The sequence below is a fragment of the Rhodococcus sp. ACS1 genome, assembly GCF_002300155.1.
Taxonomy (GTDB): domain Bacteria; phylum Actinomycetota; class Actinomycetes; order Mycobacteriales; family Mycobacteriaceae; genus Rhodococcus_F; species Rhodococcus_F koreensis.
Genome location: NZ_NSDZ01000005.1, coordinates 56,578 through 286,194 on the forward strand (window position 1 = coordinate 56,578; position 229,617 = coordinate 286,194).

The 229,617-nt window shown below is 68.4% G+C and carries 211 protein-coding genes, 5 tRNA genes, 1 other RNA gene and 5 pseudogenes (1 of these 222 only partly in view); 109 read left to right on the top strand and 113 right to left on the bottom strand.

Translation table 11 applies throughout. The annotated features are described in order from the left end of the window. Positions 1-133 carry the final stretch of an aromatic ring-hydroxylating dioxygenase subunit alpha gene (locus CJ179_RS20990; RefSeq protein WP_072949159.1) on the top strand. Its footprint begins 899 nt before the window's first position, so the window shows 133 of its 1,032 coding nt (coding positions 900-1,032); its start codon lies off the left edge, out of view; the stop codon is at positions 131-133. A gap of 90 nt (positions 134-223) precedes the next feature. Further along, positions 224-841 (top strand): TetR/AcrR family transcriptional regulator, encoded by a 618-nt coding sequence (locus tag CJ179_RS20995; protein WP_095863569.1) that lies wholly within the window; start codon positions 224-226, stop codon positions 839-841. A 9-nt stretch (positions 842-850) separates the two neighbouring features. Here the strand turns inward: CJ179_RS20995 and CJ179_RS21000 are convergent, their stop codons facing one another. After that, positions 851-1,411 carry a MarR family winged helix-turn-helix transcriptional regulator gene (locus CJ179_RS21000; RefSeq protein ID WP_174705575.1) on the bottom strand — a complete coding sequence of 187 codons (561 nt, stop codon included), beginning with the start codon at positions 1,409-1,411 and terminating at the stop codon, positions 851-853. Positions 1,412-1,519: 108 nt separating this feature from the next. Next, positions 1,520-1,885 carry a RidA family protein gene (locus tag CJ179_RS21005; RefSeq protein WP_072949157.1) on the bottom strand — a complete coding sequence of 122 codons (366 nt, stop codon included), beginning with the start codon at positions 1,883-1,885 and terminating at the stop codon, positions 1,520-1,522. A gap of 128 nt (positions 1,886-2,013) precedes the next feature. Between CJ179_RS21005 and CJ179_RS21010 the strand changes: the two genes are divergently transcribed. Further along, entirely contained in the window at positions 2,014-2,940 is a 927-nt protein-coding gene (locus tag CJ179_RS21010) for an NADP-dependent oxidoreductase (RefSeq protein ID WP_095862792.1), read from the top strand. Between the two features lie 50 nt (positions 2,941-2,990). Here CJ179_RS21010 and CJ179_RS21015 read toward each other — a convergent pair whose 3' ends face one another. Genes CJ179_RS21015 through CJ179_RS21035 form a run of 5 tightly spaced genes read right to left on the bottom strand, consistent with a single transcriptional unit; the run spans position 2,991 to position 6,363 of the window. After that, a complete protein-coding gene (locus tag CJ179_RS21015; RefSeq protein WP_072938754.1) occupies positions 2,991-3,929 on the bottom strand; it encodes a CopD family protein in 939 nt (312 codons plus the stop codon). A 5-nt stretch (positions 3,930-3,934) separates the two neighbouring features. Then, positions 3,935-4,468: a copper resistance CopC family protein gene (locus CJ179_RS21020; RefSeq protein WP_072938752.1), complete on the bottom strand. Its 534-nt coding sequence runs from the start codon at positions 4,466-4,468 to the stop codon at positions 3,935-3,937. Then, on the bottom strand, positions 4,465-5,133 hold the full coding sequence (locus tag CJ179_RS21025; RefSeq protein ID WP_072938751.1) for a YcnI family protein: 669 nt from the start codon (positions 5,131-5,133) through the stop codon (positions 4,465-4,467). The genes CJ179_RS21020 and CJ179_RS21025 overlap by 4 nt, the downstream gene beginning before the upstream one ends. 41 nt (positions 5,134-5,174) lie before the next feature. Next, a complete protein-coding gene (locus CJ179_RS21030) occupies positions 5,175-5,693 on the bottom strand; it encodes a hypothetical protein (protein WP_072938749.1) in 519 nt (172 codons plus the stop codon). A gap of 16 nt (positions 5,694-5,709) precedes the next feature. After that, on the bottom strand, positions 5,710-6,363 hold the full coding sequence (locus CJ179_RS21035) for a DUF6474 family protein (RefSeq protein ID WP_095862793.1): 654 nt from the start codon (positions 6,361-6,363) through the stop codon (positions 5,710-5,712). 162 nt (positions 6,364-6,525) lie between these two features. On the opposite strand from CJ179_RS21035, the gene CJ179_RS21040 reads away from it, so the two are divergent. Continuing rightward, on the top strand, positions 6,526-8,082 hold the full coding sequence (locus tag CJ179_RS21040; protein WP_095862794.1) for a TM0106 family RecB-like putative nuclease: 1,557 nt from the start codon (positions 6,526-6,528) through the stop codon (positions 8,080-8,082). Between the two features lie 37 nt (positions 8,083-8,119). Further along, positions 8,120-8,794 carry a YoaK family protein gene (locus CJ179_RS21045; RefSeq protein WP_072938743.1) on the top strand — a complete coding sequence of 225 codons (675 nt, stop codon included), beginning with the start codon at positions 8,120-8,122 and terminating at the stop codon, positions 8,792-8,794. 51 nt (positions 8,795-8,845) lie between these two features. Here CJ179_RS21045 and CJ179_RS21050 read toward each other — a convergent pair whose 3' ends face one another. The 4 genes from CJ179_RS21050 to CJ179_RS21065 form a co-directional block, all read right to left on the bottom strand. Next, positions 8,846-9,643 carry a hypothetical protein gene (locus CJ179_RS21050; protein WP_095862795.1) on the bottom strand — a complete coding sequence of 266 codons (798 nt, stop codon included), beginning with the start codon at positions 9,641-9,643 and terminating at the stop codon, positions 8,846-8,848. Next, positions 9,633-11,918 (bottom strand): hypothetical protein, encoded by a 2,286-nt coding sequence (locus tag CJ179_RS21055; protein WP_095862796.1) that lies wholly within the window; start codon positions 11,916-11,918, stop codon positions 9,633-9,635. The genes CJ179_RS21050 and CJ179_RS21055 overlap by 11 nt, the downstream gene beginning before the upstream one ends. Beyond that, entirely contained in the window at positions 11,915-12,250 is a 336-nt protein-coding gene (locus CJ179_RS21060) for a hypothetical protein (protein ID WP_072938737.1), read from the bottom strand. Before CJ179_RS21060 ends, CJ179_RS21055 begins: the two co-directional genes overlap by 4 nt. Positions 12,251-12,324: 74 nt before the next feature. Continuing rightward, positions 12,325-12,954 (bottom strand): class I SAM-dependent methyltransferase, encoded by a 630-nt coding sequence (locus CJ179_RS21065; protein ID WP_095862797.1) that lies wholly within the window; start codon positions 12,952-12,954, stop codon positions 12,325-12,327. Between the two features lie 77 nt (positions 12,955-13,031). Between CJ179_RS21065 and CJ179_RS21070 the strand changes: the two genes are divergently transcribed. Continuing rightward, positions 13,032-13,922, top strand: a complete 891-nt coding sequence (locus CJ179_RS21070) for an IS982 family transposase (protein WP_095862798.1) — start codon at positions 13,032-13,034, stop codon at positions 13,920-13,922. Positions 13,923-14,016: 94 nt separating this feature from the next. Here CJ179_RS21070 and CJ179_RS21075 read toward each other — a convergent pair whose 3' ends face one another. Beyond that, the gene (locus CJ179_RS21075; protein WP_072938731.1) at positions 14,017-14,784 is read right to left on the bottom strand and encodes an SDR family NAD(P)-dependent oxidoreductase; all 768 of its coding nucleotides are present in this window, start codon (positions 14,782-14,784) and stop codon (positions 14,017-14,019) included. 156 nt (positions 14,785-14,940) lie between these two features. Here CJ179_RS21075 and CJ179_RS21080 point away from each other — a divergent pair, with 156 nt between their 5' ends. Further along, entirely contained in the window at positions 14,941-15,288 is a 348-nt protein-coding gene (locus tag CJ179_RS21080) for a hypothetical protein (RefSeq protein WP_072938728.1), read from the top strand. A gap of 27 nt (positions 15,289-15,315) precedes the next feature. Here the strand turns inward: CJ179_RS21080 and CJ179_RS21085 are convergent, their stop codons facing one another. From CJ179_RS21085 to CJ179_RS21110, 6 genes are all read right to left on the bottom strand, one after another. Next, positions 15,316-16,131, bottom strand: a complete 816-nt coding sequence (locus tag CJ179_RS21085) for an IS5 family transposase (RefSeq protein ID WP_179377652.1) — start codon at positions 16,129-16,131, stop codon at positions 15,316-15,318. A gap of 163 nt (positions 16,132-16,294) precedes the next feature. Next, positions 16,295-16,642, bottom strand: a complete 348-nt coding sequence (locus tag CJ179_RS21090) for a UBP-type zinc finger domain-containing protein (RefSeq protein WP_072938725.1) — start codon at positions 16,640-16,642, stop codon at positions 16,295-16,297. Next, entirely contained in the window at positions 16,635-18,083 is a 1,449-nt protein-coding gene (locus CJ179_RS21095; RefSeq protein ID WP_072938722.1) for an ATP-binding protein, read from the bottom strand. Before CJ179_RS21095 ends, CJ179_RS21090 begins: the two co-directional genes overlap by 8 nt. Before the next feature lie 13 nt (positions 18,084-18,096). Further along, on the bottom strand, positions 18,097-19,773 hold the full coding sequence (locus CJ179_RS21100; RefSeq protein ID WP_072938720.1) for an FAD-dependent oxidoreductase: 1,677 nt from the start codon (positions 19,771-19,773) through the stop codon (positions 18,097-18,099). A gap of 82 nt (positions 19,774-19,855) precedes the next feature. Further along, complete coding sequence (locus CJ179_RS21105; protein ID WP_095862800.1) at positions 19,856-20,560, bottom strand: TMEM165/GDT1 family protein; 705 nt, start codon at positions 20,558-20,560, stop codon at positions 19,856-19,858. A gap of 281 nt (positions 20,561-20,841) precedes the next feature. After that, the gene (locus CJ179_RS21110; RefSeq protein WP_072938714.1) at positions 20,842-21,369 is read right to left on the bottom strand and encodes a peptidase; all 528 of its coding nucleotides are present in this window, start codon (positions 21,367-21,369) and stop codon (positions 20,842-20,844) included. 201 nt (positions 21,370-21,570) lie between these two features. Between CJ179_RS21110 and CJ179_RS21115 the strand changes: the two genes are divergently transcribed. Continuing rightward, positions 21,571-22,920, top strand: a complete 1,350-nt coding sequence (locus tag CJ179_RS21115) for a hypothetical protein (protein WP_095862801.1) — start codon at positions 21,571-21,573, stop codon at positions 22,918-22,920. A gap of 3 nt (positions 22,921-22,923) precedes the next feature. Here CJ179_RS21115 and CJ179_RS21120 read toward each other — a convergent pair whose 3' ends face one another. Then, on the bottom strand, positions 22,924-24,363 hold the full coding sequence (locus CJ179_RS21120; protein ID WP_095862802.1) for an amidase: 1,440 nt from the start codon (positions 24,361-24,363) through the stop codon (positions 22,924-22,926). Positions 24,364-24,480: 117 nt separating this feature from the next. Next, complete coding sequence (locus CJ179_RS21125; protein WP_012691075.1) at positions 24,481-25,104, bottom strand: superoxide dismutase; 624 nt, start codon at positions 25,102-25,104, stop codon at positions 24,481-24,483. A 258-nt stretch (positions 25,105-25,362) separates the two neighbouring features. Between CJ179_RS21125 and CJ179_RS21135 the strand changes: the two genes are divergently transcribed. Then, complete coding sequence (locus CJ179_RS21135) at positions 25,363-26,556, top strand: acyltransferase (RefSeq protein WP_095862803.1); 1,194 nt, start codon at positions 25,363-25,365, stop codon at positions 26,554-26,556. Next, positions 26,516-27,226 carry a peptide-methionine (S)-S-oxide reductase MsrA gene (gene msrA, locus CJ179_RS21140; protein WP_095862804.1) on the top strand — a complete coding sequence of 237 codons (711 nt, stop codon included), beginning with the start codon at positions 26,516-26,518 and terminating at the stop codon, positions 27,224-27,226. Before CJ179_RS21135 ends, msrA begins: the two co-directional genes overlap by 41 nt. 11 nt (positions 27,227-27,237) lie before the next feature. On the opposite strand, the gene CJ179_RS21145 is transcribed toward msrA, so the two are convergent. After that, positions 27,238-27,705: a DUF1772 domain-containing protein gene (locus tag CJ179_RS21145; RefSeq protein ID WP_095862805.1), complete on the bottom strand. Its 468-nt coding sequence runs from the start codon at positions 27,703-27,705 to the stop codon at positions 27,238-27,240. Between the two features lie 2 nt (positions 27,706-27,707). Next, on the bottom strand, positions 27,708-28,538 hold the full coding sequence (locus tag CJ179_RS21150) for a sugar nucleotide-binding protein (protein WP_095863570.1): 831 nt from the start codon (positions 28,536-28,538) through the stop codon (positions 27,708-27,710). An 80-nt stretch (positions 28,539-28,618) separates the two neighbouring features. On the opposite strand from CJ179_RS21150, the gene CJ179_RS21155 reads away from it, so the two are divergent. Both CJ179_RS21155 and CJ179_RS21160 read left to right on the top strand, forming a co-directional pair. Further along, the gene (locus CJ179_RS21155; protein WP_095862806.1) at positions 28,619-29,560 is read left to right on the top strand and encodes an AraC family transcriptional regulator; all 942 of its coding nucleotides are present in this window, start codon (positions 28,619-28,621) and stop codon (positions 29,558-29,560) included. A 108-nt stretch (positions 29,561-29,668) separates the two neighbouring features. Next, positions 29,669-30,262, top strand: coding sequence for a hypothetical protein (locus tag CJ179_RS21160; RefSeq protein ID WP_072938689.1), 594 nt, complete (start codon positions 29,669-29,671; stop codon positions 30,260-30,262). 7 nt (positions 30,263-30,269) lie between these two features. Here the strand turns inward: CJ179_RS21160 and CJ179_RS21165 are convergent, their stop codons facing one another. Then, complete coding sequence (locus CJ179_RS21165) at positions 30,270-30,581, bottom strand: DUF3303 domain-containing protein (RefSeq protein WP_072938686.1); 312 nt, start codon at positions 30,579-30,581, stop codon at positions 30,270-30,272. Between the two features lie 153 nt (positions 30,582-30,734). Next, entirely contained in the window at positions 30,735-31,664 is a 930-nt protein-coding gene (locus CJ179_RS21170) for an LLM class F420-dependent oxidoreductase (RefSeq protein ID WP_095862807.1), read from the bottom strand. Between the two features lie 41 nt (positions 31,665-31,705). Here CJ179_RS21170 and CJ179_RS21175 point away from each other — a divergent pair, with 41 nt between their 5' ends. Further along, complete coding sequence (locus tag CJ179_RS21175; protein ID WP_072938680.1) at positions 31,706-32,572, top strand: S49 family peptidase; 867 nt, start codon at positions 31,706-31,708, stop codon at positions 32,570-32,572. On the opposite strand, the gene CJ179_RS21180 is transcribed toward CJ179_RS21175, so the two are convergent. After that, on the bottom strand, positions 32,573-34,354 hold the full coding sequence (locus CJ179_RS21180) for a hypothetical protein (protein WP_095862808.1): 1,782 nt from the start codon (positions 34,352-34,354) through the stop codon (positions 32,573-32,575). Between the two features lie 456 nt (positions 34,355-34,810). On the opposite strand from CJ179_RS21180, the gene CJ179_RS21190 reads away from it, so the two are divergent. Genes CJ179_RS21190 through CJ179_RS21200 form a run of 3 tightly spaced genes read left to right on the top strand, consistent with a single transcriptional unit; the run spans position 34,811 to position 37,515 of the window. Next, positions 34,811-35,806, top strand: coding sequence for a DUF4328 domain-containing protein (locus CJ179_RS21190; RefSeq protein ID WP_095862809.1), 996 nt, complete (start codon positions 34,811-34,813; stop codon positions 35,804-35,806). Continuing rightward, on the top strand, positions 35,803-36,567 hold the full coding sequence (locus CJ179_RS21195; protein ID WP_072938670.1) for a glycerophosphodiester phosphodiesterase: 765 nt from the start codon (positions 35,803-35,805) through the stop codon (positions 36,565-36,567). Before CJ179_RS21190 ends, CJ179_RS21195 begins: the two co-directional genes overlap by 4 nt. A 33-nt stretch (positions 36,568-36,600) precedes the next feature. Beyond that, entirely contained in the window at positions 36,601-37,515 is a 915-nt protein-coding gene (locus CJ179_RS21200) for a DUF5926 family protein (RefSeq protein ID WP_095862810.1), read from the top strand. A gap of 66 nt (positions 37,516-37,581) precedes the next feature. Here the strand turns inward: CJ179_RS21200 and CJ179_RS21205 are convergent, their stop codons facing one another. Continuing rightward, positions 37,582-38,127: a ferritin gene (locus CJ179_RS21205; RefSeq protein ID WP_095863571.1), complete on the bottom strand. Its 546-nt coding sequence runs from the start codon at positions 38,125-38,127 to the stop codon at positions 37,582-37,584. Between the two features lie 224 nt (positions 38,128-38,351). On the opposite strand from CJ179_RS21205, the gene CJ179_RS21210 reads away from it, so the two are divergent. Beyond that, positions 38,352-39,542 carry a lipase family protein gene (locus CJ179_RS21210; RefSeq protein WP_095862811.1) on the top strand — a complete coding sequence of 397 codons (1,191 nt, stop codon included), beginning with the start codon at positions 38,352-38,354 and terminating at the stop codon, positions 39,540-39,542. Positions 39,543-39,551: 9 nt separating this feature from the next. Here the strand turns inward: CJ179_RS21210 and CJ179_RS21215 are convergent, their stop codons facing one another. The 4 genes from CJ179_RS21215 to CJ179_RS21230 all read right to left on the bottom strand — a co-directional run bounded on the left by CJ179_RS21215 (position 39,552) and on the right by CJ179_RS21230 (position 43,199). After that, positions 39,552-40,046: a ferritin gene (locus CJ179_RS21215; RefSeq protein WP_257015816.1), complete on the bottom strand. Its 495-nt coding sequence runs from the start codon at positions 40,044-40,046 to the stop codon at positions 39,552-39,554. A gap of 80 nt (positions 40,047-40,126) precedes the next feature. Further along, the gene (locus CJ179_RS21220; protein WP_257015684.1) at positions 40,127-41,332 is read right to left on the bottom strand and encodes an LCP family protein; all 1,206 of its coding nucleotides are present in this window, start codon (positions 41,330-41,332) and stop codon (positions 40,127-40,129) included. 246 nt (positions 41,333-41,578) lie between these two features. Next, positions 41,579-42,397, bottom strand: a complete 819-nt coding sequence (locus CJ179_RS21225; protein ID WP_072938656.1) for a CPBP family intramembrane glutamic endopeptidase — start codon at positions 42,395-42,397, stop codon at positions 41,579-41,581. Between the two features lie 37 nt (positions 42,398-42,434). Beyond that, on the bottom strand, positions 42,435-43,199 hold the full coding sequence (locus CJ179_RS21230; protein WP_007298301.1) for a DUF2470 domain-containing protein: 765 nt from the start codon (positions 43,197-43,199) through the stop codon (positions 42,435-42,437). Between the two features lie 114 nt (positions 43,200-43,313). On the opposite strand from CJ179_RS21230, the gene CJ179_RS21235 reads away from it, so the two are divergent. The 4 genes from CJ179_RS21235 to CJ179_RS21250 are packed head-to-tail and all read left to right on the top strand — an operon-like array spanning position 43,314 to position 47,106. Next, positions 43,314-44,006, top strand: coding sequence for a hypothetical protein (locus CJ179_RS21235; protein WP_095862812.1), 693 nt, complete (start codon positions 43,314-43,316; stop codon positions 44,004-44,006). Positions 44,007-44,061: 55 nt separating this feature from the next. After that, positions 44,062-44,979, top strand: a complete 918-nt coding sequence (gene pheA / locus CJ179_RS21240; protein WP_072938652.1) for a prephenate dehydratase — start codon at positions 44,062-44,064, stop codon at positions 44,977-44,979. After that, positions 44,976-45,647, top strand: a complete 672-nt coding sequence (locus tag CJ179_RS21245) for a histidine phosphatase family protein (RefSeq protein WP_072938650.1) — start codon at positions 44,976-44,978, stop codon at positions 45,645-45,647. Before pheA ends, CJ179_RS21245 begins: the two co-directional genes overlap by 4 nt. A gap of 55 nt (positions 45,648-45,702) precedes the next feature. Then, positions 45,703-47,106 carry a lipase maturation factor family protein gene (locus CJ179_RS21250; RefSeq protein ID WP_095862813.1) on the top strand — a complete coding sequence of 468 codons (1,404 nt, stop codon included), beginning with the start codon at positions 45,703-45,705 and terminating at the stop codon, positions 47,104-47,106. Position 47,107: 1 nt separating this feature from the next. On the opposite strand, the gene CJ179_RS21255 is transcribed toward CJ179_RS21250, so the two are convergent. The 5 genes from CJ179_RS21255 to CJ179_RS21275 form a co-directional block, all read right to left on the bottom strand. Continuing rightward, positions 47,108-47,902 (bottom strand): ESX secretion-associated protein EspG, encoded by a 795-nt coding sequence (locus tag CJ179_RS21255; RefSeq protein WP_095862814.1) that lies wholly within the window; start codon positions 47,900-47,902, stop codon positions 47,108-47,110. Further along, the gene (locus CJ179_RS21260) at positions 47,899-49,095 is read right to left on the bottom strand and encodes a PPE family protein (protein WP_095862815.1); all 1,197 of its coding nucleotides are present in this window, start codon (positions 49,093-49,095) and stop codon (positions 47,899-47,901) included. Before CJ179_RS21260 ends, CJ179_RS21255 begins: the two co-directional genes overlap by 4 nt. Positions 49,096-49,129: 34 nt before the next feature. Beyond that, the gene (locus CJ179_RS21265; RefSeq protein ID WP_072938642.1) at positions 49,130-49,435 is read right to left on the bottom strand and encodes a PE family protein; all 306 of its coding nucleotides are present in this window, start codon (positions 49,433-49,435) and stop codon (positions 49,130-49,132) included. A 150-nt stretch (positions 49,436-49,585) separates the two neighbouring features. Further along, the gene (locus CJ179_RS21270) at positions 49,586-49,936 is read right to left on the bottom strand and encodes a metallopeptidase family protein (RefSeq protein ID WP_072938640.1); all 351 of its coding nucleotides are present in this window, start codon (positions 49,934-49,936) and stop codon (positions 49,586-49,588) included. Position 49,937: 1 nt separating this feature from the next. Further along, positions 49,938-51,044: a septum formation family protein gene (locus tag CJ179_RS21275; protein WP_095862816.1), complete on the bottom strand. Its 1,107-nt coding sequence runs from the start codon at positions 51,042-51,044 to the stop codon at positions 49,938-49,940. A gap of 81 nt (positions 51,045-51,125) precedes the next feature. Here CJ179_RS21275 and CJ179_RS21280 point away from each other — a divergent pair, with 81 nt between their 5' ends. From CJ179_RS21280 to bfr, 4 genes are all read left to right on the top strand, one after another. Next, positions 51,126-51,545: an ankyrin repeat domain-containing protein gene (locus CJ179_RS21280; protein WP_095862817.1), complete on the top strand. Its 420-nt coding sequence runs from the start codon at positions 51,126-51,128 to the stop codon at positions 51,543-51,545. A 33-nt stretch (positions 51,546-51,578) separates the two neighbouring features. Continuing rightward, positions 51,579-52,835: a serine--tRNA ligase gene (serS, locus tag CJ179_RS21285; RefSeq protein ID WP_095862818.1), complete on the top strand. Its 1,257-nt coding sequence runs from the start codon at positions 51,579-51,581 to the stop codon at positions 52,833-52,835. A 94-nt stretch (positions 52,836-52,929) separates the two neighbouring features. Beyond that, positions 52,930-53,112, top strand: coding sequence for a bacterioferritin-associated ferredoxin (locus tag CJ179_RS21290; RefSeq protein WP_012691106.1), 183 nt, complete (start codon positions 52,930-52,932; stop codon positions 53,110-53,112). 90 nt (positions 53,113-53,202) lie between these two features. After that, positions 53,203-53,688 carry a bacterioferritin gene (bfr, locus tag CJ179_RS21295; RefSeq protein ID WP_072938629.1) on the top strand — a complete coding sequence of 162 codons (486 nt, stop codon included), beginning with the start codon at positions 53,203-53,205 and terminating at the stop codon, positions 53,686-53,688. 52 nt (positions 53,689-53,740) lie between these two features. Here the strand turns inward: bfr and CJ179_RS21300 are convergent, their stop codons facing one another. Then, a complete protein-coding gene (locus CJ179_RS21300; protein ID WP_095862819.1) occupies positions 53,741-55,288 on the bottom strand; it encodes a Rieske 2Fe-2S domain-containing protein in 1,548 nt (515 codons plus the stop codon). A gap of 99 nt (positions 55,289-55,387) precedes the next feature. Further along, positions 55,388-56,215, bottom strand: a complete 828-nt coding sequence (locus CJ179_RS21305) for a hypothetical protein (RefSeq protein WP_095862820.1) — start codon at positions 56,213-56,215, stop codon at positions 55,388-55,390. An 89-nt stretch (positions 56,216-56,304) separates the two neighbouring features. On the opposite strand from CJ179_RS21305, the gene CJ179_RS21310 reads away from it, so the two are divergent. Genes CJ179_RS21310 through CJ179_RS21320 form a run of 3 tightly spaced genes read left to right on the top strand, consistent with a single transcriptional unit; the run spans position 56,305 to position 58,669 of the window. Further along, positions 56,305-57,060: a 1-acyl-sn-glycerol-3-phosphate acyltransferase gene (locus CJ179_RS21310; RefSeq protein WP_072938622.1), complete on the top strand. Its 756-nt coding sequence runs from the start codon at positions 56,305-56,307 to the stop codon at positions 57,058-57,060. Positions 57,061-57,071: 11 nt separating this feature from the next. Then, entirely contained in the window at positions 57,072-57,803 is a 732-nt protein-coding gene (locus tag CJ179_RS21315) for a 1-acyl-sn-glycerol-3-phosphate acyltransferase (protein ID WP_095862821.1), read from the top strand. 44 nt (positions 57,804-57,847) lie between these two features. Then, the gene (locus CJ179_RS21320) at positions 57,848-58,669 is read left to right on the top strand and encodes an HAD family hydrolase (RefSeq protein WP_095862822.1); all 822 of its coding nucleotides are present in this window, start codon (positions 57,848-57,850) and stop codon (positions 58,667-58,669) included. A gap of 31 nt (positions 58,670-58,700) precedes the next feature. On the opposite strand, the gene CJ179_RS21325 is transcribed toward CJ179_RS21320, so the two are convergent. Beyond that, a complete protein-coding gene (locus CJ179_RS21325; RefSeq protein WP_095862823.1) occupies positions 58,701-60,842 on the bottom strand; it encodes an N-acetylmuramoyl-L-alanine amidase in 2,142 nt (713 codons plus the stop codon). 236 nt (positions 60,843-61,078) lie between these two features. Between CJ179_RS21325 and CJ179_RS21330 the strand changes: the two genes are divergently transcribed. Further along, the gene (locus CJ179_RS21330; protein ID WP_095862824.1) at positions 61,079-62,659 is read left to right on the top strand and encodes a SpoIID/LytB domain-containing protein; all 1,581 of its coding nucleotides are present in this window, start codon (positions 61,079-61,081) and stop codon (positions 62,657-62,659) included. On the opposite strand, the gene CJ179_RS21335 is transcribed toward CJ179_RS21330, so the two are convergent. Continuing rightward, entirely contained in the window at positions 62,656-63,780 is a 1,125-nt protein-coding gene (locus tag CJ179_RS21335) for a glycosyltransferase (protein ID WP_095862825.1), read from the bottom strand. The two genes, CJ179_RS21330 and CJ179_RS21335, sit on opposite strands and share 4 nt — an antisense overlap. Positions 63,781-63,927: 147 nt before the next feature. On the opposite strand from CJ179_RS21335, the gene glf reads away from it, so the two are divergent. The 14 genes from glf to CJ179_RS21405 all read left to right on the top strand — a co-directional run bounded on the left by glf (position 63,928) and on the right by CJ179_RS21405 (position 86,641). Continuing rightward, positions 63,928-65,145: a UDP-galactopyranose mutase gene (gene glf, locus CJ179_RS21340; RefSeq protein ID WP_072938759.1), complete on the top strand. Its 1,218-nt coding sequence runs from the start codon at positions 63,928-63,930 to the stop codon at positions 65,143-65,145. Next, complete coding sequence (locus CJ179_RS21345) at positions 65,142-67,058, top strand: glycosyltransferase (RefSeq protein WP_095862826.1); 1,917 nt, start codon at positions 65,142-65,144, stop codon at positions 67,056-67,058. The genes glf and CJ179_RS21345 overlap by 4 nt, the downstream gene beginning before the upstream one ends. Then, positions 67,039-67,557, top strand: a complete 519-nt coding sequence (locus tag CJ179_RS21350) for a phosphatase PAP2 family protein (protein ID WP_012691118.1) — start codon at positions 67,039-67,041, stop codon at positions 67,555-67,557. Before CJ179_RS21345 ends, CJ179_RS21350 begins: the two co-directional genes overlap by 20 nt. After that, positions 67,554-68,459 (top strand): decaprenyl-phosphate phosphoribosyltransferase, encoded by a 906-nt coding sequence (locus CJ179_RS21355; protein WP_095862827.1) that lies wholly within the window; start codon positions 67,554-67,556, stop codon positions 68,457-68,459. Before CJ179_RS21350 ends, CJ179_RS21355 begins: the two co-directional genes overlap by 4 nt. A 1-nt stretch (position 68,460) precedes the next feature. After that, a complete protein-coding gene (gene zomB, locus CJ179_RS21360; RefSeq protein ID WP_095862828.1) occupies positions 68,461-70,380 on the top strand; it encodes a flagellar motor control protein ZomB in 1,920 nt (639 codons plus the stop codon). 337 nt (positions 70,381-70,717) lie between these two features. After that, the gene (locus tag CJ179_RS21365; RefSeq protein WP_072938600.1) at positions 70,718-71,728 is read left to right on the top strand and encodes an alpha/beta hydrolase family protein; all 1,011 of its coding nucleotides are present in this window, start codon (positions 70,718-70,720) and stop codon (positions 71,726-71,728) included. Positions 71,729-72,019: 291 nt separating this feature from the next. Further along, positions 72,020-73,015 carry an alpha/beta hydrolase family protein gene (locus tag CJ179_RS21370; RefSeq protein WP_083395667.1) on the top strand — a complete coding sequence of 332 codons (996 nt, stop codon included), beginning with the start codon at positions 72,020-72,022 and terminating at the stop codon, positions 73,013-73,015. A 131-nt stretch (positions 73,016-73,146) separates the two neighbouring features. Beyond that, the gene (locus CJ179_RS21375; RefSeq protein ID WP_095863573.1) at positions 73,147-75,033 is read left to right on the top strand and encodes an alpha/beta hydrolase-fold protein; all 1,887 of its coding nucleotides are present in this window, start codon (positions 73,147-73,149) and stop codon (positions 75,031-75,033) included. Between the two features lie 126 nt (positions 75,034-75,159). Beyond that, on the top strand, positions 75,160-75,738 hold the full coding sequence (locus CJ179_RS21380; protein ID WP_095862829.1) for a DUF732 domain-containing protein: 579 nt from the start codon (positions 75,160-75,162) through the stop codon (positions 75,736-75,738). A gap of 6 nt (positions 75,739-75,744) precedes the next feature. Continuing rightward, positions 75,745-76,725, top strand: a complete 981-nt coding sequence (locus CJ179_RS21385) for a cutinase family protein (RefSeq protein WP_074933804.1) — start codon at positions 75,745-75,747, stop codon at positions 76,723-76,725. 192 nt (positions 76,726-76,917) lie between these two features. Next, the gene (locus CJ179_RS21390) at positions 76,918-77,907 is read left to right on the top strand and encodes an LLM class F420-dependent oxidoreductase (RefSeq protein WP_009477140.1); all 990 of its coding nucleotides are present in this window, start codon (positions 76,918-76,920) and stop codon (positions 77,905-77,907) included. A 187-nt stretch (positions 77,908-78,094) separates the two neighbouring features. Further along, complete coding sequence (gene fadD32 / locus CJ179_RS21395; RefSeq protein ID WP_072938582.1) at positions 78,095-79,990, top strand: long-chain-fatty-acid--AMP ligase FadD32; 1,896 nt, start codon at positions 78,095-78,097, stop codon at positions 79,988-79,990. Between the two features lie 31 nt (positions 79,991-80,021). Further along, positions 80,022-85,100, top strand: a complete 5,079-nt coding sequence (pks13, locus tag CJ179_RS21400) for a polyketide synthase Pks13 (protein ID WP_095862830.1) — start codon at positions 80,022-80,024, stop codon at positions 85,098-85,100. Next, positions 85,097-86,641 (top strand): acyl-CoA carboxylase subunit beta, encoded by a 1,545-nt coding sequence (locus CJ179_RS21405; RefSeq protein WP_072938577.1) that lies wholly within the window; start codon positions 85,097-85,099, stop codon positions 86,639-86,641. The genes pks13 and CJ179_RS21405 overlap by 4 nt, the downstream gene beginning before the upstream one ends. Positions 86,642-86,667: 26 nt before the next feature. Here CJ179_RS21405 and CJ179_RS21410 read toward each other — a convergent pair whose 3' ends face one another. From CJ179_RS21410 to CJ179_RS21425, 4 genes are all read right to left on the bottom strand, one after another. Then, positions 86,668-87,642 carry a hypothetical protein gene (locus CJ179_RS21410; protein ID WP_095862831.1) on the bottom strand — a complete coding sequence of 325 codons (975 nt, stop codon included), beginning with the start codon at positions 87,640-87,642 and terminating at the stop codon, positions 86,668-86,670. A 108-nt stretch (positions 87,643-87,750) separates the two neighbouring features. Further along, complete coding sequence (locus CJ179_RS21415; protein WP_095862832.1) at positions 87,751-91,074, bottom strand: arabinosyltransferase domain-containing protein; 3,324 nt, start codon at positions 91,072-91,074, stop codon at positions 87,751-87,753. Between the two features lie 66 nt (positions 91,075-91,140). Next, a complete protein-coding gene (locus CJ179_RS21420; protein WP_095862833.1) occupies positions 91,141-94,374 on the bottom strand; it encodes an arabinosyltransferase domain-containing protein in 3,234 nt (1,077 codons plus the stop codon). A 55-nt stretch (positions 94,375-94,429) separates the two neighbouring features. After that, positions 94,430-96,226 (bottom strand): glycosyl transferase, encoded by a 1,797-nt coding sequence (locus CJ179_RS21425; RefSeq protein ID WP_095862834.1) that lies wholly within the window; start codon positions 96,224-96,226, stop codon positions 94,430-94,432. A gap of 214 nt (positions 96,227-96,440) precedes the next feature. On the opposite strand from CJ179_RS21425, the gene CJ179_RS21430 reads away from it, so the two are divergent. Further along, on the top strand, positions 96,441-97,142 hold the full coding sequence (locus tag CJ179_RS21430; protein ID WP_072938563.1) for an MspA family porin: 702 nt from the start codon (positions 96,441-96,443) through the stop codon (positions 97,140-97,142). Here CJ179_RS21430 and CJ179_RS21435 read toward each other — a convergent pair. The 4 genes from CJ179_RS21435 to CJ179_RS21450 form a co-directional block, all read right to left on the bottom strand. Continuing rightward, positions 97,139-97,414 carry a hypothetical protein gene (locus tag CJ179_RS21435; RefSeq protein ID WP_072938560.1) on the bottom strand — a complete coding sequence of 92 codons (276 nt, stop codon included), beginning with the start codon at positions 97,412-97,414 and terminating at the stop codon, positions 97,139-97,141. The two genes, CJ179_RS21430 and CJ179_RS21435, sit on opposite strands and share 4 nt — an antisense overlap. A gap of 112 nt (positions 97,415-97,526) precedes the next feature. Further along, entirely contained in the window at positions 97,527-99,419 is a 1,893-nt protein-coding gene (locus CJ179_RS21440) for a galactan 5-O-arabinofuranosyltransferase (protein WP_218834835.1), read from the bottom strand. An 11-nt stretch (positions 99,420-99,430) separates the two neighbouring features. Continuing rightward, positions 99,431-100,192, bottom strand: coding sequence for a decaprenylphospho-beta-D-erythro-pentofuranosid-2-ulose 2-reductase (locus CJ179_RS21445; protein WP_072938555.1), 762 nt, complete (start codon positions 100,190-100,192; stop codon positions 99,431-99,433). Next, positions 100,192-101,625, bottom strand: coding sequence for an FAD-binding oxidoreductase (locus CJ179_RS21450; protein ID WP_072938591.1), 1,434 nt, complete (start codon positions 101,623-101,625; stop codon positions 100,192-100,194). Before CJ179_RS21450 ends, CJ179_RS21445 begins: the two co-directional genes overlap by 1 nt. Before the next feature lie 80 nt (positions 101,626-101,705). Between CJ179_RS21450 and CJ179_RS21455 the strand changes: the two genes are divergently transcribed. The 3 genes from CJ179_RS21455 (at position 101,706) to CJ179_RS21465 (ending at position 104,433) form a co-directional block, all read left to right on the top strand. Then, entirely contained in the window at positions 101,706-102,182 is a 477-nt protein-coding gene (locus CJ179_RS21455) for a GtrA family protein (RefSeq protein WP_072938553.1), read from the top strand. A gap of 124 nt (positions 102,183-102,306) precedes the next feature. Beyond that, positions 102,307-103,248, top strand: a complete 942-nt coding sequence (locus tag CJ179_RS21460) for a PIN domain-containing protein (RefSeq protein ID WP_072938550.1) — start codon at positions 102,307-102,309, stop codon at positions 103,246-103,248. A gap of 147 nt (positions 103,249-103,395) precedes the next feature. Further along, on the top strand, positions 103,396-104,433 hold the full coding sequence (locus tag CJ179_RS21465; RefSeq protein ID WP_072938547.1) for an alpha/beta hydrolase: 1,038 nt from the start codon (positions 103,396-103,398) through the stop codon (positions 104,431-104,433). Here CJ179_RS21465 and CJ179_RS21470 read toward each other — a convergent pair whose 3' ends face one another. The 3 genes from CJ179_RS21470 to CJ179_RS21480 are packed head-to-tail and all read right to left on the bottom strand — an operon-like array spanning position 104,434 to position 107,025. Next, positions 104,434-105,510: a S1C family serine protease gene (locus CJ179_RS21470; RefSeq protein ID WP_095862836.1), complete on the bottom strand. Its 1,077-nt coding sequence runs from the start codon at positions 105,508-105,510 to the stop codon at positions 104,434-104,436. Positions 105,511-105,537: 27 nt separating this feature from the next. After that, positions 105,538-105,945: a TIGR03618 family F420-dependent PPOX class oxidoreductase gene (locus CJ179_RS21475; protein WP_095862837.1), complete on the bottom strand. Its 408-nt coding sequence runs from the start codon at positions 105,943-105,945 to the stop codon at positions 105,538-105,540. 60 nt (positions 105,946-106,005) lie between these two features. Further along, entirely contained in the window at positions 106,006-107,025 is a 1,020-nt protein-coding gene (locus tag CJ179_RS21480) for a LacI family DNA-binding transcriptional regulator (protein WP_095862838.1), read from the bottom strand. 292 nt (positions 107,026-107,317) lie between these two features. On the opposite strand from CJ179_RS21480, the gene CJ179_RS21485 reads away from it, so the two are divergent. From CJ179_RS21485 to CJ179_RS21525, 9 genes are all read left to right on the top strand, one after another. Then, positions 107,318-108,829, top strand: a complete 1,512-nt coding sequence (locus tag CJ179_RS21485) for a sugar ABC transporter ATP-binding protein (protein WP_095862839.1) — start codon at positions 107,318-107,320, stop codon at positions 108,827-108,829. After that, positions 108,826-109,881: an ABC transporter permease gene (locus CJ179_RS21490; protein WP_095862840.1), complete on the top strand. Its 1,056-nt coding sequence runs from the start codon at positions 108,826-108,828 to the stop codon at positions 109,879-109,881. Before CJ179_RS21485 ends, CJ179_RS21490 begins: the two co-directional genes overlap by 4 nt. Continuing rightward, the gene (locus tag CJ179_RS21495; RefSeq protein ID WP_095862841.1) at positions 109,871-110,917 is read left to right on the top strand and encodes an ABC transporter permease; all 1,047 of its coding nucleotides are present in this window, start codon (positions 109,871-109,873) and stop codon (positions 110,915-110,917) included. Before CJ179_RS21490 ends, CJ179_RS21495 begins: the two co-directional genes overlap by 11 nt. Positions 110,918-110,986: 69 nt before the next feature. Then, positions 110,987-112,063, top strand: coding sequence for a rhamnose ABC transporter substrate-binding protein (rhaS, locus tag CJ179_RS21500; RefSeq protein WP_037228161.1), 1,077 nt, complete (start codon positions 110,987-110,989; stop codon positions 112,061-112,063). Between the two features lie 8 nt (positions 112,064-112,071). Next, a complete protein-coding gene (locus tag CJ179_RS21505) occupies positions 112,072-112,434 on the top strand; it encodes an L-rhamnose mutarotase (RefSeq protein WP_095862842.1) in 363 nt (120 codons plus the stop codon). A 6-nt stretch (positions 112,435-112,440) separates the two neighbouring features. Continuing rightward, a complete protein-coding gene (gene rhaI / locus CJ179_RS21510; protein ID WP_095862843.1) occupies positions 112,441-113,622 on the top strand; it encodes an L-rhamnose isomerase in 1,182 nt (393 codons plus the stop codon). Next, positions 113,622-115,067, top strand: a complete 1,446-nt coding sequence (locus CJ179_RS21515; RefSeq protein ID WP_095862844.1) for an L-fucose/L-arabinose isomerase family protein — start codon at positions 113,622-113,624, stop codon at positions 115,065-115,067. Before rhaI ends, CJ179_RS21515 begins: the two co-directional genes overlap by 1 nt. 29 nt (positions 115,068-115,096) lie before the next feature. Then, positions 115,097-117,136, top strand: a complete 2,040-nt coding sequence (locus CJ179_RS21520; protein ID WP_095862845.1) for a bifunctional aldolase/short-chain dehydrogenase — start codon at positions 115,097-115,099, stop codon at positions 117,134-117,136. Next, positions 117,136-118,593 carry a rhamnulokinase family protein gene (locus tag CJ179_RS21525; protein WP_095862846.1) on the top strand — a complete coding sequence of 486 codons (1,458 nt, stop codon included), beginning with the start codon at positions 117,136-117,138 and terminating at the stop codon, positions 118,591-118,593. The genes CJ179_RS21520 and CJ179_RS21525 overlap by 1 nt, the downstream gene beginning before the upstream one ends. Here CJ179_RS21525 and CJ179_RS21530 read toward each other — a convergent pair. The 3 genes from CJ179_RS21530 to rfbA all read right to left on the bottom strand — a co-directional run bounded on the left by CJ179_RS21530 (position 118,590) and on the right by rfbA (position 120,935). Further along, positions 118,590-119,399, bottom strand: coding sequence for an enoyl-CoA hydratase (locus CJ179_RS21530; RefSeq protein WP_095862847.1), 810 nt, complete (start codon positions 119,397-119,399; stop codon positions 118,590-118,592). The two genes, CJ179_RS21525 and CJ179_RS21530, sit on opposite strands and share 4 nt — an antisense overlap. A 77-nt stretch (positions 119,400-119,476) precedes the next feature. Continuing rightward, entirely contained in the window at positions 119,477-120,058 is a 582-nt protein-coding gene (locus CJ179_RS21535) for a dTDP-4-dehydrorhamnose 3,5-epimerase family protein (protein ID WP_072938515.1), read from the bottom strand. 1 nt (position 120,059) lies between these two features. Then, positions 120,060-120,935 carry a glucose-1-phosphate thymidylyltransferase RfbA gene (rfbA, locus tag CJ179_RS21540; RefSeq protein WP_095862848.1) on the bottom strand — a complete coding sequence of 292 codons (876 nt, stop codon included), beginning with the start codon at positions 120,933-120,935 and terminating at the stop codon, positions 120,060-120,062. A 63-nt stretch (positions 120,936-120,998) separates the two neighbouring features. Here rfbA and rfbB point away from each other — a divergent pair, with 63 nt between their 5' ends. Further along, entirely contained in the window at positions 120,999-122,003 is a 1,005-nt protein-coding gene (gene rfbB, locus CJ179_RS21545; RefSeq protein ID WP_095862849.1) for a dTDP-glucose 4,6-dehydratase, read from the top strand. Here rfbB and CJ179_RS21550 read toward each other — a convergent pair. From CJ179_RS21550 to CJ179_RS21560, 3 genes are all read right to left on the bottom strand, one after another. Next, positions 121,993-122,784 carry a class I SAM-dependent methyltransferase gene (locus CJ179_RS21550; RefSeq protein ID WP_095862850.1) on the bottom strand — a complete coding sequence of 264 codons (792 nt, stop codon included), beginning with the start codon at positions 122,782-122,784 and terminating at the stop codon, positions 121,993-121,995. The genes rfbB and CJ179_RS21550 overlap by 11 nt on opposite strands. A gap of 10 nt (positions 122,785-122,794) precedes the next feature. Further along, a complete protein-coding gene (locus tag CJ179_RS21555; RefSeq protein WP_095862851.1) occupies positions 122,795-123,787 on the bottom strand; it encodes a lysylphosphatidylglycerol synthase transmembrane domain-containing protein in 993 nt (330 codons plus the stop codon). 69 nt (positions 123,788-123,856) lie between these two features. Further along, positions 123,857-124,576: a DapH/DapD/GlmU-related protein gene (locus CJ179_RS21560; protein WP_095862852.1), complete on the bottom strand. Its 720-nt coding sequence runs from the start codon at positions 124,574-124,576 to the stop codon at positions 123,857-123,859. A gap of 105 nt (positions 124,577-124,681) precedes the next feature. Between CJ179_RS21560 and CJ179_RS21565 the strand changes: the two genes are divergently transcribed. Continuing rightward, positions 124,682-125,782 (top strand): DegT/DnrJ/EryC1/StrS aminotransferase family protein, encoded by a 1,101-nt coding sequence (locus CJ179_RS21565; RefSeq protein WP_095862853.1) that lies wholly within the window; start codon positions 124,682-124,684, stop codon positions 125,780-125,782. Continuing rightward, on the top strand, positions 125,782-126,741 hold the full coding sequence (locus tag CJ179_RS21570; protein WP_095862854.1) for a Gfo/Idh/MocA family protein: 960 nt from the start codon (positions 125,782-125,784) through the stop codon (positions 126,739-126,741). The genes CJ179_RS21565 and CJ179_RS21570 overlap by 1 nt, the downstream gene beginning before the upstream one ends. Here CJ179_RS21570 and CJ179_RS21575 read toward each other — a convergent pair. After that, the gene (locus CJ179_RS21575; protein WP_095862855.1) at positions 126,731-127,687 is read right to left on the bottom strand and encodes an NAD(P)/FAD-dependent oxidoreductase; all 957 of its coding nucleotides are present in this window, start codon (positions 127,685-127,687) and stop codon (positions 126,731-126,733) included. The two genes, CJ179_RS21570 and CJ179_RS21575, sit on opposite strands and share 11 nt — an antisense overlap. Before the next feature lie 86 nt (positions 127,688-127,773). On the opposite strand from CJ179_RS21575, the gene CJ179_RS21580 reads away from it, so the two are divergent. Continuing rightward, entirely contained in the window at positions 127,774-128,397 is a 624-nt protein-coding gene (locus CJ179_RS21580; protein ID WP_072938491.1) for a helix-turn-helix domain-containing protein, read from the top strand. A 61-nt stretch (positions 128,398-128,458) separates the two neighbouring features. Beyond that, positions 128,459-129,313 carry an SGNH/GDSL hydrolase family protein gene (locus CJ179_RS21585; protein WP_095862856.1) on the top strand — a complete coding sequence of 285 codons (855 nt, stop codon included), beginning with the start codon at positions 128,459-128,461 and terminating at the stop codon, positions 129,311-129,313. On the opposite strand, the gene CJ179_RS21590 is transcribed toward CJ179_RS21585, so the two are convergent. After that, entirely contained in the window at positions 129,285-131,513 is a 2,229-nt protein-coding gene (locus CJ179_RS21590) for a hypothetical protein (protein ID WP_179377654.1), read from the bottom strand. The two genes, CJ179_RS21585 and CJ179_RS21590, sit on opposite strands and share 29 nt — an antisense overlap. A gap of 49 nt (positions 131,514-131,562) precedes the next feature. On the opposite strand from CJ179_RS21590, the gene CJ179_RS21595 reads away from it, so the two are divergent. From CJ179_RS21595 to CJ179_RS21605, 3 genes are all read left to right on the top strand, one after another. Next, positions 131,563-132,366, top strand: coding sequence for a glycosyltransferase (locus CJ179_RS21595; protein WP_095862857.1), 804 nt, complete (start codon positions 131,563-131,565; stop codon positions 132,364-132,366). 81 nt (positions 132,367-132,447) lie between these two features. Continuing rightward, positions 132,448-134,337 (top strand): glycosyltransferase, encoded by a 1,890-nt coding sequence (locus tag CJ179_RS21600; protein ID WP_095862858.1) that lies wholly within the window; start codon positions 132,448-132,450, stop codon positions 134,335-134,337. After that, positions 134,334-135,857 carry a glycosyltransferase family 39 protein gene (locus CJ179_RS21605; RefSeq protein WP_095862859.1) on the top strand — a complete coding sequence of 508 codons (1,524 nt, stop codon included), beginning with the start codon at positions 134,334-134,336 and terminating at the stop codon, positions 135,855-135,857. The genes CJ179_RS21600 and CJ179_RS21605 overlap by 4 nt, the downstream gene beginning before the upstream one ends. Here the strand turns inward: CJ179_RS21605 and CJ179_RS21610 are convergent. The 6 genes from CJ179_RS21610 to CJ179_RS21635 form a co-directional block, all read right to left on the bottom strand. Continuing rightward, positions 135,829-136,704 carry a class I SAM-dependent methyltransferase gene (locus CJ179_RS21610; RefSeq protein WP_072938437.1) on the bottom strand — a complete coding sequence of 292 codons (876 nt, stop codon included), beginning with the start codon at positions 136,702-136,704 and terminating at the stop codon, positions 135,829-135,831. The genes CJ179_RS21605 and CJ179_RS21610 overlap by 29 nt on opposite strands. Before the next feature lie 65 nt (positions 136,705-136,769). Continuing rightward, positions 136,770-137,852, bottom strand: a complete 1,083-nt coding sequence (gene rsgA, locus CJ179_RS21615) for a ribosome small subunit-dependent GTPase A (protein WP_095862860.1) — start codon at positions 137,850-137,852, stop codon at positions 136,770-136,772. A gap of 173 nt (positions 137,853-138,025) precedes the next feature. Next, the gene (locus CJ179_RS21620; RefSeq protein ID WP_095862861.1) at positions 138,026-138,937 is read right to left on the bottom strand and encodes a glycosyltransferase; all 912 of its coding nucleotides are present in this window, start codon (positions 138,935-138,937) and stop codon (positions 138,026-138,028) included. Further along, the gene (locus tag CJ179_RS21625; protein ID WP_072938429.1) at positions 138,934-139,830 is read right to left on the bottom strand and encodes an ABC transporter ATP-binding protein; all 897 of its coding nucleotides are present in this window, start codon (positions 139,828-139,830) and stop codon (positions 138,934-138,936) included. Before CJ179_RS21625 ends, CJ179_RS21620 begins: the two co-directional genes overlap by 4 nt. Before the next feature lie 9 nt (positions 139,831-139,839). Beyond that, positions 139,840-140,712: an ABC transporter permease gene (locus tag CJ179_RS21630; RefSeq protein ID WP_005248784.1), complete on the bottom strand. Its 873-nt coding sequence runs from the start codon at positions 140,710-140,712 to the stop codon at positions 139,840-139,842. Between the two features lie 48 nt (positions 140,713-140,760). Beyond that, entirely contained in the window at positions 140,761-141,357 is a 597-nt protein-coding gene (locus tag CJ179_RS21635; RefSeq protein ID WP_095862862.1) for a bacterial proteasome activator family protein, read from the bottom strand. Between the two features lie 132 nt (positions 141,358-141,489). On the opposite strand from CJ179_RS21635, the gene CJ179_RS21640 reads away from it, so the two are divergent. Beyond that, a complete protein-coding gene (locus tag CJ179_RS21640; protein ID WP_012691164.1) occupies positions 141,490-142,692 on the top strand; it encodes a cysteine desulfurase-like protein in 1,203 nt (400 codons plus the stop codon). Between the two features lie 72 nt (positions 142,693-142,764). Here CJ179_RS21640 and CJ179_RS21645 read toward each other — a convergent pair whose 3' ends face one another. Beyond that, entirely contained in the window at positions 142,765-143,760 is a 996-nt protein-coding gene (locus tag CJ179_RS21645) for an NAD(P)H-quinone oxidoreductase (protein ID WP_072938423.1), read from the bottom strand. A 122-nt stretch (positions 143,761-143,882) separates the two neighbouring features. On the opposite strand from CJ179_RS21645, the gene CJ179_RS21650 reads away from it, so the two are divergent. Together CJ179_RS21650 and CJ179_RS21655 are read left to right on the top strand one after the other, a co-directional pair. Next, complete coding sequence (locus tag CJ179_RS21650; protein WP_072938420.1) at positions 143,883-144,365, top strand: MarR family winged helix-turn-helix transcriptional regulator; 483 nt, start codon at positions 143,883-143,885, stop codon at positions 144,363-144,365. A gap of 42 nt (positions 144,366-144,407) precedes the next feature. Further along, positions 144,408-144,495 (top strand) — tRNA-Ser (locus CJ179_RS21655). 52 nt (positions 144,496-144,547) lie between these two features. Here CJ179_RS21655 and CJ179_RS21660 read toward each other — a convergent pair. Genes CJ179_RS21660 through CJ179_RS54050 form a run of 4 tightly spaced genes read right to left on the bottom strand, consistent with a single transcriptional unit; the run spans position 144,548 to position 146,980 of the window. Further along, positions 144,548-144,910 carry a TfoX/Sxy family protein gene (locus CJ179_RS21660; protein ID WP_095862863.1) on the bottom strand — a complete coding sequence of 121 codons (363 nt, stop codon included), beginning with the start codon at positions 144,908-144,910 and terminating at the stop codon, positions 144,548-144,550. 2 nt (positions 144,911-144,912) lie between these two features. Further along, positions 144,913-145,704: a VOC family protein gene (locus tag CJ179_RS21665; RefSeq protein WP_095862864.1), complete on the bottom strand. Its 792-nt coding sequence runs from the start codon at positions 145,702-145,704 to the stop codon at positions 144,913-144,915. Positions 145,705-145,730: 26 nt separating this feature from the next. After that, positions 145,731-146,714 (bottom strand): TIGR03086 family metal-binding protein, encoded by a 984-nt coding sequence (locus CJ179_RS21670; RefSeq protein ID WP_095862865.1) that lies wholly within the window; start codon positions 146,712-146,714, stop codon positions 145,731-145,733. Continuing rightward, positions 146,714-146,980, bottom strand: a complete 267-nt coding sequence (locus tag CJ179_RS54050; protein WP_241031441.1) for a helix-turn-helix transcriptional regulator — start codon at positions 146,978-146,980, stop codon at positions 146,714-146,716. The genes CJ179_RS21670 and CJ179_RS54050 overlap by 1 nt, the downstream gene beginning before the upstream one ends. A 142-nt stretch (positions 146,981-147,122) precedes the next feature. Between CJ179_RS54050 and CJ179_RS21680 the strand changes: the two genes are divergently transcribed. Both CJ179_RS21680 and CJ179_RS21685 read left to right on the top strand, forming a co-directional pair. Next, positions 147,123-147,755: a maleylpyruvate isomerase family mycothiol-dependent enzyme gene (locus tag CJ179_RS21680; protein ID WP_072938407.1), complete on the top strand. Its 633-nt coding sequence runs from the start codon at positions 147,123-147,125 to the stop codon at positions 147,753-147,755. A 154-nt stretch (positions 147,756-147,909) separates the two neighbouring features. After that, entirely contained in the window at positions 147,910-148,911 is a 1,002-nt protein-coding gene (locus tag CJ179_RS21685) for an alpha/beta hydrolase family protein (protein WP_095862866.1), read from the top strand. A 9-nt stretch (positions 148,912-148,920) separates the two neighbouring features. Here CJ179_RS21685 and CJ179_RS21690 read toward each other — a convergent pair whose 3' ends face one another. Both CJ179_RS21690 and hisC read right to left on the bottom strand, forming a co-directional pair. After that, the gene (locus CJ179_RS21690) at positions 148,921-150,618 is read right to left on the bottom strand and encodes a bifunctional UDP-sugar hydrolase/5'-nucleotidase (RefSeq protein WP_095862867.1); all 1,698 of its coding nucleotides are present in this window, start codon (positions 150,616-150,618) and stop codon (positions 148,921-148,923) included. Between the two features lie 89 nt (positions 150,619-150,707). Continuing rightward, complete coding sequence (gene hisC / locus CJ179_RS21695; RefSeq protein WP_179377627.1) at positions 150,708-151,784, bottom strand: histidinol-phosphate transaminase; 1,077 nt, start codon at positions 151,782-151,784, stop codon at positions 150,708-150,710. A 61-nt stretch (positions 151,785-151,845) separates the two neighbouring features. Here hisC and CJ179_RS21700 point away from each other — a divergent pair, with 61 nt between their 5' ends. The 3 genes from CJ179_RS21700 (at position 151,846) to CJ179_RS21710 (ending at position 152,880) form a co-directional block, all read left to right on the top strand. After that, positions 151,846-152,571 (top strand): dienelactone hydrolase family protein, encoded by a 726-nt coding sequence (locus CJ179_RS21700; RefSeq protein ID WP_095862869.1) that lies wholly within the window; start codon positions 151,846-151,848, stop codon positions 152,569-152,571. A gap of 99 nt (positions 152,572-152,670) precedes the next feature. Next, positions 152,671-152,762 (top strand) — tRNA-Ser (locus tag CJ179_RS21705). A gap of 45 nt (positions 152,763-152,807) precedes the next feature. Continuing rightward, positions 152,808-152,880: transfer RNA gene (locus CJ179_RS21710), tRNA-Arg, on the top strand. A gap of 54 nt (positions 152,881-152,934) precedes the next feature. Here CJ179_RS21710 and CJ179_RS21715 read toward each other — a convergent pair. Beyond that, positions 152,935-153,360 (bottom strand): ArsI/CadI family heavy metal resistance metalloenzyme, encoded by a 426-nt coding sequence (locus CJ179_RS21715; protein WP_072938390.1) that lies wholly within the window; start codon positions 153,358-153,360, stop codon positions 152,935-152,937. 93 nt (positions 153,361-153,453) lie between these two features. Here CJ179_RS21715 and CJ179_RS21720 point away from each other — a divergent pair, with 93 nt between their 5' ends. Then, on the top strand, positions 153,454-153,813 hold the full coding sequence (locus tag CJ179_RS21720; RefSeq protein WP_072938387.1) for an Rv2640c family ArsR-like transcriptional regulator: 360 nt from the start codon (positions 153,454-153,456) through the stop codon (positions 153,811-153,813). A gap of 3 nt (positions 153,814-153,816) precedes the next feature. Here the strand turns inward: CJ179_RS21720 and CJ179_RS21725 are convergent, their stop codons facing one another. After that, complete coding sequence (locus CJ179_RS21725) at positions 153,817-154,290, bottom strand: hypothetical protein (protein WP_179377628.1); 474 nt, start codon at positions 154,288-154,290, stop codon at positions 153,817-153,819. Positions 154,291-154,376: 86 nt separating this feature from the next. Continuing rightward, a complete protein-coding gene (locus CJ179_RS21730) occupies positions 154,377-154,742 on the bottom strand; it encodes a nuclear transport factor 2 family protein (protein ID WP_095862871.1) in 366 nt (121 codons plus the stop codon). 101 nt (positions 154,743-154,843) lie between these two features. Between CJ179_RS21730 and CJ179_RS21735 the strand changes: the two genes are divergently transcribed. Then, positions 154,844-155,755 (top strand): LysR family transcriptional regulator, encoded by a 912-nt coding sequence (locus CJ179_RS21735; protein ID WP_095862872.1) that lies wholly within the window; start codon positions 154,844-154,846, stop codon positions 155,753-155,755. 4 nt (positions 155,756-155,759) lie between these two features. On the opposite strand, the gene CJ179_RS21740 is transcribed toward CJ179_RS21735, so the two are convergent. The 3 genes and pseudogenes from CJ179_RS21740 to CJ179_RS21750 form a co-directional block, all read right to left on the bottom strand. After that, a complete protein-coding gene (locus tag CJ179_RS21740; protein ID WP_095862873.1) occupies positions 155,760-156,527 on the bottom strand; it encodes an SDR family oxidoreductase in 768 nt (255 codons plus the stop codon). Further along, positions 156,524-157,264 carry a fumarylacetoacetate hydrolase family protein gene (locus CJ179_RS21745; RefSeq protein ID WP_095862874.1) on the bottom strand — a complete coding sequence of 247 codons (741 nt, stop codon included), beginning with the start codon at positions 157,262-157,264 and terminating at the stop codon, positions 156,524-156,526. Before CJ179_RS21745 ends, CJ179_RS21740 begins: the two co-directional genes overlap by 4 nt. Beyond that, positions 157,261-157,968: pseudogene (locus CJ179_RS21750) on the bottom strand (MFS transporter); the annotation flags it as partial. The gene CJ179_RS21745 and the pseudogene CJ179_RS21750, both read right to left, overlap by 4 nt. 73 nt (positions 157,969-158,041) lie before the next feature. Here CJ179_RS21750 and CJ179_RS21755 point away from each other — a divergent pair. Then, a pseudogene (locus CJ179_RS21755) lies at positions 158,042-159,179 on the top strand (RNA-guided endonuclease InsQ/TnpB family protein). A gap of 78 nt (positions 159,180-159,257) precedes the next feature. Here CJ179_RS21755 and CJ179_RS52765 read toward each other — a convergent pair. Next, a pseudogene (locus CJ179_RS52765) lies at positions 159,258-159,414 on the bottom strand (MFS transporter); the annotation flags it as partial. A 17-nt stretch (positions 159,415-159,431) separates the two neighbouring features. On the opposite strand from CJ179_RS52765, the pseudogene CJ179_RS21760 reads away from it, so the two are divergent. Beyond that, positions 159,432-160,245 (top strand): annotated as a pseudogene (locus CJ179_RS21760) (NAD(P)-dependent oxidoreductase). A 50-nt stretch (positions 160,246-160,295) separates the two neighbouring features. On the opposite strand, the gene CJ179_RS21765 reads toward CJ179_RS21760, so the two are convergent. Then, positions 160,296-160,631 (bottom strand): SHOCT domain-containing protein, encoded by a 336-nt coding sequence (locus tag CJ179_RS21765; RefSeq protein ID WP_095862875.1) that lies wholly within the window; start codon positions 160,629-160,631, stop codon positions 160,296-160,298. Positions 160,632-160,659: 28 nt separating this feature from the next. Further along, positions 160,660-161,088 (bottom strand): DUF6325 family protein, encoded by a 429-nt coding sequence (locus CJ179_RS21770; protein ID WP_072938371.1) that lies wholly within the window; start codon positions 161,086-161,088, stop codon positions 160,660-160,662. A 183-nt stretch (positions 161,089-161,271) separates the two neighbouring features. Between CJ179_RS21770 and CJ179_RS21775 the strand changes: the two genes are divergently transcribed. The 4 genes from CJ179_RS21775 to CJ179_RS21790 all read left to right on the top strand — a co-directional run bounded on the left by CJ179_RS21775 (position 161,272) and on the right by CJ179_RS21790 (position 166,391). Further along, positions 161,272-162,516 (top strand): cation:proton antiporter, encoded by a 1,245-nt coding sequence (locus tag CJ179_RS21775; RefSeq protein WP_095862876.1) that lies wholly within the window; start codon positions 161,272-161,274, stop codon positions 162,514-162,516. Further along, the gene (locus CJ179_RS21780; protein ID WP_072938366.1) at positions 162,513-164,081 is read left to right on the top strand and encodes an MFS transporter; all 1,569 of its coding nucleotides are present in this window, start codon (positions 162,513-162,515) and stop codon (positions 164,079-164,081) included. Before CJ179_RS21775 ends, CJ179_RS21780 begins: the two co-directional genes overlap by 4 nt. Positions 164,082-164,184: 103 nt before the next feature. Beyond that, entirely contained in the window at positions 164,185-165,501 is a 1,317-nt protein-coding gene (locus CJ179_RS21785; protein ID WP_095862877.1) for a serine hydrolase, read from the top strand. 77 nt (positions 165,502-165,578) lie between these two features. Next, complete coding sequence (locus CJ179_RS21790; protein ID WP_095862878.1) at positions 165,579-166,391, top strand: NAD(P)H-binding protein; 813 nt, start codon at positions 165,579-165,581, stop codon at positions 166,389-166,391. Here CJ179_RS21790 and CJ179_RS21795 read toward each other — a convergent pair. The 5 genes from CJ179_RS21795 to CJ179_RS21815 form a co-directional block, all read right to left on the bottom strand. After that, a complete protein-coding gene (locus tag CJ179_RS21795) occupies positions 166,375-166,806 on the bottom strand; it encodes a nitroreductase family deazaflavin-dependent oxidoreductase (RefSeq protein ID WP_095862879.1) in 432 nt (143 codons plus the stop codon). The genes CJ179_RS21790 and CJ179_RS21795 overlap by 17 nt on opposite strands. 52 nt (positions 166,807-166,858) lie before the next feature. Continuing rightward, positions 166,859-167,515: a bifunctional 2-polyprenyl-6-hydroxyphenol methylase/3-demethylubiquinol 3-O-methyltransferase UbiG gene (locus CJ179_RS21800; RefSeq protein ID WP_095862880.1), complete on the bottom strand. Its 657-nt coding sequence runs from the start codon at positions 167,513-167,515 to the stop codon at positions 166,859-166,861. Between the two features lie 61 nt (positions 167,516-167,576). After that, complete coding sequence (locus CJ179_RS21805) at positions 167,577-167,846, bottom strand: hypothetical protein (protein WP_095863575.1); 270 nt, start codon at positions 167,844-167,846, stop codon at positions 167,577-167,579. A 104-nt stretch (positions 167,847-167,950) separates the two neighbouring features. Next, positions 167,951-168,352 (bottom strand): very short patch repair endonuclease, encoded by a 402-nt coding sequence (locus CJ179_RS21810; RefSeq protein ID WP_072938353.1) that lies wholly within the window; start codon positions 168,350-168,352, stop codon positions 167,951-167,953. A gap of 15 nt (positions 168,353-168,367) precedes the next feature. Next, positions 168,368-169,513, bottom strand: coding sequence for a DNA cytosine methyltransferase (locus CJ179_RS21815; RefSeq protein ID WP_072938350.1), 1,146 nt, complete (start codon positions 169,511-169,513; stop codon positions 168,368-168,370). Between the two features lie 175 nt (positions 169,514-169,688). On the opposite strand from CJ179_RS21815, the gene CJ179_RS21820 reads away from it, so the two are divergent. The 3 genes from CJ179_RS21820 to CJ179_RS21830 are packed head-to-tail and all read left to right on the top strand — an operon-like array spanning position 169,689 to position 172,992. After that, positions 169,689-171,269 (top strand): sodium:proton antiporter, encoded by a 1,581-nt coding sequence (locus tag CJ179_RS21820; RefSeq protein WP_095862881.1) that lies wholly within the window; start codon positions 169,689-169,691, stop codon positions 171,267-171,269. 41 nt (positions 171,270-171,310) lie between these two features. Continuing rightward, the gene (locus CJ179_RS21825; RefSeq protein WP_072938344.1) at positions 171,311-172,408 is read left to right on the top strand and encodes a hypothetical protein; all 1,098 of its coding nucleotides are present in this window, start codon (positions 171,311-171,313) and stop codon (positions 172,406-172,408) included. Further along, entirely contained in the window at positions 172,405-172,992 is a 588-nt protein-coding gene (locus CJ179_RS21830) for a putative glycolipid-binding domain-containing protein (RefSeq protein WP_072938341.1), read from the top strand. Before CJ179_RS21825 ends, CJ179_RS21830 begins: the two co-directional genes overlap by 4 nt. 49 nt (positions 172,993-173,041) lie before the next feature. On the opposite strand, the gene CJ179_RS21835 is transcribed toward CJ179_RS21830, so the two are convergent. After that, positions 173,042-174,010, bottom strand: coding sequence for a prephenate dehydrogenase (locus tag CJ179_RS21835; protein WP_072938338.1), 969 nt, complete (start codon positions 174,008-174,010; stop codon positions 173,042-173,044). 49 nt (positions 174,011-174,059) lie between these two features. On the opposite strand from CJ179_RS21835, the gene CJ179_RS21840 reads away from it, so the two are divergent. The 5 genes from CJ179_RS21840 to CJ179_RS21860 all read left to right on the top strand — a co-directional run bounded on the left by CJ179_RS21840 (position 174,060) and on the right by CJ179_RS21860 (position 176,355). After that, positions 174,060-174,599, top strand: a complete 540-nt coding sequence (locus CJ179_RS21840) for a tRNA adenosine deaminase-associated protein (protein ID WP_095862882.1) — start codon at positions 174,060-174,062, stop codon at positions 174,597-174,599. 11 nt (positions 174,600-174,610) lie between these two features. Then, positions 174,611-175,069, top strand: a complete 459-nt coding sequence (locus tag CJ179_RS21845) for a nucleoside deaminase (protein WP_095862883.1) — start codon at positions 174,611-174,613, stop codon at positions 175,067-175,069. A 138-nt stretch (positions 175,070-175,207) separates the two neighbouring features. Next, the gene (locus CJ179_RS21850) at positions 175,208-175,399 is read left to right on the top strand and encodes a CsbD family protein (protein ID WP_009477222.1); all 192 of its coding nucleotides are present in this window, start codon (positions 175,208-175,210) and stop codon (positions 175,397-175,399) included. Between the two features lie 56 nt (positions 175,400-175,455). Beyond that, positions 175,456-175,546: transfer RNA gene (locus CJ179_RS21855), tRNA-Ser, on the top strand. A 125-nt stretch (positions 175,547-175,671) separates the two neighbouring features. Continuing rightward, positions 175,672-176,355 carry a YceI family protein gene (locus CJ179_RS21860; RefSeq protein WP_072938333.1) on the top strand — a complete coding sequence of 228 codons (684 nt, stop codon included), beginning with the start codon at positions 175,672-175,674 and terminating at the stop codon, positions 176,353-176,355. Here CJ179_RS21860 and CJ179_RS21865 read toward each other — a convergent pair. After that, complete coding sequence (locus CJ179_RS21865) at positions 176,287-177,255, bottom strand: sterol desaturase family protein (protein ID WP_072938479.1); 969 nt, start codon at positions 177,253-177,255, stop codon at positions 176,287-176,289. The two genes, CJ179_RS21860 and CJ179_RS21865, sit on opposite strands and share 69 nt — an antisense overlap. Before the next feature lie 108 nt (positions 177,256-177,363). On the opposite strand from CJ179_RS21865, the gene CJ179_RS21870 reads away from it, so the two are divergent. Further along, positions 177,364-177,861 carry an Rrf2 family transcriptional regulator gene (locus tag CJ179_RS21870; protein WP_072938330.1) on the top strand — a complete coding sequence of 166 codons (498 nt, stop codon included), beginning with the start codon at positions 177,364-177,366 and terminating at the stop codon, positions 177,859-177,861. Here CJ179_RS21870 and CJ179_RS21875 read toward each other — a convergent pair. From CJ179_RS21875 to CJ179_RS21895, 5 genes are all read right to left on the bottom strand, one after another. Further along, a complete protein-coding gene (locus CJ179_RS21875; RefSeq protein ID WP_095862884.1) occupies positions 177,827-178,579 on the bottom strand; it encodes an IclR family transcriptional regulator in 753 nt (250 codons plus the stop codon). The two genes, CJ179_RS21870 and CJ179_RS21875, sit on opposite strands and share 35 nt — an antisense overlap. Before the next feature lie 15 nt (positions 178,580-178,594). Continuing rightward, positions 178,595-179,554 carry a PDR/VanB family oxidoreductase gene (locus CJ179_RS21880; protein ID WP_095862885.1) on the bottom strand — a complete coding sequence of 320 codons (960 nt, stop codon included), beginning with the start codon at positions 179,552-179,554 and terminating at the stop codon, positions 178,595-178,597. 19 nt (positions 179,555-179,573) lie between these two features. Then, the gene (locus CJ179_RS21885) at positions 179,574-179,789 is read right to left on the bottom strand and encodes a hypothetical protein (protein WP_095862886.1); all 216 of its coding nucleotides are present in this window, start codon (positions 179,787-179,789) and stop codon (positions 179,574-179,576) included. Between the two features lie 18 nt (positions 179,790-179,807). Continuing rightward, on the bottom strand, positions 179,808-180,878 hold the full coding sequence (locus CJ179_RS21890; protein ID WP_072938477.1) for an aromatic ring-hydroxylating dioxygenase subunit alpha: 1,071 nt from the start codon (positions 180,876-180,878) through the stop codon (positions 179,808-179,810). A 136-nt stretch (positions 180,879-181,014) separates the two neighbouring features. Further along, complete coding sequence (locus CJ179_RS21895) at positions 181,015-181,830, bottom strand: class I SAM-dependent methyltransferase (RefSeq protein WP_095862887.1); 816 nt, start codon at positions 181,828-181,830, stop codon at positions 181,015-181,017. A 121-nt stretch (positions 181,831-181,951) separates the two neighbouring features. Between CJ179_RS21895 and CJ179_RS21900 the strand changes: the two genes are divergently transcribed. The 4 genes from CJ179_RS21900 (at position 181,952) to CJ179_RS21915 (ending at position 188,777) form a co-directional block, all read left to right on the top strand. Next, positions 181,952-182,554 carry a TetR/AcrR family transcriptional regulator gene (locus CJ179_RS21900; RefSeq protein ID WP_072938316.1) on the top strand — a complete coding sequence of 201 codons (603 nt, stop codon included), beginning with the start codon at positions 181,952-181,954 and terminating at the stop codon, positions 182,552-182,554. 50 nt (positions 182,555-182,604) lie between these two features. Then, the gene (locus CJ179_RS21905) at positions 182,605-184,953 is read left to right on the top strand and encodes an MMPL family transporter (RefSeq protein ID WP_095862888.1); all 2,349 of its coding nucleotides are present in this window, start codon (positions 182,605-182,607) and stop codon (positions 184,951-184,953) included. 144 nt (positions 184,954-185,097) lie between these two features. Continuing rightward, a complete protein-coding gene (locus CJ179_RS21910; RefSeq protein WP_095862889.1) occupies positions 185,098-186,831 on the top strand; it encodes an ABC transporter ATP-binding protein in 1,734 nt (577 codons plus the stop codon). After that, positions 186,828-188,777 carry an ABC transporter ATP-binding protein gene (locus CJ179_RS21915; protein ID WP_072938308.1) on the top strand — a complete coding sequence of 650 codons (1,950 nt, stop codon included), beginning with the start codon at positions 186,828-186,830 and terminating at the stop codon, positions 188,775-188,777. Before CJ179_RS21910 ends, CJ179_RS21915 begins: the two co-directional genes overlap by 4 nt. Before the next feature lie 42 nt (positions 188,778-188,819). On the opposite strand, the gene CJ179_RS21920 is transcribed toward CJ179_RS21915, so the two are convergent. Together CJ179_RS21920 and CJ179_RS21925 are read right to left on the bottom strand one after the other, a co-directional pair. Next, positions 188,820-190,061, bottom strand: coding sequence for a hypothetical protein (locus CJ179_RS21920; protein ID WP_095862890.1), 1,242 nt, complete (start codon positions 190,059-190,061; stop codon positions 188,820-188,822). A gap of 5 nt (positions 190,062-190,066) precedes the next feature. After that, positions 190,067-191,950: a sulfatase-like hydrolase/transferase gene (locus CJ179_RS21925; protein ID WP_072938304.1), complete on the bottom strand. Its 1,884-nt coding sequence runs from the start codon at positions 191,948-191,950 to the stop codon at positions 190,067-190,069. Positions 191,951-192,056: 106 nt separating this feature from the next. Here CJ179_RS21925 and tgt point away from each other — a divergent pair, with 106 nt between their 5' ends. Then, complete coding sequence (gene tgt, locus CJ179_RS21930; protein WP_095862891.1) at positions 192,057-193,301, top strand: tRNA guanosine(34) transglycosylase Tgt; 1,245 nt, start codon at positions 192,057-192,059, stop codon at positions 193,299-193,301. Positions 193,302-193,344: 43 nt separating this feature from the next. Here tgt and CJ179_RS21935 read toward each other — a convergent pair whose 3' ends face one another. Next, entirely contained in the window at positions 193,345-194,070 is a 726-nt protein-coding gene (locus CJ179_RS21935) for a queuosine precursor transporter (RefSeq protein WP_095862892.1), read from the bottom strand. 162 nt (positions 194,071-194,232) lie between these two features. On the opposite strand from CJ179_RS21935, the gene CJ179_RS21940 reads away from it, so the two are divergent. Then, a complete protein-coding gene (locus CJ179_RS21940) occupies positions 194,233-195,438 on the top strand; it encodes an IS4 family transposase (protein WP_095861877.1) in 1,206 nt (401 codons plus the stop codon). 209 nt (positions 195,439-195,647) lie between these two features. On the opposite strand, the gene CJ179_RS21945 is transcribed toward CJ179_RS21940, so the two are convergent. Continuing rightward, positions 195,648-196,283 carry an RDD family protein gene (locus CJ179_RS21945; protein ID WP_072938295.1) on the bottom strand — a complete coding sequence of 212 codons (636 nt, stop codon included), beginning with the start codon at positions 196,281-196,283 and terminating at the stop codon, positions 195,648-195,650. Between the two features lie 144 nt (positions 196,284-196,427). After that, positions 196,428-197,432 carry a hypothetical protein gene (locus CJ179_RS54055; protein WP_257015700.1) on the bottom strand — a complete coding sequence of 335 codons (1,005 nt, stop codon included), beginning with the start codon at positions 197,430-197,432 and terminating at the stop codon, positions 196,428-196,430. A gap of 207 nt (positions 197,433-197,639) precedes the next feature. Here CJ179_RS54055 and CJ179_RS21955 point away from each other — a divergent pair, with 207 nt between their 5' ends. Next, complete coding sequence (locus tag CJ179_RS21955) at positions 197,640-198,203, top strand: DUF4190 domain-containing protein (RefSeq protein ID WP_072938289.1); 564 nt, start codon at positions 197,640-197,642, stop codon at positions 198,201-198,203. On the opposite strand, the gene gluQRS is transcribed toward CJ179_RS21955, so the two are convergent. The 3 genes from gluQRS to CJ179_RS21970 all read right to left on the bottom strand — a co-directional run bounded on the left by gluQRS (position 198,172) and on the right by CJ179_RS21970 (position 200,410). Next, positions 198,172-199,128: a tRNA glutamyl-Q(34) synthetase GluQRS gene (gluQRS, locus tag CJ179_RS21960; RefSeq protein ID WP_095862894.1), complete on the bottom strand. Its 957-nt coding sequence runs from the start codon at positions 199,126-199,128 to the stop codon at positions 198,172-198,174. The two genes, CJ179_RS21955 and gluQRS, sit on opposite strands and share 32 nt — an antisense overlap. 12 nt (positions 199,129-199,140) lie before the next feature. Next, positions 199,141-199,752 (bottom strand): TetR/AcrR family transcriptional regulator, encoded by a 612-nt coding sequence (locus CJ179_RS21965; protein ID WP_095862895.1) that lies wholly within the window; start codon positions 199,750-199,752, stop codon positions 199,141-199,143. 79 nt (positions 199,753-199,831) lie between these two features. Beyond that, complete coding sequence (locus CJ179_RS21970) at positions 199,832-200,410, bottom strand: dihydrofolate reductase family protein (protein ID WP_095862896.1); 579 nt, start codon at positions 200,408-200,410, stop codon at positions 199,832-199,834. An 82-nt stretch (positions 200,411-200,492) separates the two neighbouring features. Here CJ179_RS21970 and CJ179_RS21975 point away from each other — a divergent pair, with 82 nt between their 5' ends. Continuing rightward, entirely contained in the window at positions 200,493-201,074 is a 582-nt protein-coding gene (locus CJ179_RS21975) for a TetR/AcrR family transcriptional regulator (protein ID WP_072938280.1), read from the top strand. Between the two features lie 112 nt (positions 201,075-201,186). Here CJ179_RS21975 and CJ179_RS21985 read toward each other — a convergent pair whose 3' ends face one another. The 3 genes and pseudogenes from CJ179_RS21985 to CJ179_RS21995 form a co-directional block, all read right to left on the bottom strand. Continuing rightward, entirely contained in the window at positions 201,187-202,725 is a 1,539-nt protein-coding gene (locus tag CJ179_RS21985) for a metallophosphoesterase (protein WP_095862897.1), read from the bottom strand. Positions 202,726-202,773: 48 nt separating this feature from the next. Further along, positions 202,774-203,334 (bottom strand): TIGR03086 family metal-binding protein, encoded by a 561-nt coding sequence (locus tag CJ179_RS21990; protein WP_095862898.1) that lies wholly within the window; start codon positions 203,332-203,334, stop codon positions 202,774-202,776. Continuing rightward, positions 203,331-204,139 (bottom strand): annotated as a pseudogene (locus CJ179_RS21995) (helix-turn-helix domain-containing protein). Before CJ179_RS21995 ends, CJ179_RS21990 begins: the two are co-directional and overlap by 4 nt. A gap of 156 nt (positions 204,140-204,295) precedes the next feature. On the opposite strand from CJ179_RS21995, the gene CJ179_RS22000 reads away from it, so the two are divergent. Beyond that, positions 204,296-204,811 (top strand): hypothetical protein, encoded by a 516-nt coding sequence (locus CJ179_RS22000; protein WP_072938473.1) that lies wholly within the window; start codon positions 204,296-204,298, stop codon positions 204,809-204,811. On the opposite strand, the gene CJ179_RS22005 is transcribed toward CJ179_RS22000, so the two are convergent. From CJ179_RS22005 to CJ179_RS22020, 4 genes are all read right to left on the bottom strand, one after another. Further along, positions 204,786-205,469 (bottom strand): YoaK family protein, encoded by a 684-nt coding sequence (locus CJ179_RS22005; RefSeq protein ID WP_095862899.1) that lies wholly within the window; start codon positions 205,467-205,469, stop codon positions 204,786-204,788. The genes CJ179_RS22000 and CJ179_RS22005 overlap by 26 nt on opposite strands. 84 nt (positions 205,470-205,553) lie before the next feature. After that, positions 205,554-206,513 carry an alpha/beta hydrolase family protein gene (locus CJ179_RS22010; RefSeq protein ID WP_095862900.1) on the bottom strand — a complete coding sequence of 320 codons (960 nt, stop codon included), beginning with the start codon at positions 206,511-206,513 and terminating at the stop codon, positions 205,554-205,556. 211 nt (positions 206,514-206,724) lie between these two features. Next, a tRNA-Ser gene (locus tag CJ179_RS22015) sits at positions 206,725-206,812 on the bottom strand. 59 nt (positions 206,813-206,871) lie between these two features. Continuing rightward, entirely contained in the window at positions 206,872-207,366 is a 495-nt protein-coding gene (locus tag CJ179_RS22020) for a DUF3558 family protein (protein ID WP_095862901.1), read from the bottom strand. Positions 207,367-207,491: 125 nt separating this feature from the next. On the opposite strand from CJ179_RS22020, the gene ffs reads away from it, so the two are divergent. Both ffs and CJ179_RS22030 read left to right on the top strand, forming a co-directional pair. Next, positions 207,492-207,586: signal recognition particle sRNA small type (gene ffs / locus CJ179_RS22025), an RNA gene on the top strand. A 43-nt stretch (positions 207,587-207,629) separates the two neighbouring features. Beyond that, entirely contained in the window at positions 207,630-208,928 is a 1,299-nt protein-coding gene (locus CJ179_RS22030; RefSeq protein ID WP_072938263.1) for an aminotransferase class I/II-fold pyridoxal phosphate-dependent enzyme, read from the top strand. Positions 208,929-208,979: 51 nt separating this feature from the next. On the opposite strand, the gene CJ179_RS22035 is transcribed toward CJ179_RS22030, so the two are convergent. Together CJ179_RS22035 and fepB are read right to left on the bottom strand one after the other, a co-directional pair. Next, positions 208,980-209,807, bottom strand: coding sequence for a DUF1206 domain-containing protein (locus CJ179_RS22035; protein ID WP_072938260.1), 828 nt, complete (start codon positions 209,805-209,807; stop codon positions 208,980-208,982). A gap of 86 nt (positions 209,808-209,893) precedes the next feature. Further along, positions 209,894-210,904: a Fe2+-enterobactin ABC transporter substrate-binding protein gene (fepB, locus tag CJ179_RS22040; RefSeq protein WP_095862902.1), complete on the bottom strand. Its 1,011-nt coding sequence runs from the start codon at positions 210,902-210,904 to the stop codon at positions 209,894-209,896. A gap of 69 nt (positions 210,905-210,973) precedes the next feature. On the opposite strand from fepB, the gene fes reads away from it, so the two are divergent. Then, positions 210,974-212,215, top strand: a complete 1,242-nt coding sequence (fes, locus tag CJ179_RS22045) for an enterochelin esterase (RefSeq protein WP_257015701.1) — start codon at positions 210,974-210,976, stop codon at positions 212,213-212,215. A gap of 77 nt (positions 212,216-212,292) precedes the next feature. Then, entirely contained in the window at positions 212,293-212,886 is a 594-nt protein-coding gene (locus CJ179_RS22050; RefSeq protein ID WP_072938255.1) for an HhH-GPD-type base excision DNA repair protein, read from the top strand. Positions 212,887-212,922: 36 nt separating this feature from the next. Here CJ179_RS22050 and CJ179_RS22055 read toward each other — a convergent pair whose 3' ends face one another. After that, a complete protein-coding gene (locus CJ179_RS22055; protein WP_072938252.1) occupies positions 212,923-214,269 on the bottom strand; it encodes an ammonium transporter in 1,347 nt (448 codons plus the stop codon). A 210-nt stretch (positions 214,270-214,479) separates the two neighbouring features. Between CJ179_RS22055 and CJ179_RS22060 the strand changes: the two genes are divergently transcribed. The 4 genes from CJ179_RS22060 (at position 214,480) to CJ179_RS22075 (ending at position 220,151) form a co-directional block, all read left to right on the top strand. Then, complete coding sequence (locus CJ179_RS22060) at positions 214,480-216,717, top strand: DNA polymerase III subunit gamma and tau (protein WP_095862903.1); 2,238 nt, start codon at positions 214,480-214,482, stop codon at positions 216,715-216,717. 76 nt (positions 216,718-216,793) lie between these two features. Then, the gene (locus CJ179_RS22065; RefSeq protein ID WP_179377629.1) at positions 216,794-217,492 is read left to right on the top strand and encodes a hypothetical protein; all 699 of its coding nucleotides are present in this window, start codon (positions 216,794-216,796) and stop codon (positions 217,490-217,492) included. Between the two features lie 20 nt (positions 217,493-217,512). Beyond that, on the top strand, positions 217,513-219,480 hold the full coding sequence (locus CJ179_RS22070) for a sensor histidine kinase (protein ID WP_072938245.1): 1,968 nt from the start codon (positions 217,513-217,515) through the stop codon (positions 219,478-219,480). Next, positions 219,477-220,151: a response regulator transcription factor gene (locus CJ179_RS22075; RefSeq protein WP_095862905.1), complete on the top strand. Its 675-nt coding sequence runs from the start codon at positions 219,477-219,479 to the stop codon at positions 220,149-220,151. Before CJ179_RS22070 ends, CJ179_RS22075 begins: the two co-directional genes overlap by 4 nt. Positions 220,152-220,161: 10 nt before the next feature. Here the strand turns inward: CJ179_RS22075 and CJ179_RS22080 are convergent, their stop codons facing one another. Continuing rightward, the gene (locus CJ179_RS22080) at positions 220,162-221,811 is read right to left on the bottom strand and encodes an amidase (RefSeq protein ID WP_095862906.1); all 1,650 of its coding nucleotides are present in this window, start codon (positions 221,809-221,811) and stop codon (positions 220,162-220,164) included. A 235-nt stretch (positions 221,812-222,046) separates the two neighbouring features. On the opposite strand from CJ179_RS22080, the gene CJ179_RS22085 reads away from it, so the two are divergent. The 3 genes from CJ179_RS22085 (at position 222,047) to CJ179_RS22095 (ending at position 226,633) form a co-directional block, all read left to right on the top strand. After that, the gene (locus CJ179_RS22085) at positions 222,047-223,261 is read left to right on the top strand and encodes an acetyl-CoA C-acetyltransferase (protein WP_095862907.1); all 1,215 of its coding nucleotides are present in this window, start codon (positions 222,047-222,049) and stop codon (positions 223,259-223,261) included. Positions 223,262-223,290: 29 nt separating this feature from the next. Next, a complete protein-coding gene (locus tag CJ179_RS22090) occupies positions 223,291-225,432 on the top strand; it encodes a 3-hydroxyacyl-CoA dehydrogenase NAD-binding domain-containing protein (RefSeq protein WP_095862908.1) in 2,142 nt (713 codons plus the stop codon). Between the two features lie 154 nt (positions 225,433-225,586). Beyond that, positions 225,587-226,633: a type IV toxin-antitoxin system AbiEi family antitoxin domain-containing protein gene (locus CJ179_RS22095; protein ID WP_095862909.1), complete on the top strand. Its 1,047-nt coding sequence runs from the start codon at positions 225,587-225,589 to the stop codon at positions 226,631-226,633. Between the two features lie 23 nt (positions 226,634-226,656). On the opposite strand, the gene CJ179_RS22100 is transcribed toward CJ179_RS22095, so the two are convergent. Then, a complete protein-coding gene (locus CJ179_RS22100) occupies positions 226,657-227,958 on the bottom strand; it encodes a class I SAM-dependent methyltransferase (RefSeq protein WP_072938230.1) in 1,302 nt (433 codons plus the stop codon). Then, entirely contained in the window at positions 227,955-229,406 is a 1,452-nt protein-coding gene (locus CJ179_RS22105; RefSeq protein ID WP_095862910.1) for an FAD-binding oxidoreductase, read from the bottom strand. Before CJ179_RS22105 ends, CJ179_RS22100 begins: the two co-directional genes overlap by 4 nt. Positions 229,407-229,617: the final 211 nt, after the last annotated feature.

Genomic DNA, 229,617 nt, shown 5'->3' on the forward strand with positions numbered 1-229,617 from the left:
CATGCTCGAGGCGATGGCATTCGACGCGGACCAGGCGGAGAACCTGTACCAGCACGACCTCGGCGTCATCCGGCTCCGCAGGCTCTACCGGGCGCAGGCCGAGGCCCAGGCGAAGGCGCTTCAGGAGGCGTAGGGTCGCGCGGGTTGACTCGAGTGAAATGTCAACTAAGAATGTGTGACGGCCGACACGTGGGCGCCGGCCGGGTGCGAGGAGGCGCGAGCGGTGCTTACGAACGGTGACGATCGGGGTCGGCTCGCGCTGGTCGAAGCGGCGGGGCGGTGCTTCGCCGAACTGGGGTACGAGCGCACCACCGAGGCGGTCATCGCCGCTGCTGCCGGAGTGTCCGAGGCCGAATTCCGCGCCCGGTTCGCGTCCCGCGACGACGCCTTCCGTGCCGTCGCAGCCGAAGTGTTCGACACGTTCGTCGAGGCTCAGCGCATCCCGGTCCCGCCGGACGCGGACCCCCGCAGCGTCCTGCGCGCCGCCACCGCGGCGTTCATCGAGACCGTCTACAGCAGCGGCCGCCTGTTCGCGATGGTCGAGGACCGCGCGGCCGTCGACCCCGTGATCGGCGAACAACTCGAGGCGGCACACAACCGGATTCTCGGCCGGTACATCCGGTTCATCGAACGGCTCAACGAGGCCGGGATCGCGACGCCGTGCGCCGAACCCGCCCAACTCGCCCGCAAACTGGCCGAGGCGCAGTGGACGGGTGCGGCGCGCCTGGTCGGTGCGTCGCCGGACGAGCAGCGACGCTTCATCGTGGAGATGACGGCGGCCTCCGAACGATTCATCGGATTCGGTGAGGTCGCCGATCTGACCGCCCGCACGGCCAGCTGAGTTTTCCGCTCAGGCGGTGGGGGCCTGGTTCTCGACGATCGAGTGCTCGAGCTTGCGGAGCAATTCGGCCAGCGCCGCCTGATCGTCCTTCGACATCCCGCTGAGGATCTGGGACTCGTTGGCGAAGTGGGCCTCCGCGACCTTCTCGATCACCCGCAGGCCCTCGTCGGTGAGTTGCGCGTGCACGATGCGGCGGTCCTCGGCGTCGCGCTCCCGCTGCACGAGTCCCGCCTTCTCGAGACGGTCGACGCGCAGTGTCACACCCCCGGTAGTGACGAGGGCGGACTCCGCCAACTGTCCGGACGTCATCCGGTACGGCGGACCCGAACGTCGGAGGGCGGCCATGACGTCGAACGACGCCATGTTGATGCCATGCTCCTCGAACACCGCCGCGAGGGACGACTGGTACCGCAGATACGAACGGTGCAGGCGGCCCAGCACTTTCAGCGGACTCACATCCAGGTCCGGCCACTGGTGGGCCCACTGGTCGACGATGTCGTCGACGGCATCGCGATCTGGAACGGGGCGTTGCGTCACCGGGCGCACCTCCTGGATTCTCGAGGGTCTCATCTGTTTAGTACCAAGATATCGAAACGAGCATAGGTGACGGCGACGCTCCGCGGGTCCCCGTCGATTGCTCGAAACGGGGACCCGCGGCGCGGCCGGACGTCAGTGCCGTCAGTGGCCCGCGACCGCCGCGACGGCGTCGATCTCGGCGATGGCGCCGTAGGGGAGGCTGCTCACCTCGAGGAACGTGCGTGCGGGACGCGGCTCGTCGAAGATGCGCTCGAACTGGCGGTTCGCCTCCTCGCGCAGCGACAGGTCGGTGACGTAGTAGGTGAGCTTGACGACGTCCTGCAGCTGCCCGCCGACGGTCGCGAGGCGATCGACCATGCGGTCGACGGCGGCGTCGAGCGCCTCGGTGCGGCCCGGGACGGCGGTGCCCTCGGCGTCGACGGACAGTGCGCCGGAGACGAACGCCAGTCCGCCCGCGACCACGGCCGGGCTGTAGGGGTGGTGGGCGGTGACTTCGGTGAGGGACATGGAGGCTCGCTTTCTCGGGGGGCTGCTCCGGCCACTATATCTTAGCGCTAAACTAATTGACAGGGTCTGGGAAGCGAAGTCCGACCGAACTCCTGGCGCGACGGACCGCCGAGGACGAGATTGAGGGCATGACGAATTCGAACCAGACCATGAAGGCAGTCTCCTACTCGTCCTACGGCGGTCCCGAGGTGCTCGAGATCCACGACGTGCCGGTACCCGAGCCCACCGGAAACCAGGTGCGCCTCCTCATCAGGGCCGCTGGCGTCAACCCGATCGACTGGAAGCTGCGGTCGGGATCGATGGCCGAGGTGATGTCGGTGCAGTTTCCGAAGATCCCGGGCAGCGAGGTCGCCGGCGTCGTCGACGCGGTCGGTCCGGACGCGACCGGTGTGCTGGTGGGCGACGACGTGTTCGGCTGGTCCGACACCGGCGGCTACGCCGAATACGCGCTCGCCTCGATAGTCGTGCCGAAGCCGAGTGGGCTGAGCTGGACGGACGCCGCCACCATTCCCGTCGCCGGCGAGGCCGCCACTCGGGGACTCCGGCTCCTGAAGCTGAAGTCCGGTGAGACGCTGCTGGTGAACGGTGCGTCGGGTGCGGTGGGAACCATTGCGGCGCAACTGGCGCTGGACGCGGGAGTCACCGTGATCGGCACCGCGAGCGAGAAACACCACGACACGCTGCGGGAGCTGGGCGTGACCCCCACGACGTACGGCGAGGGACTGGCGGACCGGGTGCGTGAACTCGCCCCGAACGGCGTCGACGCCGTCCTCGACCTCGGCTTCGGCGGACTCGAGGTGGCGATGGAACTGCGCGGGGGCACCGACCGGATCGTGACGCTGTCGGACGGTGCCGCGTTCGGGCTGGGAATCACCTTCTCGTCCGGCAACGCCGGCGACCGCAGCGCGGAGACACTGCGCAGGCTGGGCGCCCTCGTCGTGGACGGGAAGCTGGCCCTCCCGCCGGCCCGGACGTTCCCGCTGGCCGAAGCGGCCGACGCGCAGCGCGCCGGCGAGAAGGGCGGCAGCCGCGGGAAGCTCCTCCTCGTGCGCTGACGCGCCCGTGAGTACTTATTAACCGCCCGTGGTTAACAAGTACTCACGGGTCAGGCGGTGGTGGCCAAGGCGGCGGCGAGACCGAACGGAACGGCCATCACCACCACCTCGACGATCGCGCGCCGCAGGGACCCTTCCGCGGTGATCCGGTGCGCGGCGGCCTGGACGACCCACGTTCGCCGCCACCACCAGCCGAGCCCGAGAAGCGCCGCCAACGCCACCGCCTTGGCGAGCACGATGCGGCCGTAACCGGTGTCGAACAGGGGCGTCACCCCACCCAGCCGGACCGCGGCGTCGATCACACCGGTCGCGGTCAGCAGCCACACGCACCGCCACGCGACGACGGAATAGCGCGGCAGCCACGACGACCAGTCCCCACGCGACCGGAGCATCAGGGCGAGCGCGGCGAGGAGTCCGAACCACACGGCGGCGGACAGCGCGTGGACGACGTCGAGGACCGAGCCGAGGACCTGCTGCGACATGTGGCCGGTGATCGGCCGGGCCACCAGGGCCAGTGCCGCGAGCACCAGCACCGGGACGGGAAGCCGGGCGTCGCTGCGACGGAACGCGACCGCCGACCACACGGTGGCCGCGGCCGTGCACACGAGAACGGCGAGGTCGACGCGTCCCGCACTGATCTCGGTCACGTAGGCACCGAACCGCCCGACCGACAGCTCGGACAACCCCAGGGCGTCGGCCTCCGCCGCCGTCATCGACAGCAGCACGGCCTCGGCGAGCATCCACGCGCCGGCGACCGCGGTCGACAACCGCCACAGCCGTTGGTCCCGCAAGAGGGGACGGCTGTCCGCCCGACTGCACCAGCCCAGCGCGGCGAGTCCGAGGACGACCGAACCGAGCACCAGGCACAGCGCCCGGACAGCGCTCGACGGCGACGGGTCTTCCGGTTGCGCCAGCGCCCAACCGCACGCGACCCCGACGAGCGACGTGGGTACGGCGAACAGCAGCCAGGACTGTCGCGCCGCACCCACCGTGCTCAGTTCTCGCCGCGAGGCTTGCGAAGCGCGAACCACAGCCCGCCGCCGAACACGAGCACACCGGCAACAATGAACGGCCACAGCGGAACTCCGCCACTGCCGGATTCACCCGAGCTGTCGGCCGCGGCGCCGGGTGTGCCCGACCCCTCCTGGGTGAGGGTGAACGTGCGGGTCCCGCTCACCGGATGCCCGTCGGCGGAGGTGACGCGAAACGCGACGGTGTACACGCCTGCCGGTCCCAGCTCGCCGAGTTCGGCACTGACCGTGGGCCCTTCGACGACCGGGTCGCCCTTGGTCCACAGGTTCCCGTCGGGTCCCACCACGGTCAGCGACGCGAACGATTCCTGCAGCGCCTCGTTGAACGTGACGCTCACCCGTTCCGGGCCGGACGCGATTTCCGCGCCGTTCTCGGGGGTGGAGCTGATCACGACGGAATGGGCGAGAGCGGTGCCGGCGCCGAGCATGCTCGCGAGCATTGTCAGCAGTCCGACCGCGATCACCTTCACCGACGTGAAAGTGGTGTGTCGTCTCATTTTCGACGGCTCCGGACCATCGCGCCGAGACCGAGCGCCGCACCGAGTGCGCCCAGGACCAGGGCGATGCCGCCGAGCCAGCGGGCGGTGTCGTCGGTGCCGGACGCCGTCGTCTCGGTCTCCTCGGACGTCGTGGCGCCGCCGGCGTCGTGGCTGTGGTCTTCACCGCTCGCCGCGGCGAGCGTCAGGGTGGGGGCCGGCTTGTCGGGCTCCGCGCCGTCGGGGCCTTCCGCCTGATCCCAGTTGACGACCTCCCCGTCGCTGTACGTCTGGGTGGCCGGGAACGACACGTCTTCCTGCTCCGGCAGCGGTCCGGCGGACAGCTCGAACTGCTGGAACTGCCCGGGCGCGACACCGACACCGGGGTCGGCGGACCACGTCACAGACTTCGCGACCTGGGACGTCGGGTCCTTCTCGACGACGGACGTCCACCCCGGCATCGGTGTGGTGCGGGCCGACTTCAGGTCGGGGAGTGTGACGGTCAGCTTGGTGGTAGACGCCGTCTCGGACTCGGTGGGAACGCGGAACGTCAGGACGGAGTAGCCGCCCTGCTCGGCGCCGGGGGCGACGACGGTCACGTGGGCGGCGGCCACACCGGCCGCGAGCAGCATGGCGCCACCGGCCGCACCGGCCGTGAAAAGGGCACGGGAAACGAGGGAATTCATCAAAGGTCCTTTGAAAGGTCTGAAGGGAGAAAAGGTGAGAATCAGACCAGGACCGGTGGGCCGCGACGCGAAATGCTCGCGCGCAGGAGGGCGTCCACGGGATTCGCGGGACGCGCGGGGAGGTGCGCCGTTTTTGCTGCCGAGACGGGCTGCGGTTCACCGCGCAGAACCACCCGCCAGACGTGGACGAGGGGACCGTACAGCCGCTCGGCGTTGGCGATCAGCAGCGCGCAGACGACGGTGGCGGCCGCGTGCGCGGCGACCATCGGCACGGCGGGGACCGCCGAGTGCAGGTGCGAGGTGAGCGTGAGCGCGAAGTGCGCGGCAACCTGGCCGGCGCCGAGGGCCGCCACGAGTGCGAGCGGTCCGTGGAAGCGGGCGGGCAGTTGTGCGGTGACCGCGCCGACACCGCTGCACGTGACGAGCAGCAGGGTCAGGGCCGCGGATTCGGGAAGGCCGCCCCCGCCGATGCCGTGCGCCGCGACCGCGAGACCGGCGACGAGCGCACCGACCGCCGACCCACGAAGGGTGGCGGTCGCGGCGGGGCGGGCGGGGGACATCGAGTGGTCGGGTCGTTCAGCGCACGCCGAGGCGGGCGAGGAGATCGGCTTCGACTCCGTCGAGTTCGGACGAGATGGCGTGATGGGCGGCCTTGCGGCGGGCCTGCGGCATCTGCTCGGCCGCGCGGACGGCGGTGTTGAGATCACTGAGGCGGTCGCGGATGGCGGCGGCGAACTTCTGCGTCTCCGCGTCGTCCGGCTTCTGCGCGAGGATCTCCGTGGTGGTGCTTTCGGCACCGGCGATGCGGGCGCTGAGCTTGGCGCCGTGCCCGGTGAAGTTGGCGAGCTGGTCGACGTCGATGCCCATCCGGTCGGCACGCCGGGCGTCGATCTGCCCGCGCACGACGGTGGCGGCGCGGTAGGCGATCGGCAGCAGCACCGGCGTCAGCAGTCGAGCGACGCCGAGGTACTTGCGGACGGCGGCGACCGTGAAACCCTTCTGGGCGGCGGCCTTCTCCTCGGCCTTCAACGCAGCGATCTGAGCCTTCTCGACCTTCTTCAGCGACCTCAGTTCGGCGGCCTCGAGCTTGCGCCCGGCCTTCGCGGCCTGCTTGTCGCGTTTCCGTTCGTTCTTCGCGCTCAGCTTCGCCTCCACTCCAGCCTTGTGCCGGAGTGCCTTGGCTTCCGCCTTGCGGGTGGCTCGGGACTTACGTTTCTTCAACAACCCCATCGAAAAGACCCCTTTTCCTGGTGTTTCAGCGGAGCCCACGCTACCAACTGCATCCGGTGCTTCGGGATCAGCCTAGGGGAGCACATAATCTTCGTCATCGTGTGTTCCCATATCGGTCAGCAATCAGAACCCGACGCCTCTCCCGGAAAGGTGTCGGGGACGGTGATCGATGCCAGCGCCCTGACGCGGTGCCGCCACCGGGTGCACCTCGACGCGGCGTTCCCCGAACAACTCGCGGCCGCGCCGGAGGACCCGGGCGTCCGCCAGCGCCAGGATGCCGCCGCCGCCAAACGTGACGAGGTCCGCCGGACCCTCACCGAGCACGCACCGGAACGGTGGGTGCAGATCGACACCGAGCAGAGCCTGCGCCGGCGCTCCGAGGACACCCTCGCCGCATGCGAGGCGGGCGTGGACCGCATCTGGGGGGCCGTGCTCCCGCTCGACCGCGACGCCGGCCGGAGGGCGCGCTGCGAGATCCTGCTCCGCGACGAGGACCACGGTGGGTACATCCCGGTGATCGTCGTCAACCACAAGGTCACCGATCCCGGCCGCGGCGCGGTGACGTCGGGAATGTTCGAGTGGCAACCGCAGGAGGACGTGGCGCGGAAGCCCCGCAGCCAGGTCCGTGACCAGATGCGCGTCGCGCAGGTGTACCGGATGCTCGAGCGGCACGGGCTGGCGAGTCCCGCCCTGGTGGCCGGCGCCATCGGTTACGGCTCCGACGTCATCTACGTGCACGACCTCACCACCATCCTCGACGACTACGACGAACGCTTCGCCGACCGGCTCGCCGTCGCCCGCGGGGAATCGGCGACAGTGCCGTCGAGGATCGGCGAATGCCGGTCCTGCCCGTGGTGGCCCGGGTGCGAGGAACAGCTGACACAGACGCACGACGTGAGCCTGGTGGCCACGGGGTCGCGCGCCGACATGCTGCGCGACGCGGGCTGCCACACCATCGACGACCTCGCCGCATGGGACCGCGAACCCCTCGAGGACTGGCCGCACGGCGCGTTCGAGGACGCCGTCGTCACCGCCAAGGCCTGGCTCGCGGGGGCGCCGCTGGTGCGACGCTTCCCCGAGATCCGGGTGACGCGCGCCGACGTCGAGGTCGACGTCGACATGGAGAGCTACCAGGAGCACGGCGCCTACCTGTGGGGGACACTGCTCAACGTGGACGGGGTGTCCGCGTACCGGCCGTTCGTCAGCTGGGACCCGGTGCCGACGCAGGACGAGGCCCGGTCGTTCGCGGAATTCTGGACGTGGCTGATGGCCGAGCGGGAAGCGGCGGCCCTGAGCGGCAGAACCTTCGCCGCCTACTGCTATTCGCGGTCCGCCGAGGACAAGTGGTTGCTGGACTCCGCCCGCCGGTTCGCTGGGACGCCCGGCATCCCCACCGAAGCCGAGATCCGCGAATTCATCGACAGCCCACAATGGGTCGACATCTACCAGGCGATCAGCGACCAGTTCATCTGCCCCGGCGGCAAGGGCCTCAAGAAGATCGCCCCCGTCGCCGGATTCCGGTGGCGCGACGCCGACGCCGGCGGCGAAGCATCCATGAGCTGGTACCGCGAAGCCGTCGGCTACGACGGCGAACCCGACCTCACCCAGCGCGAACGACTGCTGCAATACAACGAGGACGACGTCATCGCCACGAAAGTACTGCGCGAATGGATGTCGGATCGGGCCGAGAACGAGATCCCGCTCGCATCCGACCTCTAGGCTGCAATGCAGGGCCCGATTCGGTAGGGGTGGTCAGGTGGAGGTGCCGAAGACATCCACGACGCTGCGGTTCGCGCTGCTCCTCACCGCCGCGGGCGGCTTCCTCGACGCCTACACCTACATCAGCCGCGGCGGCGTCTTCGCGAACGCCCAGACCGGCAACGTCATCCTCATGGCCATCGACCTGTCCGAGCGGCACTTCCACGCCGCACGCGCACACCTGTGGCCGATCCTCGCGTTCATCGTCGGAGTCGCATTCGCGCACCTGCTCAAGGGCGAACTCGCCCACAGCGTCTTCGACCACCCGATCCGGATCGCGATGGTCGCGCAGATCGTCGTCCTCGTCGCGGTCGCGTTCGTCCCCCCGGACGTCCCCAACGCGCTCGTCACCGTGCCCATCGCGTTCGTCGCGGCCATGCAGTTCGGCCTGTTCCGCACCATCGGATCGCTGTCCTACATCGCCGTCGCCACCACCGGCAACCTCATGCGCTTCACCGAGGCGGCGTACGCCGGATTCATCGAGAAGATCCCCGAATCGCGGCGGCACACCCGGGTGTACGCAGCCATCGTGAGCAGCTTCGCGGGCGGCGCCGTCCTCGGCGCCTTCGCCACCCGCTACTTCGGCGGATCCGCCGCCTGGATCCCCGCGGCCCTCCTCATCGTCGCCCTCATCCTGTTCTACGTCGACGACGTGCGGCGCCGCCGCCTGTGAGCGGTTGACGAGTCCAGGGACTCCTTACGCACGCACGGGCGGCGAAGCCGCCTACTCCGAATTCGCGGGCCCGATCCACTCCGGATACTGGACGGCGACCGGCATCGTCGGCGGCTCGAAACCGGGAGGCGGAACGAGGTTGCCGGACGCATTCGCGGCGAATGCCGGGAACTGCTGCTGCCACCAGTCCGTGCACCCCTGAGGAATGACATCACCGTCCAGCCGGCGCAGGTAGTGGAGCTTGGTGATCTTCCAGCCCTCGAACACATTCCACGTCGGCACCCGATTCGCACGAGCGTCCTGCTGGGCAGGGTCGGTGTCGGGAATTCCCGGCTGCCCCGGGTCGTCGGCGGTCCGTTCCAGCTCGACACGGAACGCCGCATTGAGCCCTTCCACACTGAAATTCGGGCCCGGGTCTGCATGCAGGTTGTAGCTGCACACGGTTGCCCCGATACCTGGACCTGTCTCTTCATATTCAGTGATGTGGAGGAAATTGGTCAGGGGAACTTGCACGTCCTCACCTGGCTCGAGCCAGGTGAAGAACTCTTCCTTGTCGGGGTTACCCGGTCGAGTGGGGCCACCGACTGCCGCGGGATATCCCGGAAAGGACTGGGCCTGACCGACGAACCGCGTGTAGTCGGCTGCCTCGTAGGCTCCTCGCACCAACTCAGGTCCGCGCTGCACCAGATTGACGCCAGGATCGGCGGACCACACGTTCGTGTAGAGGATGGCGGGTGACTGTTCGACGGAGGCGATCTCATTTCCAACGCTGGGTGCGCAGCCCGCGACGAGGGCTGTCGTAGCCGCGATCGCCACGAACCACTGGGAACTCCTGCGATCAACCGTCATTGCGAACCACATCGTCGTACCCGTTGCGCATACGCTCGCCATTGCCGTCTGCTGGATTGCCGAGACGACTGAACATCGTCTGATAGCCGTCTTTCAGGAGTGAACGGGTGGCAGGATCGGATTGGACATCCTCCCAACTCCGAAGCTCTCCGGAACCGTCGAATGCCCAGGGGTAATCCCCTCGGAAGCTCGCGGGAAGCTCCGGCGTCGCTTGGAGAATGTTGTAGTAGTCGCGGTAGAAGTCCGGAGCTTCCAGGGCGACGGAGGGTGCCGGCCCCGGCGCCTTGCCGATGACGGCGTCTTTCAGGGGGTCGCCGCCCGCGTCGATCATGGTGTTGATGAATTCCCCGCCGGGAAGGCGGTCCAGGCCTACGGAGCCGATGCTGGTGAGAGCGCCGTATGCCGCCGCTTTGCGGTCGTAGATTGCCTGCGCCTGCTCGGCCTTGTCGCTGTAGCTGTCCTCGGTCGAGAGGAGTAGTCCCCTGTCCATGAGGCCGTGGATTCGGCCTGCGGTGGAGAGGTCGCCACCGGCCAGGGGTGCCGCGGGGTCGTGTGCGTACCGGCCCTCCGCGGCAAGGATTTCCTGCATCGAGGACTGGGTGAAGTGTGTTCCGGCCTCGGGGTCGGTGTTCATCACGGCGAATACGTTCGACGAGCCGCCGAAGTGGTTGTTGTCGGCGGGGTCTGCCCAGGTGCCGATGTCGAAGCCGGGGTTTTCTGGTCGGCCGGCGCCCGCGAGGTCGCTGATGTACGGACTCATGCTGTGGGACATGGTCCGAAGGAGGTCCGGGTTGACCTCTCCGACGGATTGCCCGTCGGTGCCGGGTATTCCCCGGAACGTGTCCCAGTCGGTGCTCATGTTCTCGGCGACGGCTGACATGATCTGCCCGCGGCGTGTCGCGGCTTCGACGTCGGCCGGGTTGTGGGGGTCCTCGACAGTGGCCTCTGCGTCGTCGAACCGGAACATCGAGGCTGCTGCTTGCCCGTTGTCGGACCAGTTGTGAGTGAGGACGTCGCGCACCAGATTCTGGCCGGTGTCGGGCTGCGTGACCGCGTGCTGGACGGCGATCTTGTCGTCGCCGACGGCGGTGAATATGCTTTCGGTGATCGCCGTGTTCTCGGTTCCCCGGCCGTCGACCGTGAAGTACTCGAATTTGTGGTTCGGGTTCTGTTCGTGCGCGACCTGGGCGTCGAGGTACTGGCGACCGACCTCCAGAAGGTGCTGATCGAGGCTGCTGCCGCTCTTGTACTGCGCATCGCCTGCCTGGACGATGTCGGCGATCGCCTGGTTGTCGGCGACTCCGTTCAGTTCGACGCTGGATGCACCGGTGGGCCCGACCATCTTGAAACCGCGGGTCACGAGATCGTCCCGGGTCAGCGATTCGACCATCTTGTCGGGTAGCAGGTTCAGGCCGCCGGTTGTCGGCACCTGCGAGTCGCCCTTGACGGTGGCCGTGATCTTGTCGTTCGACACGATTTGAAGCGAGTTCGCCAGGGCACACGCAGAGTCCGGAGGTAGCTTGTCCATGATCTGCTGGATCTCCTGTGGACTCTTTCCGTCCAGTGACCGGCTGACCTGATTCAGGTACTCCATCTGCGACGCAGGGATCGTCGCGGCGTTGCCGGAGTTCACGGCGTCGAGCTGCTCGGGAGTCAGTTCCCCGGCCTCGGTCAGTCTCTGGACCTGCTCGGGATTCAATCCGGCGGGGTCGGAGACGAGTTGCGTACCGTCGGACACACCCTGATCGGAGCCCAGCGCCGCGGCTGAGGTGAACGTTGCCCGCAGCCCGTCGCGAGCGGAAGCGAGTGCGTCCCTGACGGTTGCGTCGGCAGTTTCCGTCGCGGACGCGGCGTCGGCGATGTCGCGTTGCCACCCGGTCATGTCGTTCACGCGATCGTTGTCGGGATCGGGGGTCCCGGGATCGGTGACCGTCAGGTCGTCGGCTACGCGGAAACCCGCAGACTCGGCGGCCACGATCGCCATCCGCGCCCGCTGCAGGGGTGCGTCGACGTCGTGGAAACCCTGCTTCGCACGGTTGGCGAGTGCTTCCAGTTGATCGACCACGACAAGCGCCGTCTTCTTGTCGGCATTCGCCCGGTTCTGGGCGGCCTCGGCGGTTTTGCCCTCCCAGTAGGTGTCGTTGACCTTGGTCACGCCGTCGACGTATCGGGTGAAGAGATCTTCGACCTTGGTGCCGATGGCGATCCATGCGTCACCGATCTCGGTCAGAGTCGCGGGATTCCAGGAGTCGATCTGGGTGCGAGTGAGGCTCATGCTTCGCCGCTCCACTCGCCGGTGGCGTTCGTGTAGGCGGCGACGAACCGGTCGGCTGACGATTCGTCCTGGTTCCGGTACTCCTGCGCGACATGGATCATCACGTCGCCGGTCTCGCCGAGTCGTTCCTTGATCGCCGGCACGAGCGCTGCATCCACGAGATCCGCGGAGATGCCGGATGCCTCGATGACGGAGCTCATCACACCTCCAAGCGTGGACGCGAACGGTCCTGCCGCCGGACCGGTTCGCAGACCACCGGCCTCGTCGGCCAGTGCGCGCAAAGTTCCCCCCAGCTTGTCGAGCTGCTCCAGATCAGCTTTCAACGTCCCCACGAAGCCCCCCTCGTCTGTTCACGGATCGACAGCAGCCTAGCGCCCCGTGAGTGGTTGACGAGTCCCTGGACTCCTCAGGCGCGCACGGGTGGCGAAGCCGCAACCCCGAGTGAGTAGGCGCCGACGATTTTCGGTGCGGCTGTCTCGTAGAAGCGGTCGAGGTCCTGGATGTCGAAACCGACGTTCGTCAGCAGGGCGGGGATGTCGCGGGTGAGGTGGCAACCGCCGGCGACGGTTTTCTGGATCGGTTCGAGCCGGCGCTGCCACCGCTGGACGTTGGCGTCGGGCGCGAGGCCGTGTTCGACGAAATACAGTGTGCCGCCGGGTTTCAGGACGCGCAGGACCTCTCGGAGCGCGGCGTCGACGTCGGGGATGGTGCACATCGTCCAGGTGGACAGTGCGGTGTCGAAACTGTTGTCGGGGAAGGGGAGTGACTGACCGTCGAGGCCGGACCTTTCGACCGGTGTCGTTGATTCCGCGAGCCGCTTGCCGGCCAGCTTCCAGCCGAGGTCGGCGGGCTCGACGGCGCTCACCGACTCGACGGCGGCCGGATAGAACGGGACGTTGAGGCCCGACCCGAATCCGATCTCCACCACGCGCCCGCGCAGCCCGGCGCAGACGCGTCGCCGCGTCGGTTCGGTGAACTTCATCCCGCAACTGATGTCGACGAGTCGCGGAACGATCCGGTCCGAGTAGAACCCCATTTCAGCCCTCCTAGATGGTTGATTCCTTGAAGCGTGTCGCGGAGGAGGAGTAGGCGGAGGGTTTCCAAGATCAAAGCGTGACCAAAGAACTGGAAACCCTCCTGACCGAACTGTATGTGCTCATCGACGATCATGTCGTCGAACCTCGCTCCGGTCGGGGTCGGCGGCCCGTGCTCAGCGATGCCGAACTGCTCACCCTGGCCGTGGCACAGATGCTGCTCGGGTTCGATTGTGAACGCCGGTGGATCCGGCACGCCCACCACAGCGTCGAGTTGCGTGCCCTGTTTCCCTACATTCCCGGACAGTCGGACTACAACAAACGTGTCAGGGCGGCACGAGGGTTGCTGTGCAAGGCAATTCAGACGCTGGCGCGGATCTCACCATCCTGGTTCGACGATTTGTGGATCACCGACGCCACCCCTGTGCCCTGCGGGATGTCTCGGGAAACGGTGAAGCGGTCGGACCTGGCCGGACACGCCGGGTACGGCTATTGCGCTTCCCATTCGCGCTTCTACTGGGGGCTGAAGCTGTATCTGGTCTGTGCGGGCGACGGGATGCCGATCATGTGGTGCCTGGCGAATCCGAAGCTCGGTGAGCGTGAGGTGGTGACCGCGCTGCTCGAACGCGATCATCACCTGATTCGGTCGGGGCAGATCTTGCTCGCCGACAAAGGCTTTTCCGGCGCACAGTTCGCCGCCACCACCGCCGCGATGGGTCTGCAGCTGCTACGCCCGGACCGTAAGGACGAAACGTACAAGAACGGCAATCTCGGCGGGGTGCGGCAGTGGATCGAATCGGTCAACCACACGTTGAAAGGGCAGCTTGGCCTGGAGGAACACGGTGGCCGTACCACGCACGGGGTGTTCGCCCGCGTCGCCCAGCGTGTGCTGGCGATGGCCGCCGGGATCTGGCACAACTGGAACATCGGCACCACTGCCAAGCGATCATTGATCGCCTACGACCACTGATCCGTTCAAGGAATCAATCATCTAGGGCGCTTCGCGCCCGTGCGCGGTTGAAGAGTCCAGAGACTCGTTAACCACGCACGGGCGGCGGAGCCGCCTACCGCGGCGCCATGCGCAGGGCGCCGTCCATACGAATGGTCTCACCGTTGAGGTAGTCGTGTTCGACGATCATCTGGACGAGTTGTGCGTACTCGGCGGGCTGTCCGAGGCGGGACGGGAACGGGACGCCGGCTTCGAGGCCCTTGCGGTATTCGTCGGTGACGCCGGCGAGCATGGGGGTGTCGATGATGCCGGGGGCGATGGTGTTGACGCGGATGCCGAACTGGGCGAGGTCGCGGGCGGCGGGGACGGTCATGCCGTGCACCCCGCCCTTGGATGCGGAGTAGGCGATCTGGCCGATCTGCCCCTCGAATGCGGCGACGGATGCGGTGTTGACGATGACGCCGCGCTGCCCGGACTCGTCGACGGTGTCGGTCTTGGAGATGGCGTCGGCGGCGAGGCGCAGGACGTTGAACGTGCCGAGCAGGTTGACGGTGATGACGGTGCGGAACAGTTCGAGGTCGTGCGGGCCCTTCTTCGACAGGATGCGGCCGGCCCAGCCGACGCCGGCGCAGTTGACGACGATGCGCAGCGGCAGACCCGACTCGACGATCGTGTCGATCGCGGCCTGGACCTCGTCGCCGCTGGTGACGTCGGTGGCGAGGAGGGTGACACCGTCGGGGACGGTGTCGCCGGCGCGTTCGATGGACTGCTGCAGGTCCAGTCCGAACACGGTGGCGCCGGCGTCGGCGAGACGCTTGGCGGTGGCGGCACCGAGGCCCGAGGCTGCTCCGGTGACCAGTGCGGCGGTTCCCTGAATTTCCACAGTTCGCATCCTTCGTTTCCGGCGACCTTCGTTGGCCGACCCTGGTGACCTGCACCATAACGGTCGCTCGGTGTGAAGGCAGCGCTGAGGGAAGCATTGCCGGCGGGGGAGCGGGTAGTTTCTCTCGCGGGTGGAGCGACGACCGTAGGGGGACGGATGACCGAGGATCGGCTCGAAGTGGATCGGGACGCGTTGGTGCGGTGTATCGCCGCGTGCGAGGTGTTGGCGGCGGACATGCGGGACCTGCGGGAGCGGGCGCACCGCGAACTCGCGCCGGAGAACTTCGGCCTCGGCGAAACCCATCTGCGGTCGGCGGCGGAACTGGCCGCGCGGTTCCGGGCGACGGCGATCGGCGGCCCGGGCGTCGCGGAAGAGAATTCGGCGGTCGGGACGTTCGCCGCGCACGAGCGTTACGCCCTGGACCTGAAGGCGAAGTTCGAAGCGGCGCTGGCCCGGTACGACGAGCAGGACGCGGCGACGGCACAGCGTTTCGCGCAACTCTGAGAGAGCGTCTGAGAACTCCCGTTCGTGTCACGCTGTGCGGGCGAGTCGGCGTGACATGGTCGCGATCATGGCGATGTAGACGACGGCTTCGTGGTGGTCGGGTCTGGTCTCGTAGTCGCGGACGCAGCGGCGGTATTTGCAGATCCAGGCGAAGGTCCGCTCGACCACCCACCGCCGGGGCAGAACCTTGAATCCTTTGACATCGTCGGTGCGTTTGACAACCTGAACCGTGAGGGACAGAACATGTTTCGCCCAATCGACTAGCCTGCCCGCATAGCCGCTGTCGGCCCAGACCAAAGAAATCGTCGAGCAGTGGGCGCGCATCGCAGCCAGCAGCCGGACCGCGCCGTCCCGGTCCTGGATCCCGGCCATCGTCACCACGACCGCCAGCAGCAACCCGCTCGAGTCCACAGCGATGTGCCGTTTACGCCCATTCGTCTTCTTCCCCGCGTCGTATCCACGACTCGACCGAGCAACGGTGTCGGCGCCCTGCACCGACTGGGAGTCGATGATCGCCGCCGACGGCAGCGGTTTCCGGCCGCCGTGGACCCGCACCCGATCGCGCAGCGCGTCGTGGATCCGCTGCCAGACCCCCGCCCGGACCCACCGGGCGAAGATCGCGTACACCGTCATCGCCGGCGGGAACTCCGACGGCAACTGCCGCCAGGCGATCCCACCCCGCACGACATAGAAGATCGCATCGAGTACAAGACGGCGGCAATGCTTTTCCGGTCGGCCACCGCTGCCGGTGGTGTTGCCGGGTGGAGGCAGCAGTGGTTCGAGAATCGCCCATTGAGCGTCGGTCACCGAGGATGACGAGTACACCGCGCACCGATGCCGGATCCCAGAATCCGGGGTAGGGCATGACGGACACAGTGCGATGAGCGATGATGGCAAGTGAACTCCTGGTCGGGTCGTGGCGTAAGCACCTACTGACCTACCAGGAGTTCACCCATTCCTCACCAGTCACACGCCGATTACCTCGAGTTTTCAGATGCGCTCTGAGTCAGTGAACGTGCGCCTGCCAGTCCGACGGAACCCGGGGGCCGGGACCGGGGACGGTCTGATCGATCGGATGATGTTGCGGCGGGGCAAGTTCGGGACCTTCGAACGCCGTCTCGGTGGCGTAGTTCCAGAACCAGTCCTCGCCCGGTTCGAAGCTCCGCACGACGGGGTGCCCGGTGTCGGCGGCGTGTTTGGTGGCGTGCTGTTCCGGGGAGGAGTCGCAGCACCCGATGTGACCGCACTGCGCGCAGCGGCGCAGGTGTACCCACCACCCGCCGGCGCTGTCGCATTCGACGCAGCCTTCCCCGCTCGGCGGCACATTCGGGTCGATTCCGTCCAGCTCACCCATCGGTGACTCCTTCTGCTGCTGCGACTTCGGGTTCGATCGGAATGCGGACCTGGAACCGGGTGTCGCCCGGTTCGGATTCCACGCGCAGGTCGCCGCGGTGCTTCTTCACGACGATGCGCCAGGAGATGTCGAGGCCGAGCCCGGTTCCCTCGCCTACGGGTTTCGTGGTGAAGAACGGTTCGAAGATGCGTGACCGGATCTCTTCGGGCACACCCGGTCCGGTGTCGCCGATCTCGATGAGCGCCATGTCGCCGTCGCGCCGGGTGCGGACGGTGAGGGTGCCGTGGCCGTTCATGGCGGCGACCGCGTTGTCGATGAGGTTCGTCCACACCTGATTGAGTTCGGCGGCGTAGGCGGGGATCTGCGGCAGCGTGGGATCGTATTCCTTGACCACCGCGATCGAGTCGCCGATCTTGCGGCCGAGCATCACCAGCGAGCTGTCGAGGAGTTCCCGCAGGTCGATGCGCTGGTAGGGGGCACGGTCCATCTGCGAGTACTGTTTCGCGGCGTTGACGAGCGTGGAGACCCGGGCGGTGGAGTCGGCGATTTCGTTCATCAGCAGTTCGGTCTCGATGGTGTAGTTGAGCCAGCGGATCGCGCTCTCGACCATCGCTGCGTCGTCGACACTGGCGACGATCCGTTCCAGCCACGGCACGTCGAGCCCGGCCTGCACGAACGTGGGCGCCAGGTCCCAGCCGCCGGAGACGCCGTGGTCGTCGAACCAGTCGCCGAGTTCGTCCTCGCGGTCGGACGCCTCGAGGGGAGAGAGCGTCGGCGCCTTCGCCACCAGTTCGGCGGTCTCCTCCTGCAACCGGATCAACGTGGCCAGCGCCTGCCGGTCGTACACCCCCGACGCGATGACACCGAGTTTCTGCCGCATGTGCGACACCCGGTCGCGTAGCGACGCCGTCGCCCGGACCGCGGCGGCCGCCGGGTTGTTCAGCTCGTGCGTGAGCCCCGCCGACAGCGACCCCAGCGCCAGGAGGCGCTCCCGCTGATCGACGACCTGCTTCGCGTTCTGGTTGCCGAAGAACAGTCCCTCCAGCAGGTGCACGGCCATCGGGAACCATTCGCGCATCAGCTGCCCGAACCGGTCGGCGTCGAGGACGAAGAACTTCGACGGCGCGGTGACGCGCATCGACGCGGTGTACGTCTGGGGCGCGCGGTCGCCGAGGTACGACTGCCAGGCCCCGGAGTACACGCCGCGCTGCGACGTCCGGTTGAACTCGATCTCCTCGCCGCCCGACAGCTTGCTCAGCACGAGTTCGCCTTCGATCAGCACGTAGAAGCACGTCGCGATCTCACCCTCCGCGAACACCGGGCCGGGTTCGATCAGCTCGACGTGCCCCTTCTCGCAGAGCTGCTCGAGCTGGTGGTCGGTGAGCTTCTCGAAGAGGAACAGCGTCCTCAGCTCGGGGGGATCGCACGGAAGTCGGCTCATGGTCTGCCCCTGGTCATGGTTGGCCGATGTAGCGGTGGACGAGCATCACGGCCATGGCGCCTTCGCCGACCGCCGACGCCACCCGCTTCGCCGACTCCGAGCGCACGTCCCCGGCGGCGAAGATCCCCGGAACACTGGTCTCGAGGTGGTGCGGGAGACGGTCGAGGGGCCAGCCGCGCGGCGGCTTGCCGTCGACGACGAGGTCGGGGCCCGACACGACGAACCCGTTCTCGTCCCGCGCGACGACGCCGTCGAGCCAGTCGGTTCGCGGGGCGGCGCCGATGAACAGGAACAGGAATCCGGCGTCGACGGTCTGCTCGTCGCCGGTCGCGTTGTTGCGCAGCCGGATCTTCTCGAGGTGCGCGTCGCCCTCGACGCCGATCACCTCGGTGCACGGACGCACGCGGATGCGCGGGTTCCGTTCGATCTGCTGGACGAGGTAGTACGACATCGAATCCTCGAGCGACTGTGCCCGCACGACGATGGTGACCGTCCGGGCGCCCCGTGACAGGTAGACGGCGGCCTGTCCGGCGGAGTTGGCCCCGCCGACGATGTACACGTCCTGGTCGGTGCAGCGGGCCGCCTCGGTGACGGCGGAACCGTAGTAGACGCCGCGGCCGGTGAGGTCGTCGACGCCGGGCGCGGGATGACGCCGGTACGAGACGCCGGTCGCCAGGATGATCGTGTGCGCGTCGACGGTGTCGCCGTCCGCGAACCGGACCGTCCGCGCCGAGCCGTTGACCTCGAGCGCCACGACGTCGCGGGTGGTGATCAGTTCGGCCCCGAACCGGGTGGCCTGCCGGCGGGCCCGTTCGGCGAGTTGCGCGCCGGACACGCCGTCGGGGAACCCGAGGTAGTTCTCGATGCGCGAACTCTGCCCCGCCTGCCCACCGGTGGCCGTCCGCTCGATCAGCGCGGTGCGCAGCCCCTCCGAGGCGCCGTACACGGCGGCGCCGAGACCGGCCGGGCCTCCGCCGACGACGACGAGGTCGTAGAAGTTCTCCGACGGGTCGGTCCGCAGTCCGAGATGCCGGCCCAGTTCGGTGTCCGACGGTTCCACCAGGCATTCGCCGTCGGCGCAGATCACGACCGGCAGGCGACGGCCGTCCTCGCCGGCGGCGCTGAGCAACCGCCCGCCCTCCGGCTCGTCCGACATGTACCAGCGGTACGACAGCTGGTTGCGGGCCAGGAACTCGCGCACCTCCGAAGACCGCGGCGCCCAGCGATGCCCCACGACCTTCGTCTCCTCGGCGGGGTGGTGATCGGACGACGCCCACGCCTCGAGCAGGGCGTCGACCACCGGGTACAGCTTCTCTTCGGGCGGATCCCACGGTTTGAGCAGGTAGTGGTCGAGGTCGATGACGTTGATCGCCTCGATGGCCGCGTCCGTGTCGGCGTACGCGGTGAGCAGCACCCGGCGCGCGACCGGGTACAGGTCCATGGCCTTCTCGAGGAACTCGATCCCGCTCATCGCCGGCATGCGGTAGTCCGCGAGGATGGCCGCGACGGGATCGCCGCGCAGCTTCATCTGCTTCATCGCGTCGAGTGCGGATTCGCCGGATTCGGCGCGGATGATCCGGTATTTCTCACCGTATCGGCGCCGCAGATCGCGGGCGACGGCGCGCGACACCCCGGGGTCGTCGTCCACGGTGAGAATCGCAGGCTTGCCGCTCGCTACGGGATGGTTCACACACGCCCTCTCGTCCGTGAGAACTGCGAGGTACTCCAAGGACTCCGAGTATTGCCCCGGGGCGCGTCTTTGTCGACCGGGTTCAGTCCTGGTGCTGCATCTGTTCGGGCTCTGCCGCGGCAGCGCGGCGGCGCCGCGACCACACGGTGCGTCCGGCGGCACCGGCCAGCGCCAGAACGACGACGGCGGCCCCGGCGATCGGACCGGCGATGTTGCCGGGGAACAGGCCCTCGAGCAGCAGCCAGACGCCGAACGCGAAGAACAGCACGGCCGCGCCGATGCGGATGACGCTCTCGGGCAGATGCTTGCCCAGGACGGCGCCGACGACGATGGCCAGGGCGTCGGCCGCCACCATGCCGACGGTCGAGCCGATCCACACGCCGATCGTGTCGTGGTCGGTGGCGAGGGTGATGGTGGCGAGCATGGTCTTGTCGCCGAGTTCGGCGAGGAAGAATGCGGAGGTGACGGCCAGGAACGCGGAGCGGGTGGCGCGGCCCGCCTTGAGCTGCTCGTCTTCGCTGAGGTTGTCGCCGCGTAGCGTCCACGCGCCGAAGATCAGGAAGGCGATACCGCCGACGATGCTGATCGCCGCGGTCGGCAGCGCGACGCCGAGGTAGTGGCCGACGGCCACAGACACCAGGTGGACCACGGTGGTCGCGACGGTGATGCCGGCGATGACGACCCACCAGCGGTAGCGCAGGGCGAACGTCATCGCCATCAGCTGGGACTTGTCTCCCAGTTCGGCGACGAAGATCACGCCGAAACTCAGCAGCGCGGCGGTCAGCACGGCACATCCTCCTCCAGTAGTGGGTCGGAGGATGAAATGGATTCCTCCGGCCTGACAGACGCGGCGATGCGTCTGTCGGCCGAAGGTCTCGCCCACCGGTGTGGAAACCGGTCCGCCAGGCCGGGCCCGGAATCTCGCAGTGCGAGATTGCCGCGCCAGTATGTCGACACAGGCGATTGGGGGCTACTCCCCTTCGTTGCGACCCACGTTAGCGAGGGTCGAACGAAAAGGCAAAAGCGACAAGAAGTTTGGGGTACCGAGGGCTCAAACTTCGGGTACCCTCACGAGGCCAGCAGCATGGCCAAAACAGCGGTGTCGGGATCGCTGATCGGGTCGATGCCGACCCGGCTGACCATGGACGTCACCGTCCCGTCCGCCTCCGCCTCCACCCACGCCGCGCGGTGTTCGAGCCCGAGGTGGGGGAGACCCGGGAGCAGAACACAGCCCGAGGCCGCGCCCGCGCACTCCGGGAGCGACGGGGTGGTCTCCGACGGCGGGTGCAGCATCATCAGCGCCGGCGGCAGATGATCCGCGAACCGGCCCGGAGCGAGCGCGAACTCCCCGAGGACCGTGCCCTCGGCCACCACGAGACCAACCGTCTCGGGCTCGGGTTCCTCGGGCAGGTCCTCGTGCGCTCCGAAGACCGTGGTGGTGCGGAGCAACCCCGGAACGCACGCCACCCGCACGGCGAGCGCCAGGAGCTGAGCCCACTCCTTGGTGGTGTCGGGCCAGCGCCCGGAAATGACGAATCCCCGCAAGGTACCCGCGGCCTGGAAGGGCGAGATGCCGATGTAGCCGTCCCTGTTCATCTCTGCCTCCTCGGTGTGTGATGACACGCTTCGAACATGATTCGTTCTGCACACCTCGTTGGGTACTTGAAGAATGCGCCCGACAGTGCCTGGCACACAAGAGCATGGGAGTGCTAACTGCCTCAGGTGAACACAGACGTCTCAGAGAATCCTCAGAATCGTCACAATCTGCCGCTACGAAAGCCACCTACCCTCACCGGAATGACCTCTGAGCGCACACGGAATTCCGCGAATCACGCCCGAACCGAGTCGACGCGAAAGGTCCTCACACCGCGGCGGGTCGCCGCGGCCGCCATGGCAGGTCTGGTCCTGGCATCCGCAGGCGGGCTCGGATACGTGTTCCTCGGCGACGGCTCGGCCGACAGCCGGACCGTGGCGATCGTCAACACCGACGCCGGCGCGACCGTGGACGGAAAACCGGTGCGGGCGAGCGACACCCTGATCGAGAAGCTCGAGGCGAACGAGGCGTTCGACTGGCAGGTGGTCGACGCGGGCGCCGCGGCGGGCGGCGACTGGTTCGCCACGGTGACCGTGCCCGAGGACTTCAGCGAGGCCGTCTCCTCGGTGTGGGGTGCGAAGCCGCGGCAGGCGACCCTCGGCCTCGACGTCGCGGGTTCCGACTCCGCGGCGTCCGAGGAACTGTCCGGGGTGGTGTCCTCCCAGATCGGCGCGGACGGCATCACGGATCTGCTGGCGGACATGTCCTCGTCGCGGACGCGGTTCCAGCAGGCGGGAATGACGGCCGGGTTCCTCGCGGCCGGGACCGCCGCGGCGGACGATGCTGCGCAACAGCTCACCGAGGGCGCCGACACCCTGCTCCCGTATCTCGAGACGGCCCGAGCCGGTTCGGTGCAACTTCTGGATGTGGCCGATCAGGTGGCGGGCGTGGTCGGTGAGACGTCGGGAACGGCCAACGGCCTCGCGGACCGGTTGAGCGCGCTGGGGCTGACCCTGGGCCAAGCGAACGCCAGCGCGACCCAGATGCGCACCAGGATCGACGACGCGATCCGCGTCCTCGACGGCACACCCGTTGCATCGGACGTGGTCCCGTCGCTCCGGCAGGTCGGTGCCGACCTCGACCTGCTCTCCGCTCAGCTGGGTTCGGTGCCCGGTCTGCTCGGCGGACAGGTCGGCCCCGACACCGACCTCGGCGAACTCGTGCGGGTGGCGATGGGTCAACTCACCGACGCCAGCGATCAGCTGAGCAGCGGGGCCAGGCAACTGAACGACGGCATCGTCCCGATCGCCGATCAGGCGCCTGCGATGCTCGAAGGCGCCACCTCGCAGATCGTCGACGGGTTCGCGAAGCTGAAGACGCTGTCCGGACAGCTGTCCACCGACCTCAACAACGGGGTCGCGGCGATGCCGGTGCGCACGGCGGCCCAGCAGAATCAGCTGGCGACGGTGCTCGCCGAACCGGTCGCGGTGACACGCACGCTGTCCGCACCGGCGCCGATCCTCACCGCCGAGCACCTCGCCGTCGGCTTCGGGATCACCACCGTGCTGCTCGCCGGCGCCGTCGTGTGGATGGGCCTGCGGCGCAGGGCCTGACCGTCAGCCGGCGTCCTGGATCCGACGCCACGGCGCGGCCTGCTCGAGTTCGAACGCCAACTCGAGCAGGGTCCGCTCGTCGCCGTGGTCGGCCGAGAAGTGCGACGCCAGCGGCAGACCGCGGGACGTCTCGTGCATCGGCAGCGAGATGGCGGGCCCGCCCGACGCGTTGTTCAGCGGCGTGAACGCCGTGTAGGCGATCAGCTTGTCGAACAGTTCCTCGAAACTCTGTGCCGGCGAAAGATATCCGAGCTCCGGAGTGGTGTGGGCCAGGGTCGGGGACAGGATCACGTCGTACTTCTGGAAGATCTGCGCGTACTCGCGGTACGTGCGCCGCAACCGGTACAGCACCCGCGGCGTCTTCGCGATGTTCTTGCGGTACATCGCGGCGAGTCCGCGCGTCAGGTTGTCCGTGGCGTCGCGGTCGAAGTCCGGTCCGAGCATCCGTTTGCCGTTGCTGGAGATGACGAACGACAGGAACCCCCAGTAGATGCAGAAGTCCTCGACGAACGAGGTGCCCACCGGCATCGGGCACTCCTCGACGTGGTGGCCGAGATCCGCGAGCAGATCGGCGGTCGCGTGGACCGATTTGCGGGTCTCGTCGTCCGTGCGGGACGCGGTGACCGAATCGACCACCACCCCGACCTTCAGGCGGGTGCTGCTCGGCCCCTCGACCAACCGGATGGGCGGCAGCGTGGGATTGCGGTAGTAGCGTTCGGCGGCCGCCATCCACCGTGCGGTGTCCCGCACCGAGCGGGTGACGGCGCCCTGCGCGATGATCCGGATCGGCAGCGTCTTGTCCATGGCGTCGGGGACCGTCCGCCCGCGGGACGGTTTCAGGCCGACGAGACCACAGGCGGCGGCGGGGATGCGGATGGATCCGCCGCCGTCGTTGGCGTGCGCGATGGGCACCACACCCGAGGCGACGAGCGCCGCCGAACCACCCGACGACGCACCCGGCGAAAACGCGGGATTCCACGGATTGTGCACGGCCTCGGCGTCCATGAACTCGGTGGACGCGCTGAACCCGAACTCCGGCAGCCTGCTCTTGCCCAGCGAGAGCACACCCGTGGACAGGTACTGCGTGACGAAGTCGCTGTCCACCCGGGCGGGTTTCGCGGCGAACGCGACGCTGCCGTGCTGGGTGGGCACTCCGGCGACGTCCACGTTGTCCTTGACGACGGTCGGCACTCCCGCGAACACGCCCTCGTGCGGGCGGTCCGCCTCCGCCAGCGCTCGATCGAAGTCGGCGAACGCCAGGGCGTTCAGCGCCGGCCCGACCGACTCGGCGCGCGCGATCGCCGCCTCCGTCACCTCGCGGACCGACACCTCCCCGGCGGCGATCCAGGCCGCGAGGCCGGTGGCGTCGAGGTCGCCGAGCGCGTCGTCGCGGAAGGCGTGGACGACGGTGTCGTCCCTGGCGGGGATGCTGGACTCGGTCACTCGAGAAGCCTATTGGACGCTCGGCCTGCTCGGACGGGATTTCGCACCCGAAACGGCCACGGGCGCCCGGAACACCGAGACGGTGTTCCGGGCGCCCGTGGCCGCGAAAAGCGAGAACTAGACGATCAGGCCCGCGGTCTGGGTGCGTGCCTTCTCGAAGCGAGCGGCGACGTCGGCCCAGTTCACGATGTTCCAGAATGCCTTGACGTAGTCGCCCTTGACGTTCTGGTAGTCGAGGTAGAAGGCGTGCTCCCACATGTCGAGGAGCAGCAGCGGCGTGAGGCCGATCGGGATGTTGCCCTGCTGGTCGTACAGCTGCACGATGAGCAGGCGCTGGCCGATGGAATCCCAGGCCAGGATGGACCAGCCGGAGCCCTGAATGGCGTTGGCGTTGGCCGAGAAGTGGTTGCGGAAAGCGTCGAAGCCGCCGAACTGGTCGTCGATCGCGGCCGCGAGCTCACCGGTCGGCTTGTCGCCGCCGTCCGGGGAGAGGTTGTTCCAGAAGACGGTGTGGTTCGTGTGGCCGCCCAGGTGGAAGGCGAGGTTCTTCTCGTGCAGGTTGACCACGGCGGGCAGGGTGTCCGACTCGCGGAGCTCGGCCAGCTTGTCGAGCGCCGTGTTGGCACCGGTCACGTACGCGGCGTGATGCTTGTCGTGGTGCAGTTCCATGATCTTGCCGGAGATGTGCGGCTCGAGAGCTGCATAGTCGTACGGGAGTTCCGGCAGCGTGTAAACAGACACGAGGGTCCCTTCATCAACGGGCTGTGAGCCCTGGTGTGTTCCGGGTGTCGACGGCACGTGGGCACGCGCCTGACACCCGCCTTTGGCGAATCGTTCTCGGGTATATACCCAATCTCATTGGTACACCCTGCGCAACAGTTGGGGTCACGGAGCGATTCCCGGAACGGAAAGTTCGGGCACCCGAAGAAAGGCTGGCACGGCGACACTGAATGTCGTGAGAATTCGTCCGAGCGGTGAACGGAACCTTAAGCTGACGCGATGCCTTCGCTGACACCTGTTGCAGATTCGCATGCGGCCGCGCCGCGTGTGGAGCTCACGGGCGCGAATCTGCTCCGCTTTTTCGCTGTTCTGGCCGTGATCTACTCACACATCTCGTTCTATCTGATCGACGACCTCGGAACCGGATGGTGGTTCATCGACGTCGTCTATCAGATCTTCATCGAGCGGGGCGGACTCAACCAGCATCTGTCGTTTCTCGGGGTCGCCATCTTCATGATGCTGACCGGTTTGTTGATCACCCGTTCGGCCATTCGCCATGAACCCGGGCAGTTCCTGTTCAATCGGCTCGGCCGCATCCTGCCCGCATTCTGGGTGGCCGTCCTCGCCGCGATCGTGCTGGTCCGCCTCGGCATCAACGGCATGTTCAGCGGCCAGGACGGGGTGTCGAACGTCGACGCCGCGCTGAGTTTCGTGCTCGGCGGTTTCTTCCTCAAACCGGAGGTCGCGGTGCTGGGGGTCACGTGGACCCTCGCCGTGCAGATCGTGTTCTACTTCGCCTGCGTCGCCGCGCGTCCCGTGCTGCGGACCCTGCCCATCGCGATGCCGATGGCCGGCGCCTCGATCTGCGCCCTGATCCTGCTCTACAACCTGTACGTGCCGCAGCCGTACACGGTCCCGATGCTGTCGAAGATCGCCGCGACGCTGCCCGCCGTGTTCCTCGGGCAGATCATCTACCTCGGCTGGGCGCGGCTCGCGGACTGCCGGTGGATCGTCGTCGCCGGGCTGGCGCAGGTCGAGGTGATCCGCCTCGCCACCGACTTCCGCGTGTACTGGGCGGGCGATCACTACCTCTGGACGTTCGCCGTCGTCACCGCGTGCGTCGTGCTGGTGGGCCGGTACGACGGACCCGCGGCGCACTGGGCCGTGGTGCGGTGGACCGCGACCCGCAGTTACGCGATCTACCTCGTCCACACCCTGATCCTCTATCGGGTGTACGAGCACACGGTCGGCTCGTTCGGCGAGACCGGGGCCGTCATCGCGTTTCTGGTGGTGACGGCGCTGGTGTCGGAGGCGCTCTACCGGTGGGTGGAGGTGCCCGCGACGGGCTGGGTCACCGCCCGCGCCGAACGGATGCGCATGCAGTCGGCGCTCGCCCGGGAGACCACTCCGGCACCGCGCGTAGCATCGAACCATGTCTTGGTACGACGAGCTTCTGGGTCGAGCAGCCGCTAAGTCCGTGATGGTCACCGCCGAGGACGCCCTCCCCGGACGTACTCAGCCGATCCCGGTTCCGGCGACGCACTTCGTCAACGGTCACCCCCTGAAACCCCCGTTCCCCGAGGGCATGCAGACCGCGGTGCTGGGCATGGGATGTTTCTGGGGCGCCGAGAAGGAGTTCTGGCAACTCGACGGCGTCTACACCACCGCGGTGGGGTACGCAGGCGGTTACACGCCGAACCCCACCTACGAGGAGACCTGCTCGGGACGCACCGGGCACACCGAGGCGGTGCTCGTGGTCTTCGATCCGAAGGTGATCTCCTACGCCGAGATCCTCAAGGAGTTCTGGGAGAACCACGATCCCACGCAGGGTATGCGGCAGGGCAACGATCAGGGAACGCAGTACCGTTCGGCCATCTACACCATCGACGAACAGCAGGTGGAGATTGCCGAGGCCACCGGTGAGGCCTTCGAGAAGCGGCTCGCCGAAGCCGGGTACGGCGCGATCACCACAGAGATCGCCCCGCTCACGCAGTTCTACTACGCCGAGGACTACCACCAGCAGTACCTCGCGAAGAACCCCGGCGGATACTGCCCCGTGCACGCCACCGGCGTCAGCTGCCCCGTCGGCCTGTTGAAGCAGGACGAGGTCCCGGCGCAGACCGACATCCTGCCGCCCTCGTAGGTCCCGGACTCTCAACCACGGGTCGCGGACCACGTGAGCACTGCGGACGCCGCGATGGCGCTGACGGTGCGCACGTGGTTCCACCCGGTCCAGCCCGACACGTAGTCGCGCCAGAAGTCCGCCGAGCCCGTCGCGTAGGGATCGATCGCGTCCAGCGCGTTGTTGTGCGGCACGTGGTAGACGATGGTCAGGACGATCCCCACGAGATACAGCGCGCACGCGATCACCGCGTAGACGGCCGAACCCTCGTGCCGCACCACACTGACGATCGCAAGCGCGATCGACGTCAGCGCGGTGCCGAACAGCGCCGTCATGAACCAGAAGTTCGGCGCCTCGCGGTTGATCGCCTGCATCGCCGAGATGCCCTGGGCCGGATCCAGGCGACCGAGCCCGGTCATGATGAACGTGGAGAACGCGAACATCACGCCGCCCACCACGCCGGCGCCGACCGCCGTGACGATCGTCAGATAGCGCTCCATGATCAAACCCTCCAGACCCCGGCCGCTGCTGCGGCGCGGACGTAGTCGGTGAAGTCGCGGGGCGCGCGCCCCAGTGCGCGTTCCACCCCGTCGGTGAGTGAGGCGTTGCGTCCGTCCAGCACCTCGTCGAACAGGTAGGTGAGCAGGCCGATCGTGTCGGACGGTACCCCCTGGCCTGCCAGCGCCGTCGAGTACTCCTCCGAAGTAACTGGCGTGAACCGGATTTCGCGGCCGGTTGCCTCCGCGATCTCGGCGACGGCGTCGCCGAACGACAGCAATCGGGGCCCGGTCAGTTCGTAGAGTTCGCCGGCGTGACCGTCCTCGGTCAATGCGGCGACGGCGATCTCGGCGAGATCGTCCGCGTCGACGAACGGTTCGAGCACGTGCCCGTCGACGGGCAGCGCGAGGTCGCCGGTGAGCAGCGAGTCGAGCATGAACCTTTCGCCGAAATTCTGTCCGAACCAACTCGAGCGCAGGATCGTCCACTCGGCGCCCGCTTTGCGGATCGCGAGTTCGCCACGCTCCGCCTCGGTTTCACCGCGACCGGACAGCAGGACGAGGCGACGCGCCCCGTTCGCGACGGCCAGACCCGCGAACTCCTCGACGGCCTCAGCGGCACCCGGCACCGCGAGATCCGGGTAGTACGCGATGTACACCGAGGTGATGCCGTCGAGCGCCGGAAGCCAGGTGTCCCGGTTCTCCCAGTCGAACGGGGGAGTGCCGGCCCTGGAGGCGCCGCGGGCGGGCACGCCTGCGGCGGTGAGCCGGGCGAGGACGCGGCTGCCGACCTTGCCGGTGGCGGTGAGGACGAGGGTGTGCGGAGTTGTTGTCATGTCTTCAGTCAAGACGGCGGCGTTGAGACTTTCCATGGTTGAAAAGCGCTATTCCATACGCGAGCGTCTACGCTGAACGTGTGGATCCCCTCGCCGGTCTCATCAGTGGTCCCCGCGCGGACGGAGCGTTCGTGCTCCGATCGATCATGGAACCGCCGTGGTCGCTGCAGATCGACGACCACGCGCCGCTCAGCCTCGTCGCGATGGGCCGCGGCGAAGCCTGGATTCTCCCGCACACCGGCGAACCGGTGCAGCTCACCGAAGGCGACGTCGCGATCATCCGCGGCCCCGAGCGGTACGTCGTCGCCGACCACCCGGACACCCCGCCGCACGTGATCATCAACCCCGACCAGAGTTGCACGACGCTCCGCGGCGAACCGCTCGCCGAGGCGATGGACCTCGGCGTGCGCACCTGGGGCAACAGCGCGAACGGCCGCACGGTCATGCTGACCGGCACGTATCAAACCCCCGGCGAGATCAGCCGGCGACTGCTGTCCGCGCTCCCCGAACTCGTCGTGCAGCGCCGCGCCGACTGGGACTCCCGGCTCGTCACGCTCATGCACGACGAAGTGGTGCGCGACGAGCCCGGGCAGGAAGCGGTCCTCGACCGCCTCCTCGACCTGCTGCTGATCGCCGTGCTGCGCGCCTGGTTCGCGAGGCCGGCGGCCGAAGCGCCGTCCTGGGTGCGGGCGCAGGGCGACCCGGTGGTCGGCAAGGCGATGCGCATCCTGCAGAACAACCCCTCACACCAGTGGACGGTGGAGTCGCTCGCCGCGGAAACCGGACTGTCGCGGGCGGCCCTCGCCCGCCGGTTCACGGAACTCGTCGGCGAACCGCCTATGACCTTCCTCGCAGGCTGGCGGCTGTCCCTGGCCGCGGATCTGCTTCGCGAACCCGACGCCACGGTCGCGTCGGTGGCGCAACGGGTGGGATACGGGAGTGCATTCGCGTTGAGTGCGGCGTTCAAACGCGTGCGCGGAGTGAGCCCCAAGGAGCATCGTGAGATGGCGGAGAGCAGATGAGTGTATTACGGCACAGTGCCCAATAACACACCGGATCGACTTGATCTTGTTTGCCTTGCGTACGACCCTGGATGGTAGGGAATTGTCGGCGAGAGGACCGGATCCGGAATGTGGAACAACTCTCAACCACGAGGGCTGCGCAAGCGGTCGGCTCGTCAGCGGCACAACCCGCTTCTCCGGCGCTCGGACCGGATCGAGAACATGCTCACCCTCGCGGTCGTGGTGCTCGCCTTCGCGATGCTGCCCCTCGCCATCCTCGTGGGCGCCCGGACCATCGACAGTCAGCTGACGCTGGCGGAGAAGCAGGTCGCGGACTACCGCACCGTCACCGCCACCACGCTCGCCGACTCCACCGGTGTGTCCGTCACCTCCGACGTCGCACCGTCGGGCGTCGACACCGCCCCCGCCAAGTGGGCCTGGGGTGACGAAACCCGGCACGCCGACATCACGGTCGACCCCGCAACTCCTTCGGGAACGAAGCAGGACATCTGGGTCAACGCCGACGGCAACCTCACCACCGAACCGATGTCGTCGTCCGCCGCCCGCGTGGCCGGCGTGATCGCCGGACTGTTCACCTGGTTCGCGGTGATGATGATCGCGCTGTCCGGCTTCCTCATCTGCCGCGCCTCCCTGAACCGCTCCCGCGACGCGCAGTGGGACCGCGACCTCCGCCAGTTCCTGGATTCGACCACCCGGCACTGAGCCGGGATCAGCTGATCGCACCCCGGAATTCGACCGCGTGCTGCGCGGCCTGCGTGGTGACGGCGATGTCGGCAACCGGGTAGACGTGGAACTCGAAGAAGGGCCCGAACTTCGTCGGACCGTCCAGGATGTCGTTCGGATCGTCCGCCTCGACGAACGCGAATCCGCCGGTGCCGTCCAGGCGGCCGAGGAACTGATGGAAGTTCGCCCCTTCGGCCGGCGTCCATCTTGCGAACACTTCGAGGCTCCGCCGTGCGGCCTCCTCGTTCTCGGCGGCGGAACCGCCCTCACGCACCGTCCACGTAATCACGTACTTCATCGCACCTGTTCATCTCCTCGTGGAGTCGACGCACGGCCGTTCCGGACGTACCTCGAGCATTCCACCGCCGGAGAGGGAACGGAACGTTGCTGAGCCCGCCGAACGAACCTGCCGGTCTCGAACGGACGGTGTGACGGGCGGTTCCGCCTCCGCCTAGCTCAGCTGCGGGACGACCTCGCCGGCGACCAGTTCCAGGTGGTCGAGGTCGCCGAGGTCGAGGGTCTGCAGGTAGATCCGTTGCGACCCGGCCTCCGCGTAACGGCCGATCTTGTCGACGAGTTCGGCAGGCGACCCGGCGAGGCCGTTCTCCCGCAGTTCGCTCACCTCACGTCCGATGTTGAGGGCGCGCTTCGCGATCTCCTCCTCCGTCCGCCCGCAGCACAGGACGAGCGCGTTGGAGTACACCAACTCCTCGGGGTCCCGGTCGATCGTCTTGCACGCGAGCCGGACCCGTTCGAACACCTCCCGCGTCTCGTCGATCGACTGGAACGGGACGTTGAACTCGCTCGCGTACTTCGCGGCCAGCGCGGGGGTCTTCTTCTTACCGGTGCCGCCGATCAGGACGGGCGGACCCTGCGGCTGCCGCGGCTTCGGGAGTGCCGGCGAATTCTTGACCGCCAGATGCGTCCCGTCGTAGGAGAACGTCTCCCCGAGCGGAGTGCGCCACAGTCCGGTGATCACGGCGAGGGACTCCTCGAGCCGCTCGAACCGCTCCTTCAGCAGCGGGAACGGGATGCCGTACGCCTGGTGCTCCTCCTCGTACCAGCCGGCGCCGATGCCGAGGTCGACGCGACCGCCGCTCATCTGATCCACCTGCGCCACCGAGATCGCCAGCGGCCCCGGGTACCGGAACGTCGCGGACGTGACGAGGGTGCCGAGGCGGATCGTGGACGTCTCCCGGGCGATGCCCGCCAACGTGATCCACGCATCCGTCGGCCCGGGCAGGCCCTCGGTGTTCATCGCGAGGTAGTGATCCGAGCGGAAGAACGCGCCGTACCCGAAACGTTCGGCGGCCTGCGCCACCGCCAGAAGATCGTCGTAGGTGGCACCCTGCTGGGGTTCGGTAAAGATTCGCAACTCCATGCGAACCACTCTGCCCGATCCGTGATCGGTACGCTGATTTCATGGCGAAGATCCCACTGAACCTGCCGAAACCGCTGGCCGACAAGCTGCCCGACGCGTTCGGGGGCTCCGCCGCCGGGGTGGTCCCTGTGGTGCGGCTGCAGGGGATGATCGCGTCCGGCGGAGCGGGTTTCGGGCGCGTGCTGAGCGCCGAGTCCGTCGAGGAACCGTTGCGGCGAGCGTTCACCACGCACGGTGCGAAGGCGGTGGCGCTGCTGATCAACAGTCCCGGCGGATCTCCGACGCAGAGCGAATACATCGCCGCCCGCATCCGCCAGCTCGCCACCGAACACGAACTGCCCGTGCTCGCGTTCTGCGAGGACGTCGTCGCGTCCGGCGGCTACTGGCTGGCCTGCGCGGCCGACGAGATCTACGCGACCGCCACCTCGGTGGTCGGCTCCGTCGGCGTCATCTCCGCGGGCTTCGGGTTCTCCGAACTGATCGACCGCCTGGGCATCGAACGACGGCTGCATTCGGCAGGCGAGGCGAAAGCCCGCCTCGACCCGTTCTTCGCGGAGAAGTCCGAGGACGTGCAGTGGCTCGAACAGATCCAGGAAGGCATCCACGACGAGTTCCGCGACTGGGTGGTCGGTCGCCGCGGGGACAAGCTGAAGGCGGCCGAGGCGGAACTCTTCGACGGCGACGTCTGGCTGGGGCGCCGAGCCGTCGAACTCGGCATCGTCGACGGGATCGGCACACTGCGCGAGGTGGTGGAGAAGCGGTTCCCCGACGCCACTATCGAGATGACCGGGCCGCGCCGCTCCCTCTTCGCGAAACTCGGGCTGCCCGCCGCGAGCTGGGACGACGTGGCCGCCGCGATCGTCGGTGCGGCGAACACCCGCGTCGCCTGGTCGCGGTACGGGCGGTAGCTACTTCGGCACGACCACCCCGACCGGGCCCACCCCGATGCACACGGACAGGTCCGGGGTCAGGGTGCTCACGCGCAGGCTCTGACCGCCGCCGGTGAGCCGCACGAACACCGAGTTCGGGCCGCGGTGCACCGGCACCCGCACCGGGCTGCCGTCTTCCATCGCGACGGCGATCTCACCGTCTGCCGTGGCCAGGTAGTTGAGCTGCGCTGTCCACTCCCAGCCGGTCAGCGGCCCGTCGAGGGGAATCGGCTCGAAACTGCGCCGGTCCACCAGGTGCCCGCAGTCCGGGACGGGTCCGGGCTCGATCGCGCGTACCCACGTCACCTGGGCGTCGACCACCGAACCGGCGTCGTCGATCATCCGGAGGTCCGGGGTGCTGTCGGAGAACGCGGGGCGGTCGCGGAGCGGGGCGAAGACACGGCTCACCAGGTTGTTCGGGTACGCCACCGGCAACAGCACCCAGATGGACGTGGGCTGCTGGAGGATCGGCGCGTCGTCCCGGTCGGCGAGCGACGCCCGCGCGGTCGCGAGGTAGTCGGTGGTCGGGTTCTCCTCCCAGCTGCGGGTGAACGTGTACGTCGACCACAGGCTGCTCGCGACGAACGCGACCACGGCACCGGCCGCCACCAGCGGCCGCAACCGGACCGGCTCGGCTCGGCGACGGGGTGCACGGGCGATCACGGCGACGGCGATCGCGAGGATCACCGCGGTGTCGGTGAAGTAGCGCAGGGTCTGCGCGAGTTCGTACGTGGTGTCCGCGCCCCACCGCGTGACGACCATCGCCGTCACCGACAGCAGGAAGTACGCGGCCGTGAGGACCCACACCCAGCCGATCCGGCGCTTCAGCCGGACCGTCGCGACGACCGCCGCGACGAGAACGACCCAGCCGATCACCTCCAGCGACGTCGACGGGGACGCCCACGGGGGACTCGGAATCCACCGCTCCCACGTCCACGGCCCACCCACGAACGTGGGCAGCAGGCCGAGCGACGTGCCGTGGTGGAGCAACTCCAACGCGCGCGACGCCCCCGCCCACTCCCACTGCGACGCGACGGTGGAGAAGTAGAAGCCGGCCCACACCGCGAGCACCGCCGCCGACGGGATCCACAGGGCCGCGCCCCGCCGCAGCGTCGACCGCACCGGCCGCTCCCGCTCGCCGACGTGCGCGAGCAGCGCGACGGTCGCGAACGCGGCGAACGGGACGACCACGGACTTCTCGAAGAACAGCAGCGACGCGATCAGCACGAGCGTGCCCGATACGGCGTACCGCCGCCGTCCGGTGCGGCACAGGTCGAGGGCGTCGCCTGCCACCCACGCCAGCGCGATCTGCAGAGGCAGCGCGTTGAGCGCCGCCGCCCACCACGCGAACGCCGGCACGGTCAGCGGAGAGAACAGATACAGCGCCAGCGGAACCAGCAGCACGGGCCGCGGGCCGAGGACCTTGCGAAGCAACCGGAACACCGCGTACGACGCCACCGCCTGCAGCACGACCATCGTCAGCATCGGCAGGATCCACTGATACGGCGCGATCCGCGTCGCGATACCCGCCACCACGAAGGCCCCCGGCATGAGGTGACCGTCGTGGTCGTAGAGCAGGAGGTCGCCCGAGAGCAGGGGGAGGCTGCCGCCGCGTCCGGCGAGGATCAGGTCGTCCCAGTAGAAGTCGCTGTTCGCGGCAACCCACGTCCGCACGAGAAGTTGCACCGCGATCAGGGCGGCGGCCACCCGGAGGACACGGGCGGGCCCGAGGTCCCACCGCGATCCGGCGTCTTCCGTCATCGGTTTCCGAGATTACAGATTGGGTGGAACCAAACCGCGCCGGGCTGCGTCAGATCAAGTGTCGGGACATTTTCGCCCGGCACAGGTGGGGGAGACGACGGCCGGTCCGGAGTTCTCGGGTCGCTTCGCGGGCGATCCGAACTGGAGGGGTAATTCCGGGCCGAGCCGTCGGTCACCGAGTCCGAATGTTCACCGAGCTGCGATGTCAAATTCATCCACCGCTGTGGACCGTTCACCCGAAGCTGTCAACAATCCCGGATTCACATGCGCTCTGACCTGTGTATAAGCACCACTCACACTGTCCATAACTGTGTATGAACCTGTGGAAACTGTGGATAACTCGGCATTTCCGGTGGTGCAGCTCACACATTCTCCCCAAAAAGGACGATTCGGTCGTGGGCTGCCCGTATTCGCGGGCCGTGACAGAATCGGCAATGTGAAGTGGGTGCGGAGGGCATGAGCGTCGTCGTTCAGGTGTGCGCGCGATGCGCGGCCCGGTGGCCGGTCCTCGGCGCCCCGGCGCAGTGGTGCCCGCGCTGCCACGGTGTGCTGCTCGCGCCCGTCCGGACCGATCACAACCAGCCGCCCGCGAGCCGGGGATTCCGCTGGATCGCGCGGTCCCCACTGCAGCGCAGCGGTCTCGCGGCCGCGCCGCCGACGCCGAGCCCCACCCCGCACTACACCGAGATCCCCCGCTGGGGACTCCACGATCACGTCGAAGCCCCCTCCACCCGCCGGGACTGGCCGGAACTGCTCGCAAACAAGGCCGCGCGCTTCCTCACCGTCACCATCGGCCTGTACGCATTCGGAGTGCTCGCCGAACTGGGCCGGTACGCCGTCCTCCTCCGCAACCGGACCCGGCTGATCGACCCCACCGTGCTCGCCGTGTCCGACATCGCCGTGTTCCTCGGCCAGGCCGGCGGGATGCTCTTCGCGCTGCTGTCGGGAATCGCCGGAGTGTGCTGGCTGCTGCGCATGCGTCGCCGCACGTTCGCCCGGGCGAAGAAGTCCGACCCCCGCACGCCGACCGACGTCGTCGTCGGGTGCGCGGTGCCGGGGTTGAACCTGGTGATGCCGGGAGTCTTCCTGCTCGAGGTGATCCGCCGCGACCCCCGCGCCGTCCTGCTGGTCCGTGCCTGGTGGAGTCTGTGGGTGTTCGGTGCCGTGCTCGTTCTCTTCAACTGGTTCTGGCGGTCCAGGCCGGGCCTGCAGGCCATGGCGGACGGCGTTCTGCTGGCCGCATTCACGGCGCTGGTCGCCTCGGCGACCGCGCTCCTCGCGCTGATGGTGCTCCGGCGGCTCGAGGGCCGGACGCTGAAGGGCACGAAGGAACCCGTCACCCGCTGGGTGATCGCCACCGATCCGCTGCCGCGGAACGATGCGGACAAGCCCGCCGCGAAGTCGGCCGAGAAGACGTCCGGGGACGCCGACCGGGAAGCCGTCGCATCGTGAGCCCCGACCGGCGCGGGCCCCTCGTGGTGGCCCACCGAGGCGCATCCGCCGCCATGCCGGAACACACGCTCGCCGCCTACGAACTGGCCCTGGAAGAAGGCGCGGACGGACTCGAATGCGACGTGCGGCTCACCCGGGACGGCCACCTCGTCTGCGTCCACGACCGCACCGTCGACCGGACGTCCACCGGCACCGGCGTCGTCAGCGAGATGACGCTCGAGGAACTGGCGGAGTTCAACTACGGGACCGAGGAGGAGCCCGCCGAACTTCTCGAGCTGAGCGCGCTGATCGCGCTCACCCTGGACTGGACGGCGCGCCCGGTGAAACTCTTCATCGAAACCAAGCACCCCGTGCGCTTCGGCGGCCTGGTCGAGAGCAAGGTCCTCGCCGAACTGCAACGTTTCGGCATCGCCGCACCCCCGTCCGCCGACCACTCCCGCGCCGTCGTGATGTCGTTCTCCGCCGGAGCGGTGTGGCGGATCCGCCGGTCGGCGCCGATGCTCCCGACCGTGCTGCTCGGCGAATCCGCCCGGTACCTCGGCGGGGGAGCCGCGACCACCGTCGGCGCCACCGCGGTCGGTCCGTCGGTGAAAACGCTGCACGAACACCCGGACATCGTCGACAAGGCCGCCGCCGCGGGACGGGCCACGTACTGCTGGACCGTCGACAACCGCAGCGACGTCGAACTGTGCCGCGAACTCGGGGTCAGCTGGGTGGCCACCAACCACCCCGGGCGCACCAAGAAATGGCTGGCCTCCTGACCGGACCGGCGTCGGCGTGTAGGTTTTGGCGTCGTGGCAAAGAAGAGCAAGAGAAACAGTGGTCCGAAGCCGGGTAGCGCCCGCGCCGAGAAGCTCGCCCAGCGGCAGGCGGAACGGGAGAGCGCCGCGGCGGCCGTGACCCGGCCGTTCGAAGGCCTCGCCGCCGAATGCGATCTGGTGGCGCTGCGCGAGTTCGTCCCGTCGGCGACCGCCCCGCTTCCGGTCAAGGATTCGTCCCGTCCGGTGACGCTCGCGACCGTGCTGCCCGGTGCCGTCGCGGCGCTGGTCCGCGACGAGGGGGACAGCGCCACCGGGTTCGTCGGTGTGCAGGTCCAGGCGCACTCCGCCGACCTCGGCGCCGACCTGGCCGCGTCCGTCGCCTGGGTCCGTGATGCCGCCGCGGGCGAATCGCTGGCCTCCGCCAACCCGGGATCCGAGACCCCGGCACTGGCCGACGTGATCGACGCGGACGCACCGCTCGACATCACCGTGCACCAGGATTTCAACTGGTGGATTCCCGAAGGCGTGGAGCCGGCACCCGAGGTCGCGACGACCGTGCAGCACGCGAATGCGGCGATCATGCCGTCCGCGCGCGTCGAGGCCGAGGGTGTCGTCGCGGCGTGGTGGGTCGACGCGGGCGAGAAGGCGCACATCCGCTGGGTGCGCCCGGAGAACGAGGACGATCTGATGCTGGCCCTGGCACGCGTGCACGCGACCGGCGGCCTGCACCTGGGTGAGGGTTCGCGCTACGCCGGGTCGTTCCGGACGCACGGACTGCTGGTCCCGGTGTTCGACGTGGACCGCGAAAAGCACGCGAACGAGTGGGCCGCCGCCACCGTCGAACTCGGTCAGCGACTCGCCGAGGCGCTCGCCGTCGACGCGCCGCTGACCACCGAGGAACGACGCGCCCGCGACGGACTGCGCGGCCGCCAGGTGACGTTGCGATAGGCCCTCCGGGCCCGTGCGCCTTTCTGGTAGCCACCACAACCAGAAAGGCGCACGGGCGCGAAGCGCCTAGATGGAACCGCCGGCCGCGTGCGGTGCGCCGGACGTGTCTGCGGGGCCGCTCATCTCGCGTGCGACGAACTCCTCGAGGTCGAACAGGTTGCTGCCCGCGCGGTCTGCGATGGTCAGCAGCGTCGTCATGCTCGCGACCTCCTCGACCTGCTCCTTGAGGAACCACTGCATGAACTGCTCGCCGAGGTAGTCACCCTCCTCGCGGGCGGTGCTCGCCAGCTGCACGATCTGCTCGGTGACCGTCTTCTCCTGAGTCAGAGCGAGTGCGATCGGCTCGCGTGCGTTCTCGAACTGGCCCTTCGCCGCGTCGACACCCGACAGTTCCACCGTAATGTCGCGGTCGAGGAAGTACTGGACGATCATCATGGCGTGGTTGCGCTCTTCGACGGCCTGCTTGTAGAAGTGCTTGGCCAGCTGCGGCAGGTCCGAGTTGTCGAAATAGACGGCAGTCGCGATGTACTGGTGTGACGCGTTGAATTCGTTGCGAATCTGGTCGTGAAGCAGAGCGTGGAATTTCGTCTTGTGCGCGTCAGTGGAAGTCATGAAATGGATAATATCGCTGGTCAGGGCACGTGTCATCCAAGTTCGACCTAATTTTGGCAAGCGTTCCCAAACTAAAGTCAACCTAATTTCGGAACCATTCTGATGTCATTTTCCTAACGTGAACTGGCGACGAACGGTTGGGCGGGAACGGGGCAATCCGCGTCGCCGGGCCCCGGCCTCTGTATAAGATTCACACCGTTCCGACGGTGCGGAGGCGCAGGCACATGTTGAGACGACCCGGTGCGTGGATAGCGTTCATTCTCGGTGCCCTTTTCCTGGGCGCGACGATTCCGGCTCCCGTGCAGGCCGACCCGTTGTATCCCTGGCCGGACCCCGACCCCTTCTATTCGGCCCCCGCCGACCTCGGGGTCCTGAATCCCGGCGACGTCGTGCGGACGCGGCGGATCGACACCTGGATGTACGCGAACTCCGACGGGTGGCAGATCGCGTTCCGGTCGACGAACTCTGCGGGACATCCGATCCTGGCCGTCACCACCGTGCTGCTTCCCCGCGGTGTCGCGAACCCTCCGCTCGTGTCGTATCAGGCGATCGTGAATTCGCTCGGAACCAAATGTGCCCCGTCGCACTCGCTGTTCAATCTGGAACTGCAGGAGTCGCCGGGCCTGTATCTGGGGCTGCAGCGCGGCTGGGCGGTGTCGGTGCCCGATCATCTCGGCCCGACCGGCGCGTACGGTGCCGCGAAGCTCGGGGGAATGATCACCCTCGACAGCGTCCGGGCGGTCCAGCGGGTGGCCGAACTGGGGTTGACGCACAGCCCGGTGGCGCTGGCCGGATATTCCGGCGGCGGTATGGCCAGTGCCTGGGCCGCGGCGCTGGCGCCGACTTATGCGCCCGAACTGAAACTCGACGCGGTGGTGGCGGGTGGGATTCCCGCGGACCTCGAGCAGATGGCCCTGGGTCTGGGGTTCAATCCGCATCCGGGGTTCGGGCTCGCGTTCGCCGCCGCGATCGGTTTGGAACGTGAATACCCGGAGCAGCTGCCGATCTCGTCGCAGCTGAACGCGACCGGGCTGTGGCTGCGCGAGTGGATGTCGAACGAATGCCGCCGGTTCCTGCTGTTCCACGGCGCCTTCCGCAGCGCCGGACAGCTGGCCGCGTCCACCAGCCTCATGGCGAGTTCGGGTGCGCACCAGGTGTTGCGCGAGAACAGTCTGCGGTACTACGAGGGTGTCCCGACCGCGCCCCTCTACCTGTGGCACGGCACCCTCGACGGGCTGACGCCGTTCGATTCGATCGCGGAGACCGCGCACCGCTACTGCGCGGCCGGCGCCAGACTGACGTTCGTCCCGTACGAGATTTCCGAGCACATGACGACGGCAGTGGTGGGATTTCCGGACGCGTACGAATACGTGGCCGCGCGATTCCGCGGCGAACCGGCGCCCACCCGCTGCTGACCCGTCAGGTCAGACGCCGCCGCCCGCGCGCTTCGGCGCACCCGGCCGGACCGGCGAGTTGCCGCTCATCTCGCGGGCGATGAAATCCTCGATGTCGAACAGGTTGTCGCCGGCGCGCTCGACGATCGTCAGGAGCGTGTGCATGCTTGCGACCTCCTCGACCTGTTCCTCGAGGAACCACTGGATGAACCGCTCGCCGAGGTAGTCGCCGGTGTCGCGGGCCGTGCGGGCGAGTTTGGTGATCTGCTCGGTGACGGCACGTTCCCGTTCCACCGCCAGTGCGACGGGGGCGCGCACCGAATCGAAATCGGTGACCACGTCGTCGATGCCGGGGACGGTCACCTGGAGGTTGTTGTCGATCAGGTACTGGACCATCATCAGCGCATGGCCGCGCTCCTCGGCGGCCTGCGAATAGAACCGGTGAGCCAGTTGCGGGAGATCGTGCGAGTCGAAATAGACGGCCACCGCGATGTACTGCTGGGATGCGGTGAACTCGTTGCGGATCTGCTACTGCAGGAGGGCATGGAACTCGCTGGGTGCCTTCGGCTCCGGGTGCGTCATGGGTGTCAGTTTACGGCCGCGCGTCACGGTCCGGTGGTGACCAGTTCGGCTGGGACCTGACGGTCGTTGGCCAGCGCGTCGAAGAACTGCGATGCCCGGTCGTGATCCCAGAGCAGCACGTTCCCGGAGCCGTCGACGTCCTCGAAACCGCCCACGGGGACGGTGGTGGTGACCATGTCGCCGCGAACCGCCCAGGCGAGTGCGGCCAGGTTCCAGATGTGGTCGCTCTCGTCGACGCGCAACGATGCGGCGGTGTCGGTGACGAGCGGCCAGACGCGGAACGGGTTGAGCCACGTCGCCGGACTGGTGGCCTTCGACATCAACGCCGCCATGAACATCCGCTGATGGTTCATCCGGTCGATGTCGGCGAGCGCGGTCGCGCGGCTGCGGACGAAACCGAGCGCCTGCGCCCCCGACAGTTCCTGGCAGCCGGGTGCGAGGTTGATCCCCGCGAGCGGGTCGTCGATGGCGGTGTCCAGGCACATGTCGACGCCGCCGATCGCGTCGACGATGCCGGCGAATCCGCCGAATCCGATCTCCGCGTAGTGGTCGATGTGCAGACCGGACGCCTCCTCGACCGTCTGGGTCAGCAGTTGCGGACCACCGAACGCGAACGACGCGTTGATCTTGTCCTCGCCGTAGCCGGGGATCGACACGTACGAGTCGCGCGGGATGCTCACCATCGTCGCCGGGCCGCCGCCGCTGGGGACGTGCACCACGATGATGGTGTCGGTGCGGTCCGGACCGCTGTTGCCGCCGGTCGACAGTTGCTGTTCCTGCTCGGGGGTCAGCCCGGTGCGGCTGTCCGAACCGACCAGCAGCCAGTTCGTGCCGGGGGTGTCGCCGATCCGGCCGGGGTAGTCGGCCAGCGCGTCGATCCGGTTCAGCGAACTGTCGAGGTAATAGGTCATGCCCGCGAGCGCCAGGACCAGCACCAGGAACAGGATGCCGATGCGACGCCCCCAGTGCCGTGGCCGCCTGCGCCTGCGCTGTTGCGGCGGCTCCGGGGCCCGCGACGGTGCGGGCGGCGGAGGTGGTGGCGTGCGCGGGGGACGCCGGTCGGGCACCTGCGGTGGCGGTGGTGCGTCGCGGTACGGCTGCGGCGTCTGGGTGGGTGCGTAGCCGCGCGGACCCTGCGGCGGGGCCGAGCGGGACAGTTGCGGTTCCGGGGCCTGCGACCAGGCCTGCTGGGGCGGCGGCGGGGCGCCCCGGCCGTCGCGGCGGATCACCTGGGTGCCCTCCTGCGGCGGCGGACCCTGACGCGGCGCGGGGTGTCGCGGGCGAGGCGCAGGAGGCCCCTGTTGCGGCGGCACCCGCCGGGTCTGCGGAGGAACCCGCTGGTCGGGAGGCGGGATTCGGCGGTTCGGGGGTGGCGGCACCTGCTGCCCGCCCGGCGTCCGCCGAGGCGGACGGGGCGGCAACGGAGGATAGGGGGCGTCGCCGGTCACCCGCACGACTTTACTGGTCCGGCCGGATTACGGAATCCAGCCGACGTGCCCGCGCAGCGCGGCGTAGCCGACGAAAGCGACCGAATCGATGGTGGCGTGAGCGATCACGAGAGGCCACAACCGTCCGGTCTTCTGCCAGTACCGGCCGAACACCAGACCCATCGCGACGTTGCCCAGCCCGCCGCCGAAGCCCTGGTAGAGGTGGTACGTCCCCCGCAGCAGCGCCGACGCGAGCAGCGAAGAATTCTCGCTCCACCCGAGTTGCCGCAGCCGGGTGATCAGATACGCGACGACGAGCACTTCCTCCGCGCCGGAATTCGCGATCGCCCACAGGATCAGCGCGGGCAGACGCCACCAGTGGTCCCCGATCGTGCTGGGGACGACGGTGAGGTTGGCGCCGATCGCGCGGGCCAGCAGGTAGAAGCCGAGCCCGGGCAGACCGATCAGTGCGGCGAGCCCGACACCGTGCGTCGCGTCGGGGCGCCAGCGGAATCGGCCGAGCCCGACGTCGCGTGGGCCGGCACCGCTCCGCCACAGGAGATACAGCCCCAGGGCGCCCCACGCGAGGAGTTTCACGACGCCGAGCAGTTGCCGGGCGACGTCGATGATCTGGTTCTCGGCGCGGGCGACGTTGAGCGCGACGGCCTGGTCGGCCAGGTTGCCGGGTGTGAGCAGCGATTCGGTCAGCGACAGCAGTCCCGACAGCCCGCTCGTCCCGAACGTGACGAGCAGGACGATCGTGATCTCGATCCACAGGGCCCGGCGCTCGGTGCCGGCGGCCACCGGGGCGGCCGGTTCGGGTGAGGCCGGCTGTAGCCAGGAGGTGAGCGTTGCGCGCGAGATCACGCCGCACACGCTAGCGTGCGGCGAACCGGAGGGCCGGTCAGCCGCGCGCGCGGAGTCCGTTCACGAACGGGCATCCCACCAGCAGCCGGATCGCCCTGCTCAGGGCGACGGCGTCGTCGACCGGCGCGGAGAACGGCATCCAGATGTCGCGATCGCCGTGGTCGTTCTCGACGCGCAGTCGCAGTCCGTACCGGTCGATGCCCAGGGGGCGGACGCGTCCGCGCCGCATGTGGGGCGGAAGTTTGCGCGACAGCATGTCGATGAGGTCGCGGTGGTCTTCGTCGAGGTGCTGGAGCCAGGCGGTCTCCATCTCCCAGAACGGGTCGGGCCGGGCGGCGAGCAGATCGTCCAGGGCGACGGGTTCGGCGCCACTCGAATCGGCGACCACCGCCGATTCGAGACGCAGTTGCAGCAGCGTCGCATCGTGTCCGACGTCGAGAAGTCCGGGGTGCGGGTATTCGGAGGCCACTTCGTCGGCGAGGGTGCGGGTGTGTGCCTCGCACAGCGCGTGCAGGTTGCCGCGCAGCCAGACGAGCGACCGCACGGGCTCGCGCAGCGCGAGCGGTGAGTTGTCGGTCAGTTCGAGCACGGCCGGGATTCCGCCGCCGCCGGCGAGCCAGGACAGCGTGGCGGCCGCCGACTCGGTGGGCACCGCGACGACGACGTCGCCGCTGGACCGCAGGTGGTGGACCGACGTGACGGTCGGTGCGCTGCCTTCGACGGCGAGTACCGCGTCCTGGGTCCGTGCGCACGAGCTGCGCACACGCTCGGCGGTGGACGGACCGGTGGTCGTGACGGGCATGGAGCCTCCTTCAGGGTTCCGCGATACTGAGGTAACCCTAACCTAATGTGACGGAACCGGCGAGGGCAAGACCCGAAAAGATTCCGGGCCACGAGGCGGGCATACGGTGGGACGGTGGCCATACCTCTCTCCCTCGGTGTTCCGCGCTCCCGCGGACCGCAGTCGTTGCTCGCGGATCTGCTCAGCGGGACCCGGGACACGAGCCCGGCCGCCGGTGGCGCATTCGGACCGCGGGTGGTCGCGGCGTCCGCGCTGCTCGACGCCGTCGGCACCGACGCGGGCCGTGTGATCGTGGGGCTCGACGTCGACCCGGCCGTTCTCCGCACCAGCGAGCAGGCCTCCTACGAGGCGGTCCGGTTCCACCTCGACTGCCCGGCGGGCCAGCTCGGCGACGCGGTCGCGCTGCGGCTGCCGTCCCCGCTCGCGGTGTTCGTCGTCGCGGACGGCAGCGACGACGCCGGCCTGGCCGAGACGGCGCAGCACCTCGCGGACGCAGGCCGCATCCCGGGACTCGCGAGCGGGCACTCCATCGGCGAGGTCGCCGACTTCCTCGCCGTCCTCGCGCACGCCGACGTCGGATACGTGGCGCGGGCCCGTGACACCGCCGAGGTGCTCGCGCTGCTGTCGGGGACGGTCGCGTCCCTCCGCGGCGACGACGTGCGGGCGGCGCTCGCGACCCCGGATCCCACGAGACTCGCCTCGCTGATCCCCGAGGCCGCGGAGGCCGTCCGCGAGGTCCTGCTCGGGGTCGAGGTCGACGACCCGGTGCTCGTCGCCGGTGAGCTGGCGGACGCGGGTCTGCGGTAAAACATTCACCGTCAATGCGCCGGACCGTCAACGCTCGGTGCGTAATCTCGTAGTCGTGCCAAAGATCGCGTATTTCGGACCGTCGGGAACCTTCACGGAGATGGCGCTCGCCCAGCTCGAGGCCGAGGGTGCCTTCGACGGGCCCGTGGAGCGGGTGGCCGCGACGAGTCCGCCCGCCACCCTGGCCATGGTGCGTGACGGCGTCGTCGACGGCGCCGTCGTTCCCATCGAGAGCTCCGTCGAGGGCGCCGTGGTGCCCACCCTCGACTCGCTCGCGCTGGGTGACCGCCTGCAGATCGTGGCCGAGACCGAACTCGACGTGGCGTTCACGATCCTCGGCGGGGCGGGCGTCGAGCGGCTCGACCAGGTGCGCACCGTGCGGGCGTACCCGGTGGCGGCCGGTCAGGTGCGAATCTGGCTGGAGGAGAACTGCCCCGGCGCCCAACTCCAGACGGCGTCCTCCAACGCCGGCGCCGCCGAGGACGTGGCGAACGGCCTCGCCGACGCCGCCGTGTCCACCGCCCTCGCCGGCGAACGGCTCGGGCTCCGCAGCCTCGCCGACGGGGTCGCCGACGAGAAGAGCGCCCGCACCCGATTCGTTCTGGTCACCGCGCCCACCCGGGTGCCCGCCCGCACCGGCGGCGACCGCACCTCCGCCGTCCTCGAACCCCACAACACCCCCGGCTCCCTCGTCGGTGTGCTCTCCGAGTTCGCGACGCGCGGAATCGATCTCATCCGCATCGAATCACGCCCGGTGCGCACCACCCCCGGCCTGTACCGCTTCTTCGTCGACTGCATCGGGCACATCGAGGACCCGCTCGTCGCCGAGGCGTTCCGTGCGCTGCACCGGAAGTCGCACGTGCGGTTCCTCGGGTCCTGGCCCGCCGCCAACCCGAGCGGCCCGCCCCCGCCGTCCGACGGAGACGCGGCGGACTGGATCGAACGAATCCGTCAGGGAGAGAGGGAATCGTGAGCGGCAGGCTGATCCTGGTCCGGCACGGGCAGACCGAGGCGAACGTCGAGCGCAGGCTCGACACGAGGCTGCCCGGCGCCCGGCTGACACCCGAAGGACTCTCCCAGGCGGAGCGGCTCGGAAACGACCTCGCCGCACGCGCGACGACGGCCGCACTCGTGTCCTCGCAGGCACTGCGCGCCCGGCAGACGGCGCGGTTCGTGGAACTGGCGTCGGGCATCGCCGTCCAGGTGCGGGAAGGACTGCACGAGGCGCAGGCCGGTGAACTCGAGGACCGCAGCGACGAGGAGTCGCACAAGCTGTTCATGAAGACGTTCCACCTGTGGCACACCGGCGAACTGGACGCCCGAGTTCCCGGCGGGGAATCCGCCAACGACATCCTCGACCGGTACGTCCCGGTCGTGGACTCCCTGCGTGAGCAGTACCTCGACGATCCGGCGGCCTCGGGCGACGTCGTGCTGGTCAGCCACGGCGCCGCCATCCGGCTCGTGGCAGCACAACTGGCCGGGGTGCCGGGGCTGTTCGCCGCCAATAATCACCTGGCCAACACCCAGACGGTGGAGTTGACCCCGCTCGCGGGCGGCAGCTGGGAGTGCGTGCGCTGGGGAACCGTGGAGCCGCCGTTCGAGCACCGGGTGATCCCCGGCGCCGACGATCCGATGGGGTGACGTCGTTGCGCGCACCCTGCGGTTGCGCGACGATGGAGGAAACCGTCCTCGAGGAGTGACGGCGTTGGATTGGTTCGTTGGCGAAAACTATTCGCTCGGTCGGCTGCTCGTCACCGAGGGGCTCGCCGCGATCTACCTCGTCGCCTTCCTGGCCGCGAGAAACCAGTTCAGGCCGCTCGTCGGCAGCACCGGGATGCTGCCCATCCCGAAGTTTCTCCGTGCCGTCCCGTTCACGCGTTCGCCGAGTATCTTCCACCTGCACTACTCCGACCGGTTCTTCGAGGGGATCTGCTGGACCGGCGCCGGACTGTCCCTCGCCGCGCTGCTCGGTCTGACGCAGGTCGTCCCGCTCGCCGTGTGCATGCTCGTGTGGTTCGCCCTGTGGGTGCTGTACCTCTCGATCGTCAACGTCTCCCAGCTCTGGTACAGCTTCGGCTGGGAGTCGCTGCTGCTCGAGGCAGGTTTCCTGGCGATCTTCCTGGGCAACGCGTCGGTCGGGCCGCCGATCCTGGTGCTGCTGATGCTGAGATGGTTGCTGTTCCGGCTCGAATTCGGGGCCGGGCTGATCAAGATGCGCGGCGACCGATGCTGGAAGAACCTCACCTGCCTGTACTACCACCACGAAACCCAGCCCATGCCCGGACCGTTCAGCTGGTACTTCCACCGGCTACCGAAGCCGCTGCACCGGGTCGAGGTGCTCGGCAACCACTTCGCTCAGCTGGTGGTGCCGTTCGGGCTGTTCGCGCCGCAACCGGTCGCGGCCGTCGCCGCGACGATCATGATCGTCACCCAGCTGTGGCTGGTGGCGAGCGGCAACTTCTCGTGGCTGAACTGGACGACCATCGTGCTCGGTCTGTCCGTCATCCCCGACAACGTGTACGAGACGGTGCTGCCCGTCGACGTCCCGGCGGGCAGCGACTCGGCGCCCGTCCCGTTCGCTGCGCTGGTGATCGCGGTGACCGCGCTCGTCGTCGTGTTGAGCTACTGGCCCATTCGCAATCTGATCTCCCACGGCCAGCGCATGAATGCGTCGTTCAACAAATGGCACTTCGTCAACACGTACGGCGCGTTCGGCAGCATCACCCGGGTGCGGTACGAGGTGATCGTGGAGGGCACGTCCGACGCTCATCGCGGCCTGCATTCCGAGTGGAAGGAGTACGGCTTCAAGGGGAAACCGGGTGACGTCAACCGGCGGCCGCGCCAATTCGCGCCGTATCACCTGCGGCTCGACTGGTTGCTCTGGTTCACGGCGATCTCGCCCGGCTACGCCGAACCGTGGTTCCGGGGGTTCGTCGAGCGGCTGCTGCGCAACGACCCGGACACCCTGAAGTTGTTGCAGTACAACCCGTTCCCGGATCAGCCGCCGAAACATGTGCGTGCGCGCATGTACCGGTACGAATTCACCACCTGGAAGGAGCGCCGCGAGACCGGTGCGTGGTGGAAGCGGCAACCCGTGTAGGTCAGCGGAGCCGGTCGGCCAGCGATTCCAGCGCCTGCCGCAGGCGTTGCGGGGTGCCGGGGCTGAGCGACGACCACGCCACGCCGTGCGCGGACACACTGGACGTGCCGACGATGCGCCCGGCCTCCGTGTCGAATACCGTGACGGGCCCGCCGACCGGATCGTATTGCCCGTCGCCGTAGACGATTCCGACGATCTCGGCGTAGGTGGTGCAGCCGGCCATCGCGTTGCCCAGAACCGTCGCGTCGACCGCGGGCACGCCGAGCACGGCGAGCGCGGCCGCGAGCGACTTGCCGTCCCCGCCCTGATCGAACGCCGCGCCGAGTTGGACCGTGGGTGCGTTGACGACGCCGGCGTTCAACGGTTCCACCGCCCCCAGCGCACCGATCACGGGCGCGAAGATGTCGGCGCCCGCATCCTGGACGACGTACGTGTCGCCGGCCCGCAGGGCCAGCACCGACAGTGCCTCGCCCCGGGAGACGCACAGTCGCGAGATGCTGCCGTCGACGTACCAGCGCAGGGCGATCTCCCACAGCGGCCGGGCCAGAACCCGCAGGCGGTCGGCGAGTTCGGGGTGGACCCCACCGCCCGGGAGCAGATCCCGGGCGGCGAGGGCGCCGGCGGCGCCGCGGAACGCGGCGTCCCTGGCGTCGTACGTGTCGTACCGCGGGGTGGCGTCGAGCACCACCGGCAGCACGTCGAGCGCGAGCGTGTCGACGAGATAATCCATTTCGTCGAGGCTCAGGGTCACCGCCGGCAGGGTCGGTACGCCCGGCTGGGTGCCCAGGTCGATCACCGTCCCGACTCCCGGTGGTCGGGGTTCGCGCCGATGACCGAGGGAATGACCGTGCGCCCGTCCGAGAAGTGCTCGAAGTTCTTCAGGTAGTCGGGGGTCTCCCGCTCGTCGTCGTCCTGTGAACCGGCCGCGCCCGCCCCGCGACCGACCGACATCGGTCCGCTACCGGTGCCGCCGCGCGTCGCCGCGGCCGGGTTCACGTCGGCGCGAACGTCTCCGATCACCCCGCCGGGTGTGGCTGCCGGTGCGCCGGGCCGTGCCCCCTGGCCGCCGTCGGTCCTGCCCCAGCCCTCGGGCAGCGTCGCCCCGCCTGCCGCGCCGGCGCCGATGCCACCGACGGAGGTGCGGGCGGCCGCGGCACTGGTCGCCGCGGAACCGCCGCCGTACGAGCCACCGGACAGCACCGGCGCACCGCCCATCATCGGGGCGGCGCCGCCACCGGTGACCGCGGACAACGCCGCGCCGCCGATGTTGCTCGCCGCCGACGTGGCGGTGGAGACGGTGGTGCCCGCGATGCTGCCGACCTGTGACGCGGCCGTGGTGACGGCCGGGTTCTGGCCTGCGGCCATCAGAGCGGCCGCCGCGGCACGTGTCGGATCGAATTCACCGTCGGCCGGGATTTCGTCGAACGTCCCGACCTCCTTCGAATCGGCCTTGGTGACGATCCGCGGGGGCTGCCGGTACGCGCGCTTCAGTGCCAGGATGTTCGACGCGGCCTCGTAACCTTCCATCACGAGCCCCGCGCGGATGTCCATCGCACGGTCCGCGGCCTCCGCGGCCGCGGCGGTGCCGTTGAGCGCACCACCCGTCGTGTACGCGGTGGCCTTCGCGGTCTTCACGGCGACGATCTCGGGAATACTCGGCATGATGAGCGCGGCGGTGGTGTACGCGCCCGCTTCGAGCCCCGCCTTCGCGGCCGTGTCCGCGGCGAGTTCCGCGCATTCGGCCGTCCACACCGTGAACGGCGTGATCTTCGCGAGTGCCGCGACCGCGGACACACCCTGCCAGCCGGCCGCGAGTTCGGCCATCACACGCACCAGTGTGAGGTTGGCGTCGACGAAGCTGGTGGACAGCGCCGTCCACGCCGCGCTCGCCACGCTCAGCGGCACCGGTCCCGCGCCCGCGACGAGGGTGGTCGAGTTGACGGTCGCCCCTCGGGGCAACCAGATGACACCTGTCAGTCCCATGGTCATGTCTGATCTCCTGGTGGTTTCGAGGCGCCGGCCGTCACATGCCCGCAGCGAGGGTCGCGCCGAGCGCGACGTCCTCGGCGACATACAACGCGGCCTGGGTGCGGAGCGTGTTCGCGGTCTCGCGCATCTCGAGAATGCCCTGCGCGACAGCGGGGGTGAACGTGCCCGCGACGGTGTTGAAGTAACCGGCGGCGTGCAGGGAGACCTCTTCGCTCCCGGAGGGGAGCACACGGATGGCCGCGGAGTTGAGAGCGACCGCTGCCTCGAGACGCGCGGCGAGCGCGTCGAGTTCCACGGCGGCGGCGACGAGAGCTTCAGGTGCGACGTGCAGATCCGGCATGTGCGTCGAACTCCTTCTTGACCTAGGCAGGCGGAAGGCAGTTGCCCCCCGGCAAACGAACTGCATGTGCAGCTGTCCCTACACACTTGGACGCTGCACCGCGCTCTTCGGTTCCCCCCGATCCCGAGAAATTCTTCTCGGGAAAACCGTTCATCCCCAGCCGAGCTCGTGCAAGCGATCTTCTTCTATCCCGAAGTAGTGCGCAACCTCGTGTATCACGGTGACGGCGACCTCGTGGACGACTTCCTCCTCCGAACTGCAGATTTCGAGGAGGGCGTCGCGATAGACGGTGATGGTATCGGGCAGCGATCCGCCGTAATGACTGTCCCGCTGCGTCAGGGCGATCCCGTGATACAGGCCCAGAAGATACGGGTCCTCGTCGTTGCGGTCGTCGACCAGCACGACGACGTTGTCGATCGCTGCCGCGAGCTGGGGTGGGATCAGATCGAGTGCGTCGCCCACCAATTCCTCGAATCGGTCGGGCGTCATGCTCACCGCCACATCAGTTCCCGGGGGGTGGGGCCGCGCCGGGGAGCGGCGTCGGCATCGACCTGCCCTCCGGGACCGGCGGCGGAGGCACGGGCGCGGCGCCGTTGATGAGGATCTCGCCCTTCGCCGAACCGGTGATGGTCGAGAAGCCGCCTGCGTCGGTCTCCTTACCCACCGAGCAGTTCACCCGTCTGCTGCCCGCGAGCCAGCTGTCGAGTTCCAGGTTGTCCCAGAACAGTGTGAGCGTCTTGTTCCGCAGCGCGTCTGCGGAACCGAGGTATTCGTTGGCGGCCTGCGTGCACACGCCTTCGAGATACTTGTCCTGATCCTCGACGGACGGCATCGACGACGGGAACTGGGTGGCCAGGTCGACGACGGAGATCACTTCGAAGGCATGGGGTTGCGCGCAGTCGACGGGATCGGTCGGCACGTTCTGGTTGATGCCGATGCAGGTGCCGGGGTCCCAGATGTTGGATTGGTCCTGCTCGGCCACCTTCCCGGTGAACGGCAGCAACGTTCCTGCCGTGCTGGAGAATTGGAGGCCGCACCGCAGGGTGCGTTCGCCCGCGGCCCAACCGGACTCGCTGGGGAACATCAGGCCCACACTGAACTTGCCGTACGGATCGAACTTTGCGCCGAGATAGGAGTCGACGGCGGGCACGCAGTGCTCGTCCCGCAGTGCGGCGAACCGCAACGCACCCGGGTAACGCGAACCGGGACCGAACTCGGCGCCGGGATACACGCTGAGATCCAGCGGCGCCGCCACCTCGAACCGGTGCTCGTCCGCACAGTCGACCTTCGCGACGTCCTTCCGGTCTTCCTGGGGGTCGTTCGACGGCGTCCAGTCGAGGCAGTCGCCCGCCGCCGCCGAAGAGAACGCGTCGCCCTCCGCCGAACCCGTCGCCTGCGGTCCGGCACCCGTCGAGTGCGTGGGGAGATTCTCGCTGCGGTTGAAACCACCGGCGATCGCGACCGTGGCGATCGCGGCCACCACGGCACCTACCGCGACGGCCGCGAGCGCGCGACGCGTCGTGGTCGCGGACATGCTGCGGGGAGCCTTCTCCGGTTGCCCGGCATTCTGCGGCTGGGGGTCGGCGCCGTTCGACTGATCTGAGGACATCGATTTCCATAATGCCCGTTCCGATCGAGGAAGCAGAACAACTCCCGCAATCGGCTCGAACCCGGCGTACCTTCGACAACCATGAGCGACGACTCTCAGCGCTCCGCCGAGCCGGTGGATCCCGAACTGCAGGAGCTCGCCGGGCGCGTGTTCGATACGGCACGATCCGGCGACGACGTGTCCCTCGCCACGTACCTCGACGCTGGCGTCCCGGTGAACCTCGCCAATCAGAACGGCGACACGCTGGTGATGCTGGCCGCCTACCACGGTCACGCCGAGGCCGTTCAGGTTCTGATCGACCGCGGGGCCGACGTCGACCGGCTCAACGACAAGGGGCAGTCTCCGCTGGCAGGGGCGCTGTTCAAGGGCGAGGACGCCGTGGTGCGAGCCCTCGTCGCCGGTGGTGCCGACGCCACGGCGGGCCACCCGACCGCCGTCGACGCCGCCCGGATGTTCGGCCGCGAGGACCTCCTGACCCTGCTGGAACCGAAACCGGAGTGAGCCGCTCCGCGGCGCCCGGTAGGGTTTGAAGCCGTGATTGACCTGAAGTTCCTCCGCGAGAACCCCGACGCCGTCCGCGAGTCGCAGCGCACCCGTGGCGAAGATCCCGCCCTGGTCGACGCGTTGCTCGAGGCCGACGCGTCCCGTCGCGCCGCCGTTCTCGCCGGCGACAACCTGCGTGCCGAGCAGAAGGCGTTCGGCAAGAAGGTCGGTCAAGCGTCCCCGGAGGAGCGTCCGGCGCTGCTCGAGGGATCCAAGGAACTCGCGGCCAAGGTGAAGCAGGCCGAGGCCGAGCAGCACCAGGCGCAGGCCGCGCTCGACGCCGCGCACCGGGCGATCTCCAACGTCGTCCAGGACGGCGCCCCCGCGGGCGGGGAGGACGACTTCGTCACACTCGAGACGGTCGGGGAGATTCCGGCGTTCGACTTCGAACCCAAGGACCACCTCGAGCTGGGTGAGTCGCTGGGGCTGATCGACATGGAGCGCGGCGCGAAGGTCTCGGGCGCCCGCTTCTACTTCCTCACCGGCTTCGGCGCCATGCTGCAGCTGGGAATGCTGCAGCTGGCCGCACAGAAGGCGATGGCCAACGGCTTCCAGATGATGATCCCGCCGGTGCTGGTGCGGCCGGAGATCATGGCGGGTACCGGGTTCCTCGGCGCCCACGCGGACGAGATCTACCACCTCGCCGACGACGACCTCTACCTCGTCGGCACGTCCGAGGTCCCGCTGGCCGGGTACCACTCGGGGGAGATCCTCGACCTCGCCGACGGCCCCAAGCGGTACGCCGGCTGGTCGACGTGCTTCCGCCGCGAGGCAGGCAGCTACGGCAAGGACACCCGCGGCATCATCCGGGTGCACCAGTTCGACAAGGTGGAGATGTTCACCTACTGCAAGCCCGAGGACGCCGACGCCGAGCACCAGCGCCTGCTCGCGTGGGAGCGCGACATGCTCGCCGCCATCGACGTGCCGTACCGCGTGATCGACGTGGCCGGCGGCGACCTGGGGTCGTCGGCAGCCCGCAAGTTCGACTGCGAGGCCTGGGTGCCGACGCAGCAGGCGTACCGCGAGCTCACGTCGACGTCCAACTGCACGACGTTCCAGGCGCGTCGCCTCGGCGTGCGGTACCGCGACGAGAACGGGAAGCCGCAGACGGCCGCAACCCTCAACGGCACCCTCGCCACCACCCGGTGGATCGTCGCCATCCTGGAGAACCACCAGCAGTCCGACGGCACCGTGCGGGTGCCCGAGGCGCTCGTGCCGTTCGTAGGGACGGATGTTTTGAAACCGTGATGCGCCGCCCCGAGATTTTGGGAAGGCTACCCTTGCGCGATCGCGAGAATGATGTAACCCTTACCTAATCCAGTTGGTTGGTGAGGAGCTCCATATGTTCGTGTGCATCTGCAAGGCCGTGACGGAAGACGAAGTGCATGAGCACTGTGCCGCCGGGGCCGACAGCGCGGATGCGATCGGTGAGCGGTGCGGTGCCGGCTGGGGATGTGGAACGTGCGTAGATCGGTTGAAGGAGATTCTGGGCGAGCGGACGGTCGTCGGTAGCACGGCCGCGTGACAAAACTGCAGCACAACTGAATCCCGCGATTCGCCACACCGTGGTATCGCCAGTGGTACGTTCGCCACAACCGGGGCGAACGGAGAAGTCATGCGTGGCGACGACGAGATCATTGCTCTTCTCAACGAACAGTTGACCAGTGAGCTGACCGCGATCAACCAGTACTTCCTGCACTCGAAGATGCAAGCCAATTGGGGATTCACCAAACTTGCGGACAAGACCCGGGCGGAGTCCATCGAGGAGATGACTCACGCCGAGATCCTCACCGACCGGATCCTGTTCCTCGAAGCGCTTCCGAACTATCAGAAGCTGCTGCCGCTGCGCATCGGGCAGGACCTGCGCGAGCAGTTCCACTCCGACCTCTCCATCGAAGTCGAGGTCGTCGAGCGCCTGCGTCCGGGCATCCAGATGTGCCGCGAGAAGGGCGATGCCACGTCGGCGAAACTGCTCGAGGGGATCCTCAAGGAAGAAGAGGATCACATCGACTACCTCGAGACGCAGATCGAGTTGATGGACAAGATGGGCGACCAGCTCTACATGGCCCAGCTCGTCGATCAGCCGCCGACCGTCGGCTGAACGTACCCTTCGACGCCTCAGATGCGCCGAGGGGTACATTCACCCGCCGGGGTCAGAGCTTCGTGGACCGCAGTTCGTGCCCCTTGGACGTCTTGCAGCGCCCCGACTCGAGGTCCCACTGCCAGCCGTGCAGGTTGCAGGTGAGGTTGGTGCCGTCGACGACGCCGAACTTCGACAGGTCGGCCTTCAGGTGCGGGCAGCGCCGCTGGATCTCGTAACCGCCGAGTTCGATCGACGCGGAGTCGTCGTGGGCCTCGGCGAACCAGCCGTCGGCGTACGCGATGCGCTCGTCGGTGAGGCACTTGAAGAACGTGTAGAGGAATTCGTTGTACCCGCCGACGCGCCACGCCTCGAAGCGGGTGGACAGGAAGATGGTGTTCACCCAGTCGGGCTCGTCGTCGCGCAGCACCGTGCGCACCAGTTCGGGGGCGATGCGGAAGCCGTACCGGTACTTGCCGTCCTTCTCGCCGCGCGGGCGGACGGTGCGCGCCGGGAAGTCGAGGACGACGGTCTCGTCGCCCATCACCAGGCCGACGGGGTAGCCGATGCCGTCGCAGATCAGGTCGGACTGCTTCATGATCGGCTCGAACTTCGCCTTCAGCGCCTCGAGCAGCGGCTCACCCTCGGCGGGGGCCCACGTGGCCTTCTCGGCGGCGAGGACCGGTGCCAAGCGCTGCGCCATGCCCTCGATGTATGCGGCCTTATCGGAGAAGATCTTGTCGACCTCGGCGTCCGGGATCGGGTGCGTGAGCGTCAGCTCGGCACCCTTCACGTCCGCGGTGGACCCCGGGATCATCAGGATCCCGCCGTCGTTGCCGTGGATCCGCATCTGCTCGAGGAACGTGATCTGGTCGGGGAAGATGTTGCCCTCGTCACCCCGGTCGTCGTTCAGGTAGCGCAGCGCGTCGTCGAGGAACACGGGCGGTCCGGCGGACGGCACCACCCACGTGGCCGCGACCTGCTCGATGTAGCTGCGACAGCGGTCCATGCCGCGCTGACGCTTCTGCTTGCCGAAGTTGGCCTTCGTCTTGGTCGGAATGTCGTAGACCATCGGGTACCAGATGGCGCCCGAGTACTGCAGCAGATGGATGTCGATCTTGCCGAACTCGTCGTGCAGGACGTCCATGTCGACGGGCCGGGCGTCGTTCATGTTGAAACAGGTGGTCTCGCCGTCGGACACCACGAGACCCGAGTCGCCGATCGGACCGTCGGCGGGCGCGCGCAGCGCGATGATCATGATGTCCAAGTCACCTTTGGGCCCGGTGACCTTGTGCTTGACGGAGTCCTCGGTCTCGAAGAATTTGTGGAAGCCCAGCGCCTCGAGCTCACGCCTGAGGTCCGGCACCGGATAGTCGGGGAGCAGCACGGTCGCGTCCTTGTCGACGTGCTTGGCCAGGTTCTCCGGGTCGAAGTGGTCCTTGTGCAGGTGCGACACGTACAGGTAGTCGCAGTTGCCGAGGGTGTCCCAGTCGAGCTGCGTGTTGTCCGGAAACGGGAACCAGGACCCGAAGTACGCGGGGTTGACCCACGGGTCGCACAGGATCGAGCCTGCCTCGGTCTGGATGTGGAATCCGGCGTGTCCGACGCTGGTGACCTGCACTGGTATGCCTCCTGGGAGCTGAGCGACTGTTCCAGGGTAGGCGTTCCCCCCAGGTGAGTGACAATGCGCGCTCCAGCACACCGTGCCACTCACGTGCGGTCAGGTCACTTCACCCAGGCAATATCCGTCGGGTCCGATGGACAGCGTGACCTGCTTGGTGACGGTCACACCGGACACGTCGGTGACCGGAACGGACACGTCCAGGTAGTCACCGCGGACGGGTGTGGCGGTCATCGCGTCGGCGGCGAACGCGGTGGTCCCGGCCAGGACGTCGGGGTCGAGCCGGAGCGGCGGACGGCCGCCTGCGCCCGTGCCCGCCGGGTCCCACGGGCTCAGGCCCGGGCAGATCAGCGGGTAGGCGGTCTCGGTGTCCGCCCGGTTCACCGGCGCGCCGGACTCCCGCGACAGGAACCGGGTGACGGCGTACTCGGCGTCGGCGGGGGTGTAGAAGTCGACGGTCCCGGCGGGGTGGACGTGCGGACATGCGTAGCCGGACGCGATCTCGCTGCGTTTGACGGACACCGTGGTGCCGCCGCCCGTCCACGACACCGCGAACTGCCCGTCGAGGCCGGGTTGCGCGAGCGCCCCGAGGATCGCGGACGCGTCGGCGTACTGGTCGGCGGCCTGCGCGGGCGGCAGCGTCCAGCATTTCGCGGGGACGGCGGCGGGCCGGGTGAACAGGTCGGTGGCCCAGGCTCTGACCGCGTCCACCGCCGCGGGGTTGCCGGGCACCTCACCGACGACCACCTGCGGCACGGGGGCAGGCGGTGTGGTGGTCGTGGGCTCGGCCGCGGAGGTGGGCGCGGACACGGCGTCGGCCGGGGGCTCCTCCGTCGGGATGCCGGACTGCGAATCGCACGCCGCCCCCGCCCCGAGGATCACCGCGACGACCGGCGCGATGAGCGCCCTCCTGCCCGTGCCACCCATGTCCAGCGCGCCCTTTCTGTCGACTCCCCACCGAATGTCCGTCCCCGACGGCGGGCCAGATCGCGGATACCCGGCTACGCTAGCCGATTGTGGAACCCGTCTACCGAACCGTCATCGGCATCGCCCGCACCGTATTCGCCCTCGAGGGGCTGAAGTTCACGGTGAAGGGTGATCAGCACATTCCGGCGACGGGTGGGGCGGTGATCGCGATCAATCACACCGGCTACATGGACTTCACCTACGCCGGACTTCCGGCCCGCAGGGTGAAGCGGTACGTCCGCTTCATGGCGAAGAAGGAAGTGTTCGACAACAAGATTTCGGGCCCGATCATGCGCGCGCTCAAGCACATTCCGGTCGACCGGGCCGCCGGCTCGGATTCGTACAAGGCGGCCGTCGACTTCCTGCGTCGCGGCGAACTGGTGGGCGTCTATCCGGAGGCCACCATCAGCCGGAGCTTCGAGATCAAGGAATTCAAGTCGGGTGCCGCGCGGATGGCGATCGAGGCGAATGTGCCGATCGTCCCGGTGGTCATCTGGGGCGCACAGCGGGTGTGGACCAAGGGGTTCCCGAAGCGGCTGGGCCGCACGAACACTCCCATCTCGATTGCCGTCGGTGAGCCGATCCAGCCGTTCGAGCCGGCGTCCGAGCTGACCGAGAAGCTGCACACCACCATGACCGCGATGCTCGCGGACCTTCAGCAGGGGTACGACCACCCGGCAGGGGAGTACTGGGTGCCCGCGCGACTCGGTGGCAGTGCGCCGACGCTCGACGAGGCGAACAAGATGGACGCCGCCGACGCCGAGGCGAAGGCGCAGGCCCGCCGGTCCCGGGAGACCGGTAGCTAGAGACGGTGGCGGTGGAGCCGGTCTACGCGGCTGTCGAGTCGACGGCCAGGGCGTTGTCCCTGTTCCAGGGGCTGAGGATGACGCGAGTCGGCCTCGACAACATCCCCGCCGAGGGCGGTGCGGTGCTCGCGGTCAATCACACCGGGTACCTGGACTTCGTCCAGCTGGCACTCGCGGTCGGTGCGGTGGACCGCAAACTGCGGATCATGGCCAAGGCCGAACTCGCGAACAACAAGGTGATGGCGTTCCTGATGCGCGGATGCGGGGTGATCCCGGTCGACCGGACCGCGGGAGCGGGCGCCTACCTCACCGCGGTGGAGCGGCTGCGCGAGGGCGAACTGGTGGGGGTGTACCCGGAGGCGACCATCAGCCGGAGCTTCGAGATCAAGGAACTGAAGTCGGGTGCGGCGCGCATGGCGATCGATGCCGGGGTGCCGATCGTGCCCGTCATCGTGTGGGGTGCTCAGCGGATCGCCACCAAAGGCCGGCCGAGACAACTTGGACGGCACCGCTTCCCGGTGACCGTTGAGGTGGGACGGCCGATCGAGCCGCGCGAACCGGCGGACGCCCTCACCGAGACCCTGCACGCGGAGATGGGCGCGATCCTGCGCCGGGTGCAGGACGGATTCGACCATCCGGCGGGCGCGTACTGGGTGCCCCGACGTCTCGGTGGCAGTGCGCCGACCATCGAGGAAGCCACCGAGCTGGACCGCCGCGAGGCGGAGGAACGCCGGTCCCGCTAACGGCCGCCCGGTGGCGTCGCGGGCCCGGCAGGCAGAATGGCTGGGTGAGCCCAGACCGACCGAGCCTTGTAGCGTCCGATGTCGACGGCACCCTGATCGGGGAGGACGAGCGCATCAGCGCCCGGACCCGCGACGCCGTCGCGGCGGTCGTCGCGTCGGGAACTCCCTTCGTGCTGGCCACCGGCAGGCCCCCGCGGTGGATCCATCCCGTGGTCGAGGGCCTCGGTTACGCGCCGCTCGCCGTCTGCGCGAACGGTGCCGTCATCTACGACAGCGACAGCGACCGCGTACTCAGCGCCGCGACCCTCGACGTCGACACCCTCACCTGGCTGTCGGAGATCGCGCTCCGCGTGCTGCCCGGCGCCGGGCTCGCCGCTGAGCGTGTCGGGGTCAGCGCGCACGACGCCGCGACCCCGCAGTTCGTGAGCTCGCCCGGCTACCAGCACGCCTGGCTCAACCCCGACAACACCGAGATGTCCGAGAACGAGGTCGTCGCGGCCCCCGCGGTGAAGCTGCTGATCCGGGTGCCGGAAATGTCCAGTCAGGCGATGGTCGACGCGCTGGCGCCGCACATCGGTCGCCGGGCCGACGTCACGTTCTCCACCGACAACGGGCTGATCGAACTGTCGGCGGCGGGCATCACGAAGGCGTCCGGGCTCGCGCTGGTCGCGGAGCGGCTCGGCGTAACGGCGTCGCAGATCGTGGCGTTCGGCGACATGCCCAACGACATCCCGATGCTGAACCTCGCGGGCCGCGGTGTCGCCGTCGAGAACGCGCATCCCGACGCCAAGGCCGCCGCCGACGAGGTGACGGCCACCAACTGGGACGACGGGGTCGCGAAAGTACTCGAGCGCTGGTGGTCCTGAGACCACCAGCGCCCGAGAGGGGGTAACCCGGTCAGCCGGCCGGAACCGGTGCCGGCTCGACGGGAGCGGGCGCGGGAGCCGGTTCGGGTGCAGGTGCAGGTGCCGGAGCGGGCTCGGCGGGGGCAGGCGGAATCTGTGCCGGGTCCGCGGGCGGTGCGACGGGAGCCGCGGCATCGACCCGGGCGCCGTTCTTGTAGGCCTCCGCGTAGGTGTCGTTGTACGTCTTCAACACCTTGGTCACGATGCCGGTGAGCTCGTTGAAGATCAGCGAGCCGTTCTCGAAGTCGGTGCGCAGACCGCCCGGGATCGAGTACTCGTCACTGGTCGGCAGGCCCAATTCACCGTTGTCGGCCCCGAGGCTCTGCCACGTCTTGAAGATCTGGCCGAGGACCGCCCACACGCCGCCGTTGGGCGAGGTGAAGATGGCGCCGTTGGCGAACTCTGCGCCCGAGTTCCCGGCCTTGGCCTGCAATAGTCCCGTGATGGCCTGGCCGAGCCTGCCGGTGTCGCCGCCTTCCGCGACCCACTTCTGGGCGACGGGCGACGGATCGGTGAGCCGCAGCAGTTCGTTGACCAGGGCGGGGATCCCGGCGCCGAGGCTGCCGCTGGCATCCGTGCCCGGACCGCCGGACGGCGCCGGAGCCTCACCCGCGTGTGCGTCCGAGGCCAGCGAGGCGTTGCCGCCAAGGTTGGCGGCCGCGATCTGCCGGATCTCGTCCATGTGCGAGTACGCCGCGTCGCCCGGGCAGGACGTGTTGCCGACATCGCGGTGCGCGAAGATCACCGGCAGGTCGACGGCCTCACCCTCCGCGTACGGGGTGAACTCGGTGCCCTCGGAGTACATCGTCGTCTCGCCGAGCGGGTCGAGTCCGGCCTTGCCGAGCTTCCAGCCGAGGAACTTGCCGACGGCGTCGAGCGTGGCCTGCGGCGGATCCTCGGACGAGAAGTCGCCCATCATCGCGACGCCGGTGGTGTTCTCGTTGAACCCGCCCGCGTGTGCGCCCTGGACGGGACGGTCGAGACCGCCTGCGCGACCCTCGAAGATCTGGCCGTATTTGTCGACCAGCGCGTTGTAGCCGATGTCGCACCAGCCGAGCGTCTGCGCGTGGTACGCGTAGATCGCCCGGACGATCTCGGCCGATTCGGCCTTCGAGTAGTCGTTGGCGCCCGCGGTGTGGTGCACGGTTGCACCGCCGATGAAGTCGTCGTAGTCGGGGTCCTGGCAGCGGATGGACTCGTCCGCGCCCCACTGCTGTCGGCTGATGACCTTGGGGCCGCCGCTGTCGAGCGGGCTCGCGATGTCGCTGAGCGTGGCGTCGCCGGGGCCGCTGCCCGGTTCGATGAGCACGGCGGTGACGTCGTCGGCGCCCGCTCGTGCCGGCTGCTGTCGCAGCGGCGTGTTGACGGCGGCGGGGGTGTACCCGAGCGGCGCGGCCCCGCCGGCGGCGGGCGCCGGTGCGGGAGCGGGTGCCTCGGGTGCGGGAACCGCGTCCGGTGCGGGTGCGGGTGCGCCCGCCTGGGCGGGTGCGGAGGTGGGTGTGAGGATCTGGATCGCCTTCGTCAGCCCGACGTAGACGGGTTCGGTGGCGACCGTGCCGTCCGACGCGGTCTTGTCGGTGCGACGGGTGTCGATCATGTCGGGGGAGACCCACTGTCCCCACGTTCCGTCGGCCTGCAGCGCACGGACCTTCGACTCCGCGGACGCGAGGGTCTCGGACGTGAGCGCCACCATGCTGAACGGGGTGTCGCGGGACAGTTCCTTGACGATCGCGCCGGGCTGCTGATCGGCCGGGGGCAGGATCGCGGGGTCGGAGACGTCGCCCGGGGCGGGGATTTTCAGCGGGATCTGCAGGCTCGGGATCTGGATTCCGCCGGGGAGTTGCACGTTGCTGGGGATGTGGAGGTACGGCGGGATCTTCAGGTTCCGGAGGTCGCCGATGTTGACGTCCGGCAGGTTCAGCCCGGTCAGTTCCTTCAGCGGGATCACGATGTCGGGGATCTGCGACAGCACTACCTGCGCGATCTCGGTGGACACGGCGGAGTTGGAGGTTTCGTTCGTGGATCGGACGTCCGAGGGTGCGCTACTGATGCCGTAGACCGCAACGGGACTTGCGACAGCCAGCGCGGCGACAGCCCCGAGGACGATCGAGGGCTTCGGTCGACGGTGCGGCAAGGGGGACTCTCCTCAGTTGTAGTTTCCTGCGAGCGACCTCGCGTGTCTGCAACTCGTGATGCTTGTGTGACGGAAGAGACTGTTGTTGCTAACTCCAATCACTCTTGCCACACTAGTCACACAGGTCCATAACGCTCAACCTTACATTGAGACTTTATCCCGAATTTCTCGGACCCGCTGAGACGAGGTGCACGCCCCGTCTCAGCGCTCGTTGTTCAGCGATGAGGAGTGCAGTGATGGCGAAGACCGAATTCGGGGTTCGTGCAGGTAGACCTGCCTGGACTCGCAGGAGGCGGTACATCGCGGGCCCTCCCGCCCCGCGCGGGTTCAGGGCCAGACTTCTGCGCGCGTCGGCGCTCGGCATCGCACCCGTCCTCGTCGTCGGCGCCGTCACCGGCGTGGTCGTGCAGGTGCGCTCCTCCGGCCAGGACGTCCGGGAAACCGTCGCCTCCGACACGCCGTTCACGCTGTCCGGGCACGGCAACGGCCACGGGCGCGGGATGGGCCAGTGGGGCGCCTACGGGTACGCGAAGGATCAGGGGTGGGCGGCCGAGCGCATCCTCGGCCACTACTACGGCGGCACGACACTCGGCACCCTCGCCGACGCGCAGATCAGCGTCCGGCTGCAGGCGCGTGACGACCAGCCGCTCGACGTCTACTCCGACGCCGGCGCCGTCGTCGCCGGCAAGCCCGTCGGACCGGGCGAGGCCGTCCACCTGACGCCGACCGCGGACGGCGGCGCCAACGTCGTCGTCACCCGCGGATGTGCCGGCGACGTCCTGTGGCAGGACGCCACCGACCACCCGTGGGTCGACCCGGTCGACCTCGCCCCGGACCGTCCCGCGAACGAACACCTCAAGCTGTGCGCCGGTGACACCCCCTACCGCGGCGCCCTCGGGGTCGCGCTCGACGGCGCCGCCGTGCGCACCGTCAACGTCGTCGACATGGACGACTACCTGCTGGGTGTGGTGCCCGCCGAGGCGAAGGCGGGCTGGGCCGACACCGGTGGGGCCGAGGCGCTTCGGGCGCAGGCCGTCGCGGCCCGCTCCTACGCCGCCGCCGAGAACCGGGAAGAGTATGCGAAGACCTGCGACACCCAGAGCTGCCAGGTCTACGGCGGTTCCTCGAAGGAGGACCCGCGGACCACGGACGCCGTCCGTTCCACCAAGGGCATGATCCTGACGAAGGACAACAAGCCCGTCGCTGCCGAATTCTCCTCGTCCACAGGCGGATACACCGCCGGCGGCGAGTTCCCGGCCGTCGAGGACCAGGGCGACACCGTGTCGCCGAACCACGACTGGGTGGTGACCCTCACCGCGGGCGACATCGCGTCCGCGTTCAACGTCGGCGAGCTCGAATCGTTCGAGGTGGTCACCCGCAACAACTTCGGGGTCGACGGCGGACGCGTCACCGGTGTGAAGGTCGTCGGAACGTCGGGGACCGCCGAGGCGACCGGCGCCGAGGCGAGGGCGAAGCTGAAGCTCAAGTCCGACTGGTTCACCCTCGGTGACGGACTCGCTGTCCCGGCTCCGCCTGCCGCCCCCGGCGAACCCGACCCGTCCATCCTCGCCTCCGCCGGCGAGGACGAGGACACCGTCGGCACCACCGAGGGTTCGCCGATCGCCGAGAAGTACAAGGAACTCGGCGGGGTCAACAGCACACTCGGCGCGCCGATCGGTCCCGAGATGATGCTGCCGTCGGAGGCGGGGAAGTTCCGGATGTTCACCAACGGCACCATCATCTGGACGAAGAAACTGGGGGCGCAGGTGATCGACGCCAGCGTGCTCCGCGAGTGGCTGCCGACCGGCGGCAGCTAAACGGAAGACAGCGGAGCGGCCCCCTCGAGCACGGCGAGCATCCCGTCGACCGACTCGGCCCAGCCGAAGTCCTCGGCCCGCCGCCGGGCCGACGCCCGGCGGGTGCGGGAGGGGATCTCGAGGATGCCGCTCACCGCGTCGGCGAACGCCGGACCCCGGTCCCGGGCCAGGGCGCCGCAGCCGGGTGTGATGATCTCGGCGAGAGCCGAAGACTGTGACGCGACCACCGGCGTGCCCGCCGCCAGCGACTCGAGCGCCGACAGGCAGAACGTCTCGTGCGGTCCGGGCGCCAGCGACACGTCCGCCGACGCGAACAGCGACGCCAGGCGGCCCTTGTCGCTGATGAACCCGGTGAAGTGCACGGGAAGCCCCCGGGCCCGGTACTGAAGCGCCTCCCGCCGGGGGCCGTCGCCTGCGATGACCAGCCGGGCGTCGTGCCCCTGCCGCCGCAACAGCCGGACGGCGTCGATGCTCCGTTCCACCTGCTTCTCCACCGACAACCGGCCGCAGTGCAGAAGGAAACGCTGCGCCGGATCGGCGAAGGAGTCGCGCATCTCCTGGTCGTGTTTGCCGGGGTGGAACATCGCGAGGTCGACACCGAGCGGGACCCGGTGCAGGTTGGGGGCCCCGATCCGGGTGAACTCCTCGCTCGCGAAGTCCGTCGTGCAGACCACGGCGTCGTAGTTGCGTGCCATCCGGCGGTTCGCGACGTCGGCCCAGCCGCGGGCCACCCGCCGGGGAGCGAACTGGCCGAGCAGCCGGTCGAGGCGCTCGTGTGACACGACGACACTGCGCACCCCGCGGGCGCGGGCCCAGCCCCCGAAACCGCGCAGCGTCAGCCGGTCGGACACCTCCAGGACGTCCGGTCCGAGCCCGGTGACGACGTCGGCCACCCGGCGCGGATCGACGACGCGATAACCCCCTGTCCAGGGGATGGTCGGAGCGGACCGGGTGATCCGCAGGACCCCACTCGGCAGCAGCTCCTCACAGTCCCGCTGACCTGGGACGACGAGGATCACCTCGTGTCCGCGTTCGACGTACCCCTGACCCCAGTTGTGGAGGGCGGTGCGGAGCCCGCCCGACCGCGGTCCGTAGAAGTTCGCCAGCTGGACGATGCGCACCCGCTCATGAAGCGCGATCGCCGCGTCGACGCGAACAACGAGGTCTGCAGAACCGGTGAATACAGGGAGAACTCCTCGTGCGTGCCGAAGGGGTCCCTGCACCCCTTGGCCGCGCACAGGTCGCGGAGTCGCTTACCCTGGTTCATCGTGACCGCTGCAACCCCAGAGACAACCGCCCCTGGCCGGTACGACCTCATCGTCGTCGGCTCCGGATTTTTCGGACTGACCGTCGCCGAGCGTGCAGCAACACAGCTGGGTAAGCGTGTGCTGGTGCTCGACCGTCGTCATCACCTGGGCGGAAACGCCTATTCGGAGGCCGAACCCGAGACCGGCATCGAGATCCACAAGTACGGAGCGCACCTGTTCCACACCTCGAACAAGAGGGTGTGGGACTACGTCACCCAGTTCACCGAATTCACGAACTACCAGCACCGCGTGTTCGCGCTGCACAAGGGCCAGGCGTACCAGTTCCCGATGGGCCTGGGTCTGGTGTCGCAGTTCTTCGGGCGCTACTTCACCCCGGACGAGGCGCGGAAGCTGATCGCCGACCAATCCTCCGAGATCGACTCCAAGGAGGCGTCGAACCTGGAGGAGAAGGCGATCTCCCTGATCGGGCGGCCGCTGTACGAGGCGTTCGTGCGCGACTACACCGCCAAGCAGTGGCAGACGGATCCGAAGAATCTGCCGGCGGGCAACATCACCCGCCTGCCGGTGCGGTACACGTTCGACAACCGCTACTTCAACGACACGTACGAGGGCCTGCCCGTCGACGGCTACACCGCGTGGCTCGAGAACATGGCGAAGGACCCGAAGATCGAGGTCCGGCTCGAGACCGACTGGTTCGACGTCCGCGACGACCTGCGCGCGGAGAGCCCCGACGCCCCCGTCGTCTACACGGGCCCCCTCGACCGCTACTTCGACTACTCCGAGGGCGAGCTGGGCTGGCGCACCCTCGACTTCGAGACCGAGGTGCTGGAGACGGGTGACTTCCAGGGAACACCGGTCATGAACTACAACGACGCCGACGTGCCCTTCACCCGGATCCACGAGTTCCGCCACTTCCACCCGGAGCGGGACTACCCGAAGGACAAGACGGTCATCATGCGGGAGTTCTCCCGGTTCGCGGAGAGCAAGGACGAGCCGTACTACCCGATCAACACGCCGGACGACCGCGCCATGCTCGCCGCCTACCGCGACCGTGCCAAGGAGGAGATGTCCGCGAACAAGGTCCTGTTCGGCGGCCGTCTCGGCACCTACCAGTACCTGGACATGCACATGGCGATCGCCAGCGCGCTGTCGATGTTCGACAACTCCCTGCGTCCGCACTTCGAATCCGGTGCGGACCTCGTGGGGGAGGCCGAATGAGCGCCCGGCATCTGCTCGAATCGGAGAAGGTCACCGAGGACGCGCCGCTTCTCGGCAAGTCACTGCTGCAGCGGGTGATCCTGCCGCGCGCCGGTGAACCGCTCGACGTCCGCACCCTCTACCTGGAGGAAGCGAAGACCAACAGTCGCCGCGCGCATTCGCTGTCGCGGACGTCGCTGTCGGTCGGCGCCGAGTCCGAGGCGTCGTTCTGCACCTACTTCAACGCGTTCCCGGCCAGCTACTGGCGCCGGTGGAGCACGCTGAACTCCGTGGTGCTGCGGCTCGAGCTGTCGGGGCACTGCCGCATCGACGTGTACCGGTCGAAGGCCGATTCCTCGCGCATCCACGTCGAGGGCCGCGAGTTCCAGGACGGCGACGCCGCCCTCGAGTTCGAGATCGAGCTGGTGCCGTTCGAGGACGGCGGCTGGATCTGGTTCGACATCACCAGCGACACCGAGGTCGTGCTGGAGAGCGCAGGCTGGTACGCGCCGGTCGGCGCTCCCGGTGAGGCCACCGTCGCCGTCGGCATCCCCACGTTCAACCGGCCCACCGACTGCGTCAAGGCGCTGACGGCGCTGGCGTCCGACGAGCTCGTCATGGATGTCGTCAAGGCCGTCATCATCCCGGACCAGGGCACCCGCAAGGTCAAGGACGAGCCCGGCTTCGCGGAGGCCGCGGAGGCGCTCGGCGACCGGCTGGCGATGCACGACCAGGCGAACCTCGGCGGGTCCGGCGGCTACAGCCGGATCATGTACGAGGCGCTGAAGACCACCGACTGCCAGCACATCCTGTTCATGGACGACGACATCGAGATCGAGCCCGACTCGATCCTCCGCGCGCTCGCCATGTCCCGGTTCGCGAAGTCGCCGATGCTCGTCGGCGGGCAGATGCTGAACCTCCAGGAGCGCAGCCACCTGCACTCGATGGGCGAGGTCGTCGACCGCAGCATCTTCATGTGGACGGCCGCCCCGAACGTCGAGTACGACCACGACTTCTCCCGCTACCCGCTGAGCGACCGCGAGAACTCCCGCCTGCTGCACCGCCGCATCGACGTCGACTACAACGGCTGGTGGATGTGCATGATCCCCCGGCAGGCCGCCGAGGAACTCGGTCAGCCGCTGCCGCTGTTCATCAAATGGGACGACGCCGAATACGGTCTGCGGGCCCGCGCCGCCGGCTACCCGACCGTCACCATGCCCGGTGCCGCGATCTGGCACATGGCGTGGAGCGACAAGGACGACGCCATCGACTGGCAGGCGTACTTCCACCTGCGGAACCGGCTCGTCGTCGCGTCCCTGCACATGCCCGGGAACGGCCGCGGACTCGTGATCAACACGGTCAAGGCCACGATCAAGCACCTGCTGTGCCTCGAATACTCGACGGTCGCGATCCAGAACCAGGCCATCGCCGACTTCCTGCAGGGTCCCGAGCACATCTTCGAACTGCTCCCCACCGCGCTCGGCAACGTCCACGCGATGCGCAAGGAGTACCCGGACGCCGTCGTGCTGCCGTCGTCGACGAGCCTGCCGATGCCCTCCGGTGAGGAAGTCGGCGCGGTCGGCCTGCCGACGAACCCGCTCGCGAAGATCGTCCGACTCGGTAAGGGCCTGGTCCACAACGTCAAGCCCGCGCACGAGCAGCACCACGAGCGTCCCCAGCTCAACGTGCCCACCATCGACGCGCGCTGGTTCCTGCTGTCCCAGGTGGACGGTGTCACCGTCACCACCGCGGACGGGCGCGGAGTCGTCTACCGCAAGCGCAACCCCAAGCTGGCGCTCGCGCTGCTGAAGGAAGCGATCCGGCTGCGCCGCGAACTGGCCCAGCGATTCCCCGAACTCAAGCGCGAGTACCAGGACGCCGTTCCTGCCCTGACCAGCAAGGAGAGGTGGGAACGTGTCTTCGGCATCCAGTGAGATCCAGATCCTGCAGACAGTCCAGTCGACGATCGCGAGCCGTCCCGGCGTCGTCTCGACCGCGCGGGGCATGTCCCACTTCGGTGAGCACGCCCTCGGGTGGGTGGCCGTCGCCGGCATCGGCGCGGCGCTCGACAAGCCCCGCCGCCGGCAGTGGGCGGGCGTCGCCGTGGGCGCCGTCGGCGCCCATGCGGCCTCGATCGTGATCAAACGCATCGTCCGCCGCCCGCGGCCGAACGACCCGTCGATCCAGGTCAACGTGTCGACGCCCAGCAAATTGAGCTTCCCGTCCTCGCATGCGACATCCACCACAGCGGCTGCGGTGCTGCTCGGCCGACTCACCGGGCTACCCTTGCCTGCGTTGTTGGTACCGCCGATGCTGCTTTCCCGGCTCGTCCTGGGAGTGCACTACCCGACCGATGTGCTCGCCGGATCTGCCCTGGGGGCCGCCTCCGCGGTCGCGGTGCTGAAGGCCGAGCAGAAGTTTGGAGAAAAATGAGCGAGGAACCGGCCGTCGTCACCGGACCCCCGACATCCCTGGCGGCTGGCATCGTCAAGGCCGTCCGCCCGCGTCAGTGGGTCAAGAACGTCCTGGTCCTCGCAGCTCCCGTCGCCGCGGGCACGGCGACGGAATCCGCCGTCCTGCTTCCCGTCGCACTCGCCTTCGTGGTGTTCTGCATGGCAGCGTCCGGCATCTACCTCGTCAACGACGCGATGGACGTCGAAGCGGACCGCGCGCACCCCACCAAGCGATTCCGGCCCATCGCGGCCGGTGTGCTGCCCATCAACCTGGCGTTCGCGATGGCGGTCGTGCTGCTCGGCGGCTCGATCGCCCTGTCGTTCCTCGCCAACTGGCAGCTGGCGGTCGTGATGGCCGTCTACATCGGCATCCAGCTGGCGTACTGCTTCGGCCTCAAACACCAGGCCGTCCTCGACATCTGCATCGTCTCGTCCGGGTTCCTGCTGCGCGCCATCGCCGGTGGTGTGGCCGCCGAGATCGCACTGTCGCAGTGGTTCCTGCTCGTCATGGCATTCGGTTCGCTGTTCATGGCGGCCGGTAAGCGGTACGCCGAACTGCAGCTCGCCGAGCGCACCGGCGCGAAGATCCGCAAGTCCCTCGAGAACTACACCACGACGTATCTGCGGTTCGTCTGGACGCTGAGCGCCACCGCGGTCGTGCTCTGCTACGGGCTGTGGGCGTTCCAGCAGGACGACCTGAAGGGCACCAACTGGTACGCCATCTCCATGGTGCCGTTCACGATCGCGATCCTGCGTTACGCCGTCGACGTCGACGGCGGCGAGGCCGGGGAGCCCGAGGAGATCGCGCTGGGCGACCGCGTACTCCAACTTCTCGCGATTGCCTGGATCGGAGTGGTGGGTGTCGCTGTCTACCTCGTCTGACTTGGTAGGCGACGCCGAGGAATCGGGCGCCGCCGCGGAGCGGACCACCGAACGCCACCGGAAGGCCATCCTCTCGAGGGTGGTCTTCCTCGGGGGTGTGGCCGTCTCGGCTCTCCTGATGTTCTGGGGCGCCTGGGAACGGCGATGGATTGCCGACGACGGTCTGATCGTGCTGCGCACGGTCCGGAACCTGCTCGCGGGCAACGGTCCGGTGTTCAACTCGGGCGAGCGGGTCGAGGCCAACACCAGCACCGCGTGGACGTACATCGTCTACGCGTTCAGCTGGCTGTCCCAGGCCCGGCTCGAATACGTCGTTCTGACGATCGCGCTCATCCTGTCCACGGCGGCGATCGTGCTCGCCATGTTCGGCACCGCACGCCTGTACCGCGGTGGATCCTTCGCCGGCGGCGGCACGCTGTTCCTGATGCCCGCCGGTGTGCTCGTGTACATCGCGGTGCCCCCGGCCCGCGACTTCGCGACGTCGGGCCTCGAAAGCTGCCTCGTCATCTTCTGGATCGCGCTGCTCTGGCTGCTGCTGGTCCGGTGGAGCCAGGCGGCCTCCCCGTCCACCACTTCGGTGCTGACGCTCGCGTTCGTCGCCGGCATGGGCCCGCTCGTGCGGCCCGAACTGGCGATCCTGGGTGTGCTGTCGCTGGCCATGATCTTCCTGGCGCCCGGCCTCACGTGGGTGGTGCGGGTGGCGATGGTGTTCGTCGCCGGCATCGTCCCGGTGGGCTACCAGATCTGGCGCATGGGCTACTACGCCCTCCCGTACCCCAATACCGCGGTGTCGAAGGACGCCGGCGGCGCGAAGTGGTCGCAGGGTTTCGCGTACCTCTGGAACCTGCTCGGCCCGTACCTGCTGTGGCTGCCGCTGGTCTTCCTGTTCGCCGGCGCCGTGATCGCCTGGCGCGGCCGGGACAAGGACATCGAGCATGGTGTTCGTCACACCGAAGGGAATTGGCTGACGCGCCTGCGCGGAGGGCTGCGCACGCAGAATGCCGTGGTCGTCTTCATTCTCGCGAGCGGGCTGATCCTCGGTCTGTACTCGTTGCGCGTCGGCGGCGACTTCATGCACGGCCGCGTTCTTCTCCCCGTTCTGTTCTGTTTCATCGTTCCTGTCGCCGTAATTCCGGTGCGAATTCCGGACCGCGCATCATGGGGGCGTAACAGGGAATCGTCGATTTTCCTGGCAATGGCTTTCCTGTGGGTCGGCACCGTCGTGTGGGCGTTTTTCGCGTCGAACACGACGGGAATGCCGGAAGGTGTCGTTATCGGACGTTCCGGAATTGTCGACGAACGCGCCTTCTACGTTCTCAACACCGGTCATGCGCACCCGATTCGCGCGGACGACTACCTGGACTATCCGCGCATGCGCGCCATGGTCCAGACCATTTCGGACACCCCCGACGGCGGCCTGCTCATCCCGTCCGCCGACTACACGTACTGGTTCGTCGTTCCACCGCCCCTTCCGATCCCGGAGGACGGCGCAGGACACACCGTGTACTTCCTGAACCTCGGCATGACGAGCATGAACGTCGGCCTCGACGTGCGGGTGCTGGACCAGATGGGTCTCGCCTACCCGCTTGCGGCGCACACCGAGCGGTTGGACGACGGCCGTATCGGGCACGACAAAGCTCTGTACCCCGACTGGGTCGTGGTGGACACGGGAATGATCGACAAGCACCCGTGGATGCCCGGATTCCTCGACGAGGATTGGGTGACCGAGGCGCGGGTCGCGCTCACGTGCCCCGAGACTCAGGACCTGCTGACGTCGTACCGGTCGGAACTGACGTGGCCGCGATTCAAACAGAATTTCAAGGATGCGCTGCATTTCGCGAGTTATCGAATCGAGCGAGTGCCCGCATATGAAATTCAGCGGTGCAATCTCGAGCCGCCGTTCCCGGAACCGGCCAAATAGGGCGTACCGGGCGGGGCCTGTGTCACCGCGGCGTCCCGGGCAGATCTCGATGTCGGAACATCAGATCTCGTTTGTGTAACGCTGGAACTGTCGGCGACGATGTACGTCGATGATGAGTCATCGTGACGGTGGTCTGGAAGTTCCCCGAAAAGCGCTCCGCGAGCGTTTGTCAGGGAAGTTCGTGTGACATACAGTCCACCAAGCGCAGTGTGACTCGGAAGAGGTCCGCTGCCGACCCGGCCACGTGCCCGGGGCGGCAGGTCGCCTGTTCCCCGACGGAATCCGCCGGAGCCGCCCAGTTGGCGGAGTCCGCAGACGAAGAGAGTGAGCAGTATTCATGCGTTTTGCCAGACCGAGGTTGTCTCAGCGCCTCAAGCAGCGTGCGATGGCCATCGGCGCCGTCGCACTGGTACTGCCTGTAGGCGCAGGAATCGCTGGTGGAGCCGTTGCTGCAGCAGCACCGACGCACGCGGGGCCCGCCAAGACCGCACCGGCCGGTGGCTACGAGGAACTGTGGGTTCCCTCTTCCATGGGGCCGATCAAGGTCCAGGTCCAGTGGGCGGCCCGTGGCGGTAGCTCCGCGCTGTACCTGCTCGACGGACTGCGCGCCCGCAACGACCGCAACGCATGGAGTTTCGAGACCAACGCGTTCGACCAGTACCGCAACGACAACGTGACCCTGGTCATGCCCGTCGGCGGCGAGTCCAGCTTCTACTCGGACTGGTACTCGGCGAGCAACTTCAACGGTCAGCCCGTCACCTACAAGTGGGAGACGTTCCTGACCCAGGAACTGCCCGACTTCCTGGCCAATTACGGTGTCTCGCGCACCAACAACGCCGTCCTCGGCCTGTCGATGGGTGGCAGCGCCGCCCTGACGCTCGCCGCGTACCACCGCGACCAGTTCAAGTTCGCCGGTTCGCTGTCCGGCTACCTGAACATCTCGGCTCCCGGCATGCGTGAGGCGATCCGCGTCGCGATGCTCGACGCCGGCCGCTTCAACGTCGACGCCATGTGGGGCCCGCCGTGGAACCCGGCGTGGCTGCGCAACGACCCGTTCGTCTTCGCGCCGCGCCTGAACGGCCTGTCGATGTTCATCTCGGCCGCCAGCGGCCTGCCCGGTGAATTCGATCACCCGCGCGCGCCGATCGACTACTACAACACCGCGAACGGCATGGGCCTCGAGGCCCTCGCCCTGGCCAACACCCGCGCCTTCCAGGTGCGTCTGGCCAGCCTCGGTGTGCCGGCCACCTTCGACTTCCCGGCCAACGGCACGCACTCGTGGCCGTACTGGGGTGCCGAGCTGTGGAAGGCCCGCGGCCAGATCCTGGACACGCTGGGCGCCTGGTGATCTAGACGCCACCACATTCGTGGCGAATGCCGCCCCGCCTCCCCGGCGGGGCGGCGCTCGTGCGTTCTGAAGTGCACGGTCCCGGATCGGAGGGTGAGAGGAAAACCTCGGAATCCGTTCCCCCCGGGAGTGCACAACGGGTCCTTTTGTCAGTAAGGTGATCCCGTCGAGACGCCACCCGCGCAGCGAGCGCTGCGCGGGTGGCGTCTGTACGTGAGATTTTCACGAGAGTTATCGAGAGGTTGCCGCGGCCGCGGCGCGAGACGCATCAAGCGGAGGGAAGACGAGTTCATGCGAGTTGGGGGTTCGACGAGAACAAGCGGATGGGCCAGGCGTACCGCCGCCGCAATTGCTCTGGCGGTCGCACTGCCACTGGGCGTGACCATGGTGGGCGGCGGCGCAACGGCCTCCGCAGCCTTCGACCCCGCAGCGCAGGACTTCTGGGTCGACTCCTCCATGGGTCCGATCAAGAGCCGCATCTGGCGGGCCGCTGACGGCAACACCAACCGGGTCGTCTACCTGCTCGACGGCCTGCGCGCGCAGGACGACCTGAGCGGCTGGGAAGTCAACACCGATGCGGGCCCGTTCCTCGCCTCGCAGAACATCAACGTCGTCCAGCCGGTCGGCGGACAGTCCAGCTTCTACTCCGACTGGTTGTCGAACTCGAACTTCAACGGCCAGAAGACCCCGTACAAGTGGGAGACGTTCCTCACCGAGGAACTGCGCGACGCACTGGCGAACCGCCTCGGCTTCCAGTCCACCCGCAACGGCGTCATCGGCCTGTCGATGGGTGGCAGCGCCGCCCTGACGCTTGCCGCCTACCACCCGGAGCAGTTCAACTACGCGGGCTCGCTGTCGGGCTACCTGAACATCTCGGCTCCCGGCATGCGTGAGGCGATCCGCGTCGCGATGCTCGACGCCGGCCGCTACAACGTCGACGCCATGTGGGGCCCGCCGTGGAACCCGGCGTGGCTGCGCAACGACCCGTTCGTGTTCGCGAACAAGCTTCGCGATAACAACACCCGCCTGTGGGTGTCGGCCGCCAACGGCATCCCCGCCCCCGGCGGAGCCGCACCGACCGGCGTCATCGACGTGTTCAACGCGAGCACCGGTGCGAGCCTCGAGGCGCTGTCGCTGGCGAACACGCGTGCCTTCCAGGTCAAGATGGCGACCCTCGGCGCGAAGAACGTCACCTACAGCTTCCCGCCGCGCGGCATCCACACGTGGCGCTACTGGCAGCAGCAGATCCACGATCTGGCCGGGGATCTCGGCAACACGATCGGGTAGTTCGGAAGTAACAATTGCACCAGCTGTAACAGCGCGGCACTCCCACTCGTCTGTTGTTTGCGTGTAGAAAGAACCGGAACGCGAGGCCGTGCTCCGTGTTGGCCTCGACGCGCAGAGAGAGAGTGAACGTCATGCGAGTAGGCCTGTTCAGGGCAGAACGTCAGCGTTCGTCGACCGGAAACGTTCGAAGGCGCGCGCTCGCCTCGCTTGCCGCTGTGCTCGTGGTGCCGGTGGCGGTCGGGTTCACCCAGACCGCCACCGTCTCGGCTGCGCCAGTCGCCGCGCAGGCCCCGGTGGCCACCCAGGCCCCGGGCGGCGCGACGATCCATCACGTCGACTGGCTCACCGACCGTCGCGTGGCGATCTGGATCAACTCCCCGTCGATGGGTGTGCCGATCCAGGTGCAGATGCTGCTGGCGCGGGACTGGAACTCGAAGCCGACGGAGAAGTTCCCGTCCGTCTACATGCTCGACGGCCTCCGCGCGCAGGACAACGAAAACGGCTGGACGCTCGAGACCGACGCCGAATCGTTCTTCGCCGACAAGAACATCAACGTCGTCCTCCCGGTCGGCGGCCAGTCCAGCTTCTACTCCGACTGGGTGGCCCAGGACAACGGTCAGAACTACCAGTGGGAGACGTTCCTCACGAAGGAACTGCCCCCGATCCTCGAAAGCGATTGGCGCACCACCAAGACACGCGGCGTCGTCGGACTGTCGATGGGCGGCACGTCCGCGATGTTCCTCGCGGCCCGCAACCAGGGATTCTTCAAGTTCGCCGCGTCGCTGTCGGGCATGCTCACCACCACGGCGCTCGGCATGCCGCAGGCCGTCGCCTACGCGATGAGCGATGCGGGCGGATTCGACGCGGACGCGATGTGGGGGCCCCCGACCAGCTCTGCGTGGGAGGAACACGACCCCTACCTGCTGGCCGACAAGCTCAAGGGCGTCAGCCTGTACATCTCCAGCGGCAGCGGCACCACGGGTCCGTACGACCAGCCGTCCGGAATCCCGGGCGTCAGCACCAATTACGCGGGCATGGGGCTCGAGATCCTCAGCCGGCTCACGTCCCAGACGTTCGCGACCAAGCTCAACAAGCTGGGCATCCCCGCCCAGGTCAACTACCGGCCGTCCGGCACGCACTCGTGGCCGTACTGGCAATTCGAACTCCACCAGCTGTGGCCGCAGCTCGCCAGCGCCGTCGACGTCGAACCCGAGAAGCCGGTGTGCACCACCGGTGGGTCCATCGCCGGTGTCGCAGGCGCGAACCCGTGGATCGGCGACTGCCTGACCCCCGAGTACAGCCTCGCGGGCGGAACGGTCCAGGACTTCCGCAACGGCCGGATCTTCGTCAAGTCCGACACCGGCGCGCAGCCGGTGGCCGGCGCCATCGGTGGCGTCTACCAGGCGACCGGCGGTCCGGGCGGGTCGCTCGGCTACCCGACGACGCCCGAACTGGCCACCCCCGACGGACGTGGTCGCTTCAACCACTTCGAGCGCGGGTCCGTCTACTGGTCGCCGCAGACCGGGGCGCACGCCGTCCGCGGCGCGATCCGGGACGAGTGGGCACGGCAGGGCTGGGAGGCCGGACCGCTCGGATACCCGGTGGCCGAGGAAGTTCCCACGCCCGGCAAGGACGGCGCAGTGCAGGGCTTCGAGATCGGCGCCATGTACTTCAGTCCCGCGAACGGCACCCACCGCGTGCAGGGAATGATCATGGGCAAGTACGCCGAACTCGGTTACGAGGGCGGCTGGCTCGGATTCCCGAAGACCAGCGAGATCCCCGTCAAGGACGGCGGCCGGTTCAACCAGTTCGAGGGCGGCAACATCTACTGGAGTCCGCTGTCGGGCGCCTGGGCCGTCGAGAACGGACCGATCTTCGACGCCTGGAAGAGCGCAGGCTACGAGGGCGGCCGGCTCGGGTTCCCGATCAGCGACAAGTTCGCCATTCCCGGTGGCGTCCAGCAGAACTTCCAGACCGGTTACGTCACAGTGATCGACAACAAGGCCGAGATTCACTGATGGCCGCACCGTACTAGAAATCTCACGCGCAACGGGCGGAGCCGGGTCCGGCGGACCAGGTTTCCGCCCGATCTGCGTCTGTACCCTGTCGAGAGACAACGACTTGGAAAGCAAGGACGGAAATAGATGCCGCAGCACTCACGTATCAGCACCACCTTCCGACGGTCGATCGCGGTAGGCGCGCTCGCCGTCGCAGCGAGCGGATTGTTGGTCGGGTGCGGTAGCGACGACTCCACGGCGACGTCCAACCCGTCGACCAGCGCGACCACGACGTCCGCGGCCGCGTCCAGTTCCGCCGAGAGTTCGGTGTCCGCCGCACCCAGCGCGAGCGCTTCCGCGTCGGCCTCCGCACCGGTGACGAGCCCCGGCGAGGCGGCCACCGCGCCGCCGGCGCAGCCCGAGGAAGTTCCGGGCGACTTCCCCGGCCCCAGCGAGGTCCCGGTCAGTGCCGACGGCCAGAAGTTCCTCGACGCGCTGAAGGCCAAGGGCATCGAGCCCGCCGCCGACGGCACCATGGCCGTGAGCACCGCCGACTTCATCTGCCAGGCCAAGGCCGAGGGCAAGAGCGACGCCGAAGCGATGGTGTTCGTCACAGCGATGGTCGGCACCGAGGCGTCCGCTGCGGGGAAGGAACTGACCCAGGAGCAGGCGACGGCCAACGCCACGACCTACATGGACGTCGCACACGCGACCTACTGCAAGTAGACGCCGATGTCGGTGACCGGGCGCGGAACGCGGAAGAAGAAGAGCAGCCTCCTGCGCAAACTGCTGGTGCTGATCGTGGTCCTGCTGGTGATTCTCGTCGCAGTGATCGCACTCTGGTATCTGCTCGCCGGGCGGCTGCCCAAACCGATCCCGACGCCGCCCGGTCCCGAGCGTCCCAATGCCCAGCCGGCGAGCTGTCCCGACGTCCAGGTGGTCGTCGTCCCGGGCACATGGGAGTCCAGCGCCACCGACGACCCGTACAACCCGACGGCCAACCCGGCGTCGCTGATGCTCAACGTGTCGCGTCCGCTGCAGGAGCAGTTCGAGTCCTCGCGCGCCGACGTGTACACGGTTCCGTACGTCGCGCAGTTCTCCAACCCGGTCGCGTTCCCGCCGGACGGGCAGCAGTCGTACAACAACAGCCGCGGCGCCGGCACCGCCGCCACCAACGACATCCTGGTCCGCCGGCACGCCGAGTGCCCGCTGACCAGCTTCCTGCTCACCGGCTTCTCCCAGGGTGCGGTCATCGCCGGCGACGTCGCTTCGAGCATCGGCGCAGGTGACGGCCCTGTTCCGGCGGATCTGGTGCTGGGTGTCGGGCTCATCGCCGATGGCCGTCGCGACCCGGCCGCAGCGACGAACGTCGGGCAGCCGGTCACCGGTGTGGGAGCCGAACTGTCCCTGGCCGGTCTGCAGATCCCGGGCATCACGATGACCGGTCAGCGGCCCGGCGGTTTCGGTGACCTCACCGACCGGGCGGTCGAGATCTGCGCCCCCACGGACGGGATCTGCGACGCGCCGGCGCAGGCGCTGAAGCCGAGCAACTGGATCGGCAGCGGGCTGCGTCTTCTCGAGTACAACAACAACCCGGTCCACGCGATGTACAACTCGTACGTCGTCGACGACTCCGGCACGACGGCCACGCAGTGGATCGCCGGATGGGCAGCCGAGAAGATAGAGGCCGCCCCGACCCCGGCCCACAGTTGATTTTGTGGCGGATGGGTTCACCGTGGTCGGTGTGCCGTGAATCGTCCCGAGCAGATGGCCGCGGCGCGTACTCGCCGGTAGTGTGCGTTTCCCGGCACCGGTAGAGTGCTGCACTGTTGCTGCACCACCCGTGCCCGACCCACCGATGTTCACGTCCTGAACGGGGGCGTTACACCACAGGAGAAGCTATTCATGAGTTCCGACGCCAGCTCGTTGCGTAAGTTCCGATTCGCGGCAGGCGGAGAGGGCAACGCGGACGAGGGCGGCGCGCGTCGGTTCGTCAAGCTTGCGCAGAAGGCCGAGGAACTCGGGTTCGACAGCTTCATGATCCCGGACCACCTGGGTAACCAGGTGGGGCCGATCGCCGCGCTCGGCGCGCTCGCGATCGCGACGGACAAGATCCGGCTCGGCACTGCCGTCCTCGCCAACGGCTTCCGGCATCCGGCGATCCTCGCCAAGGACGCCGCCACCATCGACGTGCTGTCGGGTGGCCGCCTCGAACTCGGCATCGGCGCAGGCTGGATGAAGGAAGAGTTCGACAAGGGCGGCATCGACTACGAGCGCCCGGGCGTCAGGATCGCCAAGCTCGAGGAGACCCTGCAGATTCTCGACGTGCTGCTGCGCGGCCAGGAGTGCAACTTCGACGGCAAGTACTACCAGATCAAGGGCCTGACGGGCAGCCCGCGACCGCGGCAGGGTCCGCGTCCCCCGATCGCCGTCGGCGGCGGCGGCCCCAAGATGCTGGCGCTCGCCGCCAAGTACGCCGACATCATCTCCGTAGCGACGCCGACCAGCAAGGAAGGCAAGCTCCTCCTGTCGGGTGTCACGCTCGAGAAGACGATGGAGCGCGTCGACCGGATCCGGGAGGCCGCCGGTGACCGGTTCGACGACATCGAACTGAACTGGACGATCACCACCATCGTCATCACCGACGACCGTGAGCAGACCGCCGAGATGGCGCTCGCCGCACTCGACCAGGGCTTCCCGCCCAACATCGAGGTCGACACCAAGCTGTCCGTCGAAGACATCCTGAGCTCGCCGTATCTCGCGATCGGCAGCTTCGAGGAGATCGCCGATCAGATCCGTATGGTGCGAGAAAAGACGACAATGTCCTACGTCGGTGTGTTCCCCACACAGATGGATGCGTTCGCGCCGATCATCTCGCAACTGAAGGGCGAGTAGACGCAGCGTACCGAGGGCGGCGATGCCAATCTGTAACATATCGATGGTTTGGAATCGATGAACTTATTCGGGTGAGTGGCGTGTTACGTCGTTTCCCACGAGTTTTACAAGATCCGATTCGGCGAAGGAAGTCTGGGGCGCAGTCATGCCGGTGGCATGCCTGTGTGATCGCTTCGGAGGAGATGGAATGAACGCGAAGTTCGATGATTTTATCGACGAGACGGGCCACATCAGGCTCGACTCGGGAAGCACGCTGGTCGACTACGTCCAGCGGCACACCCGGGAGAACTCGGACGAGCTGGCATACCGCTACATCGACTATTCGCGGGACAGAGACGGCGAAGCGCAGGAGCTGACCTGGGAACAGTTCGGCCACCGGCTGCGTGCCGTCGCGGCGCGCCTCCAGCAGGTCACCAAGCCCGGCGACCGTGTCGCGGTCCTGGCGCCGCAGGGTCTCGACTACGTCATCTCCTTCTTCGCCGCCATCCACGCCGGAACGATTTCGGTGCCGCTGTTCGACCCCGACGAACCCGGCCACACCGACCGTCTGCACGCCGTCCTCGGTGACTGCAAGCCTGCCGCCATCCTCACGGCCACCTCCTCCGCCGCGGGTGTTCGACAGTTCTTCCGGTCCCTCCCCGCCGCCGAACGCCCCCGGATCATCGCCGTCGACGCCATCCCCGACAGCGTCGGCGAGTCCTGGGTGCGCCCCGAGATCGATCTCGACGACATCGCGTACCTGCAGTACACGTCCGGCTCGACCCGGGTGCCCGCCGGTGTGGAGATCACGCACCGCGCCGTCGGCACGAACGCGCTGCAGATGGTCGACTCCATCGAGCTGAACGAGAACTCACGCGGCGTCACCTGGCTGCCGCTGTTCCACGACATGGGGCTGCTGACCGTCATCCTGCCCGCCCTCGGCGGCAAGTACATCACCATCATGAGTCCGCGCGCGTTCGTGCAGCGGCCGTACCGGTGGATCAAGGAACTGGCCGCGGTGTCGGACGGCGCAGGTACGTTCGCGGCCGCACCCAACTTCGCGTTCGAGCACGCTGCCGCCCGCGGCCTGCCGAAGAACGGCGAGAGCCTCGACCTGAGCAACGTGATCGGCCTCATCAACGGCAGCGAACCGGTCACCACGTCGTCGATGCGCAAGTTCAACGAGGCGTTCGCGCCGTACGGCCTGCCGAAGACGGCGATCAAGCCCTCGTACGGCATGGCCGAGGCCACGCTGTTCGTGTCCTCCACCCGGCACTCGGACGAGGCCCGCGTCATCTACGTCGATCGCGACGAACTCAACGCCGGTCGCGTCGTGAAGGTGGACCAGGACGCCGAGAACGCCATCCCGCAGGTGTCCTGCGGTTACGTCGCGCGCAGCCAGTGGGCCGCCATCGTCGACCCGGAGTCGCGCATCGAGCAGCCCGACGACCGGGTCGGTGAGATCTGGCTGCACGGCGAGAACATCGGCATCGGCTACTGGGGACGCACCGACGAGACCGCGGAGACGTTCCACAACAAGCTCACCAACCGGCTCGCCGAGGGCAGCCACGCGGAGGGTACGTCCGCGGACGCCAACTGGATGCGCACCGGCGACTACGGCGTGTACATCGACGGTGAGCTGTTCATCACAGGCCGCGTCAAGGACCTCGTGATCGTCGACGGGCGCAACCATTACCCGCAGGACCTCGAGTTCTCGGCGCAGGAGGCCAGCACCGCGCTGCGCCCCGGCTTCGTGGCCGCGTTCGCGGTCCCTGCCAACCAGCTGCCGGCCGTCGTGTTCGAGAACACGCACTCGGGTCTGAATTACGACGCGGACGACTCCTCCGAGCAGCTCGTGATCGTGGCCGAACGCGCACCGGGTGCCGGCAAGGCCGACCCGCAGCCCGTCGCCGACACGGTGCGGGCCGCGCTGTCGACCAGGCACGGGGTCACGGCGCGCGACATCCTGCTGGTGCCCGCGGGCTCGATTCCTCGCACGTCGAGCGGCAAGATCGCCCGCCGGGCGTGCAAGGCGAGCTACATCGAAGGCACCCTGCGCGGCGGATACACGCAGACGGCCTTCCCCGATAGCGTTTCCGAATAGTCCACTTCCTGACGGGTAGCTTGGTGAGTTGATGGCTGAAAAAGATGATGACCGGGTCGGGGCGAGCGAAGCGACGGGGAATGTCACCGGCAGCACAGGTGACATGACGGTCGCGCAGCTGCGCGACTGGCTGCGCAACTGGATTGCCGATGCAACCGGGCAACCGGTCGGTCAGATCACCGACGACCGCCCGATGGAAGAGTTCGGTCTGTCGTCGCGTGACGCCGTCGCACTCAGCGGCGAGATCGAAGAACTGGTCGGAGTCACGCTCACCGCGACGGTCGCCTACCAGCACCCCACCATTGCGTCGCTGGCCACCCGGATCATCGAGGGCGAACCCGAGCAGCCCGACGACTCCGCCGACGCCGCCTACTACGCGTCGGCGCCGACGTCGGACGCGCACGACATCGCGATCGTGGGCCTGGCCGCACGCTTCCCGGGTGCGGGCACGACTCCCGCCGAGATGTGGCAGATGCTCGCGGAGGGCCGCGACGGCATCTCCGACCTGCCCGAGGGCCGCTGGGAGGAGTTCACCTCCGACCCGCAGATCAAGGCCGCCGTGGAGAAGGCCAACACGCAGGGCGGCTACCTCGACGACGTGAAGACGTTCGACGCGGAGTTCTTCGCGATGTCCCCGCTGGAGGTCGCGAACGTCGACCCGCAGCAGCGCCTCGCGATGGAACTGACGTGGGAGGCCCTCGAGCACGCCCGCATCCCGGCCAGCGACCTCAAGGGCGAGCAGGTCGGTGTGTTCATCGGCAGCTCGGCGAACGACTACCAGTTGCTCGCCGTCAGCGACCCCGTCCACGCGCACCCGTACGCGCTGACCGGTACGTCGACGTCCATCGTCGCCAACCGGGTGTCGTACTTCTACGACTTCCGCGGACCGTCCATCGCTCTCGACACGGCCTGCTCGTCCTCGCTCGTCGCGGTGCACCAGGCGGTGCGCTCGCTGCGGACCGGTGAGTCGGACCTCGCGCTCGCCGGCGGCGTCAACATGCTCGTCGCGCCGCCCGCCACGCTGGGCTTCGACCAGCTGGGTGTGATGGCCCCCAACGGCCGCATCAAGGCGTTCTCCTCCGACGCCGACGGCATGATCCGCGCGGAGGGCGGCGGTCTCGTCGTCCTGAAGCGCCTCGAGGACGCCGAGCGCGACGGCGACGAGATCTTCGCCGTCATCGCCGGTAGCGCCGTCAACCAGGACGGCCGTTCCAACGGTCTCGCGGCCCCGAACCCGGACGCGCAGGCCGACGTCCTGCGGCACGCCTACCGGGACGCGGGCATCAACCCGGCAGGCGTCGACTACATCGAGGCGCACGGCACCGGCACCATCCTCGGCGATCCCATCGAGGCGGACGCGCTCGGACGCGTCGTCGGTCGTGGACGCGCCGACGACAAGCCCGCCCTGCTCGGCTCGGCCAAGACCAACTTCGGTCACCTCGAGGCCGCCGCGGGCGCCGCGGGTCTGATCAAGGTCGTGCTGTCGATGCGGGAGGACACACTTCCCCCGACGCTGAACTTCGCCGGACCCAACCCGTACATCGCGTTCGACAAGGCGCACCTGCAGGTCATTCCCGAGGGTGCGGCGTGGCCGCGCTACACGGGCGCGGCCGTCGCCGGTGTATCCGGATTCGGTTTCGGTGGCACCAACGCCCACGTCGTGGTGCGCGAGTACACCGGGCCTGCCGTCGACGACACCGCCGAGCCCGCCGACACGGTCGTGCCCGCCGAGGTAGCGGTGGCCGAGACCGAGCCGACGGTCGTCCTCGCGGTGTCCGGTGCGCTGCCGTCGCGTCGTCGCCGGGCCGCCGCCGATCTGGCCGACTGGCTGGAAACGGAAGAGGGCAGCACCACCCCGCTCGCCGACGTCGCCCGCGCTCTCGCGCGCCGCAACCACGGTCGCTCGCGGGCCGTCGTCCTGGCGAAGACCCGCTCGGAGGCCGTCACCGGTCTGCGCGCCGTCGCCGCAGGCAAGCCCGGGCAGGGTGTGTTCACCGCGGACTCGCCGTCGTCGAAGGGCGCCGTCTGGGTTCTGTCGGGCTTCGGTTCGCAGCACCGCAAGATGGCCAAGCAGCTGTACCTGGAGAACCCGGTGTTCGCCGCGGCCATCGACGAGGTCGACGCGCTGATCGAGGACGAGGCCGGCTACTCCATGAAGGAGAAGTTCCTCGACGACGCGATCGACTACGACGTCGAGACGTCGCAGGTCGGCATCTTCACCATCCAGATCGGTCTGGCTGCCCTGCTGCGTCACCACGGCGCCGAGGCCGAGGCCGTCGTCGGACACTCGATGGGCGAGGCCGCTGCCGCATACATCTCGGGTGGCCTGCCGCTCGAGGATGCGGTCCGGGTGATCTGCGCCCGGTCCCGCCTCATGGGCGAGGCCGAGGCCACGCTCGAGGGCGACGACATCCGTCTGATGGCGCTCGTCGAGTACAGCGCATCCGAGATCGAGACCGTTTTCACCGATTTCCCGCACCTCGAGGTCTGCGTGTACGCGGCCCCGACGCACACCGTCATCGGCGGCCCGGAGCCTGAGGTCAACGCCATCGTCGCGCGGGCCGAGGGCGAGGAGAAGATGGCCCGCGTCCTCAAGACGAAGGGTGCCAGCCACACCTCTCAGGTCGACCCGCTGCTGGGCGAGCTGGCCGCGGAACTGGCGGGCATCGAACCGACCAAGCTGAAGCTGGGCGTGTACTCGTCCGTCGACAAGGACACCTACTACCGCGCAGGCCACGAGCCGATCCACCGCGAGGAGTACTGGACCAAGGGTCTGCGCCACAGCGTGTACTTCACCAACGCCGTCCGCCTCGCCGTCGGCAGCGGGCACACCACGTTCGTGGAGCTGGCGCCCAACCCGGTGGCCCTGATGTCCGTGGCCGCCACCGCGTTCGACGCCGGCCTGCACGACATGCAGCTCATCCAGACGCTCAAGCGCAAGGAGGACGAGCCGCTCGGTGTCCTCGCCGCGCTCGCACAGCTGTACGTCCACGGGCACGCCGTCGACCTGTCCTCGCTGCTGCCCGAGGGCGACTTCGCGGCCGTTCCGCGCACCGCGTGGATCCGCAAGCCGTACTGGGTGGAGACGCGGATCGACTCGAGCGGCAACACCCGTGTTCCGGGTGCGCACGTGTCGCTGCCCGACGGCCGCCACGTGTGGGAGGTCCAGGCCGGCGCGGTCACCGACCTGCCCGCCCTGGTCACCGCCGCCGCGTCGCAGGTGCTGTCGGACGTGACGCTCGCCGCGTCCGTCCTGCACGCCCACGCGCCCGCGGAGGGAACGCTCACCACCACACTCAACCCGCATCCGGGTGGCGCATCGCTGCAGGTGCACGCGAAGAGCGGTGCGAGTTTCACGCTGCTGTTCGACGCCGCCGTCACGTCCGGTGAGGCATTGCCTGAACCGGTTGTCGGGGCGAGCGAAGCGACGGGGAATGTTGGTGCGGCGCCGGTGCAGACGACGGTGCCGGTGGAGGAGCTGCCCGAGGTCGTCGAGGACATCGGCGAGAAGTGGGACCCGAACGGTTCGCAGACGCTCGAAGACCGTCTCGCGCTGATCGTCGCCGAGTCCATGGGTTACGCCCCGGAGGACCTGCCCGCCGAGATCCCGCTGATCGAGCTGGGCCTCGATTCGCTGATGGCCGTCCGCATCAAGAACCGCGTCGAGTACGAGTTCGACATCCCGCAGCTGCAGCTGCAGGCGGTCCGCGACGCGAACCTGATGGAGGTCGGCAAGTACCTGCGCTACGCGGTCGAGAACCGCGAAGAGGTGCAGGCCCTCGCCGACAAGCAGAAGGCCGAGAAGGAAGCGGAGGAGGCCGCGGAGGCCGACCGTGATGCGGAGGCCGCGGAGGCCGACCGTGAGTCGGAGGCCGACGGTGATTCCGCGGCTCCGCTCGACGCCGAGGACACGTCCGTGGAGGCGGAGGCCGAGGCGATCATCGCGGCCACCCCTGTCCCGGAGGCTGCGCCCGAGGAAACCGCCGTGGACAGCAAGGAAGCGTTCGCCGAGGCGACCGGCACCGACGTTCCGCCGCGCGACGCCGCCGAACGTCTGACGTTCGCCACGTGGGCCGTCGTCACCGGCGAGTCCGCCATGGGCATCTTCAACACGCTGCCGATCCTGAACGACGAGACGGCGGAGAAGCTGGCCGCCAGGTTGTCGGAACGCGCGAACGGTGAGATCACGTTCGACGACGTCCTCGATTCCACCACCATCGAGGAACTCGCCAACGTGGTGCGCGGCTTCCTCGAGGATTCCGGCAAGATCGACGGGCTGGTCCGCGCGCTGCGGCCCCGCCCGGAGGGATCCGACGTCGTCCCGGTGTTCGTGTTCCACCCGGCAGGCGGGTCGACCGTCGCGTACGAGCCGCTGCTGAAGCGTCTGCCCGAGGGCACGCCGATGTACGGGTTCGAGCGCACCGAGGGGCCGATCGATGTCCGGGCGGCGGAGTACCTGCCGTTGATCCGCGAGATCCAGGGCGACGGACCGTACGTGCTGTACGGCTGGTCGCTGGGCGGTGTGCTGGCCTACGCGGTGGCGAAGCTGCTGCGCGAGTCGGGCGCGGACGTCCGGATCGTCGGCCTGATCGACACGGTCATGGCCGGGGAAAAGGTCGAGGACACTCCCGACGAGATCCGTAAGCGCTGGCAGCGGTACGCGGCGTTCGCGAAGAAGACGTACAACGTCGACTACCCGCTGCCGTACGACAAGCTCGCGGCGGCGGAGAGCGACGAAGAGCAGATCAAGATCCTGACGGAACTGCTCAAGCTGAGTGGCACCAAGATTCCGGGCGGAATCATCGAGCACCAGCGCACGTCGTGGCTCGACAACCGGGCCATCCAGACCGCCGAGCTCGAGCAGTACGACGGCGACGTCGTCCTGTACATGGCCGACCGCTACCACGACGACGTGATGAACCTGGAGCCCGCGTTCAAGACCCGGAAGCCGGACGGCGGCTGGGGCGACGCGGTGAAGAACCTGGAGATCATCCACGTGGGCGGCGATCACATCCAGATCGTCGACGAGCCGTACATCGCGAAGGTCGGTGCCGACCTCACCAAGAAGCTGGCGGCGATCCAGGCCGCCGGAACCGGAGCGCATCAGTGACCACCACGACCGCAGAGAAGCTTGCCGAACTGCGCGAAAAGCTGGAAACGGCAAAGGAACCCGCGGGCGAGCAGGCTATTGCCAAGCGCGCGAAGAAGGGCATTCCGAGCGCACGCGAACGCATCGACATGCTCCTGGACCCGGGGAGTTTCATCGAGGTCGGCGGTCTGATGCGCCAGCCCGGTGACCCGAATGCGCTGTACAGCGACGGCGTCGTCACCGGCCACGGGACCGTCGAGGGACGTCCGGTCGCGGTGTTCTCGCACGATCAGACCGTGTTCGGTGGTTCGGTCGGCGAGATGTTCGGGCGCAAGGTCGCCGCGATCATGGAGTTCGCCGCGAAGATCGGCTGCCCGTGTGTCGGCATCAACGACTCCGGCGGAGCCCGAGTGCAGGACGCGGTGACGTCGCTGGCCTGGTACGCGGAGCTGGGCCGTCGGCAGGAGCCGCTGTCGGGCATGTGCCCGCAGATCTCGATGATTCTCGGCAAGTGCGCGGGCGGTGCGGTGTACGCGCCGATCAACACGGACGTCCTGGTGGCCACCGAGGAGTCGTACATGTTCGTCACCGGGCCCGAGGTGGTCCGGAAGATCACCGGCGAGGACGTCAGCCTCGACGAACTCGGTGGTGCCCGGAATCAGGCCCAGTACGGCAACCTGCACCATGTGGCGCCCGACGAGAAGGCCGCGTTCGAGTGGGTGCGCAAGTACCTGAGCTTCCTGCCGTCGAGTTGCATGGAGAAGCCGCCGGTCGTCAATCCGGGTCTCGAACCGGAGATCACGGACTCCGACCGCGATCTGGACACGTTCATCCCGGACGCCGACAACGCCGGCTACGACATGCACGACATCCTGCTGCGGATCTTCGACGACGGCGAGTTCCACGAGATCGGCGGGCAGGTGGCGCTGAACATCATCACCGGCTTCGCCCGCGTCGACGGCCGCACGGTCGGGGTGATCGCGAACCAGCCGCTGGTCGCGGCGGGTGCGCTGGACGCGCAGGCCTCGGACAAGGCCGCGCATTTCATCCGCATCTGTGACGCCTTCGACATCCCGCTGGTGTTCGCGGTCGACACCCCGGGATTCCTTCCCGGGCTCGAGCAGGAGCGGATCGGTGTCATCAAGCGCGGTGGCCGGTTCATCTTCGCGTTCGTGACGGCGACCGTGCCGAAGGTGACCGTCGTGATCCGCAAGGCCTACGGCGGCGCCTACGCCGTCATGGGCTCGAAGCAGTTGGGCGCCGACATCAACTTCGCGTGGCCGACCGCCCGCATCGCGGTGATGGGCGCCGAGGGCGCTGTCGACCTGATCGGTCGCAGGCAGATCGAGGCCGCGGGCGAGAACGCGCCCGCCGTCCGCCGGCAGTTGATCAACTTCTACAACGAGAACATCGCGACGCCGTACATCGCCGCGGAGCGCGGATACATCGACGCCGTCATCGAGCCCGCCACCACCCGGCTCGAGATCCGCAAGGCGCTGACGATGCTGCGCGACAAGACGGTGCAGCGCAACCCGCGCAAGCACGACCTGATGCCGCTGTAGTTCGTTCCCGCACCTGCGGTCGGCGGTCATGCCGACCGCAGGTGCGTTTCGGTGTGCACGAATACCGGCGGCCGGGGGCGCGACGCGGCCAGCGTGTACGCGGCGCGCAGGTCGGCGAGAACGGTCGACGGGTCGCCTCGGATCTGCTCCGGCAGGTGTGTCACGACGACGATTCCCTCACGTTGCATCCGCGCCCGCCGCTGTCTCGTCGCCTCGTGCAGTTCGGGTGAGAAGTGGTATTTCGGCGAGTCGATCTCCCAGGCGACGGCGACGTCGTCCAGCCAGCCGTCGGGTCGGGCGACCCACAGCCCGGCCGCGGACAGCACGTCCACGTCGTGCCGCATCGGCGGAAGCCCGCTCGTCGCATACACATTCTGCGCGTGGACCCGGGCGGCGGAATGCGCGTCTTCGGTCAGTTCGCGCAGGACTGCCCGCGGCAGGTGGCTTCCGCGGTCGCTGCCGTGTGCGATTTCGCGGACCAGTTCGTCTATCGTCACGTCGCCACGCCGGATTCCCTCGGTCAGGAGCGCGTGACAGGCCTCAGCCGTGAGCGTGCGACGTCCGGCGTCCAGAAGGCTGCGCCGCGGCGGAGCGAGGCGCAGGAGCCCCCGGTGGACGGGTGCGGGCAGGTGCCGCGTCCGCTCGACCTTCACGTACGACCAGTCCCGGCGATGCCGGGTGGACGGGATGAGCAGCAGCACGTCGTTCCGGGGCGGTGACGCCGGGTAGCCGAGCGCGGCCAGCGCGGCGTGACCCGACAGGAGCGCGTCCGGGCCGCCGTATTCGAGCGCCGCCAGGTTGCGCTGCAGCGTTGTCGGTGGCCCGTCGTGCAGGAGGACGACGCCGGGGAGGATCCGCTGCCAGGGACCACCGTCGCGGCAGCGCGCGGCGATGGTGTCCTTGGCGACGCCCAGCCGTTCCAGGGCAGCCGCTCGGACCACTCCGTCGCGGCCGGCAGCGGCTGTCCCGGGGAGGTCTTCGGCCCAGCTTTCGGTTCGCATGGGTCCGAGCCTGCCCCGGGCGCAGCGATCCGCGGCCGAAAAGCCCAGGTCGGAAATTGGCCTGTGGATGGACGGAAAGTTGTGGACAACTCCGCCTCTCCGAGACCGCTACGGGGTGGGGTACACCCGCAGAGTGCCCGGCTTCCACAGTCCGGACCGGGTGGCGGTCTCGGTGTCGACGGTGGCCGCGGTGGCGTCCGGGTAGTACCGGTCGAAGCGCTCGAGGGAGCCCCAGTCGCGTCCCCAGTCGTCCCGCATGTAGGTGGGGATGGCGGTGGCGCTGGCGAGCAGTTCGGTGAAGCCGAGGGGGCCACCGTTCTCCGCGGACTGCCAGGTGTCGGTGGAGCTGACGGCCAGCGGACGGTCGGGGAGGATGCGGTAGTTCGGCATCTCCGCGACACCGTACTGGTGGTCGAACGGGCGCTGGCACGGGAACTGCAGTCCGACGGCCCAGTCCAGCAGCACGGGCTGCGTGCTGCCGATCGTCGAGTTGAGGGTCTCGAGCTTCGGAACCCGCGGCGGGGTGAACGCCAGCCACTGATCGCCGGTGAGGTTGGGATCGTTGGCGACGATCCGCACGGAGTCGGCGTCGGGGGACAGTTCACTGATCGGCACGCGCAGGTTGCGCCACGACGGTGCGGGCCCGATGTCCTTGGGCAGGTAGGTGCCCTGGGCCTGGACGGTGCCGTCGGGCTGACGCTTGCCGTATTCGAGCAGCAGCGACTGACCGTAGGTGAGGGCGCCGGTCGCGTCGACCGACCAGATGCGGCCCGCGGCGGACATGACGATCAGCGGGGTGTCGTCGCTGCGTTCGGGGAGGGCGTACCAGCTGGACGACAGCGTCGCCGGCTCCTGCACGCCTTCCTGGTAGCTGCCCATGACGGGTGTCGTGGCCGGGTTGAGTCCGAACGGCAGCTTGGCGGTGCTGCCGTTGACGCCGACATTTCCGGTGCCGCCGCTGGTTCCGGCGCTCGATCCGGTCTCGAAGCTGGGCCCGACGCTCTGGTTGTCGGTGTTGCCCATGCCCTGCTTGACCTCGACGTAGTCGGCGGTCAGGTCGGACGGCACCCCGTTGGGCGAGAATCCGACGGGGTTCGCTCCGCCGAGCGGGTCGGCGGGGTTCGCGAGCGGCTGCGCGGGATCGTTGATGGGAGTGAGGTTTCCGCCGTTGGTGTCGCCTTCGACGAGGACGTCCTCGGCGAGCCCGCACGTCTGCCCGGTGAGGGAGTCGAAGTTGGAGCGGGCCAGCGAGTACGCCGGGTACTGGGAGACGGCGCCCTTGAGGAGGGAGAGGACTTCGAACAGCACCATGATGCCGGCGACGACGGTGAGCGGGGCGGCCGCGAATTTCCTGATCCGCCTCCCCTTCTCGGTGTTGGCGCGGACGGGTGGCGCGGCGAATCCCTCACGCAGGTACTGCCAGGCGGCCAGGGCGACGGCCAGCCCGAACAGGACGAGGAAGAACGTGTTGGACTGGCGGCCGCCGATGGAGACGGTCTTGTCGAACCACGGCACGCCGTAGCTCGAGACGTACCAGTAGCCGTTGATGCCCGCGAACGTCAACGCCAGCATGAGCAGCAGTCCGGCCAGGAAGATCGTCCGGTTGCGGCGCGACCGTAGCGCGGACGCCGACACGGCGACGGCGGTCAGCGCGGCCAGCGAACCGGCGATGCCCGCGTACGCCCCGAAGTGGTGGGTCCACTTGGTGGGGTTGAACATCATGAAGAAGATCGTGCCGAACACGACACCGAGCAGACGCCACGACGGTCCGGTGGCGGCACCGGGAATCCGCCTGCGGCGCAACAGGATGAACAGGGTCGTCAGCAGGCACAGGATCATCGTCAGGAACGCGAAGCGGCGGGCCACGGAACCGTCGACGGTCGGGACGAAGAGGTAGTAGTAGCGCAGGAAGTCCTTGTACCACTCGAGGTTCGGGCCGATCAGGGTGCGGACCCGGGTGGCCTCCATCACCGCGGCGACGGTCTGGTCGGCGAACACGACCACGAGGACGATCGTGCCCGCGGCCGCGATCGGCGCCAGCAGCGGCAGCGTCCCCACCTGGCGGTGGCGCTTGACGACGATCCGGACGAGCGGGCGGGCGCCGGCGAGCAGGGCGGCCACACACATCAGGCCCGTCGGGGCGGCCGCGAGCGTGAACGCGCCGATCAGGACGGCGACGGCCGCGGGGAGAAGACGTCCGGTCGCGATGGAACGCTCGATGGAGCACCACGTGAGCAGGGCGCCGAGCGCCACGATGGGCTCGGGCCGCAGACCGTTGTTGTAGGGCAGCCAGAACGCGAGGAACACGAGTCCGCCGGTCCACAGCGCAACCTTGTTGCGCCGGACCGACCGGCCGAGGCGCGGAGCGACCTCCCGGCTGATCACCATCCAGCACAGGATCCCGGCGATCAGGGCGGGCAGTCGCATGAACGGGCTGGCCGTCGAGATCTTGGCCATCGCGGCGAGGACGTCGTAATACCAGCCGAACGGCGCCTCGGGGACGCCGAACCAGCGGAAGTAGTTGGCCATGTAGCCGGCGTGGTCGGAGACCCGGGCCATGGTGAGCAGATAGCCGTCGTCGGAGGTGTTCGCGCCGATGAAGTGCCACAGCACCAGCGTGCCCACGACGATCGTGTCGAGTCCGGTGAACTTCCACCAGTGCGACGGCAGGAAGTTGCGGTGCCCGCGCCCGTCCGTGCCGTCGAGGCGGCCGAGGGCGACCAGGGCGATCGCCGTGGCGAGGAGAGCCACGATCATGGCGACGAGCTTGATCAGCGTGGGGCTCGACGAGAACCGGGAGTCCACGTTCATCGTGAACGACAGACCGGCCGGCGCCGCCCCGTCGCGGAGGTCGCTGAACACGCCCACCACCTGCGGGCGGAGGTCGCCGGTGAGGGAACCGGCGATCGGGTCGCCGGCCGGGGTGGTCAGGCCCACGAACTCGGCGGACGTCGCGTCGATGTTCGATGTGATGCGGATCTCGCTACAGGCGCCCGACTGCACCTGTGCGCGGGGCGCCGTGGCGATGGTGACGTTGCGGTCCAGCACGTCCACGGACTTGTCCGACACCCGCACGAACATCGCGTTGAGCGCCGCACCCTCGCCCTGTGCGGGGGCCGTGGCCAGCAGGATTCCGCCCTGCGGGGGAAGCCCGGCCACCGCCGAACACGGGATCGACGCCGACAGGTCGATCGGGACCTGCGACACCAGCGGTGCCTCGAGGTCGCCGACGACGCCGTTCTCCGGCCAGTTCACCGCTGCGGTGGTCTGCTGCACCGGCATGAACGGGGTGGCCACCGCCAGCACGAACCCGATGAGGCCGGTGACGATGGCGATCAGACGAGCGGTCCGGTACTCACTCCGCCGGTCCTGGCGAGCAGGCGGCGAAGTGGCTTCGGGATCGGAGACGGAAGTTGTCAGAGCGTCGGGCACGGTTGTCGATGGTATGTCAGGAACCTGAGGAGGCATATTGCCGCCTACCAGAGGGTAGGGGCGCTTCTAGTAGTAACGCACCGGTCCGGCCGACCAGGTACCCGACCTGGTCACCTGTTCGGATTCGACCTCGGCGGGCGTCGCCGACTCGTCCAGCGGCGTGTACCGCTCGAGCGAACCCCAGTCGCGGTCCCAGTCGTTCGACAGGTAGGTGGCCAGGGTGCTCGCCGACAGCAACTGGTCGGTCCAGCCCAGCGGGCCGCCGCCGAACTTGTCCTGCCAGGCGTTCGTGGACTCGGCGCCGATGCGGTCGGGAAGAACGCGCCACTGCGGGACCTCGGCGACCCCGTACCGGTGGTCGAACGGGCGCTGGCAGGGGAATGCGAGCCCGACGGCCCAGTCGAGGAGCACGGGGTCGCTGGACCCGACGACGGTCTGCAGGGTCTGCATCTTCGGCACCCGGGGCGGCGTGACCGCCAGCCACTGTCCGGGGTCGGTGTCCGGGTCGTCCGCGACGAGCCGGACCGTGTTCGCCTCGGCGGGCAGCTGGTCGAGTGGCACCCGCAGGTTGCGCCAGGACGGGGACGGTCCGATGTCGATCGGGTCGACGGTGCCGAGCGCGGTGACGGACCCGTCGGGACCGGCCACCCCGTACTCGACCTTCAGGCTCTGGCCGGGGGTGACGACGCCGTCCGCGTCGACCGACCGGATGCGTCCGGCCGCCGAGATCGTGACGATCGGTGCGTCGTCGCTGCGGTCGGGCAGCCCGTACCAGCCGGTGGTGAGGGAGGCGGGTTTCTGCTCCCCGCCCGGCTGGTAGCTGCCGAGGACCGGGGTTCGGGCGGGGTCGAGACCGAACGGCAGCGTCACGGTGCTGCCGTTGACTCCGGCGGTGGCCTCGGTGCCGCCACCGGTGCCGGAACTGGTGCCCGTGGTCGTCTCGTCGGTTTCGGTGTCGACGGTGTTGGCGCCGCCGGTGGCGATCTTCTCGGAGTCGGCGGTGAGGTCGTCGGCGATGCCGTTGGGGGTGAAGCCCTCCGCGGACGTCGCACCGAACGCGCCTGCACCGTTCGGGTCGGTGACGGGGGTGAGCGGTTGCAGCAGGGCGGCGGTCGGGTCGGTTTCGACGAGGACCTCGTCGGCGAGCGCACACGTGCCGCCGGTGACCGATTCGATGTTGGCCTTCGCGATGGAGTACCCCGGGTACTGCGCGACGGCCCCCTTCAGCAGCGACAGCACCTCGAACAGGACGACGGCACCGGCCGCGACGGTCAGCGGCGACGGCGCGAGCATCCGGGCGCGCTTCCCGTTGGGCTTCTTGCCCGTCTCGTACGGTTCGCGGACGTGGTACCAGGCGGCCAGGAGCAGCGTGAGGACCGTGAGTCCCAGGAACAGCGTGGAGAAACCCTTGCCCGCGATCATCGGCGGCTTGTCCCACCACGGAACGCCGTAGCTGGAGACGTACCACCAGCCGTTGGAACTGGTGAACGCGACCGCGAGGATGAACAGGACACCCGCGGCGAACAGCGTGCGGTTCCGTTTCGAGCGGATACTCGCCGCCCCCACCCCGACCGCGGCGAGCACCGCGACCGAACCCGCGAGCCCCGCGTACACCCCGAAGTGGTGGGTCCACTTGGTGGGCGTGAACATCATCAGCAGCAGCGACGCGAACACGATGCCGAGGATGCGGCGCGACGGCCCGATCGCGGTCCCGGGCACCTTCCCCTTGCGCAGGATCAGCATCACGCAGACCACGACGCACAGCAGCATCACGAACACACCGAACCGGCGGGCCAGCGAGCCGTCCGGGGAGATCCCCATCAGCGAATCCCAGCGCAGCCGCTCGTCGAACCAGGCCACGTTGGGTCCGAGGGCGGTGCGGACACGCGTCGATTCGAGCACCGTCGCGAGTGTCTGATCCGCGAAGACGGCCACCATCACGACCGTTCCCGCGGCGAGGATCGGCAGGATCTGGGACGCAAATCCCACCCGGTGGCCGCGCGCGATGATGATCTGCAGGATCGGCCGCGCACCCGCGATCAGGGCCGCGATGCAGATCAGCCCGGACGGTCCGGCGGCGAGGGAGAACGCGGCGATCAGCACGGCGACGGCACCGGGAAGCAGTCGTCCGGTGGCGATGGCCCGTTCGATGGAACACCACGTGAGGAGGGCGCCGAGCGCGATGACCGGTTCGGGGCGCAACCCGTTGTCGTACGGCAACCAGAACGCCAGGAAGACCAGGCCACCGGTCCAGAGGGCAGTCCTGTTGCGGCGCACGGCGACACCGAGGCGAGGAATGACCTCCCGGCTGATCACCATCCAGCAGAGCAGCGCCGCGAGCAGCGTCGGCAGTCGCATCCACATGCTCGCCGTGCTCACCTTCGCCAGCGTCGCGAGCAGTTCGTACGACCAGCCGAACGGCGCCTCGGGGACGCCGAACCAGCGGAAGTAGTTGGCCATGTAACCGGAATGCTCCGACACCCGCGCCATGCCCAGGAGATAGCCGTCGTCGGACGTGTTCGCGCCCACCACGTGCCACAGCAGCAGCGTCCCGATCACGACGGCGTCGACACCGGTGAACTTCCACCAGTGCGCAGGCAGGAAGCGGCGGGCGCGCCTGCCGTCGATGCCGTCCACGCGGTGCAACGCGTACAGCGACGTCAGCGTCGCGAGGACGCACACGATCATCGCCAGCAGTTTGAGCAGCGTCGGGCTCGACGAGAACCGGGAGTCGAGGTCGACGTGCACATTCAGGTCGGCGGGCGCCGCCCCCTGCAGGTCGGTGAACAGGCCGACCATCTGCGGTCGCTGGTCGCCCTCGACGGAACCGGCGAGCGGTTCGGCGGTGCCCGTGACCTCGGCCGACGTCCGCTGGTAGTCGGACGTGACGGTGAGACCGGTGCAGCCCTGCAGGTCCGCCGCACCCGCCGAGATCAGGGACCTGCCGCGAAGGGTGACGTCGACCGTGCCGCCGGCGCCCGCCTTCACGACGAGGCCGTTCTTCTCGAAGTCTGGCGCCCGGTTCGGGAGGGTCGAGACGACGGTGCCGCCGTCGGGCCCGAGTTGCGTGAACACCGAGCAGGGAACGTTCACCTGCAGGGCCAGCGGCGTGTACGAGACCAGGGGCGCCTCGACGCTACCGAGCGTGCCGTTCTGCGGCCAGTCGATCGTCGCGGCGTCCTGCTTGACCGGCAGGAACGGGGTGGCCAGCGCGAGAACGAAACCGATCAGGCCGGTGACGATCGCGATGAGCCGGGAAGTGCGGATGCTCCGGACGTCGGGCAGCGGCGGTTGTGGCACAGCACGATGTTAGTCACCCGTGAGTACTTATTAACGTCCGGCGGTTAATAAGTACTCACGGGTGGTGCAGCCACCGCACGTCCCACAGCCACACGCCGTCGACGGGTTTCGCCGGCGCCCCGACGAGTTGCCGGACCGTCTCGCGCAGGACGCGATCGTTCTGGGTGTGCGGCAGGACCAGGACGTCGGCGTTCCAGAACTTCAGGTCGGTCAGCGCCTGGGCCCTCGTCGCGTCGTCGATGACCGGTACCTGGCCGGACGACTGCGCGGACGCGAGCAGTAGTGCGGTGGGGCGGTCGTCGGGCCCGTACTTGCCACGCTGCTCGCTGCCGGCCGGGCCGACGAAATATCCACCGGCAATGGGGAATGCGAGATCCTGCTCGGTCTGCCAGCGCAGCATCCGGGCGTTTTCCGGGGAGGGGAGCGGCACCGTGACGACGGAACCGTCGGTGACGTAGTCCCGCCACGTACCGTCGGCGAAGAAGTTCGGCGCGGCGTCCCGCTGCACGACTGCCAGGGGTGTCGGCGTCAGCGGAAGCAGCGCCACCACGAGCCACCCGACCCACAGCAGCGTGGTGGTCCGCTGGCCCTCGCGGGCGGACGCCAGGGCGCGGTCGGTGCCGAGCGTGAGCAGCAGCGCGGCGGCGGGCAGGCAGCCCATCGCGAAGCGCGACTCGAGGACGGACTCGAGGAGCGGAAGGTGTGAGATCAGCTTCCACGGCAACGGAATTCCGGTGTCCCAGCCGCCGATCGTCAGCGACGTCCCGAGCGACAGGACGCCCATCACGGCGACCGTCGCGGCCGCGGCGCGTGCGAGCGGCATCCGCCACAGCCACAGGGCGGACAGGCCGAGGAGAATCAGCAGGGGCCAGCCGAAGTACGCGTTCTCCTCGGTGGCGTTCATGCTGAACTCGGCGGACCCGGGCTCGCCTGCCAGGGAGGATGTCGGAAAGCTGGTGAACGATTCGGTGTCGTTGCCCACCGGGCCGTGTTCGATCGCGCGGTAGCTGTCGGGCCCGAAGAACTGCCACCACAGGGGAACGGCGGCGACGGCCAGCGCGACGCCGCCCGCGACCGCAAAACCCTTGATGCTGTGCCTGACTGCCGCGAACGCGGTCCGCGGGCGCGACGCCGCGTAGGCGATCCCGAAGACCGTGAACGCCAGCGCGTAGATCAGCAGGGGTTCCTCGCCGAGGAAGATCTGGTAGGCGATCAGCAGTCCCAGCACGATGCCGTCGCGCACGGGTCGCGCGCCGCTGCCCAGCCTGATCACGGCGAGCGCGATGAAGGGCAGCAGGAACAGGGCGACGAAGTTGGGATGCCCGTTGGTGTGCGAGATCAGGGCGGGTGCGAAACCGCACAGGCCGCCGCCGACGGCCGCCGCGAGTCGCGAGGACACGACGTGCCGTGAGAAGACCCAATACCAGGCAATTGCCGTGCCCGACAGGCCAAGTGTGAGTGCCAGAGTGAATGTGACGTTCGGTCCGAACAACAGTGTGACGGGCGCCAGCGGAATGCTGATGCCGAACATCGCCGTGTTGCCCATGAGATTGACGCCCAGCGGATAGTTCTGCAGGTCGCTGGACAGCGGGTTCTCCAGACGGACCAGCGAGCGTGCGGCGACTGCGAAGAACCACTCCCACATGGTCTGGTCCTGGCCGCTGCGCACCAGATAGCCGGTTCCGAGGTGTTTCCACTGGCGGGCCAACACGAATGCGGCCAGGCCGACGTAGAAGACGACCGCTGCGACATCGGCCGGGTGCGGCCGGAAACGGGAGCGGACAGGGCGAGCGGTGGTGCTGGTGCTCCCGGCGGGCCGAGTCGTCTCGACCGGGGTGAGTATCTCAGTCACGCAGCAGCGCCTCCGGTTCTCGGGTCGATGTCAATCGATCGAGGGTACCGGAGGTCGCTGAGAGCTTCCTGGGTTGCGATCGGGTAATTGTTGCGTGTATCACATCAAGTTGATTTGTGAACTTCTGATCAATACAGGGATATTCTTCTGCCCCACTGGTTACGCTCAGCATGCTTTTCCGTATCGGTTGCAGTGCATTCTGAATGGGGTCGGCATGACGGACATCAGCACATCTCGATTTGGGTACAAACGCTTCACACGGACGGTTGCAGTCGCAGGCATCGCCGCGCTCGCCATGGTCATGGGCAACGGCACGGCGTCGGCCGGCGTGGACAATTCCAGCTCCGTGATCGATGCACGAGGGAATCGCATCGAAGTCGTCCAGGGCGACACGCAGTATCAGGTCGTACCGCCGCTGGACGGCGTACCTACCAGCGTGGAGTTCTTCCACAACGGTTACGCGGGGGTCGCCATCACCGGGCCGAACGCGGAAGAGTTCAAGGGAACTCAGCTCACCGTCGGTTATCAGATCGGTTACCCGGTCTCGTTGGCAGGCGCGACCATCGTCCTCAACTCGCCCGGACTCGGGTTCGCAATCGGGTCGAGTAATGGAATCAACCTGGGACTCGTCCCCGACTTCACGCTGGACCTGAACGCAGGGACCAACGCGGAACTCGCCGGTGACATCATTCCGTCGCAGGAACTCGATATCGACCTGGAACCGGGTGGAATCACCACCGTCCCGCTCCTCGAGGGGCAGGAGTTCGACGGATCGGCGGCTGTGGTCAGGATGCAGGGAGTTCATGGCTCCATCTCCGGTGCTATCGGGCCGGTCACCATCCGTCCGTACGCGATGGCCGTGACGGAGAACGGTGACACCGTGATGACTTACGGCGTGCCGCAGAAGCTCAACTAGGCAGCCCGCCCGACAGGGTGCCTGACAGGGGTCGCCGGACTGATGTCCGGCGACCTTTGTCGACTCAGATGGACGACGACGTCGCCGGCGACGAACACGGCGGCGCCGAGCACTGCGACCACGAAAAGCGCCCAGTGCCCGACGTAGACACCGATGATCGCTCCGATCGTCGTTGCGAGTCCGGCATGCACGATCACCTCACCGGGAGCGGTGCCGAGAAGATAGTCTTCGGCACCGCTGCCGGCACGTCGAGGCTCCACTGCATCCGGCATGACCGCTCCTCGCGACGACCCGACAATTCCCCTCAGGGCGCGGAAAATACCCGCTTCCCTGATTGGCTGCGGTGTTCCCGCGAGCAGGGCCGAGTAAACGCGAACAGACCGATCAGTTTCTTGTGACGACGACGAACGGTCCGGTCTCCGACACCGTGAATCGCGGGTCGTCGAACAGTTCCTTCGGGAACGTGACGGTGTAGCGGCGCACGTTGGGGTCGTTGGGATACACGTCCTCGGCGAGCCGCAGCGTGTATCCGTCGGGGCCCTGCCGGAACACGAACGCGTCGGGCGCCCGCCACGGCGCCGCGTCGAGTGCGGCCACCAGCTGGTCGGGTGTCTCGAGCTCGCTCCACTCCGCGATGGTCCGGGCGCGTCCGGCGAAGTCCGCCAAGGGATTCGAGTAATGCGACGTCAGCGCCTGGAACCCGAGGTAGGGGTAGAAGCTGAGGAAGCTGGTGTCGGCGGTGAGGACCACCGTGTCGTCGCGGTCGCGGGGGACCTGCGCCCGGATGAGTTCGTCGACCGCCGCGTAGTGGGCGGCGGCACCGGGTGGGCGCTGGTCGGCGCGTTCGCCGTTGCCGTCGGTGTCGGTGTAGGCGACGGCAATGTCGGAGTCGAGGAACTTCGGGATGTTCTGGACGAACGACAGCGCACCCAGCACGCCGATCACCAGGACCGCACCCTTGACCCGCGGGTTGTCGCTGGTCGCGAGCACGAGCCACCCCGCGAATTCGACGAATCCGAAGACGCCTGCCGCGCCGAGCAGGACGATCAGCACGGGCTCGAGCCGGAACGAGAGCAGGGTGCTGCCGAGCACCGTGAACGCCATCGACAACAGCGACCACAGGTAGATGGCCACCACTCCGACGCCGAGGGCCTGCGCGCGCCGTGACGTCGACGCGCGGGCGACGAGCCAGATGGTGCCGAGCAGGCACAACGCCCCGGTGAGGGAGAAGTGGATCATCGGCAACGGCAGCTGTGCGCCCGCCTCGGGCAGGTAGTGCAGCGCGGTTCCCGACGCGGCGGGCGAACCACCCACGACCTTCAGTAGATACGGCAGCCACACGGTCAGGGCGAGGAGCCCGGACACGGCGGCGATCACGATCAGCCGGACCAGCGGGTCGACCGCCGCCCGCCACGACTTCCGGGCGCGCACGCGCAGCGCCGCCGCCAGCAGTGCGAGCAGGGTGATCGCGAAGGCGGCGAGACCGAGATACAGCGTGTAGAACGTGGCGGCGAGACCGAGGAACAGGCCGGTGCCGATCACGGCACCCCAACCGCCGCGCCCGTCGGCACGATTCAGGCCGCCCCAGGCGAGGACAAGCGCGGGACCGATCAGCAGCGTGATGACGGCGCCGTACGGTTCCGGCGAACCGTAGGCCAGGACGAGGGCCGTCGTCGCGAGGGACACCACGATGGCCAGGTCGTGGCGGATCAGGTTGCTCCACAACACCAGTGCGACGACGGCGGCGACGGCGAGGGATCCGATGGCGTACGGCTTGAACGCTTCCCAGCCGTCCATGCCGAGGAGGTTGGCGACGCGCCCACCCGCCCAGAACCAGCCGGCCGGGTAGTACGGCGGCAGGTCGGCGTACGTCATGTCGCGCAGTGCGGCCGAGTCCGTCAGCCGCGTGAGGTATTCGGTGCGGAACTCCTGGTCGACGGAGACACCGTGCAGATACAGCTTGGTCGCGGCCAGCGGCAGACCGAGTGTGACGGTGACGAAGCCGGACAGGCTCGCCCACGACAGCAGCCGGGCGAACCGCGCGGCCCGGTGCAACCGGACCAGCAGCACCGACACCGCGATACCCGCGATGGCCACGACCTGGCCGACCGTCGTGACGGCCTGGGTCACGTTGGACGAGTTGAACGCCGGCCACTGCACCCGCCCGAACGCGAACAGTCCGACCGCTGCCACCACCGCGGCCACGACGGCCCCCAGTAGCATTTCGGCAGCTGTCGACAGGGACCGTCGGGCCGGTGCTACGTCTGCTTCCGTCACGAGGGCGAAGCTTAGATGGGCAGCTTCTTGAAGATCGGTCGCGGGATGTGCCGCAGGATCATCATCACGTACCGGAATGCGCCGGGCGCCCAGACGAGATCCTTGCCCTTCTCCGCCGACGTGACGGCGAGCTTGGCCACGTCTTCCTTGTTCACCGTCAGCGGGGCTTCCTTCACGTCCGCGGACATGCGGGTACGGACCTGGCCGGGACGGATGACGAGGACGCGCGGACCGAACTCACGCAGGGCCTCACCGAGTCCGAGGTAGAAGCCGTCGAGTCCGGCCTTGGTGGAGCCGTACACGAAGTTGGAGCGGCGCACGCGCTCGCCCGCGGCGGACGACATGGCGATGATCTGGCCGAAGCCCTGTGCCTTCATCTTCTCGCCGACCAGGACGCCGACGGACACGGCCGCGGTGTAGTTGACCTCGGCGATCTGGACGGCCTTGCGCTGGTTCTGCCACAGTTCCTCGGCGTCGCCGAGCAGGCCGAACGCGACGATGGTGACGTCGACGTCGCCTTTCGCCCAGGCGTCGTCGATGACCTTCGGGTGGCTCTCGGTGTCGACGGCGTCGAAGTCGATGACATCGACGGCGTTGGCGCCTGCTGCCTTCAGCTGGGCTACCGCGCCGTCGCGCCCGGGGTCGCCGGGCAGCGCGGCGAGGATCACCCGCATCGGCGCCTTCTTCAGGTACTCCTCGCAGATCGCGAGACCGATCTCGGAGGTGCCACCGAGCAGCAGGAGGGTCTGGGGGTTCCCGACAGCGTTGATCACTACAGTTCCAACCTTCTGGACATATCGGAGGCGAAGACATTGGTGGGGTCGTACTTGCGGCGGGTGGCGATCCACTCGTCGATCCGCGGGTACATGGCGTGGAACGTCTCGGCGGTGGTCCGCGAATCCTTGGCCGTGTAGAGACGGCCGCCGAACTTCAGGACCCGCTTGTCGAGTTCGGTGACGAACTCGTTCAGGCCGGGCTTGATGCGGAAGTCGACGCAGATGTTCCAGCCCGGGATCGGGAAGCTCAGCGGCGCCTGGTTGCCCTCGCCGAACAGCTTGAACACGTTGAGGAACGAGTAGTGCCCCGACGTCTGGATGTCGCGGATGATCGCCTTGAACTCCTCGACCGCGGTGGTCGGCACCACGAACTGGTACTGCAGGAATCCGTTCGACCCGTAGGCGCGGTTCCACTCACCGAACATGTCGAGCGGGTGGTAGAACTGCGTCAGGTTCTGAACCTTGTCGCGGTAGGTGCCGGACTTCCGGAACCACAACTCGCCGATCATCGAGAAGTTGAACTTGTTGGCCAGGCCGTTCGGGAACACGTCCGGGAACGTCAGCAGCTGCGGCGCGTCGAACGCCAGCGGATTCTTCTGCAACTTCGCCGGCAACTGGTCGAGCTTCGCCAGCGAGCCCCGGGAGACCGCGGCCCGGCCCAGCTTCGGGGGCGCGGCGATGGCGTCGAACCAGGCGCTCGAGTACTCGTAGTTGGCCTCGCTGCCGTCGCTGTGCAGCGCGATGGTCTCGTCGAGCGTCTGGGTGACGTCGCCGTCGGCGATGAAATACGCCGTCTCGGTCGGCGTCATCTTGATGGTCGCCTTGAGGATGATGCCCGTCAGGCCCATGCCGCCGATCGTCGCCCAGAACAGGGCGCCCTTGGGGTCGTTGCGGCCGCCCTTCGGCGTCAGCGTCCGCACCTTGCCGTCGGCGGTGAGCAGGTCCAGCGACACCACATGGTTGCCGAAGCTGCCGGCGCTGTGATGGTTCTTGCCGTGGATGTCGGAGCCGATGGCACCGCCGATGGTGACCTGCCGGGTGCCCGGCAGCACCGGAACCCACAGGCCGAACGGCAGCGCCGCCTTCATCAGCTGATCCAGGTTGACGCCGGCGTCGACCTCCACGAGGTGGGTGTCGCGGTCGATGCGATGGATCCGGTTCAGCGCATTCATGTCGATGACCAGGCCACCGGCGTTCTGCGCCGGGTCGCCGTAGGAGCGGCCGAGGCCACGGGCGATCACCCCACGCTGCAGGTGAGCCGGCTTCGACTCGTTCTGCTCCGCGACCTGGGCGACCGCTTGCGCGATCACCTCCACGTCGGGAGTGGACAGCACCTGCGCGGTGGTGGGCGCGGTGCGTCCCCAGCCGGTGAGGGTGCGGGTCTGTGTGGGGAGCGCCTGGGTGGGCGTCTCTTCTGCTGTCGTGGACATCGGCATAGAGGCTACCGCCTGTGAGTACTTGTTAACCGCGGGCGGTTAAGAAGTACTCACGGGGCGCTAGCCTCGTCGTCGTGTCAGAAACCCAGCCGAGTCACGAGCACGAACCTCACGTTCCGCTCCCCGTCGAGATCCCCGTCACCGAGAACATCGCCGACGACGCACTGGACCTGAAGACGCAGATCGTCCGTTTCGTCCTGACCGGTGGACTGTCGGCGGTCGTCGACTTCGGCCTCTACTTCCTGCTGTTCGAGGTGGTCGGGCTGCCCGTCAACGTGGCGAAGTCGATCAGCTTCATCGCGGGCACCACCACCGCGTACCTGATCAATCGCCGGTGGACGTTCAAGGCCGAACCGAGCCGCGCCCGCTTCGTCGCCGTCGTGATCCTGTACGCCGTCACGTTTGCGGTGCAGGTGGGCCTCAACTGGGTGATGTACCACGCATTCCCCGACGAATGGTGGCGTCTGCCGCTCGCGTTCGTCATCGCGCAGGGCACGGCGACGGTCATCAACTTCGTCGTGCAGCGCGCGGTGATCTTCAAGATCCATTGAGACGGCCGCCCGGCAACCGGGCGGCAATGCCCCGGCGGGTGCTGCGATACCGACTGGTCGGGTGTTTCGGTAACGACTCAGCAACTTCCCTGGCGCTGCCGACGCGTTCGGTGAGAATCGATCAATGCTGATTGTTCTCGATACCTCGGCCGTCACGCGAGACGCGCGCTTCGAGACGTTCGTCCGCGACGCCCTCGACCGGGGCAGCCGAGTGCTCGTCCCCCGACTCGTCCTCGTCGAGGTCGCCCACCGGTACCAGCGGGAGTCGGTCGCGATGATCGAGGCCCTCACCGTCCAGGCACGGATGTACGACCGGCTCGGGCTCCGCGACGACCTGTCGGTGTTCGTGGACGCCGCGCGGGCCAAGGCCGACGGCTACGTCGACTCGCTCGCCCGGCAGTTGGAGGCGATGGGCTGCGATGTGATCGAGCCGGCGTACACCTCGCACCTCGAAGTCGCCGCCCGTGAACTGCAGCGCCGCCGCCCGTATGTGGACCGGAAGCGGCGCGGCTACACGGCCACGGTGAACTGGCTGACGGTCCTGGACATCGCGGACCGCCGCCCGTCCGAGGACGTGGTGTGGGTCAGCGCGAACTCCCGGGCGTTCGGGAGCGGCGAGCCCGGGGCGTGGCACGACGAGATCTGGGCCGAGTTGCAGGACCGCGGTCTCGACCACCGGCTGCGGTGGGTGACCGGGCTCGACGACGTGGATCTGCGGGACACCGGCCTGCCCCGCCGTGAACGGGTCTCCGTGCCGATCGCCGCCCCGCCTGCCGCGGTCCCCGCCCCGCCTGCCGCCGTCGCGGCACCGCCCACCGTGGCCGCGGCACCACGGCCCGTGGTCGCGGCCCCGCCGCCCCGGACGCCCCTCGTCGTGTCCGACCCCGTGGAACCCCGGGTCGCGCCGCCGCCCGCGCACGTGGCGCGCCCCCGGGTGGCGCCGCAGCGGATCCTGCCCTCCGGCAACGCGGACACCGGCGGACGCCGTGGCATCGGCCGGATGCGGGGCGGCCGCAAGCGCAAGGTCACCGTGGTGGAGGAGCTGGACGACCTCGATTTCGGCTGATCCGACCCGCCGGTAACGATTCGGGCACCGGGCATAACGACTTGGGGCCGAAGCCACCATCAGCGACACACGAGCGTGGCGGGTACTCCAAGGTTGAACTTACGTATCCGTCAACGGCGACGGGTATCGGCGACCAGGGGAGAAGGCATGAAATCTGTGCCGAACGACCGCAAGCCGTCTGTGCAGCAGCGGAATGGGACACCGACCGTCCAATACCGTTCGGGTGCGCGGCTGGCGGGGCCGAGTATCGAATCCCAGGTTCTCTACCAGGCATGCAGATGGTTCCTCCGGCCCGTGGTGCGGATGGCGCCGATCAACGAGTCGGCGATCCGCAGGGCCGCGCTGCTGGACCTCGCGGCGGGGATGCGCCCCGCTTCCGGTATCCGCCGCCAGAAGGTGCGGCTGCCCGGGTTCGACGCGGAGATCGTGCGGGCCCCGGGAGTCTCACCGGAGCTGAGCGACGGTGTCGTCCTCTATCTCCACGGCGGCGGGTTCCTGTGCTGCGGGCTGAACACGCACCGGCCGGTAGTCGCGACGATCGCGAAGCTCACCGGACTGCCGGTGATGCACGTCGGCTACCGGCAACTGCCCGACACGAACATCAGCGGTTCCGTCGACGACTGTCTGACGGCGTACAAGTGGTTGCTGGAGAACGGAGCCCAGGCGGGCGGGACGGTGTTCGCCGGTGATTCGGCGGGTGGGTTCCTCGTGTTCGCGACGGCGTTGAAGGCCCGCGAGGAGGGTGTCGATCTCCCCGCCGGGCTGGTCGGGCTGTCGCCGCTGCTGGACCTGGACTGCGCCGACAAGCTGGTGCACGCCAACGCCGCCCGCGACGTGTTCGCGCCCGTGGAGGCGCTCGTCACCATCGGCAAGCTGGGCGGCGAGGTGGACGGTGTGCTCGACCCCGCGCTGTCGCCCGTGAACGGTGCGCTCGAGGGTCTGCCGCCGTCGTTGCTCTTCGCCGCGGAGGGCGAGGTGCTGCGGTCGGATTCGGAGCTGATGGCGCATCGGCTGAGCGGTGCGGGTGTGCCGACGACGCTGCAGATCTGGGACGGTCAGGTGCATGCGTTTCCGGCGTTGTGGCCCGGTCTGCCGGAAAGTCGTGTGGTGCTTCGGCGTATCGCGCGGTTCGTCGCGACGCGGGTGCGGCCGGACGACGGTGTCGCCCGGGACAAGACCGCCTGACTACCGCGGCGGGCCCTTCTCCAGCACGATCGTCGTCGACCGCGGCCTCCCGGTCTCGTCGAGCCAGCGGATTTCGACCGCGTCGCCGGGGTGCCGCGCGATCATGAGCCCGCTGAGGTCGTCCGAGGACCGGATCGGGATTCCGTCGAATTCGGTGACGACGTCCCCGATCTCGATGCCCGCGTCGTCGGCGGGGGTGCCGATGCTGACCCAGAGGACCTCGGCGCCACGAGGATCGTCGGTGACGCTGATCCCGAGGAGGGGGGTGTCGCCGATGTGCACGGTGGCGGACGCCGTCCCGGCGCGAACCTGATCGACGATCGTCATCGCGGTGTCGATGGGCACCGCATACGACCTCGGCTGGGCGGGAGCGGGTTTGGTGGGATCGGAGTCGGCGTTGCCCGCGGTGTTCACGCCGATGACGGCGGCGGTGGCGTCGACGAGCGGGCCACCGGAGTCGCCGGGCCGGACCGCCGCATCGATCTGGATCAACCCGTTCAGCCGGTTCCGGGAACCGTCGGTGGAACTGCGAGCGGTGATCGCCTGCCCGAGATCGGTCACGAAACCCCGTGCCGCCACCGGGACTCCGCCCCCTTCGGCGTTGCCCACCGCGGTGACCGGATCACCGATGCCGACGGCGGGGTCCTTCGCGAGGGGCGCGGCGGAAAGGTCGCCCGCGCCCTGGAGCCGGAGGACCGCGATGTCGCGCGAACTGTCGTAACCGAGCACGTCCGCGACGTACTCCGCACCGTTGCCGAGGCTCACCGCGCTGATGTCGAGTGCACCGTCGATCACGTGATGATTGGTGAGGACGACGCCGTCGGGGGTGAGCACTATCCCCGTTCCCGCGGTTTCGACGAGCCCCGAGTCGGCGACGAGGGTGACGATCGCCGGGATCACCCTGGCCTCGACCTCTTCCGGGGTCAGGACGACGGGCGGCGGTGGCGGAGGCGGCGCGGGCTGGGCCACCGTTGCCGCGGGCGGCCCCGATTCGCGGACCGTCGGTGCGCTCAGCAGCAGGCTGCCGATCACCGCCGTGGCCACGGCGAGGACCGTTGCGGCGCGGGGCGTCGTCATGCCCGGGTGTCGTCGGCGCGGATTCGGTCAGGACTGTTTCAGCGACCCCCAGCCGTGCCAGGTGTCGATCTCGATCCAGGCGCTGACCCGTTTCCGGTCGCGGACGGGGTACGGGTTGCCGGTGTAATGCGTCGCGAGGCGGTCGATGTCGGCGAGGTCTTCGTCGTCGACGAACTCCGTCACCCGGCCCTGGACGCTGACGTGGGTGATCCAGTCGCCGGGATCCATCGCGGTGAGGCTGACCCGGGGATCGCCCCGCAGGTAGTCGAGGCGCTTCCGCTCGGCGTCCATGTTGACCAGCACCCTGCCGCCCTCGAACAGATACCAGGTGGCCACGGACACGGGCTGCCCGTCGGGTCGGACGCAGGCGACGGTGGCGTAATTGGGCCGGGCGAACATCTCGGCGGCCTTCGGTGTCAGAGGTGGCTTCGACATGTCCGAAAGATACCCCTGAGGCCTCCGGCCCGGTGCGTGGTTGACGAGTCCAGACGCTCGTCAACCACGCACGGGGCAGGCGGCCGTGGACTCGCGGACGACGAGGGTCGGGGTGAACGAGAGCTGCTGGTGCCGGTGGGTGTCGGGGTTGTTCACCTGATCGAGCAGGAGTTCGGCCGCCGCTCGTCCCAGTTCGTTCCGTGGCTGGGCGACGGAGGTCAGCGGCACGGCCGCGCCGGCGGCGTAGTCGATGTCGTCGTACCCGACGATCGCGAGGTCTTCGGGCACGCGCTTGCCGTGCTGGATGAACTCCTGGAGCACACCGAGTGCGAGCAGGTCGTTGGCGCAGAACGCCGCCGTGGGCCGCTCCTGCGCCGGCATCGCGAGAATCTCGCGGGCCGCGTGGGTGCCGGCCTCGATGCTGAGGGATCGGGTGGCGACGGTGCGCATGCGGGTGCTCGCCGATTCCGCGACGGCGCTGAGCGCCCCGTCCCGGCGGTCGCGGACCTGCCTGATGGTGTCGGGCCCGCCGACGAACACGAGGTTCCGGTGCCCCTGCTCCATCAGGTGGCGGGCGGCGATCCTGCCGCCGTGGACGTCGTCGACGGCGACGGAGGATCGGCCGGGTGTGCGGGACCCGCGGTCGAGCAGGACCACCGGGGTGCCCTGACGGTCGAGGTTGGCGAGCATCGGCGTGCTCTCGCCGGTGGGGCAGAGCAGGATTCCGTGGACGCGTTGTTCCATGAGCTGGCCGAGCTGCCGGTTCTCGCGTTCTTCCGATTCGCCGGTGCTGATCATGACCATCAGCAGTTCGTTCGCCTCGGCGACTTCCTCGGCTCCCGACGCGACGTCGACGAAGAAGGGGTTCCGCGCGTCGAGGACGACGACGGCGAGCATCCGTGACTGGCCGGCGCGGAGTTGGCGGGCGGCGTCGTTGCGGACGAAGCCGAGCTGGGTGATGGCCTCGTGTACTCGCTGGCGGGTCGCCTCCGACACCAGTTCGGGGTGGTTGAGCACGTTGCTGATCGTTCCCATCGAGACGCCCGCGAGTGCGGCGACCTCGCGCATGGACGCTGCCATCCGATTCCCCCTTCAGCCGGCTCGTTCGACAGCGCACATTGTCGCGTCGGCCGGTGCCCGAGAACAATCCAGTGCTCTTGAATCGCTTCATTCACAGTATCGCCGTCCGCGGGGCCGGAATCAAGACCGGCTGTCAGGCGAGACGATGCGGAATATCCGGTAAGCGACCTGGCGTGCTTTTATAACGATAAGGTCACGGTGGTGACCGGCTCTACCGAACCTCTTGACTTGTGGCGCCTGTCACTTCTAGCTTCATAAACAAGAAATGAACCGTTTCAATCGGAGGTGCTGAATGAGCGTCCCCCCTGCGGTGCCGTTGCTGGAAGTACGGGACGTCACCAAGTCCTTCGGCAACGTCGCTGCTGTTCAGGGTGTGTCGTTTCCGCTCTACGGCGGCGAGGCGCACGCCCTCGTCGGAGAGAACGGTGCAGGCAAGTCGACCATCGTGAAGATGCTCGCCGGCGTGCACGGCCCCGACACCGGATCGATGCTCGTCGGCGGTGAGGAAGTGTCGCTCGGGTCGCCCTCGGATGCCAAGGCCAGGGGTATCGCGGTCATCTACCAGGAGCCGACCCTGTTCCCCGACCTCACGATCGCGGAGAACATCTTCATCGGCACCCAGCCGCGGGCCCGCTTCGGCATGATCGACCGCGGCGCGATGAACACAGCCGCCCGCGCGCTGTTCGACCGTCTCGGGGTCCCGATGGACCCGGACCGGCCGGCCAGCGGACTGTCGATCGCCGATCAGCAGTTGGTCGAGATCGCGAAGGCGCTGTCCACCGACGCCAACGTCATCGTCATGGACGAGCCGACCGCTGCCCTGTCCGGCAACGAGGTGGAGCGGCTGTTCAAGGTCTCCCGGTCCCTCTGCGCGTCCGGCGCGGCGATCATGTTCATCTCGCACCGCTTCGAGGAGATCTTCGCGCTGTGCCAGCGGGTCACCGTGATGCGCGACGGACGGCACATCGCCACGTCGGAACTGGCGGGCCTGACGGTCGACGACCTCGTCCGCAGCATGGTCGGCCGCGACCTCGGCGCCCTGTTCCCGAAGATCGACGTGGAACCGGGGGCGGTCGTCCTCGAGGTCGAGAACCTGTCGCGAGCCGGGGTGTTCTCCGACATCAGTTTCCAGGTGCGCGCCGGCGAGATCGTGGCACTGTCCGGGCTGGTCGGTGCCGGCCGCTCCGAGGTCATGCAGTCGGCGTTCGGTGTGGACCCCCGTGACAGCGGCGACGTCCGGGTGCGAGGCACGAGCCTGCGCAAGGGCGATCCGAAGGCCGCGATGCGCGCGGGAATGGCGCTCGTCCCGGAGGACCGTCGCCAGCAGGGCCTGATCCTGGACATGTCGATCGAGCGCAACGCCACGTTGACGCGGTCGTCCGCTCTCGCCCGGTTCGGGTTCCTCTTCGGGGGACGTGAGCGCCGGTCGGCCTACGAGTGGACGAAGAAACTGCAGACCAAGTACGCGCGCATCACCGACCCCGTCGGGGTGCTGTCGGGCGGCAATCAGCAGAAGGTCGTGCTCGCGAAGTGGATGGCCACCGCGCCGAGCGTCCTGATCGTGGACGAACCCACCCGCGGGATCGACGTCGGCACCAAAGCCGAAGTGCACCGGATTATCTCGATGCTCGCCAGTGAAGGCGTCGCCGTCGTGATGATCTCCTCCGAATTGCCGGAGGTGCTCGGGATGGCCGATCGCGTCCTTGTGATGAGGGAAGGACGAATCGTGTCGGAACTGAGCAGGGCCGAGGCCGACGAGGAGAAGATCATGTTCGCTGCAACGGGTTCGGAGGCCGCCGCATGAGCGCACCCACCCGCGTCGCGCCTGCGGGCGCCGCGAAGCCACCGGTGAAGTCGGACGGGGGTCCGTCGCTGATCGAGAAGGTGCTGCAGGTCCGTTCGCTCGGTATCCTCGCCGCGCTGATCGTGCTGGTCGTGGTCACCACGATGCAGAACGGCAATTTCCTTTCCTCCCAGAGCATTCGCGACATTCTGCTGGCCGCGTCGATCGTCGGTGTGCTGGTGGTCGGGCAGACCGTCGTCATGATCACCAAGAACATCGACCTGTCGGTCGGCTCGGTGCTCGGGCTGTCGGCGTTCGCCGCGGGCAGTGTGATGTCGGGTGCCGACGGTGCACCGATCGTGGTGGGGATCCTCGCGGGGATCGCCGTCGGCGCGGTCTGCGGACTCGCCAACGCGCTGCTGGTGCGGTTCGGCGGCGTTCCCGCCCTGGTCGTCACGCTCGGCACGATGTACATCTTCCGCGGCATCGCCTATCTGTGGGCCGGCGGTGAGCAGATCACCGCCGACGAGATGCCGTCGAGCTTCCTGACGCTTGGCACCGCAACGCTTCTCGGTGTGCCGGTGCTCGTGATCGTCGCGGTGGTGGCCGTTGTTCTCGCCGGTGTGTATCTGCGTCGCTATCGCAGTGGACGCGACCTCTACGCCATCGGGTCGAACGGCCACGCCGCCGAACTCGCGGGCATCGCCGTCGGCAAGCGCGTCCTGCTCGCCTTCGTGTTCTCCGGGGCCATGGCCGGAGTCGCCGGGGTCATGTTCGCGGCGCGGTTCGGCACCGTCGCCGCCGCCGCCGGATCCGGATACGAACTCAACGTGATCGCGGCCGCCGTCGTGGGCGGTGTCGCCGTGGTCGGCGGCGTCGGCACCGTCTGGGGCGCGGCGCTCGGCGCGCTGCTCCTGACCACCATCAACAGTTCGCTGCCCGTTCTCCAGATCAACCAGTTCTGGCAGCAGGCCATCGTCGGTGCGCTGATTCTCATCGCCATCGCGGCCGATCGACTGCTCGCGGTGCGTGCCGCACAGCAACTTCGGAAGAGGAGCGCCCATGTCGACTGACACCATCGAGCCGGCGACGACCGCACAGCCGGACACCGCGGGGACGTCGACGGTCGGCCGAATCCGCGAGGTGCTCGCCGGCTGGGACTCGGTGATCATCGCCATCACGATCGTCGTGCTGGTGGTCGCCTCGGTCACCAACCCCGACTTCGGGAGCAGCCGGAACTTCGCGTTCCTCGTCCTCGATCTGGCGCCGATCTTCCTGATCGCACTGCCGATGACGTTCATCATCATCACCGGCGAGATCGACCTGTCGGTGGCGAGCGTCCTGGGGCTGAGCGGCGCCGCGATGGGCTGGATGTGGAACAACGGCTTCGCCATCGAGGCGATCATCCCGATGTGCATCCTGCTCGGCTGCCTCCTCGGTGCCCTCAACGGTTTCCTCGTCGCCAGGCTGGGGTTGCCGTCTCTCGCCGTCACGATCGGTACCCTGGCCCTGTTCCGGGGGCTCGCGTTCGTCCTCCTCGGTGACCAGGCGGTGTCCAACTTCCCCCGCGCATACACGTCGTGGGTCACGGGAACGGTCGGCGGCACGGCCATCCCCAATCTCGCCCTCCCGCTGGTCGTCGCGGCCGTCGTGTTCGCGGTGATCCTCCAGGCCACCCCGCTCGGCCGCGACATCTACGCCACCGGCGCCAGCGACACGGCCGCACGCTTCGCCGGCATCGACGGGGCGCGGCTGAAGTTCTGGCTCTACGTGGTGTGCGGGGCGGTCGCCGCCCTCGCCGGGGTGCTGTGGAGCCTGCGGTACTCGAGCGCCCGGGCCGACAACGGATCCGGTCTCGAACTGGCCGTGGTCGCGGCGGTGCTCCTCGGCGGAGTGTCGATCTTCGGCGGCAAGGGCCGGCTGGCGGGCGTGCTCGCCGCGGTGGTGCTGCTCGCCACGCTGCAGAATGCGCTGCGCCTCGAGGACATCTCGAACGAGGCACTCACCATCGTCACCGGTGTTCTCCTGATCGTCGCGGTTCTGCTTCCGAACCTGCTGAAGACCGTGCGGACGTCCGCGCAGCGTCGAAAGCTGAAAAACGCGCCCTGAATTCCCTGCTTCACCGCTCTTTCTCATTTCAGCGTTCGCGGTGACGCGAACACGAGGAAAGGATCCACCATGACCCGATTCCGCCGGACCTTCGTTCCCCTGGCGGGGATCGTCGCAGTCTCGATCGGATTGACGGCCTGCGGCGGCACCACCCAGGATTCGGCATCGAACTCGGGGGGTGGCGACCGCGCCACCGGGACCGCGAACCCCGACGCGCCGATCCAGGACGGTCTGCAGGTCGCGTTCCTCCCCAAGCAGCTCAACAACCCGTACTCCGACATCGAGGTCGGCGGTGGCAAGACCGCCGTGGAGGAGTTCGGCGGCGAGTACAAGCTCGTCGGCCCCAACGATGCGAGCGCGTCCTCGCAGGTGTCGTACATCAACACGCTGATCCAGCAGGGCCAGAACGTCATCAACATCGCCGCCAACGATCCGAATGCCGTGTGCCCCTCGCTGAACCAGGCCCGCGACGCAGGCATCAAGGTCGTGACGTTCGATTCCGACGCGGCCGAGGACTGCCGCGACCTGTTCATCAACCAGGCCACCACCCAGGGCGTCGGCGAGACGCTCGCGAAGATGACGAGCGAGCAGATCGGCGGCACCGGCAAGATCGCGGTGCTGTCCGCGACACCCAACGCCACCAACCAGAACGCGTGGATCGAGGTGCTGAAGGCGGAGCTCGCGAGCAAGCCGGAATACCGGAACATCGAACTGGTGGCCACGGTGTACGGCAACGACGACGACCAGAAGTCGTTCCAGGAAACGCAGGGCCTGCTGCAGACCTACCCCGACCTGAAGGCGATCGTGTCGCCCACGACGGTCGGCATCGCCGCCGCGGCACGCTACATCTCGTCGTCGAGCTACAAGGGCAACATCGTGCTCACCGGCCTCGGTACCCCGAACCAGATGCGGGAGTACGTGAAGAACGGCACCGTCAAGGAATTCGCCCTCTGGGACCCGACGAACATCGGCTACCTCTCCGCCTACGCCGGTGCCGCGCTGGCCTCCGGTCAGATCACCGGGGCCGAGGGGCAGAAGTTCACGGCTGGCAAGCTCGGCGAGTACACGATCGGCGCCGGCGGCGAGGTCGTGCTCGGCCCGCCCACCGTGTTCGACGCGAACACCATCGACCAGTACAACTTCTGAACCGTCCGATGAACAAGTACTGCTTCACCCTGCAACTCCGGCCGGACCGGATCGACGAGTACGTCCGCCGCCACACCCAGGTCTGGCCGGAGATGCTGGAGGCCCTGAAAGCCTCCGGCTGGCACAACTATTCGCTGCACATCCGGCCGGACGGGCTGATCGTCGGCTACGTCGAGTCAGAGAATCTCGAAGAATCGCAGGCGGCCATGGCCCGCACCGACGTCAACCGGCGGTGGCAACACGACATGGCGCCGTTCTTCGAACTCGACGGGGTGGCCCCCGACGAGGGATTCACGCTCCTCACCGAGATCTTCGACCTGGACGCCCAACTCCACACCCCTCTCGACCACACGATCTCCACCGAAGGATGATTCACCATGACGGCAACTGACATTCGGCGCACCGCCGGCGACATCGCCGCCCTTGCCGACTTCGGAATCGAAGTTCCCAGTTGGGCATACGGGAACTCCGGCACCCGATTCAAGGTGTTCGCCACGGCAGGTGTCCCGCGCGACCCGTACGAGAAGATCGAGGACGCCGCCCAGGTGCACCGGGTGACCGGTGCGGCGCCGCGGGTGTCGCTGCACATCCCGTGGGACCGCGTCGACGACTTCGGCAAACTCGCCGCGTACGCCGCAGATCAGGGGGTGTCGCTGGGGGCGATCAACTCCAACGTGTTCCAGGACGACGACTACAAGCTGGGGTCGCTGACCAACGCCGACCCGAAGATCCGCGCGAAGGCCGTCGCCCACCACGTCGAATGCGTCGACGTCATGCGCGCCACGGGATCGAAGGATCTGAAGTTGTGGCTGCCCGACGGCACCAACTACGCAGGCCAGGATTCGATCCGCGCCCGGCAGGATCGGCTCGCCGATTCGCTGCAGAAGATCTACGCCGAACTCGACGACGATCACCGCCTGCTGATCGAGTACAAGTTCTTCGAGCCGTACTTCTACACCACCGACATCCCGGACTGGGGCACCTCGCTGCTGCACTGCCTCGCGCTGGGCGAGAAGGCGCAGGTCGTCCTGGACACCGGCCACCATGCGCCGGGCACGAACATCGAGTTCATCGTGGCCCAGCTGATCCGGCAGGGACGGCTCGGCGCCTTCGACTTCAACTCCCGCTTCTACGCCGACGACGACCTGATCGTCGGATCCGCGGACCCGTTCCAGCTGTTCCGGATCATGCACGAGATCGTCCGGGCCGGCGCGCACCTCCCGGACTCGCGCGTGAACTTCATGCTCGACCAGTGCCACAACATCGAGCCGAAGATCCCCGGCCAGATCCGGTCGATCATGAACGTCCAGGAAGCCACGGCCAAGGCACTGCTCGTCGACGGGGACGCCCTCGAGGCGGCCCAGCAGTCGGGTGACGTGCTCGGCGCGCACGCGGTGCTGATGGACGGTTACAACACCGACGTCCGGCCGCTGCTCGCCGAACTGCGCGAATCGCAGGGCAGGGACGCCGACCCGATCGGCGCGTTCGCGCGCTCCGGCTACCTGGAGCGGATCGAGCGCGAGCGGGTGGGCGGAAACCAGGCGAGTTGGGGCGCGTGATGACCGCGGCGACGACGAATACCGTGCCCGCTCACCTCGACCGGGTGCGTCCCCGGAAGACCCGGCTGGGGCTGGTGTCGGGTGGGCTCGGCGCCTACTGGCCGCAGTTCCCCGGCCTCCGGGGCGTCCTGCAGGAATCAGCCCGTTACGTGACGGGCCGATTCGAGGAACGGGACTGCCAGGTCGTCGATGCCGGATTCGTCTCCGACCCGCAGGAGTCCGCCGTCGCGGCCGAGACGCTGAGGCAGGCCGACTGCGACCTGGTGGTGATCTTCCTGACCACCTACCTGACATCGTCGATGGTGCTGCCGATCGCGCAGCGCACCAACGTGCCGGTGCTGCTGATCGACCTGCAGCCGACCGAGGCGATGGATCACGCGAACACCGACACGGGGACGTGGCTGGCCTACTGCGGGCAGTGTCCGCTGCCGGAGGTCGCGAACGTGTTCCGGCGCAGCGGCATCGACTTCCGGTCGGTGTCCGGGTATCTGCACGACGAGAACGCCTGGCGGCGCATCGACGCCTGGGTGAGTGCCGCCTCGGCACGGGCCGCCCTGCGGCACGGCCGGCTCGGACTCATGGGTCACCTGTACCCGGGGATGCTCGACATCTCGACGGACATGACGCTGCTGTCGTCCCAGTTCGGCGCCCACGTGGAGGTCCTCGAATTCGACGACCTCCGGGTGCGGGTCGACGCGGTCTCCGAACGTGAGACCGCGGACCGCATCGCACTCGCGAAAGAGGTGTTCGCGCTCGATAGTTCGGTGAACGCGGACGATCTCGCGTGGGGAGCCCGGGTCTCCGTCGGACTCGACCGCCTCGTCGCGGACTTCGCGCTCGACGCCATGGCGTACTACCACCGCGGGCTGGGTGGTGAACTGCACGAACAGCTGGGCGCCGGAATGATTCTCGGAGCGTCCCTGCTGACCGCCCGCGGCATTCCGCTGGCCGGGGAGTACGACATTCGCACCGCGGTCGCGATGCTGGTCTCGGACCGGATCGGCGCCGGTGGATCGTTCACGGAACTGCAGGCACTGAACTTCCGCGACGGCGTCGTCGAAATGGGTCACGACGGACCGGCCCATCTGCAGATCTCGTCAACCGAACCGCTGCTCCGCGGTCTCGGTGTCTATCACGGCAAGCGGGGGTACGGCGTCAGCGTCGAGTTCGACGTGACCCACGGGCCCGTCACGACCTTCGCGGTCGGGCAGAACCGCGACGGTTCGTACTCGTTCATCGCGTCCGAGGGCGAAGTGGTGCCCGGACCGCTGCTGGCGATCGGCAACACCACGTCGCGGGTCGACTTCGGCCGGGACCCGGGGGAGTGGACGGACGAGTGGAGTGCCACCGGGACCGGCCATCACTGGGCGTTGTGCGTCGGGCATCGGGCCGGCGCGATCAAGGCCGCAGCAGAGTTGCTCGGCGTCGAATTCATCCGGGTCTGAAGTCAAGAATCTCGAGGGAGAAACAAGAAGTGAACGCCACGAGCACCATTGCCGAACTGATCGCACGGTCCAACAGACTGGGCGCCGACGCCCGGAACACCAACTACGCGGGCGGCAATACGTCTGCCAAGGGCACCGACGTCGATCCCGTTACCGGCGCCGAGGTGGAACTCGTCTGGGTGAAGGGATCCGGGGGAGACCTCGGCACGCTGACGTCCTCCGGTCTCGCCGCGCTGCGCCTCGACCGGGTCCGCGCCCTCACCGACGTCTACCCCGGACTGGGCGCCGAGGACGACATGGTCACCGCATTCGACTACTGCCTGCACGGCAAGGGCGGCGCCGCCCCGTCGATCGACACCGCCATGCACGGTCTGGTGAACGCGCCGCACGTCGACCACCTGCACCCCGATTCCGGTATCGCGTTCGCGACCGCCGCGGACGGTGAGGAGTTGACCCGCAAGTGCTTCGGCGACCGGGTGGTGTGGGTTCCGTGGCGCCGCCCCGGTTTCCAGCTTGGTCTCGACATCTCGGCCATCGCGGAGGCGAACCCGCAGGCGATCGGTTGCATCCTGGGCGGGCACGGCATCACCGCGTGGGGGTCGACGAGCGAGGAGTGCGAGCAGCGTTCGCTCGAGATCATCCGCACCGCCGAGCAGTTCATCGCCGACAACGGCCGCGAGGAGCCGTTCGGTCCCGCGATCGCGGGCTACGAAGCACTGCCCGCCGAGGAGCGCCGCCGCCGCGCCGCCGCGCTGTTCCCGCTGCTGCGGGGACTGGCCTCCACCGATCGCCCGCAGGTGGGGCACTTCACCGACAGCGAGGAGGTGCTGAACTTCCTGGCGGCGCACGAGCATCCGCGTCTCGCCGCGCTGGGTACGTCGTGCCCGGATCACTTCCTCCGCACCAAGGTCCGGCCGATGGTCCTCGACCTGCCGCCGACCGCGTCGCTCGAGGAGGTCACCGCGCGACTGCGTGAACTGCACACCGCCTACCGCGAGGACTACGCCCGGTACTACGCCGAGTACGCGGAGCCGGACAGCCCGGCGATGCGCGGCGCCGACCCGGCCATCGTCCTGGTCCCCGGCGTCGGGATGTTCTCGTTCGGCGCGAACAAGCAGACCGCGCGGGTGGCGGGCGAGTTCTACGTCAACGCGATCAACGTGATGCGCGGCGCCGAGGCCATCTCCACGTACCAGCCGATCGACGAGCGGGAGAAGTTCCGCATCGAGTACTGGGCCCTCGAGGAGGCGAAGCTGGCCCGCATGCCGAAGCCGGCGCCGCTCGCCACCCGCATCGCGCTGGTCACCGGTTCCGCGTCGGGAATCGGCAAGGCGATCGCGCAGCGCCTCGCCGCGGAGGGCGCGTGCGTCGTCATCGCCGACCTCGACCAGGCGAAGGCGGCCGAGGCCGCCGCCGAGATCGGCGGCAGTGACGTCGCCGTCGGCGTCGCAGCGGACGTGACCAGCGCCGACCAGGTCGCCGCGGCGTTCGAGGCCGCTGTCGTGGCGTTCGGCGGAGTAGACCTCGTCGTCAACAATGCCGGACTGTCGATCTCCAAGCCGCTGCTCGAGACCACCGAGAAGGATTGGGACCTGCAGCACGACGTGATGGCGAAGGGCTCCTTCCTGGTGTCGCGGGAGGCGGCGCGGGTGATGACCGCCCAGGCGATGGGCGGCGACATCGTCTACATCTCCTCGAAGAACTCGGTGTTCGCCGGGCCCAACAACATCGCGTACTCCGCGACGAAGGCCGACCAGGCGCACCAGGTGCGGCTGCTCGCGGCGGAGCTGGGCGAGTACGGCATCCGCGTCAACGGCATCAACCCGGACGGTGTGGTGCGGGGTTCGGGCATCTTCGCCGGCGGCTGGGGCGCCAAGCGGGCCGCCGTGTACGGCGTCGAGGAGGAGAAGCTGGGCGAGTACTACGCGCAGCGCACCCTGCTCAAGCGGGAGGTGCTGCCCGAGCACGTCGCCAACGCGGTGTTCGCGCTCACCGGCGGCGACCTCACGCACACGACCGGACTGCACATCCCGGTGGATGCCGGTGTCGCTGCGGCGTTCCTGCGCTGATGGACGTGTTCGCCGCGATCGACCTGGGCGCGTCCAGCGGGCGGGTGATGCTGGGCCGCGTCGCCGACGGTGTGATCACCCTCGACGAGGTCGCGCGCTTCCCCAACCGTCCGATGCGGCTGGGTGGATCGCTGCACTGGGATCTGGCCGGCCTCTACCGGGGTGTGCTGGACGGACTGCGGGCCGCGGCAACGGCGGCCGTGGCCCGCGGTGACGTCCTCGTGTCGATCGGAATCGACACATGGGCGGTGGATTACGGGCTGCTCGGCGGCGACGGCTCCCTCCTCGGGATGCCGTACCACTACCGCGACCAGCGGACGGGGGGCGTCGCGGCCGGGGTGCGATCGTCGATACCGGATCGGGAGTTGTTCGAGCGCAACGGCATCGCGCAGCTGCCGTTCAACACCGTGTACCAGCTGCTGGCCGAGCGGGAGAGCGGCGCGCAGAGACTCGACGTCGCGGAGCAGTTGCTGATGATCCCCGACCTTCTGGCGTACTGGCTCAGCGGGGTCCGCGCCGGCGAGGTGACCAACGCGTCCACCACCGGTCTGCTCGATCCGGTGAGCCGCGACTGGGACCGTGCGCTGGTCGCCCGGCTCGGTCTCGACGACCGTGTGCTGCCACCGTTGGTGGAACCCGGTTCGGCGATCGGGGCCGTCGCGCCCGACATCGCCGAAGAGATCGGGGCCACGGACCGTCCTCCGACGGTGGTGGCCGTCGGCAGCCACGACACGGCGTCGGCCGTCGTCGCGGTACCCGCGGCGAGCACACGATTCGCGTACATCGCGTCGGGCACCTGGTCGCTGGTGGGAACGGAACTGCCCGGCCCCGTGCGCACCGAGGACGTGCGGGCGGCGGGGTTCACCAACGAGGCCGGCGTCGACGGCACCACCCGGCTGCTGCGGAACGTGATGGGCATGTGGCTGGTGCAGGAGTCGATGCGGCAGTGGCAGGCCGACGGACTCGACGTATCGCTGCAGGACCTGCTGCAGGACGCCGCAGCGCTGACCGACCTCGGCTCCGTGATCGACCCGGACCTGCCGGTGTTCCTGCCGCCGGGCGACATGCCCGCCCGCATCGCCGCCGAATGCGCGCGGACGGGTCAGCGCGTGCCGGACGGTCCGGCCGAGGTGATCCGCTGTGTGATGGACAGTCTCGCGGACGCGTACCGGCGGTCGGTGCAGTCGATCGTCGAACTGACCGGCACCCCGATCGACGTGGTGCACATCGTCGGCGGCGGATCCCAGAACGCGCTGCTGTGCCGGCTGACGGCGGACGCCACCGGGCTGCCCGTCGTCGCCGGACCCGTCGAGGGTTCCGCCCTCGGCAACGTCCTGGTGCAGGCGCGGGCGGCCGGTGTGCTGTCCGGGGGACTCGCCGAACTGCGTGCGGTCGTGTCGAATTCGTTCACCCTGCGCGAGTTCGCGCCGTCGGCGGCCTCGCTGTCCACGCCCTAACGCCGGTCCCGGAACTGCGGTTCGCGCTTGTCCTTCCGCGCGGCGGTCGCCTCTTCGAAGTTGTCGGTCAGCAGCCGCACCAGCAGCTGTCCGAGGCCCTCCTGGTGGAGGTGGGCTTCGAGTGAGGCGGCGTCGAGTCCCGACCACAGCGTGCGCTTCGTCAACTCCAGGCCAGGGCGGGAGAAGCGCGACATGCGTTCGGCGAGGTCGAAGCATTCGTCCAGCAGGTCCTCACCGGGCACGCACCGCGACACGAGTCCGATCCGCTCCGCTTCCGCGGCGTGCACGTCCCGCCCGGACAGCATGATCTCGAAGGCCCGGGACGAACCGATCGCGCGGGGCAGCAGGTAGCTCAGGCCCAGTTCGCTGGCCGTCAGCCCGTTGTTGATGCCGGCTGCCCGGAAGTAGGCGTCCTCCGCCGCGATCCGGATGTCGGAGGCGAGCGCCAGGCACAGCCCGCCGCCGATGGCGGCGCCGTTGACGGCGCTGATCACCGGCTGATGCATCCGGCGGAGCGAGAGCACCACGTTGTCGAGCATCTCCATGGCCCGCAGCGCCACGGTCGGCGGGGTGAGGCCGTCGACGTGGGGGAGCGGGCCCGCGGATCTCTGGTCGGCGCCCGAGCAGAAGCCGCGGCCGGCGCCGGTGACGACCACCGCGCGGACCGAGTTGTCGTTGCTGATCTCCTCCAGCGCGTCGCGGAACGGGATCATCACGTCGAACGCCATCGCGTTCATGCGTTCCGGGCGGTTGAGCGTGACCAGGGCGATACCCGGCCGCGGGTGGTCGACGACGACGAAGGTCACGCTCTCGATACTAGAACACGTTCTCGTGAGTCACCGGCCATGTGAGTGTTTTCGTGTACCCGGGCACACGAAAACACTCACATGGGGGGCAGTAGCCCGGCGTCCAGCGCCTGCTTCAGCGACGGCGCCGCCGAATCCTTCTCGGACAGCTGGAACGTCAGCGGGTTGCCGTCCCGGCCCGTCGTGGGCCAGTCGATGCCCAGATCGGGGTCGAGCGGGTGCAGGTCGTGGTCGAGGGCCGGGGTGTACTCGATCGAGCACAGGTACATCACGGTCGACGCGTCCTCGAGGGACAGGATCGCGTGGCCGACGCCGGCCGGAAGGTAGACGGCGCGGCGGTCGACGTCGTCGATGAGCACCGAATCCCACTGCCCGAACATCGGCGACCCCACCCGGAGATCGACGATGACGTCGAGGAACGCGCCCTTGACGCAGGTGACGTATTTCGCCTGCCCGGGCGGATTGTCGGTGTAGTGGATACCGCGCAGGACACCGGCGGCGGACACCGAGCAGTTGGCCTGAGCGAGTTCGAGAGGATGCCCGACGGCGGCCTCGAACTCCGAGCCCTTGAACCATTCGAGGAACACGCCGCGGTCGTCGCCGAACTGCCGTGGGGTGATCTCCCAGGCGCCGGGGACCTTCAGTTCCCGATACTCCACGTCACCAGTCCTTGCCGCGTTCGAGAAGTTCGAGGAGGTAGTCGCCGTACCCCGATTTGCCGAGAGCCTCAGCACGCGAACACAGTTCGGCGTCGGTGATGAACCCGCGGCGCCACGCGACCTCTTCCGGGACGCCGATCTTCAGCCCCTGCCGGTGCTCGAGCGTGCGGACGAAGTTCGACGCCTCGAGCAGCGAATCGACGGTGCCGGTGTCGAGCCACGCGGTTCCGCGGGGAAGCACCTCGACCTGCAACCGTCCCGCCTGCAGGTAGGCCTGGTTGACGTCGGTGATCTCGTATTCGCCGCGGTCCGACGGCTTCAGATTGCGCGCGATGGAGACGACGTCGTTGTCGTAGAAGTACAGCCCGGGGATCGAGAAGTTGGACTTCGGGGTGGCGGGCTTCTCTTCGATCGACATCGCCCGGCCGGTGTCGTCGAATTCGACCACACCGTACGCGCTGGGATCGGACACCCAGTAGGCGAACACGGCGCCGCCGTCGATGTTCTCGAAGCGGTTCAGCCGTGAACCGAGGCCGGGGCCGTAGAAGATGTTGTCGCCGAGTACGAGGGACACGGATTCGCCGCCGATGTGGTCGGCGCCGAGGACGAACGCCTGCGCCAAGCCGTTCGGCTCCTCCTGCACCTTGTACGTGAGGTTCACCCCGAACTGGGAGCCGTCGCCGAGGAGCCGGCGGAACTGCTCGGCGTCGTGCGGGGTGGTGATGACGAGGATGTCGCGGATGTTCGCCAGCATCAGGGTGGAGAGCGGGTAGTAGATCATCGGCTTGTCGTAGACCGGGACCAGTTGCTTGCTGACGCCGAGGGTGATCGGGTGCAACCGGGACCCGGTGCCGCCTGCCAGGATGATTCCGCGCATGTGCGCAGTGTTCCAGTGTTCGCGCCGGATAGAAACTCGGGCTCGCCACTAGGGTGGGTGCACATGAGGCTTCTCGTGACAGGCGGCGCCGGGTTCATCGGTGCGAATTTCGTGCACCAGACGGTCGCCGAGCGGCCGGACGTGCAGGTGACGGTGCTCGACGCGCTGACGTACGCCGGCAACCGGCGCTCGCTCGACGCCGTGGCCGACCGCATCGAGTTCGTGCACGGCGATGTGGCGGATTTCGCGCTGGTGGATCGCCTGGTCACGGAGTCGGACGCGGTGGTCCACTTCGCCGCGGAATCGCACAACGACAATTCGCTGGCCGATCCGACGCCGTTCGTGCAGACCAATGTGATGGGCACGTTTTCGCTGCTGCAGGCCGTCCGCGCCCACGACGTCCGCTATCACCACATCTCCACCGACGAGGTGTACGGCGACCTCGAACTGGACGACCCCGAGCGCTTCACCGAGTCGACCCCCTACAACCCGTCGAGCCCGTACTCGGCGACGAAGGCGTCGAGTGACCTGCTGGTGCGGGCGTGGGCGCGGTCGTTCGGGGTGCGGGCCACCCTGTCGAACTGTTCCAACAACTACGGCCCGTACCAGCACGTCGAGAAGTTCATTCCGCGTCAGATCACCAACCTGATCGACGGGGTGCGCCCCCGCCTGTACGGCAGCGGGAAGAACGTGCGCGACTGGATCCACGTCGACGACCACAACGCGGCCGTCTGGACCATCCTGGAGAAGGGCAGTCTCGGCCAGACATACCTGATCGGCGCGGACGGCGAGGTCGACAACCGGACCGTCGTCGGGACGCTGCTCGAGCTGTTCGGCCGCGACGCCGACGACCTCGACTTCGTCACCGACCGCCCGGGCCACGACCTGCGCTACGCGATCGACTCGACGCGCCTGCGCACCGAACTGGGCTGGACGCCGCAGTACGAGGATTTCCGCAGCGGGCTCGAGGCCACCGTGCGGTGGTACCGCGACAACGAGTCGTGGTGGCGGGCGCAGAAGGAATCCGCGGAGAAGGCGTACGCGGCCACGGAATCCGTCATCGGCTGACGGTTCCGCGGAAGGCCCACACCCGCGCCGTCAGTGCGATGCGGCCTGTCTTGTCGCGCCGCAGTCGGGCAGCGAGCAGGTCGCGCAGCGCGTCTCGGCGCCCGGCGGGGAGGGACGCACAGTAGCCGGGCGCGGGGCCCTGACCGCCCAGGAACGGCCGCCAGAAATCGTCGAAGTCGGCGAACACGGTGGGAACGTCGAGCGGGTGCACGGCAACCTCCGTGAACCCGGCGGTGGACAGCGCGTCGCGGAGCGGCTGCGGCCGGCAGAGCGGGAAGCGGGCGCCCTCGTCGAGGGTCGCGGCCGTGGCGTCGAGCTCGCGCGCGGCGTCCCAGAAGACGCGGATCATCTGCATGCCCTCCGCGTAGTCCCACACGTAACCGGCGACCGTTCCGCCCACCCGGGTGACGCGGCGCATCTCGGCGAGCCCCTCGACCGGACGGGGAACGAAGTTGAGGACCAGCCCGGACACCACGCGGTCGAACTCGCCGTCGGCGGCGGGGATCGCTTCGGCGGTGCCCGGCCGCACCTCGAAGCGGGGATCGTCCGCGCCGGCCCGGGCCGCCGCGGCGAACGGCGCCGAAGGTTCCACCCCGACCACCCGGGCCGGGTCGGCTGTGCGGAGAACCGTGTGGGAGAGGGCGCCGGTCCCGCAACCCACGTCGCACCAGGCGCCGCCCGGGCCTGCGGCCAGCCACCGCAGGAACTGCGGCGCGACCAGCCTGCTCCAGCGGCCGATGTAGTTCTCGTACGCGGGATCGACCTCCCAGGCGTCCGTCATCGCGGTCTCCTCACGACGGCTGCGGCACCCGGGAATCCTCGTGCACGAGGGCGTTGCGCAGTGCACGCGAACCGGCGACCGCGGCGACAAAGCCGGCGAGCACCTCGCACAGCGTGAACACCAGTCGGGACGCGAGGGCCAGCCCGAGCGCCACCCCGCTGTCCATGAACGGGGACAGCGCCGCGACGACGACGGCCTCGCGTACCCCGATGCCGGACGGCGCGACGACCACCAGCACACCGGCGCACATGCCGAGGGCGATCGCGCCGATGCACTGCACCAGGGTGCCCACCGCGAATCCCGACGTGCTCGACGCGAGGAACCAGAGATGCACGCCGTACAGCACCCAGCTGACGGCGCACCAGCCGAGGGCACGCCCGATCTTGTGCATCGTCAACTGCCGGTGCAGCGGGGCGCGCCGCAGGATCCGCAGGGCCAGGTTCACCAGCCGCGTGAGGATCGGGGGATAGCAGCAGACGAGGGCGATGGGGACGAGGATGATCACCGCGACCGCCGCGACGGTGCTGATGTGGAACAGGGCGGGCAGCGCCAGCAGCCCGACGACCAGCGCGGACGTGATGCTCAGCCCCACGGTGACGAGGACGGCGACGAATCCGTTGGCACGCGACACCCCGGCCCGGCGGACGAGTTCGGTCTGGAGGACGAACGCCCACACACTGCCCGGTAGGTACTTGCCGAGTTGGCCGACGAGGTAGCAGCGGGCGGCGTCGAACGCGGGAATCGGGTGTTCGAGCGCGCCGAGCGCGTGCTGCCACGCGCGCACCGCCGCGCCCATGCCGAGGAACACGAAGACCGCGGAGACGGCGAGCGCCCACCAGTCCAGCTGGGTGATCGTGTCCCGGACCTCGGCCCACTGCGATTTCACGGCGAACACGACGGCGACGACGATCGCGAGGGTGACGAGGATCCGCAGCGCGTTCATCAGGACGGCGCGGCCACCGCGGTCCGGGACGATCTCGGGATCGGTGTCCACGAGAACCACCCCCTCACCGGCAGTGCGCTGCAGCAGTGCAGCGTTCGGTTCCGACGATAGCAATCGGCGGGCGCCGGATCAGGAAACGAGTGGTTTCACCGCCAACTCCCGCCACCAGGCGAACGCGTCGGCGAGCGATGGCGGGAGTTCCGCGTCCGCCTCGAGCCGCCCCGAGGCGAACAGATTCTCCACCGCCTCGATGTCCCGGTCGGCGATCCCGGACCGGCTCATCCCCACCCGGTTGGTGCCGCGCAGGGCGGCGGGATTGCCGAACACCGTGGCGAACGGCGGAATGTCCTTGGCGACGACCGATCCCATTCCGACCATTGCGCGCGCCCCGATCACCCGCCGCTGATGCACCACCGCGCTCATGCCGAGATTGACGCCGTCGCCGAGGGTCACGTGACCGCCGAGGGTGCTCGACGGCGAGAGGACGCAGTCCTCGCCGATCCGGACGTCGTGCTCGACGGACGTGTGGTTCATGACGAATCCGCCCCGCCCGATGGTCGTCGGCCGCTCGGCGCCCTGCTGGACGGCGCTCATCTCCCGGATCACGGTGCCCGCGCCGATCACCACACCCCGGTGCGGGCTGACCTCCGTCCACGTGCGGGGATGCGTCTTCCCGATCCACTCCGGCGGGGCCCCGAGCGTCGCGTGGGCGCCGATCCAGCAGTCGTCGCCGATGTCGAGGGGGCCGGTGAGGACGGCATACGGTCCGATGCTGACCCGGTCTCCGACGGTGACGCCGTCGCCTATCACGACGGTCGGGTGGATCTCGCAGTTTTCACCGATGGTCATGAAAGTTTCGGATTCCTTCCAGGAGCCGTGCAGACCGTGGGAACCTTCAAGTGGTTGCAATCTGTGAAGACGGTGTGAACTGCACGTCAATCTATCGGAGGAACCGTGATCGCCATCTCGAGTATTTCCTTCGGAGAGGATGTCGAGCGCGAGGTCCTCGACACCCTGCGATCCGGGATGGTCGCGCAGGGACCGAAGGTCGCGAGGTTCGAGGAGGGGTTCGCCGAACTCGTCGGCACCCGGCACGCGGTGGCCGTCAACAGCGGCACCACCGCGCTGATCGCGGCCCTGCGGGTGCTGGACCTGCAGCCCGGGGACGAGGTACTCACCACCCCGTTCACGTTCGTGGCCACGCTCAACGCGATTCTCGACGCCGGCGCGACGGCACGGTTCGCCGACATCGGGGAGGCCGACTTCGCGATCGACCCCGACGTGGCGGAGCACTGCGTGAACGACCGCACCCGGGTGCTGATGCCGGTGCATCTGTACGGGCAGACCGCGGACATGGGTGCGCTGATGCCGCTGGCCGAGTCCGGGGGACTGGCCGTGGTCGAGGACGCCGCGCAGGCGCACGGCGCCACGTTCGACGGCAGGGGCGCGGGCAGTTTCGGGCTCGGCTGCTTCTCGTTCTACGCCACCAAGAATCTCACCACCGCCGAAGGCGGAATGGTCACGACAGACGACGACGCGGTGGCCGACCGGTTGCGGGTGCTGCGGAATCAGGGCATGCGTCGGCGCTACGAGTACGAGATGGCGGGCCAGAACTTCCGGATGACGGATCTGCAGGCCAGTCTCGGGTTGCCGCAACTGGGTTCGTATCTGCAGCAGGTGGAATCGCGCCGGCGCAACGCGGAGGCGCTGCAGACGGGGTTGAAGGACGTCGAAGGTCTCGTGCTGCCTTCGGAACTCGCGGGCCGCGGGCACGTGTGGCACCAGTTCACCGTGATCCTCGCGCCGGATGCGCCGATCGACCGCGACACCCTCGCGCAGCGTCTGGGCGATCGGGGAGTGGGCAGCGGCGTCTACTACCCGAGGACCGTCTACGACTACGACTGCTACCGCGACCATCCCCGGGTGATCGCCTCGCCGACACCGGTCGCGACGTCGGTGGCCCGCCGGTGCCTCAGCATCCCCGTTCACGCCGCGCTCTCCACCGACGACGTCGACCGGATCGTCGCGGCGGTGCGCGAGGCGATGGAGGCGTGATGACGTCTACGCGACCGCGGATCGCGCTCGTCGGATCCGGGAAGATGGGGTCGCTGCATGCCCGCGTTCTCGCGCAGTCGCCGCTGTGCGACCTGGCGCTGCTGGTGGAGCCGCGGGAAGACCACGGACGGGACGTCGCCGCCCGGTTCGGTGCCGAGTGGGCCGCGGATTTCGACGACCTGGACGGCATCGACGCCGTCGTCGTCGCGGCGGCGACCCCCGCACACTACGAGGTGGCGGGCCGCATCCTGGACCTCGGGAAGCCGCTGCTCGTCGAAAAGCCGCTTGCCGCAACGTACGAGGAGAGCACCGATCTGGTGAAACGCGCCGCCGCGACGGGCGTCCCGCTGATGTGCGGTCTGCTCGAGCGATTCAACCCGGCGGTCCGGACGGCCCGCGAATTCGCCGGTGACGTGTGGCAGGTCAACGGAATCCGGCACTCGCCGTTCGTGTCCCGCATCCCCACCGGCGTCGCGACGGACCTGCTGATCCACGACGTGGACCTCGCGATCGGATTCGTCGGATCGCCGCCGGTCGGGGTGAAGGCCGAATTCGGTTACTTCCACGACAGTTCGCGGCGCAACGAGGCCGAGGACTGCGCGGAGGCGGTGCTGCGTTTCGAATCCGGTGCGGTGGCGACCATCTCGGCGAGCCGGGTGAGTCAGCGGAAGGTCCGGCAGCTGTCGCTGCTGGAGCCGGACCGTCTGATCGAGATCGACCTGCTGCGCCGCGACATCACCATCTACCGGCACATCGACGACGACCTGCCCGCCGACGGGTACAAGCAGCAGACCGTGATCGAGATCCCCACCATCCGCTACAGCGACGAACCCCTCGCCGCCCAGCTCGCGCATTACGTCGGGCTGGTCGGCGGAGAGGGGGACGCCGACGCGGAGCGCGAGTCGATCCTGCCCGCGCACCGCGTGGTCCACGAGGCGACCGTGTCGGCTACCGGCTGAGCGCTCCGGCGACCGCCAGGCGGGTGTCTTCCGCGATGAGGTCGGCGTTGAGGGTGGCGGCGGCGGTCAGTCCGGCTCCGGCGGCGACGATGACCTGCGCCTTCGGGTCCGCGACGTTGCCGGCCACCCACACCCCGCGAACCGCGGTGGCGCCGGTCGCGTCGGCGGCGACGGCGGTGCCGATCACGTGTCCGGCCATCTCCATCTCGGTGGTGCCCAGGCCGAGGGTCGTGAGGAAGTCGGCGCGGGCCCGGAACAGCGGCGGGACCACGACGGCGGCCAGGGGGAAGACCCGGCCCGTGCGCAGCCGGACACCGGTCAGCCGGTCGCCGCGCACCTCGAGTCCGGCCACCGCGCCGTCGATCACGGCGACGCCGCGGGCGGCGAGTTGCTCGTACTCCTCGCCGGTGGGCTCGTTCGCGTCGTTCAGGAACAACGTCACCTGATCGGTCCACTGGCTCCACATCAGCGCCTGGTGCACCGCCAGCGGACTGCCGGCCAGGACGCCCACCGGCTGGTCCCGGACCTCCCAGCCGTGGCAGTACGGACAGTGCAGGACGTCGCGTCCCCACCGTTCGGCCACCCCGGGGATGTCGGGGAGGACGTCGACGAGGCCGGTGGTCACGAGCAGCCGCCGCGCCCCGACGGTCCGGCCGTCGGCGAGCGTCACCCGGAACTCCCCGTCCCCGACCTTCTCGGCGGACGTGACGGTGCCGGTCACGATCTCCCCGCCGTATCCGGCGACCTCCTTGCGTCCGATGGCCAGGAGTTCACCGGGAGGGGTGCCCTCTCGGCCCAGATAGTTGTGAATGTGCCCGGCCGGTGCGTTGCGGGGTTCGCCCGCGTCGATCACGAGCACGGATCGGCGGGCCCGCGACAGGGTCAGTGCCCCGCTGAGTCCGGCCGCGCCGCCGCCGACGACCACCACGTCGTAACTGTCATCCATCGCGTTCTCCTTCGTTCGTCGACCTCGTGACGTCCACTGTCCGGGCAGATCGCGATCCTGGCAAGAATGTTTGCCAGTGTGGCAACATGGGTGGTGTGAACGACGACCTACCCGATCTGGACGGTGTCCTCGACGCCGTGGGACCGCGGCTCAAAGCACTGCGGCAGCAGCGCGGCGCGACCCTCGCCCAGCTCTCCGAGTCCACCGGGATCTCGGTGAGCACGCTGTCGCGGCTGGAGGCCGGCCAGCGCAAACCCACCCTCGAACTGATGCTGCTGCTGGCCCGCGCCCACCAATTGCCCCTGGACGAACTGGTCGACGCACCCGCCACCGGCGACCCCCGCGTCCACCTGCGGCCCCTCGACCGCAACGGCACGACGATCATCCCGCTCACCCGCAGGCCCGGCGGGATCCAGGCGTTCAAGCACGTGATCCCGCCGGGCGACCCGACCGCGGTACCGAACCTGCAGGTCCACGAGGGTTACGAATGGCTGTACGTCCTGTCCGGCCGGCTGCGACTGCTGCTCGGCGAACACGACGTGATCCTGACGCCGGGGGAGGTCGCGGAGTTCGACACCCATGTGCCGCACTGGTTCGGCAATCCCGGACCGCAGCCGGTGGAGATCCTCAGCCTGTTCGGTCCCCAAGGCGAGCGGGCGCACGTCCGGACCGTCCCGCGGGGAACGGCGTCCGGCACCGACCGTCGGTAGAATTCGTGCGGACCGGTGACGAGCGCTACCTCCGAGGCGCAGGACGTGATGGGGAGGCCCCGTGCGACGCTGGATTCTCGGTGTTCCCTTAGCGGTTCTGATTCCGCTCCTCGCCGGCTGCTCCACGTCGACGGCACCGCCGGTGGCGCAACCGCAGCCGCAGCCGGAGTCGCCCGCGGTCGCGACCCTGGTGGGCCTGGGCGATTCGATCCCGGCCGGTGACGGATGCCCCGGATGCACGCCGTTCGTGGAACTGTTCGGCGATCAGCTGTCCGGCGACACGGCCCTGCCCGTCCAAGTGGCGAACCTCGGTGTCGGGGGCTGGACCAGCACCGACCTGCTCGATTCCCTCGAACCCGGTGCATACGACGCCGACGCCGTGGGTGCCGCCGATCTCGTCACCGTCACGATCGGCGCCAACGACTTCTACACCGAACTCGACGACTACCTGGACGGCGACTGCGGCGGCGACGACGGGCTCGGCTGCTTCGCGCCGGTGCTGCCGCAACTGCAGACCACGTTGACGTCCGTGCTCGACCGCATCACCGAACTGCGGGCCGGTCAGCCGACCGCGGTGCTGGTCACCGGGTACTGGGACGTCTTCCCGGACGGCGACGTGGCCCGCGAGTTGTACGGCCCGCAGTTCCTGCGGGACAGCGCCGCGCTGACGTTGCGCGCCAACGACGTCATCTCGGAGGTCGCGGGCTCGGAGGGCGCCACGTACGTCGACCTGTTCAGCACGTTCAAGGGAACGTGGGGCGACGGCGATCCCACCGGACTGCTGGCCGACGACGGCGACCACCCGAACCAGATCGGCCACCAGTTGATCGCCGACGCGTTGTCGTCCGCGGCGGTCGCGGGGTCCGGCTCCACCGAGGTGTCGGCGCTCACGTCGTCCGGGTGGTCGCCGCGCTGAGCTTCCGGCGGCGGACCACCGGGTCGACGACGGACAGGATCAGCACCACGACCGTCGCGGCGCCGAACGCCGCGACGGACAGGTTCTGCCGCGGCGGCCGGAACGTCACCACCAGTTCGTGGTCACCCGGCGGCACCGACACCTCGAGCAGACCGTGCCAGCCCGCGGTCGCGTCCACCGGCTCGCCGTCCACGGTGGCCGAGTAGCCGGGCCACGCGAGGCGGGCGAACGAGACGGTGCCGCCGCTGCCCGTCACCCGCACGGTCTCCGTCGCCGCTTCGGTGTCGGACGAGAGCACCCGGACGCCGTCGGACGCGAACGACACCCGCCCGGGCAGGGGCAGCGGCCGGTCGCGCTGCAGTACCGTCCGGGAGTCGCCGCGTTCGGTGACGTGCCAGCCGGGTGGGGGCGGTGCCGTCTCCACCTCGGGCACGAGGCGGTGCTCCACCACCAGCGTCGACACCCGCAGGTAGTCGATCAGCGGAATCGGAATGTCCGCGTTCACCGGCTGCCAGAGTGCCCCGTACACCCCGGGACAGACGGCGCCGCGGTAGTCCATGCACAGGGCCTCCTGGAATTCGGTGAACCCGATGCCGGTGTACGCGTTGATGCTGCCCTCCGCGGACGACGCCATGATCTCGTTGCCGAACAGGATCCGGCCTGCGGTGACGTCCTCGGGGGAGGTGTCGCCGAGGTCGGCGAGTTGCAGGACGGTGCCCTGGTAGCGGTCGGTCTGCGCGGACAGCAGCGACGTGCTGGACGGGTCGACGCGGCTGCCGCGGTCGACGTCGTGGGTGAGGGACCAGACCTGCGCGGCGGTCACCGCCACCGTTCCCAGGACGAGAGCGGCGACGAGACCGCTCGGGCCCAGGGTGCGCCAGGCGACGTACGCGATCGCGCACAGCGCCGCGACGAGCAGCGTGAACAGCGCATGCCTGCCGGTCAGGGCCGGGGAGGACGCGAACGCCAGATAGAAGCCCAATGCGATCAGCACCGCCGACGCCGTCGCCCGCCGGCGCACCCGGTCACGGGCAAGGCCCAGCGACAGCGCGAGCGACAGCGCGAGCGACAGACCGATCACCACGCACAGGTAGAGGTATTCGACCAGCCGGATCGGCCAGCGGAACATTCCGACGTTCGACGGTCCGAACGTGAAGAGGAAGTAGACGACCGTGATGATCGCGAGGCTGACGAGCGGTCGCCCGTGCGCGCGGCGGAACCCCGGGGACGCGAACAGCGCGCGGATCCGGCCCCACGGCAGCCACGGCAGCAGCGGCAGCACGAACCACGCGAGGTACAGCGACGGGATCACCTCGACGGGACCCCCGAACGTCATGATCACGGGGAGATACGACGGGCTGCTCATTCCCGCGGGCCCGCCGATCTGCGGCTGCAGGAACGTGTCGTTGAAGATGCCGGTGCTGCCTGCGCGGGTGGTGACGTCGACGCTGAGGAACAGCGGCAGGTACGTCACCAGCGCGGCGGTGCCCGCGCACGCGCCGGTGATCACGAGCACGAGTAACCGGAAGAACTCCCGCTGGACCAGGAGGCCGATCCCGAGGCCGAGGAGAATCACCACGGCGCCGAGCGCGGCGTACGGGTTGCCCATGCTCACCGTCAGCGCGCCGATCAGGAACGTGATCAGCGGGTTCGTGCGGCCGCGCGAGAGACGGAGCGCCGACCACCAGAACAGCGTCACCCAGGCGACGGCCATCATCCCGGACGGCCAGCCCGCCGCCTCGTAGAACAGGGTGAAACCGCTGAACGGAATCGTCAGCCCGGCGAGGACCGCGGCACCGCGGCGGGCGCCGTATTCGCGGCACAGCAGATACGTGCCGAGGGCGAACAGCGCGAGGAACTCGGCCATGATCACGAACGACGCGACCGACAGGTTCTCGAACTTCGCGGCCAGCATGTAGTTGGCGAGGTTGACGGGGTTGTAGAGACCGTAGGCGGCCTCGCCCGCGTAGTTGCCACCGATCCAGGCGTCGGGATTGACGGCGAGCCACCGCCCGGCGAGCAGTTCCCCGCCGATCCGGTGCCAGGACGGCACGAACGATTCCAGCATGTCGCCGCCGTAGTAGAAGCGGTCGTACACGATCCGGGGAACCGTCGCGACGGCCGCGGCAGCCACCGCGACCGCGAGTGCCACCGCCCACTCCGGGACGCCGCGTATCGATCGGGTGAACGTCGAGGACACGGACGCGGAGGGTGCCACGGACTCCGAGCCTACGAGTTAGGCTGCGCCCGTGCGCCTTTTCGGTTGTTCCCACGACCAGAAAGGCGCACGTGCGCCGAAGGCGCTCTCCGTGGTCGTGCCCGCCTACAATTCCGCCGCCGTCATCGAGCAGACGGTCCGCCGGGTGGCCGAACGGCTGGCAGGCCACGACGTCGAGATCATCGTCGTCGAGAACGGCTCCACCGACGGCACCGTGGACATCTGCACCCGCCTCGCCGCGGACTGGGTGCCCGGGTCCGTGTCGCTCACCGTCCTGCGGAGCGAGAAGGGCATGGGCAACGCATTGCGGACGGGCGCGGAGGCGAGTCGCGGCGTGCACGTGCTGCTCACCGCCGACGACCTGCCGTTCGGGTTCGACGACCTCGACGGCGCCGAGAAGTTCGCCGAGGGCCACGACGGCCGCCTGCCCGAAGTCGTGATCGGGTCCAAGGCCCACCCCGACTCGCAGGTTCGGCGCGGCGCCCTCCGGGGAACCCTGACGTGGGGTTTCGCGGCGCTGCGCCGGATGGTCCTCGGGATGCGCACCGGCGACCCCCAGGGCACGGTCCTGATGGACGGTGACCTGATCCGCCGCCTCGTTCCCGACCTCGTCGAGCCCGGGTTCCTGTTCACCACCGAACTCGTCTACCTCGCGGAGCGCGCAGGCCTCGTCCCGGTCGAGGTGCCGGTGCGTCTGAGCGCCGACCACGACGGCCACGAAACCCGCATATCCAGGGCCGATGTGCTCGCGATGGGGGTGGGACTGTTCCGGCTGCGGGCCCGTCACCGGGACGGAGGTCGCCTCGCATGGTCGGGGAGCGCGCCGCGAGGTTGATACCCTGCGAACCGAGAAGAGGATCGTGCCGTCGCGTTGGTGCGGTCCAGCCCACCTCTCGCGGGGAACAGTAGGAGCACTATGAACGAGTCTGCGTCGGTAGCACCTGTGGACGGGAGCACGGCCGCGGTCCGGAGTGCTCTCACCGAGCATCGCGCACCCGACCGCCTGGTGGTGGCGCGAGGTCTGTTCACGGGACCGACCACCCGGGTGAAGGACGACCTGTACGCCAGGATCGTCAAGGGACGTGCCCACCGCGAGCGGCACGTCGTGCACCTCGAGAAGGGTGCGACGGTCGACACCGACACCTACTTCGGCCGGTTCGCGGCCAGCTATTACCAGCGCTGGACGACGGTCACCGACGTGACCGTCGGTTTCCGCCACGAGGCCGACGGCCGCGCCGTGGTGGCGCTGCGCGGCTCCGATTCGGGCGGCAACTCCCGCATCCTGTCGACGACGGAGATCGACGGCACGGGCACGGCGACGCTGTCCGCGAAGCTCGACGCCTACCTCGACGGCGGCTCCCTGTGGGTGGAGTTCACCGCCGTCGACGGCGCCCTCGCCGTGAGTGAACTGGAGTGGACCGTCGCCGCGCCGTCGGTGATCCGTCCCGCCGCGATCGCGATCTGCACGTTCAACCGCGCCGACGACTGCGCCGAGACCGTCGCCGCCATCGCGAACGACCCGACGATGGCGTCCGGCATCGACGCCGTGTACGTCGTCGACCAGGGCAGCGACCACGTTTCGGACCGGGAGAAGTTCACCGAGGTCGCCGAGATCCTGGGCGACAAACTCGTGTACCTGCGACAGCCGAACCTGGGCGGGGCCGGCGGCTTCACCCGCGGCATGTACGAGGTGTCGGGCATCAACGAGCACGCCAACCTGATCCTGATGGACGACGACATCCTGTGCGAGCCGGAGTCGATCCTGCGGATGAACGCGTTCGCCAACGTCACCACCGAGCCGACGCTCGTCGGCGCGCAGATGCTGTACCTGATGAACCCGGAGCACCTGCACGTCAGCGCGGAGGAAGCGGACCTGTCGAAGCTGAAGGCGGGCCGCTGGGCGGCCGGGTCGCGGCACGACATCAACCTCCTGAAGAAGAAGCAGCACAAGCGCGTCGACGCCGGCTACAACGCGTGGTGGTCGTGCCTGATCCCGGCCGAGGTGGTCGCGCAGATCGGGCTCCCGCTGCCGATGTTCTTCCAGTGGGACGACATCGAGTACGGCATTCGCGCCCGCGCGGCCGGATTCGTCACGGTCACGCTGCCCAACGCCGGTGTGTGGCACGCGGACTTCCACTGGAAGGACCGCGACGACTGGGCCAAGTACTTCAGCATCCGCAACTCGCTGATCGCCGCCGCGCTGCACAGTGACTTCGACGCGAAGTCGCTGAGCAAGATGATGACGCGGGAGATCACCCAGTACCTCGTGTCGATGCAGTACGGGTTGGCGTACACCATGATCCGCGGTATCGAGGACTTCCTCGAGGGGCCGAAGGTGCTCGAGGACGGCGGTCAGGCCGTGCTGGCGGCGATCCGGGAGGAGCGCAAGCGGTTCCCCGAAACCGTCAAGCATCCCGCGACGAACATCCCCGATGTCCGCAACTCCGACCTCGTCACCCGGTATGCGGGTTTCGAGCCGGACAAGAGCAAGATCGACCTCGTCCTCGCCAAGCGTGCGGCGTACCAGTGGCTCGGCCGCACCCAGCACGGTGTCGCGAGTATTCCTGTGGCCGAGGCGCACTGGTGGCACGTGTCGCTGTTCGACACCGCCGTCATCACCGACGCGTCCCAGTCCGGGGTGCGGGTGCGCCGCCGCGACAAGGAGACCGCGCGCGAACTCACGGCCCGGACCGCGAAGCTGATGAAGCGGTTCCGCGAGGATGCGGCGTCGACGCAGCGTCAGTACCGGGATGCGTTGCCGCAGCTCACCAGCCGGGAGAACTGGGCTCGCCTGTACGGTCAGTGACGTTGCCCGGACCGTCGCCGGCCCGCGATGTGCGTGGGCTGTCCCGGGATTCGCTGCTCGTCTTCGCTGTCGGTGTGCTGCTCGGTGCGGCGTGGAGTTGGCGTCCGTCGTTCTGGTACGACGAGGTCGCGACGCTGTATTCGAGTCAGCGGTCCCGGCCGGACCTGTCGAATCTGCTCGGCCACATCGATGCCGTGCACGGTCTGTATTACGTCGCGATGCGCTATTGGTTCGCGGTGTTCGGGGCCTCGGAGTTCTCGGCGCGGTTCCCGAGCGCCCTGGCCGTGGGCGCCGCGGGCGCGGGTGTGGTGGTGCTCGGTGCGCTGATCTCGACCCGGCGGGTGGCGGTGCTGTCCGGGCTCCTGTTCGTGGTCCTGCCCAGCGTCACGTGGGCGGCCGCGGAGGCCCGCGGATACGCGGCCACGGCGGCGGCCGCGGTCTGGCTGACCGTGATTCTCCTTGCGGCACTGAGACTCCGGCGGTGGTGGCTGTGGGCGTTGTACGCCGCGGGCCTGGCGGTGTCGATCGTGCTGTTCGTCTACCTCCTCACGCTGGTGCCCGCGAACCTGCTGACGCTCCTGCTGCTGCGTGCGGCCCGGCGGTCCTGGCTCGGATGGGGGTCGGCGACGGCGGTGGGGATGGTGGTCGCGGCGCCGTTCGTGGCGCTGGTGCGCCGGGAAGCCGTCCAGGTGGCGTGGATCCCGCCGCTCGACCGCAACCTGCCGCGGGCCGTGGCCGAGTACCAGTGGTTCGTCGGCGCACCGTGGTTCGCCGTGCTGTTCGCCGTGCTCGTGGTGGCCGGGGCGGTGGCCCTGGTGCGCGGTCACCGGCTGCCGCCGGCGCTGTCCGTCGCGCTGCCGTGGGTCGCGGTGCCGATGGCGCTGCTGCTCGCCTACTCGCTGCTGCGCAGCCCGGTGTACCTTCCGCGGTACTTCACGTTCACGACGCCGGCGGTGGCCCTGATCGGCGGGCTGTGCCTGGCCGCGCTGACCCGGAAATGGTGGCAGTCCGCCGCGGTGCTGGCCGTGCTCGCGGTCGCCGCGTCGCCGGGCTACGTCGCCCAGCGCGAACAGTGGGCGAAACCCAGCGGTATGGACTTCAGCACCGTCAACGTCTTCGCCGGGCAGCACCTCCGGCCCGGTGACTGCGTGCTGTTCGACAAACCGGCGTGGAACCCCACGTCGCTGCGGCTCGTCAAGGACGTGCGGCCGGAGGCGTTCGACGGGACCCGCGACATCGGGCTCGGGACCACCGCCGCGAGCCGGGGGTCGCTGTGGGACGACGAACTCGCCGTCCCGGACCTCGCCGGCGCGCTCGACTCCTGCTCCGTGGTCTGGTTCTTCACCGACTACGAACGCGACAGCGAGCGCATCATCCGGCACACGTCCAACGAGGTGTGGACGCTGCCGCCGTACCACTTCGAGGACACCGAGGCGTTCGCCGCGCTCGCCCGGTCCGGGCTGCGGATCGACGACCGCGCGACGTTCAACGTCACCCAGGCGGTGAAACTGGTGCGGTGATCCGCACGACCACCTGCTCGTGGTTGGCGGTGTAGCTGAGGTACTCGAATCCGACGTCGGTGCGGTCGACGAACTCCGTCCACGCCCGGTACTCGTGCTCCTGCCAGCCGGGGAAGTTGAAGAACTCGTCGAACACGATCACCGTGCCCGCGACGAGCCGTTGTTCGAGCCGGTCGAGCACCGACTTCGTCGACGAGTACAGGTCGGCGTCGAGGTGCACGAACGACACCGGTCCGGGATGCTTCTCGAGGAAGCCCGACAGCGTGTCCTCGAACAGTCCGGGCACCAACTCCGCGCCGCGCACCTTGGGTAGTTTCTCCTGCGCGAACTCCCCGGCCGGGAACCCGGTGCGCCACGTCTGCGGCAGACCGGAGAACACGTCGAACCCGAACACCTCGTGCTCGGCGTCCTTCAACTGTTCGACGATGATCCGGAGCGTCGTGCCCGACGCCACCCCGAACTCGAGCGCCAGCCCCTCGACCTCCACCCGCGACAGCCCGTACCGCAACGTGTCCTGCGGGTTCCAGAACACGGGCGCCTTCGGCATGTGCTCGAGCACGAACCCCGCGGCCTCCTTCGTGGCCCGCACGTCCAGCGCCTGGGTGATGTCGCGGCGGGCCTGCTGCTCGAGTTCGCCGAGCCGCTGCTGGACGTCGGAGATCTCCATGCGGGCGTCGGACAGCTCGGACAGCACCCGGGCCAGTTCCTGGTTGGTCGCGCTCAGCTCGGCCAGGGTCTGGTCGTGCTGGTTCTCGACGAGTTCGCGGGACCGCCGGTCGGACTCGGCGACCACCTCGGACATGGCACGTTGAAACTTGAGACGGGCCTTTCTCCGAAGGTCGAACATAGCCCCATGTTGCCACCCGCATCCCGGCTCAGGGAGTCAACCGGGATGCGGGTCGTTTACCCGGATCAGTGACCGCGACTGCGGTACATCTGGCGTTGCCAACGGGCGATGGTCTTCCACTCGCGCTCCCGCTCGGCCCGCAGCCGTGCGTCGGTACGGGACGCGATCCACCCGTTCTCGCGAATCAGCTTGCGGTAGCTGGCGAGTCTGCGTTCGGGTAGCTCGCCGCCCGCCACCGCGCCCTGGACCGCGCACCCGGGTTCGGCCTCGTGCGAGCAGTCCGCGAACCGGCACTGCGCCGCGAGTTCCTCGATCTCGGGGAACGTCTTGTCGATGCCGTCGGCCGCGTCCCACATGCCGACACCCCGCAGTCCCGGCGTGTCGATCAGGGCGCCGCCGGACGGCAGCGGCAGCAGTTCCCGGTGTGCCGTCGTGTGCCGTCCCTTGTTGTCGCCCTCGCGGACGCGTCCGGTGGCGAGCACGTCCTCGCCGAGCAACGCGTTCGCGAGCGTCGACTTGCCCGCGCCCGACGGTCCGATGAGGGCGACGGTCCCGTCGATCACTGCGGTGAGGATGTCGATGCCGTCGCCGGTATCGGCGCTCACCGCGACCACGGTCGCACCCGGAGCGACCGCCGCCACTTCGGCGGTCGCGAGGGAAATGTCTTGCACGGTATCGGATTTGGTGAGGGCGACCACCGGCTGCGCGCCGCTCTCCCACGACAGTGCGAGCAGTCGTTCGATGCGCCCGAGATCGAGGGCGGTGTCCAGTGCGGCGGCGATCACCACCGTGTCGACGTTGGCCGCGAGGAGTTGCCCCTCGGACCGGCCGGACGCGGACGACCGGACGATCGCGCTGCGCCGGGGGAACAGGTCGGCGACGGCGATCTCGTCGCCGTGCCGGTGGAGCGTCACCCAGTCGCCGGTGCAGAGCGGGTGCTCGCCGACGAGGGCGCGGACGATGCCCGCGGGCGCGGCCACGTCGCAGCGACCGCGGTCCACGCGGATCACCCGACCGGGCTCGCGGCCGTCGGCCGGGTAACTGTCGAAGGTGTCGGAAAGTGTGTCGTTCCAGCCGTAGGGCAGGAGGTGTCCGGAATCGAACATGATGGGTGTGATCCTCGGGTCGATGAGTGCCGACCGGACCACTGCGCGGGTTCGGTCAGGCGAGGGGGAAGGGGGAGCGGACGCACGCGGCGTCGACCGACGAGACAGTCATCGGACACTCACTCCTTCGCAGCACCTGAGGGTCGAAACACTGGGGGTCTATCGACCGGAACCCCACGATGCTCCCACCCGGCGGAACCCGGGCGCAACCGAATTTACGGCCGCTCGAACCGCTCCTGACGGCCCAGCTTGCGCAGCCGCATCCACTCCCGCAGACCCTGCGGATCACGCCGCGTGACGAGGAAGTACCACCCGAACCGCACCCACTCCTGCGGCAGCAGCTTCCGCATACCCGGCTGGGACAGCAGATAGCCGCGGTTGCGGTAGGTGAAGAACCGTTTCGTCTCGTTGTCCGGGTACTGCGTGTGCATCCGGCCGCCGAGGATTGGCTTGAACTCCTCCGCGCCGTTCGGGTGCACGTACGCCGTCTGCAGGCAGGTGCCGAACGGCAGCCCCGACCGCACCAGCCGCCGATGCACCTCCACCTCGTCGCCGCGGACGAACAGCCGCAGGTCGGGGACACCGACCGTGTCGATCGCCGACGCCCGGAACAGGGCGCCGTTGAACAGCGACGCGATGCCGGGGAGCAGGTCGGCCGAGTCGTCGCCGTCGGTGAACAGTTCGGACCGCAGCCGACGCCACTCGACGCCGCGGCGCAGCGGGAACGCGAGACGGTCGGGGTCGTCGATGTCACAGACCACCGGCGACACCTCGGCCAGCCCGTGCCGCTCGGCGCAGTCGAGCAGCGTCTCCAGGACCTTCGGCCCCTCGGGCCTGCCGTCGTCGTCGGCGAGCCACACCCAGTCGGCGCCGAGCGAGAGGGCGTACAGAATCCCCAGCGCGAAGCCGCCCGCCCCGCCCAGATTGTGCTGCGACCCGAGGTAGCTGGTGGGGATCCCGGACGTCTCGACGAGTTCGCGCACGTCGTCCTCGGCGGCGTTGTCCACGACCACCAGATGGTCCAGCGGACGCGACTGCGAGCCGAGGACCTTCAGCGACTCCGCCAGCAGTTCACGGCGTTTGTGGGTGACGACGACGCCGACGATCCGCTCGGCAGCAGCGCTCACGCGGACTCCGCCTCGGCTTCCGCGACCGTGCGAACGGGACGCTCGTTCGATCTGTCGCTACGGACGTCCCGTTCGGCCGAGGCGCTCAGCCCGGACTTCTCCCGGTCCATCTCGTAGATGACATGGCGGACGTGGTCGGCGGCGTCGTCGCCCTCGTACGCGCGGACGACGTCCTCGATGCCGCCCTCCTGCCGGACCTGACCGTGGTCGATCCACATGGCCCGGTCGCAGAGCTGGGCGAGGAACTCGTTGGAGTGGCTGGCGAACACCAGGATGCCGGACCGCTCCACCAGCGCCTGCAGCCGTACGCGCGCCTTCTTCATGAACTCCGCGTCGACGGCGCCGATGCCTTCGTCGAGCAGCAGGATCTCCGGGTCGATGCTGGTGACCACGCCCATCGCGACGCGCACGCGCATACCGGTGGAGTACGTGCGCAGCGGCATCGACAGGTACTCGCCCAGTTCGGTGAACTCGGCGATCTCGTCCATCTTCGCGAGCATCTGCTTACGGGTCTGCCCGAGGAACAGCCCGCGGATGATGATGTTCTCGTAGCCGGAGATCTCGGGGTCCATGCCGACACCGAGGTCGAAGACCGGCGCCACGCGGCCGCGAATGCTCGCGCTGCCGCGGGTGGGCTCGTAGATGCCGGACAGCAGGCGCAGCAGCGTCGACTTGCCGGCACCGTTGTGGCCGACCAGACCGATGCGGTCGCCTTCCTTCAGCGACAGGTTGATGTCGCGCAGGGCCTCGACCACCACGACGTCCGAGTTGTTGCGACCGATGGATCCGCCGGCCTTGCCGAGGAACGCCTTCTTCAGCGACCGGGACTTGGCGTCGAAGATCGGAAAGTCGACGCAGGCGTTCCGCGTCTCGATGCTCACGTGTTCTGTCATGGCAAACCCCTATACCCAGTAGGGCACGCGGGCCCGGTACTTGCGAAGCGCGAGGATGGCGGCGGTCCACCCGACGACGGTGATGGCGAGCACGATGTACCAGTGGTACGCCTGCTGGTCCTGGCCGATCATCGGCGCGCGCACGATGTCGAGGTAGTGGAACAGCGGGTTCAGCTCGGCGAGCTTGACGCGCTCGGCGGCCTGACCGCCCTGCGCCTCGAGGCTCTGCGTGGTCCACATGATCGGTGTCAGCACGAACAGCAGCAGCGTCATGCTGCCGAGGATCGGCGCGATGTCCCGGTAGCGGGTGGAGAAGATGCCGAACATGATCGACACCCACGCCGCGTTGACGACGATCAGTGCGATCGCGGGAATCGCGGCCAGCGACATCCAGGTCAGGTGCCGCCACACCCCGAACGCGAACAGCATGATCACGTAGATGACGAGGTTGTGGGCGAACAGCAGCAGTTGCCGCCACACCAGCCGGTACACGTGGACGCTCAGCGCCGACGGCAGCTGTTTGATCAGCCCCTCGTTGGCGATGAACACCTCGGACCCCTCGAGGATGCTCGCGCTGATCAGGTTCCAGACGATCAGACCCACCGTGACGTACGGCAGGAACTCGTCCAGCGGGATGTCCAGCAGGGCCGAGTAGAGGATGCCCATCGCCGCGGCCTGCACGCCGGTGGCGATCGTGATCCAGAACGGGCCGATCACCGACCGGCGGTAGCGCTGCTTGATGTCCTGCCAGCCGAGGCTCAGCCACAGCTCGCGCTGAGCGAAGCCGTCCCTGAGGTCCTTGAACGCGCGACGGAAGGTCTGCGAATCGGACGCCGGGAGCGGGCCGCCTGCGGCCTCGGTTTCGATAGCGGATGCTGACACGGGCACCGAGCCTACCGGGAGTCGAGTTCCATGCTGTTTTGCCCGTTGCTACAGGTACTGGCCGGTACCGCTCGACTGCGCTCCCGGATCGTTGTTGTGCGGCCCGTGCGGGTTGCCCATGCTGATGCCCGGAGGCAGGGCTCCCTGACGCATCTGCTCGAGCTGGGAGCGGGCCGCCATCTGCTGGGCGAACAGGGCCGTCTGGATGCCGTGGAACAGTCCTTCGAGCCACCCCACCAGCTGCGCCTGCGCGATGCGGAGTTCGGCGTCGGTGGGGACGGTGTCGTCGGTGAAGGGCAGCGTGAGGCGTTCGAGTTCCTCGCGCAGCTCGGGGGCCAGGCCCTGCTCGAGCTCGCGGATAGACGACTTGTGGATCTCCTTCAGCCGGTTGCGGCTGGCGTCGTCGAGCGGTGCCGCACGCACCTCCTCGAGGAGCTGCTTGATCATCGTTCCGATGCGCATGACCTTGGCCGGCTGCTCCACCATGTCGGCCACCGACTCGGCGCCGTTCCCGTTCTCGGCGGCTGCGGCGGCTGCGGCGGCGTCGGAGCCCTCGGGCTTGCTCGCGGCCTCCGCGACGGGAATCGCCATGGGCTGACCGTCGGGACCGATCACGACTACGTGTTCATTCTCCGAGTTCGTCATGCCTCCATCTTGGCTGTTCCTGCGCGGCAGTGCGAAAGTGCGTCCGATTTGGCCCTTTCCCTCTTTGTTGCATTCGACAACAATCGATGGCTGGCTTCGACCGTATTGACTTGGGGTCTTAGAGTGTCGGGCATGGCTTACGACGTTGCCCGCGTTCGGGGACTCATCCCCTCACTCGGCGACGGTTGGATCCATCTCGATCCGCAGGCCGGCATGCAGATTCCGGACGCGGTGTCGCGCACTGTCTCCACGGCCTTCCGGGCTTCTGCCTCCTCGTCGACCGGACGACATGTGTCCAGCCGGCGCAGTGCGGCGGTTCTCGATGCGGCCCGAGCAGCCGTCGCCGACCTGGTCGGAGGCGATCCCGCCGGGGTCGTCCTCGGACCCGACCGATCCGTTCTCCTGGCCTGGCTGGCGGAGTCGCTGAGCACGCGACTCGGTCTCGGAACCGGGCTCGTGCTCTCCCGCCTCGACGAGGAAGCGAACGTGGCCCCCTGGCTGCGCGTCGCCAGCCGCTACGGCGCCCAGGTGCGGTGGGCGGAGGTCGAGATCGAGACCTGCGAACTCCCCAGCTGGCAGTTCCAGGACCTCATCACCACCACGACGCGCCTGGTCGCACTCACCGCCGCCTCCCCGATCGTCGGCTCGGCGCCCGACGTCCGCGTCGCCTCGGACCGCGTCCACGAAGTCGGCGGACTGATGGTCGTCGACGCGATCGGCGCCGCCCCCTACGCGCATGTCGACATCAACGAACTCGGTGCGGACGTCGTCGCCGTCGGCGCCACCTCCTGGGGCGGACCGCAGGTCGGGGCACTTGTGTTCCGCGACCCGTCGCTCCTCGACCGCATCCCGGCCGTGTCGCTCAACCCGTATGCGCGGGGTGTCGAACGTCTCGAGGTCGGGGTGCACCAGTTCGCGCTCCTCGCCGGCCTCACCACGTCGATCGACTTCCTCGCGAACCTCGACGAGTCGGCCACCGGTTCCCGGCGCGAGAAGCTCGAGGCGTCCATCAGCTCGCTGCAGAACTACCAGGACACCCTGTTCGACCACCTCATGTCCTCGCTGAAGCGGCTACCGCAGGTCATGGTCATCGGGCGGTCGCCGAGCCGGGTTCCGACGCTCAGCTTCACCGTCGCCGGAGTCTCGGCCGACAAGGTGGCGTCGCACCTCGCCGACAAGCGTATCGCCACCGTCAGCGGTGTCCACGGCGGCTCCCGGCTGCTCGACGCCCTCGGCGTCAACGACGAGGGCGGCGCCGTCACCATCGGTCTCGCGCCGTACACCACCCGCTACGAGATCGACCAGCTCGTGAACGAGCTCGCCACCCTCGGCTGAACACAGCCGGCCGGCCCGGTGTGACATTCGTTGCACCGGAGGGGAACGACGAATGTCACACCGGACGAAGCGTCAGTTCCGCGGGATCGTCAGGATCACCTTGCCGACGGTGTCGGCGGAGTCGAGCAGTTCGTGTCCGCGCGGCGCCTCGGTGATCGGCAGTTCCGCCGAGACGATGGGATGCACCGCGCCCTCCGCGATCAGCGGCCACAACCGCTTGCGGACGTCGGCGACGATGTCGGCCTTGCCCTCGCGACCCGACTCGGGCCGCCCCCGCAGTCCCGCCGCCGTGACGTGGGCGCGTTTGGCCAGCACCTTGCCCAGGTCCAGTTCGCCCTTCCGGCCGCCCTGCATGCCGATGACGACGAGCCGGCCGTCGGCGGCGAGCACGTCGACGTTGCGGCCCAGGTACGCGCCGCCCATGTTGTCGAGGATCACATCGGCGCCGTGTCCGTCCGTCGCCTTGCGGATCTCGTCGACGAAATCGGCTTCCCGGTAGTTGACGAGGATGTCGGCGCCGAGTTCGCGGCAGCGCGCCAGTTTCTCCTCGGAGCCGGCGGTGACGGCCACCCGGGCCCCCAGCGCGACGCCGACCTGGATGGCGTGGGTGCCGATGCCGCCGCCACCGCCATGGACCAGCAGCACGTCGCCGCGGGACAGTCCGGCGCCCATCACGACGTTCGCCCACACCGTGCACGCGACCTCCGGCAGCGACGCCGCGACGAGCAGATCGACGCCCTCGGGCAGCGGGAGAAGCTGTGACGCGGGGACGGCCACCTTCTCCGCGTACCCGCCGCCGGCCAGCAGCGCACACACCTGGTCGCCGACGGACCACCCGGACACTCCCTCGCCGAGTTCGGCGATGGTGCCGGAGCATTCGAGCCCGAGGATGTCGCTGGCCCCGGGCGGCGGGGGATAGAACCCCTGACGCTGCAGCAGGTCGGCGCGGTTGACGGCCGTCGCGGCGACGTCGAGGAGAACGTGACCGGGGGGAAGTTCCGGGTCCGGCTGCTCGGCCCACGTCATGACTTCGGGGCCGCCCGGCTGATCGATCGTGATCGCATACATGGGAACGACGCTAGCGAAACGCGGCGCCGTCCGGTGCCCGCGACCGGTCCGAGCGACCGCTCGGCCTCTTCGGACACCGCACGCTACTGGAAAGTAATGTCGCACTACTAGAATGTGAACCTGTGACAGCAGAAACCTCCGACGCCGAAGCCGCGACCAACTGGTTGACGCCGGCCGAGATGCGCGCATGGCGCGGCTACATGGACGGCAACCAGCGGCTGATGGACGTCCTCAACCGGGATCTGCAGGAGAAGCACGACCTCTCCCTCGCGGACTACCGGATTCTGGTGTTGTTGTCCGAGTCGCCGGACGGCTCGCTGCGCATGAGCGATCTCGCGGACGGCGTCCTCTCCTCCCGCAGCCGCCTCACCCACCAGATCCGGCGGATGGAATCGCAGGGCATGGTCACCCGCGACACCTGCCTCGAGGACGGCCGTGGGGTGCTCGCCGTCATCACCGACGAAGGTCGCGCCCGGCTCGCCGACGCGGCCCCCACCCATGTGGCCGGGGTGCGCAGCAACCTCGTCGATCTGCTCACCAAGTCTCAGCTCAAGGTTCTCGCCGAGGTGTTCGAACGCGTCGACAAGGCCATCGGCGACCGCTGACCGGTTGCCCGATGCCGCCTCCATACCGATAAGATCGCCCACGGAAGCGTGGCAGAGCGGCCGAATGCACTCGCCTTGAAAGCGAGCGTCGTGAAAGCGACCGGGGGTTCAAATCCCTCCGCTTCCGCCAACGACCGGCAGCCCCGACCTGGTTTCGCTCCAGGTCCGGGCTGCAGTCGTTTCTACTTCTTCCGCGGCTTCGGCTGCTTCGGCGGAAGTTCGGCGATCTCGGCGAGCGCGCGTTCGATCCACGGGGTGGCGAGGTCCGGGGTGTCCCGCCACCGGTCGGGCAGGGCCAGGTACTCGCGCATCGGCTTCTCACCCGGGCCGAAACCGCCGACGCCGTCGGCGGAGGCTAGTTCGGCCTTCGCCTGCTCGGTGAGGAGCCGCACCCCGACGCTCGGCCCGAGCAGCCCGGCGAACATGTTGCCGTTCACGAACGCGCCCAGATTGCCGAACATCGGCTTCACCTCGACGCCGGGGGTGTCGGGGATCAGCGAGCGGAAGAACTGCTTGTCCTCCTCGGAGGGTGTGGGCATCTTCACCGTTACTGATCCTGACGTTCCTCGGGCGTCATGATGCTGAAAGTCGCGCCCTGCGGGTCGGTGACACCGGCCATGCGGCCGACGGTAGGGATGTCCATCGCTTCTTCGACGATCGTGCCGCCGAGTTCGACGACCTTGGCTGCGCTCGCGTCGACGTTCTCGACGGCGAAGTACACCCGCCAGTGGTTCGGCGTGCCCGGCGTCATCGGCTGACCGCAGCCACCGACCTGATCCTCGCCCACCTCCAGCAGGTGGTACGTGTACTCCGGCCCCATGGACATCGTCGACGAGGTGATCCCGAAGACGCTGTTGTAGAACGCGAGCGCCTTGTCGACGTCGCCGGTGTTCAGTTCGTTCCACAGGCACGCGCCCGGGTCGCCGACGAGCGAGGCGCCGATGTGCCTCTTCGCCTGCCACAATCCGACGGCCGCCCCGGTGGGGTCGGTGACGAAGGACATGCGGCCGGCGTCCGAGATGTCGAATGCAGGCATCAGCACCTGGCCGCCGGCGCCGGGGACCTTCGCGACCGTCGCGTCGACGTCGTCGACGGCGATGTACGTGTTCCAGTTCGCCGGCGCCCCGGCCTTCGCTGCCTCGGGCGGCAGCGGCGCGATGGCGGCGACGTTCTCGCCGCGCACCGTGGCCATCGAGTAGACGGGGCCCTCGGGCATCGGCCGGTCGTCGTACTTCCAGCCGAGCAGTTCCGCATAGAACTTCTTGGCCGCGTCCTGATCGCTGGTTTGCAGGTCTACCCAGCTCGGTGTTCCCTGGGCGTATTCCGACTTGATGGGCATGACTGGACCTTTCCGTGTGCGGGGTGTCAGGCCGCCGGGACGGGGTGGCGGCCGGTGTAGGCGATGAGCCGGGTCACCGCGTCGCTGGTGTGCGGGGCGGGGACGGGGTCGTCGAACCCGACGGCCTTCCTGCCTTCGGGCGAGATGATCTTGTGTGCCAACGCCAGCACGTATTCGGCGAGTGGCTCGGAAACGGCCACGTCGCCATCGGTCGCTGCCGCGAAATCCCAGGCATGGACCAGGAATTCGATCGACAGGATCCCCGCCGCGACGGTTGCGGGAGCGTTGTTCGGTCCGAGTGTCACGGTGCCGTCGAGGCCGCGATTGCGCCATGCCTCCAGCGCGGGCTGGGCGAGGTCGGCGATTCTGGCCTCGACGGGTTTGCCGGGGTTGTCGTCGAATGTCGCGCCCGCCGCGCCGCCGAGGGCGGTGATCGAACCGGCCAGGTGATCGGTGAGTTGCGAGACGGTGAACTCGGTGCACGGCGTCTGCTTGGACATGTCGTCCGCCGTGACGCCGCGCAGGACGTGTTGCACGACAGCCAATGTCGCCTCGGCGCTGGACAGTTCGTCGAGCGGGTCCGGTGCGGCCGCCCAGTCGTCGGGCCCGGCGTCGCTCGTCTGCGCGGCGGCGACGAGCCGGTCGAGGTAATGGTTCCAGCCCTCCGCGTGGCGGGCGGCCTGTTCGGCATCGAGCCCGTCGTGCACGAGGCGCACCTCGGTGCCGCCGGCGGTCGGGGTGAGAGTGACCGTCACGGTGGACGATCCCGGTGGGAGTTCCTCGTCGCCCTCCCAGCCCCAACCGAACACCACCCGCTTGCCGGGCACGACCTCCCGGAAGGTGCCCGCCGCCGAGTGCCCGGGAACGACGGTCCACCGGTACTCGCCGCCGGCCTGCAGGTCGACGCGGGCCGCGACGGTCTGCCACCGCCGCAAGCGGTCCGGTCTGGTGACGAGATCGAACGTGGCGTCGGGGTCCAGCGGGACGACGACGGTTTTGTCGAATGGCATCAGCTGTCTCCTTTGGGTCCTGCTTCGTCGGTGGCGTCCGCGACGAGGCGGTCGAGTTCGTCGATCCAGAAGGAGTCGAACAACATGCGGAGCTGTGCGAGTCCCTGAGGATCGAGCCGGTAGTACCTGAAGCGTCCGTCCTTGCGCGCGGTGACCAGTCCGGCCTCGGTGAGCACCCGGAGATGTTGCGAGATCGCAGACCGGCTCGCGGGGAAGTGTGCGGCGAGGTTGTTGACGGTCTGTTCACCTGCGGTCAGCAGTTGCATGAGGCGTCTCCGGGTGGGCTCAGCTGCGACTTCCAACTGATCGAGCACGATCAATACGTTAGTCGTGACTAACACGTTGTGCAATGGGTCTCGCCGCCGACGTCCTGAGGTGGGAGAATTCTTGGCGACGAGGGAGTGAAAAATGACAACGTCAAGCCCCTGGCCCACGATTCACGAAGAACGCCGCGCCCTGGTGGACGACCTCGAACCGCTGACCGACACTCAGTGGTCGACGCCGTCGCTCTGCGAGCGGTGGACAGTGCGGGACGTGTTCGCGCACATGACGGCGACGGAGAAGATGACGCCGCCGAAGTTCGTCGGAAAGCTCGTCGGGTCGGGATTTCGGATCAACACCATGTTCGAGAAGGACATCGCGCACGAAGAGGAAGGAACACCGGCGGAGGCGCTCGACGAGTTCCGGGCGCACATGGCCGACTCCACCCACCCACCAGGCCCGATCGACGCCATGCTGGGCGAGATGATCGTCCACGGCGAGGACATCCGCCGGCCGCTCGGCATCGCGCACGAGTACCCGATGGACGCCGTCGTCCGCGTCGCCGACTTCTACAAGAATTCGAACCTGCTGATCGGGTCGAAGTCGCGGGTCGCCGGGCTGACGCTGCGGGCCACCGACACCGACTGGACCACCGGATCGGGACCTGAGGTCTCCGGCCCGATGCTGGCGCTGGTGCTGGCGATGACGGGTCGGCGCGCCGCGCTCGACGAACTCAGCGGAGACGGTCTGGACCAGTTGAAGTCGGCCTTGCCCAAGTAGCGGCGCGCAATCCGCAGCCGTGTGAACCGTGGTGACTACAACGTGATCACGGTGGAGCACGCAGCTGTCGCAAACCCTCTAAGCTCTTGTTGACCGGACGCATTTTGTACTGTGCAATCGGGGTCCACACAGTCCGGGGAAGAGGGTTTACTTTATGCGTCGCGAAGCAATGGCTGCTGTCGGTCTGGCAGTGTCACTGACCCTTCTGGGGCCGGCGTTCACTGCTGTGGCCGATCCGGCGCCCGCTCCGGTCGCGCCTCAGGGCAACGGCGTCGCGAGCGTCGACAAGATCGTCCCGCTCACCGATACCCGCAGCGCCGTCTTCATCAATTCCCCCGCCATGGGCCGCATCGTGCAGGTCCAGGTCCTGCACCCGGCCGGTGGCGGCTCGCGGCCGTCGCTGTATCTGCTCGACGGCGTCAGCGCCGGCGCCGAGTCGGACTTCCGGGAAAGCACGTGGACGCAGAAGACGGACGTCGTCCAGTTCTTCGCCGACAAGAAGGTCAACGTGGTGCTCCCGGTGGGTGGCACCGCCAGCTATTACACCGACTGGCTGCAGCCCGACCCCACACTGGGAATCAACAAGTGGGAGACGTTCCTGGCCAACGAACTCCCGCCCATCATCGACAAGAACTTCAGCGGCAACGGCGTCAACGCCGTCGCGGGTGTGTCGATGGGCGCGATGGGCGCCGCCAACCTCGTCACCAGGCACCCGCAGCTCTACCGCGGACTGGCGGCCTACAGCGGATGCCTCGACAACTCGAACCCCAGCTCGCGTGACTCGGTCCGCGGCACGGTGGCGTTCAAGGGCGGGAACCCGGCCAACATGTGGGGTCCCGACACCGATCCCGCCTGGACCGCTCACGATCCGTCGGTGAACGCCGAAGCGCTGCGCGGCAAGCAGATCTACATCTCCACCGGCAACGGTCTTCCCGGACCGTACGAGATCACCGGAGACATCGCGTCGACCATCGCGGTGGGCGGTCCCCTCGAGGCGGCGGCGAATCTCTGCACGCAGACGTTCCAGCAGCGCCTGACCCAGCTCGCGATCCCGGCGACGTTCACCTACCGCAACTTCGGCACGCATTCGTGGCCGTACTGGCAGGACGAACTGCGCACGTCGTGGCCGGTACTGAAGAGCGCGCTCGGCGTCTGACCGGCGTTCCTAACCGACCACGGTGATCCGGTCGGTGTTCGGCGGCGTGACCGGTGAATTCGTTCCCAGATACGTCGTGAAGGCGTCGAGGTCGCAGCCCGCGTGCACCGCGTCCGTGCGGGTGCGGAAGGCGTCGAAGCCGTCGCCGCCGTCGGCGAGGAACTTGTTGACCGCCACCCGGTAGGAGACGGCGGGGTCGACTGCCTCGCCGTTCACCCGGAGGTCCGAGATGCGTTCGCCGACGATCGCCGAGCGATTCAGGGTGTACGTCAGCGAACGAGACGGCGCCAGGATTCGTTCCGTGACCGTGCCGTCGCCGCGGGGCTGGAACTGCTGCTCCAGGGCGGCCTTCAGCACCGCGCCGGTGACGGTCAGGACCTCGAGGGTGTTGCCGAACGGTTGAGCGGCGTACGTCTGCCCGTAGGTGACGGCGCCGTCGGCGCCCCGCAGCAGGTCTTCGCGGAGCCCGCCGGGGTTGGTGAGCGCCACCTGGGCGCCGTGCCCGGACCCGGCGGACAGCTGGGCGTCGGCGACGGCGTTCCCGAGGGTCGATTCACCGCTGCGGGTCTCGTCGCGGGTGAGGTCGCCGGACAGCGACGCCACCCGCGCCGCACCGACCCCGGAGGCCTGGGCGGCAGCGCTGTCGGCGAGCGCCTGGATGTCGGGGTCGGGCGGGATGTCGTGGGTGACCACCTGATTGAACGCGGACGCGCGGTCGCGCAGGACGTCGCGGGTGGTGCGGTCGATCGACACGTCGACCACGGAGATGATGCGGCCGTGGGACGCGCCCTGCATCATCACGCGCGGGTTCCCCATCGGGTCGGGAAACGAGCAGTTGTACTGCTGGTGGCTGTCGGCCGTGAAGATGACGTCGACCTTCGAGGAGGCCCGCATTGCGAGATCGCGCGCCGGTCCCGACGTCACCTCGCACGAATTGGGGCCGTTGTCGGCGACGGGTTCGGCTCCCCTGTGCATCAGCAGCACGATGGCCCGCACGCCGAAGAAGTCGAGGAGATCTGCGGTCCGGTCGACGGCCGTGAGCTCGTCCGTGAAGCGCAGTCCGCCCACGCCCTCCGGTGTCACCATCGTGGCGGTGTCGGCGGGCATGGTCGCGATGACCCCGACCGGGATGCCTTCCACGTAGTCGACGGTGAACGGCAGCGTCGCGGGCGCTCCGTCGTCGAACTCCATGTTCGCGGCGAGGAGGGGGAAGTCCGCGCCCGCGAACGTGTTTCCGAACCGGCAGCCGTCGACGGGATGGCAGCCGCCGGTCTGCATCCGCCGGAACTCCGCGTATCCCTCGTCGAGCTCGTGATTGCCGATCGCGGACGCGTCGACGCCCATTCTGTCGAGCAGCTGCACGGTCGGTTCGTCGTGAAACATCGCGGATTCGAGCGCCGACGACCCCCAGTTGTCGCCCACCGAATACAGCAGCGACCGGGTGGCCTGCCCGCGCAGCTGGGCGACGTAGGCGGCCAGGTAGGCGGCGCCGCCGGCCGGGACCAGCGAACCGTCGGCGTGCTTGACCTGGCTGCGGACGCCGGGCGGCGGTTCGAGGCTGCCGTGGAGGTCGTTGAAGGCGAGGAGCCGGACGGAGACCGCCGAATCCTGGGCCTGCGCCGTCGGCCCCGACGTCACCGAGATCGCAAGCGTCGACGCCAGTCCGGCCGCCAGCACGGCGGTGCGGATCGCGGCGCGACGACGCATGTGCGGTCTCCCTTCGGCAAAACCTCACTGAGTCTGCCAACAAGGAGTGACGGGCGTTGTACCCGTGGGTAACGGTTACGTCTCGAGCGTTACGCCCGGACCGCGACGTTCGCGATCGAGCGCGCCTCGGTGCTCGTCGTGAACGCGAGGAACGCATCGTTCTCGGCGGGATCGCCGATCGTGATCCGCACCCCGTCGTCGCCGTACGGGCGCAGCAGAACACCGGCCTCGGCGCTGGCCGCACCGAACGCTCCGGAACGGGTGCCCAGCGGGAGGTAGACGAAGTTGGCGGCGGATTCGGGTACCTCGTACCCGGCGGCGAGGAGGGCGTCGCGAACCCGGTTCCGCTCGGCGACGACGCCGTCCGTGCGTGCCAGCAGTTCTCCGGACGCGGCCAGCGACGCGATGGCGGCGGCCTGCGCGACGGCATTGACCGCGAACGCGATGTGCACCTTGCTCAGCGCGGTGACGACCGCCGGATCGGCGACCGCGTACCCCACGCGGATGCCGGCCAGGCCGTACGCCTTGGAGAACGTGCGCAGCACCACCACGTTGGGGCGTCCGCGGAACAGGGCGACGCCGTCGGCGTCGGACCGGTTGTACTCGAAGTAGGCCTCGTCGAGGGCCACGAGGATGTCGGAGGGAACGGCGTCGAGGAACCGCTCGAGTTCGGCCTTCGTCAGCGCGTTGCCGGTGGGGTTGTTCGGGTTGCAGACGAAGATCAGCCGGGTGCGGTCGGTGATCGCGGCCAGCATCGCGTCGAGGTCGTGCCCGTGGTCGGCGGTGAGCGGAACCTTGACGGGCGTCGCCCCGCCGACCTGGGTGACCACGGGATAGGCCTCGAAGGAGCGCCACGCGAAGATGACCTCGTCGCCGTCGTTGCACGTGGCCTGCACCAATTCCTGGCACAGGCTCACCGAACCGCACCCCGCGGCGATGTTCTCCGTGGCCACCCCGAGGTAGTCGGCGAGGGCGGCGATCAGGGCGACGTGACCGTTGTCCGGGTACCGGTTCGCGTTGGCGGCGGCGTCCGCGATGGCGTCCCGCACGCTCGGCAGCGGGCCCAACGTGGTCTCGTTGCTCGCCAGCTTGATCGCGCCCGGAAAGCTCTTGCCGGGGATGTAGGCCGGGATCGTCTCGAGGTCTGCCCTGGTTCGCGGAGTCACCAGGCGATTATGCGCCTCCCGATCCACTGCGCCGACGCCCCCTTCGTGCCAAGGTAGGGACATGTCGGGATTCTTCAGGGACAGTGCGGCCCTGCGGACGTCCGGAGACGCGCCCGTAGACCCGCAGAGGCGTGTTCCGCTCACCGCGGTGGAACCGGACGGTCCGGCGCGGGGCGGGATCGTGATCCTGCACGAGTCGCGCACGTTCAGCGACGCTCTCCTCGATCTCATGCGTTCGCTCGCGATGGAGGGGTGGGTGACGGTAGCGCCGCATCTCTTCCACCGGGAACCGGCGACCAGCGACGTCGAGGTGTTCGGCGACGCCCTGTTCGCCGACTTCGACGCCACCTTCGACTGGCTGATCGCGCGGGGGATCTACGCCGACTGCGTGGGGGTGCTCGGTTTCGACGACGCCGGGACCGCCGCCCTGCTCGTCGCCACGACGCGTCCCGTCGGCGCCGCCGTGAGTGTCGCCGCCCGTGGGATCGTCGAACCGCTGTCGGAGGACGCGCCCGCGCTGGTGCACGCGGCGCCCGGGCTGAAGGCGCCGTGGCTCGGTCTCTACGGGGAGGACGATCCGTCCACGCCACCGGATCAGGTCGAGATGCTGCGCGACGCCACCGCCAAGTCCGACGTCGCGGGACTCGTCGTGAGTTACGCCGGGCTTGCGCACCGGGCCGACGAACCGCCACAGGTGCCCGACGGCAAGGACGACGACCCGGGAGCCCAGGCCATCGTCGACGCGCAGCGTCGGATCTTCGACTGGTTCGACGTCAACCTGCGTTAGAGCGGCCATTCCTGCGCGCTGACCAGCCGTTTTGCCTTTGTGGTGGAAAGGTGTGTAATCTTTCGCACCGGCGGTCCGAAGGGATCGGAACCACCCCAGGGAGGCGTGCCAGAGCGGCCGAATGGGACTCACTGCTAATGAGTTGTCCCTTTTACGAGGGACCGGAGGTTCAAATCCTCTCGCCTCCGCCACACCGGGCCTAGTCGGCCGGTGAGAGTTAGACAACTGAAGAACATGCGCCCGTAGCTCAACGGATAGAGCACTTGACTACGGATCAAGAGGTTAGGGGTTCGAATCCCTTCGGGCGCACAAAGAAGCCCCGTCGACTGCAGTGATGCAGGTGGCGGGGTTTCTCTTTGTCGGCTAGCAGCAGGTGGCCCCCTCGGCATCGGGGTCGAGGTGCCGAGGGCTCGACCCGAACGTGTCGGAGTCGGCGAGCACGGTGTAGACCTCCCACTTCTCGCCGGCGGGGCCGGTGACCCACACCTTGTCCTGGGTGGCGAAGCAACAGGTGGTGCCGAGCTCCTCGTCGGTGAAGAGGCCTTCCCCGGTCAGCCGTGCGATTTCCTCGTGCACTTCGGCGCTCGATTCGACCTCGACGCCGAGGTGGTTGATGGTGCCGCCCTCGCCTGGGTTCTCCAGCAGCACCAGCTTGAGGGGTGGCTGCGCGATGGCGAAGTTCGCGTATCCCGGCTTCAGTTTCGCCGGTGGTGTATCGAACAGTTTCGAGTAGAACGTGACTGCTTCCTCCAGATTGTCGACATTGAGGGCGAGTTGGGCGCGGGACATGACAACCTCCACCTGTGTGACATATGTCGAATTTCTTGCACTCTCAGGATCCCACCTTTTTGACATATGTCAAGAACCTGGGAGGATGGATTCATGCCCAAGACGTTGCCGGTCGTAGATGTCTCCGCGCCGATCTGCTGCGCGCCCGTCTCGGCCGCCCCGATGACCGACGAGGCCGCCCTGCACCTCGCGCTGCGCCTCAAGGCACTGGCCGATCCGGTCCGCATCAAGCTGATGTCGATCCTGCTGACCGCGAGCGAGGGTGAGGTGTGCACGTGCGATCTCGCGACCGGCGTGGGGCTGTCCGAATCGACCGTCAGCCACCACCTCGGCCAGCTGAAGAAGGCGGGAATGGTCCAGCCCGTCCGTCGCGGCATGAACGTCTTCTACAGCGCTCGACCGGATGCTCTCGACGCACTGCGGGTCGTCCTCGACCCCAACTGCTGCACCTGACGGTCACGACGTTCGCGTGCTCGATTCGATGCCGATGGTGGTGGTCGTCGAACCGAGGCCGATCCTCGGCCAGCCGGCGGTGACCGAGATGAATCCCGACGCCGGGATCGCGTCGAGCCAGTAGTGCGGCTCGGTCCGGTACTCGGGCGGCCCGCTCCCGCACGGTTTCGACGCCGCCGCCGGATGGTAGGGGTCGGCTTCACCCTCGACGTCGTCGACGCGCGCCCGCACCGACAGGTAGGACCACCGCGTCGAGGGATCGCCGGGGTCGGACAGTGAGCGGGTCTCGTACTGCGCCAGCTCCGCGGGCCTGCCCGTGGCGGTCAGGGCCATCCGGAGGTGGAGTCCGTCCGCGAACGCCACGACCTCGAACAGCTCGAGCGTGAGGTCGTCTTCGGCCGTGAGGAGCAGGGGGCCGTGCACCCGGTGTCCTCCGGTGGTGGGTGGTGCTACTGCCGGCCAACGCGGTCTGCGCATGACCTCTATGATCCCACCGATCCGAATGCAGATGCAATGGTGGACAACGAAGTTCATGCCGTGTAGAGGCCGGCGCAGACCCGGTCTCAGCTGGTGGGCGGGACGAACTCCGGCTGGTCGAGGAGCCTGAGCCAGGTTCCGTCCGGCTGCCTGCGGACGACCTGAGCCCGCGCGCCGGATCCGTCCTTCGGTGGGGTGGACGTGAGCGCGATGTCATCACTGATCAGGGTGGGGAGCGGCGTCTCCGGTTCGAAGTGCGGCCCGTTCGCGAGCACCGACTCCCACAGCTTCCGGATGGCGGCCCGGCCGACCGTCCGGCTGCCGGGCGGGTACGCCATGACGGCGTTCTCCTCGTACAGGGCGGCGACTCCGGCCGCGTCTCCGGCGTTGCTGCGCTCGACGAACAGCCGGGTGAGGTCTTCGGGGTTCTGGGCCTTCTCGTAGTCGGTCACCGGGAATCCTTTCGTGGGTGAACTGCTGTCCCTTTCCAGGGTGGTGCCCCCGCAACCGGAAGTCCAACAGATAGTTCTGCTGAATACTAGAATCATTGGTTATGGAACTGAGGCAGCTCGAGTACTTCGTCGCGGTCGCCGAGGAAGCGAACTTCACCCGCGCCGCGGAACGCGTCCACATCAGCCAGTCGGGGATCAGCGCGCAGATCCGGCAGCTCGAGCATGATCTCGGCGCCACGCTGATCGACCGGTCCAGCAGGACGGCGACGCTCACGGCGGCGGGGGAGGCGGCGCTGCTGCACGCCCGCGCGGCACTCGCCTCGGCCGACGCGATGCGGCAGGCCGTCGACGACGTGAACCAGCTGATCCGGGGCAGGCTCGTCGTCGGGATGGTCACCGCGTGCACGATCAAGCCGCTGTTCGACGCGTTGTCCGCGTTCCACGTCGCGCATCCCGGGATCGAGATCACGCTGACGGAGGACAGCTCCGACCGCCTCGTCGAACGCGTCCGCGCCGGTGCGATCGATCTCGCTCTCGTTGCCACCTCGACCGCCCCGCCGGAGGGGTTGGACGCCTTCCCGATCATCAGCGAAGGGCTGGTCGCCGCCGTGTCGCCGGATCACCCGCTGGCGGGGCAGTCGCGAGTCACGCTGGCCGAACTCGGCGACCATGCGATCGTATGTATGCCGACCGGAACGGGCATCCGGACGGTGTTCGACGAGGCGTGTGCGGCCGCCGGCCTCCGCCCCGACATCGCCCTGCAGGCGAGCGCACCCGACGCCGTCGCCGATCTCGCGATCCGCGGGCTGGGGGTCGCGATCCTCAGTGAGTCGATGGCCACGGACTACCGGGGCCGGCTGACGGCGGTCGCCCTCGACGGCGTCGACATCCCGGCCGTGCTCGCGCTGGTCTGGAAGAGCCTCGGAGGTCCCGCGCTCCGCGAACTCGTCCGGCACACCCGCCGCTCCTTCGGGGACGTGCAGACCGCACCCGCCGCCGCCGTCGGCCGGTGACTCCTCACACCACCGACGTCATCCCGCCGTCGACGAAGATCACCTGACCGTTGACGTACCGGGAGGCGTCCGACGCCAGCCACACCGCCGGACCCACGAGGTCGTCCGGGGTGCCCCACCGGCCTGCCGGCGCCCGGCCGCGGAGCCAGGTGTCGAACTCGGTGTCGTCGACGAGGGCCTGCGTCATCTCGGTGTGGATGTAGCCGGGCGCGAGGCCGTTGATCTGCAGCCCGGAGCGTGCCCACTCCGCCGTCATCGCGCGGGTCAGATTCCGCAGCCCGCCCTTCGCGGCGGTGTACGGCGCGATGGTGGGCCGGGCCAGGTCGCTCTGCACCGAGCAGACGTTGACGATCTTCCCGCTCCCACGGCCGATCTGGAACCGGGCGACCGCACGCCCGACGAGGAAGGCGCTGGTGAGGTCGGTCGTGAGCACCCTGTTCCAGTCCTCGAGCGTGACATCGAGGAGGGGCTGGCGGTGTTGCAGCGCAGCGTTGTTCACCAGGATCTCGATCGGCCCGACCTCCGATTCGATCCGGTCGACGGCGTCGGTTACCCGCTCGGGATCCGTGACGTCGAACGCGTACGCGTGGACACGGGTGTCGCCGAATTCCTCGCCGAGGCGCTCACGTGCCTGCGCGAGGCGCTCGGCCGACACCCCGTTGAGGACGATCGTGGCGCCCGCCCCGGCCAGGCCCCGCGCGAGGGCGTAGCCGATTCCCCGGCTCGAACCGGTGACCAGGGCGGTGCGCCCGGACAGATCTAAGAGGTTCACATCGCACGCACCGGATTGCTCAGTGTGCCGATTCCGTCGAGCGTGATCTCGGCGCGGTCGCCCGGTTCGACCGGGCCCGACGTGAACGGGCAACCCGTGAGCACGACGTCTCCCGGTCCCAGCGTCAGATACCGGGTGAGATGGACCAGTTGCTCGGACACGTTCCACGCCAGCTGCTCCGTGGACGCCTCCGCCACGGTGACCCCGTTGACGCGCACGGTGATCGGCACGTCGCCGGGGTCGAGGTCCGTTTCGATCCACGGACCCAGCGGGGTGAAGCCGTCGCCGTGTTTCGCCTGGGTGAGCTTGTCGTCCAGTGCGATCTGCTCCACGGCGGTGACGTCGTTGCCGATCGCGTAGCCGAGGATCGCGGACGGGACGTCCTCGGGGCGCAGGTTGCGGCACGTGCGCCGGATGACGACGGCCAGTTCGCCCTCCACGACCACCTTCCCCAGCCGTTCGTCGACGACGATCGGATGTTCGGGGCCGATCACCGTGCGCGCCGATTTCATGAACGCCTGCAACGGGAGGTCGCGATCTCCGGGTGCGCCGTTGTGCGCCATCCCGAGCAGGACCCGCGGTTCGGAAGGCGCGAGCAGGCGCGCCCCGTCGACGTCGTGTGCGGGTCCGGTGAACGTCAAGATGTCCGCGAACGGGTCGGCCACCTCGTGCCAGCGACCGTCCCGCAGGCACACCGGGCGCGGTCCCGAATCGGTCGCGATGCGGGCCAGCCTCATGCGTCGACCCGATCCTTGGACGGGGCAACGGCATCCGGTCCGTGCACCGGATCGGCCATCGCATCCCACGCGAGCCCGAGGTCGCGGCCACGGGTTTCGGGTGTCACGAACGTCGTGGCGAACGTGATGACGCTGAGGACCAGCACGTAGATCGCGAGCGGCACCCACGAGTTGTTCATCAGCGACAGCAGCAGCGCACCGACGAAGGGTGCGATGCCGCCGGCGAGGATCGCGCTCGTCTCCCGGGCGACCGCGACGCCGATGTAGCGGTGACGGTTTCCGAACAGCTCGGGCAGGGCGGCGCACTGCGCGCCGAGCATCACGTTGACGCCGATCCCATAGCTGACGGCGAGGGTCGCGACCACGAGGTAGGGGTTGCCGAGCGAGAGCAGCCACCACGACGGGACGGCGAGGACGAGTTGCAGCGCCGCACCGAATCGGTACACCCGCATCCGGCCGAAGCGGTCCGACAGCGCGCCCGAGAACGGGATGACGAGCATGCCGATGGCGGCGCCGCAGGCGATGGCGAGCGGTCCGATCGACTTGCTGACCCCCACCACCGTCGTCACGTAGCTGATGCCGAGGGTCTGGAAGATGTACGAGCCGCCGTTCTCGGCCATCCGCAGGCCGATGCCGCGGAGCACGCTGGGCATCGAACTGCCGATCAGTTCCCGGAACGGGCTCTCGCTGATCCGTGAGTCTTTCGGCGCAAACCCGGTCCTTCAGGGCCGGGATAGCCGATCTGGTTTGTCGGACCGTGTGGCTAGTGTCTGGGTCATGGCGGGGAGGGTGGTGAAGCGGGCGTTCAAGTACCGTTTCTATCCGACTGCGGTGCAGGCGGAACAGCTTGCCCGGACGTTCGGGTGCACCCGGTATGTCTACAACCGGGCGTTGGCCGAGCGGACGCGGGCATGGTCGCAGGAGCAGCGTCGGGTGACCTACAGCGACACGTCGAAGATGCTCACCGGATGGAAGCGGGACACCGAGACGGAGTGGTTGGCGGAGCCGTCGAAGGGGCCGCTGCAGGAATCGCTGCGGCAGTTGCAGGGCGCGTTCGAGAGGTTCTGGCGCAAGCAGACCCGATACCCGCAATTCAAGAAGAAGGGCCAGTCGAAGGAGTCGGCGACCTACTACTCGAACTGCTTCACCTACCGCGGCGGGCAGGTCCGGTTGGCCAAGCAGTCCGAACCTCTGGATATTCGGTGGTCGAGGCCGCTGCCCGAGGGGGCGACGCCGTCGCAGGTGACGGTGTCGCGTAACGCTCGCGGGCAGTACCACATCTCGATCCTCGTCGAGGACACGATCACCGAGCTCCCGTCGACGGATCGGGTGGTCGGGCTCGATGCCGGGATCACCAGCCTGTACACGCTGTCGACGGGGGAGAAGATCGCCAACCCGCGCCACGAGCGCAGGGATCGTGCGCGGCTGGCGAAGGCATGTGCTGGCCAGGAAGGAGAAGGGGTCCCGGAACCGGGCGAAGGCCCGACTGAAGGTCGCGAAGGTTCATGGTCGGATCGCTGATCGGCGGCGCGATTATCTGCATAAACTTTCCACTCGGCTGGTGCGCGAAAATCAAGTGATCGCCGTCGAGGATCTGAGTGTGCGGAACATGGTCAAGAATCGGTCGTTGTCTCGGGCGATCTCGGATGCGAGTTGGTCCGAGTTCCGGTCGATGCTCGAATACAAGGCCGACTGGTACGGGCGGCGGGTGGTGGCGATCGACCGGTTTCATCCGTCGTCGAAGACCTGCTCGGTGTGCGGGGAGGTCGCGTCGACGATGCCGCTGAACGTGCGGGAGTGGGCGTGCCGGTGCGGCGTCGTCCATGATCGGGATGTGAATGCGGCGAGGAATATTTTGGCCGTCGGACTGGCGGTGGCAGCCTGCGGAGACGGTGTGAGACCACCTCGCACATAACGTGTGGGGTGGCGACTGTCGGTGAAACAGGAACCTCGGGACGCGAGTCCCGAGGGGAATCTCGATCGTTCACGGCCGAGAGGACGTCAACTGGTCCTGCTTCTCCATAAACGTGGGGCTCTCCTGCATGCCTGCATGCGGAGCGGATGAACACGGTGACGGCGATGAGGAAGATGGAGGCCAGGAACAGCACCCGCCACACCCAGGCGAGGAGCAGTTCACGATCGATCTGCCCCCGTCAGCGAGGAACTCATCGGTCTCGTCACCCGGGCGGAACCGCGCATCGACTTCGTCCGCGAGCAGGATCTGCTGCCGCCGTCCCGATTCCCGGGCGATCACTCCGGCGATCCGTCGTTCACCCGGACCGCGGAGCAGCAGAAAGCCTTCGACGACCTGGTCGATTCGGCGCAGGCCCTGTACGGCGTGCCCGACGAAACCCCCGCGGCACTGACGAGAACGGCGCGCGTCAACCCCGGCCTCCGCTGGGTGCACACGATGCCGGCCGGCGGCGGGGCCCAGGTGAAGGCGGCCGGGCATCGTCATCGTCGGACTGGGCAGCATCGGCCGGGCGACGGCACCGAAGCTGAAGGCCCTCGGCGCGACGGTCGTGGGAACGAGCAGGCGCGACACCGCGGTCGAGGGGGTCGACGAGATCGTGCACCCCGACCGGCTGGCCGACGTGGTCGGCGACGCGGACGGCATCGTCGTGACGCTCCCCGGAACCAGCGCCACCGAAGGCCTGGTCAGCGCAAAGGTATTCGGTGCCGTCAAGCCCGGAGTGACGATGGTGAGCGTGGGCCGGGGCAGCGTCGTCGACGAGGTCGCCATGACCGCGGCCATCGAGGACGGGCGGGTCGGCTTCGCCGCGCTGGACGTGTTCGCGTCCGAGCCGCTGGCATCCGACAGCCCGCTGTGGACTCATCCGAACGTGCTGGTCAGCCCGCACACCGCGGCGTTGAATCCCGCGGAGGACCGCCTCATCGCGGAACTGTTCGCGCGCAACGCCACCCGGTTCCTCGACGGCGAGGAACTGATCAACCGCGTGGACACCGTCGAGTTCTACTGACGATCCGGAGCCACGACGGCGCGTCCGGCGGGCGGATCGTCGTGGCCCCGTCAGGACCCGAGTAGTTTCGCCTTCGCCGCCGCGAACTCCTCGTCCGTGAGCACGCCGGCCTCCTTCAGGCGGGCGAGTTCCTGGAGGCGGGACACCAGGTCGTCGCCGCCCGCGGGTGCCGGCGGCGGAGGTGCCTGCTGTTGTGCTGCTTGCTGTTCCGCATACTGCTGCTGCGCCGCCTCGTCGATCCGAGCCTGCTGCTCCGCGTCCTTGTTGGCGGCGCGCCGGTTCATCGCGTTCGACGTCGCCCGTGCGGTGCCGGTGATGACCGCTGTCCGGGCCACCGTGCCGAGCAGCCCGGGACGTCCCATGCGGCGTGGACCCCTGAAAACCATGTCGTTGCTCCGTTTCCGTTCGTGACCGTCAGACCGCGGCGGCGATGGCCGCCTCGACCACCTCGCGCGGGATGTGCAGGTGGAGAGCCACCTCGCCGCCGGCGTGGCGGGACGCGGCCGCGAGCTTGCGCGCCCACGTCTGCTCGTACACGATCGCCACCGCCGACGTGCCCGGCTCCAGTGATTCGCGCACCACCTCGAGGTCCTCGTCGCTGATCAGCGCCTTGGCTTCGAGGGACAGGGCGGCGAGTCCGATGCTGTCGAGGTCCTCGTCCACCTCCACCTGGCGCAGCGTGCCGTCGGTTCCCTTGGAGACGAACACGAGATCGAGGATGGTGACCACGCCCTGGGCGACCACCTCGCGGAACGTGTCGATCACCGCGGGATCGGCCCGCTCGCCCGGAAAGGTGAGAAACAGGAACGCGACCGGACCGACATCTTCAGCTGAAATCGACATCTTCTCTCCCTGCGCTGGGGTGCCCTGGTGTCGATGATCGCCACCGGCCGGTGGATGCGCATCATCCGCGACGGGTGATTCCGCGCGCCGCCGTTCATCCCTGACGGATGATGCCCCGGGGTCCGGGTTCTGTGAGGCTCGAGCCCAGTGTTGTTGCCGGGTGGTTCGAGAGACGGGTGATGCATGCCTTCCGTGGGAGCCTCGCTTTTCTGGATCGTGGCCTGCGCCGTGATCGCCCCGCTGCTCGCCGGGCTGTTCCCCCGCAAGCTGGTGCCCGAGGTCGTGCTGCTGCTCGTCGCCGGGATCGTCGTCGGCCCGCACGTCTTCGACCTCGCGGTCGCGGGCAGCGAGATCGACCTGCTGCGCGAACTGGGGCTGGGACTGCTGTTCCTGCTGGCCGGCTACGAGATCGACACGGCCGAGATCACCGGTCGTGGCGGCAGGCGGGCACTGTTGACGTGGCTGATCTCGCTGGCGCTGGCGTTCACGGTGGTGTCGCTGCTGAGCCTGTCCCACGTGGTCGACGCGGGAACGGCGGTGGCCATCGCCATGACGTCGACCGCGCTCGGCACGCTCCTGCCGATCCTCCGGGACGCGGGCGGACTCGACACCCGGCTGGGTCGGACGATCCTCGATCACGGCGCGTTCGGCGAACTCGGACCCGTCGTCGCGATGGCGGTCCTGCTCGGGTCCCGGGGGTCGGTGGCGTCCATCGTGGTCCTCGGACTTTTCACGGCCGCGGCGGTGCTGGTCGCATTCATTCCCGCCCGCGTGCGGCGCGAGGGCTCCCGGATCACGGCGATCATCCGGTCGGGGTCGGAGACGACGTCGCAGACCACGGTCCGGCTGACGATGCTGCTCCTCGTCGCTCTCACCGTGCTCGCGGCGGAGTTCGGCCTCGACACCATCCTCGGAGCATTCGCGGCGGGATTCATCCTGCGGCGTGCCACCCCCGAAGGCGACGAGACACTCGAAACCAAACTCGACGGCCTCGCGTTCGGTTTCCTCATCCCGATCTTCTTCGTGACGTCGGGCATGGCCATCGACGTCGCCGCGGTGGCGTCCGAACCCGGCGTCCTGATCGCGTTCGTCCTGCTGATTCTGCTGGTGCGGTCGGGACCGGTCTACGTCGCCGGAAGATTCGACCGCGGCGCCGACGGTACGGACCCGCCCTTCACCGTCCGCGAACGCACCCAGCTGGCGCTGTACGCGGGAACCGGTCTGCCGCTGATCGTCGCCGTCACCGGAGTGGCCGTCGACTCGGGCGACATGACGTCCGCCAATGCCTCCGTGCTCGTCGCGGCGGGTGCGATCACCGTCCTCCTCTTCCCGCTCGCGGCATCGTTGCTCGCGTCGACGCCGGAACCGGTGGCCGACTCGACCGGCCCGGGCGCACGAGGAGACCAGAACCCCGGGAGCAGACCGTGACTCGAACCGAATCGACGCAGGCCCCGGCCCGGGCGACGCTGACCCTCGCGACCCTCATCCTCGTCGCCGCCGTCGCCAACCTGAACCTGTCCGTCGCGAACGTCGCGCTCCCCGACATCGGCCGCGCGTTCGACGCGAGTCAGACGCAGCTGAACCTCATCGCCGTGGCCTACTCCCTCGGGCTGGCCGCGTCGGTCCTCTACCTCGGGGCGCTCGGCGACCGCTACGGGCGCAAGCAGATGCTGGTGCTCGGCATGGCGCTGTCGCTGCCGGCGTCGGCGATCGCGGGTTTCGCCGGAAACTTCGAAATACTGTTTCTCGCACGAGTTCTCGGCGGCGTCTCCGCCGGGCTCGCGTTCCCCACCACCCTCGCGATCATCACCGCGCTGTGGTCGGGACCGCCGCGCACCAAGGCGATCGCACTGTGGTCGGCTCTCGGTGGCGCGATCTCCTCGCTCGGACCGATCGTGTCGGGGGCGCTCCTCGAGCAGTTCCATTGGGGCTCGGTGTTCCTCGTGACCCTTCCGCTCGCCGGTCTCGCCCTCGTCAGCGCCATCCTGTGGGTGCCCGCCCACGTCAACGAAACGACCGATCCCGTCGACAATCTCGGCGGCATCATCTCCGTCGTCTTCATCGCCGCCCTCATCCTCGCGATCAATTTCGCGCCCGTGGACGGCTCCGGGGCACTCGCCGTCGGTCTCGGCCTGATCGCTCTCGCCGCGGGTGCCGCGTTCTTCCTGCAGCAACGGCGGGCGGCGCACCCACTGTTCGATCTGCACGTCGCCGCCCGCCCGACGTTCTGGGTGGCCGCTGTCGGCGGGGTGATCGTGTTCGGCGCCTTGATGGGAGCGATGTTCATCGGGCAGCAGTTCCTCCAGAACGTGCTCGAGTACTCCACGCTCGCCGCCGGATCCGCGATCATCCCGGCCGCCGTCGCGATGGTCGTCGTCGCACCCCGCTCCGCGAAACTCATCGAATCGCACGGCTCCCGGTTCACCCTGCTCCTGGGTTACCTGTTCGTCGTCCTCGGACTGGTCGTCGCGCTGGTGTGGTGGGACGAGAACGCGACGTTCTGGTGGGTGGCGCTGGCCTACGCGTTCGTCGGCATCGGGGTCGGGTTCGCGGGAACCCCGGCGTCGCGGTCGCTGACCGGTTCGGTGCCGGTGTCGCGGGCGGGTATGGCGTCGGGCACGTCCGACCTGCAACGCGACCTCGGTGGCGCGATCATGCAGTCGATCCTCGGCGCGGTGCTCACCGCCGGTTACGCGAAGTCGCTGTCCGCCACGATCGCCTCGTCGCCGGACGCCGGCCAGATCAACGCGGAAACCCAAGCGGCGCTCACGAAGTCGTACTCCAGCGCCGAGGTGCTCGCGGAACGCTATCCGCAGTACGCCGAGCAGATCATCGCGGCCGCCCGTAGCGCCTTCCTGGACGGCGACGACCGCGCGTACCTCGCCGCGATCCTGGTGGTGTGCGCCGGGGCGCTGGTGGTGTTCTTCTTCTTCCCCCGCCGCGACGAGGAGAAGCGGCTGCTGGCCGAATACGCGACCGAGAGTGCGCAGTAGGGCGAACGTACCGTCGGTCGCCTCGGAAGCGCCGAAAGGTACATTCGCCCGGCGGTCGCGGGGTAAATTCCCGAGAGGGGCACCTCGACGACGGGACCGCACGATGACAGCTCAGGTCGTGACCAAGACGAATCGGCGACGGGGCCTCGCGGCGGTCGCGGCAGCATTGCTGCTGGTGGTGACGGCGGCGTGCTCCGATGACTCCTCCTCCACGGGCACCTCCGCGACCTCGACGACGACGCAGGCGGGATCGCCGGGTGCCGAGGCGGGCGCCGCCCAGATCGACCCCGGTGTCGCGGACCGACTCGACGAGGCGATCGACAAGACGATGTCGATGGCGGCGATTCCCGGCGCGATCGTCGGCGTGTGGGGCCCGGACGGTGACTACGTGAAGGCGTTCGGCGTCGCCGACAAGTCGACGGGCGCGCCGATGGAGACCGACTTCTATCACCGGATCGGCAGTGTAACAAAGACATTCACGGTCACGGGTCTGCTGCAGCTGGTCGACGAAGACAAGGTGGCCCTCGACGACCCGATCTCGAAATACGTGGAGGGCGTGCCTGCGGGCGACCAGATCACGCTGCGCCAGCTCGCCCGGATGCAAAGTGGGCTGCCCAACTACACGGCAAACAAGGACTTCCAGCAGGCGTTGCTCTCCGACCCGATGCGGGCATTCACGCCGCAAGAACTGCTGGGTTACGCGTTCACGCAGCCCGCGTCCTTCCCACCCGGTCAGGGTTTCGAGTATTCGAACACGAACACGGTCCTGCTGGGGCTCGTCGTCGAGAAGGTCAGCGGAATACCGCTCCCGGAGTACGTCTCGCAGAAGATTCTCCAGCCGTTGAAGATGGCGGACACCAGTTTCCCGACCACCAACGCGTTCCCCGAACCGCACGCGCAGGGCTACACCGAGCAGACCCTGGACGAGAAGGAAGCCGTCGCCACCGACTGGAATCCGTCCTGGGGATGGGCGGCAGGCGCCATGATCTCCACCCTCGACGACCTGCGCATCTGGGCGCCCGCGCTGGCCACCGGAACACTGCTGCAGCCTGCCACGCAGGCACAGCGGCTCGAGACGGTGACCGCGCCGGGGCTGGCGTCCGATGTCGGCTACGGCCTGGGCATCTTCGACATCGCGGGCTGGATCGGACACAACGGCAGCCTCCCCGGCTACCAGACCGTGTGCATCTACCTTCCCGAGAAGGAGACCACGGTCGCGATCATGCTCAACACCGACGTCCCCTACGAGGACAGCGAACCGAGCACGGCGCTGGCGGGAGCCGTGACCGAGATCATCTCGCCCGAACACGTCTACCGGCTCAGGCCCGGGGTGCAGAATCCGGACGCGTCGTCCCCGGCCACGCCGACGCCGTCGGAGACCCCGGCGTCGTCCACGACGCCCGCCCCGCCGACCAGCTGACCCCCGACGTGAGTGGCAAAGCGTGCCCGGGCACACTTTGCCACTCACGTGCCCGGGCGCGGTAGTAGCGTGCAGAAATGACGATTCTCGTGACGGGGGCAACCGGGAACATCGGCCGAATGCTCGTCGACCACCTGCTCGCGCGGGGTGCGACGGACGTCCGTGCCCTCACGAATCATCCTGACAAGGCGCAACTTCCGGACTCGGTCACCGTCGTCGAGGGATACCTGCGCAGACTCGACAGCCTGCCCGTGGCGTTCGACGGCGTCGATTCCCTCTACCTCGCACCGACTCCCGACACCGCCCCGGACGCGCTGCGCCTGGCGAAGCAGGCCGGAGTCCGGCACGTCGTCGACCTCTCCGGCCCCCACGACGGCCACTGGGGCGACGTCGCACGCGCCGTCGAGGCGTCCGGCATCGAATGGACCCACCTGTGGCCCGGCGAGTTCATGGAGAACGCGGGAATCCTGGCACCGCAGATCGCCGCCGGCGACACCGTCCGTGAGCCGTACCCGGCCGCGGCGAACGCGCCGATAGCCATGGACGACATCGCGGAGGTCGCGGCCGTCGCCCTCCTCGACGACGGGCACGTCGGCAAGTCGTACGCACTGACCGGTCCCGCGACGATCACCCGCGCGGACCTCGTCCGGGAACTGGGCGCGGCCCTCGGCCGGAACCTCGAGTACAGGCAGGTGCCGCTGGACGAGGCGGTGGACGTCCTGACACCGGCGATGGGGGAGTACGCCCGCTGGTACCTGGACGGGATGGCGAGCCTGGTCGACGCCCCGCAGCAGGCGAACCGCCTCGTCGAGCAACTCACCGGGCGCCCGGCGACCACGTTCGCGCAGTGGGCGTCGGCGCACGCCGCCGAGTTCAGCGGTTCGGGGTGAGCGCGATGACCGGAATCGGGCGGTCCGTCTTCTTCTGATAGTCGCGGTACCGGCCGTGGTTGATCTCGTTCATCGTCGCCCACATCCGGTCGTAATCCGGTTCGCCCGGAAGCACTTTCCGCGCCGCCACGGTGATGTGGTCGCGGCCCACCTGGATCTCGCAGGTCGGGGCGGCCAGCACGTTGTGCATCCAGGCCGGCGACGTCGGCGCACCGCCCTTCGACGCGACGACCAGATAACTCGCGCCGTCGCGGCCGTAGGTCAACGCCGAGGTGCGCGGCTGCCCGGACTTCCGGCCGACGCTGCGCAGCAGTAGGGTCGGCATCCCGAACAACAACCGATGCCCCACCCAGCCGCCGCTGTGTTCGTAGACGAACTGGTGCAGCTGAAGGGTTTTCACGAACAGGTCGGCCACGGCGTCCTCGTCTCGGCATCGGAAGAGATCGTGCCCACAGGGTAGACCGTCGTCAGGCTCGGCGAACCGCGTGCAGAACGGTGTCGTGAATCGTGACGGGCCGACCGTCGGGGTCGAGCGCCTCACGGGACGGGACCGCCGACACGAGAATCTCCCATTCCGCGGGGTCCAGCACAGCCGCGACCTGCTCCGGGGTGAACAACATGTCGGGAACATTGGGCCGCCCGACGGACGTCTCCAGATCGGACGGATGGTGTCCGACGACGAGCAGGCGCCCGCCGGGGCGGACCGCTCCCGCCAGACGCCGGTGCAGGGACTCGCGGGCGGGTCCGGGCAGATGCATGAAATGCGCCGACACCAGGTCGAATCGGCGAGCAGGCGGCTCCCATGACACAATGTCGGCCTGCTCCCACGTCGTCCGGTCCGCGATTTCGGAACCGGCCTCGGCGGCTCGTGCGGCGGCGCGTTCCAATGCCACCGTGGACACGTCCACTCCGGTGACGTTCCACCCGCGGGTAGCCAGCCAGATCGCGTCGGCACCCTCGCCGCTGCCGACGTCGAGGGCGCCGCCGGGGGTGACGTCCGCGATCTGCTCGACGAGGCGCGGGTTGGGGTTGCCGCTCCACACCGCGGTGGTCGAACGGTAGCGCTCGTCCCAGAACTCCTGGCTGAGGAAATCGGTCGTGTCCGGTGTGTGCTCGTGGGTCATGCCCCCACTGTGCCGCGCGGAGCCGTCCAACCGGGAATTCCGTTGCCGGAACGGCAAGCGATTACGGGCTGGAGAACGTGTAGATCCGGCAACCGCTCATGTTCGCGGCCGACACGACGCCGTCGGCACGCGCGAAGTCGCCCTTGGCGGCGAGATTGTTGGCGAGGGCGGCCTGGTCCTCGCAGAAGCCCTGATCCGCAGGGTTGGCCGGGGGATTGCTGATGTACGTGTCGCCGGGGGCAGCCATCGCATAGGCCCCCGGACCGACGAGTGGGACGGCCGCTGCTGCAATCGCAATGGAGGCCGCCGCGACGATACGGCGGATCATCATGCGCCTCCGAATGTGGTTCGAACGGTTGCTGATGACACCATCCTGCACCGATCCGGCGTCGGCGACCAGACCCCCAAGGGGTGGGAAGTGCAACACCTTCACCGTCAGCGACGCAGCGCGGCCTGAACCCGATCCGCGGCGACCACCGGATTCTCGTGCTCCCAGATCCGCACCACCGTCCACCCGGCGTCGGTGAGCGCCGCGTCGGTGTCCCGGTCGCGGGTGACGTTTCCAGCGAGTTTCTCGGCCCACCACTGCGCGTTGTTCTTCGGGAACGTGGCGTGCTGCGGGCAGCTGTGCCAGAAACACCCGTCCACATACACGGCCACCTTGCGTCGCGGAAACACCAGGTCGGCGCGCCGCCGGACACCCTTCATCGGCGCCCGGTCCACGTAGTACCGGGCCCCGCGGCGGTGTAGTTCGCGGCGCAACGCGAGTTCGGGTGCCGTGTCGCGCCGCCGCTGCGCCCGCATCCGGGCGCTGGTCGCGGGGTCGGTGGCCGGCATCGCAGGTCCGTCCGGCTACGCGGCGGCCTCGGGGAAGCCGCCCATGCGGTCGAGGTGGCTCTCGACGTCGTCGATGAAACCGGGCACGAAACGCAGATTGCCCATCCGGGCCCGTTTCAGGAACCCGGCGGTCGCGCGCGCCGACAGCAGCCGGGTGTCCTCGAGGAAGCCACTGAGATCCTCGTACGGCTCCTGCACCGGCCACGTCGACGTGTGCACGCGGAAGGCCTGACGGTTGCTGCCCCACGCCGCGACCGGCCACGCGTCGCCGGGCTTCATCGGCGTCTCGATGCCCCGCTCGTATTCGGCCGGCTCGAGCAGCCGCCGCCCGACCCACGACGCCATCCGCACACTCACCGCGTTGCCGACAAGCTTCCACCGATGACTGTTCCGCAGACCGGGGACCAGCGCGGCGGGCGCCGTCCAGTCGGGGTCGAAGCCCTGCAGGCGTTCGGCGTCCACGAGACCCGGGGTGACGATCTCGCCCGACGGCAGTCGCACTGCGGGCGGGCTCGCGATCCCGACGGACGAACCGCCCTTGAGGGTGGGCACCGCGTTGACCGCCCACCCGAGGCCGCGGGTGCCCTCGGTCCAGTAGAAACCGCACGGGAAGTCGGTGGGGTCGTCGACGGGGCGTTCCCCGGCGTCCTCACCGAACAGGACCGCGCGGGGATCCTCGGTGCGGGAGGCGAGCATCAGGACCCGCTGCCGGCGCTGGGGGAGTCCGAAAGCGCGCGCGTCGACCACCCGGTACGCCCACGTGTAGCCGAGGTCCTCGAGGGCGTCCGTGATGTGCCTCATAGCGGCCCCGCGACCCAGCTGCAGCATGAACGGCACGTTCTCGATGAGGAGCCAGCGCGGGCCCTTCTTCCGCTTCACCAACCGGAACACTTCGTCGACGAGACCGGAGCGTGCACCGGTGATGCCTGCAGTCCGGCCGGCCTGGGAGAGGTCCTGGCAGGGGAATCCGGCGGCGACGAGTTCGATGTCCTGGGGGAGGGAACGCAGCTTGGTGACGTCGGAATGCACTGGGACGTCCGCGAATCGGGTACGCAGAACCGCCTGGGCGCCCGGGTCGATCTCACAGAGCAGTTCGGTGTTCCAGCCGTGCTCTCTCAGACCCAACTCGAGCCCGCCGATACCGGCGAACAAGCCCACCATGCTCCCGGTTGACGTCACGGCACCCTTCCTCACGAACCAGTCACCCGAGAACGTTACTCGAGATCTGTGGCCGCTTTGACCAACGACCCGTGAGTACTTATTAACCTCGGGCGGTTAACAAGTACTCACGGGTGGCGCAGCCACACATGATAACGAGCCGAGGAGGCGTCCCAGCGTGGATCAGCTGATCGTGGTGATCGGGCTCATGCTCGTCACAGTCCTGATCGTCGGACTCGGTGACCGATTCCACGCACCCTGGCCGGTGCTGCTCACGATCGTCACCGCAGGCGCCGCGTTCGTCCCCGGCATTCCGCACGTCGAACTCGAACCCGAACTGATCCTGCCGCTGTTCCTGCCGCCGCTGCTGTGGGCGCTGGCCCGCCGGACGTCGTGGGCGATGTTCGTCGACCGCTGGAAGACCATCGTCGTCCACTCCGTCGGCCTCGTCATCGTCACGACGGCCGCGGTCGCGTGGACGGCCTGGGCGCTGGTGCCCGGCATCACACTGGCGGCCGCCATCGCGATCGGCGCGATGACGGCCCCACCCGACCCGGTGGCGGTCGAGGCCGTCGCCGAACCCGTCGGGATTCCGCGTCGGCTCGTCGGAGTCCTACAGACGGAGGGCCTGTTCAACGACGCCGCCGCGCTGGTCGCGTTCCAGGCGGCGCTCGCCGCGACGATCGCCGGCGAAGACCTGCACTTCGGGTTCGAGGTGCTGCACTTCCTGTACACCGCGGTGGCCGCGGTGCTGATCGGTCTGGCGTCCGGCTGGGTGGGTTCGTGGCTGGTGGTGCGGATCGTGGACGTCCCCGGTCGCAGCGGACTGACCCTGGTCATCCCGTTCGTCGTGTACCTGCTGGCCGAGGAGATCCACGCGTCCGGCGTCATCGCCGTGGTGGTCGCCGCGGTGCAGATGAGCGCCGCCGACTCCGAGGTGGACGCCGAGGACCGCCTGGCCAGTGCCTCCTTCTGGCACGTCGCCGAACTGCTGGTCACCGGCATCGCGTTCGGTCTGATGGGTCTCGAATTCCGCCAGATCGTCGACGACGCCGGCAGCGACCTGTGGACGATGGTGTGGCACGGCGTCGTCATCGGGGTGGTGCTGGTGGTGGTCCGCGCGCTGTGGATGGGGGTCACCTGGCTGTACATCCGCGGCTACGAGGACAACGCGTCGTCCGCGCCCCGCACGCCCGCCGAAGCCGTGGTCATGACGTGGTGCGGGATGCGGGGGCTCGTCACCCTGGCGTTGGCGCTGAGTCTGCCGGTCGACGACTTCCCGTGGCGGTCCGAAGCCGTCGTCATCGCGGCCGTCGTGTTGGTGATGAGCATGGTCATTCCGGGATTCACGCTGCCGTGGCTGGTGAAGGCGCTCGGCGTCGCCGGGGTCGCGGACGCGGAGGACGCCGAGGAGAGGGCGCTGGTCGAGCGGGCCCGGCACGCGGCTCTCGAGGTCGTGACCTCCGCGCCCACCACGCTGCCTCCCGAATCGGTGGCCCGGCTCAAGGCCCTCTACGACCGCCTCGAGGAGGACTCCGCACCCGGCACCCACTCGCCCGAATACTCGCAGCGCATCGAACAACTCAAGACCCGCCGCGACGAACTGCGGGCGCTGCAGCGCGGGGCGCTGACCGCGGCGCAGGCCGAAGTGCTGCGGGCCCGCAACGAAAAGGGGCAGGACCCGCACGTCGTCGACCGCGTACTCGAGCGTCTGGACCGGCTGTCCTCGGCGAGCAACACGCAGACTTTCCACCACTGAGAGTCCTAGACTTCCTGTAGGTGGGAACACAGGGAGGCGGCATGATCTCGGGTTTCCGGAACCGGTCGCACCTCGTGCGTGACGCCCAGGGCAGCGGCCTCGTCGAAGCGTTCGTCATCATCGGGATCTGCACGATCCTGCTCACCCGCGCCTACCTCCACCTCACCGGTTATCCACAGGTCGGAGGATCGTCGCTACACATCGCGCACGTCCTGTGGGGCGGGCTCGGCATGGTCGTGGCGCTCGTGACCGTGTTCTCGTTCCTCGGGATGAAACCGCGCGTCCTGGGTGTCGTGATCGGCGGCATCGGATTCGGGCTGTTCCTCGACGAGATCGGCAAGTTCGTCACCAAGACCAACGACTACTTCTACCGGCCGTCCGTCGCGATCATGTACGTGGTGATCGTCGTGTTACTGCTGGTCAACCGGTCGCTGCACGACGTGCGCCCGCCGACCCCGACGGAGGACGTCGCCAACGCCGCCGCCATCGCGCTCGGCGGCCTGGACCGCGGTCTGGACCGGGCGCGCCGGCTACAGGCGCTGGCACAGTTGCGCCGGGCGGCCGCCGCCGGGGCGGACGAGGCGACACTGACGTCGGTGCGGGATCTGCTCGACCACTGCCCGGACCGGAACGGACGGACCGTGCCGACGGCCAGGGAGCTGGCCCGCCGCGCGACCCCCGCCTTCGCGAAGGGCCCCGGCATGCTCTGGACCGCGGCCGTGCTCCTCACCCTGTTCTCCACCCTGGGACTGCTCAGCGCCGTGATCACCCTCGACGACGACCTCCGCGGCGACGAGGGAACCGACATCACGACGATCGGCCAGCTCACCGGATCCGCGATCGCGTTCGTCCTGTGCTGGTCGGCCGTCGTGCGACTGCGGAACGGCAAACTGTGGCCGCTGCAGTTCCTGCGGGCGGCAGCACTGGTCACGGTGCTCCTCACCGAGGTGTTCGATTTCGTCGCACAGGAATTCGGGGCACTGCTGAACGTCGCGGTCGGACTCGGCGCCCTCGTCGTCTTCTCGTCGCGCATCGCGGTCACGGAACGAGCCCGGGCACTGACTCTCGACAACTCTGCTGCAACGAAACTCGGCCCGTTGCCACCCCGGGAGCCGTCGTCGCTTACCGTAGACAGGTGAGCATCCAAGCCTCCGGTGCCTCGACCTGGCCCGCAGTACTGACGTGGCGGGCGGACAACGCACCCCGAATGGAATCGGTGCGCGTCCAGCTCAATGGCGACCGCATCAAGGCTGCAGGCCGGATCATCGGCGGCGAGTGCCCCGAGCATCCCGCGTTCAGCGCGTCCTACGACCTCGTCACCGACGAGAGCGGCGTCACCCGCCGGCTGTCGCTGCGGACGTCCGTCGCGGCCGGTGAGCGGCAGATGTCGATCAGCCGGGACGAAGAGGGCACGTGGATGGTGGAGCACGGCGCCAACCACCAGCGGTCCACGTTCGAGGGAGCCCTCGACGTCGACATGGTGCTCAGCCCCTTCTTCAACGCCCTGCCCATCCGGCGGTACGGACTGCACCTCGGGTCCGAGGACGTCGAAGTCCCCGTCGTCTACGTGAACCTCCTGGACCTGCGGGTCGAGGGTGCGATCCTCACCTACAGCAGCGGTCCGGACGGCATCCACGTGCTGTCGCCGGTGTCGAGTTCCTCGGTGACGGTCGACCGCGACGGGTTCATCATCGACTACCCGGGGCTGGCGGAACGGATTTAGGCGCTTCGCGCCCGTGCGCCTTTTTGGTAGCTCCGACAACCAGAAAGGCTCACAGGCGGCGGAGCCGCCCCCCGCGCCGGCCGGCGTCACGCATCTCCTCGATCCAGCCTTCGTGGCCGGGAACGATGCCGGTGATCTCCCAGGTCTCCTGGTTGTCGTACGTCTGGCGCGCGCCGTGACCGTCTTCGACGAGTCCCGCCGTCGACGACTGTTCCGCCAGTTCGGTCCGCGCGTCCTGCAGTAGCACCAACGCCTCGTCCAGTGCGATCAGCAGGGCGTCCCGGTTGCCCTCGCACATGGCCCGGACGAGCCCGGGCGCGCTGCCCGCCACCCGGGTGCCGTCGCGGAACGAGCCGGCCGCCAGGCCCAGCGCCAGCGGTCCGCCGCGGGCTCCGGTGATCGCGAGGGTCTCGGCCAGCAGGTGCGGCAGGTGCGAGATGCGCGCGACCGCCCGGTCGTGCTCGGCAGACTCGGCGGGCACGACGACGGAACCGCAGTCCAATGCGAGCTGCGCGACCTGCGTCCAGATGCCCGGGTCGACGCCGTCGTCCGTGCCGACCACCCACACGGCCTCCCGGAACAGGTCGGGGCTGCCGACGCTCCACCCGGACGCCGACGTTCCCGCCATCGGATGCCCGCCCACATACCGGCCGGCGAGTCCCTGGCGGGCCGCGGCCGCCGCGACCTCGGCCTTGACGCTGACGACGTCGGTGATCGGGCAGTTCGATGCGTACAGGGCGATCGCGGTGAGGGTGGCGGCGACGGCGGGCACTGGGACCGCGATCACGATCAGCGCGGATTCGGCGGACGCACGCTGCAGCACCGCGACCAGATCGGTGTCGGCGTCGAATCCGTCCGCGCGGGCGGCGTCGACGGACGGTGCGGACCGGTTGTGACCCCACGCTTCGCGGCCCGCGCGCACTGCCGCACGCAGCAGCGAACCGCCGATCAATCCCAGGCCGAGCACGCACACCGGAGGTGTGGAAGGAGTTTCAGACACCCGAACAGGTTGGCACATTCGACGGCGGACTTCATTTACCGGCACCCAGCGGGCTACCGTTGCGCTCATGGCTGCACAGCGCGCGGAAAACAACAGCGCCTCCACGGATCGGGCAGAGGATCTGGAGGGCTTCGGTGTCGCAGTAGTACACGAGGACGGCCGGTGGAAGGTGAAGGCCCTCACGTCGGCTGCTCTGACCAGTCTGAGCGTCGCGGAGGAGGAGCTTCGGGCCCTCCGTAGCGCGGGCGCGTTCTTCGGTCTGCTGGACGTGGACGACGAGTTTTTCATCGTGCTCCGTCCGGCGCCGTCGGGAACGCGTCTGCTGCTGTCCGACGCCACCGCCGCCATCGACTACGACATCGCCGCCGACGTCCTCGAGGCGCTCAACGTCGAAGTTCCGGACATCGATCCGGACGACCTCGACGACATCGAGCCGTGGGAGGAGGGCGACCTGTCGCTGCTCGCCGACCTCGGGCTGCCCGAACCCGTTCTGGCGGTCATCACGTCCGAGACGGATCTGTACCCCGACGAGCAGCTCGGGATGATCGCGCAGCGGCTCGGATTCACCACGGAGCTGACCGGGGTCCTCGACAAGCTTCCCCGGTAGTCCTGCACGCCGTGACTCTTCAGGACGACGAGCGGATGATCCGCGCGGCGATCGAGGCGGCCCGCGCCGCCACCGACGCCGACGTGCCCGTGGGTGCGGTGGTGTTCGACGCGGACGGCGTCGAGGTGTCGCGGGCCGTGAACTCGCGGGAGGCGATGTCGGATCCGACGGCCCACGCGGAGATCATCGCGTTGCGGGCCGCGGCGCGGGTGTACGGAGACCGGTGGCGCCTCGAGGGGGCGACGCTCGCGGTGACGCTGGAGCCGTGCACGATGTGCGCGGGCGCGCTCGTGCTGGCCCGGATCTCCCGGGTCGTGTTCGGAGCGTGGGAGCCGAAGACCGGTGCCGTCGGCTCGCTGTGGGATGTCGTCCGCGATCGGCGCCTCACGCACCGCCCGCAGGTCAGGGGTGGTGTTCTCGAGGACGAGTGCGCCGGCATCCTCGAAGACTTCTTCCGTGAGCGGCGCTGACCGGTTTTAAACGCTTTCGTGGGGTACTCGACACATTGTGGCCGGGTCCACATGACCCGTGCTTCTCTGGAGACAGGCGCTGACGAGGCGCCGCCGGACCCGTCACCGGGTTCGAAATCGGATTCACGGAGGTATCTCGTGGGAATCGCAGACAAAGCTTCGAACAAGGCGGAAGACCTCAAGGGCCAGGCGAAGGAAGCCACGGGCAAAGCGACCGGCGACCCGGACCTTCGCGACGAGGGCAAGGCCGACCAGGCTTCCTCGGCGGTGAAGGATGCCGGCGAGAAGGTCAAGGACGCCGCGAAGAACCTCAAGGACAAGCTCACGTAAAGCGGCTTCACCTGGCGATTTCAGGCTCGGGCGCCACATCCGGTAAAGTCACCGGCGGTGGCGTGTCCGAGCGGCCTAAGGAGCACGCCTCGAAAGCGTGTGACGGGTAACCCCCGTCCGAGGGTTCAAATCCCTCCGCCACCGCCAAAGCTCCCCACCTGCGCATGCAGGTGGGGAGCTTTTTTTGTGTGTCGGTCCCGTGACGCTCGTTCACAGCACTTTCGCAGGTCGTTCCGGGTGACATCCCTTGAAGCTGCAACTAGCCTGAGCTCATGAAAAAGCTGTGGTGGTTGGTCGGCGCAGTGGTCGTTGTCGTACTCGCGCTCCTGGTGGGACCGTGGTTCTACGGCCAATTCATCGCAGAGGACGACGCACCGGCGGCGTCGGTGTCGACCGAGGGCGCGGAGGCGGCCACCGGATCGGTCGACGGGCAGTGGACCGTCACACCCGGGCAGGGCTCCAACGAGACGGCGGCCGGGTACACCGTCCACGAGATCCTCAACGGCGCCAGTGTCACCGTGGTCGGGTCGACCGGCGACGTGACCGGCAACGCGACCGTCGAGGGCGAGAAACTCACCGCCGGCGACGTGACCGTGCAGGTGGCGACGATCGCGACCGATCAGTCCCGGCGCGACGGCCAGTTCCGCGGCAACGTGATGGACACCGCGACGTTCCCGACGGCCACGTTCACGCTCGACTCCCCGGTCGATCTGTCGGGGCTGCCCGCGGACGGTTCCGTGGGTACGGTGTCCGCGCAGGGCACGCTGACGCTGAAGGGGCAGTCGCGTCCGGTGACCGTCGACGTCGACGTGCTGCGTTCCGGCGACGACCTCATCGCGTCGGGCAGCATCCCGGTCACCTGGACGGACTTCGGTGTGACGCCGCCGTCACTGGGTTTCGTGACCGTGGACGGCAACGGCACGGTCGACTTCCTGGTCAGCTTCGCCCGTTCCTGACGGCGTCCAGCCGGGCGGGCCGAAAACGTAGCCGAGCTTGTCGCGCCACGACGACGCCCGGCGCCAGTCCCGGCCGATGGCGGCGTATTCGTGGGTCTGCAGCTTCCAGATGTTGTAGGTGCCCACCGGTTTGGTGAGTCCGTAGGTGGGGCGGTGCGTTTCGGGTTGGAACGTGCCGAACATCCGGTCCCACACGATGAGGATGCCGGCGTAGTTCCGGTCGAGGTATTCGGGGTCGCAGCCGTGGTGGACGCGATGGTGTGACGGGGTGTTGAACACGAACTCGACGGGCCGGGGCAACTTGTCGATGCGCTCGGTGTGGACCCAGAATTGGTAGACGAGGTTCACGGAGAATCCGATGAACACCATCCACGGCGGAATGCCGATCAGCGGCAACGGAATCCACATCAGGATCTCGGCGCTGTTGTTCCACTTCTGGCGGAGTGCGGTGGAGAAGTTGAAGTACTCGCTCGAATGGTGCGCCTGGTGGGTGGCCCAGATCAGGCGGATGCGGTGTGACATCCGGTGATACGTGTAGAACAGCACGTCGACGCCGAGGATGAGGATCACCCACGTGTACCAGGCGTCCGCGGGCAGGTGCCACGGCGCGAGGTACACCCAGATCGCGGAGTACCCGATCAGGGCCAGCACCTTCCAGAACGTCGTCGTCAGGATGGACACGGCACCCATCGAGATGCTCGCCCGGGCGTCGCGGCGCTCGTAACCCCCGCGAACCGGGCGGGACCGTCCGTCGGGGTCGATGGCCGCGTCCTCGAGGTGCCGGGCCGCGAACCATTCGAGGGCGAGGAACAGCACGAACGCGGGGATGGCCAGCGTCACCGGCTCGTGCAGGGGTGTCAGCAGCGCCGAATTCCATGCCGACGTCACGGTCTCCCACATGCTGCTTTCCTCCATACAAGACGATCGTCCAGTTCAATGTACCTCGGAGTGACACGCATCACTAAGCGTGAGTTGCCGGTTTTCATACTTGGATGGTAGGAATTCGGTGTGCACATCACCGCAAAGGTGGACTACGCCGTGCGGACGCTGATCGAACTCGCCGCGGCCGGGCCGTCCCCGTCCAAGGCCGAGTTCCTGGCACAGTCGCAGGCGATTCCGCACAAGTTCCTCGAGGCCGTGCTCGCCGACCTCCGCCGCGGCGGACTGGTCAACAGCAGGCGCGGACCCGACGGCGGCTACTGGCTGGCGCGGCCCGCCGAGGACATCACGATCGCCGACGTGATCCGGACCGTCGAGGGTCCGCTGGCGTCGGTGCGCGGTGAACGCCCCGAAGACGTCGACTACGGTGGACCGGCCGCGAAACTGCAGGACGTGTGGATCGCGGTGCGGGTGAACCTGCGCGCCGTGCTCGAGAACGTGAGCCTCGCGGACGTGGCGAACGGGCAACTGCCGGGATTCCTCACCACGTTGACGTCCGACCCCGGCGCCTGGGAGCGTCGCACCCGGCCGGCTACGTCGGCTGACGAGGGCGCAGCGCGCGGCTGATCGTCCGGCCTGCCGCGCGCACGAGCGGGACCAGCGCGTTGAGCGACGCCCCCTCCGCCGACACCACCAGCGACACGGCCGCGACCGCCGTTCCGGGACGTTCGAAGATCGGGGCCGCGACGGAGACGGCGTCCATGGTCACCTGACGATCACTGATCGCGACCTCGGACCGGCGGATCTCGGCGAGCGTGCGCCGCAGCACGACGGGGTCGGTGACGGTCCGTTCGGTGAACTTCTCGATCGGCCCGGCCAGCACCTGCTCCTGCACGTCGGTCGGCATGTACGCGAGCAGGGCCAGCCCGATGCCGGACGCCGTCAGAGGGAACCTGCCGCCGACGCGGGTCTGGACGGGTACGGCCTTCTGCCCGGCGATGCGTTCGACGAACACGACCTCGGTGCCCTCCGCGATGCCGAGCTGGACGTTCTCCCGCGTGATCTGCGACAGGTCCTCCATCACCGGCATCGCCAGTTCGCGGAGCATCGTGCCGCGGGGTGCGAGCGACGCGATCTCCCACAGCTTCAGCCCGATCGTGAAGCGACCGCTGCTGTCACGTTCCAGGGCACCCCATTCGATGAGGTCGCTGGTCAGCCGGTGCACGGTGCTCAGCGGGTACCCGGATTTGCGCGACAGGTCGCTGAGGGTCAGCCGCGGCGACGCGGGGGTGAACAGTTCGAGGAGCCGCAACGAGCGAATGGTCACCGAACCGGTGATCGCCATTGCTCGGTCTCCGTCTCACAGTTCCAGCGTCAGGCGTGGACAGCTCGCACGCGAGACGCAGATCATCATGGTGTCGCCCTCGGCCTGCTCGTCCGCTGTGAGCAGGGAATCCCGGTGATCGACAGTACCGCCGAGCACGGTCGTCTCGCAGGTTCCGCACGTCCCCTCCTCGCAGGACGACAGCACCTGGACGCCTGCGGCGGTGACGGCCTGCAGGATCGACTGCTCGGGTGCCACCGTGACGGTCTTGCCGCTCAGTGTCAGTTCCACCTCGAACCCCTCGGCCCGGACCGGTTCCTCGAGGTCCTTGGCCGCGAACCGCTCGAGGTGCAGCGTGCCGGACGGCCAGCTGTCGCAGTGAGCGGTGACGGCGTCGAGTAGCGGCGCGGGCCCGCAGCAGTAGACGAGGGTGTTGTCCCGGACGTCGCCGAGCAGCCCCGGGAGGTCGATGAGCCCGTGCTCGTCCTGGGGGTGGATCACCACCCGCTCACCGAACCGCTCGGCGAGCACGTCGGCGAACGCCATCGAACTGCGGCTGCGTCCGCCGTAGACGAGGGTCCAGTCGGCGCCGGCGGTCTCTGCGGCGTGTGTCATCGTGAGGATCGGGGTGATCCCGATGCCGCCGGCGACGAACACGTACCGCGGTGACGGCTCGAGCTCGAAGTGGTTGCGAGGACCCCGGATCGTGAGGCGGTCGCCTTCGCTCAGCTTGTCGTGCACGAACTGCGAACCGCCGCGGCCCATCGCCTCCCGCAGCACGGCGACGCGCCAGGTGCCGGTGTCGGCTGGGTCGCCGCACAGCGAGTACTGGCGGGTGAGCTCGGGTGTCAGGACCAGGTCGACGTGCGCACCCGGCGTCCACGCGGGCAGGTCGGCTCCGGATGGGTCGCGGAACTCCAGCACGACGACGCCGTCGGCGCCGAGGGTCCGGGTGGTCAGCTCCAGTTCGAGCACGGGTTCGGGCGGGGTAGGCATGGCGGTCTCTTCCGGGAGGTCAGGCGGGAACGGGAGCGGATTCCGGCGCGGCGGGCAGCGGCGCGGCGGGCACCGGCGAGGCGGCGGGGTGGTGGCCGTCGGGGCAGGCGAGCAACCACTCCCACAGGGTGGCGGGTTCCTCGGCCACGTGGCGGGCGCCGCAGTGGCAAACGCCCTCGAGCAGGTCCGAACCCGGCAGCCACACGATCCGCATCACGTGGGTGCCGCGGAGCATCCTCGTCGGTTCCACGGCTCAGCCCGCCGCGGCGGTGACGGCCTGCGACGCGCCGGCCAGCTTCTTCAGGAGGCGGCGAGCGCCGAGTCCGCCGGCGTCGATGTTGATCGACAACTCCTGGTAGCCGTCTTTCTCGGTGCCGAGCGCCTGCTGCAGGATGTTCAGCGCCACGACGTCCTGCATGACGACGGTGCGGTTGTTCTCGGCCAGGAACGTCGTGACGGCGTCGTCGCCGATCGCGAAGTCGCGGGCCACGGCCCAGAAGTCGAGGGTGGAGTTCTCCGTCGACGGGGTGATCGCGTAGACGATCTCGCTGTGGAACGCGTGCGGGTCGGAGCCGTCGTCGCCGGGCAGCGGTGCGCCGACCGGGGCGATGCGGCTGTGCAGCAGGTACAGGCACGGCGGCGTGTACTCGATGTCCTGCCAGCGGGTGATGCGACCCTCGATGCCCGTGGACTCGGAGTAGAACGGCGGGCACTCCGCGTCGTCCATGTGCCGCGATACGTAGATGACGTTCCGGTCCTCGTCGATCTCCGTGGTGATCGGGGTTTCCGCCACCTCGGGGGTGCCGATGTAGCCGCCGTGCAGGTACGTCTCGTGCGAGAGATCCATCAGGTTGTCGACGAGCAGGCCGTAGTTGCAGTCGATCGGCTCCATGCCGGACACGACGGTGTAGTCGGGGGAGTCCATCCACGGTGCGCGGGGGATGCGGGTGGGATCGCCCTGCTCGGGGTTGTCCGGGTCGGCGATCCACACCCACACGAACGAGTCCTGCTCGACCACCTGGTACGAGCGCAGCCGGGCCGTGCGGGGAACGCGGGCCTGGCCGGGGACGAACACGCAGCCGCCGTCGCTGCCGTAGGTGAAACCGTGGTAGCCGCAGACCACACTGTCGCCGTCGAGCCGGCTCGGCGCCTCGGACAGCGGGTAGCGGCGGTGCACGCAGCGGTCGCTCATCGCGACGGCCTCCCCGGCCTCGGTGCGCCAGAACAGGATCGGCTCCTCGCAGATGGTGCGCGAGAACAGTTCGCGTCCGACCTCGCGGCCGTAGGCTGCGACGTACCACTGGTTGCGGGCGATCGTGGACATGAGTGCCTCCGGAATATGCTGGGCTGCTGTGTGATTCGTGACGCCGGACTCGAAGAGGCGGCAGCGTCGTCCCCACCACTGTGCGGCACCGGAGGTGATCCACCACACTCGGTTTCCGAATGTCGGAAGGATTTCGTCAGGGCTTGCGAACGAGATACGCGAACATCGTCACCGACATGTGGAAGTCGCCGCTGCGGGCGGCGGCGGTCAGCTGGTCCAGCAGGTCGTCGCGCTGCGCGTCGGTGATCGCTCCCTCGGCGATCGCGGCGGCGGTCATCATCTGGACGAGGGGGCCGGTCACGTCCGCCGGATCCTGGATCAACGCCTCCGAGCCGACGTCCTCGACGACGAGTCCGGCGGCGGTGAGCTGACCCGGGAGCAGTCGCCCGGAGTGCGGGTTGGCGGTGTGCGCCAGCATCACGTCCATGATCTTCTGCAGGACCAGGGGATCGCCGGGGTGCATGATCGCCGTGCCCCAGTCGCTGTCGACGATCGCGCCGCGCCCACCGGGCCGCAGAACGCGGACCACTTCCGCCACCGCGCGGTCCGGTTCGCTCAGGTGCTGGAAGACCCGCTCGCTGCGCACGACGTCGAGGCGGTTGTCGGGGAACGGCAGCGAGTATGCGTCGCCGATCACGAATTGCGCGGTCGAGCCCTCCTCCTCGGTCCGCTCCCGGGCGAGGAGGGCCATGCCGGGATTGGGATCGAGCCCGATCGCCCGGCCCGCCGCGGTGACCGCGGCCGCGAGTGCTCGGGTCTCCGATCCGGTGCCCGAGCCGATGTCGAGCGCGCTCTCGCCCGGCTGCACGTGCAGGGCGGCGAACGACCACTCGCGCAGTCGCCGGATTCCCGGGCGCGCGGCCTGGACGTCGAGAACGGACGCGAGTTGGTCCAGGGCGGCGCGGTCGATCTCGTCCGCCCGGAACGACAGCGGTGCCGTCGGATCGGACATGGGTCCACCGTAACGCCGCGGTGACCCCCGACACAGTGTCTCGGGAACTGTGGGCAAGGACATAAAAATTGCACACTCACGCAAATTTGCAGAGCTGCGCAAGTTCTGTACCGTCGGTGTAGTGATTTCGGAAATCGGACTGCGGGACCGCAAGAAGGCCGCCACCCGCGCAGCCCTCAGCGGCGCCGCCGCACGCCTGGCCCGGGCGCTGGGCATCGAATGCGTCACCGCTGACGCCATCGCGTCCGAGGCGGGAGTCTCTACCCGGACGTTCCACAACTACTTCTCCAGCAAGGAAGAGGCGGTCCTCGCGCACTTCGAGCAGTCCGTCCACGACTGGGTGGACCTGCTCCGCGCCCGCCCCGAGGACGAGCCGATCTGGGATTCCCTCGAGCACGTGGTGGTCCAGATCGTCACCGCTCCCGGGAAGCCGCTCGAAGAGACCGCCGTGATGATGGACCTCGTCGAGTCCAGCCCCGCGCTGCTCGCGAAGAAGCTCGAAGTGCATCTCCGGGTCACGCGCCTCATCGGCGAAGTGATCGCCGAACGCACCGGCACGAACATCGACACCGACCTCTACCCCAACCTGCTGCACATGGCGGTCGGATCGGCGTGCAAGGCGTCGATCGACCTGTGGCGCAGCGGCAAGACCGGCGCCAGCGGACCCGAAGAACTCGTCCGCGACGCCATGCGTCAACTCCGTCAGGGAATCCCGCAGCCGTAACCGGCTGCCCCGAACCACCCTTCTTTCCACCGACTCACAAGGAGCCTCCCGTGGCCACCTATCTCTATCGGATCGGCAGATTCGCCTATCGGCGAAAAGGCGCGGTCCTCAGCGTCTGGTTGGTGATCCTGGTGCTCATGGGCGTCGGGGCGGCCACGCTGTCCGGGCCCACGAAGGACTCGTTCTCCATCCCGGGCACCCCTGCGCAGCAGGCGCAGGACCTGATGGCCGAACGCTTCCCCGAGGCCGCGGGCAGCGATCCGATGAACGCCGTCAGCGCGCGCTACGTGTTCGCCGCACCCGAGGGGCAGACCCTCGAGAGCGAGCAGAGTCAGCAGGCGATGGACGCCGTGCTCGCCAAGGTGCGCGGCATCGAACAGGTCCAGGACGCCGCCAAGGTCGATCCCGCCAGTGCTTCGGGCGCCGACGCCGCGAAGGCGCTGGTCAACCCCGTCACGGCGAACGATCAGCTCGTCGAGATGGCGAAATCGACGGCGGCCGACAAGGGAATCAGCGAAGCGGACGCCGTCGCGAACGCGCAGGCGCTGTCGCCGCTGAACGCCGACAAGACCGTCGGCTACGTCGAGGTGCCGTTCAAGGGCGGCATGGGCGACGTCGACCAGGCCCTGCGCGACCAGATCTCGGCCGCTGCCGACGCCGGCCGCAACGCCGGACTGACCGTCGAGATCAGCGGGTCCGCCGCCAACGAAGCCGAGCCGCCCGGCGGCTCCACCGAACTCGTCGGCATCGGCGTGGCCGCGGTCGTGCTCGCGCTGACGTTCGGTTCTCTAGTGGCCGCGGGTCTGCCGTTGATCACCGCGATCATCGGCATCATGATCGGCAGCCTCGGCATCACCGTCGCCACCGGATTCACCGACCTCAGCTCGATGACACCCACGCTGGCCATCATGATCGGCCTCGCCGTCGCCATCGACTACTCGCTGTTCATCGTGTCCCGGTTCCGGCACGAACTCACCCTCACGGACGACCGCTCGGAGGCGGCCGGACGGGCCGTCGGCACCGCCGGCTCCGCCGTGGTGTTCGCCGGTCTCACGGTGATCATCGCCCTGATCGCGCTGCGCGTCGTCGGGATCCCGTTCCTCTCCGACATGGGTGCCGCGGCCGCGTTCACGGTGTTCATCGCCGTCTCGATCGCCCTGACACTCCTGCCCGCGATCCTCGGGCTGTTCGGGAAGAAGGCGTTCGCAGGCAAGATCCCGTTCCTCAGCAGTCGCGACCTCGAGGACGACGAGGGCAAGCCGAGCCTCGCCCTGCGGTACATCAGCGCCGTCGTCCGCAGGCCCGCGATTCCGCTGATCGCCGGCGTCGTGGTGCTCGGGGCGCTCGCCATCCCCGCGACCGGCCTGAGCCTGGCCCTGCCCGGCGAAGGCACCGGCGACCCCGCCACCAGCTCCCGGCAGGCCTACGACCTCGTCAGCGAGGGCTTCGGCCCCGGCAAGAACGGTCCGCTGCTCGTCGTCGTCGACGCCAAGGACGTCACCACCGGCACACCGTCGGAGGCGTTCGGTGAGGTCGTGAAGACCATCACCGCGCAGGACGACGTGTCCAACGCGCAGGTCGTCGGCGTCAACAAGGCCGGCGACACCGCGCAGATCCTGGTCACGCCGAGCAGTGCCCCCAGCGATCCGGCCACGATGGACCTGGTGAGCAACATCCGCGGGGCGGAGGCAGATCTGCACGACTCGATCGGCGTCAACTACGGCGTCACCGGACAGACCGCGCTCGAAGGCGACGTGTCCGACACGCTGCAGGACGCGCTGATCCCGTACCTCGCGGTGGTCGTGGGCCTGGCCTTCCTCCTGCTGCTGCTCGTGTTCCGCTCGCTGCTGGTGCCGCTGACCGCCACGCTTGGCTTCCTCCTCAGCGTCGCGGCCACATTCGGTGCCACCGTCGCGGTGTTCCAGGAAGGCTGGGGCGGCATCATCTCCAACCCGCAGCCGATCGTCAGCTTCATGCCGATCTTCCTGATCGGTGTCGTGTTCGGACTCGCGATGGACTACCAGGTGTTCCTGGTGACCCGGATGCGGGAGGAATACGTGCACGGCGCGACCTCGAAACAGGCCGTCACCGTCGGCTTCAACCACGGTGCCCGGGTGGTCAGCGCCGCCGCGGTCATCATGATCTCGGTGTTCGCGGCCTTCATCGCCGAGCCGAACTCGTTCATCAAGTCGATCGGCTTCGCCCTCGCGGCCGCCGTGTTCTTCGACGCCTTCATCGTGCGCATGGTGATCATCCCGTCGGTGATGGCACTGCTCGGCGACAAGGCCTGGTGGCTGCCGAAGTGGCTGGACAAGATCCTGCCCAACGTCGACATCGAAGGCGAGAAGCTGAAGAAGGTGCTGCACGACGCGGACGAATCGCTGCAGCCCGTCCGGTAGGCGCTCCGCGCCCGTGCGCCTTTTTGGTAGTTCCCGCTACCAGAAAGGCGCACAAGGCCGCAGGCCCGAAAATCCGCGGGCCTGCGGTCGTTTCTGTTGGTAACCTTCGGACATAATGATGACCCGCCAGGATCGCTGCTGCCCATGTTGAATGCCCTGCTCACCACGTACCTCCGCCCGTACAAGCGGGAGCTCACGGCGGTCGTCTTGTTCCAGCTGGTCGCGACCGCGGCCGCGCTCTACCTGCCCAGTCTTAACGCCGATCTCATCGACAACGGCGTCACCAAGGGCGACACGGCCTACATCCTGTCCACGGGCGTCATGATGCTGCTCGTCACCGTCGTGCAGATCATCTGCTCGATCGGTTCGGTGTTCTTCGGTGCCCGTGCCGCAATGGGTTTCGGGCGCGATGTGCGCCGCGCCGTCATGCATCAGGTCGGGAGTTTCTCGTCCCGGGAGTTCGGCCGTTTCGGCGCGCCGTCGCTGATCACCCGCAACACGAACGACGTGCAGCAGGTGCAGATGCTCGTCGTGATGAGCTGCACGATTCTCGTGATGGCCCCGATCATGTGCGTCGGCGGCGTCGTGATGTCGATCCGGCAGGACGCCGGACTGGCCTGGATCCTGGCGGTCACCGTGCCGGTGCTCGCGCTGTCCATGGGTTTCGTGATCTCGCGGATGGTGCCCGCGTTCCGGGAGATGCAGACCCGCATCGACGGGGTCAACCGGGTGCTGCGTGAGCAGATCACCGGCATCCGCGTGGTGCGGGCGTTCGTCCGCGAGCGCTCCGAGATGCAGCGGTTCGGCGACGCCAACGAGCAGCTCACCCAGACCGCCCTGCGGGTCGGCAGGCTGACGGCGGTGATGTTCCCGCTCGTGATGGTGATCGCGAACGTCACCAGCGTCGCCGTCATCTGGTTCGGCGGTCACGAGATCAACAGCGGCACCATGCAGGTCGGCTCGCTGACCGCGATGCTCAGCTACATCATGCAGATTCTGATGTCGGTGATGATGGCCTCGTTCATCGCGATGATGGCGCCCCGCGCCACCGTGTGCGCCGAACGCATCGGCGAGGTGCTCGGCACGGACTCCACCGTGGTGCCGCCGGTCGATCCGGTCACCGTGCTGCAGAACCCCGGGGTGGTGGAACTGCGCGACGCCCAGTTCAAGTTCCCCGGCGCCGACGAGCCCGTGTTGCGCGACATCAGTTTCCGCGCCGAACCCGGCAAGACCACCGCGATCATCGGCGGCACCGGCTCCGGTAAGACGACGCTGCTGTCGCTGATCCCGCGCCTCATCGACGCCACGTCGGGCGCGGTCACCGTGTCCGACACGGATGTGCGCCGCATCGACCTGGACGTCCTGCGGGCCGGCATCGGACTGGTCCCGCAGCGGCCGTACCTGTTCTCGGGCACCGTCGCCACCAATCTCCGGTACGGCAAACCCGACGCCACCGACGAGGAACTGTGGCGGGCGCTGGAGATCGCGCAGGCCGCCGATTTCGTGCGCGCCATGCCCGAGGGCCTCGACACCCCGGTCGCGCAGGGCGGCACGACCGTCTCCGGCGGTCAGCGGCAGCGGCTCGCCATCGCGCGGGCGCTGGTGCGTCGTCCGTCGATCTACCTGTTCGACGACTCGTTCTCCGCCCTCGACCTCACCACCGACGCCCGGCTGCGTGCCGCACTCAAACCCGAGACCTCGGACGCGTGCGTCATCGTCGTCGCCCAGCGGGTCTCGACGATCGTGGAGGCCGAGCAGATCGTGGTCCTCGAGGACGGCGCGGTGGTCGGAATCGGAACCCACGACGAACTGCTCGAGACGTGTCCGTGTTACGTCGAGATCGTCGAATCCCAACGATCGGTCCAGGAAGCACTATGAGCGATCGCGCAACCACCACCACCGCCGAAAGGCCCGTCGGCCCGCGTATTCCGGGACCGGTCGCTCCGGGAGCCCCGGGGTCCAAGCCACACGATCTGTGGCCGTCCACCAAGCGGCTGCTGCGTCGGCTGCGTCCCCACCGGATCGCCGTCGGCGTCGTTTTCCTCGTCGCCGCCGTGTCGGTGGTGCTCACGTCGATCGCGCCGCGCATGCTCGGCCAGGGCACGAACCTGATCTTCGACGGCATCATCGGCGCGCAGTTGCCCGCCGGAATGTCGAAGGATCAGGCCGTCGCCGCGCTGCGGGCCGACGGTCAGAACACGTTCGCCGACATGGTGTCCGGCATGGCCGTCGTCCCCGGGGTCGGTATCGACTTCACGGCACTCGGCCGGGTGCTGGCGATCGTGCTGGCCCTGTACCTGGGGTCGTCGGTGTTCATGTGGCTGTCGGGTTTCCTGCTGAACATCGTCGTGCAGGGCGTCGTGAAGAACCTGCGCGCCGAGGTCGAACGGAAAATCCACCGACTTCCGCTGCGGTACTTCGACTCCCACTCCCGCGGCGACCTGCTCAGCCGGGTCACCAACGACATCGACAACGTCTCGCAGTCGCTGCAGCAGACGATGAGCCAGCTGATCGTGTCGGCGATGACGGTGATCGGCATCCTCGTGATGATGATCGTCATCTCGCCGCTGCTCGCGCTGATCGCCGTGCTGACGGTGCCGCTGTCGATCCTGGTGACGGCGCAGATCGCGAAACGGTCCAAGACGCACTTCGTGTCGCAGTGGAAGTCGACCGGCGAGCTCAACTCGCACGTGGAAGAGGCGTACACGGGCCACGAACTGGTCACCGTGTTCGGCCGCGGCCGTGAGGTGGAGGCACGGTTCGAGGAGCAGAACGAGGCGCTCTACCAGGCCAGCTACCGGGCCCAGTTCATCTCGGGCCTGATCATGCCCGCGATCATGTTCCTCGGAAACCTCAACTTCGTGGCCATCGCCGTCCTCGGTGGCATGCGGGTGGCGTCCGGCACCATGAGCCTCGGCGACGTGCAGGCCTTCATCCAGTACTCGCGCCAGTTCACCCAGCCCCTCACCCAGATCGGGGCCATGGTCAACCTCATGCAGTCGGGTGTGGCGTCCGCCGAGCGGGTGTTCGCCATCCTCGACGAGGACGAGGAAAACCCGGACCCGGCCGACGCACCCAACCCGGCCGAGGTCTCGGGCCGGGTGGAGTTCTCGGACGTCTCGTTCGGCTACACGCCGGAGAAGCCGCTGATCGAGAACCTGTCGCTGGTCGCCGAACCCGGCCAGATGGTGGCCATCGTCGGACCCACCGGCGCAGGCAAGACCACCCTCGTCAACCTGATCCTGCGGTTCTACGAACTCGACGGCGGCAGAATTCTCCTCGACGGCGTCGACATCGCCGAGATGTCGCGAGACGACCTGCGGTCCCGCATCGGCATGGTCCTGCAGGACGCGTGGCTGTTCGGCGGCACCATCCGCGACAACATCGCGTACGGACGTCCCGGCGCCACCGAGGAAGAGATCCAGGCGGCCGCCCGGATCAGCTACGTCGACCGGTTCGTCCACTCGCTGCCCGACGGCTACGACACCGTCATCGACGAAGAAGGCAGCAACATCAGCGCCGGTGAGAAGCAGCTGATCACCATCGCCCGGGCCTTCATCTCTCAACCGTCGATCCTGATCCTGGACGAGGCAACCAGTTCCGTCGACACCCGCACCGAACTGCTCGTCCAGCATGCGACGGCAGTCCTGCGCAGCGATCGCACGAGTTTCGTGATCGCCCACCGGCTGTCGACCATCCGCGACGCAGACCTCATCGTCGTCATGGAGGACGGTCGCATCGTCGAGCAGGGCAGTCACGAAGACCTGCTCCTCACCCGCGGCGCGTACTACCGTCTCTACAACAGCCAGTTCGTCAGTGCGTAAACGCCTGTGAGTACTTATTAACCACGGGCGGTTAACAAGTACTCACAGGCACGCAGTGCTTCCGCCGGCCTCGAAGGTGGCGGTGTCGCAGTAGGCGGAGCGCGGATAGTACGGACCCATCGTGGTGGCGGGGTCGGTGTGATTGCTCTGCGACGCCTGCACCGACTGCGGGTAGAAGGCGTCGGACGGCAGCATGTACCGCAGGAACAGCACCTTCTTCGCGACGTCGGTGGAGCCCCAGGGGATGACGGTGACGGTCGGGTCGGCTGCGGCGCGGGCGGGGACGTCCTGAGGTGCGGCGACGACGTACGTGTAGTTGCCGTCGCCGTCGGTGCGGGTCTGGAAGTCGGCGGCGCACGCGACGACCGGGTAGGGCGTCAGCTGGTCGTTCTGGCACATCGACCAGTACCGCACCTGGCGGCCGGGTGCCGTGACGGGTTGTCCCGCACGGGTGTCGGGGAACGTGGGCGCCCGGCCCTGCACGACGACGATGCGTCCGGGCTGATAGGTCAGCCCCGCTCCGACGTATTTGTTGTCGCCGTTGGGGAACAGGCCCGACGTGCTCGCCGGGTTCACGAACGTCGCCTCGGGCACGTTGCCGGGGAACGCGCCGGACGCGGCGCCGGCGATGATCTGATCGAAGCCGGCCTCCGCGACCTGTCCGAGCGGGCCGTTGTCGTAGGCGGACGGGTCGAATTCGGATCCGCACGTCGGCACCGGCGACGTCCGGCCCGCGGACGTCAGTGTCACGTCGGGCAATGGGACTCCGCCCGACGGTGATGCCGGATCGTCGGGCACGTACACCCGGATGATGAGGAAGCCGACGGGTACCGACTGCGCGCCGGCCCCGGCGGGCAGGGCCTGGATCTGGTTGCGCGCGTGATCGGCCGGACCGGTCACGACCGTCGCGTGCCAGCGCTTCTGCGTTGCAGGCAGCGAACCTGCTGAGGCGTCGGTGAAAGGGTTGCCGCTGCCCGGGTCGGGCCCGATCTGGTTGTCGCGCAACGTGTCGACCGTGTCGAAGTTGGTTCCGTACGTGTTGAGCGAGAAATAGCGGGCGGCCGGGTAGGTGCCGCTCAGTTCGATGGTGTCGCCGGACGCCAACGCGTAGGGCAGAACCCAGTACGTCGCGTTGGCGTCGGGGAACGCGACATTCAGCACCGTCGAGTTGGACATGAACTGCCACGCGCACTGCGCCGTCGGCGGCGGGGCCGCGGAGGCGACGGAGACCCCACCCGACCACATCAGCAGAACCAGCACGGCGGCAACAATTTTCCCGGCCATATCCGTCAGAACACCTCCCCGAACGCGGTCAGCTTGTCGATGCCCTCGCGGTCGATCTGGCCGGGGGTGTACCGGTTGATCACCTGGATGTAGGTGAGGTACCGGGCCATCGCGTCCGCGCTCTGCTGAGCGAACGCCGGGGGCAGCGGCGCGGCGAGCTGAGTCGGCAGATACTGGGTCATCAACTGGGCGGCCATCGCGGGGCCGCGCGGGTCGTGATCGAAGGTGTTGTCGAGTTCCGCCCGACCGCGGTCGGTGGCGTAGTCGTAGAACTCGTACTGGAACGACGCCGGGTCGACATAGGCGGTGGGCCCCAACCACTTCGAGTACACCGCGACCTTCGCCTCGGGGGTCCGCAGCACGTAGATGTGGGTGGGGGAGTTGTTCCAGTTGATCCCCTGCGGTGCGTGCTCGTTGGTGGCGAGGAGGACGTGGTCGCGTCCTGCCGCGGCGTTGCTCCGCAGCAGCGGCAGGAGGTCGACGCGCTCGGCGTACGTCGCGAACAGGTCCCCGGACATCCAGTTCCGGTCGCCGTGGCCGAGCGTCGCGAGCAGCGGCACGACGTCGACGCTCGACGTGAGCTGGCCGCGCGGGGTGTCGGTGTCGCCGGTGAACCGCCCGGTCGGGTCGGCGACGATCAGCGGGATGTGGAACGCCTCGTCGTAGGCGGTGGACAGCTTGCCCGCGACGAAGCCGTGCGCCCCGGCGTATTCGCCGTGATCGGACGTCATGACGAAGACGGTGTTCGCCGCGACGTCTTCCGGCAGCGAATCGATCACGGTGCCGATGTGGTGATCGACCATCGACAGCACGTTGGTGTAACTGTCCAGTGCCCGTTCCCAGTACGTGTACGGCGCGAACGCGATGTGCCGGTCGGGATCGGTGCCCTGGCCGTATGGCTGGAGGTAGTAGTTCGACAGGTTCTGGACGTCGTCGGTGACGCCGCCCCACACCAGCGCCTGGAACTCCCGCGCGAACACCTGGGTGCTCGGTTTCGACTGCAGCGCCTTCTCGGGTTCCCAGTTGGGCGGCACGGACGGGTAGCCCAGCCGCGGCGGGTCGCTCTCACCGGTGGTCACCGACCACGTCCGGGCGGGGCTGAGCGGGGGAACGTTGTTCGCGTACAGCGACTGGTAGCGTTCCGCTTCCGTTCCGGCCCAGAAGAACTGCTGGTCGTGCGGGTTCACGAAGCTCGCCGTGAGGCAGAACGGGCCGTCGGAGGGTTTGCGCGTCGACAACCACGCCGCGGCCTGGTCGGCGATGTGCCCGTCGAATTCGAAGCCCTCACCGTTCAATCCGATGATGTCGGGCATCGTCAGTCCGTCGAACCCGTACTCCTCGAGGTAGCCGGGGGCGAGTCCCGAATCCTCGTCCGGCGACGGCGACAGATGCCACTTCCCGACGTACGGTGTGACGTACCCCGCCTGCCGCAGCAGCTTGCCGTACGTCGGGAACTCCCGCCCCATCGCCGGGGACGGAACCGGCGACGCCCGATTGCCGGTCCGGGTCTGCAGCATCCAGTTCTGCAGCGGGTAGAGCCCGGTGACGAAACATGCGCGGCCGGGGCTGCACGCCACCCCGGCCGTGTAGTGCTGCGTGAACTTCACCCCGGGCGCCCACAACTTGTAGAGGTTGGGCATGAACCGTTGCAGGAACTGATCGGGAGTGGTGATACCGGCCGGAAAGACCTGGGGAAACCGCATCTCGTCGACGACGATGAACACGATGTTGGGCTGCACGTAGTTGTTCGGCTGGCGGCGCAGCGGTTGCTCCGACGCGTCCGCTCGACGGTCGAAGAGACCCGACATCACGGTCACCCCGCCCGCGACCGCGGCACCCGAGAGAAACGTTCGCCTGTCGATCCGATGGCCGGTCTTCTCGTCGCTCATGGCGGTTCCTCCGGTCGAGGGGATGGGATCGTCACACTCTCTGTACCCACTTTCGAACGAAGTAGTGATGTGTCGCCGGAAATGTCGCGCGTGATTGGATACACCCGTGAATGCCGTAGTCCCGACCCCGCCCGATCCGTTCTTCACCGTCGGCACCCGACTCGACGGACAGCTCGGCCGAACCGGAACCATTCACACCCCGCACGGCGACATCGCGACGCCGTCGTTCGTGGCCGTCGGCACCAAGGCCACCGTCAAGGCGGTGCTGCCGGAGAGCATGAAGGACCTGGGCGCGCAGTCGCTGCTCGCCAACGCGTACCACCTGTACCTGCAGCCGGGACCGGACATCGTGGACGAGGCCGGCGGGCTCGGCAAGTTCATGAACTGGGACGGCCCGACGTTCACCGACAGCGGCGGATTCCAGGTGATGTCGCTGGGCGTCGGATTCAAGAAGGTCCTCGCGATGGAAGCGGTTGGGGTGCGCTCCGACGACGTCATCGCGAAGGGCAAGGAACGCCTCGCGACCGTCGACGACGACGGCGTCACGTTCAAATCGCACCTGGACGGGTCGCGGCACCGGTTCACCCCCGAGGTGTCGATGCAGATCCAGCATCAGCTCGGCGCCGACATCATGTTCGCGTTCGACGAGCTCACGACGCTGCTGAACACCCGCGGTTACCAGGAGCAGTCGGTGGAGCGGACGCAGGCGTGGGCGGTGCGCTGCATCGCCGAGCACGAGAAGCTCACCGCCGAGCGGTCCCACCGCCCGTACCAGGCGCTGTTCGGGGTCGTCCAGGGCGCGCAGTACGAGGACCTGCGGCGGCAGGCGTGCCGGGGGCTGGAGTCGATCACCGGGGAGAGCGGACGCGGCTTCGACGGGTACGGCATCGGCGGGGCGCTCGAGAAGCAGAACCTGGGCACCATCGTCCGCTGGTGCAACGAGGAGCTGCCCGAGCACAAGCCGCGGCACATGCTCGGCATCAGCGAGCCGGACGACGTCTTCGTGGCCATCGAGAACGGCGCCGACACGTTCGACTGTGTGAACCCGTCGCGGGTCGCGCGCAACGCCGCGATCTACCACCCGGACGGCCGGTTCAACATCAACACCAGCCGCTTCCGGCGTGATTTCACCCCGATCGACGAGAACTGCGACTGCTACACGTGCGCGAACTACACCAGCGCCTACATCCACCACCTGTTCAAGGCGAAGGAAATGCTGGCGTCCACGTTGTGCACGATTCACAACGAACGCTTCACGGTGCGGTTGGTCGATCAGATCCGCGCCAGCATCGAGGGCGGCTACTTCGAGGAGTTCAAGGCCGAGACGCTGGGCCGCTTCTACCGCACGTGAGTGGGAAAGCGTCCCCGGGGACGCTTTCCCACTCACGTGCGGGTCAGAGCTGGTAGGTGGGTTCGCGCTTCTTCACGTACGCGATGACGCGGTACGTGATCGGCATGACCAGCACCTCCACCAGGGTCTTCCACAGGAATCCGACGATCACGTAGTTGACGAAATCGCTCCACGTGCTGATGCCGATCGCGCCGGCGGCGATGGAGCAGAAGATCAGGGTGTCGGCGAACTCACCGACGATGGTGGAGCCGATGAGCCGCGCCCACAGGTGCTTCTCCTTGGTCCGCTCCTTGATCAGGACCAGCGTCACCGAGTTCAGCATCTGCCCGACGAAGTACCCGGCTAGCCCGGCGAGCAGCAGTCGCGGGTAGACGCCGACGACGGACCGCAGCGCCTCCTGGTTCTCGTAGAAGTCGGCGGACGGCAGTTCGATGAGGAGCCAGAAGCAGAACGCGGCGAGGATCAGGGCACCGAAGCCCAGGTAGATCGCGCGTCGCGTCGCTTTGAACCCGTACACCTCGCTGAGCACGTCGCCGAGGATGTAGGCCAGCGGGAACAGGAAGAAGCCGCCATCGGTGATGACCGGCAGGATCTGCAGCGGGCCGATGGTGAGCGACGAGTCGGCGAAGAATGCGACGCCTTTCGTCGCGCAGATATTCGAGATCAGCAGCGTCGCCGTGAAGAGGGCAACGAACGTGGGGTAGTACCCCCGGCTGACGTGCGCGAACGTCGCGTGGTCTGGCTTGGTCTGCTGATCTGAGGCTGTCACGCCGCAATCCAAGCACTTGCACGGGGAGAGGCGCGAATCAGGAACGGGTGAACGTACCTTTTGTCCGATCTGAGGCGTTGAAAGGTACGTTCACCCGCGCGATGGCCGTGCCGGGCTAACCCCAATACCGTTCAGTTAGTGATGGTTGCGATACGATGAGGTGTGCCTCGGAGTGGATGGGTGAAGCCGGTCTCGGATCGGCGGTTGTCGGATGTGGTGTCGGTGGGGTTGCTGACCAGGGTGTTTCCCGCGTCCTTGGTCGATGAGGTGATCGCGGAATGCGGTCGCAGGGAGCAGCGAAGTCGCACGTTGACCGCTCGCGTGACGGCGTACTTCTCGATCGGCATGGCATTGAATTCGCAAGGCTCCTACGAGGAGGTCTTCGAGCAGCTCACCGACGGTTTGTCGTGGTCGTCGGGATGGTCACAGTCCTGGTCGCCGCCGACGAAATCGGCCATATTTCAGGCCCGTTCACGTCTGGGATACGAACCGGTGCGGGAGCTGTTCCGCCGTGTCGCACGACCTCTCGCCGACACGGGTACACCAGGATCCTGGCTCGCCGGGCGCCGGTTGGTGGCCCTCGACGGGACCTGCCTCGACCTGCCCGACACCCCGGCCAACGCCGAGCATTTCGGGCGGCCGGGATCGAGTCGCGGCGAGCAGTCCGCGTTCCCGCAGGCGCGGTTGGTGGCGGTCGCCGAGTGCGGCACCCACGCGGTATTCGACGCCGCGATCGGATCGTGCCGCACCTCCGAGCGGGAGCTGGCGCACGATCTGATGGACACCCTCGAACCCGGGATGCTGCTGCTCGCCGACCGCGGCCTGTACGGATTCGACATGTGGACCCGGGCCGCCGCCACCGGCGCCGACCTGCTGTGGAGGGTCAAATCGACCCTCTCGCCTCGGCACCTCGAGACCCTCGACGACGGATCCTGGCTGGCGCAGATCATCCCCACCTCCGGAAAGAATCGGCGGCAACGAACACCGCTCACGGTGCGCGTCATCGACTACACCCTCGACGACGGGCGGGAGAACCCCGAGCAGTACCGGCTGCTGACCACGATCCTCGACCCCTCCGATGCACCTGCAGAAGAGTTGGCCCTCGCCTACGCCCAACGGTGGGAAATCGAGAACACCCTCGACGAGCTGAAAACCCATCAGCGCGGACCACGCGCCGTGCTGCGGTCGAAGGCCCCACCATTGGTGCAGCAGGAAATCTGGGGGCACCTGTGCTGCCACTACGCCATCCGCACGCTCATGCTCGATGCCGCGACCGCCGGCGGTCACGACCCGGACCGGGTCTCCTTCGTCGCCGCCTTGCGGATCGCCCGACGATCCCTGTCCCACAGCTCTTTTTCCCCCTCATAACCACAACGCTGCCACGAGATTGTGGAACCACGGCATCGACAAATTATTGCGCCGAATCAACCCCGCACGCCGCCACCGCGCCAACCCCCGGGTCGTCAAACGCAAAGTCCTCAAGTGGGCAGCCAAACGCGCACACCATCAACACCATCCACAACCCACCCAGCCGCCGAAATGCACCATCCTTGTTCACTAACTGAACGGTATTGGGGCTAACCCTGGACGACGCGCGTGCCGCCTGCCAGTTCGTCGTGCTTGCCCTGCTTGGTGGGGCTGCCGTTGATCGTCACGGCGATGACGATCGCCGTGACGAACCCGACCAGTCCGAACAGGAACCCGAGGAACGGGAACCCGCCGAGCGCGGCGAGGACGTAGAAGCCGTTCCTGGTCAGCGACTGCTGCTGGGTGGGCAGTCCGCCGTCCGGGCCCTCGACGCGCAGACCCAGAACCTGCTTGCCGACGGTCTGGCCCCGCGTCGTCTCGAAGAACACGAAGTAGCCCACGGCGGCGGCGGCGGTGAGGATCGCGCCCAGGGCACTGCCCAGGAAGGTGCCCAGCACCAGCGAGATGACGATGGTGACCACGGCCGTCGGAATGCCGACGATCAGGCCGTCGATCACCCGCGCGCCCAGGCGGGGAAGGAGTTCGCCCGGCCGGGACGGGGTGAATCCGAAGTCGGGCTGCGCGAACGGCTGGGTGCCGGCTTGCTGCGCCGAATCGAACTGCGGTGGTGCGCCGAACTGTTGCTGCCCGTACTGCTGCCCCGCCCCGTTGTAGTGCGGTTGCCCGTACTGCTGCCCGCCGAACGGTTGCTGTCCCTGGTTGGGATCGAATCCGCCAGTAGTCATGTGTTCCCCCTCGAATCGTCTCGGATGACGCCTGAGCACCTTACGCAAGGGGTGGGAGTGACTCGAGTGACGGGAGTAGCAAAACGGGTGAGCGCGCTTCCTGCCCGAGGGGCGGGAGCGCGCTCACCCGTGGGGAGCGAACGGTCAGGCCGCGACGTAACGGCCGGTGAGCACGCGGTACGCGTAGGTCGACGCGATGATCGTGATCGGGATCGAGACGAGAAGTCCGACGCCGCAGAGGATTGCACCGACGATGTTGATGCCGACGAGGGCCAGGGCCAGCAGCAGTACCGGTCCGACGTTCTGCGAGATCGTGCGGAAACTCGACTTGATGCCGGTGATCGCATCCTCGTTCTGATCGATGACGAACTGCAGCGTCCACCAGGTCAGGAAGATAACGATCAGACCCGGGATGACGAGCAGGAAGAAACCGATGATGGAGGCGACACCGATGATGACGCTGGCGATGATGATCGCCCCGACGTTGGTGAACTGGAAGAACGACCCGAACGCCGGCTTGTTGCCGTCCACCTCGTGCAGCGCGCCCCGCACGAGCGCCGCGTTGATCAGGTATCCGACGATGGTGGTGACGATCGAACCGATGATGCGCCACACCGAGAACGCCGAACTCATGTCGGACGACGTGCTGAAGCCGCCGAAGATGAGGTTCAGCACCACCTGGATGACGGCGGCGATCAGCAGGATGCCGATCCAGATGAGCGCGTTGTCCTTGAACTTGTTCCAGCCGTAGCCGATCGCGTCACCCACCGAGAACTGTCCCTGCGTCTGCCCCGGGGCGCCGTAATCCGACATCGGCGGGGGCGGCGGATATCCGCCGGGCGGTCCCTGCGGAGGGGGCGGGTAATTTCCCTGCGGCGGCGGGTAATTACCGCCGGGCGGGGGTCCTTGCGGCGGCGGTGGGTAATTACCGGGGGGCGGCGGGTAGTTTCCACCGGGCGGAGGGGGATAGTTTCCGCCGGGAGGCGGTGGCGGATATCCGCCGGGCGGCGGTCCCTGCGGCGGCGGTGGGTAATTCCCCGGGGGCGGCGGATATCCGCCGGGCGGCGGTGGAGGATTGCCCCGCGGAGGGTATCCGCCCTGGTCACCACCTTCGGGTTTGTCGTTAGGGTCGTATCCACCAGTCGTCATGTGATCCCCTCAGCAAGAGTTGAGTGCTCGCGCGTGACAGTGCGAATAAACACTACGTGGACAATCCTTTACCCGCCTCCCTTTGGTCTGCTTCTTCTCCTGCGGTTTTGATGCTTTACGCTGGTTATCGTGACTAATTCTGGGGGATCGGACGATTCGAATCCGTACAACGGGCAGACACCACCCACTTACGGCGAGGTTCCGCCCTTGCCGCGCGACGGCTACGGGGTCGACGAATCCGGTTATCCCACGTATTCGGCGCCCACCGAGAAGTACCCCGACTATCAGCAGCCGGGCGCGTACGGGACGTCTCCGAATCCGTATGCCGCGCCGAATCAATACGGCGGCGACCAGTACGGGGTCCCCAGCCAGCAGCAGTACGGGACGCCCAACCCGTACGCCGCCCCGAATCAGTACGGCACCCCGAATCAGTACGGCGCCCCCAATCAGTACGGGGCGGCGGGCCAATACGGTGGCCCCGCCCCGCAGTACGGCGCCCCGAACCCATACGGCGCGCCCTACCCGCAGTCGCGCGGGACGAACGGTCTCGCGATCGCGTCGCTGATCACGTCGATCGTCGGAGGTTGCTTCTACGGTGTCGGCTCCATTGTCGGCATCATCCTCGGCATCGTGGCGCTGGGCCAGATCAAGCAGTCCGGTCAGGAAGGCCGTGGGCTCGCGATCGCCGGGATCGCCATCGGCGGCGCCTACGTCGTCGGGTGGATCCTGTTCTTCGTGATCATGCTGATCGCGGCGGCGTCGGGGGCCTGACCACCCACGGTTCGCGGTGCAGGCGGGCAGGGTCGAATCGGACGAGGAGGGTCCCGAGATCCACGGCCTCGCCCGGTTCCGCGAGCCCGAGCGACGCCGCGAGCACCCCGAGGACGTCGCTCGGTGTGCGTCCCAACGCTTTCAGGTCGGTGAGGGTGACGGCGCCGTCACGTTTCGCGAGCCGTTTGCCGTCCTCATTGAGGGCGAGCGCGACGTGTGCGTACGCGGGGGCGGTGAGCCCGAGCAGTCCCGCGAGGTATGCCTGGCGGGGCGCCGACGAGAGCAGGTCGTCGCCGCGCACCACCTGATCGATCCCCTGGGCGGCGTCGTCGACGACCACCGCGAGGTTGTAGGCGGGTGTTCCGTCGCCGCGGCGCAGCACGAGGTCGTCCACCATTCCGGAGTAGCTTCCGTGCAGGACGTCGTCGATGGTGAACGACGTGACGTCGGCGCGCAGACGCAGGGCCGGTGGTCGCTCGCCGGCGAGCCGGTCGGCACGCTCGTCCGGTGTCAGGTTGCGGCAGGTCCCCGGGTAGGCGCCCTGGGGTGCGTGCGGGGCCGACGCCGCCTTCAGGATTTCTCTTCTCGTGCAGAAGCACTCGTACGTGAGGCCGGCGGCGTGGAGTTCGGCGATGGCGGCGTCGTACCGCGGCAGTCGGTGCGACTGCGACACGACGTCGCCGTCCCAGTCGAGACCGAGTTCCGCGAGGTCGGCCAGTTGCCGGTCCCGGGCGCCGTCGCGGACGCGGTCCAGGTCTTCGACGCGCAGGAGGAATCGACGGCCGGTGGACCGGGCGAACAGCCATGCCAGCACGGCCGTCCGCAGGTTGCCGAGGTGCAGGTCGCCGGAGGGGCTGGGCGCGAACCGTCCCGCGCCCTCCGCGTGACGGGGCAGCGGTTCACTCTGACGAGACGGATGTGACATTGGGTCGAGGGATCAGCTGGCCAGTTCGATCGACGACGACGGCACGACGTCGGCGCCCTGCAGAATCATGCCGATCTGGACGTTCAGGGCGTGCTCGAGGTACTCGGCCGGGTACAGGTCCGGACTGCCGATCGCCTCGAGGGCGAGGCCGTCGACGGTGGCGAGGAGAAGCGCCGCACGGGTTTCCGCTTCCGGGGTGCCGATCGCGATGAGCACCGCGGACAGTCCGGTGCGGATGGTGAACAGGGTGGTGCGCCGGATCTCGGCGAGCGACGGGGAGGTGGCCGCCCGGACGGCGAATGCCGCCCTGACGTGCGCTTCCCGCGACCGTGGCTCGTCGAGGGGGAGCAACTGCGACATCGCGGCGAACAGGTCCTCGGCGGGGTCGCCGCCGCGGTCGATATCCGCCAGGCGGGTGAGCAGTGTGTCGACGAGGGTGCGCAGCGCGAACGCGAACATCTCGTCCTTCGTGGAGAAGTGGTGCTGCACGGCGCCGATGGACACACCCGCCCTCTTGGCGACCTCGCGCACGCTGGCGCCCTCGAGGCCCGACTCGGCCGCGACGTCGAACAGGGCCGCAGCCAGGTGTTCGGGGCTGGTGGACGAGTACCGGCGTTCGCGCATGCCTCGAACATTACTTACGTATTGAATCAATACATGCGTCAGGTGCCCGTGTCGCCGCAAGTGGCGGGTGTGACTCCGGTTATCGGCGAACGTACGTCAGGAAAATCATCCCGCTCTCGAATGCGCGGGTCGAGGTCAGCCGGAACCGCTGGGGGTCGAATTCGCCGTCGAACAGCGGAATGCCGGTGCCGATCGCCACGGGGTTGAGCTTGATCCGGAGTTCGTCGACCTCGGGTTGCACCGCGGCGGCCAGCTTCCCGCCGCCGCACAGCCAGATGTCCTTGCCGTCCTCCTTCTTGAGTTCGCGCACCTTCTCGATCGGATCGCCCGAGACGATCTGAACGTCCGGGTCGGGCGACTCGGTGATCGTCGTCGAGAACACGTACTGTCGCAGATGCGCGTACGGGCTGGTCACGCCGAGGTCGAGGCCGGGCTGGTAGCTGGCGCGGCCCATGAGCAGTGTGTCGAAATGCCGGTTGGGGGCATCGATTCCCATCGCTGCCCGCACATGGGTGGGGACCGTTTCGGGGTACTCGGCGATCATCGCGGGCATGTGATCACCCTCGAGCTCGAAGACGGTGCCGCTGGGGTCCGAACCGTCGGCCCCGGCGATGAATCCGTCGATGGTGGTGGCGACGTAGTAGACGAGTTTTCGCATGTGAGTCCTCCCGCAGTCGGTAATTACTCCAGTTGTAGTACTATGACTGCAGTGGTTGCAAGTCCTTTTTCGAGGAGTGTCGATGGCGCAGAATCCGGAACGACGTGCCGCACTCGTGAACGCAGCGATCGAAGTGCTTGCGCGAGAGGGTGCGCGCGGCCTCACCTTCCGTGCCGTCGACGTCGAGGCGAACGTGCCCAAGGGGACGGCCTCCAACTACTTCGCCAGCCGCGACGACCTGTTCGACCAGGTCGGCAAGCGTATTCACGAGCGGATGGGCCCCGACCCCGCGGTCATAGAGGAAAGCGGTCGTAAGCCGCAGAATCTCGACCTCGTGATCGAGTACATGCAGGGACTGTTCGGCCGGATCACCGGCGACCGGACGGGCTACCTCGCGTTGCAGGAGTTGCGGCTCGAAGCGGTCCGTCGACCCGAGTTACGCACCACGTTGACGCGCACCATCTCCGGCAACCTGGAGCGCGACATCGGGTTTCACCTCGGCTCGGGACTGCCCGGCGACCGCAGCACCGTGCTGATGCTCTACCTCGCGATGAATGCGCTCATCGTCGAGCACCTGACGCTGCCCGGGGTGCTCGAGGGCGTCGACACCGAGCGGCTCATCGCCGATCTGGTGACGCGCGCCGTCGCTACGCCGGTCGCCTGAGCGCGTAGTCGTCCACGTACTCCTGGCCCGACAGCGTCATGAGGGCGTGCATCAGTTCGTCCGTCGCGGCCCGGACGACGTGCCGGTTGTCGCGCAGCTGATCGACTCCATCTCAGGGCGCGGGGATGACGGCGCGCGGCAGGTCGGCCCGCAACTCCACGTCGGTGAGGAAGTCGCCGTCACCGGCCGCGTAGCGGCGCTGCGGATCGAAGTCCTCCACCCGGAAGCTGTCCAGGGTCGGGGAGTGCGTCGTGACCGCGAGGGCTCCACCGTCGACGTCGAACTGCAGCAGTCGCTGGAAGCCGGTCTCGCGGAGACCGTTCACCGTGAAGTACTGGTAGTCGGCCAGCAACTCCACGACCTTCCGGTCGGTGTCGCCCACCTTCCGGTCGGTGACCGTCGTCTGCCCGTCGACGTGCCCCGCGAGGACCAGGAACACCGTGTCGAACGGGACGACGAGCCGATTCCAGATCTGCTGTCCGGCACTGGTACCGATGTCGCCGAACCCGCTCATCCGCAGCGAGCCGTCCTCGTCCAGGTAATAGTGGCTGCCGATCACCACGTTGCGGTCCGGGTGGGCGGCCAGCACGTCCTCGGCCCACTGCAGGACGTGCTCGGGCGGGTTGTAGCCGATGTAGAGCATCAGGAATTTCGCGCCGGCGATGTCGAGCAGGTCGTAGTGCGCCGAATTGTCCGTGTCCGTGACGGATTCACCCCAGTACGGCCGGTCGCGGAACCGCCACGGACCGAAGAACTCGTTGTAGAGGGCGTGGTTCTTCTCGTGCTCGCCGGGAATGAGCCGTCCGCCCACGTTCCACAGGTTGTCGTGGTTGCCGGGCAGGACCCCGTACGGGACTCCGGCGTCCTCGAGCGTCGCCATCGCGCGGTCCGCCACCTCGAACTCGGGGCGCGCGCGGGACTCGGGCGCCCCCGGACGTATCCAGCTCTGGACGAGGTCGCCGGTGTGCATCGAATACGCGATCTTGCGTTCGGCGGCGTTCTCCGCGGTCCAGCGGGTCATGTCGAAATACACCTCGGGCCGGTCCCGGGACACGTACTGGGTGTCGGTGATGTGCTGCAACGCGAAGTCGTACGTGTCCGGGTCGGCGAACTGCTGGTCGGCGGTCGCGTTGGCCTCGCGGAAACTCCGGTCCCGTCGCGGGCTGTCGATGACGAGGATCTGCGCGGCGTCCTCGCCCTCGATCCGGGTGGTCAGCGTGACCGGGCCGCCAGGCTCGGACGGCTGCGCTGTCGCGACCGGCTCACCCCAACTCTGCGTTTCCTCGTCCCACACGTGCATCGCGAGGTCGTCGAGATTCACCGAACGTCCATGCCACGTCACGTCCGAGCCCGCGGTGTCCGGACCGAACCGGACCTCGTACCGCATGTACGGGTATTCGCCGAAGTCGTGACCGGTGGCCGACATCCCGTCCGACTCCGCACCCGGAACCCGCTGCGACGGGGTGGCCTCGCCGGAGGTCCCGGCGAACATCAGCGCCGACGTGAGCGGCGCCGACGTGACCAGGCCGCGGGCGGGCAGTCCGGACGCACCCCGGGGTTCGGGATCGGCCACCGCGACCACGTCACCGCCGAGCAGCGCCGCGGCCAGTGACACCGCCGTCAGCGCGGCGATCCTGCCCGGCACGCTCATGACTCGAGGTTACAAGCGCGGCCGGGCAGGGGTGAGGTGGAAGGACCGTCAGGCCTTGCGGCCGAGGAAGGCCAGGACCCGGGTCTGCTCGTCGGAGTCCGCGGGGACATCCACGGCCGGGCCGCACACTCCGGCCGTGCGGATGTTGTCGCCCAGCTGCTCCGCGACGCCACCCACCCAGGCCAGGTCGTCGGCAGGGATGGTCTCGTCGAGGCCGGTGGCCCGCGCGAGGTCCCAGCCGTGCACCACCAGGTCGAAGCAGTAGAAGCTGTCGACGGTCTTGCCGAGTTCGGTGCGGCCGAAATGCCCGTCGTACTCGCGGCCCGCCTTGGCCGGATCGTCCAGGATCTCCTGCATGCCGTCGCGCGTTGCCGCCCACGCGGCAACCGGGTCTTCGTCGACGGACGGCGGCTCCGGCAGTTCCAGATCGACGACGGTGACGATGTAGCGCTGTGTGTCGATCACGTGCCGCACGACGTCGCGGGCCGTCCAGCCGTCACACGGAGACGCGTCGTCCCAGCGTGCGGCGGGCACGGATTCGACGCGCTTCGTGAACTTCGCGGCGAGGTCGCGGTAGTGGGCTGCGGGGGTTTCGGTTGTCGAGGTCATGCTGCCGATTCTTCCCCCGTCCGGGGCCCGACGGCTTGAACATTTCCGACATCGACGACGGATTCGTTTCCGTGCCAGTCGGGGGCCTCGCTGGCGAGGAGCTCGGACGGGGTGAGCGAGGAGATCCGCCGGCATTCCCGCGACAGGTGCGCCTGGTCGCTGTAGCCGGCGGTGGCGGCGAGTGCGGCGAGACCCGTCCGGGTCCCGACTGCGCGAGCGCCATGAACCGTTGCAGCCGCAGGATTCCGCGGAGCGTCGCGGGACCGTATCCGAACGCGTCGTTGCATCGCCGCTGCAGTTGCCGCTCCGTGACGGAGGCGGCGTCGGCGAGCGCGCCCACGTTCCACGACTGCCGGGCCAGGGCCCGCCGCACGGTGCCGATCAGCGGGTCGGCCTCCGGCCCGCGGCTCCGCCACGCGCGCACGGCGTTCTCGAACAGGGTGATTCGTTCCGCGTGGCCGGACGCGTTGTCGAGCCGGTCGGTCAGTGTCCGTTCCCACGTGGACCCGAGTACGTCGCCGAGGCCGACCCGGATGTTGCGGACCTCGGCCGCCGACGTCCGCAGCAGATGCGAGCCGGCGCCGGGACGGAAACGGACACCGACGGATTCGGTGCCCGGCGGCAGCGTGAACGACCAGGCCGTGGTCTCGGGACCGCACACCCGGATCCCCACACCCCGGATCCACAGGATGTCCATGCACGCGTCCGGCACCAGCAGATGCTCGCCCTGCGTGCGCGCGGACCACCCGCACACGAGCGTGCCGGCGAGGTCGGGTGCCGGCGAGGTCGGCGTGTACCAGCCCATGCACAGGAGCCTAATGACGGATACCGACACGTGCGGGCCCGTCACATCGCCCGAAGTGCCCGCACCGGCACGCAACTCGAGGTGAACTGTATGTACGGGTCCGCAGAGGTTCCCCAGGAGGCCCGCCACTTCGCCGTCACAGAGAACGAGGACTCCATGAGACGAACATGGGCGCTGGCAGCGATCGTCGCCGTCAGCCTGACCTTCTCGAGTTGCGCCTACGACCGCACGGATTCCGGTGACACGGGCGGCAACGCCCCGGTGTCCCCGACGCCGACGTCCCCACCGGCCTTGCCCGGAACACCCGTCCTGAAGATGGGACCGACGACGCTCGGCGAGGTGATGGTCGACGAAGGCGGGATGACGGTCTACGTGTACGACAAGGACGAGGTCGGCTCCGGTGCCAGTTCGTGCCGCGACACGTGCCTGCAGTCGTGGCCGCCGGTCACCTCCGTCACCGAGAACCCGACGGTGCAGGGGCTGCAGGAAGTCGTCATCGACACCATCCCCGCGGCGGACGGCACCCATCAGCTCACCGTGAACGGGCGACCCGTGTACCGGTACAAGGATGACAACGAACCCGGTGACGCATACGGGCAGGCGGTCGGCAGCGTGTGGTGGACCCTCGACTCCGCAGGCAACCCGGTCACGACAACTGCGGGCGGCGAGTAGCGCGGTCGATCCGCAGATGGACGGTGACGGTCAGCGCCGCCGACAGTCCGGCGGCGAACCACAGGGCGTCCAACCCGATCCAGTGGTGCGAGAGAGCGCCCGTCACAGCTCCTGCCACCAGGCCTGCCCACAGCGCGAAATGTCGTAGCCACGCCCACCGCGGCCCGCCGAACAGCGCCGCGGCAAGCCGGTGGCCCATCTTCACGAGGGCGCCCGTCATGTAGGTGAGGCCGATGGTGACCTCGCCGTCCTTCTGGAAGAAGGAGTTCTCCGCGCCCATGGCGAGCAGCATCGCGCCGACGGCCACGGTGCTCGCCCCGACGGTCGCGGCGACGGCGCCTGCGATCAGAAGTCCGGACACGACGGCGAGCACCGTCGTCCGGACGGGCAGCCGCCTGCGATCGGACAGGTGCACGACCACGGCGCCCAGGGCGCAGCCGAGGACGAACGTGCCGATCACCGCGGCGGCCGTCAGCGCATGCGCCCACGACCCGTCCGCGAACCCGACACTGAACCGGGTGAGATTGCCGCTCATGAACGCGACGAAGAACCCGCCGAGCGTGATGAATCCGAGCGCGTCGACGTAGCCGGCCAGCGCGGACAGCACCACCGCCAGCACGAGCATCTGCCTGCTGTCGTCGATCGGCACATCACACATCAAACACCGCGGCGAACGACAGCGGCCCCCGATCCGGAGATCGGGGGCCGCTGTGGCGGAGTTCAGGAGGTGCGAACGCCTCGACTAGGACGTGCCGAGTGCGGGCGCGAGCGTGTTGGCCCAGGACTCGTGTAGGCGGTCCTGCCAGTAGTTCCACGTGTGCAGGCCCTCGTCGGCGATGTGCGTCTGCAGCTTGGCGCCTGCGCGCTGCGCCGCGGGGACGAAGACCTTGCTGCTGAGGCCCGAGGCGGTCTCGAGGGGAACCGTCTGCGAGAACTTCACCGGGTCGAACGACTTGCTGTCCGGGTCGACGGTGGGATCGCCTGCCGCCGAACCCGCACCGGACGAGATGTAGACGGACTTGCCGCGCAGTGCGCCGACGTTGAGCAGCGGATCGTTGCGGATCCAGGCTGCGGACGGCCAGAAGCCCCACATGTTCTGCGCGTTGCCGCCCATCTGGGCGACCGAAACCTGGATGCCCTGCGCGAAGCCGGGCGAGCTGGCCGTCGGGTACCCGCTGTAGGACGCGACCGCCTTGTAGAAGTCGGGGCGGTGAATGGCGAGGTTCAACGCGGAGGTACCGCTCATCGACAGACCCGCGACCGCGTTGTTCACGCCGTCGCTGCCGAACTGCGAAGCCATCACCGGGGGCAGTTCGTTGGTCAGGAAGGTCTCCCACTTCACGCGGCCCAGCTTCGGGTCGTCACGCAGCCAGTCGGAGTAGAAGGTGCCGCCGCCGCCGAACGGGATGACCACGTTGACGTGCTTGCCGGCGAAGAAATTCTCCACGTCGGTCTCGATCAGCCAGCCGTTGTTGTCGTCCGGCGCGCGCAGACCGTCGAGCAGGTACAGCGTCGGCGCGGGACCGCCACCCGCGGCCTTGAGCACCTTGACGGGAATGTCCTTGTCCATCGACGGTGAGTACACCGAGATCAGGGCCGAGTCGGCATGCGCGATGCCGGTTCCGGCCAGTACGGACACGAGGCCCGATGCCAACACTGCGACCAGGCCCACGATCAGCGCGCGGGTGCGACGTATCGCCATCCGAATGTCCTTTTATCTCGTAACAGACACTGCACAGCGAACGCTGCACCGGAGACGATAACAGGGAGATAACGGGTTGTGCCTGTCGTGGCCTGGGATTGTCGGCGCGGACGGGTCTGCAAACGGCGGTCCGAGGGCGGCGCCGCCTGGTTTGCCCGGAGATGCAAGAAACCCCTGCGAACCACGTTTCAGCGGTTCACAGGGGTTCCTGTGGCGGAGGATAGGGGATTTGAACCCCTGAGGGCGTTAACCCAACCCGCGTTCCAGGCGAGCGCCATAGGCCACTAGGCGAATCCTCCGTGGAGGAGCATACCCAACGACGACGGCTCACCGTTAAACGACCAGGTGGCTGCCGGTTCTACGCCCACTTCAGCTGGCTGAGGGCGTGCTCGGCGAGGGACACGGACCGGTCGCAGGACGTGTCCGGGTTCGCGGTCGCGTCCAGGCCGAATTTCGACTCGATCGACAGCGTGCCCGCGTCGGTGGTGACCTCGAGGATGCACTGGTACTTGCTCTCGGCGAGCGCCCGGCCCTCGAGTCCGCCGACGTCGATCGTGCGCAGGGCGTCGACCGGTTCCGGCGCGCTCGTGGTGGTGACGGTCACAGTGTTCAGCGCCTCCGGTTTGCCCCACGTGCACGCGCGACGTTCCGGACTGTCGGTGGCTGTGCCCTCGCCGGCGCCTGCCGTCAGGAGCGGTGCGAGCGTCGCGTCGTCCGCGAGCGAGCACGGCTCGGCCGCGTCCCAGCTGACCGCATCGGACGTGGCTGCGTCTTCGCTGCTCCCGCCGCACGCCGACAGTGCTGCGACGACGACGGCGAGGGCCGCTGCGTGTGCTGTCCTTCTGAGTTTCATCCCGATCCTTTGCCGACGGTGGCCGAATGCGGGGGCGACCGTAGCACTGGACGTGGTCTGACGTGCGGCGTCGGGCGCGGGCCGGGGTGGATCCCGGTAGCGGCTCGGGGCCGTCTACACTCTGTGGTGGATCCCGCGCGGCGCGCATCCTGTGAACTCCCCCAGGGCCGGAAGGCAGCAAGGGTCAACGGGCTCTGCCGGGTGCGCGGGGTCCCCTATCTTTCGCATACCCGACCCCCGATGTCGGTGAGAGGCCGCTCCTGATGACCAACCAGACCCAGATCGGGTTGATGAGCCATGAGGAACTACTTTCGGAGCATGAGCGCCAGACTGCGAGCTACGCGCAGCTGAAGACGGAGAAGCTCACGCTCGACCTCACCCGCGGCAAGCCTTCGCCCGAGCAACTGGATCTGTCGGCGGCGCTGCTGGCGCTGCCCGGTGACGGCGACTTCCGCGACGGCAACGGCACCGACACCCGCAACTACGGCGGGCTCACCGGTCTGCCGGAACTGCGCGCGATCTTCGGTGAACTGCTCGGCATCCCCGTCGAGAACCTGCTCGCCGGCAACAACGCCAGCCTCGAGATCATGCACGACAACGTCGTGTTCGCTCTGCTGCACGGCACCCCCGACTCCCCGCGCCCGTGGTCGCAGGAGGAGAAGGTCAAGTTCCTGTGCCCGGCACCCGGCTACGACCGGCACTTCGGGATCACCGAGACCTACGGCATCGAGATGATCCCGGTGCCGATGCGCCCGGACGGCCCCGACGTCGGCGTCATCGCCGAACTCGTCGCGAACGATCCGCAGATCAAGGGTCTGTGGGCCGTTCCCAACTACTCCAACCCCACGGGCGCGGTGTACTCGGAAGAGGTCACGCGCGCGCTGGCGTCGATGCCGGCCGCCGCCCCCGACTTCCGGCTGTTCTGGGACAACGCCTACGCGGTGCATCCGCTGGTCGGCGAGACGGCGCCGTCGCTGGACATCCTCGGGATGGCAGCGGAGGCGGGTCACCCCAACCGGCCGCTCGTGTTCGCGTCGACGTCGAAGATCACGTTCGCCGGTGCGGGCGTCAGCTTCTTCGGTTCCTCGACCGCGAACCTGGCCTGGTACCAGAAGTTCCTCGGCAAGAAGAGCATCGGCCCGGACAAGCTGAACCAGCTGCGGCACCTGCGGTTCTTCGGTGACGCCGACGGGGTTCGCGCCCATATGGAGAAGCACCGCGAGATCCTGGCGCCGAAGTTCGCGCTCGTCCTGAAGATCCTCGAGGACCGTCTCGGGGCGTCGAAGGTGGCGTCGTGGACGGAGCCGAAGGGCGGATACTTCATCAGCCTGGACGTCGTCGAGGGCACCGCGAAGCGCGTCATCGCCCTGGCGAAGGACGCGGGGATCGCGCTCACCGCCGCGGGATCGGCGTTCCCGTACGGAATCGACCCGGAAGACAAGAACATCCGGCTCGCGCCGAGCTTCCCCTCGATGGAGGATCTGGACAAGTCGATGAACGGCGTCGCGACGTGCGTGCTGCTCGCGGCCACCGAATCACGCCTGGACCTGCCGAAGTCCTAGCAGCAGACCTCCGGCCGCTCACCTGTCTCGGGTGCGCGGCCGGAGGTGTCTCTACATCCTGGCGTAGCGCGCCATCACGAAGCTGTACAGCCCGTACGCGGCGATGCCCAGCGCGGCGAGGACCAGCAGGAACTGCCCGAACGGCGCCGAGCCGAGGGTTTTCACCGCGCCGTCGAGGCCGGTGGCCTTGGACGGGTCGGAGTTGAAGACCGCCACGATCACCAGCAGGCCCGCGCCCGCGATGACGAGGCCCTTGGCCACGTAGCCGACCACTCCGAGGGGCTCGACGAGTTTCGACGGGGTGCCCTTCAGGTCGTCCAGGAAGTTCTTCGACGCGCCCTTGTAGACGTGGTACCCGCCAATCGCGATGGCGACGAGACCCACCACCACGAGCAGGAACTTGCCGCCCCCGGACTCCATGAGGCGTGCACTCATTCCGGCGTTCTGCTGTCCGCTCGATTTCCCGCCGCCACTCGCGAACTGGTAGGCCGAGAAGGCGAACGCGAAGTAGACGACGGCCAGACCGAACGCCTTCGCACGGTCGAGCAGCGACGTGTCGTCGTCGGACTTCTCGGTGGCGTGCGGGCCGAGAACGGTCTCGGCGAGCCGCCACAGCGCCATCGCGATGAACGCGACCATCGCCACCCACAGCGCGAACCGGCCGCCGGGCTCGGCGGCCAGCGTGCCGAGGGCCCCGGACTGATCGGCGTTGCCGCCGCTGCCGAACGCCAGCTGAACGATGATGTACGCGATCAGCAGGTGCACGAAGCCGCTCATCACGTGGCCCGCCCGCGCGACCCGTTCGAAAGTGGTGCTGTCGGTTGCCCTGTCCACGGCACGGCTCATCCCGCTGGCTCGATTCGTTCCGTCCTGGGCCATCGGATGTCCTTCGGTGTCGTGTGTATGGACCGGAGTCCCTTGACGTAGAGGTACCCGGTACGGGCCGCGCCGACACGGACCGAGCGCTATCGCACTGCGTTCGTGACCCGGTCGATCAGGTTGGTGGCGCTGTAGTAGTCGAGCCGGAAGCTGTCCTTCCCGAGCCCGATCACCTGCTTCTTCTCCACGGACGGGGTCTGCTGCAACGTCGGATCGGCGAGGAACCGCTCGGCGTCCGCCGCGTCACCGATCACGATGAACGTGGTGGTGCCGGGCACGGCCCGCGGCAGGTTCTCCTGCCCGACCGGCACGACGTCCTTGCGGCCGGACATGATGCCCTTGTCGGCTGCGCTGATGTCGGCGGGCAGCTCGGCGAGCGAGAATCCGAGGCGTTCCAGCAGAATGCCCTGCGCCGATTCGGCGGTGAACATCCGCGACTCCTCGGGCGAGTTGTAGGCGGGCACGTTCACCGGGTTCGCGGCGGCGACCTTGTCGCCGAGTGCCGACTTGGCGTCGTCGAGTTGCCGGTCGAACTTCGCGACGAGGGCTTCGGCCTGCTCCTCGGCCCCGATGGCTGCCGCGATCCGACCGCTGAGGTCCTGCCACGACTTGTCGTCGTACCGCAGCACCACGACGGGCGCGATCTGCCTCAGCGTGTCCACCTGATCGACTGCCGAGTCGCCGCCCGTGGCGGACACGAAGATGAGGTCCGGATCGGCGGCGGTGATCTTCTCGACGTTGGGTTCGCCCTGGTAGAGAGTGTCGACGCCACGTTCGGCGGCGATGTCCGCCCACTGCGTGAAAAGGCCGTTCTCGTCGGTCACGTCGCTCGGTCGCTGCGCGCCGGTGCCGATGAGGGGTGCGTCGAGGGCGAGCAGCGAGCCGGTGAGTGTGACGCTGGTCGACACGATCCGCTCGGGCTTGTGTTCGATCGTGACGCTGCCCGTCTCGTCGGTGACGGTGCGCGGCCAGCTCTGGTTGGGCGCTGCGGGGTTGCCGGTGGTCGCGGACTCGGTAGCGGGATCGGACGAGCACGCGGCCGCGCCGATCCCGGCGGCGAGGACAGCGAGGGCTGCCAGTGAGCGACGAAGTTTCACGGTGGGACTCTCTTTCGCACGGGTAAGGAATGTGACTTAGGCTAGCGTTACCTACGTTCGAATGGGGAAGTGGATGCTGAAACGGGTGCCCGGACCGGACCGGAGCGCCGCGTCGTGCGCACGCGGGCGATCGACGACCTGGCACCCGACGACGTCCCCGCGTTCTGGGACCGCCTCGCCGCAGCGGGCAGCCCCCTCGTCGAACGCGACGGGGCCGACCGCGGCTGCGTGATCGCGACGTTCTGCTGGCGGGACCCCGAGGGCGACGAACGCGTGTCACACACGCGGCACGTCTACCTCGACGCCAACGGAATCACCGACCGATCCCGGCCGGAACGGGCCGCGCTGTCGCGGCTCCCCGGCACCGACCTGTGGTCGCTGTCGATCGAGGTGCCCGAGAACTGGCGTGGCGCCTACCGTTTCATTCCCCGGACGGAACCGCTGACCCGTCCCGGCGACGGCACCCCGGGCTGGCAGTGGTGGCGGAACATACTCGCCGGCGCACGACCCGACCCGTTCAACCCGCTGCCCACCCGAGCGGTGCAGGCCGGCGACTGCTCCGAGGCGGTGATGCCCGCGGCGCCCGCGCAGCGCTGGTGGACGGACCGGCCCGGTCGCGGCGAACTCCACGAGACGACGTTCACGCTGTCGGGCACACCGCGGTCGGTGTGGGTCTACGAACCGCCCGGACTCGCCGCCGGATCTCGTCCGGTGGTGGTGCTGCTCGACGGCCGGACGCGGGCGGTCGACCTGCCGATCGCAGGTGCCGTCGACGCGCTCGGACCTGCCGGTCACCGGGTTCCGCTCGTCGTGATGGTCGACAGCGTCGGACCCGGACTGCGATCCGAGGAACTGGGCTGCAGCCCCGCGTTCGCCGCGGGTCTCACCGGCGAACTGCTCCCGTGGCTGCGGCGGGACCGGGCCGTCACCGACGACCCGGCGTCGACGATCGTGGCCGGCTGCAGCCTGGGCGGATTGACGGCCTGCCACCTCGCGCTGGCGGTGCCGCACGTGTTCGGGTGCGCCGTCAGCCTGTCCGGGTCGTTCTGGTGGCCCGGATCGGGGCCGGGAGTCCCGTTCCAGGACCGCATCCGCGCCGTCGCCCCGTCGCACAGCCGGTTCAGCCTGGAGGTCGGGACACTCGAATGGATGCTCGTCGAACCCAACCGCGAAGTCTGCGAGCTGCTGGCCGGCGCCGGCCACGACGTGCGCTACCGCGAGTTCTGCGGGGGTCACGACGCGCTGCACTGGCGTGACGGACTCGTCGCCGGCGTCGCCTCGATGCTGGGTTACGCACCGGTAATGCAGTGATGTGGATAACTCTGTGAATAAACCGCGCGTCGCGGTCAAGGGCGCACCCGACCACCGCGGGATGGCAGGATCGAACCATGGCACGCACGCTGAACCTGGTAGGGGATCCGGACGCCGACGCACTCCTCGCGAGTGATCCGCTGGCATTGCTCATCGGGATGCTGCTCGATCAGCAGGTTCCGATGGAGACGGCGTTCGCGGGCCCCAAGAAACTCGACGACCGGATCGGCGGCCTCGAAGTGCACCGCATCGCGGAGATGGATCCGGAAGCGTTCGCGGCCGTCTGCTCACAGACCCCCGCCGTCCACCGGTTCCCCGGATCGATGGCCACCCGCATCCAGTCGTTGTGCGCGTTCCTCGTCGAGAACTACGACGGCAGCGTCGAGGCGCTGTGGACGAGCGGCGACCCCGACGGCAAAGAAGTGCTGAAACGGTTGAAGGCGCTCCCGGGGTACGGCGACCAGAAGGCCCGCATCTTCCTGGCGCTGCTCGGCAAGCAGATCGGAGTCGAGCCGAAGGGCTGGCGCGAAGCAGCAGGCGACTACGGCACCGAGGGGTCCCGGCGTTCGATCGCGGACGTCGTCGACGACAAGAGTCTCCACGAGGTCCGCGAGTTCAAGAAGGCCGCGAAGGCAGACGCGAAGAAGGCGGCGGCAGCGAAGAAGATGTAGCCGCCGCTACTCCGTGTCGTCAAAAAGTAGCCGCCGCTACTCCGTGTCGTCTCGGTCCTGCTTCCGTTCCGCGTCGAGTTGCCGCCTGCGTTCGGCCTCGTGCATCCACGGAAAGACGCTGTTGCCCTGGCCGCCGCCGAGGGGTCCGTGGCCGAGCACACCGTGTTCGTACGCCGATTCGGCGTGCAGCGCGAGGTCGATGCCGGAGGACTCGTCCTCGGCGCTCACCCGGAACCCGAAGATCCGGTCGATCAGCTTGCCCAGCCCGTACGTCACACCGAACGCGTACAGGGCGACGACCACCACGGCCAGCACCTGCTTGCCGAGTTGCGCGAACCCGCCCCCGTACAGGAGGCCTTCGGCTCCGCCCGTCATCACCTCGGTGGCCAGCAGTCCGATCAGGATCGTGCCGACGATGCCGCCCATCAGGTGGACACCGACGACGTCGAGCGAGTCGTCGTATCCGAGGCGGAACTTCCAGCCGACGGCGAACGAGCAGACCACACCGGCCACTGCGCCGACGATCACCGCGCCGACCATGCTCACCGTGCCGCAGGACGGGGTGATCGCGACCAGCCCGGCGACGACGCCGGACGCCGCACCGAACGTCGTGGGGTGACCGTCGCGCTTCTGCTCGACGAGGAGCCAGCCGAGCAGGCCGGTGCACCCGGCGACGAGGGTGTTCAGGAAGATCGCGGCGGCCGTGCCGTCGGCGGCGAGAGCGGAACCCGCGTTGAAACCGAACCAGCCGAACCAGAGCAGGCCGACACCGAGCAGCACCAGCGGAAGGTTGTGGGGCCGCATCGACTCGGACTTGAATCCGAGCCGCGGGCCCAGGACCAGGGCCAACGCCAGGCCCGACGCGCCGGACACGATCTCGACGACCAGTCCGCCCGCGTAGTCGAGGGCGCCGAACTGCGCGATCCAGCCCTGCGGGTTCCACACCCAGTGCGCGACGGGCGCGTAGACGACGAGGGCCCAGACGGGCACGAAGATCATCCAGGCCGAGAACTTGGCCCGGTCGGCGATCGCACCGCTGATCAGCGCGGCGGTGATGATCGCGAATGTCAGCTGGAACGTGGCGAACAGGATCTCGGGGACCTGCCCGTGGACGGTGGTCGGGTCGATGCCCGCCATCCCCAGGTGCTCGAGCCCGCCGATCAGTCCGCCGCCGATGTCGTCGCCGAAGATGAGGGAGTACCCGGCCACCAGCCAGGCGACCGTGACGAGTGCGATCGACACGAAGCTCATCATGATCATGTTCAGTACGCCGGTGGAGCGGACCATCCCGCCGTAGAACAGGGCGAGCCCCGGGGTCATCAGCAGGACCAGCGCGGTACTGATCAGAAGCCAGGCGGTTGCTCCGGCGTCGATTGCAGGCACGACATTCTCCTCACACACCCGGACGAAACCAGGTGCGGAAATTCACGATGGCCGCGGGCCGTTTCAACGGTGATGCCGATGCGTTGCGAACGTGTTACGCAATCCGGTCAGGTCCGGATTTCTGCTTGTGAGTAGGGCCCCGAGCGGGTGCCGAGCAGGCGCTTCGACCACCCGGGCCGGACTGTCGGGGACCGCCGGTAGTCTTTCCGCGTGGCCCTGTACCGGAAGTACCGACCCGCATCCTTCGCCGAGGTGGTGGGGCAGGAGCACGTCACCGAACCACTGAGCACCGCTCTCGACGCCGGACGGATCAACCACGCGTATCTGTTCTCCGGTCCCCGCGGCTGTGGCAAGACGTCGTCTGCCCGCATCCTGGCCCGATCGCTGAACTGCGTGGAGGGCCCGACCTCGACGCCGTGCGGCCAGTGCCCCTCGTGCGTGGCGCTCGGCCCCGGCGGCTCGGGCAACCTCGACGTCACCGAACTCGACGCGGCCAGCCACGGTGGCGTCGACGACACCCGTGAACTGCGCGACCGCGCGTTCTACGCGCCTGCCGAGTCCCGGTACCGGGTGTTCATCGTGGACGAGGCCCACATGGTCACCACGGCGGGTTTCAACGCCCTCCTCAAGATCGTGGAGGAGCCGCCGGAGCACCTCATCTTCATCTTCGCGACCACCGAACCCGAGAAGGTGCTGCCGACCATCCGTTCGCGCACCCATCACTACCCGTTCCGGCTGCTCGCGCCGACGACGATGCGCGGGTTGCTGGAGAAGATCTGCCAGCAGGAGAGCGTGCCGGTCGCCGACCCGGTGTATCCGCTGGTCATCCGTGCCGGCGGCGGGTCCCCGCGTGACTCGCTGAGCATCCTCGACCAACTCCTCGCCGGTGCAGGCAACGAGGGCGTCACCTACCCGCGCGCGCTCGCGCTGCTCGGCGTCACCGACGTCGCGCTGATCGACGACGCCGTGGACGCGCTGGCCACCGGCGACGGTGCCGCACTGTTCGGGACGGTCGACCGCGTCATGGACGCCGGGCACGATCCGCGGCGGTTCGCCGTCGACCTGCTCGAGCGCCTCCGCGACCTCATCCTGATGCAGGCCGTCCCCGACGCCGCCGAACGCGGCCTCGTCGATGCACCCGGCGACGTGCTCGAGCACATGCGCGCCCAGGTCCAGCGGATCGGTCCCGCCACGCTCACCCGCTACGCCGAGGTGATCCACGCCGGTCTCGGCGAGATGCGCGGCGCCACGGCCCCCCGACTGCTGCTCGAAGTGATGTGCGCCCGGATGCTGCTGCCGTCGGCGTCCGATGCGGAGTCGGCCGTGCTGCAGCGGCTCGAACGCGTCGAGCGCGGACTTCCGCCCGCAGGCTCCGCGCCGGTCGCCGCCGCAGCCGAGCGGCCCGCCGCGGCACCGGAGCGCGCGCCGCAACCGCCCGCCGAACCGGAACCCGAGCCGAAGTTCCAGCGACCATCGATGCGCCAGGCCGCGGCGGCCACCGTGCCGCCGCCGCCCGAGCCGGAACCCGAGCCGACGCCGCGGCCCGTTCCGGAGCCCGCCCCCGCCCCCGTTCCCGAACCGGAGCCGACGCCGCAGCCCGAGCCGACGCCCGTTCCGGAGCCGACGCCGGCACCCGAGCCGACGCCGGCACCCGAGCCGACGCCGGCACCCGTGCCCGAGCCGGCGCCCGAACCCGCGCCCGTTCCGGTCTCCGAACCCGAGCCGACTCCCGAACCGGAGCCGGAGCCGCCGCTCGCACCCGAGGTGGAGGCGGCACCCGCCGCATCCGCGGGTCCGGATCCTGCGGCCCTGCGCGAGGCCTGGAATTCGCTGCGCGAGAAGGTGAGCCAGCGGAACAAGATCCTGCCCGCGATGTTGTCGGCCGCGACGGTGCACGACGTGCAAGGCAACCGCCTGATCCTGGCGCACCCGGTCCCCAACCTCGGCGCTCGGATCGCGTCGCCGCACAACGCTCAGGTGATCACCGAGGTGCTGTCCGAGATGTTCGGCGGCACCTGGGAAGTGGAGTATCAGGCCGGTGCCCCGACGGCGCCGCCCCCACCGGTCGCGAAGGCTGCCGCGGCGCCGACGAAGCCTGCAGGCGCACCCCGGTTCTCCCGGCCCAGCCAGGAGCGGGCTGCGCAGCGCCCGCAGCAGCAGTCCGACGCACGGAGCACCGATGCGGGTCCGGGTGCGGCGCAGGCACGTCCGTCGTCCGAACCGGACGACGACATTCCGCCGCCGGAGGCACCGGACTACCCGGACGATCCCGGGCCGATCGACTACGAGGCTTCGGCGTCGACGCCGCCCGTCTCCACACCCGAGGACGAAGAAGAGATGTTCAAGGAGGCGGCGGAACCCGCCGACCCCGCGACTCGCCGCGACCCGGAAGACGTGGCGTTCGAACTGCTCAAGGACATGCTCGGGGCCAAGAAGCTCGAAGGCTGAACCGGACGGCGCGGTCCCGCCACATCGGGACATCCGCCCCTGGTGCCCGGGACGCCGGGTGCCCGATCGTCGTCTCATGAGCACAGTGAATGTTCCAGACGGCGTGCAGAACGAGGTCCCGGCGACCGCGCGACCGCGAAGCGGCCGGTGGTGGGCCTACGTCGGGGTCGTCGCCGGCGTGGCCGGAATCGTCGGCATCCAGGCGAGCATGTCGGTCGACGCGGTGTACGTGGAGGCGTCGGCCGGCGACGCGGTCGCCATCATGACCGGGCTCGTCGGACAGCGCACCGGGATCCTGGTGATGCACGTGTCGATCATGACCGCGGCGCTGCTGATCCTCGTCTTCGCCGCCGGGCTGTGCCAGCGACTGCGGGCGGCGTTACCTGCCGAGAGCATCCTGCCGTCGGTCGCGGCGTTCGGACTGGTCCTGACGTCGGCGGCGTGCCTGCTGGGGACCGGGCTGACCACCGAGCTGGTGTTCGGCCTCGGTGACACGAGCCGGCTGGTGCCGGAGTTCGCGGTGGTCGGCGGCCACTGGATGGGCACCATTCCGTGGCTGTGGGCGGGTGCGGGAGTCAGTGCGCTGGCGGTGGCCGTCGCGTTGCTCCGCGGGCACGCGGGCCCGCGGTGGATCGGCTGGGTCAGCCTGGTGCTGGGCCTGGTGACCGCCGTCATCGGCGTCTCACCGCTGCAGTACCTCGCGGGGTTCACCGGGCCGCTGTGGGTGCTGGTGAGCGCGATCGGGTTCGCTTTCGCCGACACCGTGCGCGAGTAAGGGAGATACTCGTTCGCACCATGGCGAAGCAGAAGGACACTCCGAGGACCGAGGGGTCGGCAGGTGCGGGCGGTGCGCCCGTACCCGCTGCCGTCATGGCGGTGTCCGCGTGGATCCTGGTCGTCCTGTCGGTGGTGGCGTTCGTCCGGGCCGATCCGGGCATCGATTCGAATCAGCTGTTCTTCCTGGTGGACGTCGTCGGGGCGGCGGTCTACGGAACTGTGGCGGGTGTCGTGCTCGCGCGGCGGGTGCACCCGGTGCCGATCATCCTGGGGCTCACCGCGATCGGCGTGGGTCTCGCCGCACTCGGCTACAGCTACTCGCAACTCGCGGCCGTGCGTTCGGGGCTGCCGTGGGTCGATGTGCTGTCGCCGTTGCAGAACACGGCGTGGATTCCCGGGACGCTGAGCCTGTTCCTGATCGTGCCGTGGCTGATCCGCGACCATCCGCTCGGCGTCGGCGCGAAACTCGGCGTCCTCGCCGGTGTCGCCGCGACGGCCTGGTACTTCTGGTCCCGCACGTTTACCGGGATCCCCGCGGTCTGGCAGATCGCGCCCGTCCTCGTGGTCGGCTTCGCGGCGGCAGCGGACTGCGGGTGGCGGTGGCGGCACGGCCCACCCGGCGAGCGCGTCGGTCTCGGCTGGATGTGCCTCGGCACGGCGCTGATGACGGCCGCGTACATTCCGCTGGCGCTGCCCGCGTCGCTGCCGGGGCTGTGGGTGCTCAACCCGTTGGTGCACTTGGCGGTTCAGGCCTTCTACCCGGTCGCGATTCTGGTGTGCATCCTGCGTCAGCGCATGTGGGGGTTGAACCTGGCCGTCAGCCGCGCGACGGTGGCCGGCACCCTCACCGTTGCGCTGCTGGTGCTGTACGTGGTGGTGGTCGCGGCGCTGACGGCACTGCTGCCCGACGGCGATTCGGTGGGGGCGCAGGTGGTCGCGGCGGGTGTCGTCGCCGTCGCGGTGCAGCCGGTGCGGTTGTGGTTGCAGCGGCGGGTGCACCGCCTGGTGTACGGGGAGGGCGAGGATCCGGCGCGGGCCGTCCGCACCCTCGGCAGGCAGTTCGGCAGCGCCGAGACCCCGGAACAACTCCTCGAGGGTCTCGCTGCCGGCGTCGGCGTCGCGTTGCGGCTCGAATCCGTGTCCGTGCGGCGCGCCAGCGGGGTTGCCGCCGTGTGGGGTTCGGCGACGGGACCTGCCGAGTCGGTGGAGTTGGTGCACCGCGGTGCGGTGCTGGGGACGATGGTCGTGACGGCACCGCCGGGGGAATCGCTGGGGGCGCGCACCCGACGATCGCTCACCGAACTGTCGGCGGTCGTGACGGCCGGTCTCGTCGTGCTGCAGTCGGCGGAGAACCTGCAGGAGGCGCGGCGTCGGCTGGCGTCCGTGCGACTGGAGGAGCGGCAGATGATTCGCCGCGAACTGCACGACGGCCTGGGTCCCTCGCTCGCGGGCATCCGGCTGGGCCTGCAGGGCGCCCGGAACCTGCTCGGCTCCGATCCGGTGGCCGCCGCGGAACTCATCGACGCGCTGCAGGAGCAACTCGACCATCAGGTGGAAGGCGTCCGGCAGCTGTCGCGCAGCATGTTCCCGCCGGTGCTCGACGAACTCGGACTGGTCCCGGCGCTGCACGAACTGGCGGCCAGCCAGTCGCGCAGCGGGTTCCAGCTGCGGGTGCAAGCCGATCCGCCGCCGAGGCTGGGCGCGGAGATCAGCGCCGCGGCGTACGGGATCGTCGTCGAGGCCGTCACCAACGCGCGCAGGCACAGCGGTGCCGACGGCTGCCGGGTCGACGCCACGGTCGCCCGGGAGGTGCTGACGGTCGTCATCCACGACGACGGGTGCGGGTTCGATCCGGCCGGGGGCGGCGGCGTCGGCACCCGGTCGATGCGCGAGCGGGCACACGAACTCGGCGGCACGCTGCACATCGAATCCGGCCGTCCGACAGGCACGGTGGTCACCGCCCGGTTACCGTTGACCGCATCATGAGTGCGGGCACGAAAAGTTCCACCACCTCGTCCATCCGGGTAGCCGTCGTCGACGACCACCCGGTGTTCCGGCTGGGCATGGTCGCGTTGCTGTCGACCCTGGACGGCATGGAGGTGGCCGCGCAGGCCAGTTCCGTCGCGGAGGCGCTCGACGTCGTCGACGGGGACGTCGACGTCGTGCTCATGGATCTCGAACTCGGCGACGGTTCGGGGGTGGACGCCACCCGGCGGCTCGTCGAGCGGTACCCCGCCCTGCGGGTGCTCGTGGTCACCATGCACGAGGACGACGAATCGCTGGTCGCGTCGGTGCGTGCCGGGGCGCGCGGCTACCTGGTGAAGGGGGCCGATCCGGGGGAGGTCGAACGCGCGGTCCGGGCGGTCGCCAACGGGGAGGTGATTCTCGGCGCCGCGGTCGCGGCCCGCGCGATGAGCTTCATGGCCGCCTCGCGCCGGATGGAACCCACCGTGTTTCCGGAACTCACCGACCGCGAACGGGAGGTTCTCGACCTCGTCGCCCGCGGCTACGACAACGCGAGCATCTCGCGCAGACTTGTGCTGAGCCCGAAGACGGTGCGCAACCACGTGTCGAACGTGCTCGCCAAGCTGGGTGTGCCCGACCGTCCCGCCGCCATCGTGCGGGCACGGGACGCGGGCCTCGGACTCGACACCTGAGGCGCCGGGGTCACACCGCCGCAGTCGAGGTGGTCGGCACGAATCGGATGCCCGGGCCGGTGTCGTCCGTGTTGGTCGCGGTGGGCCCAGCGCCCGGGGCCGCGACCCGCACTTCGGGGATCTGCCGGGGCGCGGCGCCGAGTGGCGGCGCGTCCCGCCACACCGGCTGCGCCTCCTGCAGTTCCAGGACGATGGAGATCAGCGCCGCCTCGGACCACGGGACCCCGCCCAGCTGCACCCCGAACGGAATGCCGGTGGCCGCGGACCGGCCCACCGGCGTGCAGACGACCGGTGCGCCCGTGTAGTTGGCCCAGAAGTAGTTCTCCCGCGCACCGGCGAACACACTCGAATCGGAGAGGTCGTCGCGCCGTACCCCGTCGGTGAGCGCGCCGGGACGCAGAATTGCGTCCAGTCGGTGCTCGGCGAACATCCGGTTGTAGTCGTGCTGGAAACGCAGGCGCGCGCGTTCGAGGGCGAAGTAGTCGGCGACGGGCAGGGCGAGGCTCGCCATCGCCGCGGTCGCGGCGAGCGCCGACTCCGCGCCGTATGCCGGGAGCCGGTCCGCGAACTGCCGGTGGTACGAGCCGAATTCGGCGTAATCCCCACTCAGCAGCCCCGTCGGGACCTCGGGCTCGGCGACGTCGACGATCTCGCCGCCCAGTGCGCGGACGAGGTCGAGGAACCCGGCGAACAACGTCCCGATCGGGCCGGGCAGGTCGTCGGCGACACCGTGCGGCAACCCGAAACGTCTGCCGGACAGCGGACGTGACCCGCCCGCGGCGGCCAGCGGGTACCCCTCCGCGGGAACGTCGGGGCCCACCGACGTGCTGGGATCGTCGACGTCGACGCCCGCCATGTGGCTCAGGAGCAGCGACGCGTCGGCGATGCTGCGACCCATCGGACCGGTGTGATCGCGGGTCCAGGTCAGCGGAATCACCCCGCTGGTGCTGCACCGACCGAACGTCGCTTTGATCGACGTGATCCCGCACGCGCTCGCGGGGATGCGCAACGAACCGCCGGTGTCCGTTCCCAGCGCGCAGGGCGTGAACCGGGCGGCGAGGGCGGCGGCGCTGCCACCGGACGAGCCGCCCGGCGAATACGCGACGTCCCACGGGTTCCCGACCTGCGGCGTCGCGGTTCCGATGGCGAATTCGTGGGTGTGCGCGTGGCCCATCAGCACCATGCCCGCGTCGCGCAGTTGCCGCCACACCCCGGCGTCGCCCGCGGCGATGTTCCCGTCGAGGACGCCGCTCGACGCGGTCACGGGCAGCCCGGCCACCGCGTACAGATCCTTCAGCGCGATCGGCAGTCCGCAGACCAGCGGGGCGGACCCGGTCGCCAGTCGCCGCGCGGCGGACTCCGCGGCCTCGTAGGCCTGCTCCGGGTAGATCCGGATCCACGCCTCGACGCCGCCGTCGTGCGCCGCGCTGCGCGACAGGCACGCGTCGAGCAGTTCGCGCGGATGCAGCGCCCGGGACTGCAACAGCGCCGCCGCCTCGACGGCACTCAGAAGTGCCGGATCGGACGCGGAAATCGCGGCGGGCGACGGCAGGCGGCGTGCCGGATTCGCGGTCGCGCCGGCACGCCCCAGGCCGGCAACGGTCACCGCACCCGCGGTCGCGGCGCCGAACAATTGCCGGCGGGACAGTCGGGTGGTCACAGCGTGTTCTCCTCCGCTCGGGTCGCGTCGAGCGCCGCGCCATTACAGCACGAAACGGCGGTTCCGGCAGGGCCGAGATCGCCCCGTCGTGATCGCCTGGGTCACGATCCAGGATCGCTTCGGTCCTTCCTCCTGTTTTGCAACACGTTCTAAGGTAAATGTGCCGGGGTATGCCCCGTGCAGAGCGCCGTGTGCACGGTCGGCGTCGACGCAGATAAGGAAGGAACACTCCACAGTGACCACAGAGGCATTCATTTATGAAGCCATCCGGACCCCGCGCGGCCGCGGAAAGAAGACCGGTTCGCTGCACTCGGTCAAGCCGATCTCGCTGGTCACCGGCTTGATCGACGAGCTCCGCGCCCGCTTCCCCGACCTGGACGAGGATCGCATCTCGGACCTTGTCCTCGGCGTCGTCACCCCCGTCGGCGACCAGGGCATGGACATCGCCCGCGTCGCGGTCAACGACGCGGGACTGCCCGACACCGTCGGCGGCGTGCAGCTGAACCGGTTCTGCGCGTCCGGCCTCGAGGCCGTCAACACCGCCGCGCAGAAGGTGCGGTCCGGCTGGGACGAACTGGTCATCGCCGGTGGCGTCGAATCGATGTCCCGCGTGCCGATGGGCTCCGACGGCGGACCGTGGGCGCTCGACCCGGCCACCAACTACGACAACTACTTCGTCCCCCAGGGTGTGGGAGCCGACCTGATCGCCACCATCGAAGGCTTCTCCCGCGAGGACGTCGACGCGTACGCCGTCCGCTCGCAGGACCTCGCCGCGAAGGCGTGGACCGGCGGCTATTTCGCCAAGTCCGTCGTCCCGGTCAAGGACATCAACGGCCTCGTCGTCCTCGACCAGGACGAGCACATGCGTCCCGGCACCACCCTCGAGAACCTCGCGGGCCTCAACCCGTCCTTCGCCGGCGTCGGCGAGATGGGCGGCTTCGACGCCGTGGCGCTGCAGAAGTACCACTGGGTCGAGAAGATCAACCACGTCCACCACGGCGGCAACAGCTCCGGCATCGTGGACGGCGCCGCACTGGTCCTCGTCGGGTCCGAGCAGGCCGGCAAGGACATGAGCCTGACCCCGCGCGCCCGCGTCGTCGCGACGGCCACCAGCGGTGCCGACTCCACGATCATGCTCACCGGCCCCACCCCGGCCTCGAAGAAGGTGCTCGCCGCCGCCGGTCTGACCGTCGACGACATCGACCTGTTCGAGATCAACGAGGCGTTCGCGTCCGTGGTGCTCAAGTTCCAGAAGGACCTGAACATCCCCGACGAGAAGCTCAACGTCAACGGCGGTGCCATCGCGATGGGGCACCCGCTCGGAGCCACCGGCGCCATGATCACCGGCACCATGATCGACGAGCTCGAGCGCCGGAACGCCCGGTACGCCCTCATCACCCTGTGCATCGGCGGCGGTATGGGCGTCGCCACCATCATCGAGCGCGTCTGACCGCCCGGACCATCAGGAGACTTGAAGCAGTGAGCGAGCAGAACATCATCAACTGGGAACAAGACGCCGACGGCATCGTCTTGCTCACCATCGACGATCCCAACCAGGGCGCGAACACCATGAACGACGCCTACATCTCCTCGATGAAGGCGACCGTCGACCGCCTCGTCGACGAGAAGGACTCCATCACCGGTGTCGTGATCACGTCCGGCAAGAAGACGTTCTTCGCCGGCGGGGACCTGAAGAACATGATCAAGGTCGGCCCGGAGAACGCCGACGAGATCTACAGCCACAGCGTCGCGATCAAGTCGGATCTGCGCCGCCTCGAGACTCTGGGCAAGCCCGTCGTCGCCGCCATCAACGGCGCCGCACTCGGCGGCGGACTCGAGATCGCCCTGGCCACGCATCACCGCGTCGCGGCGGACGTGAAGGGCGTCAAGATCGGCCTGCCCGAGGTCACCCTCGGCCTGCTGCCCGGCGGCGGTGGCGTCGTGCGCACCGTCCGCATGCTCGGACTGCAGAACGCCCTCATGCAGGTGCTGCTGCAGGGCCAGCAGCGTGGACCGGTGCAGGCCAAGGAGGTCGGACTCGTCGACGAGGTCGTGTCCTCGGTCGAGGATCTGGTGCCCGCCGCGAAGGCGTGGATCAAGGCCAACCCCGAGGGCGGCGTCCAGCCGTGGGACAAGAAGGGCTACCGGATCCCCGGCGGCACCCCGTCCACCCCGGCGTTCGCCGCGAACCTGCCCGCGTTTCCCGCGAACCTGCGCAAGCAGCTCAAGGGCGCACCCATGCCGGCACCGCGCGCCATCATGGCCGCCGCCGTCGAGGGTTCGCAGGTCGACATCGACAACGCGCTCCTCATCGAGGCCCGCTACTTCACGTCGCTGGTCACCGGTCAGGTCGCGAAGAACATGATCCAGGCGTTCTTCTTCGACCTGCAGGCCATCAACTCCGGCGCGTCCCGCCCTGAGGGCATCGAGAAGACACCCATCACCAAGGTCGGTGTGCTCGGTGCCGGAATGATGGGCGCCGGAATCGCCTACGTCTCCGCGAAAGCCGGCTTCGACGTCGTCCTCAAGGACGTCACCATCGAGGCGGCCGACAAGGGTAAGGCGTACTCCGAGGGCATCGAGGCCAAGGCGCTGTCGCGGGGCAAGACCACCGAGGAGAAGTCGAAGACGCTGCTCGACCGCATCACGCCGACCGCCGACCCCGCCGACTTCGCCGGTGTCGACTTCGTCATCGAGGCCGTGTTCGAGTCGCAGGAACTGAAGCACAAGGTCTTCCAGGAGATCGAGGACATCGTCGACCCGAAGGCGCTGCTCGGCTCGAACACGTCGACGCTGCCGATCACCGGCCTCGCGACGGGTGTGAAGCGGCAGGAGGACTTCATCGGAATCCACTTCTTCTCGCCTGTCGACAAGATGCCGCTCGTCGAGATCATCCGAGGCGAGAAGACATCCGACGAGGCCCTCGCCCGCGTCTTCGACTACGTGCAGGCCATCCGCAAGACGCCGATCGTCGTCAACGACTCGCGCGGCTTCTTCACCTCGCGCGTCATCGGCACGTTCATCAACGAGGCCATCGCCATGCTCGCGGAGGGCATCGAGCCCGCCACCATCGAACAGGCAGGCATGCAGGCCGGCTACCCGGCGGCACCCCTGCAGCTGTCCGACGAGCTGAACCTCACGCTGATGCAGAAGATCCGCAAGGAAACCGCGGAAGCCGCGAAGGCCGAAGGCAAGGAACTGCCCGCCGACCCGGCAGGCGACGTCATCAACACGATGGTCGACAAGTTCGACCGCAAGGGCAAACTCGGCGGCGCAGGCTTCTACGACTACGCCGACGGCAAGCGCACCGGCCTGTGGCCCGGGCTGCGGGAGAACTTCGGTTCCAAGGAACTCGAAGTCCCGTTCCAGGACCTCATCGAACGCATGCTGTTCATCGAGGCCATCGAGACGCAGAAATGCTTCGACGAGGGCGTACTCCTCACCACCGCCGACGCCAACATCGGCTCCATCATGGGTATCGGCTTCCCCGCCTGGACCGGCGGTGTGTCGCAGTACATCCAGGGCTACGAAGGCGGCCAGGCCGGCTTCGTCAAGCGCGCCGAAGAACTCGCCGCCAAGTACGGCGAGCGCTTCACCCCGCCGGCGTCGCTGAAGGCGTAGGCGGCTCCGCCGCCCGTGCGCCTTTTTGGTAGCTGCAACAACCAAAAAGGCGCACGGGGCGGGTTATCCACAACTTCGCGGTTATCCACAGGCAGAGTGGATAACCGCGTTTTTGTCGGCATCGGAGTCGGACTCGCATCGCACGATGCGCCGTATGACCGACATCGATCTCCGCGACTTTCAACGCCTCGTCGACACCCAGTTCGGGCTCGTCACGCAGTCCCAACTCGAGCCGTTCGGCTTCTCCCGGGGGAGGGTTCGCCATCTCCTGGACTCGGGGCAGTGGCGCCGTGTCCTCCAGGGCGTCTATGCCGTCACCAACGGCCCATTGACGCGGCAGATGATCCTGTCCGCGGCACTCCTCTACGGCGGCGGCCATTCGATGCTCAGCCACATCACCGCCGCGGAGGAATGGGGGATGGTTCCCGTCCGCGACGGCGAACCGATACACATCACGGTGCCGTACGGGAAGTCTTCGCGGTGCCAGAGCGCAACCGGCATGCGTCGGTCGCGTAAGCCGGGCAACCCGATCGCGCTGTCCTCGTCATTGCATCCCGGTGTGATCGTGCACCGGTCGCGGGCGCACGATTACATTGCCGTCGATACGGAGCAACCCCGGACGGCAAGGGCGGACACGGCTCTGGATGTGGCGATCGCCGAGCCCACGGCACGGGACGCTTACACCCGGCTCGTCGCGCTCGTGACCAATGCCCGGATCCCACTGCGCGACATCCGGCGACGCATGGAGGAGCGACGACCACGTCGGTACGGCAAGGCGCTCACGGACGCGGTACGACTGCTCGCCGACGGAGTGCAGTCGGTGCTCGAGTACCGCTATGCCACCGACGTCGAGGATGCGCACGCGCTGCCGCGGGCGCGGAGGCAGTCACCGGTAGTCGTGGACGGACGCACCCTCTTCGAGGACTGCGACTACTCCGACCACGGTGTGCCGCTCATCGTCCGACTCGACGGTCGCCGCGCGCACGCGATGGCGGAGGTGGCGTTCCGGGACCGCCGACGCGACAACGCGGCGGAACTGCAGGGGCGGCCGCGACTCGTGTACGGGTTCGACGAGGTGACGAAAAATCCGTGCGTCGTGGCCCAGGAAGTGGAGACCGTGCTGGTGCGGGAGGGGTGGAGCAGGCCCGGCGAAAACCCCTGCCGGGCCTGTGAGTGGTTAAGGAGTGCAGAGACTCCTTAACCACTCACGGGCGGCGGAGCCGCCTACTTCCACCACGGCCGGAGCGGGACGTGCGCCTCGCCCTTCGGCCCGAGTTTGACGGCGAGGACCTGGTGCAGCTGAACGACGTTGCGTTCGAAGCCGAGTCGCGACCCGGCCATGTAGAGGCCCCACACGCGGGCGGTGCCTTCCCCGACCTCTTCGACGCAGGCGTCCCAGTTGTCGACCAGGTTCTGGCACCATCCGGCGAGGGTGAGTGCGTAGTGCTCGCGCAGGTTCTCCTCGTGCCGCACCTCGAGTCCGACGTTCTGGATCTCGGAGATGATGCGTCCGGAGCCGGTGAGTTCGCCGTCGGGGAACACATACCGGTCGATGAACCCGCCTGCGCGGGCCTGACTCTGGTTGTCGGGCCGGGTGATGCAGTGGTTCAGCAGCCGGCCGCCTTCGCGGAGTTTGCTCTGCAGCAGTCCGAAGTAGGCGGGGTAGTTGCCGACGCCGATGTGCTCGGTCAGTCCGATGGAGGAGATGGCGTCGAATCCGGTTTCGGGGACGTCGCGGTAGTCGGAGAACCGGACCTCGGCGAGGTCGGACAGCCCCTCTTCGGCGATGGCCTTCTGCGCCCATTCGGCCTGTTCGCGGGACAGGGTGACGCCGATGACCTTGACGCCGCGGCGTGCGGCGAACCGGACCATCGATCCCCAGCCGCAACCGATGTCGAGCAGGCGGTCGCCGGGCTGGAGGCCGAGCTTCTCGAAGACGAGGCGGTACTTGTTTTCCTGTGCCTCTTCGAGGGTCTGCTCGGCGTTCTCGTAACACGCGCACGTGTACGTCATGGATGGCCCGAGGACATACTCGTAGAAGGTGTTCGAGACGTCGTAGTGGTGGTGGATGACCTCGGCGTCGCGGGACTTGGAGTGCCGCAGTCCTTCCGCGACCCGACGCCACCGCGGGAGGTGCTCCTGCGGGGGAGGGGCGATGGGGCGCAGCAGATCCCAGCCGAGCGAGCGGGTGATGGCGGCGAGCGTGAGCGCGGACGGACGACGGAAGTGCAGTTCGTCGCCCATGACGCGGAGGATCTCGTACGGATCGCCGGGGTGGACGCCGCGGGCCTCGAGGTCGCCGGATACGTAGGCCCGGGCCATGCCGAGGTCGCCGGGGGCGGTCGCCAGGTAGGTGGTGCCCCTGGTCGTCTTGAGGTGGAGCCCGTAGGGGGCGTCCTCCGGGCCTGCGGCGCTGCCGTCGTAGGCGGAGAACCGCAGGGGGAGCATGCCGTCGGACAGAGTTTCGAGAATCTCTGCGATGGTCAGCTTGTGGTCTTGCGAGCGTGAAGCTTTCAGGGTTGTCATCGACGTTGCACCGCCTTGGAGAAAAGGTCCAGTAATCGTGATTTGGGGTCGTAGCGTTTTTTCAGTTCCGTGTATCGATCGCCGCCGTAGTAGAGGCGTTCGAAGTCTTCTCGTGAATAGTACGAATCGGAGTAGAGGGACTTGTGTCCGTCGAAGTCGCTGACCTTGTCTTCGATCAGCCGATTCGCCGCCCCCTCGGGCCGGCCCGGGACGATGGGTACCGAGGACCAGAAGCCGATGTTCACGTAGGTACGTTTCGGTTCGAGGGGGTACAGGGGCCAGGGGCGTTGCGAAGACGCGCCTGCGGGGGCGGGTTCCCGCAACCGCAACGGGCACAGCCACAGCGGCTCGATGGGGATCTCGTCGAGGAACCAGCGGACGAAGTCCGCGGTGCGCTCGATGGGCACTTCGACGTCCTGCACGACGCGTTCCCGCGGCGGGTTGCCCTTGCGCTTCTCGAGTCGGTCGCCGATGTCATACTTGTGGTCGAGGGCGATGAGCTTCCAGTAGAAGCTGCTGCGGAGGAGCTTCTTCGGCCACAGCCGGCGGACGGTGGGGTTCTGGGCGCCGAAGGCGCGCGAGCACCAGAACCAGTCGGTGTCCCAGCGCCACAGATAGTCTCGGATGGTGAGTTTGTCCGTTTTCGGGTGGTTCACGGAACTGTGCTGGATGGACCGGTAGAAGATGTTCTGGCCGGTGTAGTCACTGACGGGGCCGCCCTCGTCGGTCTGATGGCCCAGCGTGAGGTAACTCTCGGACTCGGTGAAGACGACACCGTCCAGGTAGTCGACGGGGATGCCGTCGTGGACGCGCTCGGTGACGATGCGATCCATCGCCGACTGCAGTTCGTCCAGCGAGTCGAAACGCAGATGCCGCAGTGCCACATACCGTTTGACGGGCTCGAGCTGGATGCGCAGACGCGTCGAGTAGCCGAGTGTTCCGTAGGAGTTGGGGAACCCCCAGAACAGGTCGGAGTTCTCGCCTTCCGGTGTCGCGGTGACGATGTCGCCGGTGCCGGTCAAGACGTCGATCTCGAGGACCGATTCGTGGGGGAGCCCGCTGCGGAACGACGTCGACTCGATGCCGAGGCCGGTGACCGCGCCACCGAGGGTGATGGTCTTGAGCTGCGGAACCACCAGCGGCGCCAACCCATACGGCAGGGTGGCGTCCACCAGGTCCTCGTAGGTGCACATTCCGGCGACATCCGCCGTCCGGGCCTGCGGGTCGACGGCGATGACCCCGCCGAGGCCGGAGACGTCGAGGCCGGGTGCGCTGGTCTGCGCCCGGGCCCGGAACAGATTGGACGTCTTCTTCGCGAGCCGCACGGTGGCGTCCGTGGGAATCGCGCGGTAGGACGCGAGGAGTCGTCGGACGCCGGCGCGATGGGCGTCGATCCCCGTGACGGGCAGAGTGCGATGCGCACGGAAGGGGCGTCCACCCTCCCGCATGCTTTTCAGTAGTTCAACCGAAGAGGCAGCCACACCTTGACGCTATCCCTCTCCGGGGGTTCAAGCCACGCATATCGGCGCGCGCGACCCAAGATTCACACAAATGTCTCATCAATGTGCGGGTCGCGACCATGCCGAAGTGAGCTACCTCACAATAGATTGCCACGTCATCGCCCGGACTCGAGGACGGAAGGCAGGATGGGAGGAGGAA

Bases quoted from the DNA above. Each gene is read 5' to 3' on its own strand.
- CJ179_RS21000 (WP_174705575.1), bottom strand. From the start codon at position 1,411: ATGAGACCCTCGAGAATCCAGGAGGTGCGCCCGGTGACGCAACGCCCC.
- CJ179_RS21005 (WP_072949157.1), bottom strand. From the start codon at position 1,885: ATGTCCCTCACCGAAGTCACCGCCCACCACCCCTACAGCCCGGCCGTG.
- CJ179_RS21010 (WP_095862792.1), top strand. From the start codon at position 2,014: ATGACGAATTCGAACCAGACCATGAAGGCAGTCTCCTACTCGTCCTAC.
- CJ179_RS21020 (WP_072938752.1), bottom strand. From the start codon at position 4,468: ATGAGACGACACACCACTTTCACGTCGGTGAAGGTGATCGCGGTCGGA.
- CJ179_RS21025 (WP_072938751.1), bottom strand. From the start codon at position 5,133: ATGAATTCCCTCGTTTCCCGTGCCCTTTTCACGGCCGGTGCGGCCGGT.
- CJ179_RS21030 (WP_072938749.1), bottom strand. From the start codon at position 5,693: ATGTCCCCCGCCCGCCCCGCCGCGACCGCCACCCTTCGTGGGTCGGCG.
- CJ179_RS21035 (WP_095862793.1), bottom strand. From the start codon at position 6,363: ATGGGGTTGTTGAAGAAACGTAAGTCCCGAGCCACCCGCAAGGCGGAA.
- CJ179_RS21050 (WP_095862795.1), bottom strand. From the start codon at position 9,643: ATGACGGTTGATCGCAGGAGTTCCCAGTGGTTCGTGGCGATCGCGGCT.
- CJ179_RS21055 (WP_095862796.1), bottom strand. From the start codon at position 11,918: ATGAGCCTCACTCGCACCCAGATCGACTCCTGGAATCCCGCGACTCTG.
- CJ179_RS21065 (WP_095862797.1), bottom strand. From the start codon at position 12,954: ATGGGGTTCTACTCGGACCGGATCGTTCCGCGACTCGTCGACATCAGT.
- CJ179_RS21080 (WP_072938728.1), top strand. From the start codon at position 14,941: ATGACCGAGGATCGGCTCGAAGTGGATCGGGACGCGTTGGTGCGGTGT.
- CJ179_RS21090 (WP_072938725.1), bottom strand. From the start codon at position 16,642: ATGGGTGAGCTGGACGGAATCGACCCGAATGTGCCGCCGAGCGGGGAA.
- CJ179_RS21095 (WP_072938722.1), bottom strand. From the start codon at position 18,083: ATGAGCCGACTTCCGTGCGATCCCCCCGAGCTGAGGACGCTGTTCCTC.
- CJ179_RS21110 (WP_072938714.1), bottom strand. From the start codon at position 21,369: ATGAACAGGGACGGCTACATCGGCATCTCGCCCTTCCAGGCCGCGGGT.
- CJ179_RS21115 (WP_095862801.1), top strand. From the start codon at position 21,571: ATGACCTCTGAGCGCACACGGAATTCCGCGAATCACGCCCGAACCGAG.
- CJ179_RS21135 (WP_095862803.1), top strand. From the start codon at position 25,363: ATGCCTTCGCTGACACCTGTTGCAGATTCGCATGCGGCCGCGCCGCGT.
- msrA (WP_095862804.1), top strand. From the start codon at position 26,516: ATGTCTTGGTACGACGAGCTTCTGGGTCGAGCAGCCGCTAAGTCCGTG.
- CJ179_RS21145 (WP_095862805.1), bottom strand. From the start codon at position 27,705: ATGGAGCGCTATCTGACGATCGTCACGGCGGTCGGCGCCGGCGTGGTG.
- CJ179_RS21150 (WP_095863570.1), bottom strand. From the start codon at position 28,538: ATGACAACAACTCCGCACACCCTCGTCCTCACCGCCACCGGCAAGGTC.
- CJ179_RS21160 (WP_072938689.1), top strand. From the start codon at position 29,669: ATGTGGAACAACTCTCAACCACGAGGGCTGCGCAAGCGGTCGGCTCGT.
- CJ179_RS21165 (WP_072938686.1), bottom strand. From the start codon at position 30,581: ATGAAGTACGTGATTACGTGGACGGTGCGTGAGGGCGGTTCCGCCGCC.
- CJ179_RS21170 (WP_095862807.1), bottom strand. From the start codon at position 31,664: ATGGAGTTGCGAATCTTTACCGAACCCCAGCAGGGTGCCACCTACGAC.
- CJ179_RS21175 (WP_072938680.1), top strand. From the start codon at position 31,706: ATGGCGAAGATCCCACTGAACCTGCCGAAACCGCTGGCCGACAAGCTG.
- CJ179_RS21180 (WP_095862808.1), bottom strand. From the start codon at position 34,354: ATGACGGAAGACGCCGGATCGCGGTGGGACCTCGGGCCCGCCCGTGTC.
- CJ179_RS21190 (WP_095862809.1), top strand. From the start codon at position 34,811: ATGAGCGTCGTCGTTCAGGTGTGCGCGCGATGCGCGGCCCGGTGGCCG.
- CJ179_RS21205 (WP_095863571.1), bottom strand. From the start codon at position 38,127: ATGACTTCCACTGACGCGCACAAGACGAAATTCCACGCTCTGCTTCAC.
- CJ179_RS21210 (WP_095862811.1), top strand. From the start codon at position 38,352: ATGTTGAGACGACCCGGTGCGTGGATAGCGTTCATTCTCGGTGCCCTT.
- CJ179_RS21230 (WP_007298301.1), bottom strand. From the start codon at position 43,199: ATGCCCGTCACGACCACCGGTCCGTCCACCGCCGAGCGTGTGCGCAGC.
- CJ179_RS21260 (WP_095862815.1), bottom strand. From the start codon at position 49,095: ATGACCATGGGACTGACAGGTGTCATCTGGTTGCCCCGAGGGGCGACC.
- CJ179_RS21265 (WP_072938642.1), bottom strand. From the start codon at position 49,435: ATGCCGGATCTGCACGTCGCACCTGAAGCTCTCGTCGCCGCCGCCGTG.
- CJ179_RS21275 (WP_095862816.1), bottom strand. From the start codon at position 51,044: ATGTCCTCAGATCAGTCGAACGGCGCCGACCCCCAGCCGCAGAATGCC.
- CJ179_RS21280 (WP_095862817.1), top strand. From the start codon at position 51,126: ATGAGCGACGACTCTCAGCGCTCCGCCGAGCCGGTGGATCCCGAACTG.
- CJ179_RS21290 (WP_012691106.1), top strand. From the start codon at position 52,930: ATGTTCGTGTGCATCTGCAAGGCCGTGACGGAAGACGAAGTGCATGAG.
- bfr (WP_072938629.1), top strand. From the start codon at position 53,203: ATGCGTGGCGACGACGAGATCATTGCTCTTCTCAACGAACAGTTGACC.
- CJ179_RS21305 (WP_095862820.1), bottom strand. From the start codon at position 56,215: ATGGGTGGCACGGGCAGGAGGGCGCTCATCGCGCCGGTCGTCGCGGTG.
- CJ179_RS21330 (WP_095862824.1), top strand. From the start codon at position 61,079: ATGGCGAAGACCGAATTCGGGGTTCGTGCAGGTAGACCTGCCTGGACT.
- CJ179_RS21345 (WP_095862826.1), top strand. From the start codon at position 65,142: ATGAGCGCCCGGCATCTGCTCGAATCGGAGAAGGTCACCGAGGACGCG.
- CJ179_RS21355 (WP_095862827.1), top strand. From the start codon at position 67,554: ATGAGCGAGGAACCGGCCGTCGTCACCGGACCCCCGACATCCCTGGCG.
- CJ179_RS21365 (WP_072938600.1), top strand. From the start codon at position 70,718: ATGCGTTTTGCCAGACCGAGGTTGTCTCAGCGCCTCAAGCAGCGTGCG.
- CJ179_RS21370 (WP_083395667.1), top strand. From the start codon at position 72,020: ATGCGAGTTGGGGGTTCGACGAGAACAAGCGGATGGGCCAGGCGTACC.
- CJ179_RS21375 (WP_095863573.1), top strand. From the start codon at position 73,147: ATGCGAGTAGGCCTGTTCAGGGCAGAACGTCAGCGTTCGTCGACCGGA.
- CJ179_RS21380 (WP_095862829.1), top strand. From the start codon at position 75,160: ATGCCGCAGCACTCACGTATCAGCACCACCTTCCGACGGTCGATCGCG.
- CJ179_RS21385 (WP_074933804.1), top strand. From the start codon at position 75,745: ATGTCGGTGACCGGGCGCGGAACGCGGAAGAAGAAGAGCAGCCTCCTG.
- CJ179_RS21390 (WP_009477140.1), top strand. From the start codon at position 76,918: ATGAGTTCCGACGCCAGCTCGTTGCGTAAGTTCCGATTCGCGGCAGGC.
- fadD32 (WP_072938582.1), top strand. From the start codon at position 78,095: ATGAACGCGAAGTTCGATGATTTTATCGACGAGACGGGCCACATCAGG.
- pks13 (WP_095862830.1), top strand. From the start codon at position 80,022: ATGGCTGAAAAAGATGATGACCGGGTCGGGGCGAGCGAAGCGACGGGG.
- CJ179_RS21410 (WP_095862831.1), bottom strand. From the start codon at position 87,642: ATGCGAACCGAAAGCTGGGCCGAAGACCTCCCCGGGACAGCCGCTGCC.
- CJ179_RS21430 (WP_072938563.1), top strand. From the start codon at position 96,441: ATGACGGACATCAGCACATCTCGATTTGGGTACAAACGCTTCACACGG.
- CJ179_RS21435 (WP_072938560.1), bottom strand. From the start codon at position 97,414: ATGCCGGATGCAGTGGAGCCTCGACGTGCCGGCAGCGGTGCCGAAGAC.
- CJ179_RS21450 (WP_072938591.1), bottom strand. From the start codon at position 101,625: ATGTCCACGACAGCAGAAGAGACGCCCACCCAGGCGCTCCCCACACAG.
- CJ179_RS21460 (WP_072938550.1), top strand. From the start codon at position 102,307: ATGCTGATTGTTCTCGATACCTCGGCCGTCACGCGAGACGCGCGCTTC.
- CJ179_RS21465 (WP_072938547.1), top strand. From the start codon at position 103,396: ATGAAATCTGTGCCGAACGACCGCAAGCCGTCTGTGCAGCAGCGGAAT.
- CJ179_RS21470 (WP_095862836.1), bottom strand. From the start codon at position 105,510: ATGACGACGCCCCGCGCCGCAACGGTCCTCGCCGTGGCCACGGCGGTG.
- CJ179_RS21475 (WP_095862837.1), bottom strand. From the start codon at position 105,945: ATGTCGAAGCCACCTCTGACACCGAAGGCCGCCGAGATGTTCGCCCGG.
- CJ179_RS21480 (WP_095862838.1), bottom strand. From the start codon at position 107,025: ATGGCAGCGTCCATGCGCGAGGTCGCCGCACTCGCGGGCGTCTCGATG.
- CJ179_RS21485 (WP_095862839.1), top strand. From the start codon at position 107,318: ATGAGCGTCCCCCCTGCGGTGCCGTTGCTGGAAGTACGGGACGTCACC.
- CJ179_RS21490 (WP_095862840.1), top strand. From the start codon at position 108,826: ATGAGCGCACCCACCCGCGTCGCGCCTGCGGGCGCCGCGAAGCCACCG.
- CJ179_RS21495 (WP_095862841.1), top strand. From the start codon at position 109,871: ATGTCGACTGACACCATCGAGCCGGCGACGACCGCACAGCCGGACACC.
- rhaS (WP_037228161.1), top strand. From the start codon at position 110,987: ATGACCCGATTCCGCCGGACCTTCGTTCCCCTGGCGGGGATCGTCGCA.
- CJ179_RS21505 (WP_095862842.1), top strand. From the start codon at position 112,072: ATGAACAAGTACTGCTTCACCCTGCAACTCCGGCCGGACCGGATCGAC.
- rhaI (WP_095862843.1), top strand. From the start codon at position 112,441: ATGACGGCAACTGACATTCGGCGCACCGCCGGCGACATCGCCGCCCTT.
- CJ179_RS21515 (WP_095862844.1), top strand. From the start codon at position 113,622: ATGACCGCGGCGACGACGAATACCGTGCCCGCTCACCTCGACCGGGTG.
- CJ179_RS21525 (WP_095862846.1), top strand. From the start codon at position 117,136: ATGGACGTGTTCGCCGCGATCGACCTGGGCGCGTCCAGCGGGCGGGTG.
- rfbA (WP_095862848.1), bottom strand. From the start codon at position 120,935: ATGCGCGGAATCATCCTGGCAGGCGGCACCGGGTCCCGGTTGCACCCG.
- rfbB (WP_095862849.1), top strand. From the start codon at position 120,999: ATGAGGCTTCTCGTGACAGGCGGCGCCGGGTTCATCGGTGCGAATTTC.
- CJ179_RS21550 (WP_095862850.1), bottom strand. From the start codon at position 122,784: ATGACGGACGCCTGGGAGGTCGATCCCGCGTACGAGAACTACATCGGC.
- CJ179_RS21560 (WP_095862852.1), bottom strand. From the start codon at position 124,576: ATGACCATCGGTGAAAACTGCGAGATCCACCCGACCGTCGTGATAGGC.
- CJ179_RS21570 (WP_095862854.1), top strand. From the start codon at position 125,782: ATGACGTCTACGCGACCGCGGATCGCGCTCGTCGGATCCGGGAAGATG.
- CJ179_RS21575 (WP_095862855.1), bottom strand. From the start codon at position 127,687: ATGGATGACAGTTACGACGTGGTGGTCGTCGGCGGCGGCGCGGCCGGA.
- CJ179_RS21580 (WP_072938491.1), top strand. From the start codon at position 127,774: ATGGGTGGTGTGAACGACGACCTACCCGATCTGGACGGTGTCCTCGAC.
- CJ179_RS21600 (WP_095862858.1), top strand. From the start codon at position 132,448: ATGAACGAGTCTGCGTCGGTAGCACCTGTGGACGGGAGCACGGCCGCG.
- CJ179_RS21610 (WP_072938437.1), bottom strand. From the start codon at position 136,704: ATGTTCGACCTTCGGAGAAAGGCCCGTCTCAAGTTTCAACGTGCCATG.
- CJ179_RS21625 (WP_072938429.1), bottom strand. From the start codon at position 139,830: ATGACAGAACACGTGAGCATCGAGACGCGGAACGCCTGCGTCGACTTT.
- CJ179_RS21635 (WP_095862862.1), bottom strand. From the start codon at position 141,357: ATGACGAACTCGGAGAATGAACACGTAGTCGTGATCGGTCCCGACGGT.
- CJ179_RS21640 (WP_012691164.1), top strand. From the start codon at position 141,490: ATGGCTTACGACGTTGCCCGCGTTCGGGGACTCATCCCCTCACTCGGC.
- CJ179_RS21645 (WP_072938423.1), bottom strand. From the start codon at position 143,760: ATGTATGCGATCACGATCGATCAGCCGGGCGGCCCCGAAGTCATGACG.
- CJ179_RS21665 (WP_095862864.1), bottom strand. From the start codon at position 145,704: ATGCCCATCAAGTCGGAATACGCCCAGGGAACACCGAGCTGGGTAGAC.
- CJ179_RS21670 (WP_095862865.1), bottom strand. From the start codon at position 146,714: ATGCCATTCGACAAAACCGTCGTCGTCCCGCTGGACCCCGACGCCACG.
- CJ179_RS54050 (WP_241031441.1), bottom strand. From the start codon at position 146,980: ATGCAACTGCTGACCGCAGGTGAACAGACCGTCAACAACCTCGCCGCA.
- CJ179_RS21680 (WP_072938407.1), top strand. From the start codon at position 147,123: ATGACAACGTCAAGCCCCTGGCCCACGATTCACGAAGAACGCCGCGCC.
- CJ179_RS21685 (WP_095862866.1), top strand. From the start codon at position 147,910: ATGCGTCGCGAAGCAATGGCTGCTGTCGGTCTGGCAGTGTCACTGACC.
- CJ179_RS21690 (WP_095862867.1), bottom strand. From the start codon at position 150,618: ATGCGTCGTCGCGCCGCGATCCGCACCGCCGTGCTGGCGGCCGGACTG.
- CJ179_RS21700 (WP_095862869.1), top strand. From the start codon at position 151,846: ATGTCGGGATTCTTCAGGGACAGTGCGGCCCTGCGGACGTCCGGAGAC.
- CJ179_RS21715 (WP_072938390.1), bottom strand. From the start codon at position 153,360: ATGTCCCGCGCCCAACTCGCCCTCAATGTCGACAATCTGGAGGAAGCA.
- CJ179_RS21720 (WP_072938387.1), top strand. From the start codon at position 153,454: ATGCCCAAGACGTTGCCGGTCGTAGATGTCTCCGCGCCGATCTGCTGC.
- CJ179_RS21725 (WP_179377628.1), bottom strand. From the start codon at position 154,290: ATGCGCAGACCGCGTTGGCCGGCAGTAGCACCACCCACCACCGGAGGA.
- CJ179_RS21735 (WP_095862872.1), top strand. From the start codon at position 154,844: ATGGAACTGAGGCAGCTCGAGTACTTCGTCGCGGTCGCCGAGGAAGCG.
- CJ179_RS21745 (WP_095862874.1), bottom strand. From the start codon at position 157,264: ATGAGGCTGGCCCGCATCGCGACCGATTCGGGACCGCGCCCGGTGTGC.
- CJ179_RS21765 (WP_095862875.1), bottom strand. From the start codon at position 160,631: ATGGTTTTCAGGGGTCCACGCCGCATGGGACGTCCCGGGCTGCTCGGC.
- CJ179_RS21770 (WP_072938371.1), bottom strand. From the start codon at position 161,088: ATGTCGATTTCAGCTGAAGATGTCGGTCCGGTCGCGTTCCTGTTTCTC.
- CJ179_RS21775 (WP_095862876.1), top strand. From the start codon at position 161,272: ATGCCTTCCGTGGGAGCCTCGCTTTTCTGGATCGTGGCCTGCGCCGTG.
- CJ179_RS21785 (WP_095862877.1), top strand. From the start codon at position 164,185: ATGACAGCTCAGGTCGTGACCAAGACGAATCGGCGACGGGGCCTCGCG.
- CJ179_RS21790 (WP_095862878.1), top strand. From the start codon at position 165,579: ATGACGATTCTCGTGACGGGGGCAACCGGGAACATCGGCCGAATGCTC.
- CJ179_RS21800 (WP_095862880.1), bottom strand. From the start codon at position 167,515: ATGACCCACGAGCACACACCGGACACGACCGATTTCCTCAGCCAGGAG.
- CJ179_RS21805 (WP_095863575.1), bottom strand. From the start codon at position 167,846: ATGATGATCCGCCGTATCGTCGCGGCGGCCTCCATTGCGATTGCAGCA.
- CJ179_RS21810 (WP_072938353.1), bottom strand. From the start codon at position 168,352: ATGCCGGCCACCGACCCCGCGACCAGCGCCCGGATGCGGGCGCAGCGG.
- CJ179_RS21815 (WP_072938350.1), bottom strand. From the start codon at position 169,513: ATGGTGGGCTTGTTCGCCGGTATCGGCGGGCTCGAGTTGGGTCTGAGA.
- CJ179_RS21825 (WP_072938344.1), top strand. From the start codon at position 171,311: ATGATCTCGGGTTTCCGGAACCGGTCGCACCTCGTGCGTGACGCCCAG.
- CJ179_RS21835 (WP_072938338.1), bottom strand. From the start codon at position 174,010: ATGTGCCAACCTGTTCGGGTGTCTGAAACTCCTTCCACACCTCCGGTG.
- CJ179_RS21840 (WP_095862882.1), top strand. From the start codon at position 174,060: ATGGCTGCACAGCGCGCGGAAAACAACAGCGCCTCCACGGATCGGGCA.
- CJ179_RS21860 (WP_072938333.1), top strand. From the start codon at position 175,672: ATGAAAAAGCTGTGGTGGTTGGTCGGCGCAGTGGTCGTTGTCGTACTC.
- CJ179_RS21865 (WP_072938479.1), bottom strand. From the start codon at position 177,255: ATGTGGGAGACCGTGACGTCGGCATGGAATTCGGCGCTGCTGACACCC.
- CJ179_RS21875 (WP_095862884.1), bottom strand. From the start codon at position 178,579: ATGGCGATCACCGGTTCGGTGACCATTCGCTCGTTGCGGCTCCTCGAA.
- CJ179_RS21880 (WP_095862885.1), bottom strand. From the start codon at position 179,554: ATGCCTACCCCGCCCGAACCCGTGCTCGAACTGGAGCTGACCACCCGG.
- CJ179_RS21885 (WP_095862886.1), bottom strand. From the start codon at position 179,789: ATGCTCCGCGGCACCCACGTGATGCGGATCGTGTGGCTGCCGGGTTCG.
- CJ179_RS21890 (WP_072938477.1), bottom strand. From the start codon at position 180,878: ATGTCCACGATCGCCCGCAACCAGTGGTACGTCGCAGCCTACGGCCGC.
- CJ179_RS21895 (WP_095862887.1), bottom strand. From the start codon at position 181,830: ATGTCCGATCCGACGGCACCGCTGTCGTTCCGGGCGGACGAGATCGAC.
- CJ179_RS21910 (WP_095862889.1), top strand. From the start codon at position 185,098: ATGTTGAATGCCCTGCTCACCACGTACCTCCGCCCGTACAAGCGGGAG.
- CJ179_RS21915 (WP_072938308.1), top strand. From the start codon at position 186,828: ATGAGCGATCGCGCAACCACCACCACCGCCGAAAGGCCCGTCGGCCCG.
- CJ179_RS21920 (WP_095862890.1), bottom strand. From the start codon at position 190,061: ATGGCCGGGAAAATTGTTGCCGCCGTGCTGGTTCTGCTGATGTGGTCG.
- CJ179_RS21925 (WP_072938304.1), bottom strand. From the start codon at position 191,950: ATGAGCGACGAGAAGACCGGCCATCGGATCGACAGGCGAACGTTTCTC.
- CJ179_RS21945 (WP_072938295.1), bottom strand. From the start codon at position 196,283: ATGACTACTGGCGGATTCGATCCCAACCAGGGACAGCAACCGTTCGGC.
- CJ179_RS54055 (WP_257015700.1), bottom strand. From the start codon at position 197,432: ATGACGACTGGTGGATACGACCCTAACGACAAACCCGAAGGTGGTGAC.
- gluQRS (WP_095862894.1), bottom strand. From the start codon at position 199,128: ATGTCACATCCGTCTCGTCAGAGTGAACCGCTGCCCCGTCACGCGGAG.
- CJ179_RS21965 (WP_095862895.1), bottom strand. From the start codon at position 199,752: ATGCGCGAACGCCGGTACTCGTCCACCAGCCCCGAACACCTGGCTGCG.
- CJ179_RS21970 (WP_095862896.1), bottom strand. From the start codon at position 200,410: ATGCGAAAACTCGTCTACTACGTCGCCACCACCATCGACGGATTCATC.
- CJ179_RS21975 (WP_072938280.1), top strand. From the start codon at position 200,493: ATGGCGCAGAATCCGGAACGACGTGCCGCACTCGTGAACGCAGCGATC.
- CJ179_RS21985 (WP_095862897.1), bottom strand. From the start codon at position 202,725: ATGAGCGTGCCGGGCAGGATCGCCGCGCTGACGGCGGTGTCACTGGCC.
- CJ179_RS21990 (WP_095862898.1), bottom strand. From the start codon at position 203,334: ATGACCTCGACAACCGAAACCCCCGCAGCCCACTACCGCGACCTCGCC.
- CJ179_RS22000 (WP_072938473.1), top strand. From the start codon at position 204,296: ATGAGACGAACATGGGCGCTGGCAGCGATCGTCGCCGTCAGCCTGACC.
- CJ179_RS22005 (WP_095862899.1), bottom strand. From the start codon at position 205,469: ATGTGTGATGTGCCGATCGACGACAGCAGGCAGATGCTCGTGCTGGCG.
- CJ179_RS22010 (WP_095862900.1), bottom strand. From the start codon at position 206,513: ATGGCGATACGTCGCACCCGCGCGCTGATCGTGGGCCTGGTCGCAGTG.
- CJ179_RS22020 (WP_095862901.1), bottom strand. From the start codon at position 207,366: ATGAAACTCAGAAGGACAGCACACGCAGCGGCCCTCGCCGTCGTCGTC.
- CJ179_RS22030 (WP_072938263.1), top strand. From the start codon at position 207,630: ATGACCAACCAGACCCAGATCGGGTTGATGAGCCATGAGGAACTACTT.
- CJ179_RS22035 (WP_072938260.1), bottom strand. From the start codon at position 209,807: ATGGCCCAGGACGGAACGAATCGAGCCAGCGGGATGAGCCGTGCCGTG.
- CJ179_RS22050 (WP_072938255.1), top strand. From the start codon at position 212,293: ATGGCACGCACGCTGAACCTGGTAGGGGATCCGGACGCCGACGCACTC.
- CJ179_RS22065 (WP_179377629.1), top strand. From the start codon at position 216,794: ATGAGCACAGTGAATGTTCCAGACGGCGTGCAGAACGAGGTCCCGGCG.
- CJ179_RS22070 (WP_072938245.1), top strand. From the start codon at position 217,513: ATGGCGAAGCAGAAGGACACTCCGAGGACCGAGGGGTCGGCAGGTGCG.
- CJ179_RS22075 (WP_095862905.1), top strand. From the start codon at position 219,477: ATGAGTGCGGGCACGAAAAGTTCCACCACCTCGTCCATCCGGGTAGCC.
- CJ179_RS22095 (WP_095862909.1), top strand. From the start codon at position 225,587: ATGACCGACATCGATCTCCGCGACTTTCAACGCCTCGTCGACACCCAG.
- CJ179_RS22100 (WP_072938230.1), bottom strand. From the start codon at position 227,958: ATGACAACCCTGAAAGCTTCACGCTCGCAAGACCACAAGCTGACCATC.
- CJ179_RS22105 (WP_095862910.1), bottom strand. From the start codon at position 229,406: ATGCGGGAGGGTGGACGCCCCTTCCGTGCGCATCGCACTCTGCCCGTC.